The organism is Janthinobacterium sp. 17J80-10 (assembly GCF_004114795.1).
Taxonomy (GTDB): Bacteria; Pseudomonadota; Gammaproteobacteria; order Burkholderiales; family Burkholderiaceae_D; genus Paucimonas.
In genome coordinates, this window is the sequence record NZ_CP035311.1 from 230,686 (window position 1) to 458,851 (window position 228,166).

The window sequence follows — 228,166 nt, forward strand, 5'->3', positions numbered from 1 at the left end:
CACCGGCCACATGCAGCTTGGCGGCCAGGCCGGCTTTCTGATCGACCAGCGACCAGCGCGTGCCCGGCGTGACTTCCTGCTTGAGCGTGGGCAGATTCGCGCCGCCAACCCGCTTGATCACCGTGCGGGCGACTTCCTTTGAAATCGACAGGCGCTTGGCCAGCGCATCGACCGCCAGCTCCGGGTTTTTCTCGATCAGGGCCAATGCTTCGGCGCGCACCTGCACCAGTTTCTGGCCTACTTCCGGGTGCTCTTTCAGGAATTGCGGCCGCGCGCCATACAGCGAGGGGCAGACGCCGCCATTGGGGCCGTATTCGTCATCGTAGCTGACGATGCGGTTGCCCTGCGTTTCCAGGATTTGCGGATAGGGCGCCCAGCCGACGCCGGCGTCGATGGCGCCGCTCTTGAAGGCATTGGCTTGCAACGGCGGCGCCAGGTTGACGACATTCAGGCTTTTGGGCGAGATGCCATTCTTGCGGGCGATCAGGCCGAACGCCACTTGGGCGCAGGTTCCCGAGGCGACACCGATGGCCTTCGCTTGCGCGATGTCGCGGTAGCTCTTGACGGGCGAATTGGCGCTGACCACCAGCGCTTCGCCGGCAGAGGTATCCACTTCCCAGCCGATGAATGTCAGCGGAATTTTCTGTCCCAGCGCAAACACCGTTGCCAGGCCCGTCGAAAAGACGTCGATATCGCCGCTCTTGAGTCCAGCGAGCAGCGGCGCGCCTGTCGGGAACCAGTAGAACTCGGGATCCAGGCCAGCCTTCTTGAACAAGCCCTGTTCGATGGCGACATACAGCACGAAATAGTCTGCGGTCGGCGCGCCCCACTTGAACTTGAGCGGCTCGGCAGATTGCGCGAAGGCAGGCGCAGCCGCGACAGCGCCAAGCAGCGAGGCGGCGCACACGGCCGTTGCCAGCAATTTGCGCGCAAAGGACTTTTTCGGGGTGACTGGTTTCATTTTGACGTTCCTATCAATTAGGTGAGGATGGGGGAAGCAGCACGAGCGGTGCGTACCTCGTTCTGTACGGCCTGCAACAGGCGGCTTTGCAATGCAATGAATTCCGGACTCGACAGGAATTCCTGCGAGCGTGGCTTGGGCGTATGCACCGGCACTTCGAGCGTGACGCGGCCGGGCCTGCTGCTCATGACCAGCACGCGGTCTGCCACAAAGATCGCCTCGGTCACATCGTGGGTGATGAAAAACACGGTTGGGCGATGCTCCTGCCACAGCTGCAGCAAGAGTTCCTGCATCTGAATGCGCGTCTGGTAGTCGAGCGCGCCGAAAGGCTCGTCCATCAACAGGATGCGCGGCTGCGACACCAGCGCGCGGGCGATTTGCACGCGCTGCTGCATGCCGCCGGAAAGCTGGTACGGGTAATGGTTTTCGAATCCTGCCAGGCCCACTTCGGCCAGCAGTTCGCGCGCCCGGCGGGTATAGGTTTGCTTGTCGATGCCGCGCGATTTGAGGCCGAGCACCGTGTTGTCGAATACGCTCAGCCAGGGAAACAGCGCGCCATGCTGGAAAACGATGGCGCGATCCGGATTGGTGCCATGCACTTCCTGGCCATCCAGCAGGACGCGGCCCTGGGTGGGCTCCTCGAAGCCGGCGATCAGGTTCAGCGCCGAGGATTTGCCGCAACCTGTCGGGCCGAGCACGGCCACGATTTCCGAAGGTGCGATGCTCAGCCTGAGATCATCCAGCGCCAGCGTTCCCGGCTGGCCGGCCTTGCCTTCATAGCGCTTGCTGACCCCGTCGAATACGATGCGGCCGGCATGCACCGCGCTTGCGCGGGGATTTTCCTGGAAACTTAAAGGTAATGTCATAGGTAAAGCTCCTGCCTTGGTTAGGATTCAGTATGTCGACAAGGAAGGTAAAAATATGTCGTGAAGGCGACAAATAACCCATGATCATTTCAAATAATAATCAACAATAAACTCATAATGATTTTTAGTAATATAGATTTTGGCTTGTCACCCATAAAAAGGCACGGCTTCGCCCAATAAAAAAACGGCCGCAAGGGCCGTGTGATTGAGTAGGATCAGCTTCGCGGCGCCGCTAGCTGCGCAACCAGTCGCCTATCAGCGCGGCGCTCTGCTCCGCTGCCTCGCGCTGGGGGAAATGCCCGACTCCGGGCAAGACGATGCGGCGGTAGGGGCCGGTAAACCAGGCATGGCTGCCGGCGGAACTGTCGACGGTAATGCAGCCATCGGCTTCGCCGTGGATCAGCAAGGTGGGCACGGCAATCTTCGGCGTTTCCTGCTGGCGCGCGTCCAGGGCGGCGTAGCGCGGGTCGGCCTCGGCCAGGCCCCAGCGGTGGCGATAGCCATGCAGGGTCATGTCGAGCCAGTCCGGATTGTCAAAGCCGGCCGCGGCGGCATCGAATTCGGCATCACTGAATTGCCAGGCGGGCGACCAGCTTTGCCATAACTCCCGGCACAGGCTGCGCCGGTCGGCTTGCAACGCCGCGACGCCCTGCGGATGCGCGAAAAACCACTGGTACCAGAATTGCCGCGCCTGCTGGAACGACAATTTGCCGCCGCCATAGCCGATCGACAGGCTGACGTAGCGCGTGAGACGCGACGCCGCCTGCGCCGCCAGCACATAGCCCGCGCGCGCGCCCCAGTCGTGGCCGACCATGGCGAAGGTGGGCAAGCCGAGCTGGTCGGCCAGGTCCAGCACATCCTGCGCCAGCGCGGTGATTTGCGCACTGCGCGGGGTGTCGGCATGCAGGAAGCGGTTGGGCCCGAAACCGCGCAAATACGGCGCAATGGTGCGAAAGCCTGCGGCATTGAGGCGTGCCGCAGTCTGCGTCCACGTCGCGATGCCATCGGGCCAGCCGTGCAAGAGGATAACGGGTTCGCCATCGCGCGGACCGGTATCGGCATAGTGGATTTCCAGCAGCCCGGTACGGACCGATTGCAATGCGCTCGTCATCATTGCCCCTGCATTATTCGCCGTACGCCTTGGTGCTGACGCGATTTTCAGCGCCGACGACCTTGAGCAGGCTGTCGCCTTCCTGTTCCGAGCCGCGCACATTGAAGGTGACGCGCTGGTTGACGCGGCGATGCGGCCAATAGTCGGCAAGGGCGTAATGCTGGGTGGTGCGGTTATCCCAGACGGCGATGCCGTTGAGTTCCCACTTGTGCGAATAGATGAACTCGGGCTGCTTCAGCCATTGCGTCAGGAATCGCAGGATTTCCCGGCTTTCCAGGGGCGACACGCCATTGATATTGCGGGTGAAGGTTTCGTTGACGAACAACACTTCCTTGCCCGATTCGGGATGTGGGCGCACCACCGGATGCGCAATCGGCCCGAAGTGCTGGATGGCCTTGGCCAGCACGTCTTCTCCCAGGCCGGCCAGGTAGTTGCGCCAGTTGCTCACTTCCCAGGTATGGTTCGCGGTCAGGCCGCGCAGATATTCCTGCAGGCCCGGCGAGAGCGCCTGGAAAGCCTTGCTGAGGCTTGCCCAGGCCGTATTGCCGCCGACGGAAGGCCCTTCGGTGATCTGGATCACGGTGCCGGCCGGCGGCTCGGCAACCCAGCTCACGTCGGTGTGCCAGTGGTCGATCGACGGCGGGCGCGTCTCGTCGGTGACGATCAGCTCGATCTGGCTATGGCCATCCTTGCGCGGAAAGTAGGCGCCTTGCGCCACGGGGCCAAATACCGCCGCCAGGTCCAGGTGCTGTTGCGGCGTCAATTCCTGCGGCGGGAAAAACAGCACCTCGAAATCCAGCAGTGCCTGGTAAAGCTCTTCGCGCACAGCGGCCGAGAGGGGCTGCTGCAAATCCACGCCCTCGATATGCGCGGCAAAATTGGGCAGTTGCGGCACGGGACGGATGTGCTTGTAGCGCTCTTCGACGGGAATGATGGCAGCGACGGATTTCGCGGTGCGGTGTGCAATGGTCATGACGGTGATCCTCAAGATTGTTGACAGGGGTTGGCTCAACAAGCCCTGGCGCTGCAGCGTCGCGGTTTGTTTTAGGCCTCTGGTGTGTCACAGTATGGAGAATTCCCGACACAAAATTTGTCGCATATGCGACAAATAACGTATATTTAGATCGCATATGAATAATCGATAAACGAGTTATGACTTTAAGTAATATTCCCTGGTACTGGAACCGCATCCAGTTGTTCGATGGCGTGGCGGAGGCGCAGCGGACTTTTATCGGCAGCGCCGAGCGGCTGGAATTCCGGCGCGGACAGGTCATTTTTGGCGCCAGCGATCCGGCAAACTACGTCTATTTTCTTGAACAGGGCAGCGTCAAGATTTATCACCTGAGCCCCGATGGCGAAGTCACCATTTTCTGGTTTTGCGTGCCGGGGGAGTTATTCGGCGCAGGCGGCCTGGCCGGCGCGGAGCGGCAGTCGGTCCATGCCCTGGCGACCACGCGCACGGTGGTGTATGCCTTGAAGCGTGGCGATTTCGATGACATCTTGCGCGCTCACCCGCAACTGGCCATCAATGTTCTCAGGCTGGTCGGCGCGCGCCTGCGCCTGGCGTGCGACGCCGTGACGGACAACGCCACGCGGCGCACCGATGCGCGGCTGGCGCGGATCCTGTTGCGCCTGGCGCAGCAATGGGGCAGCCAGTCCGGCACGGCGGTGCATTTCGGCGCGCCGATCACGAACCAGGAACTGGCCAACATGGTGGGCGCCAGCAGGCAGACGGTCAACCGCATCCTGAAGGATTTTCAACACGCCGGCTGGCTGGACTTTGATCGCAGGAAGATCATCCTGCTGCAACCGGCCACCCTGTATGACCTGGTCAATGCCGACCAGACGCGCCGCAACGACTAAACGCTTTGGCGCACGGCGCGGCGGCTCACGCCGCCTTCGGCTTTTGCAACAGCGCCTTCAAATTCGCCAGCCGGTTCTGCGGCGTGATCACTTCATCTTCTGCGGGGAGCGCATCACCCTCGTCCAGCTTCATTTCCTTGATGAAGCGCGACACATCGCAATTGACCGTTTCGCGCGCGCGCTTGCGTTTCTTGCACCAGCTGATGTGCAGGCTGCGCTGCGCCCGCGTGATGCCCACGTACATCAGGCGCCGCTCTTCCTCGATGCGCGCGCCCAGCGTCTCGATGGGCGCATCCGGGTCGCCCTTGTGCGGCAGGATGCCCTCTTCCACGCCCACCAGGAAAACGTGCGGATATTCCAGGCCCTTGGACGCATGCAGGGTCGACATGCGCACCGCATCGGGCTCTTCGTCGCGGCCTTCGAGCATGGTCATCAGCGCCACCATTTGCGTCAGTTCCAGCAAGCTCTTTTCTTCGCCGGTGCCATCACGCCCGCCCTTGCCTTTTTCCTTCAGCCAGTTGGTGAAGTCCAGCACGTTTTGCCACTTGCTTTGCGCTGCGCGCTCATCGAAGGCATCGTACAGGTAGCCTTCGTAATTGATCTCCTTCATCATCTCGTCGAGCAGCTCGGCGGCGCTTTCGCCGCGCTTGGCAGCGCGCGCTTCGACCTGGTTGATGAAGTTGCAGAATTCGCGCAAGGGATGCAACTGGCGGTCGGCCAGCTTGGCTTCGATGCCGCCCTTGAACACCGCCTCGAACAGCGAGCATTGCCACTGGCCGGAGAAGGAACCCAGCGCTTCCAGGGTTGACTGGCCAACGCCGCGCTTGGGCGTGGTGACGGCGCGGATGAATGCGGGATCATCGTCGGCATTGGCCACCAGGCGCAGGTAGCTGATGATGTCCTTGATTTCGGCGCGGTCGAAAAAACTCTGGCCGCCGGAGATCGTATAGGGAATGCGTTCCTTGCGCAGCGCCTGTTCAATGATGCGCGCCTGGTGGTTGCCGCGGTACAGGATGGCGTAGTCGGAAAACTTGGCGCGCCGTTCGAAGCGGTGCGCCGAGAGCATGATCGCGACCTGCTCGGCTTCGTGGTCATCGTCCTGCATGGCCATGACCTTGATCGGGTCGCCCAGGCCATGCTCGGACCACAGCGATTTCTCGAACAGCTTGGGGTTGTTGCCAATGACCGCGTTGGCGGCCTGCAGGATGCGCGTGGTGGAACGGTAATTCTGTTCCAGCTTGATGACCTTCAGGTCGGGAAAATCGACCTGCAGGGTCTTCAGGTTTTCGATGGTGGCGCCGCGCCAGGCATAGATCGCCTGGTCGTCGTCGCCCACCGCGGTAAACAAGGGTTTCTTGCCGACGCCGGTCACAAGGAGCTTCACCAGTTCGTACTGGCAAGTGTTGGTATCCTGGTATTCGTCCACCAGCAGGTAACGCAGTTTGCGTTGCCAGCGGTCGCGCACGGCTTCATTGCTCTTGAACAGTTCCACCGGCAAGCGGATCAGGTCATCGAAGTCGACGGCCTGGTACGCCGCCAGCGTGGCGACATAGCTGCGGTAAATGCGCCCGGCCTGCGCTTCCTCTTCGGTGACGGCATTTTTGATGGCGTCGTCGGGGCTGACCAGGCCATTCTTCCACAGCGACATGGCGTTCTGGATGCGCCGCACTTCCTGCTTGTCGGTGGTAATCGCCAGGTCTTGCACCAGCGAAAAACAGTCGTCGCTATCCATGATGGAAAAGCGGTCCTTCAAGCCCAGTTCGCGGGATTCACGGCGCAGGATATTCACGCCCAGCGAGTGGAAGGTCGAGACAGTGAGCTGCTTGGCATGGCGCGGCTCTTTGAGCTGCTTGGCCAGGCGTTCCTGCATTTCGGTGGCAGCCTTGTTGGTGAAGGTCAGCGCAGCGATGTTGCGGGGGTCGTAGCCGCGGTCCTCGATCAGGTGCGTGATCTTTTGCGTGATCACGCGCGTCTTGCCCGAGCCGGCGCCCGCCAGCACCAGGCAAGGACCATCAAGGTATTTGACCGCTTCGCTTTGCGGGGCGTTCAGGCCGAAAGAAGGGGGATGGGACATGCGACAAACCGAGGAAAGAGCAGCGCCACATTGTAGCAGTGCACCGCCACCGATTTGCCGGCACGAAAAATTAAATGCCGCGCGGGCACGACAACCGCCCTAAATGCCCCTTTTGAGCGGAAGCGAGGCGGTCGCCGTGTTGTCAATACGCAAGGCCGCGGCACGTACCAGGCGCAGTTGCCCCGGTTCCTCGGCCCGCAGGTTCAGGTTGGCGCGAACCCAGCGCTTGTGCTGTTCCTTCCAGTGGCGCAAGAGGGTCGCGGGATAATGCGCGCCCCGGTTGCGGCTGGTGGTTTCGGCGCACTTGGCGCACAGGAAAATGGCATTGTCGATGGCCTTGCGCTGGTTGCCGTTCATGGCAGCATCATGGCGCGGGCCGCCTTCGGCACCGCAAATGGCCACTGCGCGGCCGCGGTAAGTCACCTTGCTTGCCTCGTCACCCACCAGGCGCAAGGTCAGGCAACGGCACTCGGGATTGCTGCAAATGTAGGCAGCGCGCTGCGCCAGCGCGGTTTTGACCGATTTGGAAAAGTCGATGGCTGTCATGGTGCGTCCCCGAAATGTGTTCTTGTCTTGCGGCAGGCACACGCCTGCAACGATTTACGCTTTCTTCTCCGTCATGCCTTGATTGTGTGCAGAACATCGTGGGGCGTTGCGAGGAGAATAAGGATCGTCGCCTGGTGCAGATGGTAGCGCCGCACTGCACTGGTGCACATCCCATAAATATGGGAGAAAACCTAAAAAAACTCCCTGATAGGGTCGCCTCATGGAAAATTCCACCGCAACCGCCAGCCAGGACACTGCGCCAGCGCAGGAATTACTGCTGGAGGTGGGCCATTCCCTGCTCAAGGGGGAAACCTGGGAAGGCGTCTTCAACCATCCCGGCCGCGCCTGGCATTCACTGTATATTGCCTATACGCACGACAAGCTGGGGACCCCGGACCAGGTCGAGGGGGTATTTTTTGCCGAAAACGAAGCCGAGGCGCTGGCCGAACAGGTGGCGCGCGACTATGCCGGCAACCAGCCCTGGCAGCGGCCGTTCTACAAGTTCAAGGTGGCGAACTGGCCGCTTGGCGCCCTGGCCATCCGTAATGCGCGCGACAGCTTCCATCGGGGCGTCGTGCGCCAGGTGGTGGGCCTGATCAAGCAAGCCCTGCAACGCCACGGCAAGCTGCCGCGCAGCGCGGCCGCCGTGACAGTCGGCGCAGGCAGTGCGGCAACGCTGCCCGCCTACATCGATGCCAGCGGCCGACGCATCGTGCTGTGGGAGGATTGCAGCGATGCCGCCACCGCCGAGGACTCCGTGGTCTTTGCCACCTGCGGCAAAACACGCCTTTGTGGCCTGATGAATGGTTGCGGCGAGATTCTTGTGCCGCCGGCCTTCCAGGATGTGGCGCCGCTGCGTCAGGGGCTGGCAGTGGCAGTCAAGCAGGGCAAGTACGGCTATATCGATGCGGACGGCAATGTGGCCGTGCCGTTCATGTATGAAGATGCCGCCGACTGTTGCCAGGATCTCTTGCTGGTCAAGAGCGATGGCCTGTGGGGGGCGCTCGACCGCGATGGCCAGGAAGTGATTGCGCCACGCTTCGCGGCGCTGGAGCACGACGTGGGCAACGAAGCCTTGCGCGCGGTCCTGGACGGCCGGCATGGCTACCTGTCGTTAAGCGGCGAACTCATGGCCGGCTATAGCGAGCAGCCGCTGCTGCTGGCCGAGCAAGCCTTCGCCGGCGAACGCGCCGTCTTCATTGCCCGGGAAACGCCGCCAGAGGCCGACACCGGCGCACCGCGCCAGATTCTTGTGGACGCATTGGGCCGGCCCTGCGGCGACCAGCACTTTGCCGCCATCACCTATGGTGCGCACGACGATGGCTTGTTGCCTGCCTGCGCCGGCGATGCCCAGGGCATGCGCCACGGTTATATCGGCCTGCACGGCGAAACCGTGATCGGCTTCCGCTTTGCCGCTGCCGAAAGCTTTTCCGAAGGACTGGCCGCTGCCGCCGACATGGCCGCCCCCGCCTGCTATGGTTACATCGACCGGCGCGGCAACTGGGCGATTGCGCCGCGCTTCGATTATGCCGGCACATTCCACCATGGACTGGCCGTGGCAAGTTCCGGCGCGCCAGCGCCAGGATGGCGCGAGCGCCTGCATGCATTGATACGGAACTGGCGCCCGGCGCCGGCCAAGGACGCGCCACTGCGCCGCTATGGGTATATCGACCGGCGTGGCCACTATGTCATTGCGCCGCGCTACCTCGAAGCGCGGGCCTTCAGCGAAGGCCTGGCGCCGGTGCGCACGGAACGCGGCTGGTGTTACATCGATACCTGCGGCGTGCCGGTGACACCCGATTACTACCAGGAAGCCGGTCCCTTCAAGCGCGGGGTGGCGCGCATCGGCCGCCGCTTCGATGGCCCCATGCGCTTTGGCCTGGTCGATAGCGGCGGGCGCGAAATCATTCCGCCACGCTTCGAGCGTCTATCCTACCCGCAGCGCGGCATGGTCACGGCGCGCGACGAATTCGGCCTGTGGGGCTGCTTTACCCTGTACGGCAACATCGTCGCGCCCTTCATTTACCGCCAGGCGCATGACCTGCAAGTGGCGCTGGCCGCACGCGGCCGCACCCAGGTTACCTAGGCTGGGCCAGGTCCATGGTCCAGTAATTGCGATAGGAAGAAGCATCGTTCTTTACGCAAGCCACGCCGACTTCGGTAAAGTTCTTGCTCATCAGGTTGGCGCAGTGGCCGGGGCTGTTGACCCATGCCGTCATCACCTGCGCCACGCTGGTCTGGCCGGCGGCAATATTTTCACCGGCAGCCAACCACGCATAGCCGGCGTTGGTGATGCGCTGGCTGAAGCTGCGGCCATCCAGGCTGGTATGCGAAAAATAATTTTTCGCGGCCATGTCGGCCGAATGGCCAGCGGCGGCATTGAACAGCTTGTCGTTCCACTTCACTGGCGGCGCAGCGGCATAGGTCAGCGAACCGCAGGCGCGCGCGCTGGCGCGGATTTCGTTAATGCGGGTCAAAAGCTCCTGCTGGAAATTGCCCAGGCCGCAGGTTTGCGCGGCCGGCAAGGCGGCGCCCGATGCCAGCGTGGTGGTGGTGGTCGTGGCAACGGTGGCAATCGTGGTTGTCGTGGCCGCGCGCGTGGTGGTCGTCGCAGCTGCTGTGGTCGTCGTACTTGGCCTGGTCGTCGTCGTCGCCGCAAGCGTCGTTGTCGTGCGCGCAGGATTACGACTGAACAGGCTGGCGAAATCGGACCAGTTGTAGCTGGCGGCATAAGATTGGCTGGCGCCAAGGGCGCACAGCGCACCCATTAGGGCGAGGGCATGGGTATGGCGTTTCAAGATCAGTCTCCCTGGTCAAACATGCATATGGTTAATTGCCCGTCCGACATTCATGTATCGGTTTAGCAAGCCCGCCGCGCTGCGGCTGGCTCTGACACTGACATTGCCAAAGGTCAACAAGTTCCAAGACGAAAATATTTATTGGCTATTCCCCATGCCAGCAAAGCCGCTCTACATCGGCGCGCCGATTGCATTACACTTGCCGAATTCGCCTTGCTGACTGCCGCACATGAAATTTCACCACCTCATCGAAATCAACGATCCGAAAAATCCCCTGGTGCCTTTTCTGAGCCGGGCGCAGCTCTGGTACGGGTTGGTCTTGCGCGCAGAATCACCGACCTTGTTCATGGCGCATCTCGACCAGTGCACCCTGCTGGATCGCACGGCGGAAGGCGTGTCACGCGAGTTGCGTTATGGCACGTTGGTCATTCGCGACCGGGTGCATTTTTCGCCGCAAGTAGAGGTCCTGTATGAAGTGCCGGCACAGGGAGACATTGCCGCCTCGCGCATGACCATGCGCATCGAGGAACCGACGCCGGAAGCGTTTTTCGTGCGTTTCGATTACGAGGAAGGCTCGCCCGATGCGCACGATGCGATGACGGATTTCTACAATGAATTCCGCCGCTCGGCCTATCACGAGGCCGACGTGGAAACCATCCGCACCATCCGCCGCCTGGCCGAAGAAGGCCGGCTGGATCGCCTGCCAAGCTGAAGCGGCAGTACCATGAAATGGCGGGCAGCCGTGCCACGCACGACTGCCCGCCAAAGTGCTGCCCGACGTAATACGGTTTAGCGGGTCGCGCGTTCCCAGCCATACCGCACTGCATTCTTGGCTTTTTCCCACGGCGTTGCCGCGCCATAGTGCGATTCCCAGTCCGCATGCACGTCTTCCTCGGCTTCATCCCAGGGATGTCCACGGAAGCGCTCGTCGGCCGCGACACTGGAGCCATACTGATACGCCGGCGCATAATCCTCGAATTTGCCACTGTTGCCATACGTCGTCTGGAAGTGCCGGCGGTATTCATCATCGTTGTCCAGCATCTCGGTGCCGGTGCGTCCCGTCGCACCGAGCTGTTCGACTTCAACGTCCGTGCGCCGCACAGTATCGCGAATATCCTGGGTCCTGTCGCGCGACTCCTTGCTGACAACCACTTCTTCGACGACGCGCGCAGTCTTGCCAACGACTGCCTCTTCCGACGTTTCCCGCATTTCGAAAGAGCCTTCCTGCAGCCCGCTCAATTCGGCTTCGCTGGCCTGGCGGTCCACTGGGCGCCGTTCCACATTTACCCGCTCCTCGTGCAGGTTCACCGACTCATTGACCGGGGTTTCGCTAACCCGCTGGAACACCCGCACGCCGCCACGCTCGACTACGCGCTTGCCGACCTGCAGTGCTTCCTGCACCACGGGAATGGTCGCACCCGCGGCGATGCCGCCCGTGGCAGCCTGGCGCCGCTGCAAGTCGTTCTCTCTCATGCTCGCCTGGGTGGCCGTCGTGCGGGCAGTATCGTCCAGACCGCTGCCTGTCGCTGCGCCGGTCGAGTAATAGCGGTGCTCTTCCTCGATTTCGCTATCGCTCAAGGCTGGCGCCGCTTCATCGTAGCGTGACCAGCCACGGCTCTTCCACTGCGCGGCGCGTTCATCGATATCGATTGCGCCGAAGCGGTTCATCACCTGGGTCGCCTGTGTCAGTTCCGTGTCATCGCTGGCATGCACCGTCAAGAGATAATGTCCGCGGCGCACGGCTTCCGAATAGACATCGGCATGCTCGCTGTAGTCGTCGTTACCGCCGAACAGATTGTGAAAGAAATTGCGGATGCCGGAGCCGAATGACTGGTCCTCGCTTGCGGTTGTCGTGCCCGTCGCACTCAGCGAGGTCTGGCGCGCATTGGGCGATTCTTCCTCAGGTGAAAGCTGAAGATCGGTACGATCGAAGCCGTTGGCAAGCAATTCATTGTAGGCGCCTTGCGCCTGGGTGTAGTTCTGGTACACACCCACCACAGTATTAGCCATGATGTTCTCCTGTAATAGAGGTTGCCGGGCAAAATCGCCAGGAATATTGTCGTCCCGCTTAGGGTCTTGTGACGGCGATGGAGTTCCCGGTGGCGGCCCGTCGCCTTCAGGGTTTTCATCGAACCGTTCGACCTGGACCTCATACGACTTGACGACGACAGATTGCGGCGCGCGCCTGTCCCGTTGATGCCTGGTAATGCGCACCTCTTCCTTCAGGCGCAAGCGTCGCTCGACCACCAGGACTTCTTCGAGCACGGGCACGATAAAGGTATCGCCCTCCTGGCGCGGCACGGGCGGGGCCGCGCTGTCGACCATCGTGCCCACCGGGACACGAACGACTTCCACCGTTTCCTCGCGCAAGGGTTCATCCACAACTTGCGTGTGTTCCACCGTATGGCGTTGCACGCGCACGCCTCGCCCGCTATCAATTGTGCGTTTGCTGACTTCGATGCGCTCCTGCACAACCGGCAGGCTAGTTGCCTCGACCGCGTTGCCGGCGACATCGTGTGCCCGTGTGGCGGCAGCCACCCCTGCAGGGCGTTCTGGAAATGCATTGTTGGGATTCATCGCAATTCGGGAAGCCTGGGACTTCGCTGCAAAAACAGGAAAGCATGGGATGCAATAAACAAGCCTGGCACCGGGCCGGCGCTCTGCTGTCTTATCGGGCTGATCGCCGGTTGCGGCCGCAGCGTGTTTTACGCGCAGCAGGGTAAAAATTACCGGCTCTCCAGCGTCTTGGCGGGACGCTCTTCTTCCTCGAACTAATTCCAGTGTTCAGGCTCTTACTCAATGGGAATCATTGTCTGTTTCTGAAGGAGCGAGCCATGAGCAACATCATTGCCGGTCGTTTCGATCAACAAGCTATGGTCGAAGAAGCGCGGGCGGAATTTCTGCGCGCCGGTTTTGCCGAAGAGCAGATCACCAGCTTCTATGTCAATCCCCCGGGCCAGCACGACCTCACGCCGATCGGCGGCGATGAAGTGGAATCGCATGGCGCTGAGCATAGCAGGCATGGCATCAGCCGCGGCGGGCTCGCCGGCGGCGCCGTCGGTGCTGCCCTTGGCGCCACCACCATACCCGTGCTGGGGCCGGTCGGTCCCATGGTTGGCGCCCTGGTGGGCGCCCATGTCGGCGACCTGGCAGGCTCGCTGTCGGAGATGGATGACGATGGCAACAGCGCCCCCTTTCGCCACGCTGGCATGATGCTGGCGGTACTGGCCCCCGACCCGGATGCAGAAGACCGCGCCATCCGCCTGCTGCATGCATTGCACGCCCAGGATATCGAACGCGCCCAAGGCACCATCGCCAATGGCGACTGGGCGGATTTCAATCCGCTGCAGCCTCCCGCACTGGTGGACTTGCATTAGACGCCGATACCAGCCGCCAGCGGCGCGACCGAGGCAAGGTTTCTAGATATCGACCGGATCGACTTCGAGCGACCATTTGACGCGTGGCCTGATCTCGCGCAGCAGCGGCAGCCAGTCATTCAGGAATGCCTGCAATGCCGGACGCGAACCGGACTCCACCAGCAGTTGCGCCCGCTCGACATTGGCGACCCGGGTCATCGACATCGGAATCGGGTCGTGGATGGTGATGCCCGGATATTCCAGAAGCTGGCTCGAGGCATGCAGGAATTCCAGCGCCAGCTGCAGTTCGCGCGCTTCCGCGCGCAACAGCGCCTGGAAGATAAATGGCGGCAAGTCGGCCTGGCCACGCTCTTCCAGCTGGCCCTGGGCAAAGCGCTCGTAGTCATGTGCCATCAACGCGCCATACAGGGGATGCTGCGGATAGCGTGTCTGGATCCACACTTCGCTGGGGCTGCCATCCGCCTTTTGCGCGCGCCGCCCGGCGCGCCCTGCCACCTGCATCAATTGCGCAAACAGGCGTTCTGCGGCGCGGTAATCCTGCGAAAACAGCGCCGTATCCGGATTGAGCACGCCCACCAGCGTCAGGTTCTGGAAATCGTGCCCCTTGGCCACCATCTGCGTGCCCACCAGGATATCCACCTCGCCCTGGTGCACCGCGCTGAACGCCGCTTGGGCGCTGCCTTTCAAGCGCGTCGAATCGGCATCGATGCGCAGGATGCGCGCTGTCGGGAACATCTGCTGCAAACCCTCTTCCACGCGTTGCGTGCCCCTCCCCAGAGGCTGCAGGTCGACATCGCCGCAGGTCGGGCAATTGCGCGGGATGCGCATCTCGCAGCTGCAATGGTGGCAGCGCAGGCGGTGGTCCAGCTTGTGCAAGACCATGTAGGCGCTGCAATGCGCGCAATTGCTGATCCAGCCGCACGCCTCGCAGGCGATCACCGGTGCATAGCCGCGCCGGTTCAGGAAGAGCAGCGATTGCTCGCCGCGCTCGAGCCGCAGCTTCAGCGCCTTGACCAGGGTGGCGGTCAGCCCGCCCGTCGGCTTGTCGCGCTCCATGTCGATCAGGCGCACCTTCGGCAGCACGGCGTCGGGCACGGCCCGCTCGCGCAACTCCAGCTTGCGGTAGCGCCCTGATTGCACATGTTGCCAGGATTCCAGCGAAGGCGTGGCCGACCCCAGTACCACGGGAATGCCGAGCTGGTGCGCCCGCCACACGGCCAGGTCGCGCGCCGAATAGCGCAAGCCTTCCTGCTGCTTGTAGGACGGGTCGTGCTCTTCGTCGACCACCAGCAGCTTGAGGTGCGGCAACGATGCCAGGATCGCCAGGCGCGTGCCCAGCACGATTTGCGCGCGACCATGGTGTGCCGACAGCCAGTGCGCCAGGCGCTCGCCCTCGGCCAGGCCGCTGTGCAGCATCGCAATCGCCAGGTGCGGAAAACGCGCCTGCACGTTGGCCAGCCATTGCGGCGTCAGGTTAATCTCCGGCACCAGGATCAGCACTTGCGAGGGCGCCTCTTCCGGCTGCGCCCGCGCCAGGATGCGTGCGGCCGCCTGCAGGTACACCTCGGTCTTGCCGCTGCCGGTGACGCCATACAGCAGGAAGGGCGCAAATCCTGCGGCGCCGGCAATCGCGTCCACCGCGGCTTGCTGCGGCGGGTTCAGGCATGGTGCGGCAGGCACTTCGGGCACCACGGCCGCTTCCTCAAGGGCCATGTCGCTCGCCGCAACCGCCACAACGGCAACCTCTGCATCGGCCGTTTTTGCGCGCGCCCGGGCTGCTCTGGATGCCTTTGCCGGTACCTGCGCCGTCACCGGCGTGTGCAATTTTTTCAGGGCCTTGTCCAGCGCCGTGGTCTTTATGGCGCGCAAGTTTTTCGGCAAGCCCGGCACCGCCACCTCGCCCAGCGGCCGATGGTAATAATCGGCAGCGAACTGGCACAAAGCCAGCCAGGCCCGTGACAACGGCGGAATCTGCACGTGCACTGCCAGCGCATCCTTGAGCTTTTCCGGCGACACCTCGCTGTGTTCGCTCACTGCGACGATGACCCCCACCACTTCGCGGCGACCGAACGGCACAATGGCCAGATGTCCCGGCTGGGGCAGCGCCCCCGCCCCTGTGACAAGTTGCCAACGATAATCGAAACAACTGTCAAGTGGTGTATCGAGTGCAATTTTGAGGATGCAGTGTTCCACGCAGTTAAAGTGATTCTTTAATAATGAAGCTAAGCGGCGGTTTCATAAGCGTTTTTTCAACTATCCACAGATACTGTGGATAACTTTGTGGACAAGCCATGCTTGACACCCGCAAGTACCAGTATTTATGCGGGTTTCAACAAACTGCTCATTCGGAGGGCAAAAATATTTTCCTTTAAAATCAACGACTTGCTTTCTGAGCTTTGATGCAGGAAATTATTTTCGGCAAATAATTTATGTTGCTCCGCAACATGGCAGGTTTGTGAATAAGTTGAAGGGGGTGGCCCTTTTTTGGCGAATGTGAAGAACAAAAAATATTCATATCGTCAAGTAATTCATTCTTGCCATGCCACATTGGCTACTTAAGGTAAAACATCAATTTTTCGCCTAAGTACTGATTCCAAAAGGCTTTTTCATTCTATTCACATTACCTGTGGATAACTTTGTGGACAAAATCCTCTTGACAGGCGGAAAGCCGCAGAATGACGGGGTTTTCTGCAATCTTTCCTGTTGCCAACCAAAATTTCCATCCCTTACAAATCAATGACTTACGAAAATTGCCTTGCGAAAAATCATTTAGTAAAATAAATTTTTTTACCTAAGGAAATTTACTCACATTCTGTGAATAAGTGCATGCAGCGCCCCAAAATAGTTCCTGCATGCACTATTAAGGACAGCCTTATCCAGGCTGGCGCAGCGCCCGGCTTTGTTCGTGCACGGCCTCGACCAGCACGGCCACCGACTCCGGCGGCGTGAATTGCGAAATGCCATGGCCGAGGTTGAAGACATGGCCATTCCCCGGCGCGCCGAAGGATTGCAAGAGCTTGCCAACTTCCGCCTGGATTTGCGCGGGGCTGGCGAACAGCACGTTGGGGTCGAGGTTGCCCTGCAAGGCCACCTGCGCACCCACGCGCGCACGCGCCTGCCCGAGGTTGACGGTCCAGTCCAGGCCGACGGCGTCGGCGCCGATGCCGGCAATCTGCTCCAGCCACAGTCCGCCGCCCTTGGTAAACACGATGCTGGGGATGCGCACGCCATTGTGCTCGCGCTTCAGGTTAGCCCATACCTCGCGCAGGTACGCCAGCGAAAACGCCTGGTAGGCGCCATCGGCCAGCACGCCGCCCCAGGTATCGAACACCATCACGGCTTGCGCGCCCGCCTCGATCTGCGCATTCAGGTAAGTCGCCACCGCCTGGGCATTGGTCTTGAGGATATGGTGCAGCAGGTCCGGGCGCTGGTACAGCATGGTCTTGATGGTACGGAAGTCATCCGAGCCGCCGCCCTCGACCATGTAGCACGCCAGCGTCCAGGGGCTGCCGGAAAAGCCGATCAGCGGCACGCGGCCGTTCAATTCCGTCCGGATCTGCGTGACGGCGTCAAACACGTATTGCAGGCTGCCCGCCTCCGGCAGGCGCAGCGCCTTCACCGCCGCTTCGTCGCGCAGCGGGCGCTCGAACTTCGGCCCCTCGCCCTCGGCGAAATACAGGCCCAGGCCCATGGCATCGGGCACCGTCAGGATATCGGAAAACAGGATCGCCGCATCCAGCGGGAAGCGCTCCAGCGGCTGCAGCGTGACTTCGGTGGCGTAGTCGGGATTCTTTGCCAGCCCGAGGAAGGAGCCGGCGCGCTTGCGCGTGGCATTGTATTCCGGCAGATAGCGGCCAGCCTGGCGCATCAGCCACAGCGGCGTGTACTCGGTCGGCTGGCGCAGCAAGGCGCGCAGGAAGGTGTCGTTCTTGAGGGGTGCGAAGGAACTGGACATGGGCATCATCTGGCGGAATTGAATAACCCGCTATTATCGCCCAAGAGACGAGGGTTGCAGCGGAAATGGCGGATATCAGCAGGAATGTTCCCGTGATTGAGCACAGCGGGAACGGCGAATGCCAGACTTTTTTGCCAATAGATAAATACTTCCCTGCCCCGCCGTGACCAGCCCATGTCGTTCGGTTCAGGCAGTGGCTTCGATGTCAATCACCACGGCTGCCTCGTAGCGCTGCCAGCGCAACAGAATGGCAAATGGCCGCGTCCGGGTGGACGACTTGATTTGCTGCGTGTTGCCAAGGATGGTAATCGGCACGGAAATTTCAAGCCGGTCACCAAAATGCTGCCGGGCATTGCCGGATATGGTATTGGCCACCTCGCCTACAGCATCCAGCAGATTGGCTTCACAAGTATCCGGTTCCTGCAGGCGGATCAGCAACTCCCGCACCAGAATGCGGGGCGCCGAAAAATAGATACATCCCCGAAACTGGCCGGACAGGGTGATCAAGCCGGTGTAATCGAAGCGCGGTAAATCGGTTTCTGCAAGATACGCTGCGCGGATCTCCGCCGGCTCGCTGGTCAAATGCAGAAAGTAGTGAGTCACTGCATCAATGAAGATTTTTAATTCGGTTTCACGAAGCGTCGCCATAGATTGTTTCCTGAAGCTTGGTCGATTCAAAACACGTGTCGTCATAGGGTCGGCTTGCGCTACTGGGAGACTTCCAGCAAAGCGTTGGCCAATTGTTCATCGGAAAACGGCTTATGCAAAAACCCCCGCGCCCCTTTCTTCAGGGCCGCGATCGCGGTGACCTTGTCGCTCAGGGCGGACACCACCAGAATGTTCAGGCCGGGATTGCGGGCGATAAGGATTTCAATGCAAGCGATGCCATCCATTTCCGGCATGGTCAGATCCATCGTCACCACATCCGGCATATTGCGCTGGCAAAGTTCAACCGCTTCGATGCCATTCTTTGCCAGTCCGACGATACTCAGTTGCCGCAAGCTCGGATGCAGCGCAATCCTTGCAATGCGTGAACGGATAATATTGGAATCATCCACGATAAGCAGTTTCACTTGTAAGCTCCCGGGATCCTAGATGGCGAAATGAATGCTGAATTGTGTAAACGCGTTTTCTCGGGACGAGAGGCGTATGCGGGCGCCTAGCTGCTCGACTTTGTGCTTGACGACATCCATGCCGACACCATGGCCGGCATCACGCGTGGCCTTGCCGGCAGTAGAAAATCCCGGCTCGAATATCTTCATCACGACCTGGCGGTCATCCAGCTCGTTTAACTGGGCTTCGGTGTAGCGCCTGGCCTGTAGTAAGGCCTCCCGGATCTTGTGCGGCACAAGCCCGCGCCCATCGTCGCGCAGCATCAATTCGTATTCCCCTGTTTCGCTTTGCTTGAGCGCGATCTGGATATTGCCGGCCGACGGCTTTGCCAGGCCGGCGCGTTCGGGCGCCGGCTCGATGCCATGGGCAATGGCATTGCGCAGCAACTGGACCGTTATATCCTGCAAGTCGTTGCGGGTCTGGTGCGGCAGCGCGCCCAGAAGCGCGAGATCGGTGTCCAGCCGCACTTCCTTGCCGTTATCAAGCGCAATCCGTTGGCTTAACTTGGCAAGATTTTGTGCAAATGTCTGGTCATCCACTGCCGGGGTGAAGGCATCATGATAGCCAGCCAGGCGTTCTACCAGGCTGCGGACCATGGCAACGCGCTGCAGGAATTCCTCCAGCGGAAATGGCAAGGCCAGGAGGTCATCGCCGGAGATATCGCCCTTTTCGCGCAGGCCCGCCAGCTGCGTCTCGAATTGCTGCGCCAGGTTTTCAAACATCTCCAGGTCTAACGCGGCCGCTTCCCCTTTCAGGGTATGAATCTTGCGGAAGATGGTACTGATCGTGCTGCGATAGTTGGCGGTATTGCCAGCGGAACGCAGGAAATCATTCACTTCGAGCAAGGTACGTTCGCTCGTTTCCAGAAACTGGTTCAGCGTTACGGGATTCACCTTGAGCAAATCAAGCATGATTTCCATTTCCGCCTTGGCTTCCCGTTTGGCCAGCTCCAGTGCGCGTTCGAGTTCGATCTGCTTAGTGACATCAATCACGGTCACCAGCAGATGCGATGTCTTGTCATTTTCCAGGACGCGATTGAACTGAAACTTGAGAAAGCGCCTGGCAGTCATCCCATTCGCGTCGGCCACCATGACTTCGAGCGCGGACATCGGGTTCAGGGCGGCGACCAACGCTTCCTTGACCCGATCGCCAAACAGCAGCTCGATGTAATCGCAGGCAGTCGTCACGCTTGCCTGTGACATCATTTCCTGCAGCACTGTACGAAAATCGCTATCCGGCACAATCGGGCGGCCCAGAATGTGCGGCAGCGATTGGGAGAATTGCGAGCCGATCCGGAATTGCGCATCGAGCAGGAACAACCCATCCTTGACGGTCCCCAGGATTTCAGCCGTTTCTTTTTGCGCGGCACCTACCTTGCGATCATTCGCTTGCAGGCGCCGAATGAACTTGAAGAGGATGAAGGCAAAATTAAGCAATGCCAGGACGATGCCGATCGTCTGCACGGTACGCAGCATGTCGGCTTTGGCATTGGCGGTCTGCTCCAGTTGCGTCGTCAGCTCATTCATCAGTGCCAGCAACTTCAGGTTATTGGCGCGGGCGTAACGATCTGCCGCCGCCAGCTGTTCCGGCGTAAATGCGCGCTCGGCGACAAGCGGGGCGAGTATTTTCTTGTAGGGCAGCCAGATTGCCTCGGCTTTCTGCAGGATGGCCTGTCCTTGCGGAATCGTGACGGCTGCGAGATAAATCGGCTTTTCATTTCCGCCAGTGACCATTGCGCCGCGTTGAAAGCCGATCAGCGTGCTATCAAACAAATTCACCGTTTTCTTTAGTTCCGCCAGCGCGCCGCTATCCGGCACGCCGCGCTGGACATCGCTCTCGGTGGTCAGCAGGGCTTTTGTCATCCGTTGCGACAGCATGCGCTGGCGTCCGGCCAGGTTGATGGCAAGGGCATCTTCAGAAATCTGGAATGAAATGTAAAAATTAAGCACCAATACAGCCAAGTCGAACACGAGAAAAAATGCGACGGCAAGAATGATTTCGCGGTATTTCCCGGTAGACGTGATTTTTGAATTTGCTTTCATATTGATCCCTGTCGGTGTCACCAATTTTTTATGCGGCGGCCCTTCGTACTGCCGCGATCCGGTTACCTCACTGCATTACAGCCTGCCCCTTTCCTGCTCGCTCTACCGACCGCACGGCGCTGGCCGGGAGAAGAACAGAGGCACCAGTTTGTTTACTGGCGGGCACAAAAAAAGCGTCCGAGACAAGCAAACATGATTTGCTTGTCTCGGACGCCTTTGCCCCTAAGATGCCGACTGCATTATCAGCATACTTTGAATTGATGCACCATCGTTGGCACAACACTTTCTTTAAAGCAAAGTTTATGCCACTCTCCGGCCATCTCAATTGGCGGTTCCGCATTCTTTCTGGTGAGTTCAAGTCCTGGCATGCACCACTTGCAAGAATGAAAACTACATTGGCGCACGTTATTAAAGCAGAGTTGCACCACTATGATTGGCGCCCTATCTCTGCAGCACTTCATGAACCGCATGACACGCATGGTCTTCGCTGTCTTTGCGCTGCGCCTACTGCTGATACGATCTTAGTATTTCAAATGCAACATTTTGACGCCCGAGTCCGGAATGCAGATTACATTGAGAGTAAATTTTGTTATAAGTAGTTGGATTATTAAAACGATAAATTACTTTCATGCGCAACCTTTACGACATTCTGGGACTGAGCAGCAACGCCACTGTCTTGCAAATCGAACAGGCATACCTTGTCCGGAAAAATGCATTCAAAGGCCAGGAAGGGCTCTTGTCAGAAGGAGCAAGCCTGGAAATGCGCGCGGTAGAAGAAGCTTATGCCTTGCTTTCATCGCCAGCCCGCCGTGAGCGCTATGATCAACAGTTAAAGAAGACGGCGAGCCAGCCGGTACGTTATGAGGTGGTGGAATCTCGCGGTTTCCCATGGATCGGCATTGCACTGCTGGCGTTAGTCTTGGTGGGCGGTTTATTTATCTATCAGCACCAGCAAAACAAGGCCCGCATCGAGCAGTTGCGGATCGAAGAATCCCGTGCAAAGGCCGAAGCGGAACAGGCCGAGCTGCTGGCGCTGGCAGAACAGCAGCGCCTGGAGAGCGAAAAATTGGCCCAGCAACGCGAAATGGAAGCGAATGCCCGCCGCGATTTGGAACGCAATCGTTATGAAAGCCAGCAAATTCATGGACAATTGGAGTCGTTTGAAGCACGGCGCCAACGGGAAATTAATCGCGAGGAAAGGGAAGCGCGCCAGGCGCGCGAACGTGAAGAATATGCGGCAAAGGCCGCCGTGCGGCAGCAGCATGCGGCCATGGAACGGGCATTGAGCCGTCCGATTGATGGCGGTTCGCGCCGCTCAGGCGTCACTGTCATTCAGAACGAGCCTGCGCGTCCTGCCTATCCGTCACAGCGTTAAGCATTTACTGAAACAGCGCCGGCTGTTGGCATCAACAATTCCCCTTCCCGATAAAGTGACTCTGCTTTGGATTGTGACCTCCTGGTAGTCGGCGGCGGCATCAATGGCACCGGCATTGCCCGCGATGCGGCCGGGCGTGGCCTTTCTGTCGTGCTGTGCGAGCAGGACGACCTTGCCGGCCACACCTCCTCCGCCTCTACCAAGCTGATCCATGGCGGCTTGCGCTACCTGGAGCAATTCGAATTCTCCCTGGTGCGCAAGGCCTTGCGCGAGCGCGAGCGCCTGCTGCGCGCGGCGCCGCATCTGATCCGGCCGTTGCGCTTCGTGCTGCCGCACGACCGTCACCAGCGGCCGGCATGGATGATCCAGGCCGGCCTGTTCCTGTATGACCATCTGGCGCGGCGCGAACTGTTGCCGGGCTCCCGTCGCATTGCCCTGCAGGCGCATCCGGCCGGTGCGCCCCTGAAAGCGGGGTTCGCCGATGGCTTCGTGTATTCCGACGGCTGGGTCGACGATGCACGGCTGGTGGTTGCCAACGCCATCGATGCCGCCGAGCGCGGCGCCACGATCCTGACGCGCACCCGGTGCGTCAGTGCAGTGCAACGCAGTGATGGCTGGCTCGCCACGCTCGCAGGCGCCGATGGTGCCACCATCACCGTGCGCGCACGTTGCCTGGTGAACGCCGCCGGCCCCTGGGCCGGACAATTTCACCAGAAAGCCTTGCCATCCCAACCCGGGCGCCCGATGCGCCTGGTCAAGGGCAGCCACATCATCGTCCGCAAGCTCTTCGAGCATCCGTTCGCCTATATTTTCCAGAATGCGGATGGCCGCATTGTCTTTGCCATTCCCTACGAATCTGACTTTACTCTGGTCGGCACGACCGACATCGACTTCCAGGGCGACCCCGGCAAGGCGGCGATCGACAGCGCTGAAATCGCCTATCTGTGCGAGCTGTGCAACCATTATTTCCGCAAGCCGGTGGCGCCGGCGGACATCGTCTGGACTTATTCGGGCGTGCGCCCCCTGCTTGATGACGGCACCGGCCCGGCCGCGGCGCTCACGCGCGACTACCAACTGGTCCTCGAGGATGGCGACGCGCCGCTGCTCTCGGTTTTCGGCGGCAAGATCACGACCTACCGCAAGCTGGCGGAAGAAGCGCTGGACCGCCTGGCGCCGCTGTTGCAGCCGCCACGCGGCGCCTGGACCGAGCATGCCCTTTTGCCAGGCGCAGACCTGGCGCCCGGCCAGTCTGCGGGCACCACCAGCTTTGACGATTTCATCCAACGCCAGCTGGCGCAATACCCATGGCTGCCGCCAGCGCTGGTGCTGCGCTATGCCCACGCCTATGGCTCGCGCATGGACCATCTCCTGCACGACTGTAGCAGCCTCTCCGACCTGGGCCTGGAAATTCTGCCCGGCCTTTATGAAATCGAAGCGCGACAATGGATGCAGCGAGAGTGGGCGCTTACAGCGGATGACATGCTCTGGCGCCGCTCCAAGCTCGGCCTGCATGTGCCGGCCGATGGCCCCGCCATCCTGGCAGCGTGGATCGCACGGCAACCGCAACCGGCCGACGCCCGGTTGGCGCCCTGAAAAACAAAAAGGCAGCCGAAGCTGCCTTTTCTTGACGCGAGTTGCGCTTAACGCTTTTGACGCAGTTTCGCGATTGCCGCCAGTTGTGCAATGGCCTGGGCCAGTTCGGCTTGCGCCTGGGCGTAATCAATCTTCGAATCCTTGTTGGCCATTGCTTCCTCGGCCAATTTCTTGGCTTCGGCTGCCTTGGCTTCGTCGAGGTCGGCACCGCGGATTGCGGTATCGGCCAGGACCGTCACCTTGTCCGGCTGTACCTCAAGGATGCCGCCGGCGACGAAGACGAGCTCTTCCTGCGCCTGACCGCCAACCTTGATGCGTACCGCACCCGGCTTGATGCGGGTGATCAGCGGGGTGTGCATCGGATAGATGCCCAGCTCGCCTGCTTCACCCGGCAACGCGACGAATTCGGCTTCGCCGGCGAAGATCAGCTCTTCGGCGGAAACCACGTCAACGTGAATAGTGTTTGCCATGTTGGAACCTTATATCGTTCGTCTTATCGGTGCGGCGAACCGTCTTCACGATTCGCCGCCAAGCGATCAGGCTGCCTTTTTGGATTCCTCAGCCATCTTGCGACCTTTTTCGATCGCTTCTTCGATGGTACCGACCATGTAGAAAGCCTGTTCCGGCAGGTGATCGAGTTCACCGGAAGCGATCATCTTGAAGCCCTTGATCGTGTCTTTCAGCGAAACGTACTTGCCCGGCGAACCGGTAAAGATTTCAGCAACGTGGAACGGCTGCGACAGGAAACGCTGCATCTTACGAGCACGTGCGACCAGCAGCTTGTCTTCCGGTGCCAGTTCGTCCATGCCCAGAATCGCGATAATGTCACGCAATTCCTTGTAGCGCTGCAGGGTACCTTGCACGGCGCGTGCCGTGTCGTAGTGTTCCTGACCAACCACGTCCGGGGACAGCTGGCGCGAGCTCGAGTCGAGCGGATCGATCGCCGGGTAGATACCCAGGGCGGCGATGTCACGCGACAGAACCACGGTCGAGTCCAAGTGGGCGAAGGTGGTCGCAGGCGACGGGTCGGTCAAGTCATCCGCAGGGACGTACACGGCCTGGATCGAGGTGATCGAACCGGTCTTGGTCGAAGTGATACGCTCTTGCAGGCGGCCCATTTCTTCGGCCAGCGTCGGCTGGTAGCCCACGGCGGAAGGCATACGGCCCAGCAGCGCGGACACTTCGGTACCGGCCAGGGTGTAACGGTAGATGTTATCCACGAAGAACAGCACGTCCTTGCCTTCGTCACGGAACGATTCAGCAATCGTCAGGCCGGTCAGCGCAACGCGCAGACGGTTACCCGGCGGTTCGTTCATCTGGCCGTACACCATCGCGACCTTCGACTTGGGGAAGTCTTCGACGTTGACGACGCCGGCTTCGATCATTTCGTGATAGAAGTCGTTGCCTTCACGGGTACGCTCACCAACACCGGCGAACACGGACAGACCCGAGTGCGCCTTGGCGATGTTGTTGATCAGTTCCATCATGTTCACGGTCTTGCCGACGCCGGCGCCGCCGAACAGGCCGACTTTACCGCCCTTGGCGAACGGGCACACCAGGTCAATCACCTTGATGCCGGTTTCCAGCAGGTCGGTCGATGGCGACAGTTCGTCGTAGGCCGGAGCCTTGCGATGGATCTGCGCGGTTTGCGCGTGGCTCACGGGACCGACTTCGTCGATCGGGTTGCCCAGCACGTCCATGATGCGGCCCAGGGTCGCCGGGCCAACCGGCACGGTGATCGGGTTGCCGGTGTTGCTGATTACCAAGCCACGGCGCAGACCGTCGGAGGAGCCCAGCGCAATGGTACGGACAATGCCGTCGCCCAGCTGCTGCTGCACTTCCAGGGTCAGCTCGGAGCCTTCCAGTTTCAAAGCATCGTAGACCTTGGGTACTGCATTGCGTGGAAATTCCACGTCAACCACGGCGCCGATACACTGAACGATTTTGCCTTCAGCCATTTTCGTTCCTTCAATATTAAATTTAAATTCGATTAATCCGTTAAGCGTAGCGACGCTTAGACCGCAGCTGCACCAGCGACGATTTCGGACAACTCGGTAGTAATCGCGGCCTGGCGGGTCTTGTTGTAGACCAGCTTCAGTTCCTTGATCACGCTACCGGCATTGTCGGAAGCCGACTTCATCGCCACCATGCGCGCCGATTGCTCGGACGCCATGTTTTCGGCGAGGGCCTGGTAAATCAGCGCTTCCACGTAGCGCACCAGCAGTTCATCGATGACGGTTTGCGCATCCGGCTCGTAGATGTAATCCCACGAGTGGGATCCCTTGTCGGCCTTCATTTGCTCCGACGACAGGGGCAGCAACTGCTCCAGCATCGGTTCCTGCTTCATCGTCGTGACGAACTTGGTGTAGCACACGTAGACGGCATCCAGCTTGCCTTCCTGGTATGCGTCCAGCAGCACCTTGACCGGTCCGATCAGCTTTTCCAGGTGCGGGGTATCGCCCAGCTGCGTTGCGTGCGACACCACCTTGGCGCCGATACGGTTCAGGAAGCCGAAGCCCTTGTTACCGATCGCAACCGCTTCGACCTTGACGCCTTCGCCTTCCGCTTCGCGGATCTTGTTGGTCGTCAGGCGCAGCACGTTGGTGTTCATGCCACCGCACAGGCCCTTGTCAGTGGTGACCACGATCAAGCCGATCTTCTTGGCGCCTTCCTGTTTTACCAGGAAGGGATGCGTGTACTCCGGATTAGCCAGCGACAAGTTGGCAGCGATATTACGAACCTTTTCACTGTAGGGACGGGCGGCCCGCATCCGGTCTTGCGCCTTGCGCATTTTGGATGCGGCGACCATTTCCATCGCCTTGGTGATCTTCTTCGTATTCTCTACGCTCTTGATCTTGCCGCGTATCTCTTTTCCTGCAGCCATGAGGTATTACTCCTTCTAGCTGTGGGTTCAGAAAGTTTTCTTGAAGTCGGCAATCGCGGCGGCCAATGCTGCTTCGCCGTCTTTATCGAGTTGCTTGCTGTCTTCAATCTTTTGCAAGAGTGCGCCGTGGCTGGTCTTCAGGAAGTTATGCAGGCCGGATTCAAACGCCAGCACCTGCTTGACTTCGATGCTGTCGAAGTAACCCTTGTTCGCTGCGAACAGCGAAGCGGCCATCAGCGAGATCGGCAGCGGCGAGAATTGCTTCTGCTTCAGCAGTTCAGTCACGCGGGCGCCACGATCGAGCTGCTTGCGGGTAGCGTCGTCCAGGTCGGAAGCGAACTGCGCGAACGCAGCCAGTTCACGGTACTGCGCCAGATCGGTACGGATACCGCCGGACAGGTTCTTGATGACCTTGGTTTGCGCTGCGCCACCGACGCGGGACACCGAAATACCGGCGTTAATCGCAGGACGGATACCGGCGTTGAACAGCGAGGTTTCCAGGAAGATCTGGCCGTCGGTAATCGAGATCACGTTGGTCGGCACGAAGGCGGAAACGTCGCCTGCTTGCGTTTCAATGATCGGCAGTGCGGTCAGCGAACCGGTCTGGCCCTTGACTTCACCGTTGGTGAACTTCTCGACGTAGTCGGGGTTCACGCGGGCTGCACGTTCCAGCAGGCGGCTGTGGAGATAGAACACGTCGCCAGGATAAGCTTCGCGGCCTGGCGGGCGGCGCAGCAGCAGGGAAACCTGACGGTAAGCCACGGCTTGCTTGGACAGATCGTCATACACGATCAGCGCATCTTGACCGCGGTCACGGAAATATTCGCCCATGGCGCAACCGGAGTAGGCCGAGACGTATTGCATGGCGGCGGATTCGGAAGCGGTAGCGGCGACCACGATGGTGTATTCCAGCGCGCCGTTTTCTTCCAGTGCGCGCACGATGTTTTTGACCGTCGAGGCTTTTTGGCCGATCGCGACATAGATACATGTCACGCCCTGGCCTTTTTGATTGATGATGGTGTCGATCGCGACAGCCGATTTACCGGTCTGACGATCGCCAATGATCAATTCGCGCTGGCCGCGGCCGACTGGCACCATGGCGTCGATCGACTTCAGGCCGGTTTGCAGCGGCTGCGAAACGGATTGACGGGCGATCACGCCTGGAGCGATTTTTTCGATCGGGGCGGTCAGCTTGGTGTTGATCGGGCCCTTGCCGTCGATCGGCTGACCGAGTGCGTTGACCACGCGGCCACACAGTTCCGGACCGATCGGCACTTCCAGGATGCGGCCGGTCGTCTTGACCGTGTCGCCTTCGGAAATGTGTTCGTAGGCACCCAGGATAACGGCGCCGACGGAGTCGCGCTCAAGGTTCAGCGCGAGGCCGAAAGTGTTGCCTGGGAATTCCAGCATTTCGCCTTGCATTGCATCGGACAAGCCGTGAATTCGGACGATGCCGTCGGTCACGGAAATAACCGTGCCCTGGTTGCGGATATCAGCGCTTTCGCCAAGACCCTGGATGCGGCTCTTGAGCAGTTCGCTGATTTCAGACGGATTGAGTTGCATTTTAACTCCTAATATTTTTCACTGTGCCTGGGACGGTGGCTGTTCGCCAATCACGCCACCAGGGCTGTGTGCATTTTCTGCAGCTTGGCGCGCACCGAGGTATCGAGCACTTCATCACCTACGGTCACGCGCACGCCACCAATCAGCGAATTGTCGACGGTCACGGCAGGGACGAGCTTGCGGCCGAATTTCTTTTCCAGCGTGGCCACCAGTTCCTTCACCTGCGCGTCGCTTAACTCGAACGCGCTCGTGATGTGCGCATCGGCAGCGCCTTCCGCGGCGTTTTTCAACGCCAGGAATTGCACGCCGACTTCCGGCAAGGCCACCAGACGGCCATTTTCTACCAGCGCGCCGATGAAGTTGCGGGCTTCCGCGCTGACCGGAGACTTGATCAGGGACACGAAGGTGTCGATGATCTGTGCGTCGGTCAGTTTCGGATTGCTGACGAATGCCAGAACTTCGGGATTGCCAGCGACTTGCGCCATTTCGGATACCAGCTCCGACCAGGCGGCGAGATTGCCGGACTTGGCCACACGGAACAGGGCTTCTGCATAAGGACGAGCGATCGTTGCGAGTTCTGCCATGATTACAGCTCAGCCTTCAGTTGGTTCAGCAGGTCGGCGTGGGCCGCTGCATTCACCTCGCGCTTCAAAATCTGTTCGGCGCCGGCAACCGCGAGGGTTGCGACCTGGCCGCGCAGCGTTTCGCGCGCTTGGGTTACCTGCTGTTCCGCGTCAGCCTTGGCAGCCGCGATAATGCGGGCAGCTTCGTCAGAGGCGGTTTTCTTGGCTTCTTCGATGATTGCTGCAGCGCGCTTTTCGGCGTCGCCGATGCGCTTCAAGCCTTCATCCTTGGCGCCTGCCAGTTCGGCTTGCACGCGCTTTTCGGCGGCAGCCATCTCGGCTTTGCCTTTTTCTGCGGCAGCCAGGCCGTTCGCGATCTTCTCTGCACGCTCGTCGAGCGCTTTCATCAGCGGCGGCCAAACGAATTTCATCGTGAAGCCGGCGAGGACGAAGAAGACCACGAACTGTGCAAACAAGGTTGCATTTAAGTTCACGGTGTTTTCCTTCTCAAAAGAACAAATGCCGAACGACTAGGGTTCGGCCGCTGAGAATCGGGTCTAGGCCGACTTAGCCTACAACCTTGGCAACGAACGGGTTTGCGAAGGCGAACAACATGGCGATACCAACACCGATCAGGAATGCAGCATCGATCAGACCAGCCAGCAGGAACATCTTGGTTTGCAGGGCGTTCATCAGTTCAGGCTGACGGGCCGATGCTTCGAGGTATTTACCGCCCATGATTGCGATACCAATACAAGCGCCGATAGCGCCGAAGCTGATGATCAAGCCGCAAGTCAGGGCAACAAAAGAGAGATCGGTCATGAGAGTTCCTTCAATGGTTAAGTTAAAAAATTAAAATGGTAAAACTAGAGAAAACAAAACTTCGGTACTGCGCGATCCTGGTTATTCCTGCAGGCCGGATCAATGGCCTTCATGTGCCTGACCGAGGTACACCAGGGTCAGCATCATGAAAATGAAAGCTTGCAGGAGAACGATCAGGATGTGGAAGATAGCCCACATCGAACCGGCAATCACGTGGCCGATAAAACCAAACGCGGTCGCGGTCGAGCCCAGCAGCGCAATCAAAAGGAAAATCAATTCGCCGGCATACATGTTGCCGAAAAGTCGCATGCCCAGGGACACGGTCTTGGCAGCGTATTCCACCAGGTTCAGCAGCAGGTTGAACGGCGCCATCCAGATGCCGAACGGCGCGGAAAACAATTCATGGATCCAGCCGCCCAGGCCCTTGATCTTGATGCCGTAGTAGAGCATCAGGGCCAGCACGCCGAGCGCCATGCCGAGCGAACCGTTCAGGTCGGCGGTCGGCACCACGCGGTGGTAAGGGATTGCATTGGTCAGGCCGAGGGCATGGAAAAGCTGGGCGAACAGATCGACCGGCAAAAAGTCCAGCGAGTTCATCAGGGCGACCCAGACGAACACGGTCAGGGCCAGCGGCGCGATGAAGGCGCGGTTGCCATGGACAATGGACTTGGACTGGTCTTCGACCATCTCGACGACGATCTCGACGAAAGCCTGGAAGCGGCCCGGCACGCCGGCGGTTGCCTTGCGTGCTGCGCTCCACATGAAGAAGCAGCCAAGCACGCCAACCAGGACCGACCAGAAAATCGTGTCGTAGTTGAGAATGGAGAAATCGACTATATCTTTCTGCGCATGGTGCGTATTGTTGAAGTGTCCAAGGTGATGGACGATATAGTCTGATGCGGAAGCTGGGGCCGTGGATGCCATGTCAGTGCCTAAATAATAAGATGATGTAACTTTTCAGTGTCACGATGAGGGCGGCGACCAGCGCCAGCCAATTCACATCGCGATACAGCATGGCCACCGCGACAAGCAACGCAATGGTCATTCCAATCTTGATAAATTCACCGATGAAAAATACGGCGGCGTTTCCACCTCCGGGCTTGCGCGAGTTGACAAACAGGCGCCAGGCAAATAATCCATTCGGTATAACGCAGCACAGGCCACCCAGCAGCGCGGATATCAGCGCAGTCTCCCCTGCAATTGCTCCAGCGATCAGCGCCGTGACGACCGTCGCGGCAAGTTGCATGAGTACGACGCGCAGCATACTGATCCATTTCGTGCTCGCCTGTCGCACTGGCGTTACACGAGCGTTTTTTTAATTCAAAGGGAGTGGTTCTGTGAAGCCTCGGGATTATAAGGGGATTCTCAAACACACGTCAAACATTTGCCTGTCAGAAAGGGCAATGTCTTTCGCGAAAATACCACCGTAGAACTACGGTATGCCACGCAGAGGCATTGCGTGTCAGCGTTGTTCGACTGTGCCAAGGCTAGGCATCGGCCTCATCACGCAGGCGTCCGATGAGGCCATCGAGCGCATCGAGGTCGGCAAAGTCGATGATCAGCTGACCGCGATTCTTCGCGCCAACCTTGATCGCCACGGTCGTCGCCAGCGCATCCGACAACTGCTCTTCGAGCCGTTCGATATCGCGGCTCTTGGTGCGGGCCTCTTTTTGCCGCCCGGCGCCCTGTTCGGTGGTGGCGCGCACCACCAGTTTTTCTGCTTCACGCACCGACAGGCGCTTGGCGATGACTTCATTGGCCAGGGTGATCTGGGTGGCGCCGTCGACCGCCAGCAAGGCGCGGGCATGGCCCATGTCGATATCGCCGGCCATCAGCATGGTTTGCACCGGCTTGGCAAGGTTCAGCAGGCGCAACAGGTTGGAGACAGCGCTGCGCGAACGGCCGACCGCGCCGGCGGCTTGCTCGTGGGTGAAGTTGAAATCGGTGATGAGGCGATGAATGCCCTGCGCTTCTTCCAGGGGATTCAGGTCTTCACGCTGCATGTTTTCGATCAGCGCCATGGCGGCGGCAGCCTGGTCGTCGACGTCCTTGACCAGCACCGGCACTTCATCGAGGCCGGCGATCTGCGCGGCGCGGAAGCGCCGTTCGCCGGCAATGATTTCATGCGTGACGCCACCGCTGGCGGCAACCGGGCGCACCAGGATCGGCTGCATCAAGCCTTGCGTCCTGATCGATGCTGCCAGCTCGTTCAACGCCCCTTCATCCATGCGCGTGCGCGGCTGGTACTTGCCAGCCTGAAGCTTTGTCACCGCCATCACGTTTGGCGCGCCGGCGGCGACCGGCACTTCCTCCATCATGTCGGAAGATCCGCCGAGTAACGCATCCAGGCCGCGGCCGAGTCCCTTGGTTTTTTTGGTAGCCATGATTTTCTTTATTTACATAACCTTGATTCGTTCGACCATTTCCGCGCCAAAGGCGATATACGCCTGTGCGCCCTTGGAAGCCGGATCGAATGTCACACCCGGCACGCCGTATGAAGGCGCTTCAGCAAGGCGCACGTTTCGCGGAATAAGGGTCTTGAATACCTTGTCGCCGAAATGCTGCTCCAGCTGCGCCGAGACTTGCTGCGACAGGGTCATGCGCGGGTCGAACATCACGCGCAGCAAACCGATGATCTTCAAATCCGGGTTGAGCTTGGCGTGCACCTTCTTGATGGTATTGACGAGGTCGGACAAGCCTTCCAGCGCGTAGTACTCGCACTGCATCGGGATCACCACGCCATGCGCCGCGCACAGGCCGTTCAGGGTCAGCATCGACAGCGCTGGCGGGCAATCGATCAGCACGAAATCGTATTCGGCGTCGACCGCGGCCAGGGCATCCTTGAGGCGCTTTTCGCGGTTGTCCAGTTCGACCATCTCGACTTCGGCGCCGGCCAGTTCGCGATTGGCGGGCAACACGTCGAAGCCACCGGCATCGGAGCGCAGCCGGGCACCCTTGACATCCGCCAGGCCCAGCAGCACTTCATAGACCGACGACGTCAGCGTTGCCTTGTTGATGCCGGCCCCCATGGTGGCATTGCCCTGCGGGTCGAGGTCCACCAGCAGCACGCGCTGGTTCAGCTGGCCCAATCCTGCCGCCAGGTTGACCGCCGTGGTGGTCTTGCCGACCCCGCCTTTTTGGTTCGCCACACAAAAGATTTTTGCCATATGCCCTTAATTGGTCCTCAATTTCACACTCAAGCTGGTCCGTAAAACCTTGCCAGCCGCGTTGCCATCACCCGTTGCGTGACCTTGCTGTTGCCCGGCGCACGGCCGTCATGCCGGGCTGTCCGTTGTACTGCCCTGCCCCGCTTCCAGTGGCATTGCGGCGCGCTCGATGAATACCAGGTGGCGTTGCGCATCCAGTCCCGGCACGCGCAGCGCGCGCACTTCGCGCACATCCCAGCCAGCCGGCAAGCGGCCGATTTCCTCCAGCGGGGCCACGCCCTTCATGGCGATGTAGCAGCCGCCGTCCGCCAGCAAATGCTGCGACCAGGTGATGAAATCCTTCAACTCGGCAAAGGCGCGCGACGTGATCACATCGAATTTTCTCGCGACCTGCAACTGCTCCACGCGCCCCGTATGCACCGTCACACTGGCCAGGCCGAGCTGGCTCTTGGCCTGCGTCAGGAACGCGGTCTTCTTGTGGACCGTGTCGATCATCGACACCTGCAGCGCAGGCGCGCGGGCGGCGCCCCAGATCCCCAGCACCATGCCCGGCAAGCCGCCGCCGGCACCGACATCAAGCACGTTGATGGCCTCGCTAAAAGCCGGCAAGGCCGCCAGGCAATCGAGCACATGCTGCGTCAGCATCTGCTGCGGGTCGCGCACGGCAGTGAGGTTATAGACGGCATTCCATTTGGCCAGCAAGGCCAGGTAATCGAGCAATTGCCCGATCTGCACATCGCTCAGAGTCAGTTGCAGGTCCTGTGCGCCCTGCTGCAGTTGTTTTGCGAAAGCTTCGCGATCAAATTGCATCATTGACAACAATCCTTATGCTTCGGCCGACGCATCGGTGACGACGCCGGCAAAGCCCTTGAAGCCACCTCGTTTCAAGTGCACCAGCAGCAGGGAAATGGCCGCAGGCGTGACGCCGGAGATGCGCGACGCCTGGCCGAGCGTTTCAGGACGATGCTTGTTCAGTTTTTGCCGCACTTCGATCGACAGGGCTTTTACTTCCAGGTAATCGAGTGTCTCGGGCAATTTGAAATTTTCGTAATGGTCATGGCGCTCGACTTCGCGTGCCTGGCGGTCGATGTAACCGGCATACTTGATCTGGATCTCGACCTGCTCCTTGATGGCGGCATCAAAATCATTGCCGCTGGACACTTGCACGTCGCCTGCCCGCATGCCCATCAGGGTGTCGTAGGTCACGGTCGGGCGGCGCAACAAGTCGGCCAATGAATACTCGCGCTCGATGGTCTTGCCCAACACGCGCTCGGCCTCGTTGCTTGGCAAAATGCGCGGGTTGACCCACGTGGATTTCAAGCGTTCGACTTCACGTGCAACTGCTTCGCGCTTGCGCTCGAAAGCTTCCCATTGCGCGTCGCTGACGCAACCCAGCTGGCGGGCGGCCTCGGTCAGGCGCATGTCGGCATTGTCTTCACGCAGGCTCAGACGATATTCAGCGCGGCTGGTAAACATGCGGTAAGGCTCTTGTACACCCTTGGTGATCAAGTCATCCACCAGGACACCCAGGTAAGCCTGGTCGCGCCGCGGCGTCCAGGCATCGCGCCCCTGGGTTTGCAGGGCGGCATTGATACCGGCCAGCATGCCTTGCGCGGCCGCTTCTTCATAGCCGGTGGTGCCATTGATCTGGCCGGCGAAGAACAAGCCCTGGATGATCTTGGTTTCCAGCGAGGCTTTCAAGCCGCGCGGATCGAAGTAATCGTATTCGATGGCATAGCCCGGGCGCAGGATATGGGCCTGTTCCAGGCCACGCATCGAGCGCACCAGGTCCAGTTGCACGTCGAACGGCAGGCTGGTGGAAATGCCGTTGGGGTAAAACTCGTTGGTAGTCAAACCCTCCGGCTCAAGAAAAATCTGGTGCGAGTCCTTATCGGCAAAACGATGGATCTTGTCTTCGATCGAGGGGCAATAGCGCGGCCCTACCCCCTCGATGACGCCGGTGTACATCGGGCTGCGGTCCAGGCTGCCGCGGATGATGTCATGGGTACGCTGGTTGGTATGGGTAATCCAGCAAGGCAATTGCTGCGGATGCATGGCCGCAGACCCCATGACGGAAAACACGGGCATCGGATCGAGATCGCCGGGCTGCTCCTGCATCACTGAAAAATCGATGGTGCGGCCATCGATGCGCGGCGGCGTGCCCGTTTTCAGGCGCCCTTGCGGCAGCTTCAGCTCTTTCAATCGTGCCGACAGCGAGATGGCAGGCGGGTCTCCCGCACGGCCGGCGGAATAGTTATTCAGGCCGACATGGATCTTCCCGTCCAGGAAAGTCCCGGCAGTCAGCACCACGGCACGCCCGCGAAAGCGGATGCCGACCTGGGTGACGGCACCGATGACACGGTCGCCCTCCACCATTAAGTCATCCACGGCTTGCTGAAAAAGCCAGAGATTCGGCTGGTTTTCCAGGCGGCGGCGGATCGCCTGCTTGTACAGAATGCGGTCGGCCTGGGCGCGGGTTGCGCGCACCGCGGGCCCCTTGGAGGAATTCAGGATACGAAACTGGATGCCACCCTCGTCGGTGGCAATCGCCATTGCCCCGCCCATGGCATCGACTTCACGCACCAGGTGGCCCTTGCCGATGCCGCCAATCGAAGGATTGCAGGACATTTGCCCCAAGGTTTCGATGTTATGGGTCAACAGCAGGGTCTTTTGACCCATGCGCGCAGCAGCCAGCGCGGCTTCCGTGCCAGCGTGACCACCACCAACAACGATTACATCGAATTCCGTAGGAAAAAGCATGGTGTATTCCAGTACCGCAATAAACTGCCGAAGCGGGATTATAAAGTTTTTTACAGAAGGTGTTTCGACTGGCAGGCGAATTATTTGGTTTCACGTGAAACATTTTTAGTGTCCACGGCCGCGCGGATGCCAATATGCGTGGGACACAGTGCAGCGTACCATGCAAATTTTTACCATGCTTGTGTCAACGCCCTACCCCGCCAAAGAAATGTTCCACGTGAAACAATGGTGGCGCCTGGCAAGGAAGAAACACCTTCCGCACAACGGGCACCCGTCGGGCAAGGCAAAACCCCGGGTGAAGTCCGCGGGAGAAATGAGTGGCAAGTGGCCTTACCGAAAGAAAGCATCATAGCCAGACTTCAGAATCAAGGCGCCTACCATCACGAGGAAAACCCGGCGCACCAGCTGACTGCCATGGCGCAAGGCCAAACGACTCCCGAGCAATGAACCGGTGACATTGAGTACCGCCATCGCCAATCCCAATTGCCACAAGACGTTGCCGCTATAGCCGAACCAGAGCAAGGCGGCCAGGTTGCAGGCAACATTCACCACCTTGGACACCGCAGAGGCCCGCAAGAAGTCAAAGCCAAAAAAGCGCACGAACAGAAAGATCAAAAAGCTTCCCGTGCCCGGGCCAAAAAACCCGTCATAAAATCCGATCGCCGCCCCCACCCCCACTGCCAGGATGCGTTCTTTCTTGCCGCGATGTACCGGCGCATGGTGCAAGCCCAATTGGCTGGCCCGCCAGGTATAGGCCAGCAGCGCCCCCAGGACAAATGGCAAAAGCTTGCGCACCAGCTCTCCCGGGAGCCAGGTCACGGCATAGGCGCCACAAAAGGCAAAGGCGAATGCGGCAAAGGTTGCCGGCAAGGCGGCATTCCACTCAAGCGTGACGCGCCGCGCATAATTCATTGCCGCTGCGCCCGTGCCCCAGATACTGGCCAGCTTGTTAGTCCCGAACAGCGTCGCAGGCGCTGCTTGCGGCAATGCGGAAAACAGCGAGGGCACCTGGATCAAGCCACCGCCGCCGCCCATCGCGTCGACCAGCCCGGCGAGGAATGCCGCCCCTAATAAAAAGACAAATTGTTCAGGCATAAAAAGTACCGCCAGCAAGACGATGAAAAATGGGGATCAAATGGATCGCCAGAACAATCAGAAAACCGAAATGATCACTGGTACCTAGACCCGCCCCGCAGTTTAGTCGGCATTGATGATTTCTGACAATGTTGGATCAACTGGAAGCCGTTGGAACATAGAAATATTACTGCCGCCGGCGTTACCAACCGGAACCAAACCGATCGCCGATCCGATGGCGCCCAACATAATCCGTGCGATTTGCCCAGCGACATCCCGCGTTGCCCGCCGTGCAAGGCCGACCCGCAGCATGAGCCAATGCGTTCGCACATGCAGCATCACATACTTTTGCCCCAATATATGGGCAAGTTCCGCATGAAAAAAAGCCAACGCCAGCGCGCCCTGCTCCAGATGCCAGAACGCTTTGGCCATCTCAATTTCAAAAGCATCTTTCAGTTTTTGATCCATAAGCCATGCTCCCTCACCAATCCAAGCCATCACCGATTCGCCGGCGCCTCGACCAGTAGCCAGGACATGCCGGCCCATCTCACCTTCTGCAACACTCAATGCACCCGCCGAAATCACTTCGGCAAGCAGGCAACCGCACGTATTCCTGCCCGGCCACTTAACAAGACCGAGCGGCGCCGATATCATGGCGTTATTTAAAACCCTATAGTAACTACAAGGTCAAGCCGTTTTTCGGTGAAGGAGAAGGCATGTACACGGATGTCATGATCATCAGCGCCCTGGCAAGGGAAAGTGGATGTCAGGTGGAAACGATTCGCTATTACGAGCGCGAAGGCTTGCTGCCGCCGCCCGAACGTTCCACAGGCAACTATCGCCTGTACCGCCAGCACCATGTGGACCGTCTGCGCTTCATCCTGCATTGCCGCACGCTGGACATGACGCTCGACGAGATACGCAGCCTCCTAGGCTTTCGGGATCACCCGGAGGAAAATTGCGGGGAAGTGAATGCCTTGCTGGAAAGGCATATCGATCATGTCGCCAGGCGCATCGGAGAATTGCAAGCCCTGGAGCGCCAGCTGCGCGAGTTACGCGGGCGCTGCCAGGAAGTGCAGGCAGTACGCGACTGCCGCATCCTGCAGGGCATGGGAGGCGGCAGCCACTGACACGCTTGACGGCAAATGCCAAGGGCAAGCGGCCAACGCGGAATGCGTCGCACAAAAGACTGCGGGCGGTAAGCTGTCTTGCAACAGCTTACCGCCCTCAGGAAGTCACGGCGGCAAACGCCGCCGAAAGCTTACTTAAGCGCGCTTGCGCGTGAAGTACGCCATGAACTCACCAACGATGCCGCGGCGGAAGGCCAGCACGCAGACGATGAAGATCACGCCAATCACGATGTTGACCGATTCGCCCAGTGAGCGGAACCATTCGATGGTCGTGACATTGGCCAGGAAGGTACCGATATCGCCGAGCTTGGATTCCAGGATCACGATCACGAAGGCGCCGACGATTGGGCCGGCAATGGTGCCCAGGCCGCCCACCAGGGTCATCAGTACGATCAGGCCAGACAGGCTCCAGTGCACGTCGGAGAGCGTGGCAAAGCCCAGCACGAGGGTCTTGGTCGAGCCAGCCAGGCCGGCCAGCGCTGCCGAGATGACGAAGGCCAGCAGCTTGTACTTGTCGACGTCGTAACCCAACGAAACAGCGCGTGGTTCGTTTTCCTTGACCGCCTTCAACACCTGGCCGAATGGCGAATGCACGGCGCGGATGATCAACGCGATGCCGGCAACGAAAATTGCCAGGACCACGAAATACAGGGTCAGGTCGCTGCCGAGATCGATGATGCCGAACAGCTTGCCACGCGGCACACCTTGCAAGCCATCTTCACCGCCGGTGAAGGGGAATTGCAGGCACAGGAAGTAGAGGAACTGGGCGATCGCCATGGTGATCATGGTGAAGTAAATGCCCTGGCGACGAATTGCCAGCACACCCATGATCCAGCCGATTGCCGCGCCTGCCAGGGTACCCAGCACGAGACCGACTTCGGTCGGCAAGCCCCACTGCTTCAGGGCATGGCCGGCAATGTAACCGGCACTGCCAAAGAACGCGGCATGGCCAAACGACAGCAGGCCCGCATAACCAAACACCAGGTTAAAGGCGCTGGCGAACAATGCGAAGCACAGCATCTTCATCAGGAACACTGGATAGAAGAAGAACGGCGCTGCCAATGCCGCTGCCAGGAACAAGCCGTAACCAATTTTTTTGTTCATAAATCCCACCGATTGCTGCTGCGGGCGCACTGCCGTGCCCGCTTGATCCTTGTTGATTGAAGTCGCGCTCATGTCACTTCACCTTGCCGAACAGGCCGGCCGGACGCACCAGCAGCACGAGGATCATGATGATGAACACCACGGTCGACGACAGTTCTGGATAGAACACACGGGTCAGGCCTTCGACCACGCCCAGCAGCAGGCCGGTAATGATCGAGCCGAGAATCGAGCCCATGCCGCCGATCACCACCACCGCAAACACGACGATGATCAGGTTGGAACCCATCAACGGCGAGATCTGGATCACCGGCGCCGACAGCACGCCGGCAAATGCCGCCAGCGCCACGCCGAAACCGAAGGTCAGGGTCACCATCAGCGGCACGTTGATGCCGAAGGCTTCCACCAGTTTCGGGTTTTCGGTACCAGCGCGCAGGTAGGCGCCCAGTTTGGTTTTTTCGATCACGAACCAGGTGGCCAGGCAAACCGTCACCGAGGCGAACACCACCCATGCGCGATAGTTCGGCAGGATCATGAAGCCCAGGTCGGTGGCGCCAGCCAGCGCTTCCGGCACCGAGTACGGCTGGCCGGAGACGCCGTAAATCGAGCGGAACACGCCTTCGACGATCAGCGTCACGCCAAAGGTCAGCAGCAGGCCGTAGATATGGTCGACCTTGTACAGCCAGCGCAGCAGCAGCTTTTCGATGATGATGCCGAAAATCGCGACGATGATCGGCGCGGCAATCAGCATGACCCAGTAATTGATATTGAAGTACGCCATGCCCATCCAGGCCAGGAAGGCCCCGAGCATGTACAGCGCACCGTGAGAAAAGTTAATGACGTTGAGCAGGCCGAAGATAACGGCGAGGCCCAGCGATAACATTGCATAAAAAGACCCGTTAACCAGACCCAGCAAGAGCTGGCTCAACATGGCTTGGAGGGGAATGCCGAATATTTCCATGGCAGATCACAAATAAAAATTTACCCTAGAAGGGCGATGAAACTTGAAAAGCGGTGCGCCGCGAAGGGCGCACCGCAGGCTTGAACCAACTTAGCTGCTGCTTACTTCCAGAGGGCGCACTTGGACTCGGCCTTGCTCATGTAGGCCTGGTCACCCGGGATGGTTTGCACCACCTTGTAGTAATCCCACGGATACTTCGACTCGGCAGGCGTCTTCACCTGCATCAGGTACATGTCATGCACCATGCGGCCGTCCGGGCGGATCACGCCGTTCTTGGCAAACATGTCGTTGATCTTGGTGGCCTTCATCTGCGCGATCACCTTCTCGCCATCGTCGCTGCCCACGGCCTTGACCGCGTTCAGGTAGTGCAGCGTTGCCGAGTAGTCGGCAGCGTGCAGCATGGTCGGCTCTTTCTTGGTCTTGGCAAAGAACTTCTTCGACCAGGCGCGGGTATCGTTGTTCAGGTCCCAGTACCAGCCATCGGTCAGGTACATGCCCTGCGTCAGGTTCAGGCCCAGCGAGTGGATGTCGGTGATGAACACCAGCAGACCGGCCAGCTTCATGGTCTTGGTGATGCCGAATTCGTTGGCTGCCTTGATGGTGTTGATGGTGTCGCCGCCGGCATTGGCCATGCCCAGGATCTGTGCCTTGGACGCTTGCGCCTGCAGCAGGAACGACGAGAAGTCGGATGCGTTCAGCGGATGCTTGACCTGGCCCTTGACCACGCCGCCCTGCGCCTTGACAACTTCAGCGGTGTCTTTTTCCAGCGATGCGCCGAAAGCATAATCGGCGGTCAGGAAGAACCAGTCCTTGCCGCCGTTCTTGACGATGGCGCCGCCGGTGCCGCGGGCCAGCGCCACGGTGTCATAGGCATAGTGCACGGTGAAGCCGGTGCAATCCTCGTTGGTCAGGCGGGAAGAACCTGCGCCGATCGAGATGAAGGGCTTTTTCTTTTCCGCGGCCAGCTTGGCCAGCGCCAGGTTCACGCCGGAGTTGGTGCCGCCCAGGATCATGTCGACGCCTTCGCGGTCGATCCATTCACGGCCCTTGGAGGCGGCGATATCGGCCTTGTTCAGGTGGTCGGCGGAGACGAATTCGATTTTCTTGCCGTTGATGGTGCCGCCAAAGTCGGCAATCGCCATGCGCACGGCTTCAGCGCCGTTAGGGCCATCGACGTCGGCGTACACGCCGGACATGTCGGTGATCAGGCCGATCTTGACGGTATCGCCGGAAATCTGGGCAGATGCGGGAGCAGCAAAAGCCATCAGGGCGGTTGCGGTAGCCAGCGCCATTGCATTCAGTTTCAACATCATTCTTTATTTCTCCTTTGGTTCTGCGGTGTTTATTTATATAAAGAACTTACGAACCTACACGCCCAGAAGTGTATTCAATACAGGCATCTTGGCTTCCAACTCGGATGAAGAGAAGGCCTCGACGATCTGGCCGTGCTCCATCACGTAAAACCGGTCCGCCAGCGGCGCGGCGAAGCGGAAATTCTGTTCCACCATCACGATCGTGTAACCCTTGGCCTTCAGGGTGGTGATCATGCGCGCCAGCGCCTGCACGATGACAGGGGCCAGACCTTCGGAAATTTCATCCAGCAGCAAGATCTTGGCGCCGGTGCGCAGGATGCGGCCGACCGCCAGCATCTGCTGTTCGCCACCCGACAGGCGGGTGCCCTGGCTGTTCTTGCGTTCCTTCAGGTTGGGGAACATGTCATAGATTTCTTCTACGGACATGCCCTTTTCCGTCTTCGACACCATCGGCGGCAGCAGCAGGTTTTCCTCGGTCGACAGCGACGAGAAAATGCCGCGCTCTTCCGGGCAGTAGCCCAGGCCCAGATGGGCGATCTTGTAGGTCGGCAGATGAATGGATTCAACGCCGCCAATCTTGATCGATCCCTTGCGGGCGCCGACCAGGCCCATGATGGCGCGCATGGTGGTGGTGCGTCCGGCGCCGTTGCGGCCCAGGATGGTGACCACTTCGCCGTAGTTCACCGACAGGTTCACGTCATGCAGGATATGCGATTCGCCATACCATGTATGCAGGTTGCTGATTTCTAGTGCTTTCTCAGCCATGATCAATGGGCTCCTTCGAGTTCTGCGGCGGAGGTACCCATGTACGCTTCCATCACTTGCGGGTTGCTCGATACTTCTGCGTAATTGCCTTCGGCCAGCATGGCGCCGCGCTGCAGCACCGAAATCCTGTCGCAAATGCCGGAGACCACGCTCATGTTGTGTTCCACCATCAGGATGGTACGACCAGCCGACACTTTCTTGATCAGTTCGGTGACCAGATGCACGTCTTCATGGCCCATGCCCTGAGTCGGTTCGTCCAGCAGCATCAGTTCCGGTTCCATGCCCAGCGTCGTGGCGATTTCCAGCGCGCGCTTGCGACCATAGGGCAAGTCGACAGTAATCGTGTCGGCATAGTCGGACAGACCCACTTCCGCCAGCAATTGCATGGCGCGGTCATTGAGCGTATCCAGGCTCTTTTCGCTCTTCCAGAAATGGAAGGACGTGCCCAGCTTGCGCTGCAGGCCGATACGCACGTTTTGCAATACGGTCAGATGCGGGAACACGGCAGAAATCTGGAACGAGCGGATGATGCCCTGGCGTGCGATCTGCGCCGACTTTTCAGCAGTAATGTCCTTGCCATTGAACAGGATCTGTCCGGAGGTCGGGATCAAAAACTTGGTGAGCAAGTTGAAGCAAGTCGTCTTGCCGGCACCATTGGGGCCGATCAGTGCATGAATATGACCTCGTTGCACTTTCAAATTCACGTCATTGACTGCCGTGAACCCCTTGAATTCTTTGGTGAGATTTTTAGTCTCGAGGATGACAGGAGTCATCATTTCTCCTTCTGTTACGTCTATTACTGGTTGACGCTTTTGCTTGTTATTGACACTTGAAATGCCGATTGCCACACATGTGACTTTGCAATTTTGCGAATGGTACTAGCTCTTATTCCAAGAAACAATACCAGATATGCGAGATATAAATTCTTTTATTGATAAATTAACTTTTTATTCGTTTGTTTGCTGCAGCGCAATGCGGGTAGAAGTGGACTTGATCCATTTCGCAACATGTTCGGCCAGCATGACCGTGGGGGAATTTGTATTACCAGAAGTAATGGTCGGCATGACGGAAGCGTCCACCACGCGCAAGCCAAAAATGCCCTTGACGCCGAGGCGACTGTCGAGCACCGCCATCGGATCTTCGGCACGTCCCATTTTGCACGTGCCAACCGGGTGAAAAATGGTTGTGCCGATTTCGCTTGCCGCCCGTACCAGCGCTTCTTCGGTGTGATAGTCAGGACCAGGCTTGATCTCCTTCGGAGAAAATTGCTGCAGTGCGGGAGCGGAAATTATTTTTCTCGTCAGGCGCAGGGAATCGGCGGCAACCCGCCTGTCGTCTTCCGTACTGAGGTAATTGGGCGTGATGCGTGGCGCCGCGGCGGGGTCGCCGGAGCGCAGGCGCACGTGGCCGCGCGAGCTCGGACGCAGGTTGCACACGCTGGCGGTAAATGCTGGAAAGTTGTGCAAAGATTCACCAAAGCGCTCCAGCGACAAGGGTTGCACGTGATACTCCAGGTTGGCGCTGGCCTGTGCCGGATCGGAACGGGCAAACGCGCCCAGTTGCGACGGCGCCATCGACATCGGTCCACTCTGGAACAGCAAGTATTCCAGGCCAATCTTCATCTTGCCGAACCAGTGGTTGGCCATGGTATTCAGTGTACGCGTGCCCTGGATCTGGAAAATCATGCGCAACTGCAGGTGGTCCTGCAGGTTTTCACCGACACCGGGCAAATCGGCCTGAACTGCAATGCCATGCTCCTTTAGCAAGGGCGCCGGTCCCACGCCGGAGAGCTGCAGTATCTGCGGCGAACCGATCGCGCCGGCGCACAGCAGCGTTTCGCGCGCCGACTGCGCAAACCAGCGTGCGCCCTCGCGGACAAACTCGACGCCCGTGCATACCTTGCCATCAGGCGTGTCGGCAAAGCGCAGCCGCTCGACATGACATCCTGTCATGACGGTGAGATTGCCGCGTTTGAGCGCCGGCTTCAGGAAAGCGCGCGCGGTACTCCAGCGCAGGCCGCGCTTCTGGTTGACTTCGAAATACCCGCAGCCCTCATTGTCGCCGCGGTTGAAATCGTCGGTGGCGGGAATGCCGGCCTGGCCGGCAGCGGCGCGGAAGGCTTCGAGGATTTCCCACGACAGGCGCTGCTTTTCCACGCGCCACTCGCCGCCGGCGCCATGGAAGGCATCGGCGCCGCGATGATGGTCTTCGCTCTTCATGAACACCGGCAGGACGTTTTCCCAGCGCCAGGCCGCGTCGCCGGTCAGTTGCGCCCACTCATCATAGTCGCGCGACTGCCCGCGCATGTAGATCATGCCGTTGATCGACGACGAGCCGCCCAGCACCTTGCCGCGCGGGTAAATCAGGCTGCGGCCATTCAGTCCCGCATCGGCTTCGGTGCGAAAGCACCAGTCGGTGCGCGCATTGTCGATGCAATACAGATAACCGACCGGGATATGCACCCACAGGTAATCGTCCTTCTTGCCCGCTTCGAGCAGCAAGACTTTGACCTGCGGATCTTCGGTCAGGCGGTTGGCCAGAACGCAACCGGCCGAGCCGGCGCCAATGATGATGTAATCGTATTGTCCCGCTGATTGCATGGTGTTGTTGTCTCCTCCAGGCTTGGCCGGCATGGCGCCGGCTTACTTCGCCACCGGCATGGTGAACTCGGCGCCCTTGGCAATCGAGTCCGGCCAGCGCTGCATGATCGACTTGTAGCGCGTGTAAAAACGCACGCCTTCCTCGCCATAGGCATGGGCATCGCCAAACAGCGAGCGCTTCCAGCCGCCGAAGGAATGCCAGGCCATCGGCACCGGGATCGGCACGTTGACGCCAACCATGCCGACTTCGATGCGGCGCGAGAATTCGCGCGCGGTCTGACCGTCCGAAGTAAAGAGCGATACGCCATTGCCGAATTCATGCGCATTGATCAGTTCGACCGCTGCCGCAAAGGTCGGCACGCGCACCACGCACAGCACCGGCCCGAAGATTTCTTCGCGGTAGATGCTCATGTCGGGCGTGACATTGTCAAAGAGACTGCCGCCCAGGAAGAAGCCGTTTTCATGGCCGGCCACGCGCAAGCCGCGGCCATCGACCAGGAGCTTGGCGCCGGCCTTCACGCCGGCATCGATATAGCCCTCGATCTTGGCCTTGTGGATCGCGGTGACCACCGGCCCCATTTCGGCGTCGGCTTCCATGCCATTCTTGACCTTGAGCGCCTTCACGCGCGGCACCAGGGCTTCCACCAAACGGTCGGCCACGTCACCCACCGCCACCGCCACCGAAATGGCCATGCAGCGCTCGCCGGCCGAACCGTAGGCCGCGCCGATCAGGGCATCGACAGCCTGGCCGAGGTCGGCGTCCGGCATCACCACCAGGTGGTTCTTGGCGCCGCCCAGCGCCTGCACGCGCATGGGATACGGCCCCTTGCGTTTTGCACCCTCGGTATAGATGTACTCGGCAATGGGCGTGGAGCCGACAAAGGACACCGCTTTCACGTCGGGATGCTGCAGCAGGGCGTCGACTGCCACCTTGTCGCCCTGGACGACATTGAAGACGCCATCGGGCAACCCCGCCTGCTTGAACAAGTCCGCCAGCATCAGCGACGGGGTCGGATCGCGCTCGGAAGGCTTCAGGATGAAGGTGTTACCGGTGGCCAGCGCCATTGGCGCCATCCACATCGGCACCATCACTGGAAAATTGAATGGCGTGATGCCGGCAGTCACCCCCAGCGGCTGGCGCATTTGCCAGTTATCGATGCCGCCGCCGATATTGTCGGAAAACTGCGACTTGAGCAGTTGCGGCGCGCCGCAGGCAAACTCCACGATTTCAATGCCGCGCACCACTTCACCCTTGGCATCCGAAAACACCTTGCCATGTTCGCGGGTAATTGCGGCGGCCAGCGCATCATGGTGCCGCTCCATCAATTCCTTGAACTTGAAGAGGATGCGGGCACGCTTCAAGGGTGCGGTTTCCGCCCAGGCCGGCGCAGCCGCAGACGCCGCTGCCACTGCGGCATGGACTTCCTCGACGCTGGCCAAGGCAACCTCGCCGGTCACTTCGCCCGTCGCGGGGTTGAAAACATCTTGCCGGCGGCCGCTTTCGGACGCTGTCACGCGGCCGGCGATGAAATGAGAAATCGTGGAAGAAGCGGTATTTGCCATAAATATTCCTTGGGTAAGTGATCTGATTTCCGCAGAATATCGGCATATTTGTAGTGAATCCAATCATATTTTATCAATACGTCATAAATATATTTTATAATTATCGTATTCCCGAATCGATAAATAATCTGCATGGATCCTTCCCAGTTGCGTGCCTTTATCACCGTGGCGCGTACCGGCAACCTGACCCGCGCCGCGGCCGCGCTGCATTTGACCCAGCCGGCGGTCAGCCTGCAAATCAAGGCCCTGCAAGCCACGCTCCAGGTACAGCTGTTTTCGCGCACGCCGACCGGCATGGTCTTGACCACCGAAGGGGCCAAGCTGCTGCCGCTGGCCGAACGCATCCTGGCCAACATGGCGGAGCTGGAGCAAGCCGCCAACGCCCTGCACACCACGCTGAGCGGCACCCTGGCCATCGGCACCATCCTCGATCCGGAATTTACCCGCCTGGGGGTCCTGCTCAAGCACCTGGTCGAATCCTGGCCCCAGCTGACCCCGCGCCTGCAGCACGGCATCTCGGGCACGGTCCTGAACATGGTGAAAAGCGGCGAGCTGGATGTCGGCTATTTCATCGGCGATCCCGGCAAGGAATGCCATTCCCTGATCCTGACGTCATTTACCTATAACGTCGTGGCGCCTTCGGGCTGGAAAAGCCGCGTTAGCGGCAAGGACTGGCCGGCGTTGGCGCAATTGCCCTGGATCTGGACCCCGCCGGAATCCGCCCACAACCGCTTGCTGAGCAATATCTTTTCTTCCTATCAAGTAAAGCCCATCACGGTGGCGCAGGTCGACCAGGAGCAATCCATGCTCGACCTGGTGAAATCCGGCCTCGGTCTATCCCTGGTGCGCGAATCCATCGCCTTGCGCGAATCCCACGCCCACGGCCTGGTCATTGCCGATGCGGTCAGCGTTGCCACCGAGTTGCGCTTCATTACGTTGGCCAAGCGTCAGCAGGAAGTCGCCATCGCTGCCGTTTTTTCCTTGCTCGCCAGCGTATGGAACCGCTAATCGGCCGTTTTTGGCTGGAATTTGCCTGAAATAAGGCTTTATCCACAATGATTGTGGATAAAGCTGGGGATAAGCTTTGCGCGCTTTGTGCACAAGCGACGATCTCGCAAAAGACCGTTTTTTTATCCAGAATTTATCCTGTCTCGATACAAGCGTTATCAGGGTGCTTATCCATGCCGTAAACCTCTGAATCGATTCAAGGTTTACGACTTATCCACAAAAAAAGCGACGTTTACTATTACTACTATTTATATATATAAATAATTATTCAAAACCAACCCCCCAGTTTCATTTCCCTTCGGGATGAAAATCGCTTTCCTGAAAAACGATTTTTGCAATCAAGCGAAACGCTTTTGAAATAGACAATCAGACAACGCCAGTACAAAACCCCTTTTCCTGAAAAACCAGTCGCTAACCATCCTGGATATATGCAAAACAGCAACTTCTTGTTTTGCAAGACGAATTTGCCTGTGGATAATCCAGTGCATAGATGGCAGATCGTTTGTGTACAAATGCCTGAAGTGATGCATAGCGTTTTTTTATCCAGAAACTGTCCGCTTTAAAAACAAGCTTTATCCGATAGTTTTTACAGCGGCTAAAGCCATGATTTTTCAACGCCTTTACGAGTTATCCACAGAAAAAGGCCCCGTTTACTATTATTACTATTTATATATATAAATACTTATTAAAAAACCGTAATTCCTTACCAGCCGCTTCCCCCACGACAAAAACACGAAAAAGATGGTCTTTAAAACAAGAAATTAAGTTGTCATTGAATAAAAATGGGCAATTTATCAATAAGACCAATAAAAAAAATCCACTGCCAGTTCCCTGGCAATGGATTTCCTAAAACCAAAATATTGTTTTTTTATAACTGCAAGATGCCTTTTCCAATGGCATTCTCGGTGGCTTCGATCAACCGTGTCCGCAACCAACGGTGGGCTTGATTGCGCGCATCGCGTTCATGCCAAAGCAAGTCGACGTGCACCGGGGGCATATCGAAAGGCAATTCCTTGACGATCAAGGCATCCTGTCTGCCCGTGGAAGCAACCAAATGCCGTGGCAAGACCGTGAGCAAATCCGAACTCGCGACCACGGATCCGCCCGTATAGAATTGATTTACCGTCAATAAAATGTGACGTTTGCGTCCCAGCTGTGCCAGCGCATCGTTCACCATGCCATAGGCCCGCCCGGAAAAGCTGACCAGCAAGTGGTCGGCAGCGCAATAGGCATCCAGGGTCAGTTCCTGATGTTCAAGCGGATGGCCCTTGCGCATGACACAAACATATTGACCCGTGTACAAGCGCTCATGCCGGATTGGCGAACTGGGTTCGGTCGCCAGCTGGCTCGCCACGCCCGGGAAAAAACCGATGGTCAGGTCGATATCGCCGTGCAGCAGGATGGCGCGCGGGTCGCGCGTGGTCAGGGGCATCATGCGCACGCTGATGCCTGGGGCTTCACGCTGGATGTCCTGCACCAGCATGGGCAGCCAGAGCGCAGCCGGCGCGTCGGCCATGGCCATGCGGAACGTGGTCTTGGTCTTGGCCAGATCAAAACTTTCCGGGGTGACCGCCGATTCCAGGTCCGCGAGCGCATTGCGCACGATCGGCCACAATTCCTCCGCTCGCGGCGTTGGGCGCACGCCATGCGCCGTACGAATCAGCAATTCATCGCCAATGGCATCGCGCAAGCGTTTCAGGGCATTGGAAACAGCAGGTTGCGTCATCGCAAGCCGGCTGGCCGCGCGCGTCAGGTTCTGTTCCGACATCACGGCATCGAAGACGCGCAACAGGTTTAAATCGAGAGTCAGGAAGCTCATGGTAAAAGAGGCACTACGGCACTACACCGCCCATGCATAGTTATGAATATAGGTGATAAGAGTTATCGTCATTGATAATTGGAGGTATAACAGAGTTAACCCTATACTGCAACGCGCCAGAATAGTGTTTGAAAGAATTAATTTATGTCGATTTTTGCACTTGTTCAACTGGGCCAAAAGACAGATTCCGTCATGGCCGGTTCAATCGATACATTGTCGTTGTTGATGCTGTGCTTTGGTTTGCTGGGTATTGTCGTCACCCTGGTGATGGCATTGAAGTCCAGGCAAACACGACAATCCACGCAAAAATCGCCTGCCGGGCGCGCGCAATTCCACCTGCGCACCGAGTAGCCCTTAATCCCGTCCCAAGCCATCGAGCAGCATTTGCGTATCCACGATGCGCGCGCTGCCTCGCTGCCTCGCGATGTCCCGCTCGAACCAGCGTTGGACGACATAAGGTCCGAAGCCGGTTGATTCGCGTATCGCGAATTGAAAAACAGCATCCCATTCCCGATCCTGCGGCATCACCCAGACCACCTGCTGCCCGGCATCGTCCATGATGCCGGCATGGCGCAAATGGCTGCGGATGCGCGTGGCGCGCTGTTCCGGCGTGCCGCCGAACTGACCCGTTGCATCAGGTAATGGCAATACAGCGGGAACCCGCCTTTCGATCAAAAGGACAGCGCCGGTCCTGAACTTCGCCCAGGGGCCGAGCAAGCTTTGTTCGACCAGGCGGCGCTCGTCATCGGACAGGGGATCGTCCAGGTAATAGCAAGACAGTATTCGTGCCATAGACACATAATACGCCTGGCAGGGGCAAAAGATTACTTGCGCCGCTTTTTCCAGTTGTAATTTGGCTTAGGGTCGGCTGCACCGGCATGCCCGACGTGATGCGGGTTTTCCGAGCACATGGTGATGAAGCGAACGGCTTCGCCGGCACGATGGCGGATACGCAGCTGTTCCATGAAGTGCAAGGCCGCGCCCATCTGGCTGGTGTCGAAGGATTGTGCCCGGGCAAGCGGCACATCCTCTTTATATTCCGTCCAATACACCATGTACATGGTTCAATCCTGATTACGTCTGGAAACTACCGCCCGCCAGGGCAAAGCCTTGCAAGAATTCCCGCGCAGCCAGGCGCTTGCCGCCGGGTTTTTGCAATTGCGTGACGCGCACGGCACCGCTGCCGCAGGCAATCACCACGCCATCCGCATCGGCCTTCAAGACTTGGCCCGGCGCGGCATTGCCATTTTCGGCAAGCGCATCCGCATGCCAGAGTTTGACGGCAACGTCATTGAACAAAGCGGACGCGCCGGGAAACGGATTGAATGCCCGGATCTTGCGCGCTACCTCAATGGCGGATTGGGACAAGTCCAGCAAGGCTTCTTCCTTGGTGATTTTGGCGGCGTAAGTCACACCCGCCTCCGGTTGTGGTGTTGCCGGCAAAGTGCCTTTATCCAGCTGGGCCAGCGCATCCACGATCATGTCGGCGCCGAGTGCCGCGAGCTTGTCATGCAGGGTGCCGGTGGTGTCGTCAATTGCGATGGGTACGCTTTGCATGGCCAGCATCGGCCCGGTATCCAGGCCTTCTTCCATTTGCATGATGGTCACGCCTGTTTCGGCATCGCCCGCTTCGATGGCGCGATGGATGGGCGCGGCACCGCGCCAGCGCGGCAACAGCGACGCATGGATATTGATGCAGCCGAGTTTCGGGATATCCAGCACCGAGCGCGGCAGGATCAAGCCGTAGGCCGCTACCACCATCACATCGGCATCGACGGAATGCAGCAAGTCATGGGCTTCGCGCGCCACATCCGGATGCTTGCCATCGAGCCTGAGGGATACCGGCTGTGCTACCGGCAGATGGTGGGCCAGCGCGAACTGCTTGACGGGAGACGCTTGCAACTGCATGCCGCGTCCGGCGGGGCGGTCGGGCTGGGTCAGGACGAGGACGATGTCATGGCCGGCGGCGTGCATGGCTTGCAGGGCGACAGCGGCAAATTCGGGGGTACCGGCGTAGATGATTTTCATAGACGAGATTGTATTACGGGCTGCTGGGGATGCGTTTGTTGCCAAGGAGATAAAACGCCCATACACTGATGGTAATGCAGGGAAGTGAGCCTGTAGGTAATGGGTGCTAATAGGGATCCGTATAAGTCAATGCTGATTAGCAAGACCAAGAGATGCGGGGCTTATAGGCGATTTTTTGGAGTGCATACCGGACGTTTGCCGTGCAGACCGGCAGATCTGTCCGTATAAGTACCAGTTAGGGAGATTAAAGTGCGCGCGGCGCCAAATTATAAGAAAAAAGTGATTTCTCTTTTTGTACGTGCCATCACTCAAGAAGAGAACGAGCTCCGTAAATGGTCAAGGAACACAAAGCTCTGCAATTTCGTGGGAGTGCTGTTGATTTTTGCCGCAATCCTTGAGTCGATTGAGCCGCATTGGCCTATTTGGGGAATTACGCTTATTGGAATTGTCGGTGGGTTCTCGCTTGGTTTAGGGATATTGTTTTCGACATCGGTGTTGCAATGGCCAATCATTAGGCCGTTTCTAAAAGAAGACCAAATATTGAACGCAAATGATGAAGCACATCCCTAACTCGTCGCTGAACTCGGACACGCGACATAAAGTTGCCGCTTCGCGGCCACTGTCGCGTGCCTGTTAGCGCGGCGTAGGCAACAAATAAAGTGCACTGAATGTCGCACCTAGAAAATCTGATTGCCGAGTACTACGATTGGTCAGGCTACTTAGTAAAGAGAAATCTGAAAGTTGGCAAGCTTTCTCATGGTGGATGGGAGATGGAGCTTGATGTCATTGCTTTTCATCCAACCACAAAGCATCTCGTTCATGTTGAGCCGTCGATTGATGCTCACTCTTGGGATACGCGTGAGAGTCGGTTTGCCAAAAAGTTTAAGTCAGGTGAAAAATACATGTTTACAAACGTGTTCCCTTGGCTTGATCCATCGACCCCTGTTGAGAGAATCGCTGTCCTCGTCTCCCACCCTCAAGGACGGGATGAGCTATGCGGTGCAAAGATCTTATCGATAGACGAATTCATGGCCATGGTGAGAGAAAAGGTCGGTAGCTGCGGAAAGATGGCCAAAAACGCGATTCCTGAGCAATACCCATTATTGCGAACGATTCAACTAACGACGCAGGGTTACTACAAATACATAGAATAGCGAGCGTATGCTGTTTTATGAGAGGGTAGTGCTACCTAACTCGTTATACGACATAGTCCACGTCTACCGCCGGTCAACGCAGCGTTAAATATTAAAAAGAGGCATCAATGAACTTCGGAATTCTGATATTTCCAAAAGTTGAAGAACTGGACTTCATCGGCCCCTGGGAGATGCTTTCATTGTGGCGCAAATATGCGAACGGGCCAGAAAACTGTTTCGTGATCGCCCAGTCAGAAAGCCCTGTCATATGTTCCAAGGGACTGTCAGTTAATCCCCATAAATCGTTTAGTAACTCCCCACAACTTGATTACCTTCTGGTACCGGGCGGCGAAGGCACGCGTGACGAAGTCGATAACCCTGCGCTTGTTGAATTTATCAAGGAGCAGGCAAGGCATTGCAAATCTGTGCTTTCAGTTTGCACCGGCTCTTTTCTGTTGCATAAGGCCGGTTTACTTTCAGGGAAAAAGGCGACAACGCACTGGGGCTCGCTCGGGCGGCTGCGCGAACTCGGTGATGTGGAAGTGGTAGAGAAGCGCTATGTGCAGGATCAGGCAATATGGACATCGGCTGGCGTGTCAGCTGGGACCGACATGATGCTGGCCTTTATCGCCGCCGAAGCTGGCGAAGAAACTGCCGGCAAGGTGCAATGCGCAGCGGAATACTATCCGGATGCAAATCATTACAGCAGCTTCGCAAAGCATCCCAATGCACCGGCGTATCTCAGGGATGAGATTTAAGCCTACTGAACAAATGCACGCCTACCTATCCTCCAGCCCCTACATCGATTCCGACCATCCCGATGTCGCCAAAATGGCGGCCGACCTGGTACGTGATTGCGCATCAGAAGAAGAACGCGTCAAGGCATGCTTCGCGTTCGTGCGCGACTCAATCAAACACAGCTGGGATTACAAGCTCAATCCCGTCACTTGCAAAGCGTCCGATGTTTTAAAACACGGCACAGGCTATTGTTACGCCAAGAGCCACTTGCTTGCGGCATTGCTGAGGGCAATCGGCATACCCGCCGGTCTCTGCTACCAGCGCCTGTCGGTCGGCGATGAGGGTGGCCCGTATTGTCTGCACGGCTTGAATGCCGTGTACCTGCAGCGTTACGGCTGGTACCGGCTCGACGCAAGAGGAAACAAGGCCACCGTGAATGCCCAGTTCACCCCGCCCCTGGAACAGTTGGCCTTTACAATCAAGGATAAGAACGAACGGGATTTGCCGGAGATCTGGGCCGAGCCATTGCCGCTGGTTGTCGCGGCGCTGACATCGCATGCGTCGGTCGAAGCCGTTGCCGCAAATCTCCCGGACATCGAGTTGGTCTAATAAAAAAGCTCAGCTTGCATTGAGAAAATCGAGGATGACGTCGATCTGGTCGCCCGTCATCAGCGGCGGGGCATGGCCGATCCCGGCAAACACATGCGACCTGGCGTTGGGATTGCGTTCCACCATTTCTTCCAGCGTCTCCTGGGTCAAAATGGCCGACTCGCCGCCGCGTAGTATCAAGATGGGGATATCGATTTTCTCCCACAAATCCCAGATCGAATAATCCCCCCCGCGGCGGAAATATTCCCGTACGCGCGGGTCATATGCAAGCCTCAGGTCACCCTCCTCGGTCAGTTGGGAACCGATGCGCGCGAGGTGGCGCCACTGTTCATTCGTTAAGTTACCGAATTTCGGATACAGCTTGCGCAACTGCTCCTCGACTTCGGCAATCGTTTTATAGCGCTCGTCCTTGCCGATGTATTCGCCGATCGCGGTAATCGCCGCGGAGGCAATGAACGGCCCGACATCGTTGAGCACGAGGCGCTTCAACGGCGTATTTTTATGCGTGGCGAGGTGAATGCCGATCAGCCCGCCCATCGACGTGCCGACCCAGTTGATCTCGCTCTCCAATCCGATATGGGAAAGCAGCGTGGCGTTATCGGCGACGTACTGGTCGAACCAGTAGAGTGACGGGTCAATCCAGTCGCTCTTGCCGCGGCCAATCGAATCCGGGCAGATGATGCGGTAGTGGTCTTCGGCGGCTTTGGCAAACCAGTCGAAATACCGGCCATTCAGGGTGAGGCCATGGGCACAAACGATCGTGTTCTTGTTTAACGGGTCACCCCATTCGGCATACGCCACCTTGTGGAAACCGTCGCTATGCTTACTCAGAAATTGTCTTTGCCGCATATTGCTTCCCTTCCTGTCCCGTTAGCCCAATGGTCATTGGCGGATCTGATGCAATTGCCGTACGCAAATTTATTCTATGGCATACAGTGAATGGAACTTGAGCACGAAATGAGAAGGTGTTGCGGAAGGAGTACGAAATTTACATAGGTTTGCAATGTCGAGGCGGGGCGGGGAATAAATGCATAATTGACAACAAGATTCTTCCGTGGCAGCATACTTCACCACTCTCTGCGCATTGCACCAATATCCCCAACGTTAGCCGCAACCATGCAGTGCCGCTCTTGGGGACATTCTTGACTCTACTTTTGGGGAATCAAATGCACGCCTCTGCGTCTTGGCTACTCCGGTTGCTATCCGTTATGTTCATAGCCTTGCTGAGCGGATCCGCATTCGCTGCGCCTCTATCCAGCTATAACGGCGACCCAAATCAAGTTACTGTGTCCGGAGTTTCCTCTGGCGGAGCAATGGCTGTCCAGACGCACGTTGCGTATTCCGGCACGTTCAAGGGCGCCGCAATTTTTGCCGGCAATGCTTATTACTGCGCAGAAGGGAGTTTGGCTTTTGCGCTGACCCGCTGCATGGTAGCCCTGAGCGCAGCGCAAGTTCCTGTCGCAAGCCTGGTCAGCACCACCCGTTATTGGGCGATGCAAGGCTGGATCGACAATACAGCCAATTTGATTAACGCCAAAGTGTATTTGTTTAGTGGCGTGCTGGATCAGACGGTACGGCAACCGGCGATGGATGCACTGCGCGATTATTATTTGAATTTCGTTACACCTGCCAATGTCGTCTATAACAACCAGGTGATGGCAGGTCACAGTTGGGTCTCATTGCTGGGTCCTAATCTATGCGAGGTACAACAAAGCCCTTACATCAACAATTGCAATCTGGATGTGCAACAGACTTTTCTGTCGCTGTTCTACGGTACCTTGCAGCCGAAACAGACAGGCCAGCTCTCCGGCCAATTCCTGGCAATCGATCAGGCCGAGTTTCTGGAGGATCGCAACCCTGTAGTGCATGGGCTCGATAACAATGCCTGGGTTTATGTGCCGGCCGCATGCAGCCGCGGGGAGCTATGCAAAGTGCATGTGGCCTACCATGGCTGCAACATGTCTTTTCAAAAAATTGGCGATCAGTTTGTGCGTAGGTCCGGCTTGAACGAATGGGCCGACACCAACAACCTCATTGTCTTGTATCCGCAAATATTTCCATCGCTGACAGAGCCGGTCAATGGACAAGGTTGCTGGGATTGGTGGGGCTATGACGACGCTGATTATGCGAAGAAGAGCGGGCGTCAGTTGCTGATGACGAAAAGAATGGTTGATCGCATCACGAGCGGCTATGCACCCGTCGCTGCGCCACAAAATGTCGCCATCGCCGCTACTTCGCCATACGCCATCAAATTATCCTGGAACGCTGTCAGTGGCGCACGTGGCTACAATGTTTACCGTAATAACGTACTGGCAAACAGCAGCCCGCTCGTTAGCCCCAATTATCGCGATAGTGGCTTAGCTGCAAATGCTACGTATGTTTATACGGTACGCGCAATTGCCTCCAATGGTAATCAGGGTCCGGCTTCAGAACCGGTCGTTGCCACTACACGCTGATTGCGACCTGTCGCCCACTTGAATGCATCATCAACACGCCCATGGCCACGATCTCTGCGCTGTTGAAAGACGTCCGATCTTGCACTCTCTGTGCCGAGCACTTGCCGCTTGGCCCGCGCCCTGTGCTGCAGTTTGACGCTGCTGCCCGCATTCTCATCGCCGGGCAGGCGCCCGGTCGCAAGGTCCACGAAACGGGCGTGCCCTTCAATGACGCAAGTGGCGATCGCCTACGTGACTGGCTGGGCTTGGCCCACGCGCAGTTCTATGACTCGAAACAGGTCGCCATATTGCCGATGGGTTTTTGCTATCCGGGCACCGGCAAGTCCGGGGACTTGCCACCGCGTCCGGAATGCGCACCGGCATGGCGTGCCAGCTTGCTTGCGCAACTCAAGCAACTCAGACTGACCCTCGTCCTCGGCCAATACGCGCTCGCCTACCATTTGCCAGCCGAGCGCGGTTCGCTGACTGACATCGTCAGCAGGTTCCAAAACAACGGAGCGAACGTCATTCCACTGCCACATCCGAGCCCGCGCAACAATCTCTGGCTGGCGCGCAATCCATGGTTCGAGAAAGAACGTGTTCCCGCATTGCGGCAACACGTGAGAGACGCGCTGCAGGGTGACGGCTAAAGGAATCATGAAAAAAATAATCTGCGGTTTGGTCGTCGTGCTCGCAGTCTGTTTTGGCAATGCTCACGCAGCATGCGCGCGCAAGGCTTTGTCCGTCTATGGCCTTGAGCGCACCGGCATTGTCTGCGCACCGCCATCGGGCGCTATGCCGGCGCCGGCAGTGCTGGCCTTTCATGGACGCGGCGGCAGTGCAGAGGAAATGGCTGCAGGCACACGTTTGCACGTCGCCTGGCCCGAGGCATTGGTCGTGTACCTCGATGGATTGCCCGGCAACCCGGCCCCGTACGACCCCGAGGGATTGAAGCGGGGCTGGCAGATCAATATCGGCGACATGAATGATCGCGATGTCGGCTTGACCGATGCCGCACTGGATGCCTTGGGACGGCATTACAACATCGACCGCCAAAGAGTATTCGCCGTCGGCCATTCCAATGGTGCACGCTTTGTCGGCATTTTATGGGCGCTGCGCAGCGATCGTTTTGCCGCAGTAGCTTTTTCTGCCGGGCAGGCGGACAAGCTGATCAAGGGCGTGGCGCCGCGTCCGGCATTCATGGGGATGGGACTTCACGATGACATGATCCCCTTTGACTGGCAGCGACAATCCATCAAGTATGCCGCGGCACGGTTTGGCATTGCTCCGAGCGAGGTCGAACGTCCCGGCATCAATTCGGCAAAAAGTCAGGACGGGATCGAACTGATGACCTTCATTCATCGCGGCGGCCACATCTGGCCCGCGGAACAAACGCGCTTAATCGTCGAATTTTTTAGGGGGAAAATGCTAAAACAAAATTGACCGCACGCCCGGCAAAAATACAGGCAAACCGTTCAACACTGACGTTCTCCACAAAAACATCAACAAGGACTCGGATAAAAAATGATCACGCTCTACAAGTTTGGCCCAGCCTTTGGACTCCTCGATATGAGTCCGTTCGTTTCGAAGACTGAAATGCTGCTCAAGATCGCAGCCCTGCCCTATGACACAAACTTGCGCGGATTCGCCAAGGCGCCAAAGGGCAAATTGCCCTACATCGAGGACGACGGCACCGTCATTGCGGATTCGACGTTTATTCGCTGGCATATTGAAAAAAAGTATGGCATCGATTTTGACGCCGGCTTGACTGAGCAAGAGCGTGGCATCGCCTGGTGCGCCGAGAAGCTGCTGGAAGATAACCTGTACTGGATCCTGCTCGAGTGGCGCTGGCTCAACGCTGTCAACTTTGGCCGTACCGCCGACCTGCTGTTCAAAAAAATTCCGTGGCCGGCACGGCCAGCCATTGAAGCTGTCGTGCAACATAAAATGCGCAAGGCCTTGCATGCCCAGGGAACGGGCCGCCACAACCCCGATGAGAAGCTGGTGCTGGCAAAGAAATCCCTCGAGTCACTCTCGGCACTGCTTGGCAATAAGCCGTATCTGATGGGTGCCAAGCCGTGCGGCGCCGACGCCACCTTGTTCGCGTTTATGGCCGGCGTATTCTGTCCGCAATTCGACACGCCCTTGTCCAGGGACGCGGCACACTATGCCAACCTGGCGCACTATGTCGAGCGGATGCGCAGGGAGTATCTGGATGGCGGACTGCAAGCCGCCGCCTGATACATTTTTAACCGATGATTTGCCTGGCTGCCGGAGCCTGCAGCAACAGTGCCAGCAAGGGCGCCAGGAGCAGGTTGAGCAGCCCGGTCAACACCATGGCCAGGCCTGCAACGGCCCCTTCCTGGTTGCCGAATTCCCTGGCGCGGCTGACGCCGGCGCCGTGCGCGCTCACGCCAAAGAGTGTTCCTCTGGCCAGTGCGGTGCGCATGGGAATCCAGCGCAGGAGCACGCTGCCGGCGGCGGCCCCGAATACGCCGGTCGCCATGACGAACACCGAGGCCAGCTCCGGAACGCCGCCGATGTTGCCTGCCAGCGGCATGGCAATCGGCGAAAACACCGAGTGCGGCAGCAGCGAGTAGCTGATGTCCGCGTCCAGCGAAAACAGGCCCGCCAGCAGCCATGAACTGACAATCGACACCACGCTGCCGACGACCATGCCCAGCAACAAGGGGAGCCAGTGGCGGGCCAGCATGGCGCGCTGCTGCCATACCGGAATGGCAAACGCCACCATGCAGGGGCCCAGCATCAGGGTGAGAAAATGGGCATTGCTGGTGTATTCGGCATAGCTGGTGCGCAGGGGAACGGCAAGCACCAGCAATAAGGCGGGCACCAGCATCAGCGGCGAGAGCAGGTAGCGCCCGGTGCGCCTGTACAGGTAGCGACTGCAGGCATAGGCCCCAACCGTCAGGAGCAGCCAGAACAGGGGCCAGGGCTCAAGACTCATGCTGCATGCTCCTGCGGCACAGAATTTCCACCGTGAGCCCGGTGCTCAGCGCAACCAGCAGGGTGCTGATGGCGATCATCAGCCCGAGTTGCCAGCCCTTGTCTTGAAGCAGTGCGCGGTGGTCAAGCACGCTCATCAGCGGCGGGATGCAGAACAGGAGCATTTCGGCCAGCAGCAGGCCGGAACCCAGCTGCAATGAGGCCGGCGTCAGCCGCTTGCTGGCGAAGAGCAGCAGCAGCAATCCCATGCCAATGACCCCGCCCGGAATCGGCCAGCCCAACCAGGCGGCGATGCTGCTGCCCAGCCAGCAGAACGCCAGCAACACGGCCAATTCGATGGCAAGACGCGGCAAGCGGTGGATACGGTTCATGGGCCAGGACTCCTGAAAGAAATTTGATTGTAGGCCCGACCCTACTACTGCCAAAGAGAATTGATAGAATAGATGGCATTCCAAAATCGAATACTGGAGATAGCGCCGCATGGAGCTCAAACAGTTGCGCAGTTTCGTCGAGGTGGTCCGTCATGGCAGCTTTACCCAGGCCGCCGATCGCCTGCATTCGACGCAGTCCACCATCAGCAAGCAGGTAGCCCAGCTCGAGCAGCGCCTGGGCGAGCAGTTGTTCGAGCGCAATGGGCCGCATATTCGCCTGACCGATGCGGGCAAACTGGTGTTGGCGCGTGCCGAAGAAATGCTGCGCCTGCAGCGCGAGCTGCGCGCGGAGCTCGACGATCTGAGCCAGCTCAACCGTGGCGAACTGCGCCTGGGGCTGCCGCTTCTCGGCGGCGAGGCGCTGTTGACCTCGCTGATTACGCGCTACCGCCAGCGCTACCCGCACATCATCGTGCATCTTTCGGAAGGCGGCAGCAAGATGCTGGAAAAGGCGCTTCTGGATGGCGAACTGGACCTGGCCAGCTCACTGACCCCGAGCGATCCGGCCCTCGACTACCAGCCGTTTGTCAACGAGCCGCTGGACATCCTGCTGGGCACGAGCCATCCGCTCAGCCAGCGCAAGGGACTGGCGCTGGAAGAACTGGCGGACTCGCCCTTCCTGCTCTACCAGGAGAGTTTCGCCTTGAACGACCGCATCCTGCTGGCGTGCCGCCAGGCTGGCTTTGTGCCCCGCGAAGTTGGGCGCAGCGGCCAGCCCGATCTGCTGAGCGCCCTGGTCGCCAGCGGCCAGGGCGTGGTGCTGATGCCGCGCCTGGTGGCCCGCAAGATGGAGCGTCCCGGATTGGTGAGAATGCCTTTGCTGTCGCCGGACTTGCGCTGGGACCTGGCATTCGTCTGGCGCCGCGGCGCGTACCTGTCGCGCGCCGCCAAGGCCTGGCTTGAACTGGCCGGCGAACGCCAGCCGGATTGACTGCGGATCAGCGCGCGCCGGCGGCCTTGGCCTGCCCGCGCTGCATTTCCTTTTCTTCCTTGACCAGCTTGGTCTTGATGCGGTTGCGCTTGAGTGGCGAAAGGTATTCGACGAAAACCTTGCCTTTCAGGTGGTCGATTTCATGCTGGAGGCAGACCGCCAGCAATTCATCGGCGGCGATTTCAAAAGGCTTGCCTTCGAGATCCAGGGCTTGCACGCGCACCTGCGCAGGGCGCTCGACGCCATCGTAAATGCCGGGCACCGACAGGCAACCCTCGTCGTAGACGCGCTTTTCTTCGCTGGACCAGACCACTTTTGGATTGATGAACACTTGCAACGCGTTTTGCGTTTCCGATACGTCGATGACGACGATCTGTTCGTGCACGTCGATCTGGGTCGCGGCGAGGCCAACGCCCGGGGCGTCATACATGGTTTCCGCCATATCGGCGACCAGCTGCTTTAACCGGGCATCGAAAACCGTGACGGGCTTGGCAACCTTGTGCAGGCGCGGATCGGGATAACGCAGAATATTTAATAAGGACATACGACTTTTGCGCAACAATGCTGCAAGTTAAGAGTGCAGTTTCTCTTGCTAGTTCAAGGATTTATGTGCAGAATTTGATTCAAATTGACAACTGTTGCCACAAATCATGTGCTGAATAATTCGGGTACATTGGCAACATGCTGTGGCTGCGCGTTGCCCATTACCGAAAAATCTGGCCACATTCATCGGATAAACCATGAAAAATTTTAGCACAGCAGTCGTTTCCCTCGCTTTTGCAGCGTCCGCTGCCTTGGTTGCGCCCGCAGCCCTTGCCGCGCCAAAATGCGATTTCAAGGCTGATGCGCCGGATTCGCACAAGGTGGTGCGCGGCGACACGCTGTGGGATATCTCTGGAAAATTCCTGCAAAACCCCTGGTGCTGGCCGCAAGTCTGGGGCTTGAACCGCGACCAGATCAAGAATCCGCACTGGATCTATCCCGGCCAGATCGTTTATTTCGACCGCGCCAGCGGCCGCCTGAGCCTGGGCAAGCCGGTCGGCGGCACTGCCGGCACCGTGCGCCTGTCGCCGCAAGTGCGCCTCGAAGGGATCGGCCTGGATGCGGTGCCGGCAATTCCCTCCGGTGTGATCGAGCCCTTCCTGTCGCAGCCGCTGATCGTTACGCCTGAACAGTTGCAAGGCACGCCGCGCATTGTCGCCAGCCAGGAAGGCCGGGTCAACCTCGCCAAGGGTGACCGTGCCTATGTCGGCGGTGACTTGAAAAATGCCACCGATTTCCAGGTCTTCCGCCCTGGCAAGCCGCTCACCGATCCGGAAACCAAACAGGTGATCGGTTATGAAGCCGTTTATCTCGGCAACCTGAAGCTGGTGCGCACGGCCAAGGCCGCCAATGAAGCGCATTCCTTTACGGTGATCACTGCCAAGGAAGAGATGAGCGTGGGCGACCGTTTGCTGCCGGTGCCGCCGACCCCGTTGCTGAACTACGTGCCGCACGCGCCTGAATCGGCAATGGCCGCGCGCGTCGTCTCGGTCTACGGCGGCGTGACCCATGCCGGCCAAAACCAGATCGTATCGATCAACCGTGGCACCAAGGATGGTGTCGACCTTGGTACCGTGCTGGAACTGTATCGCTATGGCGGCTTCGTCAAGGACCGTACCGATACCAAGGACATGATCAAGCTGCCGGATGAAAAATACGGCGCGCTGTTTGTGTTTCGCGTATTCGACAACATCTCTTACGCGCTGATCATGAACGTTGCCGACACCGTGCAAGTCGGCGACGTCGCCAAGACACCCGAGTAACTCTGAACGTGACCGGTTCAATCGGTCCGTTGGCAGCCGGCCCCGACCAGCTTGCGCATTGGCTGCGGCTGGAGCGGGTGCGCGGGGTTGGGCCGGAAACCGCGCGCAAGCTCTTGCGCCGCTTCGGCTTGCCGGCGAATATTTTTGCCGCTGATGTTCCAGCCTTGCGCGAACTGGTCTCCGACCGCATAGCGCAAGCCCTGCTGGCGCCGCCGGATGCGGCCGCACTGGCGCAAGTCGAGAAGACTCTGCAATGGGCCGGCGAGCCCGGCAACCGCATTCTCACCCTGGCCGATGCCGACTATCCGGCCGATCTCCTCCATATCGCCGATCCGCCCCTGCTGCTGTATGTAAAAGGCCGCATCGAACTGTTGTCGCGGCAGTCGCTGGCCGTCGTGGGCAGCCGCAATGCGACCGCGCAAGGCCTCGTCAATGCTGAAAAATTTTCCGAAACCCTGAGTGCGGCCGGCTGGACCATCGTCTCGGGCCTGGCGCTGGGGATCGATACCGCGGCCCACCAGGGCGCGCTGCGCTACGCCGAGCTGGCGTGCGGTTCGACCATCGCCGTCATCGGCACTGGCGCCGATATCGTCTACCCGGCGCGCAACCGCACACTGGCGCACCTGATTGCGCAAGCCGGCTGCATCGTCAGCGAATACCCGCTCGGCACCGCCGCGCTGTCCGGCAATTTCCCGCGCCGCAACCGCATCATTAGCGGTTTGTCACGCGGCGTCCTGGTCATCGAAGCTGCTGCCGAATCGGGTTCGCTGATCACGGCGCGCATGGCGGCCGAGCAGGGGCGCGATGTCTTCGCCATTCCCGGATCGATCCACTCACCGCTGTCCAAGGGGTGTCACCAGTTGATCAAGCAGGGCGCCAAGCTGGTCGAGGCCGCCCAGGATATCCTGGAAGAATACGGCCAGCAGCTGGAGCAGACTCCCGCCGCCGCTGCGCGCGCTGGCGGCTTACCGCAGCAAGACACCTTGCTGGCGCTGATCGGCTTTGACCCGGTCGATATTGACACGCTGGCACTGCGCGCCGGCCAGGACAGCGCCAGTCTGCATGCACAATTGCTCACGCTGGAGTTGCAAGGCAGGCTGGAACGCTTGCCTGGCGAAATCTACCGCCGCTTGCACTAGAGAACTTTTTCCCCAGAGTACAGTCTTTTGTAAGCGTGGCGACGCGTCTGTTTGCCCGCTTTGCCTTTCCTTCCTTTCATCGAGCGACTGTCATCGCATAAATGACAAGCTTTTAGTTTCACCGCATAAAATTATCTATGCGGTATTATTGCCACATGTCAGTGTCAACAACACGCAACTAATGACCATGGCATGGTGCGTCCAGCGCTTGTCACACCGCAATCTTAAGGCTACATTTGAATTATGTTTGACGTCCTTGTTTACCTCTACGAAACATACTACCGTCCCGACGCCTGCCCGGACCCGGAGGCTTTGGTCAAGAAACTGTCGGCTATCGGCTTTGAAGATGAGGAAATCAACAAGGCACTGGGCTGGTTGACCGACCTCGACAAGACTGCCACCGATTTTTCGCATCGCTATCCCGAGCAGACGGCTTTTTCATTTGGCATGCGTTTCTATGCGCAGCAAGAGCTCGAAATACTCGGCACGGCGGCGGTGGGTTTCATCCAGTTTCTCGAATCGGCCAAGCTGCTTGACCCGATCCAGCGTGAAATCGTCATCGAGCGCGCGCTGGCCGCCAGCGACCGCCGGCTCTCGCTCGACAAGCTCAAGGTCATCGTGCTCATGGTGTTGTGGAGCCAGGGCAAGGAGCCGGATGGCTTGATGTTCGATGAATTGTTCTGGGATAACGAAAACACCGAAGCCCGCTTGTTGCATTGATTTAGCGCCTTCCTGCGCTGCAGGAAGGCGCCCCTCTCGCCGCTCCCTCCTGCGCGACAACCGTCTTTCCATTTATACAATTTTGCCGTGTCCGGTCACGCTAGTCGCGCTCCCGGCTTGCAGATTGTGGCGGAACGCGCTTATCATTGGCCGCTAATTGCCAAATTGTCAGAGGCTTGACGACAAGCCCTGGCTGCAACGCGCGTCTGTTTCTATCCATAAAAGCAGCACTGCTCCAGCCTGGTCTGCTTGTCCACTGCGGCGGACGAAGCGTCGCGCCGCCCACCACACGAGAATGGATTTATGACTAAGACCCTCATCATTGCCGAGAAGCCTTCCGTCGCCAACGATATTGCGAAGACGCTCGGTGGCTTTACCAAGCACGATGAGTATTTCGAATCCGACGAATACGTCCTGTCGTCGGCGGTCGGCCACCTGGTCGAAATCGGCGTGCCGGAAGAATACGACGTCAAGCGCGGCAAGTGGACATTTACGCATTTGCCGATGATCCCGCCGCACTTCGCCCTGAACCCGATTGCCAAGACCGAGTCCCGCCTGAAAGTCTTGAACCGCCTGATCAAGCGCAAGGATGTCACTGCCCTGATCAATGCGTGCGACGCCGGGCGCGAGGGTGAATTGATCTTCCGCCTGATTGCGCAATATGCCAAGGCCAAGCAGCCGATCAAGCGCCTGTGGCTGCAGTCGATGACGCCGGGCGCGATCCGCGACGGCTTCAAGCAATTGCGCAAAGATGAAGACATGCTGCCATTGGCCGACGCCGCGCGCTGCCGCAGCGAAGCCGACTGGCTGATCGGCATCAATGGCACGCGCGCCATGACCGCCTTCAATTCCAAGGAAGGCGGCTTTTACCTGACCACGGTGGGCCGTGTGCAAACGCCTACCCTGTCGATCGTGGTCGAGCGTGAAGAAAAGATCAAGAAGTTCGTGCCGCGCGACTATTGGGAAGTGCGCGCCGATTTCGTCTGCGCCGCCGGCATCTATGAAGGCCGCTGGCTCGATCTGCAGCACAAGAAAGACGACACCGACCCGGAGAAGAAGCCCGAACGCCTGTGGAGCCGCGCCGCTGCCGATTCCATCGTCGCGGCCTGCCGCGGCAAGACTGGCACGGTCACGGAAGAATCCAAGCCCACCACGCAAATGGCGCCGGCGTTGTTCGATTTGACCAGCCTGCAGCGCGAAGCCAATGCCCGCTTTGGCTTTTCTGCCAAGAACACGCTGGGTCTCGCGCAGGCGCTGTATGAAAAGCACAAGGTGCTGACCTACCCGCGTACCGATTCGCGCCACCTGCCGGAAGACTACATTGCGACGGTGAAGGAAACCCTGGAAACGGTTGCGGAAAACAATAACTACCACCAGTTCGCCAAGCAAATCCTGAACAAGGATTGGGTCAAGCCGAACAAGCGCATTTTCGACAACACGAAAATCAGCGACCACTTCGCCATCATCCCGACCACCCAGGCGCCGAAGAACCTGTCGGAACCGGAACAGAAACTCTACGACCTGGTCACGCGCCGTTTCATGTCGGTGTTTTTCCCGGCAGCCGAGTTCCAGGTCACCACGCGCTTTACCGAAGTCTCCGGCCACAAGTTCAAGTCCGAGGGCAAGGTCATGACCAATCCCGGCTGGCTGGCCATCTATGGCAAGGAAGCCGCTGGTGACAAGGATGAAGACAAGACCAAGATCCTGGTGGCGGTCGCCAAGGGCGAAACCGTCAAGACCGACAAGGTCGAGCCCTATGGCCTCGTGACCAAGCCGCCGGCGCGCTATTCGGAAGCCACGCTGCTGTCCGCCATGGAAGGCGCCGGCAAGCTGATCGATGACGATGAGTTGCGCGAAGCTATGGCCGGCAAGGGCTTGGGTACGCCAGCCACGCGCGCGGCCATCATCGAAGGCCTGCTGAATGAAAAGTACTTGCTGCGCGAAGGGCGCGAACTGATCCCGACGGCCAAGGCATTCCAGCTGATGACGCTGTTGCGCGGCCTGGGCGTGCAGGAGCTGACCTCGCCGGAATTGACTGGCGGCTGGGAATACAAGCTGTCGCAAATGGAGCGTGGCCAGATCAGCCGCGAGGAATTCATGCGCGAAATCGCGCAAATGACGCAGATCATCGTCAAGCGCGCCAAGGAATACGACAACGACACCATCCCCGGCGAGTACGCGACCCTGAAGACGCCGTGCCCGAATTGCGGCGGCGTGGTCAAGGAAAACTACCGGCGCTTTGCCTGCACCAAGTGCGAATTCTCGATGTCGAAGACGCCGGGCAGCCGCCAGTTCGAAATCGCCGAGGTCGAGGAATTGCTGGCCAAGCGCGAAATCGGTCCGTTGCAGGGTTTCCGCTCGAAAATGGGCCGGCCGTTCGCCGCCATCCTGAAGATCGCGCGTGACGAAGAAATCAAGAATTTCAAGCTCGAATTCGACTTTGGCCAAAACCAGGACGATGACGAAAATGCCGAAGGCGTCGACTTTACCGGCCAGACCGCACTCGGACCCTGCCCGAAATGCGCCAGCGGCGTGTATGAAATGGGCCTGGCCTATGTCTGCGAAAAGACGGTCGCCAAGCCCAAGGCCTGTGATTTCCGCAGCGGCCGCATCATCTTGCAGCAGGAAATCCTGCCCGAGCAGATGGCCAAGCTGCTCAATGAAGGCAAGACCGACTTGCTGCCAGGCTTCATCTCGCAACGCACCCGCCGGCCTTTCAAGGCCTTCCTGGTGCGCGGCAAGGATGGCAAGGTCAGCTTCGAGTTCGAGGAACGCAAGGCCAAGGTGCCGGCCAAAGGCAAGGCTGCCAAGTCCGCCGATGAGGCTGCCGCTCCGGTAGAAAAAGTCGCCGCCAAGGTGCCATTGAAAAAGGCAGTGGCCAAAAAAGCCCCGGCCAAGAAGGCCCCCGCCAAAAAAGTTGCTGCCAAAAAGGCCGCTGCCTAAACCTTCCCCCCTCCTGGCGGCGCCCGCTGCCAATGTTTTCCCCGCACCAGACTGGCCATTCGGCCAGTCTGGTGTCGCTTTATTCGCCGGTATGCAAGAAACGCTGTCGCTCTCTTGCACAAAACTTAAAAAATTAATTCCTGTTTAAGTAACCGTCCATAGAATGCAATAAAACAATTAAGAGTAACTAGGGAAGTTTGCGCCAGATCAAATTTCCTAAGGAGATACAGAACTATGCGAAAGTTGGCATTATGGCTATAATGTGCGCCGTATTGACGCAGTGCACCATTGCAGGCTGATGCCGGCCCTTCGCTGCTCTGGGTTAATAACATTCTGTTGACACGTTTTGCGTGTCGGCCACCTCAAGGCTTCGCCAACCGGAAGCTATTGGTACTGAACCGGCACAACCGGTTTGGGCGCAGGACGTATTCAAATGTAAGAAAGTGTGGAATTGTCGGCAAAAAAATACGCTGCCACATTCCATGCGTTGACAGACCAGCAGGAATGCTGATCTTCTACACAATGCTTGCAATATATTGATTGATTCACCCCACCAAGAGGAAAGAAGATGATGAGACGTCACGTAGTATCCGCCCTGGCCATCATGTGCGCTGCCGCATCCGTGCAAGCCAAGGACATCAAGATCGCCCACATTTACTGCAAGACCGGTATCCTGGAAGCTTACGCCAAGCAAACTCAGGTCGGCCTGCAACTGGGCCTGGAATACGCTACCAAGGGCACCAACGAAGTCAGCGGCAACAAGCTCGTGCTGATCGACAAGGATGACCAGTGCAAGCCCGACGTCGGCAAGGCCCAGCTGACCGCCGCCTACCAGGATGACAAGGTCGACCTGGCTGTTGGCCCGACCCACTCGGGCGTGGCCCTGGCCATGCTGCCGATCGCTGAAGAATTCAAGAAGATCCTGCTGGTGGAGCCGGCCGTGGCCGACGCCATCACCGGTGAAAAGTGGAACAAGTACATTTTCCGTACCGGCCGCAATTCTTCACAAGACGCCATCTCCAACGCCATTGCCATCGACAAGGCTGGCACCACCGTGGTGACCTTTGCGCCGGACTCGTCCTTCGGCCGCGACGGCATCAAGGCGTTCAAGGGCGCCATCAAGAATGCCAAGCTGGTGCATGAAGAATACGCGCCGCCAACTTCCACCGACTTCACCGCCAGCGCCCAGCGCATCATTGAAAAGCTCAAGGATGCACCAGGCCGCAAGATCATGTGGCTGGTGTGGGCAGGTGGCGGCGACCCGTTCGGCAAGTTTGCCGACATGAACCTCAAAGAGCGTTATGGCATCGAAATCTCCACCGGCGGCAACATCCTGCCGGCGATGGCTGCGTTCAAGAAGTTGCCAGGCATGGAAGGCGCGCTGTACTACTACTACGGCATCCCGAAGAACCCGGTCAACAACTGGTTGAACACCGAGCACTACAAGCGCTTCAAGACCCCGCCTGATTTCTTCACCGCCGGCGGCATGGCAGCAGGTATCGCCGTGGTTGAAGCCTTGAAGAAGACCGGTGGCGACACCAACACCGACAAGCTGATCGCAGCCATGGAAGGCCTGAGCTTCGATACGCCGAAGGGCAAGATGACTTTCCGCAAGGAAGACCATCAGGCAATGCAATCGATGTACCACTTCAAGATCAAGAACGACCCGGCATTCGTCTGGGGCGTGCCTGAGCTGGTGCGCGAAATCAAGCCGGAAGAAATGGAAGTTCCTATCCGTAACAAGCGTTAATCAAACGCTGCAAGCGCCCGCAATCGCGGGCACATAACCGGGGCGGGCGGTATGCCTGCCCCGGTCATCACACAGATTTTTTAGCGGGGTTCTGCATGTCTGTAAAAAAAATAGACCCGGCCGGCAGGAAAGCCGGTACTGTGTCGCTGGAGACGCGCGACTTGACCATCCGTTTCGGCGGTCACGTTGCAGTGAATTCGGTGTCTTGTGCCTTCAAGACGGGCACCCTGACCGCCATCGTCGGTCCGAACGGCGCCGGTAAAACGACGTATTTCAACCTGATTTCCGGTCAGCTGAATGCTTCAGCTGGCCAAGTGCTGCTAAACGGCAAAGATATCTCGCATCTGCAGGCTTCGGCCCGCATGCATGCCGGCCTTGGCCGCGCTTTCCAGCTCACCAGCCTGTTTCCGCGCCTGACCGTGCTGGAAAACGTTCGCCTGGCCTTGCAATCGCGCCGCCAGCTGGGCCTGGATATGTGGAATATCTGGAGCGACCACAAGGACCTGATCTCCCGCGCCGAGGAAGTCCTCGAAGCCGTCGCTCTGGCTGGCAAGCGCAACATCTATGCCGCGGCCCTGCCGCACGGCGACCAGCGCAAGCTGGAAGTGGGCATGCTGATGGCCCTGGATCCGACGGTTTACATGTTCGATGAACCGACCGCCGGCATGAGCGTCGATGAGGTACCGGTGATTCTGGACCTGATCCGCAACCTGAAAGCCCAGAGCGACAAGACCATCCTGCTGGTTGAGCACAAGATGGACGTGGTCCGCGAACTGGCCGACCGCATTATCGTGCTGCACAACGGCACCCTGATGGCCGATGGCGAACCGGAAGCCGTGATCGCCTCGCCTGTCGTCCAACAAGCCTATCTCGGTCTCGCGCCGGTTGGAGAAGCCGCATGAATGCCCCCCTCTTGAAACTCGAAGGCGTCAATACGCACATCGGGCCGTACCACATCCTGCACGGCGTCGACCTGCAGGTGCCGCGCGGCCAACTGACCATGCTGCTGGGCCGTAACGGCGCCGGCAAGTCCACCGCCCTGCGCACCATCATGGGTCTGTGGCCAGCCTCCAAGGGCAGCATCACGTTTGATGGCCAGGACATTACCAAGAAGGCCACGCCGGACATTTCCCAGTTGGGCATTGCTTACGTGCCGGAAAACATGGGGATTTTCTCGGACCTGACCGTGCGTGAAAACATGACCCTCGCAGCGCGCCATGCGAAGACGGCCGAAGACATCGACCAGAAGCGCCTGGAATGGATTTTTTCGCTGTTTCCGGCGATGAAAAAATTCTGGGAACATCCTGCAGGCAAGCTGTCGGGCGGCCAGAAGCAGATGCTGGCGGTTTCCCGCGCCATCGTCGAGCCGCGCAAGCTCTTGCTGATCGACGAACCCAGCAAGGGCCTGGCGCCGGCAATTATCGCCAACATGATTTCGGCCTTCCGCGAACTGAAGCAAACCGATACCACGATCCTGCTGGTCGAACAGAACTTCAACTTTGCCAAGCAGCTGGGCGACACCGTGGCCGTCATGGACAACGGCAAAATCGTGCATCGCGGTCTGATGGCAGAACTGGCTGAAGACGAAGCGCTGCAGACGCAGCTGCTGGGTCTTTCCCTGAACGCTCACCAATGAGGAAATCATGAGCACAGCTGAACTCCCCATTGCAAAAAAAGCCGTCCAGACGGCTGCAATACCCAAAAAGCAGATCGACTGGATCCCGCTATTGCTAACCCCGGTGCTGGCATTGGCGGCTTTGCCGTTCATTAGCCCGTCGACCTGGCTCACCCTGACGATCGCCGGCCTGGCCATGGGCATGATCATTTTCGTGATCGCCTCTGGCCTGACCCTGATCTTCGGCTTGATGGACGTGCTGAACTTCGGTCATGGCCTGTTCATTGCGTTGGGCGGCTATGTCGCCTATTCGGTATTGGGCCTTCTCTCCGACTGGGTCACCGCCGATAGCCTGATGCTCAACCTGGGCGCGCTCATGGCAGCCATTGCGGCCGCCATGGTGGTGTCCGGGATTGTCGGCTGGATATTCGAACGTGTTCTGGTGCGCCGCGTGTATGGCCTGCACTTGATGCAGATCCTCATCACCATGGGCGGTATGGTGGTCGGCGAGGAACTGATCAAGGTGGTCTGGGGTGCGGAACAAAAAGCCATGATGGTGCCAACGACCCTGCTGGGCGCTGGCGAATTCCTCGGCATCCCGTTCGAGAAGTATCGCGTCTTCGCCGTGGTCATCGGCCTGATCGTGTTTGCCGTCATGATGGTGGTGCTGAACCGCACCAAGGTCGGCTTGCTGATCCGCGCCGGCGTGCAGGACAGCGAGATGGTGGAAAGCCTGGGTTATCGCATCAAGACCCTGTTCGTCGGCGTGTTCGTCACCGGTACTGCCCTGGCAGGCCTGGGCGGCGTGTTGTGGGGACTCTACCAGCAAGGCTTGACGCCGCAGATGGGTGCGGGCGTGAACGTGCTGATTTTCATCGTGATCATTATCGGCGGCCTGGGTTCCACCGGTGGTTCTTTTGTCGGCGCCATGCTGGTCGGCCTGCTGGCAAACTACACCGGTTATCTGATGCCGAAAGTGGCTCTTGTTTCCAACATCCTGTTGATGGTCGCAATTCTCGTATGGCGTCCGAACGGTATTTATAAGGTGACCAACCGATGATCTCGCGTCTTTTATCCTCCGATTTTCCGCGCAGCCGCGTGCTGACCGGATTGTTGATCCTGATTGTGCTGGGTCTGGCATTCGCGCCGTTCTTGTTCCCCGGAGCAAAGGCACTGAATGTCGCCGCCAAAATCCTGATCTTCATCGTGCTGGTGGCCAGCTTCGATTTGCTGCTTGGCTACACAGGTATTTTCTCCTTTGCCCATACCATGTTCTTCGGTATTGGCGCCTATGGCATTGCGATTGCAAGTACGCGTATGGGTGCCGGGTGGGACAGCCTGTTCATCGGCATGGGTGGCGCGCTCGCCCTGTCGCTGATTCTGTCGCTGGTCATTGGCTTGATGTCGCTGCGGGTACGGGCGCTGTTTTACGCCATGATCACCCTGGCCGTGGCCACCGCCTTCCTGACGCTGGCATCGCAAATGTCGGAAATCAGCGGTGGTGACGATGGCTTGAACTTCAAGCTGCCGGATGTGTTCTCCCCGGGAACCAGCTTCCTGGACAATCCGGTGCTGGGCGTTGCCATCAACGGCCGCCTGCTGACCTACTACGTCCTGTTCGTGATGGCAGTCGTGCTGTTCCTGGCAATGCTGCGTATCGTGAACTCGCCGTTCGGTCGCGTCCTGCAGGCCATCCGTGAAAATGACTTCCGTGCCGAAGCCATTGGCTACCGTATCGTGATCTTCCGCATCTGGTCGAACATCCTGGGGGCGTTGTTTGCGACGCTGGCTGGATGCATGCTGGCGATCTGGCTGCGCTACAACGGACCGGACACGTCCCTGTCCTTCGCCATCATGATCAACATCCTGTTGATTATCGTGATCGGCGGGATGGGCTCGATGTACGGTGCTGTTGCCGGTACGACGATCTTCCTGCTGGCAGAAAACTATCTGCAGGACTTGATGAAGGTGGTCAATACCGCAACGTCAGAGATCCCGTTCGTCTCGCACCTGTTCGATCCTGACCGCTGGATCCTCTGGCTGGGCGTGATGTTCATCCTGTCGGTGTACTTCCTGCCGATGGGGGTCGTTGGCAAGCTGCGCCTGCGTGCGCTGCGCATCGGCAAAAAGTAAGCATGCAGCCAAGTTCGCACTACCTGCGTTGCCAGGGCCGTGAAATCCACTATGTGGAGTGGGGTGACAGAAATGCGCCGCCACTCATCATGTGGCACGGCCTGGCGCGCACCTGCCGGGATTTCGACGATCTCGCGCAGGCCTTGTGCGGCACTTACCGGATCATCGCGCCCGATACCATCGGGCGCGGTTATTCCGAATGGAGTTCTGCGCCAGACCAGGAATACTGCCTGGCGTTCTACGCGCAAATTGCGCAATCCCTGTTTGACCAGCTCGGCATCGCGCAGGCGCGCTGGGTTGGCACCTCGATGGGCGGCGCCATCGGCACCCGTGCCGCAGCCACGACCCTCAAAGGCCGTATCAGTCACCTGGTATTGAATGACAATGGCCCCATGCTCGCGCCCGAGGCGCTCGAGCGCATCAAGGCTTATGCCGGCAACCCGCCGCAATTCGATACCGTATCCGAACTCGAAGCTTACCTGCGCAAGGTCTACCTGCCATATGGCTGGCAAAGCGATGCGCAGTGGCGCCGCATGACGGAAACGTCGACGCGCCGACTGCCGAACGGCAAGATCACCACGCATTACGATCCCGCCATGGTGCGCCAGTTCTTCGTGCACCCGACCGATTACCGCACCTGGGAATTCTACGACCAGCTCGACATGCCGACATTGGTCTTGCGCGGCGAGACGTCTGATCTCCTGCTGCAGGATGTGGTCGATGAAATGACCCGCCGCGGCCCGCGCGCGCAAGCAGCCATCATTCCCGATTGCGGCCATGCCCCGTGCCTGAACGTGCCGGCGCAAATCGAGATCGTGCGCGCCTTCCTCGCCAGCTAGGCGCCTTCGCCGTTCTTCACGTCTGCAAGCGTTTCTGCGCCAAATTGCGCCAGCAGCGCCAGCGCATTGGGCATTGCCGCACCTTCTGCCGTATTGTCGAAAATGCACCACACGGTTTTGCCGGCTTCCTGATATCGCCGCAGTTCGCTTTCCAGGCGCAGCAGGAATTCTTGCGCATAGGAGGAACGGTACATGTGCGGCGATCCATGCAGCCGCACATAGACGGTGTGCGCACCCTGCGCGACAAGGGGCACTTGCGCCACGGGAGGATCGGCGAGCACTTGTGCAACGCCAAATGACGCCAGGATGGCGCCTGCTTCCGGAGAAAACCAGCTGCGATGGCGCGCTTCGCACACCACTGCAGTGGCCGTTTGTTGCGTCAGTGACGTAAAAAAAGCTGCGGCGCTGCGCGGGTCAAACGGCAAGCCGGGGGGCAGCTGCACCAGCAGGCACCCCAGCTTGTCACCCAATTCCCCTGCTTCCTGGAGAAAGCGCGCTAACAACAGACCGGCATCCTGCAACCGCTGTTCATGCGTGATGGCGCGCGGCATTTTCACGGAAAACCGGAAAGCCTCGGGCACGCTGTCGCGCCAACGCCGGTAGGTATCGGGCCGATGCGGCCGGTAAAAGGCACTATTGATTTCAACCGCCGGCAAAACCGCGGCATAGCGCGACAGATGGCTGCCGCTTTCGGGAAAATGCAGGCGCTGGGCACTGGCGATGCTCCAGCCGGCACAGCCAATCAAAGGCGCATTGCGCCCCGCAGAAAACAATTGTGGTTCCATCTTTTATCAAAGCATCAGGCGCACTGAAGCGGGCCCCAATTGGAGTCGGCAAGCAGAGCGGGGTTCACGGGGCAACTTGCAGAAACGCGTTCGGGGAGATGCTTGCCATTTAGAAACTGGTGGGCCACCTGCCGGCGCGCTTTGAGTTACACTCATAACCTGTAATAACAAGAGACTTGCCGCCATGTGGATTGCCAAACGTGCCCCCGACCTGAAAACCGTCCTGATCGCCAGCGGCCTGGTGCTGACACTGGCCATGGGCGTGCGCCATGGCTATGGTTTCTGGCTGCAGCCGATTTCGCAAGCCAATGGCTGGACACGTGAGACTTACTCACTCGCCATGGCGCTGCAAAACCTGATGTGGGGCGCTTTCGGTCCTTTGGCCGGCATGGTGATCGACCGCATCGGCACTGCCCGCGTGGTCATCGTCGGTGCGCTGCTGTATGCGGCAAGCCTCTTGTGGATGGCCCTGGTGACCCAGCCGACCCTGTTCGTGCTGGGTGCCGGCCTGCTCGGCGGCGCAGCCCTTGCCTGTACCGCTTTCGGCGCCGTCAGCGGCATTGTCGGGCGTGTTGCGCCAGCAGAAAAGCGCTCATTGGCCTTCGGCATTTCCGGCGCCGCCGGTTCCTTCGGCCAGTTTGCGTTGATGCCGATCGAGCAGCAACTCATTTCCGCCGCTGGCTGGCAAAATGCCTTTTACCTGCTGGCGGCCCTGCTGCTGCTAGTCATGCTGCCGACGGCCTGGTTCTTGCGCGAACCCGTCTATGACGACACCGGCGGCCATCAGCAAAGCATTGGCGAGGCGATCCGCGAAGCCTTTGCCTACAAGCCTTTCCTGATGCTCTTGGCAGGCTACTTCGTCTGCGGCTTCCAGCTGGTGTTCATCGGCGTGCACCTGCCGGCATACCTGAAGGACAAGGGCATGATGGATCCGAACGTGGCAGTGATTGCGCTGGCGCTGATCGGCCTGTTCAATATCTTCGGTTCCTACTATGCCGGCAAGCTGGGCGGCAGGCTGCCCAAGCGCTACTTGCTGTCCTCCATCTACATCACCCGCTCGGTCGTCATTGCCCTGTTCCTGCTGGCCCCGCTGTCCTCGGTGTCGGTGTACGTGTTTGCCGCGGCAATGGGATTGTTGTGGCTGTCCACCGTGCCGCTGACCAATGGCGTGGTGGCTGGCATTTTCGGCGTGAAATACATGTCCATGCTGTCGGGCTTCGTGTTCTTTTCCCACCAGGTCGGCAGCTTCATCGGGGTCTGGCTGGGCGGTTACTTGTTCACCAGGGAAGGCAGCTACAATACTGTCTGGATGATCACGATCGCACTGGGCCTCTTTGCCGCCGTGATCAACTTGCCGATCAATGAAAAGCCGATTGCCCGCAAGCAGGTTGTTGCTGCCTGAAGCGGCCGGCGGCCCTGGCGTCAGACGGAGGCTCGGATGGAACAACCACTGAATCACCCGGCGAGCCGACTGCGCCGCATTGCCGGCGCCATGCTCCTGGCCGCCGTGCTGGCTGCCGTGTTCATGGCTTACCTGCAGCCCTCGTTCGTGGTGGATCTGGCCAACCGCATCACCCTGTGCACTTAGCCGCAGGTCTTTCCCCTCCTTGCGGAATGTATTGAATACCATGGAAATAACGCTCATCGAGCTGGAGCAGGCGATCAATTACTGGCGTGCGCGCAAACCCGCGACAGGGGAAGAATGCGCCCTCTCGCCCGAAGTCAATGCCCTGGCGACGGTGTATGCCTTGATGATTTTTCACCGCACCCACAGCTTTTCGCTGGCCACGCTGGATTTTGTCCCGCGCCAACTCATCGAAGCCTTCCTCGCCCGGCCTGCTGCAACCGCAGGCGTTAGCGCGTAAGCAAGCGCTTACGCTGCAAGGTGGCGCGCCTGCCGTTGCGGCAGCGAACCCTCGGTTTTTGCTGTTTTTGCCGCTTTCGGTTGCAGGTGTTTCTTGTGGGCCTGGCCGGCGTAATCGCTTTCCAGCAAGGCCTGTGCCGTCTCCGCCAGCAATCCCTGTTCCTGCAGCCATTGCCCTACCAGCGCGGCGAGCCGGTCCAGCGCGATACGGTGGGTGGCATCGGTTTTCGCATATAGCCAGTCCGACAAGGCCATGAAGCGCGCAAAAGGCGCCTGGTCCAGGATATGCGGCAGGGTGTTGGCGAAGCGCCCGGAATTGGCAACCATGTCCCAGTAGCGGGCAAAGCGCACCAGCCGCTGCATGGTGGCGAAATCGATGCAGTCGGTGGCCAGGATGGTATACGGCGGATGGGCTTCATACACCATGCCAAAGCCCGGCGTGTGCCGGATGATGGGTGTGCCGCGCAGGCGCTTCAGGATGCCGAACTGGATTTCATGCGGTTTCAGGGCATGCAGCTGGTCGAAGCCGCGCGCGAAACTGTCGATGTCTTCTCCAGGCAGGCCGGCAATCAGGTCGACGTGCATGTGCGCATGCGAGTGCTCGACCAGCCAGCGGATGTTGTCGGCGGCTTTCTCATTGTTTTGCTTGCGGCTGACAAGGGCTTGCACTTCGGGGTTGAAGCTCTGGATGCCGATTTCGAACTGCAGCGTCCCTGGCGGGAATTTGACGATGGCTTCCTTCAGCGCTTCGGGCAAATGGTCCGGCACCACTTCGAAGTGGGCATAGACGGGATCGGCCGGGTTGGCGGCCAACTTGTCGAGGAAGAATTGCATGATCTTCAGGCTCGACTTGATATTCAGGTTGAAGGTGCGGTCGACGAATTTGAACAGGCGCGCGCCGCGCGTGTGCAGTTTTTCCAGCTCTCCCAGAAAGATATCGAGGTCGAAGGGCCAGGCGGTCTTGTCCAGCGACGACAGGCAGAATTCGCACTTGAAGGGGCAGCCGCGCGAGGCTTCGACGTAGAGTGTGCGGTGGGCGATATCCTCGTCCGTATAGAGATCGTAAGGCAGCTTGAGCTCGGCCAGCGCCGGCTGCACGCCGGCCTGCACCTTCATCAGCGGCTGCGGGCCACGCAGGATTTGTCGGCATAGTTCGGCAAAGCTGATGTCGCCCCAGCCGGTGATGACGTAATCGGCCAGCCTGACGATTTCCTGATCATTGGTTTCGTACGATACTTCCGGCCCGCCCAGCACGATCTTTACGTCCGGGGCAACGCGCTTCAGCATCGAGACGACCTTGGCCGTCTCTTCCACATTCCAGATATAAATGCCCAGGCCGATGATGCGCGGCCCGGATGCCAGCAGCTTTTCGACGATTTCCGTGGTCTTGGTGCCGATGACGAATTCCTGCAGACGCGTTTGCTCCTGCAGCTCGCCCATGTTGGCGAGCAGATAACGCAGCCCCAGCGAGGCATGGGCAAAGCGGGCGTTCAGGGTGGACAGCAGAATGGTCATGGACAGGCGGCGGGAAAGGCGGCAAAAGCGCCATTCTACGCTGGTTGCGCGGTGCCGGCGGCGCTGCCGGCATGAACGCGCCGGCGCATTGCGCGATACACTAGGCCATTCGTTTCGGCAGAGGCACTCCATGGATATGAAGGCAAGCAACGACATCAATCCCCACCAGCATCGCATTGCCCTGGTCTTGCAGGGCGGCGGCGCGCTGGGAGCGTACCAGGCTGGCGTTTACCAGGCGTTGCATGAACACGGCCTGACGCCGGACTGGGTCGTAGGCACGTCCATCGGTGCCATCAACGCCGCCATCATTGCCGGTAACAAGCGCGGCAATTGCCTGACGCGTCTGAAGGAATTCTGGGACCGGGTGTCGCATGGTGATGCTTTCGACATGAGCAAGGTGTCCGATCCTGCCCGGCAATTCAATATCCGCATGTCCACGCTGGATACGGTCGTGCGCGGCGTGCCGGGCTTTTTTTCGCCGCGCGGCTTGCATCCCTTTCCGCTAGGCATGCCGGTCGACCCGGAAGAAGCCAGTTTCTACGACACTGCGCCGCTGGTAAACACGCTGCGCGAGCTGGTCGATTTCGATTATCTCAACAAGGCCGACGGCATGCGCCTGACGGTGGAGGCGGTCAAAGTCAGTTGCGGCAGGCGCGCCGTGTTCGACAACAGCCGCCAGGCCATCGGGCCGGAGCATATCCTGGCCAGCGGCGCCCTGCCGCCGGGATTTCCCGGCGTGCGCATCGATGGCGAACTGTACTGGGATGGCGGCCTGTTTTCCAACACGCCGCTGGAAACCGTGCTCGACGACGAGCCGCGCATCGATACCCTGTGCTTCATGGTGGACTTGTGGAGCGCCTCCGGCGACGAGCCGACCACGATCGACGAGGTGGCCACCCGGCAAAAGGATGTGATGTATGCCTCGCGCTCGAAAAATCACATCGAGCATTACCTGGAGTTGCACCACTTGCGCAGCTTGGTGCGCAAACTGCATGCCGAGTTGCCCGATGCCTGCCAAAAGCGCACGGCCTATGCGCTGGAGGCAGTGGGGCGCGATTCCACCATCCATATCGTGCGCCTGGCCTACTCGGGGCGAGACTGGCACATGGCGTCAAAGGATATCAATTTTTCCCGTGGTTCCATCGAGTGGCGCTGGGAACAGGGCTACAACGATGCCATGCGGGCCATCCACCACCGCGGCTGGACTTCCTTTGTCCCTGCCGAAACCGGTATCGTCGTGCATGAACTGGTGCCAGACCAGGCCAATGCCGTGGACATCAAATAAGCCTGCCGTCCGGTTGAATTTGCATTGAGCAAACCTTGCGATGCAACAATAAATTGCCAAATAAATATTTGAACATTTGGCAATTCACTTTTATAATCCGCTGGCTGCAATGCAACAATGCAGCACGGAATTATTTCCATAGAGAGCTTGCGGGCCCCGCAATGTGTGGATTGAGCAACGAAATAAAATTTTTGTTGCGACGCACAATAAATTCCTTGACAAAAACAAAGACGGGTCTAAAATAGCCATTGTTGCGGTGCACAACGTGCGCTGCCCACCGACTACTGTCGTTCCCCTCTATTTAGGAGAAGCAAAATGTTTTCGATCCAAGACCAATTTTCCGCCGCTACCAAAGCCAACGTTGAAGCCCAGCTCGCCCTGGTGACCGCCCTGACCAGCAAAGCCTTCGAAGGCGTTGAGAAGCTGATCGACCTGAACCTGACTGTTGCGAAGACTTCCCTGGAAGAGTCCAACGCAACGGCAAAGCAATTGCTGGCTGCCAAGGATCCGCAAGAATTCTTCTCGCTGGCTGCTGCACAAGCCCAGCCGAACGCTGAAAAAGCCGCTGCATATGCTCGCCATATCGCCAATATCGCTTCCTCGACACAGGCTGAAATCACCAAGACTGCTGAAGCCCAGATCGCTGAAACCAGCCGCAAGGTTGCTGCCCTGGTGGACGACGTTGCCAAGAACGCGCCGGCTGGTTCGGAAAACGTGATCGCCATCGTCAAGTCGATGATCGGCAACGCCAACGCTGGCTACGAGCAACTGGCCAAGACCACCAAGCAAGCCGTCGAAGCCATCGAAACCAACCTCAGCTCCGCTACTGTGCAATTCACGCAAGCTGCTGAAAAGGCTACCGGCCGCGCCAAGAAGTAAACAGCTTCCCCGCTGACAGAAACGGGCCGCATTGCGGCCCGTTTTTTTATGGTGGACAATGCCGCATCGGCATATGAAAAGGATATCGACGCATGCGGCTGACTGCTCTGTTGCTCACACTTGCCCTTTGCACCGGGTGCGCCACCAGCATCAAGCCGGTGCCTGAATCCAGTGGCGCCGGGTCGCCCTTGTTGCGTTTCCAGAACTCCGCGCTCACCCCGCGCAACGGCGGCCAGCTGATCGCCGGGGACATGCTGCAGCCGGGCGATATCCTGTTATCCGCTGCCAATGGCATTCCGTCGATCGGCATTCGATTGCTGACGCTGGCGCCGGTCAGCCATGCGTCCCTGTATGTGGGTGATCAGCAGATTGTCGAGGCGGTGGGTCAAGGCGTCCGCGTGCGCAGGCTCGATGAAGTGATTGGTGACGAAGCGGTGGTGGCAGTATTCCGGCATCCCGAGCTGCGTCCCGAACATGGCGAAGCGATCCGGCGCTTTGCCATGCAAAACGTCGGCAAGCCGTATGACCATGTCGGCATCGTGCTGCAAGCGCCATTTTCCCTGCAGCGGCGCTTGTGCGAATTGCCGCTGATACCGGAAGTGGTACGCAACGCCTGCCTGCATGGCATCGCCACGATTCAGCTCGGTACCGCCAGCAATGACCGTTTCTTTTGCTCCCAGCTGGTGCTGGAGTCCTACCGCCAGGCCGGCTTGCCTTTGACGCAAGCCGATCCGCGCTGGGTCAGTCCCGCCGACATCATGCACATGCGCGCAGGCGATGTGCCTGCCATGCGCACCCACCAATCGCTGGCCTATATCGGCCATTTGAAATTCCAGCCGGAGACGACGATCGCGCAGGGTGAGTAGACATCTTTACCCCTGGCCGGGCCGCACGGCCTGCGCTTCCTCCAGCAAGGCCTTGCCGGGACGGCACACGGATGATGCGCTTTCTTCGCGCCGGCACGCCGCTTCGTCGGCGTATTCGCTGGTGACGATAAAGCTGGCGTTGCCGCCGACCAGGTACCAGGCATTTTCCTTGTAGTGCGGGGCCGTTGCGATCCAGCCCATTTCAAATGCCGCCAGTGTGGCGACGGCGACGACCGCAGCGGCGCCCATCAGATAGCGTGCGCGGCGCTCCAGCATGATGATTGATACAGCCATTTCCATTTCTCCACAGCAATGAAAATATGATGGCTGAAATAGGCGGGCAATGCACGCGAATCCAGAAATTTTTTTCACGGTGTCGGCGCGCGTGTTGCAAATTTTGCGGCCGTTTGTCGAACCACTAACAGGCAATGTCGTTGCATGACCTTGACGGGGATTGCTGGATTGGCATGCCATTTGCCATCATTCGCTGTACACTGCTGCCTTTTCGGATCCTATGAATGCCGCTCCCGGAGAACTCCCACCATGTACAAAGACATTGCTTCCATATCCGTGACGCCAGATTCGTCAGCCAATGTACGCCGGGGACCGGCCTTCGTCGTCAGGGGCTCGCGTATCCACGGCCGGGGTGTATTTGCGGCCCGCGAAATCGCCGCCGGCACACGCCTCGTTGAATACAAGGGCGAGCGCATCACCGAAGAGCAGGCCATCGAACGCCATGGTCGCGATCCGGAAAACCCGCACCATACTTTTTTCTTTAGCCTGGAAGACGGCCGCATGATCGATGGCGATGCAGGCGGTAACAACGCGCGCTGGATCAATCATGCATGCGAGCCGAATTGCGAAGCACGCGAAGAAAATGGCCGGGTTTTTATCTATGCGCTGCACGATATCGCCGCGGGTGAGGAGTTGGGCTATGACTATGGGCTCGTGCTCGACGCCAGGCAGACGGCGGCAGTCAAGCGCGACTATGCTTGCCGTTGCGGTGCGCAGAGTTGCCGGAAAACGATGCTTGCTCCCCGCCGCAAGAAGCCGTTGCGAGCGTGAATGAATCCTGCGCAACCTCAAACGCTCGGACAGTCTGAAGGATATTTTTTTGAAACTTTTTCTAAATAAAATTTTGTCGTAGTGAAGTTACGAAGAACCATTTCTGCTCGTTATTTTAATGGCTTTTTCGTATTGTTTTCTTACCTAACAATCAGTCAATGTCCTATCCCGAAGAGTGAGTTCGCCTGCTAGCATCCCTAGAGTGGCCGGTTAGAAGGCGACTTGTTTCGAGATGACATTGCATACTCTTTTGGAGAACAACATGAACTTCATTATCTGGATAGTAATAGGCGGTATCATCGGCTGGCTGGCGAGTCTTGTCATGAAAACCGATGCTGAGCAGGGCATGATCTTGAACATCGTGGTCGGGATCATCGGTGCATTGCTGGGCGGCTGGTTGCTCGCTCCGCTATTTGGCACCGGGACCATTAACCAGAATGACTTCAGCCTGGGCTCCTTGCTGGTGTCCTTCCTCGGCGCCATCATCCTTCTGATGGTCGTCAACCTGGTGCGCCGCGGCCGCACACGCTAATCCGCAGCATTCCCCGCAACCGATGCGTTCGCACTGTGCGAACGCATCTTCGTTTTCATCGGCACTCAGCGTGCAATCCTCTCGATTTTTTCCTTCCTCTTTCCCCAATCCTTGCAAGATTACTTGCAGCCTCCCCCAGAATTAAGCGATCCGCAGCAGCCTGTTCGTTCATGACGCAGTACTTGTTCGCGAGTAATTGCTTGCGTTAAGGAAATTCCTCATTTCGCCGTAGGATTTTTCTGACAAAAATATCAGAATTCGTTGACTGTTGTCTTTATAATAATTAACATACGATCAACTTTCGCTAATGCTGCGATGCAAGAAAAAGCGGCAGGCGACTATTGCTATCGCATCAAACACGGCAGTCAAAGCCGGGACGATGCGCCCCTTTCCAATCCTGCAGATCAAAATGGAGACCTGTAATGCCATTGAAGCACCCTTCGGTAGTACGCACGCATATCGCCAGAATCAGCTTGACGCTTTTGCTTGGCGCAAGCGCCCTGACCGCACCGGCCGCCTGGGCTGCCGGCAGCTGGAATACGCAACCAGAAACCTTGTCCACGCATCCAACCTGGATTTATACGCCCACCACCGCGATGGTGGGCGGCAAGCGTGCTCTGCTGGTGGTATTGCATGGCTGTGACCAGAGCAATGACCAGCTCAAGCAGTGGGGCAATCTGCCTGCCGCTGCCGAAGCAAAGGGTGCCGTCGTGGTCGTGCCGGGTGTGGGCAGCAAGCCCTGGCCGTTGTTCCCATCCACCAAATGCTGGGATTACGATGGCGCGCGTGACGGTTCTGGCCATGTCGCCAATCTCGTCGCCTTGACCAAGACGCTCGTCGAGCGCCAGGCCCTGAACATCGATCCGCGTCATGTCTATATCAGCGGCATGTCGTCCGGCGCGTCGGTTGCCATGCTGACCGCGTGCAAGGCACCGGAAGTGATTGCCGGTGTCGGTATCGTGGCGGGTCCTTCTGTGGGCAGCGACCAGATGCAGGCCGTCAAGGTTGAGGGGGAAATCTCCTACACGGCCGATGCCGCACTGGCGAAATGCAAGGCCTTGGCCGGGACGGACAAGCTTCAGCACTTCAACACCCAGATCGCCAACATCACCTACGGCGAAAAGGACAAGAATGCCGAACTGCCGGGCTGCGCCTTTTCTGCGGGCGCTACTAACTGCCCCGGCACCTTTCAGCTTGTGAGCAAGAAGTGGAGCACCATCAATGCTGAAATGTTCAGAAAGCTCTACGTCGGCGGCGCTTTGGGCACGGCGGTCAAGGTGAACAATAACGCCACGGCGGAAGCGGAATTCCTGGGCGAGCACCGCGAGTCGAAGGTGGCCGAGCAGGACGCCCTGTCGCTTACCCGCATTTACAATGTCGGCCATGCCTGGCCGGCCGGCAGCGGCCAGGAAAATGACGTCAACAAGGGCGGCGTCTGGGTGGCGCAGAAAGGCATGAACTACGCCCAGTATGCGCTCAGCTGGCTGATCGACAACAATCGCCGTCCTAAGGTCGACGGCAACCAGTCGCCGGTCATCGAGTGGTGCAAGGCGGAAGCTGCCGGCACCAGCGGCTTTACCGTCAGTGCTGCAGCCAAGGACAGCGATGGCGTGATTGCCAGCTACAAGGTCGCGTATACCGGCCCGAAATCGTTTAACGAAATCACCGGTACTGGCACCAGCCTGAATAAGACGTATACCCCGGGCGCCAATGGCAAATATGAAGTGACGGTGAGCGCGACCGACAATGCCAATGCAAGCTCGACGATTTGCAAGGCAAGCGTCAGCATCGGCGAACCGGTCGCCGTACTGCCGCCACCCGGCAACATCGTGGCGGCGTCCACCACCAATAGCGTGACCCTGACCTGGAATGCCGTCACAGGCGCCAGCGGTTATCACGTCTATCGCAATGGTGTCAAAGTGACGTCCGCACCGCTTACCGCAGCCACCTATACCAATACCGGACTTGACCCTGCCACCACCTACCAGTACGCGGTATCCACGGTGAACGCCGCAGGTGAAGGCGAACGCTCGAATCCCCCGGTGTCGGTAACCACCCTGCAACAGGATGGCTGGAAATGCACCGCGCACTATTCGAGCAATTACACCCACGTATTGCAGGGCCGCGCAGTCAACTCGCTCGGTTTTGCCAAGGCCAAGGGTTCGAACCAGACCATCGGGCTGTACACCATCTTCAACTATGCCCTTCTGGCCCAGACCAAGCCGGGGTATTACGTGATCGGTGCCTGCCCGCAGTAAGTCGCTGATCGCAGCAGCGCCCCGCGTGCGACCAAGGGCAAGCCAGGAAGGCTTGCCCTTTTTTTATGCGCGCCTGGCGGTTCTCGCCTGCTTGAGGAAACACACTGTAGATCAGTCCGGAGAGCTTGAGCCAGAGGATGCCGGTGCCGGAAATGGCGGGCGCAGACGGGATCGCGGCATGTTGGTTCATGATATTTCCTTTTATATTGAAAAATGAACATGCCCGATACCGTCAGGCATAGCGTGTAGAAAATTACAATTGCCAAATATACCCACATCAGGACGAAAATTCCTCACTTGGTGCAAGCCTTCCTTAAGCCAGCATTGCTTTCATTCGAAAATGCCATAATTGCGGTTTTAACTTGCAAGCAGGCTACTCATGATTCTTGAAATTGCAGATATCCGCATCCAGGCCGGCCGCCAGGGTGAATTCGACACAGCCATCCAGCATGGCGTGACCGACATCATCGCCAAGGCCAAAGGTTTCAAGGGCTTCAAAATCAACAAGGGCATGGAGTCCCCAGAGCGTTATGTCCTGATGATTTTCTGGGAAACATTGGAAAACCATACTGTGGATTTTCGCGAGTCGCCGGCCTTTGCGGCCTGGCGCGCGCTGGTCGGTCCCTTTTTTGCCGCGCCGCCGGTGGTGGAGCATTTCACCCTGCTGGCCAAGTCAGACTGAAATCCACCTGTCGGGCGTTCACAACCCGACATAAATGCCGCAACCTTTGTAGGCCTCGGTAGTCAAAATAAGGGTTAATTTTGACAAGGGGAATACTATGCGTGTCGATATCTATCGCCGTCCGGAAACGGGCGGTCAATTTTCTTATTTGGCAGTGCCTGAAGGCAATATCATCCCGGACGAAGCCACCAGTATCGACTGGGAGGCCGCCGAGCGCAGCATGGATCTGGATGACAGCGTCGAACGCCTGCCGCAGTTTTCCATCGACGATCCGATCGAACAAATTTCCTCCAAGGGCTATGCCATTACCAGCGTGAAAACGCTGGGCGATGGAGAATTGCCTATGTGATCGGCGTCGGGCCGGCGCGTTTGCCGGCCCGTGCGCTCTTTTTCTGTTTCCGCACGGCTAGGTTTGTTCCTCGCATCACTTCCTTTAATTGCCATTCTCTTCAATTGTTGTCATTTGGTGGGCTTTTTTGGCGCATTTCCCCAAAAAATCCGGCATTTCGCCTTGTTCCAATTGAACTGCAGCAAGAGAACGTGGACTAACGACAGATCCCCTTTTTGGCAGGCAAATATTGCCTTCCTTCCTCTTGCTTTCAGGAGAATTTATTCATGTCCAGCAGCATTTCCAGCATCAAGCGACGACAGTTTTGGCGCAAGGTGCTGATCGCCTTTGCCAGCTTGGCCCTCGTCGGCGCCATTGCCGCCTACTTCGGCTTTCAGCATACCCATCATGTCACGCAAACCTACAGCAGCTTTGCCAGTGACCTTGATGCCGGAAAGGTGGGCACGGTAACCATCGCGCCCAATCGCGACAGCGGCAAGGCCGAGGTCAGGCTCAAGGATGGCAAGCGCTATACCGTGGAGCTGCCGACCATGGACGTTGAAGCGGCCAACCGTTTCACTGCCAAGGGCGCGAATGTGGAAATCGATCGTCGTGCGATCAACCTGGAAACCATGCTGCCGATGCTGGTGTTGCTGGCGGTGCTAGGCCTGTTCGGGCTGGTGGCCTCGCGTCCCGAGCCGCTGGCGCTGCCGTTTCTGAAGAAGAAGCGCGCAACCGAGGTGAGCTTTGCCGATGTTGCCGGCGCCGAGGAAGCCAAGCGCAATCTCATGGAAATTGCCAGCTACCTGAAGGATCCGGAGGTGTATGAAAAGATCGGCGCCAATTTCCCGCGCGGCGTGGTGCTGTATGGTGACCCGGGTACCGGCAAGACCCTGCTGGCGAAAGCGCTGGCTGGCGAATCGGGCGCCAATTTCATCGCCACCAATGGTTCCGAGTTTGGCTCCATGTTCGTCGGCGTTTCCACCCTGAAAATCAAGCGCCTGTTTGCCCGCGCCCGTGCCATGGCGCCCTGCGTGCTCTTCATCGACGAGATCGATGCCGTCGGCGGCCGCCGCATGAATGAAGGCTCGGCCGCGGCGCGCGAAATGAGCAGCACCCTGAACCAGTTGCTGGTACAGATGGATGGCTTTGAAAACAACAATGGCGTCATTGTCGTGGCCGCCACCAACCGCCTCGATTCGCTCGATCCGGCGCTGCTGCGCTCGGGCCGCTTCGACCGCCGCATCCAGGTCGGCAAGCCCAACCTGAGGGAACGTGAACAGATCCTGAAAATCCACGGCAGCAAGGTGCGCGTTGCCGACCAGTTGAATTACGGCGAAATCGCCCGCCAGACCATCGGCTTTTCCGGCGCAGACCTGGCCAACGTCATGAACCAGGCAGCCATGATCGCGGTGCAGAACGGCGAAGAACAAGTGGCCCTGGAAAACGTCTTGCGCGCACGCAATGTCATGCTGATGGGCGAGGAGCGACGCTCCACCTTGTCGCTGATCGACCAGGATGGCCGGCGCCGCCTGGCCATCCATGAATGCGGCCATGCCATCCTGGCGATGGCTGGCGGTACCGATCCCGTGACCGCCGTGTCGATCGTGCCGCGCGGGCAATCGCTCGGCCAGACCTTCATGACGCCGGCCAAGGACCAGTTGCTGATCGAGCGTACCGACCTGGTCAACCGCCTGCATGTCTTGCTGGGCGGGCGCGTGGCCGAGGAATTGTTCATGGATTCGATGACTACCGGCGCCGATGACGACCTGTCGCGTGCCTCCGAAATCGCCCGCAACCTGGTCTGCCGCCATGGCATGTCCGACTTTGGCCTCTTGACCATCGACGAGGATTCCAGCCCGCAGTTGCGCTACGAAGCCGAGCAGAAAGCCATGCAGATCATGGCGCATGCCAAGCAAAATACGGCCGCCCTCCTTACCACGCACCAGCATGTGATGGCGGCGATGGTCGAGCGCTTGCTGGAGCGCGAAGAGCTGGATATCGACGACGTGCGCGAATTCAAGGTAATGATGGACGGCGACCCGGTGGCGCTGGTGGTCGCGGCGTAAGCCAGCAGCGATTTGCCAGGGCGCTTGCGCCAATGAAAAACGCCCGCATCTGCGGGCGTTTTTTTATCTGCGAAGCAGCAATCAATTCACTTGCTGGATCCCAGCCAGCATCCAGCCACCCTGGCCATTGAGCGGCTTGGACAGGTTCCAGATTTCGGCAAACGGCGCAGCCGGGGCATTGTCGGATTCCTTGATCATGCCGTCGAACTTGACGCTCGCCAGATAGTCATTGCCCACGGTTTCAATGCCCAGCAAGTCGGCATTGAGCGAGACGACATCGGTATGGTTGGCGGACGCGCCGCGTTCCTGCAATTGCATGCGCAGTTCGCCGAACATTTCCGGTGTCGCAAATTCGCGGATATCGTTGACGTTGGCGCTATCCCAGGCCGCTTGCAGGCGGATGAAGTTCGTCTTGGCATGGCGCAGGAAGCTGGTGGTGTCGAAGTCAGCCGGCACGCCAAAGGCGGCAGTGCTGTTATCGGCAGTGTCAGCGGCGCCCGAGGCCAGCGGCGCGCCAGCAAAGGCGGCCGGTTGCGACGGTTCCAGGCGCGAGCCGATGTTGGGCGTATTGAAGCCCGGTCCGGCAGCGCCGGCGCCGGCATTCGCATAGGCCGGACGCAGCGGCTCAGGACCACCCGACTTGCGCTTGATCATGCGGTAGATGAAGAATGCCGCTGCAGCGAGCAAGCCAATCATCAGCATCGTGCTGATGGCGCTGGCCAGGGCGCCGCCCAAGCCCAGGTGCGACAGCAGGGCGCCCAGGCCCAGACCCAGCAGCGCGCCGCCGAGGATGCCTTTCCACGGGCTGGCCGGCTTGGCCGCTGCAGCCGCGCCGGCTGCGGCAGGCGCCGCCGGCTTGGCGACATTGGTCGCCTGGTTTTGCGATGGCGGCAAGGATTGGCGGTTGACGCTTTGCGACTGCTTGCCAAATGAGCCGCCGCCGCCCATGCGCTTGGCCTCGGCGCTGGACAGGCCGATGGTCAGCGTCAGAGCGCCAACCAGCATTGCCGTTAATAATGTTTTCATGCAGATCTCCAGAATAAAAGCTTGCGATTTGGAAAGCGGCCACCATGGCCGTCATTCGGTCAGGGATTAAAGACAAGACAGATAATCCTATGACACTTAGGTCGATATGATAGTGCCCGCTGCCTCATATAAAAAGAGAAATTATCGGAATATTTACTTCCTAAAAACGGAAGGGTTGGACGATTCTGGCTGTGGCGCGCCGCGATCGGGAGCGCAAATCGCCCGGTCCCGTTGGCGCATGCAACCAATATGGCGTTCGCGGGTCTATTGGTCTCTTGTGGCGGCTGCACTGCAAGTCCTCATGGGCTTTCCATTGACTCCCAACGTTATTTCTCATGGTTCCTCCGGTCTTTCCTCCGAATCATGTTTCGGATGACGTGCGTAACCTGGAAGCCAATCCGGCGATCCTCGCCGAAGCGGACGATGCCGTCGAAGACGAGTGCGCGCTGGAGGAACAGGGCATCGAGGTGGCCAAGTCCGCCAGGCGGGTCCACGAGCGCACAGCCAGGTTGCAGAGAATTAACGTACGCCTGATTGCGGAAATTGCCGAGCGTCGTCGCGCCGAGCAGGCACTGCAGCAGTCGCAGCAACTTTTGCGCGAACTTGGCCACCATACCGGCGAAATCATCGAGGAAGAGCGCAAGCGCATTGCACGCGAATTGCATGACCAGCTTGGCCAGAACCTCATGGCCTTGCGCATCGATGTCCTCATGATGCAGCGCGCCGCCGGTGCCGATCAGCCGGAAATCGACGCTACGGTCGAATCCGCCCTGAACAATATCGACAGCATGATCAAGAATGTGCGCGTGATCATCAATAACTTGCGCCCGGCCGTGCTTGACCTGGGACTTGTTGCCACATTCGAATGGGAGATACAGGAATTTGAGCGCCGCACCGGCATCGTTTGCATGCTCTGCACGGATCGCAGCGAATTCACGGTGGACGATGCCCATGCCCTGGCCTTGCTGCGCATTCTGCAGGAATCGCTTACCAATGTCGCGCGCCATGCCAATGCGGACAGGGTTGATGTCAGCCTGCATGGTAACCGCCATGGCCTGCATTTGCGCGTGGCGGACAACGGCGTCGGCAATTTTCCTGCCTGTCGTCGCAAGGCCAAAGCCTTTGGCCTGATCGGCATCCAGGAGCGGGTATCGGCGTTAGGCGGCAGCTTGTCGATTGTCACGGAAAAAGGCAAGGGCCTGGCACTGACGGTGTCGTTGCCCCTGTCGCCGCACAGCGCCAGCAAAGCCTGACGGCAGTCGGCACGACTGGGTGCAGGGTCAGGCCTGTAGCCTTGGTTGCTGTCCCGCTTTTGACGGCAGCCCGTTTTGCAGAGGAATCGACAGTATCAGGACAGTGCCCTGGCCGATCGTGCTTTCCACCGTCATCTCGCCGCCAATGGCGCTGATGCGTTCGCGGATGCCGATCAGGCCGAAGGATTTCGATTTGCGACGGTCGCCAGGGTACATGCCGACGCCATCATCGGAAATGCGCATCTGGAGTTGCTCGCCTTTGCGGTTGAGGGAGATATTGACGCTGATGGCATTGGCATGGCGGGCCACATTGGTAAGCGATTCCTGAAGAATCCGGAACAATGTGGTGGTCTGCTCCTCGGTCAGGCCCTGATCCAGTTCATCGGCCTTGGCGAACAGATCGCAGGCGATGCCGGTGCGGCGCTTGAATTCCTGGATTTGCCAGTGGAACGACGCGTACAGCCCGAGGTCCAGCACGGCCGGGCGCAAGTTATTGATGATCCCGCGTACGCTCTTGATGGTGTTGTCGATATTGGTCAGGACGGTTTCGACCTTGCGGTGCAGGCGCGGATGCGTAGTGGCGGTGCGCGCATGCAGCATCGAGACATCGATGCGCAAGGCCATCAGGTTCTGGCCCATTTCATCGTGGATCTCGCGCGCAATGCGCTTTCTTTCCTCTTCCTTGATGGTTTCCTGGTGCACGGCGAGTTGGCGCAGCATTTCTTCGTTTTGCGTATGCTCGGTTATGTCGAGCATCGAGCCGATCAGGATGGTTGGCGGCGCGTCGCCGCTGGGCACCGGGTCGCCTTGCAGGCGCACATGACGGATGCTGCCGTCGGGCCGCACGACGCGCAGGGTTGCACTGTATTCGCGCCGTTCCGCCACCGCCGCGTTGACCACCGCTGAAATCATGCGCCTGTCATCTGGGTGGATCAGCGCAAAGCCGGCAGGGATCGTGGGTTTGACCGCGCCCGGCTCCAGCCCGCAGATGCGGAAAAATTCGTCGGACCATTGGGCTTCCTGGGTCGCCAGGTTGATTTCCCAACTGCCTACATGGGCTACCCGCTGTGCGATCGTGAGCACGTTCTGCGTCTGCCGCAGCGCGTCTTCGGCGCGCCGGCGCTCCTCGATCTGCGACTTGAGCTGGGCGTTGGCCACCACCAGCTCACGTGTGCGCATTGCCACTCGCGCTTCCAGGGCGTCGTGCGCAGCCTGCAGGGCTTTTTCGGTGCGCTTGAGATCTGTCAGGTCGAGATTGACGGTGATGGCGCCGAGGATCTGTTGTTCGCTATCCCGCAGGGGCATGGACGAGGATCGCAGGATTCGCCGCTGACCATCCGGGCGCAGTATTTCATACTCGCGATTGAGCGTAGTCTCCCCATGGCGCAGCGCACGCACCACGCCGTATTCCCTGTGCTCGACCTTGGTACCGGTATTGGTGTGCCATGCCTGGAATGAGTCCGGCACTTCCAGTTGTTCGCCCGGCGAGGTGCCCCAGATATCGTGGGCGGCCGGATTGACAAGATTGAGCGTGTTGTCGCGCCCGACCACCATCACGCCGACCGGCAAGAGTCCGAGGATCTGCCGCAGCAGCGCTTCGTTCCTTTCGAGTTCCATGCGCGAGGCGTCTTGCTGGACATGACGGTAGATCAGCAGGTAAAGCCCGCTCAGGAGCAGTGCGAGAAATACCAGCAACAGTGCCGCGCTTGTCTGCGCGCGCCGCATGGTGTCGCGTTCGACCTTGGCATAGCCTTTCTGCAGCTGGCTTTCATGGATGGCGATACGACTCAGGATGTCCTGCATGCGCTCGTTATGGGCATTGCCGGCATCGATGTGCGGCAACACCCGTTGCGTACCCAAGTCCAGCCGCGCCTGGCGCATGTTTTCGATGCGCTCAGGGATCACTTGCCGCAGTTGCCGGACATGCGCCTGCAAGGGGATATCATCCCGTGCAAGTTCATCCAGGTTTGCCAGGGAGGCGTGCAACGCTTCGAGCGCCGCATCATGTTGCAGCAGAGAGGAGTTGTCGGCCCTGAGCATGTAACCGCGATGCGCGGCGACTGCCATGGCCATGGTTGAACTGATCTTTTCGCTGGCAATCAGCACAGCCTTGCTGTGCGCATCCTTTGCACCGGTTTTTACCGAGATCATCATGCTGTCCCAGGTAATAATTGCCAGCAACGCCAGAAAGAGCACGGCGGCCAGAAACCCGGTCAACACGAGTTGATTAATCGTCCATTTTTTCATTGCGGAGAAATCAAGGACTGCCGAAGTTGATTTTATGTTATCTGAAAAGGCATTCTAGGGCCTTTTTAGCTGGCAGGCTTGGAAATTTAAAAAACCCGTTGCTCCTGTGCAAGCCAAGGAACAACGGGTTCGCAGCCGGGAAAGGGAAAATTTAACGGCTGCCGCTGCTTGAAGGTGTCGCAGGCGTGGTAGTGCGGTCCGAACTGGAAGTGCCGCTCGACGACGGCATGCTGCTGGTACCGCTGGTGCTGCCGGAACCGGGCGCGCCGCTGGACGACGGCATGTTGCTGGAACTGCCGCTGCTGCTGTCGGCACCGGACGAACCGCTGGAGGACGGTGTGCTGCTGGAAGCGCCGCTGCTGCTATCGGAGCCGGAAGAACCGCTGGACGATGGCATGCTGCCGCTGCTGGATGGCGTGCTTTCCGGTGGCGTACCCGTGCTGCTGCCATAACCACTGCTGCCAGGCTGGCTTGAGGAGCCGCTGCTATCCATGCTGCTGCCTGCTGTAGCGCCGCTGGCAGACTTGTGTTTTGAAGTCTTGGCTTTGTGTTTTTTCTTGGTGGCAGGCTTTGTCTGCTTGTCTGTATCCATGGAAGACGCACCGGTGGCGCTGCTGTCGGCGCTGCTGCCTGCGGATTTGTCGCCCCTTTCCTTTTGCATGCGTAACTCTTCAGCGCGTTGTTCGACAGCTGCCGCTTTCGCCGGGTCGGTTGTGCTGGAAATGCTGCTCTCCGAACTGCTCTGCGCATAACTGGCACTCGCAATCCCGAGCATTGCAAGCAAAGTGACCAATTTCAGTTTCTTCATAGTTATCTCCGTGGAATATCAAACAGAATAAAACAGAACGACACTCTGGCCAAAAGACGGGAATGTCACTGAGGAGGAACAAATCAGACTGAATGCCGGCGTGTCGGTTTCGTCAACAACGTCGAAAGAGCGCAAGTTCAACCTTGATTTCTAATTCATATCAAATACATTCCTGTTGCTGACAACTTTCAATGAATAATTTGTCTAACTCGCCTTTTCAAAAAAATGGCGTGGGGTCTTGCTCGAGAAAAACCGTAATGAAATGAAGGGATTGGGAATCAGGATGCTGGCATGCAAGCAGTGCGCGCCACCAATTTCTGCAAGTTTGTAAAAATGCGCCATACTAGCCATTGCACCAGAGCACAGACCAAGCAATAAACGGGGGTTTTCATGTCTTTTATCCGGATCATCAGCATTGTCAGCCTGATGTGCTGCGCACAGGGATTTTCCAGCCCCGCCGTCGCCGCTGATGGTGTTTCTTGCCCACCACTGCTGCAGCACACTTTCCCGCGTTTGCAGGACGATCAGCCACAGTCGCTTTGCCAGTACAGCGGCAAAGTTTTGGTTGTCGTGAATACCGCGAGCTATTGTGGTTTTACGGGCCAATACAAGGGCCTTGAGGAATTGTATTCAAGCCACAAGGCGCAAGGTTTGGTGGTGCTGGGTTTCCCTTCCAATGACTTCAAGCAGGAAACGGGGAGCAACCAGCAAATCGGCGCCTTTTGCGAAAATACCTTCGGCGTGAAATTTCCCATGTTTGCCAAGAGCGCCGTCACGGGGCCGCAGGCGTCGGCCTTTTACCGGCAGCTGGCTGTCGCCGCCGGCAAGGCGCCGGGATGGAATTTTTATAAATATCTGGTCGGGCGCGACGGCAAGGTGGCTGGCGCATATTCGAGCATGACGGGGCCTGCGGACAAGGACTTGCTGCGCGAGATCGACAGGCTGCTGGCGCAGCCGTCCCCTGCCGGGCAATGATCGCCTGCCTATCAAAAAGAAGACTGCTAATCCATGAGTGCCCTTTTCACCCCTATTGAACTTGGAACGCTGAAACTGCCCAACCGTATCGTGGTTGCGCCGATGTGCCAGTATTCCTCGCAGGATGGCAACGCCAATTCCTGGCACTTGATGCATCTGGGCCAGCTGGCTTTTTCAGGCGCCGGCATGCTGATCACCGAGGCCACGGCAGTCGAAGCCGATGGCCGCATTTCGGCGCAGGACCTCGGCCTGTGGTCGGATGCGAATGAGGCGGCGCTTGCCGCCACGCTGGTGGAAGTTCGGCGGCATTCGGCTATGCCGATTGCGGTGCAGCTGGCGCATGCCGGACGCAAGGCATCCACCCTTGCGCCGTGGCTGGGCGGACAGCTGCGTCCTTCCGGCGACGGCGGCTGGCGTTCCTGGGCGCCCTCGCCTGTGCCTTTCACGCCCGGCAATGAAGCGCCGCTGGCACTGGACGCGGCGGGCCTTGCGCGCATCCGCAAGGCCTTCGCGGCTGCCGCGGCGCGCGCTGCGCGCGCCGGGTTTGATGCAGTCGAACTGCATGCGGCGCATGGGTACCTGCTGCATCAGTTCCTCTCGCCGCTTTCCAATCAGCGCGAAGATGCTTATGGCGGCTCGCTGGAAAACCGCATGCGGTTTCCATTGGAAGTGTTCGAGGCGGTGCGCACGGCATTTCCCGCCGCGCGCCCTGTCGGGGCGCGCGTGTCGGCGACCGACTGGGTCGCCGGCGGCTGGGACCTGGAGCAGACCACGGTGTTTGCCGCAGCCCTGAAAGCGCGCGGCTGCGATTTTCTGGATGTCTCCTCGGGTGGCCTGTCACTGCAGCAGGCTATCCCGCTCAGCGCCGGTTACCAGGTGCCCTTTGCCAACCATTTGAAAAAGGAAGTCGGCATGCCGACGATCGCCGTCGGCCTCATTACCGAAGCGCAGCACGCGGAGGCAATCGTTGCATCAGGCCAGGCCGACATGGTGGCGCTGGCGCGCGGCATTCTTTACGACCCGCGTTGGCCCTGGCATGCGGCAGCCGAACTGGGTGCCCAGGTGGCCGCGCCGCCGCAGTACTGGCGTTGCCAGCCGCGGGAGGTCAAGGCACTGTTCAGCCCCGCTGCGTGATCAGCGCCGTCGTAAGCCGCGCTGGCGCGCCAGCGCAGGCTGCCGGCAAAGGGGATCGCAACGTTAAATTAAGGTAACTGGCACTTAACCATTCTTGCTGTAGGGAAATTTACTTTATACTATGCACTGGGAAATAAATGATTTCCTATGTCGATAAAGATTCCCATGTTTTCCTTTTTTCGCGCCCGTCATCGGCGCAGCCAGCGGCCTTCAACCTGGATTGCCTTGCCCGCGATAGCGGCAGCCCTAACGCTTGCATGGCCGCTCCCCGGGGCGGCACAAGACAGCACGCTCGACAAAGTCCTTGCCGATAAGGCAATGCGGGTATGCATCTGGCCCGATTATTACGGCATTACCTATCGCAATCCGAAAACGCAGCAACTGTCCGGCATCGACATCGACCTGGCGCGTGAATTTGCGAAGGACCTCGGCGTGCAGACGCAGTTTATCGACAGCTCGTTTGCCCAATTGATCGATGATGTCAGCCAGTCGCGCTGCGACGTGGCGATGTTCGCCATCGGCATTACCGAAGCGCGCGCCAGGCAGCTGCAATTTACCAAGCCACACCTGCGCAGCGATATCTACGCGATCACGACGCACTTTAACCGGCGCATACGTGACTGGGCCGATATCGACAAGCCCGGCGTGGTGGTCGCCGTGGCAAAGGGCACGTACCACGAGCCGGTCATGCGCGAAAAGCTTAAGTCGGCAACCCTCGTGGCGCTGGATACGCCGTTTGCGCGCGAACAGGAAGTCGAGTCGGGCAGGGCCGACGTATTCATGACTGATTTCCCGTACAGCCAACGCATGCTGGCCACGTCCGACTGGGCGCGGCTGGTATCGCCACCAAGCGCCTATCACCTGACGTCGTATGCCTATGCCGTGCGGCCGGGTGACGACCGCTGGCATGCGCGCGTCGAGGCGTTCATGCGTGACATAAAGCGTGACGGACGTCTGCTGGCGGCTGCCAGGCAGCACCGGCTGACGCCGATCGTGGTGGTCGACTGATGTCGTCGTTCGAGCGCATCTTATGCTGAACCGAATACGCGCCTGGTTTGCCGGATGGGGCCTGGTCGGCCTGTCGCTGCTGCTCGTGGCGGGCATACTCGGCGGCACCGCGCTGTACCTGTCACGCTTGCGTGCCGAGTCGATCGCCCTGAACCTGACGATCAGCGAATTGTACGCACTTACCTTCGAAGAACACCTGAGCCAGACCTTCAATGCAATCGACCTGACGCTGACAAATGTGTTCGATGCAAATCAGCTCCCCGCCGATTCGTCCGATCTGTCCAGGCAGATTTCCGCTGTGCTGCGGCATGCCCCCTATTTACGTTCGCTATCCCTGGTGGATGCCACGGGGCGCATCGTCGCCAGTTCGAACGCGCGTAACCTTGGCCTGGCCGTCAACTTCGGCGACTATCTGCGCCGGCAGGCGCGACGCAGAAAATGCTGCGCATCGGGCGTCCGTGGATCGGGCGCGATTTCGGCGATGGACATCCAATGGACGTCGCCAACGCGCAGGCTTTTGACGGCCTCAGCTTCATTCCGGTGATGAAGACGATCGGGCGGCAAACGCAGGTCACGCTCCTGGCTGCCGTCAATCCCGATTATTTCCTCAACAGCTACAGCCGCAAGCTTTCGGCAAATCAGGGCCTGGTGGAAGTAATGCGCTATGACGGCACCATGCTGATGGCGACCCAGGACGCAATCGTGCCGGGGATGCGGCATATCGAGTCGCAGGTGCCCGACAACCTGTCCGAGACGGAGTCCGGCAGCTACGACCAGGCCACCGGCGAGTACGGTGTACCGATGCTGACGGCGTTTCGTGCGTCACGCCTGTTTCCGCTGCTGGTGGTGGTGCACCTCGACCGTGACCGCGTGTTGCTGAAATGGGAGCGGGAAACCCGCCTGATCCTGTTGATCGTGTTGCCGGCGCTGCTGGCGTTGATCATTCTGGCCGTCATCTTGCAGGTACGGCGCCGGCAAGCCAGCCTGCAGCGCGCCCAGGCGCGGCGGGCTTTGCAGGAAAGCGAGGAGCGCTGGAGCTTTGCGCTGGAGGGGTCCGGTGACGGGGTATGGGATTGGAACCTGGTGGATGACAGGGTCTTCTTTTCGCCGCGCTGGAAGCAAATGTTTGGCTATGCCGAACACGAGATCGGCGACGCGCACAGCGAATGGGTCGGGCTGGTGCATCCGGAAGACCTGCCGCGCGTGCAAGCCGAGCAACAAGCCTGTATGGCGGGGCGATCCCAGCATTACACCAGCGAATACCGGATGCGCTGCAGAGATGGAAGCTGGAAATGGATCCTGACACGCGGCATGGTGGCCTCACGCGACGCCAACGGCATGCCGCTGCGCATGGTCGGCACCCACACCGACCAGACCGAGCGCAAGCTGGCCGAGGAAAGAATGCAGCTGGCAGCCTCTGTATATGAAGCCGCCGCAGAAGCGATTGTGGTCACCGATGCAGGCAACCGCATCATCTCCATCAATCCGGCGTTCACCGAAATGACCGGCTACTCCGCGCAAGAAGCCATCGGCCAGACACCAAAAATGCTGAGTTCCGGCCGCAATGATCCTGCGTTGTACCAGGAAATGTGGCGCTCGCTGCGTGAGACCGGGCAATGGAAGGGCGAAATCTGGAACCGCCGCAAGAATGGCGAAATTTATGCCGAATGGCTTTCGATCAATACCCTGCTCGATGCACAGGGCCAGGTGTTTCGCCATGTCGCGATGTTTTCCGATATCACAGGGCGGAAAAATGCCGAAGAACTGATCTGGAAACAGGCCAGTTACGATGTATTGACGGGCTTGCCCAATCGCCGCCTGCTGTTCGACCGGCTGACGCAGGAAATGAAGCGGAGCAAGCGCGCCGGCCACAGGCTGGCCTTGTTTTTCATCGATCTAGATCACTTCAAGGAAGTCAACGATACCCTCGGTCATGATTGCGGCGACCAGCTGCTGATCGAGGCGGCGCACCGCATCAGCAGCTGCGTGCGCGCATCCGACACCGTTGCACGCTTGGGCGGCGATGAATTCGCCGTGGTGCTGCCGAATCTGGACGACCCGTCGCGCGCGGAACAGATCGCCGCCGCAATCATCAAGACACTGGCAACGCCATTCTCATTGAATGGGCATGACGCCTATGTCACAGCCAGTATCGGCATCAGCCTGTGTCCGGACGATGGACAGGATATCGAGTCGCTGATGAAATATGCGGACCAGGCGATGTACGTTTCAAAAAATAATGGCCGCAGCTGCTTCAATTTTTTTACCGCAGCCATGCAGCGCCATGCCCAGCAACGCCAGCAAATGATCCGCGACTTGCATGGGGCGCTGGCCGCCGGCCAGTTCGAAGTGTATTTTCAGCCGATTGCCGAACTGGCCGACGGCACCGTTACCAAGGCTGAGGCGCTGCTGCGCTGGCGCCATCCGCAACTGGGCATGATCAATCCGGCGCAATTCATTCCGCTGGCGGAAGAAACCGGCCTGATCTGCGAGATCGGCGACTGGGTATTCTACGAAGCGGCGAGCATGGCCAAGCGCTGGCAAACCAAGCGGGAGGCCGCCGGCAGCCGAGCCAAGCCAATCCAGATCAGCGTCAACAAGTCGCCGCGCCAGTTCTATACTGGTGCCACCCAGGAAAGCTGGCTCAAGCATTTGCAGCAACTGGGGCTGCCGGCCAACTGTATCGTGATCGAGATCACCGAGGGCTTGTTGATGGAAGACCGTAGCAGTGTCGTCAGCAAGCTCCTGCAATTGCGCAACAGCGGCATCCGCGTGGCGCTCGACGATTTCGGTACGGGGTATTCCTCTATGTCCTATTTGCGCAAATTCGATATTGATTTTCTCAAGATCGATCAATCTTTCATCGGCGACATTGCGGAAAATCCCAATGACCAGGTGATTGCCGAAGCAATGATTGCCATGGCTCACAAGCTTGGCATGCAAGTCATTGCCGAAGGTGTCGAAACCGAGCAGCAGCGCCGCCTGCTGGTGGCCGCTGGGTGCGACTATGGCCAGGGCTACCTGTTTTCAAAGCCGTTGCCCGCAGAGGAATTTCTGGCCAGTTTCCAACCAGCAGAACAGCTGGCTTGATATTGGCGAAACTATAGGTCGCTATCCTGAGGCAAGGGCGCAGGATGTGCCCTCTCTTGCATGCTTCTTGCAGGCGGCCTGGCGATGGAGGTATCCAAATTGCGCAAGGAGAAGACCATGGCCCTTTTCCCGTTTTTTGTGAGCGGCAGCACATGGCTCGTCAGGCGCTGTCGCGAATTGCTGTGCTTGCTATGCATGGCAGCGCCGGCTGCTGGCCAGACCGGCGCTGCCGGCAATCCGGCGGTCGAGGTCCTGGCGCGCGGGCTGGAGCATCCATGGGCGCTGGCATTCATCGACCAGGGGCGCATGCTGGTGACGGAACGCCCCGGACGCTTGCGGCTGGTGCAGCCGGGCAGTACGCTGGGCGCGCCGATCGAGGGCGTGCCGGAGGTCGACGCCGGCGGCCAGGGGGGCTTGCACGATGTGCTCGCGGACAGTAATTTTGCCGCCAACCGAACAATTTACCTGTGTTACGCCGAAGCAGGGCCGGGCGGCAATTCGACCGCGCTGGCTTCGGCACGGCTGTCCACGGATAGCCGTCGTCTCGAACAAGTGAAGGTATTGTTCAGCCAGCGACCCAAGGTCCACAGCAGTGCACATTTCGGTTGCCGTATCGTCGAATCCCCCGATGGCACCTTGTTTCTGACGCTGGGCGACCGTTTCAGCCGCAGGGAAGATGCCCAGACGCTGGACAATCATCACGGCAAGATCGTGCGCGTCCGGAAGGATGGCAGCATCCCGCCGGATAACCCGTTTGCCGGCGCTGGCAAGCGCGCCGGCGCCCTGCCCGAGATCTGGAGCTATGGCCACCGCAATAGCCAGGGGGCGACCCTCGGTGCCGATGGCAAGCTGTGGATGACTGAGCACGGTCCACAGGGCGGCGATGAAATCAACCGCGCCGAGTCGGGCAAAAATTATGGCTGGCCAGTGATTACCTTCGGCGAGAATTATGGCGGCGGAAAAATCGGCGCCGGCCTTACTGCAAAGGCTGGCATGGAGCCGCCGCTGCATTACTGGACGCCGTCAATCGCCCCTTCGGGCATGGCCTTCTTGCGCAGTGCGCGCTATGGCAAGCAATGGCAGGGCAGCTTGCTGGTCGGTTCCCTCAAGTTCAGGTACCTGGCACGTCTGGAACTGCGCGATGACAAGGTAGTGCGCGAACAGAAATTGTTGTCCGAGCTCGAACAGCGTATTCGCGATGTGCGCGAGGGTCCGGATGGCTTGTTATACGTCTTGACGGATGAAAGCCGCGGACAATTGCTGCGTTTGCAGCCGCAGCATTGACCGGATCTGTAAATACGTCAGCAATCCTTGCTGTGCGGTATCGAAACAGGCGTAAAAAAATTGCTTTGCAGCATTTTGCGTTCAAATCGCTACAAATTTCATAAAATTAATTTGCCAACGAACGTCACTGTTAAGCCATTGGCAATTGGCGTTACGTCATTGAATCTCCTACAAAACCGGGCAGCCGCTAAAGCAAATGCCGGTTTTCCAAATACCCCCCAAAGCCCCATGCCTTATGCCCTCGCAGTGTTTTAGCAGCGTGTGATGATGGCCGGAAAGATTTTTTTCCCGCATCTTGGGCTGATGCCGAGGGTAGGAATTTCCTTAATCCCCATTGGCTTTGCTTACCCAGTGTTTCAGCGAGCGCCTGATTTCCGTTAAGTCAGGAAATTTTCATAATCCAATACATCGATTGCTGCGATGCAAAGAACAGCAAGGAGCTCTGCCTCGCTTTTAACTCTAACAACTGGGAAATCATCATGCTGAACACGCCAATCTCCGACATCAGGTCCACTTCCACCAGCGTGCGCAATGTCAGCACTGCGGCGCAACGTCAAGGCAAGCTGTGGTCCAATCTGAACGAGGTATGCGACCTGTTGCGCATTCCCTCAGCGCTTGGCGGCTTCCACGATGAATTCCAGTTCCAGCACATGCAATTCAAGTCTGGCCAGCGCGTACATACCATCGGCCAGCCGTTCGACATGCTGTATATCGTTTATTCCGGCTTCCTCAAATCGGTCATTATCGATGAATCCGGCAACGAGCAGGTGCTTGGCTTCCCGATGAAGGGCGACCTGTTTGGCATCGACGGCATCCATGGCAAGCATTACTCGACCGAGGCCGTGGCCTTGTCGAACTGCGAAATCATCCTGGTGCCCTTCAAGGCATTCCTGACCATTGGGCGCGCCAACGCCGAACTCGAAGCCGCCATCTATGGCGTCATGAGCCGCGAACTGGTGCGCGAGCAGAGCCTGATCGGCACGCTCGGTTCGCTCTCCGCCGAAGCCCGCGTGGCGCGCTTCCTGGTGTCGCTGTCGGAGCGGTTCGCCGACATGGGTTATTCGGGCAAGCAGTTCAACCTGCGCATGACGCGCCAGGAGATCGGCAATTACCTTGGCCTGACCCTGGAAACCGTCAGCCGCACCTTCTCGGCTTTTAATGCCATCGGCCTGATTTCCGTCGACCAGCGCGCCATTGTGCTGCATGATGTCCAGGCGCTGCGCACGCTGCGTCGCCTGCCACCTTCGCATGCCCGGGCCAAGGCCGAAGCCGCCAAGGCGCTGAAAGCGGCCAATGCCGCCGCCAGCAACACGGCTGCCAGCAGCGCAACTGCCAGCAGCGCCGAGCAAGCCATCTGATCGGGGCTGCAGTTACCGGGGGGCCGCTAGCCGGCTCCGGTCAGCCACAGCAGTGCACTAATGGTAAAAAATGACATGACTGTCGTGACTACCAGGGCAGCAGCGCAGATGCCTTCCTTGCCATATTTCTGGGCAAGGATCGGATAGATGCTCAGCATGGGCATGCCGGCATTGAGGATGGCTGCCGTTCTGAGTACCTGGTTGTCAAAGGGCAGCAGCAGGAAAATCGAGAATACGGCCAGCGGATGCAAAATCAGTTTGCCGGCAACGATCATGCCGATGTCGCCTGTCATGCCTTTCAGGCTGAGGCCGGCCAGCGTGCCGCCAATGCAGAACAGCGCAACCGGCGCCGATGCGCTGGAAAGCATGTCGATGGCTCGGGCAAACGCCACCGGCAGGGCCAGTCCGCTGGCGGAAAACGCCACGCCGCCGATGATGGCAATGATCATCGGGTTTTTCAGCAGGCGCTTGAGAATGCCGCCCATGACCGTGGTCCAGTGGCCTTGACCGTTTTCGCCGATCTCGGCCAGCGTAAACAAAAGCGGCAGCATGATCATGGTTTCGACCGCGGCATACAGCGCCAGCATGGCGCCGGCTTCCTTGCCGATCAGTTGCTGCGCCACCGGAAACCCCATGAAGGCGCTGTTCGACAGCGACATCCCCATGGCGACGATGGCGCCTGAGCGCAAGCTGCGTTTTTGAACCACGCAGGTAAGCGCCAGGGCGATTGCGGCGGCTGCAAGCGAACCAAGCGTGTAGACCAGCATGAGTTCAATATTCACCATCTCGGCCAGCGCGCGTTGCGACATCGCTTTGAACAACAGCGCGGGCAAGGCGAAATTGATGACAAAATATCCCAATCCGCGCATGTCGCTGCGGGCCAGCATCTCTTTATGCACGGCGGCAAAGCCAAGGGCAATCAGCAGAAATATCGGGGCGGTAATACCGAGAATGGTCAGCAAGACAAATCCCATGAATGGGGGGAAGGCATCATTCGGACTTGGCTTGGTGGCGAGCGCGTGGCATGAATGGGGATGGTTCGGAGCGAATCAGATTATAAAAGAGTTTTGAATCCGTAACTTTGCGCGCTGCCCGCAATGGCCGGGATTTTTCTGGCACACTGTACTTGCCGTCGCTATGCCATCACGCAAGGGGATCCTCATGCCAAAAGCTTTCAAGATCATTGCCCTCGTCCTTGCCGCATTGCTGGCCCTGGCGGCGATCGCCGCCGCGATCTTTGCCGCCACCTTCAATCCGAACGATTACAAGCCGCAACTGATCCGCCTGGTGGCGGAGAAAAAACAGCGCGCGCTGGCAATCCCGGGCGAGATCAAGCTGAGTTTTTTTCCGAAACTCGGCGTGCAGCTGGGCCAGGTCAGCCTGTCCGAGCACCAAGGCAGCGCCGAATTTGCCTCCTTCAAACAAGCCCGCGTCTCACTGGCGCTGATCCCCCTGTTGCGCCGCCAGCTGGTGGTCGATCAGATCAGCCTCGATGGCTTGCAGGCCCGCCTGCGGCGCAATGCCGATGGCAGCACCAATTTCGACGACTTGCTGGCGCAGGAGCCGGAAAAGCCGGAACCGCCAGCAAAAGAGCAGCCGACGGCAGAAGCCTTCCGTTTCGATATTTCCGGCGTCGAGATCACTAATGCCCTTGTAAGCTTTGACGACTTGCAGGCAAAGCGCAATGTGGCGCTGGCCGAACTCGATCTTAAAACCGGCAAGATCGCCAATGCCACACCCAGCCAGATGACGCTCTCGGCCAATGTGAAAAGCAATGCGCCGGCCGTCGACGCGCGGGTGGCCATCAAGAGCGGCTTTACCATCGACCTGGGGCAAAAGCATTACATCCTGCGGGGGGCAAACGCCGAGATCAAGGGCAAGCTGCTGGAATTCACCGATGCCTTGTTGCGCTTTTCCGGAGATGCCGACCTGCAGCCGGGGGCAAAGCGCTTTGCACTGGATGGCGTAAAGCTCGCCGCCAGTGGCAAGCGTGCGGCGCAAGCGCTGGAAATGCGCCTGGAAATGCCGAAGCTTGCGCTCACAGACAAAGCGGCGAGTGGCGGCAAGCTGAGCGGCGAGGCGAAGCTGGCCGAAGGCCCGCGCAACATCCGCGCCACCTTCAGCGCACCGTCGTTCGAGGGTTCGCCGCAGGCGTTCCGGCTGCCCGCAGTGGTGCTGGATGTGGCCATCAAGGAAGGCAAGCTGGATGCCACCGCCAAGCTGGCCGGCAGCGTCAGCGGCGACATCGACAAGCTGCTGTTCCAGTCGCCGCAACTGAAGCTGGCGCTGGCCGGCAAGCAGGGCGACACGGCCATCGACGGTAACCTCACCACGCCATTCAACGCCAACCTGAAGACCAAGCGCATCGACTTGCCATCGATTGTCGCCGCCTTCGTCCTGCCGAACCCGGGCGGCGGCAGCCTCAAGCTGAATGCTGCCGGCAATGCCAGCGTCGACCTGGCCAAGTCCAGCCTCTCCACGGCTCTGAAGGGCAAGCTCGATGAAAGCAGTTTTGACGCGAAATTCGGCATGGCGCCGTTTTCTCCGGCGGCATATACCTTCGATGTCGATATCGACCGCATCAATGCCGATCGTTACCTGGGCAAGGGGGCCGCGCCTGCTGCAGCGGCAAAACCGGCTGGCAAGCCAGTTGGGCCGGCCGCTGGGGCGGCGGCGGCCCAGGGCATCGACCTGTCACCCCTGCGCGAGTTACGCGCGCGCGGCACGCTCAAAGTCGGCGCCCTGACCCTCCACAATATCAAGGCCGCGAAGCTGCGCGCCACCCTGCATGCCGGCGACGGCAAAATCGAGATCAGTCCCCTGGCGGCCAACCTGTACGGCGGCAGCGCCAGCGGCTCGGTATCGGCCACTGCCAGCAAGGCGCCGCGCTTTGCCTTGAAGCAGAGCCTGACCGGCATCGATGTCGGCCCCTTGCTCAAGGATGCGATCGACAAGCAGCCCATCGATGGGCGCGGCAATGTCACGCTGGATGTCACCAGCGCCGGCGGCGGCTTTGACCAGATCAAGAAGAGCGTCAACGGCAGCGCGCGGCTGGAATTGCGCGAAGGCGCCGTGCATGGCATCAACGTGGCGCAATCGATCCGCAAGGCCAAGGCGAAAATCGGCGAATTGCGCGGCCAGCAGGCGAACGAAACCGGCACCGGTTCGGTGGCGGAAAAAACTGACTTCAGCGAATTGACCGGCAGCTTCCGCATCACCAATGGCGTGGCCCGCAACGATGACCTGAACCTGAAGTCGCCGCTGATCCGCTTGGGCGGCGCCGGTGACATCGACCTCGGGGCGGAGCGGCTGGATTACCTCGCCAAGGTCACGGTGGTGTCCACCCTGCAGGGCCAGGGCGGGCCGGAATTGCAGGCCCTGAAAGGCTTGACCATCCCGGTACGGCTGTCCGGGCCGTTTACCGCCATCGGCTGGCGCATCGATTTTGCCGGGCTGGCCAAGGAAGCGGCGAAGGAAAAGATCGAGGAGAAAAAGACCGAGATCAAGGAAAAGGCGCGTGAGAAACTGCAGGACAAACTGAAAGGCCTGTTCGGAAAATAGCGGCTTCAGGCGAGCGCACGCAGGGCCGCCTGGTAGCCCCACCAGGATGCTTCCTCGAAAACTGAAAAGCCCGACAGGTCGGCATGGGCAAAGAGGATGGGGCCATCCACGCTGCGCAGCGCCTGCAGGCCGGCGTTGCCACGGAAACCCGGGCGCGGGCTGGCCATGGCATGAGCGCGCAGGGTAATGTCGGCGCGCTCGACCAGGCTCGCAAAGCGCGGGCCGTATGCCGCCCGGAGGTCGCTTGCCGCCAGGGCCAGCAAGTCTGGCGGGTGGGCGTCCTGCAGCCAGCGCCGCGCCGCTTGCGGCGCCATGGCGGACATGTCGACATAGGCAGTCAGCACGGTCTTGGGCGGGGGCGCCACGCGCACGTCCTGGTGGGTCGAGACGACATAGCCCAGCCCCTTGCCGCCATAGACGACATTGTCCCAGGACAGTGGCGCGTGCGGCAGTTCCTCGGGGAAGCTCTTCATCAGGAAATTGGCAACCATCCACGGCGCATATGCCGGCAGGTGGCGTGCGGCATCGAGGCCATAGCCGGCAATGTCGCGCACCACGCGCGCGGCAACGAAGAGCGGCATGGCACAGATGGCCTTGCGGGCGCGCACGAGGTAGGTTTGCGGCTTGCCATCTTTTACTACGAAGCAGAGCGCTTCTACCCCCGTCGCCATTTTCTCAAGCGACACTGCCGTGCCGGGCCGGCGCCTGCTGCCGGCTGCCTTGTCCAGGGCGGCGGCCAGCGGATCGAGCCCGCCGGGCCAGGTGAGCCAGGCGCCGTCGGCGGCGTTTTCTGCCTGGCCGCCGCGGCTGCAGAAGTAGTGCAGGCCGGCCCAGGCCGAGACCTGGTCTGCGCCGGCGCCGTAATCGTCGCGGCAGCAGTAATCGGCATACCAGTGCAGGGTTGGCGCGCGAAAGCCATTTTGCCCCATCCATGCGCGAAAACTGATGCCGTCGAGCGCGAGCCACTGCGGATCGGTCGAGGAAAGTGCGCTGGGCAGGGTGAACAGGCGGCGGCCGTCGGCGCCGCGCAGCGCCTGGATGCGCGCCATCTCGGCATGAAAGCGCTCGTGCTCGGCCAGCTCCCACGCCGGCACGCCTTCCTTCGGCAGTACGCCCTCCTGCCAGCGGCCCTGATACAGGATGCGCTCCTGCGGCTCGTGCAGGAGGAAACGCTCGTCGTAATAGGGTTTTGCCGCTGTGGGGTTGCGCAGCAGGATGCCGGTGTCGTGCAAGAGTTCGCGCACGTGGAAGGCGTTGGTCGCCGGCAGCGGCAGGTAATGGGCGCCGGTCGGGCAGGCATAGCCGGCCAGCTTCATGCCGGCGGCGTTGCCGTAGGTTTCGGGTCCGTCGATGACGAGGAAGTTGTGCTGCCCTTCCTTGTGCAGTTTCCAGGCCGCGGTCAGGCCGGCGATGCCGGAGCCGAGGATGACGATATCGGTGTCGATCTGCGCCGATGGCGGCGGCAGCGCCTCCTGCCCTCGCAAGTCGCGCAGGAAGTGGCCTTCGGCTCGCCCCGCGGCATGGATGTGCGGCGTGATTTCCTGCCAGCGCCAGTAACCGGCGGCAGACGCCGCCGCCAGGACGCCGGCGCCGCCCGCACCCAGCAGGAAACTGCGGCGGTCCATCAGCGCATCACCCGCCGCCAGTCGCGCTCGAATTCGTGCACCAGCGACTGCGTGTTCAAGCGGTTGGGCGCCATGTCCAGGCGCTGCATGTCCGGCGGGAAGGCGAACATGGCGCGGGTCGTCTCGGCGTTCAGGTAGCGCAGCGGCAGGCGGTAGCTGGTCGGCGGTGTGTAGGGCAATTGCGGCGAGGCCAGCACGAAGCCCCATTCGCCGAACGAGGGCACGTACAGGTGGTAAGGCCAGGTGGCCAGGCCCGATTCGCGCAGGGTGGCGTCAATGGTCCAGTAGGCGTGCGGGGCGAAGAAGGGCGAGGTCGATTGCACGGCGATCAAGCCGTTGGCGGCGACGTGACGCTTGAGTTGCGTGTAGAACGGCACCGAATAGAGTTTGCCCAACGCGAAACTGGAGGGGTCGGGGAAGTCCACGATGGCGGCATCGAAGATTTGCGCACTGCCCTGCAGCCAGATGGCGGCGTCGGCGTTCACCACCGTCACGCGCGGATCCTTCAGTGCGCCGCGGTTCAGTTCCACCAGATCCGGCCGGGTGGCGAAGGCGCGCGTCATTTCCGGGTCCAGGTCGACCAGCGTCACGTGCGCGATATGCGGGTAGCGCAGCACTTCGCGCAGCGCCAGGCCATCGCCGCCGCCAAGCACCAGCACCGAGCGCGCCCATGGCAACGCTTCGAGCGCCGGATGGACCAGCGCTTCGTGGTAACGGTATTCGTCGCGCGAGGAAAATTGCAGGTTGCCGTTGATGTAGAGCCGCAAGTCATCCTTCCAGCGCGTCAGCAGCAGGCGCTGGTAGGGCGTGGCGGTGGAAAACACGACCTGGTCGCCGGACATGGCCTGTTCGCCCCAGCGCACCAGGCGGTCGGACGCGATGAAGCCGGCAACCAGCACGCTCATGACGGCGGCGGCGCGCACCACGCGACCCGGAGCGCGCGTGAGCTCGGCGCGAAAATGGTAGATCGTCCACAGGCCCACGGCGACATTCAACATGCCGAACAAAAAGGCGGTACGCACCAGGCCCAGCTGCGGCGCCAGCACCAGCGGAAACAGCACCGAGACGGCAAGCGCGCCAAGGTAGTCGAAGGTGAGGACCTTGCTGACCAGCTCGGAAAAGGCCGTCTGGCGCGCATTCAGGGCGCGCATCACCAGCGGCACTTCCATGCCGACCATGCTGCCCACCATAAATACCAGCACGTACAGCATGGTGCGGAATGGCGCGCCGCTCCAGGCAAAAGTGAGGAACAGGATTGCTGCCGACAGGCCGCCGATCAGGCCGACCGCCAGTTCGATATCGATGAAGCGCGCCAGCACGTCTTCATCTTGCACGTACTTCGACAGGTGGGCGCCGACGCCCATGGCAAACAGGTAGCAGCCGATGATGGTGGAAAACTGGAATACCGAGTCGCCCAGGAGGTAGCTCGACAGGGCGCCGGCGACCAGTTCATAGGCCAGGCCGCAGGATGCAACCACGAAGACGGAAAAAATCAGGATATGACGGGTCATCGGAGGTGGTGTTTGCCGGGGTTGCTGCCTTTGCCGAATGTGCATTTCTTGCGACAGCCGGGCCGCCGGGGTTATGGCTGGGAAGGCATTTTCGATTAGTATAGTGGCAATTCACATCGGGATTGCCATTCATGAACTCCTTGCCAGCTTTCGCCAATTACCTGATCTATCTCGCGCTTTCCGGCATCTTGCTGACAGTATTTTTTGTCATTTACACGCGGGTAACCCCGTTCAACGAAGTGCTGTTGATTCGGCAAGGTAACATTGCCGCGGCATTTACGCTAGGTGGCGCGATCGTCGGCTTTTCCCTGACAGTGGTGTCGGCCATCATGCATACCGCCGGCTATCCGCAATTCCTGGCCTGGGCGGCCGCTGCCCTGGTGCTGCAGCTGCTGGCATACCTGGTGCTGGACCGCTGCATCAAGATGTCCAAGGAGCATATCGAGTCGGGCAATGTCGCCTATGGCGGCTTGCTGGGCGCGATTGCCATTTCGGTGGGCGCCATCAACGCCGCCTGCATTTCCTGATTTTTTAGCGTAGTCATCCCCTAAGCCATTTACGTCATTTAACCCGAGAGAGGCCAATCATGGGTATTTTCGATTTCGTCAAGAAGCAGTTTATCGACGTCCTGCAGTGGAACGAGGATACCGAGGGCGTACTGTCGTGGCGCTACCCGATGGCCGACTTTGAAATCCAGAATGGCGCCACGCTCACCGTGCGCGAATCGCAGTTGGCGATGTTCGTCGATGAGGGGCGCGTGGCCGATGTGTTCGGTCCCGGCAACTACACGCTGACCACCAAGACCCTGCCGATCCTGACCAACCTGAAAAACTGGGACAAGCTGTTCGCCTCGCCCTTCAAGTCGGATGTGTACTTTTTTTCCACGCGCATCCAGACCGGGCGCAAGTGGGGCACGCCGCAGGCCATCACGATCCGTGACAAGGATTTCGATGCCATCCGCATTCGCGCCTTCGGCATGTTTTCCTACCGTGTGAGCGATCCGAAGAAGTTTTTTACCGAACTGTCCGGCACGCGCGAAATCTATACCCGCGATGACGTCGAGTCGCAATTGCAGGGCATCATGCTCGCCTCCATGGCCACCTCGCTGGGCGCTTCCAACGTCGCGTTCCTCGACATGGCGGCCAACCAGACCCTGATGGCGCAGCAAGTCAAGGGTGATCTGGCCATCGCGTTCGAGCGCTATGGCCTGGGGCTCGATGAATTCAACGTCGGCACGCTGAGCTTGCCGGAGCAGCTGCAGCAGGCGCTGGACGCGCGCATCGGCGCCGGCATGAAAGGCGGGCTTTCCGCCGACAAGATGACGGGATATACCCGCTTCCAGACCGCCGAGGCGATTCCGCTGGCCGCGCAAAACGAGGGAGGCCTGGCCGGCATCGGCGCCGGGCTGTCCACCGGCATGGCCATGGGCCAGGCGATGGCGCAAGGGCTGGGCATGAGCAACGTACCCGGCGCTGGCGCCGCGCCCGGGACGCCGCAAGCGCCGGCGGCAGCGGCTCCTGCGGCGCCAGCGGAGGATTCGCCTGCCGTCCGCCTGGAGCAACTCAAGGGCTTGCTCGACAAGGGCCTGATTTCGCAGGCCGATTATGACGATGCCAAGGCCAAGGTCCTGCAAAAACTGATCGGCTAGAAGGCGCCTTACATGCAGAAAGTTTCCTGTCCGAGTTGCGGCGCGCCGGTCGAGTTCAAGTCGCATGCCTCGGTCATGGCGGTATGCGACTACTGCAAGAGCGCACTGCTGAAGGATGCCGACAGCGTGCGCGACATGGGCAAGATGTCGGCGGTGCTGGAGGATTATTCGCCGCTGCAGGTCGGTACCTCCGGCAGCTTTGGCGGCCAGGAGTTTTCCGTGCTCGGCCGCATCCAGCTGCGCTATGCCGCCGGCTTGTGGAACGAATGGTATGTGATGTATGGCGATGGCCGCGCCGGCTGGCTGTCGGAGTCCGGCGGCCAGTACACGCTCACCGGGGAAAAGGAAGCCACGGGTGCGTTGCCGGCTTTCGAGCAAATTCGCATTGGCGCTCCCTACAACGTGCTTGGCAAGGTCTGCACCGCCGCCGACGTGCGCACGGCGCAGTGCACCGGCGGCGAGGGCGAGCTGCCGTTTTCGGTGGGCGCCGGCTGGCAGGCGAAGGTGGCCGACCTGCGTAGCGGCCGCAGCTTCGTCACGCTCGATTATTCCGAGGGGTCTGCGCCGAAGGTCTATGCGGGCCAGGCGGTGACGCTGGAACAGCTGAAGTGCCAGCTGCTGCGCGACGACGATACGGTTCGTGACAGCGCCGGCAAGTACACCAAGAGTGTTCAGCCGCTGGCCTGCCCTTCCTGCGGCGGCAGCCTCAGCTGGGTGCCGGGGGTGACCAAACAGATCGTTTGTCCGAGCTGCCGTTCGCCGGTCGACACCACGACCGATGTCGCCGCCGTGCTGGCGGCGGGCGAGCGCATGGAACAGTTCGACACCACCCTGAAGCTTGGCGCCAAGGGCAATATCGGCGGCGCCGCCTACCAGGTGATCGGCGCCATGCTGCGCCGCGACGATGAGGGCGAGGAATGGACCGAATACCAGCTGTACAGCCCGCGTGGCGGCTTCCTCTGGCTGATCGAAACTGCCGAGGGCTGGCAGCGTTCCAGGCTGCAGGACGACTGGCCGGTATGGAACCCCAGTGAAACCGTCAAGGTGGGCGACCTTGCCTACAAAAAGCTTTACGAATATGCGGCGACGGTCGTGGCTGCGGTCGGCGCCTTCAACTGGCAGGTGCGGGCCGGCGACACCGCACAGGTAGTCGAATACGAGGCTGGCAAGAACCGCCTGGCCGCCGAGCGCACCGGGGAAGAACTGAGCTGGTCGTGGTCGACCCCGGTGGGCGCAGACCAGCTGCGGGCCTGGTTTGGCCTGGCAATTCCGGATGCAGTGCTGGCGCCCAAGACCGATATCATGAAACTTGCCGAGTACTTCCTCTACGGGGTCGCCGGCGTCAATTTCATTCCCCTGATGTTCGACTTCGACGAAACCTGGCATTACTCCGCGTTTGCCGCCGCCGCGATCTGGCTGCCGGCCAAAATCATCAGCATGATGCAGGACTGACGACCATACCAATCATATGAACAATTCCCGCTTCATCGTCTATGCGCTTCTGGTGGCTTTTTTCAGCGTGGTTGCCAGCTGGGGTGAAATGCTGTCGTCGAACCGGGGTGGCGGCAATTCCCGCTCAGGCAGCAGCTGGAGTTCCAATTCGGGCGGCGGCTCCTGGGGCAGCGGGGGCCACAAGTGATACCGGCGGAATTGCAGCATTCCGGCACGCACCTGGTCGCCGACCTGCACGGCATTGCGCGCGCACTGCTGTGCGACAGCGATGCTATCGAGGCGCTGCTGCGCCAGGCAGCGTTGGCCGCCGGCGCCACCATCGTCTACAGCCACTTCCATGCCTTCGGGCCGGGCCAGGGCGTAACAGGCGTGGTGTTGTTGGCGGAATCGCACATTTCCATCCACACCTGGCCGGAAACCGGCTTCGCCGCGCTGGATATTTTCATGTGCGGCGGGGCCGAACCGCGACGCGCGCTGGGGCTGATCGAGGCAGGGCTGACGCCTGCCGCTAGTACCGTACAGGAGTTGCCGCGCGGCTATTCCGTGGTGGGGCCATAGATACAGTCGAAGAAAAATTGCGCGAGCCTGCGCCGATCACCCGTCGCTTTGCGGCACAATGCTACTTGTAGGTTACCTGATTCGATATGGCGAATCTGACAAGTGCAGCTGCTAAATAATGAATAAAAAAATCAATCACAGCAGAGACGATCTGGAGCGCGTACGTTTGCACGCCGATTTGGCCGAAGTTCTAAACGGACTGCGTGAAGACCTGTGCTCGGTACCGGAGATAGACGGATGCGAAATCAACCTGTTGAATGAAAAAGGGGATGCGCTCGTTACCGCCCATCTCTCTTTGCCGGAAGATTTTTTTGGTATCCAGAATACTTATCTCGGGTTCCACTATCAGCTCGACCAAGCCGATGCCAATGCAACGGTTTTCCAAACGAACCTCCCCATCACCATTACCCAGAACGATCTGGGCGCATTGGGTGAAACGACCCGGATGCGGTTTGAACGGTGGAAGATCCATAGCCTTGCTGTACTGCCATTGGTCGTACCTTTGAAGGATGGCAAGGCAAAGACCGTTGGCACCATCGCCGTGTTCAGTCAAAGCAGCCGTTTCGGCGAAGCGGCGATGGCGCGGCTGGAGACCCTGAGCGATCTTTATGCGCCGCAGATTCACGTGCACTGGAATTGTCATCAAGCCATTGAACGCGGTAAATTGGCCGATGTAATGTATGCAGAGACGCAGCAATTTATACAATACATCACGCAGATGAACAGTCTGACGGCGGTCGATGCCGTGTTTTCATCGATTGGCAGTGAATTCATCGAGCGCTTTCACTTTGACATGGTCAATATTCTCCTCGCCGAGCAGGGGGAACTGGCCATGGTGCACACATCATTCAGTCAACCATTTGCGCATGTGCGCGACAGGTGGGAATGCTTTCGCGAGGCGACAAAATATTCGTTGAGCATGCGCGATGGGCAAAGCGCGATGATCTTCCTGAGTCATCAGCGCTTTCTTGTTCAGGATGTGCTGAAGATATTGCATTTGCCAATGTCGGAGAAAGATAAAAACGCCCTTGCAATTCTCGAGACGCCACGCACCTTCATGATCGTGCCGATCCGTCTCAATGAGGAAGTCATTGGCGTAATGTGGCTGGTTTCCTTGGGCGCGCCGCTGCATCTGCCGGAAACCGATCTCACCCTGATTGAGCTTCTGGCCTCTTTTATCAGTACCGCAATACGCAATGCGCAGGTTCACAAGATTGTCGAGGAACAAAGCGGTAAAATCGCTTTGCTCAACACGGAACTGAATAACAAGATCGTGCTGCTGGACCAGATCGCGCGCAAAGACCGCCTTACCGGCTTGAATAATTTCGGTAGCTTCGACGAAGAACTCAAGCGGCGCACCAGCGAAAGTGCCCGTTCGGGCGAAAACAGTGCGCTGTCGGTGATTCTTTTGGATATCGACTTCTTCAAGCAGTTCAACGACACCTACGGCCACCCTGCCGGCAATCAGGTCTTGCAGACAGTCGGCGCCAGGATCGCGCAAGCGGTGCGTGAAATGGACTTCGTCGCCCGGTATGGCGGTGAAGAATTTGTTGTCCTTCTCCCGCAGTGCGATCTGCACGGTGCTGAAATGATCGCGGAAAGAATACGCCAGCTAATTGACGAAGACGTGATGGTGATTGACGCAACCCAACACCGCATTTCGATCAGCGGCGGTTGCGCGCAATTTCTGGTGACGGAATCTGCCGACAGTTTTATCTATCGTGCCGACCAGGCGTTGTATCGCGCCAAGCATAACGGCCGCAACCGGATCGAAAGTGCGCGCCCTTCTGGCGGGCTTTCCGGCACTGGCACGCTTGCGAAGGGTTGAGCCTTGGGAGCCGCGCACTTACGCAGGCTGGCAAACAACGAGATGTTCGCCGTCGAGTGCGTCTGAGGCAGCAATTGCTGCCGGCGTTGAAAACTCCTGCGTCAAGGCCATTTCCAGCAATTGAAAACCACGTTGCGCGAGAAAATCCGCCATCGCCGCAGGCGCAATGGCCCAGGTAAACGGCTCATCACGCCACGCCAGCCAGCGCTCGACCAGCCAGCTGCGCGGACGGAAGCCAGAGCTGCCGTCGGCCCACTGCGCCATGAAGCTGAAAACGATGCGCACCCGCCCTGACGCAAGCCGACCAAGTGTTGCAAACAACCGGTCGATGTCCGCCTGCGCCAGATACATCAGCACGCCTTCGATGATAAGGAAGGTTGCCCTGCCATCGTCAAGCAAGCTCACCGGCAATGGCGCCGTGCTCAGGTCAATCGGCAGCAGGCGAAAATTCGCCGCAGGCGCGCGCTCGCCCTTGGCGATGCCCGCTTGTTTCACTGCTTGCGTGGCGGGATGGTCGATCTCGATCACGTCGATATGGGGAAACTCGTTCGCCATCCGCACGCCGAGTGTGTCCAGCCCGGCGCCGAGGATAACCACGCGCGCATAGCCTTCACCGATCGCGCGGCGGCAGCAAGCCTCGATCCAGCGCTTGCGGTGCCAGTAGTGGGCCATGATGCCCGGCAAGGTCAGCTGTTCCAGCGCACGCCATAGCCAGCGCGTCGCCGGCTGCGCAGCGCTGCGCGCAAGCCACCGGTCGGTGCGGCTGCCAGACAGGAATTGCCTGCATAGCGCGGCAGCCCCCGGCGCCACCATTGCGGCGCTGCGCGCGTCGCTTGCGAGCAGGATCGTGCTGGCAGCGATGACCTTGGCGGTGTTGCTTGCCTGTGCGGGGTTCATGCGGCGCCACCATCGCCTGCAGCGAATGCGTCGCGGTAATGGCGATACCAGGCGCTGAGGAATAGCTCATCCGGGTCATAGCGCCGTTTCAGTTGCAGCCATGTCCGAAACTGCGGATAACACGCCTCTACCTGGGCGGCCGAGGCGTAGCGATGGTAGGTCAGAAAGAAGCTGCCGCCCAGCCGCGTGGCGGCGTCGATCAGCGCGCGGAAGGTGTCGGCGGTGTTGCGCATGCCAGGCGCATCATGCGGCGTTCTCACATTGAAAATGACGCAGGCATAGTCGTCTTTTGCCCACGGCAGGAACGCGGTGGTGTCGCGCAGGATGGCGCGAATGGTGCCATAGATGACTTCCGTGCCAAGGGCGCGAAACACGTCGCGCGCCTGTTGCATGAAATTCAGCAACTGGTCACGCGGCACGTAATGTTCACCGATGACCAGTGTCTCCTTCATGCGGTCTCCCGCATCGGCCCCGCGTGAACTTTCCAGAAAATCCGCATAGTTCGGAATGTAGGTGCTGAGCTGCATCGTATCCGACCAATAGCGGTTGCCATCGGTCTTGAGGTAATGCTGCGCATACAGCCGGAAAGCGGCTTGCTTGTCCTCGTGCGCAAGCTTGAGCAGTGTGAGCCAGCTGTCGGGAGGCAGATCGGCCGTCGCATCGGGTGCCGCCTCACTGTCAGTGGAAGGCTTGTAACAGGCAAATACGCCGCGCCGCAAAAAGCCGTCGTCCTGCGGATCGATGGCGAACTGGAAATCGCCATACAGGCAACCCTCCTCTGCGCGCCGGTACACCGCATGCATGGCGTCATCGAGATCGACGATGTCGACGATACGCTGAACCTGCCGGCGCGGCGACAGCCGCAAGGTTGCCGCATAAATGACGCCGAACAGCCCATAGCCGCCGATTGCCAGCGAAAACAGTTCGGCATGTTGGTAACGGCTGCACAGCAGCACCTCGCCGCGAGCAGTCACCAGCGTCAGGTCTTCGATATCCTCGCCAAGCGGCTGCATCAGCAAGCCGCGGCCATGGGCGTTGGCCGAGATCGATCCGCCAAGCGTGACTGCATCGACGCCGGTCTGCTTTTGCCGGATCCCCCACTGTGTGCCATCGGCGCGCGTCATGGCCTGGCTGGCTGCGATGATCTCGGGCCACTGCGCCCCCGCTTCCATCTGCAGCAAGCCCCGCACGGCATCGGCATTGAGCATGCGATCGAGCCCGGTCATGTCGATATGCAAGGAACCGGCTGAAAATTGCTGTCCTCCCATCGCATGCCGGCCACCGGCCACGGAGATGTGCGCGCCTTCCGCCGGCGCGCGCCGGATGACGGCCTGGAGTTCGGCCAGGGATGCCGGACGCACAACGTGCGCGACGGCAGTCGCATTGAGCTGGGAATGGACATCATTGAGGATGGTGGTCATGGTCTCGCTGTCAGTGAAGGGACGCATCGAACTGCCTGCATGACGGCAGGATGGCTGACATGCCGCTTTTCTTCAATCGAATTCCAGCGGGTAGCCAGCCGAGACGCCCGGAGTATCACATTGCGATACTTTGCCGCTGCAAGCAGCAAGCGAAGCCGACCTGGAGGGTTGGACGGCTATAGCGGTACTTTATTTTTTGGCCGTCTTCGCCGACGGCGGTTTTTTAGGCGAGGCCGCCTTTTCTTTTTCGCCCTGATCCAGGCATAGCAAGGTATCTGCGTAAGCCATGAAGCGGTTGAGATAATCCGGCGAGATCTCGCGCATCAATGCCAGCGAGCGCAGCACCAGCATGTGCGAATTGATCGGTCCGGCATTCGCCGGGGCTTGTTCAAGCGCCTGCGCCACCTGTTTATCCACGCTCAGTTTTGACCAGGTATTTCTGTAGTTGCGGATCGCCTTCAATTCGGCATGCGACCCGGTGTATCCCTGCGGGCGCGCATCGGCGTTGCCTGGCGCTTGTTGCTCAAGCTGGCGCACCAGCGCGCCCAGCGATGCGCATTGTTCGCGCGTCTTGAGGGCCGCAATCAGGCGCTGCACGCCGCGGAAATCGCTGGCGCCGGCGAGCCGTTCAAGCTCGCCGGCGGCATGCGGATACTGTTGCACACTGCGGGCCAGGGCTTGACTGGCGTCTTTTTGCGCAAGCTCGAAGCGCTCCTGCAACACCGACAGAGCCTGCGTCAGCCGGGCGTCGAGCATGCGCCTGATGCTCCCCTGATGCGCTGCAGCGCGTCTGGCCAGCACGCCGATATGGTGAAAGCGCACCGGGTCGAACCGGTCGGCGCCCGCCGTGCGCAGGGACGCGATCAGCGCATCGAAATCAGGGGACTGCGCCTCTTGCCCATCTGCGATTGCGCTGCAATCCGGCGCAGTCATGAGGCGGTATTCCCGGCATTGGCATTTTTCGGTACGGGCGCCATTTCCACCCGCCTGTTTTGCGCGCGCGCGTCGTCATCCGTGTTGGGCTTGACCGGCTGCTCGGAACCAAAGGCTGCGGCAAAGACCATCGAAGACGGCATGCCTTCGTTGATCAGGGTGCGGGTGACCGTCAATGCGCGCTGGGCCGACAATTCCCAGTTGTCCGTGAACGGGCCGCCCCGGATGGACCGGTCATCGGTGAACCCGCTCACCATGAGCAATTCATTCCGCGCCGCCAGATACGCCCGCAGCGGTGTCACCAGGCTTTTTAACAGCTGCTGACCGTCCGGCTGCAGCTGGTCCGAATTGAGCGCGAAGAGCACCTGGCCGCTGATGCCGATGCGTCCGTTGTTCAGGGTGATGCGCCCGCTGGCCAGCGGCACTGCCAGGGCTTTTTCCAGGCTCATGCGGCGCTGCTCTTCGATCTGGCGTTTCTTCACTTCGTCCTGCAGGTGCGACGTCAATTCCATCTGCACCGCCACCACCGCTACCAGGATCAGCACAAAGGCGCCCAGCAAGCTGGACATCAGGTCGCCAAAAACGGGCCAGACCGGCGCGGTCTGCTCGACGCTTGCCTCGTTATCCTCCATTACCGGACCTCATCGGCAAAGTCGGCTTGCCGTGCCGGCAGCTGGCGCAGTGCCTCCACCATTTCTTTTTGCGACATCATGGAGAGGTCAATGATTTCACGCGCCTGCGCGACGTAATAAGCAAGTTGCTCATCGCTTCGCGCCATGGACTTGTCCATCGCGCCTTCAATCTGCTGCAGGTTGGCGACCAGCTTTTCATTGGCTTCATTGAATGCATGTACGGCAAGGCCGAAGGCTTCGGAAAGGCTGGCCACGTCGACGGCGCTGCTGGTGACGTGCGCGGCGATGTCGGACAGCTTGGCCGCTTCCGATGCGACATTGTCGGAAAAGGCGCTGGCGGTCGCGTTGAGCGCCGTCGCCGAAGAAGCCACCAGCGAATCGATGACAGTGCGCTGCTCTTGCGAGGCGTGATTGATCGCCTCGAGCAGGGCATTAAGCGTTGCCATGATCCGGCTGCGCTCGTCCAGCAATTCATTGTCGCGCGCAACACTGTTGGAGATTTCCTGGCGCAATTGCCCGATGACTTCGGCCGCGGCGCGCGGCGCTTCCGAGGCGGTCTGGATGAGCCGCGTGATCGGTTCTTCCAGCGCGGTGCCCAGCGTGGTCAGGTGGCTCGCCAGCGCCGCTTGCAATTGCCCCAGCCGCTCGACCGCCGCATCGCCGCGTGCTGCTTCGGCATCCCTGAGCGCGCCGAGTTCGGTGCGCAACAGGCTGGCCAGCTGATCCATGCGTTCGCGATGCTGGTCGATCCACTGCGCTTCGGTCGCGATGCGGGCGCGCATCAATTCCTCTGCGCTCGCGATCAGGCGCGTGGTTTCGGCGAGCGTCTGGCCGGCGCTGGCCTGGGCATGTCCGGTGATGTCCTGGACGGTTTTGGCCAGGGTGTCGCAGATGTTCTGTTGCTGGGCAAGCGTTTGCGCGCCCGTTTGCTGCAATTCGCGGGCAAGCGACGCTGCCATGGTTTCCAGCGACTGGGTCCATCCCTGCTGTTGCTGTTTGTCGCGTTCTGCCTGCCCGCTCTGCAGGCTGGCGTACGTCTGGCCAACCGTGGCCACGAGGGCGCCAGAGCGCTGCTCGAATGTTTCGGTAAAGGTATCCAGCGCGCGGCCCACGCTGGCGACGACGCCGGCGCTCGCCTGTTCGTGGCTGCTGAGCGCTGCTGTCCAGGTGTCGGTGACGGTGGTGGCGGTATCGCTGAAGCGCGCGGCAAGCCCGTCGAGCTGCCTGTCGACTTTCTCGGCCATGCGCTCGTGCATCAGGCTGGCTTCACGCGCGACGCCGCTCATTGCCGCCTCGACCACCGGCTTGATGCTTTCCCCGGCCGCATGCGCGCTCTGGCTCAGGCTCTCGCGCAGGGATTTATCGACGGCGTGCGCCAGCTCGGTATAGACGCCTTTGACATTGGCGTGAAAGTCTTCCTGGTTGCTGAGCAGGCGCTGGCTCAGTTCCTGGCCCAGCTGCTGGTTCATGTCCGCCATCTGCGCCATCATCGCCTGCAATTTGTCGACCACCTGCGGCAAGGCCTGGGATTGCAACTGCAGCGCCTTGAAGGTTTCCTGGCGCTGATGGGTGAGCGAAAAGCGGCGCAATACCGTGCCGATCCGGGTGTCCAGCAATTGTGCCGCCTGCATTCTTTCGCGTCGGCTCAGTGCCGACATCAAGCCCAGCATGGCCGAGCCGGCGACGCCTGCCACCGAAGTGCCAAATGCCAGCCCCAGGCCCGAGACTGGCACCGCGAGCGCGGAGCGCATCGCCTGGAGGTCGGTGGTTTTTTCCAGTGCAAAGACGGCGCCCTTGAGCGTGACGACCATGCCCAGAAACGTGCCGAGCATCCCCAGCATGACCAAGAGGCCGACCAGGTAGGGCGTAAGCGCGGGTCCCGGCAAGCCGACGCGTTCGCCCTCGACGCGCAAGCGCACGGCGTTTTGCAGCGAGGGATGCACGCTGCCCAGCCAGTCGCCGAGCTCGGCAAGACTGTCAGGAATCGCCGCCAGCGCGGTTGCCAATGTGGCTGTCGCCTGACGAAACTGCCGCAGTTCGAGCGCGCCAAACACATAGACTGCGCCAATGACGGCCGTCATCAGCAACGCCAGGAAACTGGAACCGATAAATCCGGCACCCACCCAAACGATGCCAAGCGCTCCCAGGATGAAAGCGACTGTAAATAAATGCGTATTTATTTTTTTAATCATTGCGTATCTTGTTTAAATGCTTCAATGAGCCCCATGGCTGGTTGCAAGCGCAGCTCCACTTCCGCCAGCAGCAGCATTTGCATGTCATTGCAAAAGCGCGCCAGCCAGCCTCCCGCCTGCGCCCACGCGGCCGGGTTGTCAATCTGCTGGACATCAGCAAGCTTTTGCTGATGTTCCTTGAACAATTGCTCAAAACGTTTTCTCAGCAGCCCGGGCACCTTCGCGAGCAAGTGCGCCTCACGCTCCTGGAGGATCTTTTCCAGCGTCGCATCCAGCTCGGCAAGTTTCTTGAGCCGTGGCGATGCCTTTGCTACCGCAGACCGGACATTGAACCGCAATGGTTGAATGCGCAATTCCATGTCGCGCTGATGCGCTTCATAAAAGCGGCGATAGGGCGTGTAAGCGGCCGCGAAATTCATCGGCAATTCAAGTTGCGGCTCCGGCAACTTGTTGTGCGTTCTCCCCGGGACGGGCGAGCAGCTTTTCATGATCGAATCCACAAGATTAGCCTGGATGCGGTCGAACTCGGTGGCAGCAGCATGCGCGGCTAGGTGTTCTTCATGCCGTACTGTGGACTGCGTTTTTGGCGAACTTGCAACACTGCCGTTGTGCACACCAGACAGGGTGATGGCGTCGGCAAAGTGAATCCACTGTCCCAGTTTCTCTGCAAATGCAGTGCCCGCATCGGCAGCATCGACCATGTCCAGGCTGGCGAGACAACGAATGAGATTTGAACTGTGGAATTTTGTACGCGGCAGCGTTCGCGTCATATGCAGGGCCAATTAAATTCGGAAAGCTACTTCCGGCAACCATTTCATGGCATACCTGAACCCGCGATTATATCGCGGCGGCATGGCGAACTCAAACGAGCCAGAAATGCAAGACATGCCCGCAGTGGCGTGGCGACGACAGTTTTTGCTATGGCCCGGCGCAACCGGGCAGCGCCTTTAGCCAGGAAATGGCGAAACGCCGATCAGCGCGCGATGCAGCCAGAAGGCAAAGACGAGCCAGGCCGCGGTCCCTGCCACCACCGCTGCAAGCGTTCCGCCCATGGTCCCGGAAGGATAGCGAGTGCCCGCCAGGCGGTCCCGGCTGCGCGCAGCAAGGTAAGACAAGTTTGCCCAGACGAGAAAACTGCCGAAAAGGAGCAGGTCCGCCCCTGACCCGTTCGCCAGCAAGTGGGCGAAGGCCCAAACCGTCACGCCAAGCACCATCGGGTGATGGAACCTCGCCTTGATGCTGTTGCGGGGAACGTAGGTTGCTGCCAACAAGATAAAAGAGATGAGTGTGAGCAGGGAGGCAATATGGCGCATGGCCACCGGTGGATGCCACAGGACGGGAGCGACGCCTCGGGCCATGCCAAATCCCCAGATGATCAGCGCGAAGCCGATCAGCGACAGCACGGTGTACCCCAGCTTCCACAATTTATCGCCATACCGTGCACGCTGCGCGGTGCGCCAGTCATCGGCGAAGATGCGCACCGAATGCGTGCCGAGAAAAATCGCCAGGCCAAGAATCAAGCTTGTCATTGCCTTCTCCCAGTCGTTCAATCGCACCGCTAACGCGCGAGGGTCAATATGTACCCATGTAATTGCGCTTGCCAATGTCGAGCCCATTGTGGCGCAAGATGGCGTAGGCCGTGGTGACATGGAAGAAAAACTGCGGCAAGCCATAGTTGGCCAGATAGGCCTGGCCGCTCAGCTTCTTTTCCTTCGGCGTACCGGGACGCAAGACGATTTCCCTGGTTTCGCCGCCCTCGAATTGTGCCGGAGTCACGCTCTCCAGAAAGGCCAGGGTCTGGGCCAATAGTGCGTCGAGATCGGCAAAGCTCTTTTCTTTGCCTTCATGGACGGGAACGTCAACGCCCGCCAGGCGTGCGGAAATGCCGCGTGCAAAATCCGCAGCGATTTGCACCTGTTTTGCCAGCGGAAACATGTCTGGATAGAGGCGCGCCTGCAACAAGGCGTCCGGCTCGATCGATTTGGCGGCAACCTCTGCAGCCGCCTGCGCGAGGATGGTTTTCAGGGCTGTCAGCATTTGCTTGAAGACGGGAACGGAATGGATGTACATCGGGCTGGTCATGATTGATCCTTGGCGGGTATGGGGGAAACTGGCATGCAATGAGCTGCTTTGCCATATTGCCAATGAATATAGCAGAGTTAGAGGTCAATTCGTCCGATGATATTCCGTATCTTGCGGATTGCTCTCGGCGCGCCGCGCGAGCGCATGGCTTACCCAAGCGATGGCAAGGGCTGTGAAGACCAGCACCGCCGCGACGGCGAAGGTCATCTGCATGCCGTTTGCAACCGCCTCGGGACGCGCTGCCAACGTGTCGGTCGCGGCTGACCCGAAAGCGAATACAGTGCCCATCACGGATGCGCCAGTGATGAGGCCGAGATTGCGCGACAGGTTCAGCAACCCGGAGATGACGCCGCGCTGGTCTGGCCGGATATCCGCCATGACGGCAGTGTTATTGGCCGCCTGGAACAGCGCATAGCCGGCGGTGATCGCAACGAGCGGGACGAGGTAACCCGGGACGCCGAAATGCATCGGTACCATGGGCAGGATGGTGGCACCTGCGGCCATGCCGGTCAGCCCGGCGACCGTCATGCGGTGCGCGCCAAAGCGGTCCACGATGCGGCCGGCCGGCACGCCCGTCAAGGCGGCCACACCCGGGCCCACCGAGAGGACAAGTCCGACACGGGCTGGGTCAAGGCCGAGCGCGCCGGCGAGATAGAAGGGCCCGACCACCAGCGTTGCCATCACCACGGTGGTAACCAGGGCGCTCATGGCGAAGCCTGCGCCCAGCGCCGGATTGCGGAACATCGCCAGCTGGATCAACGGCGCCCTGGCTTTTGTCTGGGCACGCACGAACAGGGCAGCGCCGACTGCCGCCGCCAACAGCAGCGCCATATTGTTCAGACCGAAATTGCCGCGCCCTGTCGTCATGGCGAGCGCATAGGCTGCGAGCGTCACGGCAAGCAGCAGCGTGCCCACGTGGTCGAAACCGGAACGCGCCGTTTGCGCTGCGCGGCGATCGACCGGCAGGAAGCGATACGCGAGCAGCAGCGTCAGAATGCCCAGCAGTGCGTTAATGAAGAAAATGGCAGGCCAGCCGAAGCTGGCAATCAGGACGCCGCCGAGCGAAGGGCCGAGTGCGGTGCCAATCGCGGACATGGTGCCGAGCAGCCCCATGGCGCTGCCGGTCTTGTCCTTCGGGACTGTTTCGCCGACAAATGCCATGGTGAGGGCCATCATGATGGCCGCGCCCAGGCCTTGCACCGCCCGGGAGGCGATCAGCAGGCACAGCGTGGGCGCGACGGCGCACAGGACCGAGGCGATCGTGAACAGAAAGATGCCTGCCAATAACAGCCGCCGCCGGCCGATGAGGTCACCCAAGCGTCCAGCGCTGACGATCAGGATGGTGATGGCAAGGAGATAGGCAAGGACCACCCACTGGACTTGCTGGAAGGAAGCATCGAAAGCCTGCGCCAGCGTCGGCAAGCCGACATTGGCGATGCTGGTCCCCAGCGCGGCGAGCAGCATGGAGAGTGAAAGGCTGGCAAGCGCCCAGCGTACTGACAGCGCAGGGACAACACTGCCGGCAGCTGCCTCGGCGTGTTTTGCTGGAATTAGTGTCATGATGAACTCCGTTTTTAAGCAAATCAATTGCATCTACCTGCACCATACGTGTTTGCATGGCATGGCGGAAGACGCACCATTTGCACTTTATTCATGCATATGACGCCATGCCATGGACCGACTGCGCTAGAATCCCTGCATGTCGACACCGGATTTCAACTTGCTGCTCACCCTGGATGTGTTGCTCGCCGAAGGCAACGTGGCGCGCGCCGCCCAGCGTCTGCGGCTGAGCCCGTCTGCGATGAGCCGGTCGCTGGCGCGCCTGCGCGAGACCACCGGCGACCCGCTCCTGGTCAGGGCCGGGCGCGGCCTCGTGCCGACCCCGCGCGCACTCGAACTGCGCGAGCGGGTCCGCCAGCTCGTCCAGGAGGCGCAAGCGGTTCTGCGCCCTGCTGCGCAGCTCGACCTCAGGCAGCTTGTCAGGACATTTACGCTGCGTACCCGCGAAGGCTTTGTCGAGAATTTCGGCGCAGAACTCATCGCGCGTGCCAGTGCTGAGGCACCTGGTGTGCGGCTCTGCTTCCTGCAGAAGCAGGACAAGGAAAGCAAGTCCCTTCGCGACGGGACGGTCGATCTGGAGACCGGCGTGGTCGGCGAGGTGACTAGCCCGGAAGTGCGCACGCGGATATTGTTTCATGACCGTTTCATCGGCGTTGCGCGCGCAGGGCATGCGCTTTGTCGCGGCAAGATCACGCCGGCCCGTTATGCGGCCAGCAGGCACATCTGCATCTCGCGGCGCGGCGTCGCGGAAGGGCCGATCGATGCCGCCCTGAAGCCGCTCGGGCTGGAACGGCAGATTGCCACCATCGTCGGCGGCTTTACGGCTGCGCTGGCGCTGGCCCGCGCCTCCGACCTGATCGCGACCGTTCCCGAACGGCACACTGGAAATCTGCGCACCGGGATGCATAGTTTCTCCCTGCCCTTCCTCGCGCCTGAAGTCACCATTTCCATGCTCTGGCACCCGCGCATGGATGCCGATCCGGCGCATCGCTGGTTGCGCAGCCTTGTGCTGGACATTTGTACCGCGACGCGCTGACGGTTATTTTGCCCCCATGAATTCCAATAGTTTCCATGAATCAGACCCTGAATAGAAAAACAGACAGCGACCGGAGCACGTTGCCGATCCTCGCCGGCGGCATTATTGCCCTGGCGGTTGCCATGGGCATCGGGCGATTTGCCTTTACACCGATGCTACCCCTGATGCTTCGGGATGGCATCATCGACATTGCAACCGGTACAGAATGGGCAGCGGCCAATTACATTGGCTATCTGATCGGGGCGTTAAGTGCATCCAGGTTCGGAAAAAATACGCGACGCGGCATCATGCTGGGCCTGGCAGGGATCGGCATCACAACCCTGGGCATCGTGTTTGCCGGTGCCAGCGTTACCTGGCTGGGCACGATCCTGCGGGGCGCTTCAGGCATTTTCAGTGCCTGGGTACTGGTATGCACTTCCGGGTGGTGCCTGAATGCGCTCGCCGCGAAGCAGGCGTCGGGTCAGGGTAGCTGGCTCTATACCGGCGTTGGGCTGGGCATCACTGTGACAGGGGTGCTGACGTGGCTGGGCGGACAGCAATCTGCCGCAACGCTCTGGATTGAACTGGGCGCACTGGCGTGTGCCGGCGCCATGCTGGCCATGGTCTGCATGAAAGATCGTGCGCCTGTCGCCAGCGCACCAGCGCAGCACACGATTGCAACGAGTGTGTCCGAAGGCCGGCAAGGAAGTGCCGCGCTGGTAATCTGCTATGGCACGTTCGGCTTTGGCTACATCATCCCTGCCACGTTTTTGCCGACAATGGCAAGGCAATTGACCTCCGATCCGCAGATATTCGGCCTGACCTGGCCGATCTTCGGATTTGCGGCAGCCGTGTCTGTTGCGCTGGTGTCGCGCTGGATGTCCGGCTGGAAGCGGATCCACGTATGGGCACTGGCGCAAGGGTGCATGGCGCTTGGCACGCTGCTGCCGCTGTTCGTCAATGCCTTGTGGGCCATCGCTGTCTCCGCCGTGCTGGTCGGGGGCACCTTTATGGTTGCCACCATGGCCGGGCTACAGCTGGCGCGCGAAAGAATGCCTGCTGACCCGACCAGGCTCCTCGGACGCATGACCGCCGGATTTGCGGCGGGTCAGATCATCGGCCCGTTAGTCGTGCGTGCCATCGGTCCGGGCGAAATCGCTGGATGGGATGCATTTGGCTGGGCGAATGCGATCGCCACCGTATTGCTTGCCGTGACAGCGGTGTGGTTGTGGCGCATGGAGCGTTCCCAGCCTTTATCCGCGGCGCGTCGATGAGCCTGCCGACGCTGCCGACCGCGCAAACCCCTGCGCTGCGGCGGCGTGGCTTTTGACATCCATATTGATTCCTAACAAAAACGCAATGAAGAAGGAGAGCAAGGCGGAATTCCAGGGGCTGCGCGGAATCTACAGATGGTTCTGAAAAATAGAAAAATAAACGGCGCCAGTCGACATGCATATGCTCCAGATGAACGTTGCCGTTTTCCTGATAAGCATGCTTTCAGGCTGCGCCGTGGTCGGTACTCCCGCCTTGCCGGAACAAGCTGGCATGGGGCCGACCCCGCAGCTTCCGCAACCGGAAAAGCGCCTTTTTCCAACCGTCAATATCGCGCCGGCCAAAGGCTGGCCACGCGGCGCCAAGCCCATTGCGCCGCAGGGTTTCACTGTTTCTGCCTACGCCAGCGGCCTGGATCACCCGCGCTGGCTGTATGTGCTGCCAAACGGTGACGTGCTGGTTGCCGAAACTGATGCGCCGGCCAAGCCTGACGACATGAAAGGCGTCAAAGGTCTCGCAATGAAGGCAGTCATGAAGAAGGCGGGCGCAGGAGTACGTCCGAGCGCGAACCGCATCACGCTTTTGCGCGGCGTGGATGCGGATGGCGTGGCGGCGGTGAAAAGCGTTTTCATGTCCAGCCTGAATTCGCCATTCGGCATGGCCCTGGTCGGCAATAACCTCTACGTCGCCGATACCGATGCCATCCGGCGCTACGCCTACAAGGAAGGGCAGACCGAGATCAATGAAGCAGGCGTCAAGGCTGTCGACCTGCCGGCCGGTTCGATCAATCATCACTGGACCAAGAACATCCTCGCCAGCCCGGACGGCAAATTTCTGTACGCCACCGTGGGGTCGAACAGCAATGTTGGCGAGAACGGCATGGACAAGGAGGAGAGCCGCGCAGGCATTCTGCAGGTGGATCTCGATGCCGGCAAATCCCGGACGTACGCCTCGGGCCTGCGCAATCCCAACGGCATGGGCTGGCAGCCGCACAGCGGCCAGCTCTGGACCGTAGTGAACGAGCGCGACGAACTGGGCAATGACCTCGTGCCCGATTACCTGACTTCCGTGAAGGAAGGCGGTTTCTACGGCTGGCCTTACAGCTATTACGGCCAGCATGTCGACGAGCGCGTCGAGGAAAAGCGGCCGGACCTGGTCGCCGGGGCCATCATCCCCGACTATGCGCTGGGCTCCCACACAGCCCCGCTAGGCCTGGCTTTCTACGACGGCAAGCAATTTCCCGCCGAGTACGCGGGAGGCGCCTTCATCGGTCTGCATGGCTCCTGGAATCGCACACCGCGTAGCGGCTATAAGGTCATATTCGTGCCGTTTTTCGACGGCAAGCCGAGCGGTTTGCCCAAGGATTTCCTTACCGGCTTCCTGAGCGATGAGGGTGACGCGTACGGCAGACCGGTCGGGGTCGCTGTCGACAAGACTGGCTCGTTGCTGGTCGCGGATGATGTCGGCAATGTCGTATGGCGGGTTGCACCGAACCTCGCCAGCCAATCGAAGTAGGCGAGCTGCCATTTGGCAAGACGATTGCGAGCGCAAGTGCGATCTTCTCGCGGTTTGAAGGACCGCTTTTCATCTAACGCCAGCCGGATCATTCGTCCTTGGTGGTCGCCGGCTTTTTCCGCGGTTGCCGGGGGCGCGAGGCGGCTTTTTTGCTCGGCTTTGCCGCGACTTCATTTGGTGCCGTCTCCGGTTGTGCGACAGCGTCTGGCACATCCGTCTGCACGTCGGGGATGGCCGCAACCGCCGTATCGGGCGCATTTTTTGCCGGCTTGCGTCCTCCACGCGCGCGCTGGCGCGGTTCGGCCGCCTTGGCTACAGCCGGCTCTGGCACGATTTCAGCTTCCTGTGCGCTTACATTTGGCACGGCAGTCGCGCCGTCATTTTCTGCGCCTCCCGCCGCACTTGCTGCGGTTGCTGCGACATTGCTGCTGCGGTAAGCGTAGGCGCCTGATTTTTCGTCACGTCCAAATTGCAGCAGGCCGCGCGATTGTGCCTCCTCCAGCAAGTTGCCGAAGGTGCGAAAGCCGTAATGCGACTCGTTGAAGTCGGGCTTGCGGCGCTTGATCGCTTGCTTGAGCATCGATGCCCAGATCTTGCCGCTGTCGCCGCGCACGGACATCAGGGCGTCGAATGTTTCGACTGCCATGTCGATGGCCTGCGTCCTGCGCAACTCCAGGTCATCCTTGCGGCTGCTCTCTTCGGCAGGCGGGCGTTTTGTTGCAACTGGCGCGTCGCGGGTATCGCGCCTTGCGCTGGTGCGGCGGCTTTCGCGCACAAGGTCGTCGTAAAAAATAAATTCGTCACAATTGGCGACCAGCAGGTCGGATGTCGATTGCTTGACGCCGACGCCAATCACTTGCTTGGCATTCTCGCGCAGCTTGGATACCAGCGGCGAAAAATCGGAATCGCCGCTGATGATGACGAAAGTATTGACATGCGATTTGGTGTAGCACAAGTCGAGCGCATCAACGACCATTCTGATATCGGCGGAGTTTTTGCCGGATTGGCGCACATGCGGGATTTCGATCAATTCAAAATTAGCCTCATGCATCGTGGCCTTGAAGCCTTTGTAGCGGTCCCAGTCGCAATACGCCTTTTTGACGACGATGCTTCCCTTGAGCAGCAAGCGCTCGAGAATTGGCTTGATATCGAATTTCTCATACTTCGCATCGCGCACGCCCAGCGCAATGTTTTCGAAATCGCAGAACAGCGCCATGCTGAGGTTGTCGTCGGAAGATGCCATGGGTAATTCACCTCGGAAGTGCAGTGGAAAGTGCGGAACTGCATTATATCCTTAGCAGTAATAGCGTCGTCCGTGCGTTTCCAGCCAGAAGGCGCTGTGCGTGCATGCCGCAGGACGATTTGCCGCAAGATGCCCGCTGCACTTCACTCAGTCGCAGCTGAGCGGCAATGCGGCGCAATGCCTGCACGGCCGGGATGTAACGGCGCCACAGGCAGGATTTGCGCAATGCCAAAGCCGAGTTCCACGACGATAAAGCCCAACAGGATGGGATGGGCGCCATGCGCCAGTGCATAGATCTGCCAGGTCGCGAAGAGGAAGCGGCCGGCAGCATCATAGCGGCCGTAGCGCACCTGTGTGTCGCGCAGGCGCAGGATCGCCCAGACCGTGACAATGGAGCCGAGCAGATTGGTCATCAACATGTGTTCCGGCGCAAATGGCGGCAGGCCGCCCGGCAAGCCCAGGAGCTGGATCAGTGAATTGAGTCCGCTATGGATCGCGGCAAAAGTCCAGGGTGTCGCGAAGCCGATGGTCACGACGAGGTCATACCATGCACTCGCGCGCACGATTTGCAAATAACGTTCTGTTTTAAGCATTTGTTTCTCCTTAATGATCGATGCAATCAGCTTAAAGCCTGGAGTACACTCCAGGGTCAAGCACTATTTGCAGAAAGCCTCAATATGAAGATCGGCGAACTTGCGCAGGCGGCTGGAGTGAGTTGCGATACCCTGCGTTTCTATGAAAAGCGCGGCCTGATCCGGGCCGTTCGGGGCAGTAACGGCTATCGACGCTATGCGCCGGAAACCGTGCAACTCATCGGCTACATCCGCACCGCGCAAAAACTCGGCTTCAGTCTTGCCGAAATCGGCGAAAGCCTGCCGGCGTTGTGGCATGCGGAAAGTCCCGACGCCGCGGTGGCGCAGCTATTGACGGAGAAAGTGCAGGCAATCGATGAACGTATTGCTTCATTGAAGCGATTGAAGAAGGAATTGCTGGAACGGGTGGCGCAGGTTTGCCCCTTGACGTCATCCTGACGTCGCAGGGGGAATGGCGATCCGGCTGTTTAAGGATAAAAGGCGGCTAACTATTTCTCGATTTTTCCATGCACGCACCCATGCTACTGCTCGATGCCGTCCCAGTGCGGCACATTTGAATACCAACGACTATAGCAGAGAGGGCGGTAATCCACCCGGGCATGGCATCACTGGTTTACGATTTGCCTTCCCAGCCGCCGCCAAGCGCCTTGTAAAGCGCGATGGTTGCAGTGAAGCGCGCCAGGTCGGCCTGCACGCGGCTGTCTTCGGCCTGAAGTTGCGTGCGCTGGCTGTCGAGCAGCGTCAGCAAGTCTTGTGCACCGGCCTGATATTTGACATTGGCGATGCGCAAGGCTTCCTGGGCTTCGCGCGCGGCTTGCGTCAGCAACAATTGCCGCGACTGCGTGGTCGCCACCGAGCCTAAACTATCCTGCACTTCCTTCAGGCTGACCAGCACGCTTTGCAGATATTGCGCGACCAGTTCTTCCTGCTGTGCCTGCGACAGCGCCACTTGCCCGCGCAGGCGCCCGCCGTCAAACAGCGACTGGGTCAGCGACGCCACCAGCGAGCCGAGCGTGCTGGCGCCGGAGGTCAGGATGCCGCCGGCGATCGCGGTGGCCGACAGGCGGATGTTCGGATACAGCGCGGCGCGGGCCGTGGCGATATCGGCATTGGCCGCCACCAGTTGCGCTTCGGCGCGCTTGATGTCGGGGCGGCGCTCCAGCAGGGAGGCCGGCTGGTAAGCGCCTACGGCGGGCACTTGCATGGCAGCCAGCGTGGCGCCCTGCACCGCGAAGCCTTGCGGCGCCTGGCCGAGCAACACCGCCAGCGCGGTTTGCGTGGTGCGCAAGTCCTGCTCCAGTTGCGGAATCTGCGCTTCGATATTGAGTACGGCGGTGCGCTGCTGCGATACTTCCAGCCCGGTCGTGGCGCCCTTGTTGTAGCGTACTTCCACCAGCGACAGGACATTGCGCGCCGCGTCCAGGTTTTTGCGGGCAATGGCCAGGCGGTCTTTCAGCGCCAGTGCCTGGAAATAGTTCGAGGCCACATCCGCCTGCAAAACCAGCGCGACTGCATCGCGGTCATACACGCTGGAATCGACCCGCGCATTGGCAGCCTCGCTCGCGGCCGCCTTGCCGCCCCACAGATCGAGCTCGTAGGAAACCGTTACGCCAAGTTGCGATTGCTCGCCGGTGCCAGTCTGGTTGCTGTGGCTGCGCGTCGCACTTGTCGACAGGTCGGCAGACGGCAGTCGTCCGGCGGCGGTGATGCCGGCAGAGCCGCGCGCCTGGCGGATGCGGCTGACCGCAGCGGCCAGATCGTGGTTGGCCGCCAGCGCTTGCTCCATCAGCTGATTGAGCTCGGCATTGCCGAATTGCCGCCACCACTCTGCAGTCACCGCCTGTATGCCGGCCGGGCTTGCCCTGGTTGCGCCATCCCACTGGGCCGGGATGGCTGCGTCCGGCCGCTGGTACGGGGTGCCCACCGCGCAGCCGGCAAGCACGGAAGCCAGCACGAGGCCAATGACAGAGGATTTCAACAGAAGTTTCACGATGGATTCCTTATTCCGAAGCGAGGGCGACGACGGGGTCGAGGTTGGCGGCCTTGCGCGCCGGCAGGTAACCAAACAGCAAGCCCGTGGCGAATGCCGAGAAAAATGCCAGGATCGCCGGCATCGCGGTGAATGCCACCTTCATGCCGAGCGCTTCGGCCAGCCAGCCGGAGGCAAAGCCCAGCGCCACGCCGATCAGGCCTCCGATGCCGCAGACGACCAGCGCCTCGGTATTGAATTGCAGGAGGATGTTGGCGGCGCGCGCGCCGGTGGCCATGCGCACGCCGATTTCACGGGTGCGCTCGGTGACGGTCACCAGCATGATGTTCATGACGCCGATGCCGCCGACCAGCAGCGAAATCGCAGCGACGGAGGCCAGCAGCACGGTCAGGGCATTCTGCGTTTCCGTGGCGGCTTCCATCAGGGAAGACGTACTGCGGACCTGGAAGTCTTCCTTGGCATGGCGCTGCAGCAAGAGGCTTTCGATGGCCGCCTGGGTGGCATCGACCTGGTCGCCGCTTTCCACCTTGATGCGGATGGTGTTCAGGTACTGCTTGCCGAAGAGGCGCATGTAACCGGTCGACAGCGGCACCAGCGCAGTATTGTCCATGTCGGAGCCGAAGGCGCTGGCGCCTTTGCCGGCCAGCACGCCCACCACTTCAAACGGCACGCTTTTCACCAGCACATAGCGCCCGACCGGATCCTCGCCATCCGGGAACAGGCTTTTCGCCACCGTCTGGCCAATCACGATGACCGGCGCATAGCCTTTCACATCGGCGTGCGTAATGAAGCTGCCGGATGCCATGGTCCAGTTCTGGGTGGCGGCATAGTCCGGCCAGACGCCATTGACGGTGGTCTGGAAGTCGAGGCTGCCATAGCGCACTGTCGCACGCGTGCTGCGCTCCGGCGAAACCGCGCCCACGTTCGGCAACTCTTTCAGGGCGTCTGCATCGGCCGTCACGAGCGTGGCGATGTCGCCGCTGGGACGGGTGCCCGGTGCGCCGGGCGACACCAGCAACAGGTTGCTGCCCATCGATTCGATGCGCTGGATGACATCCTGCTTGCTGCCATTGCCGATGGCCAGCATGGCGACCACGGCGGCGACGCCGATCACCACGCCAAGCAAGGTCAGTGCGCTGCGAAACAGGTTGCCGCGCAGCGAGCGCAGCGCCATCTTGACGGCTTCGCCGAGGTCCGGCAGCCAGGAAGCATTGGCGCCGGCCTGACGCCGGACGCGCTGGTGATCGGGGGCTGCGGCGACAACACCGGTATCGCTGACGATGCGGCCGTCGGCAATATTGATGACACGCTGGGCGTTTTCTGCGACCTTCGGATCGTGGGTAATCAGGATGATGGTGTGGCCATCCGCATGCAACTGCTTCAGGAGCCGCAAGACTTCCTCGCCGCTCTTGCTATCCAGCGCGCCGGTCGGCTCGTCGGCCAGGATGACTTCGGCGCCATTCATCAGCGCGCGGGCGATCGAGACGCGCTGCTGCTGGCCGCCGGACAACTCGGTCGGCCGGTGCTGGACCCGGTCGCCGAGCCCGAGCTTGTCCAGCAGCGCATGCGCACGCTCGATGCGCTCGCGCTTGCCGCTGCCGGCATAGATCGCAGGCAGCTCGACGTTTTCCGCGGCAGTCACCGAGGGCAGCAGGTTGTAGCGCTGGAAAACAAAGCCGAACGTGTCGCGGCGCAGGGATGCCAGCTCATCCTTGGTCAGGGTGGTGACATCGCGCCCCTCGACGTGATAGCTGCCGCTGCTCGGCCGGTCCAGGCAGCCGATGATATTCATCAGGCTGGATTTGCCGGAACCCGACTGCCCCATGATGGCGACGAATTCGCCGGGATGGATTGTCAGCGACACGCCATCCAGCGCGCGCACGACGGCGTCGCCGGTGGCGTAGGTGCGGGTAATATTTTGCAAATCAAGTAGCGGCGTGCTCATGGTGTCCCCGTCGATTCGTCTTAGAGTCGCGGGCCCATGCCCATGCCGCGAGCGCCCTGGCGGGCGCCGGCATTGCCGGCGTTGCGGCCGGCGCCGGCCTGGGCCGGGCTGCCCTGCGCCACCACCACCTTGTCGCCGGCATTCAGGCCGGCGAGGACTGCGGCAGTCGTGCGGTTGGTGACGCCGACCTTGACGGTGCGCTCGGCGACGCCAGCGGCCGTGGCTACGCGGGCGCGGTACAGCGACGGGTCCTTTCCGCGCGCCTGCTGCAAGGCGGCCAGCGGCACCAGCAGCGCATCGCGGGCTTCGTCCAGAACAAAGAACACCTGCACGGTCATGTCGGTCATCAATGCCTGCTGGCGGTTGTCGACATCGACCAGCACGTTGTACAGCACCACATCGTTGACGGTTTCCGGCGTAGGCATGACCTGGCGTACCGTACCCTTCCAGCGCCGCTCGGCATTGCCCAGGGTGGTGAAGTACGCAGGCGCGCCGGCCTTGACCCGGGTGATGTCGGCTTCGGCGACCTGCGCCCAGACGGTCATGGTGTCCAGGTTGGCCACGCGCACGATCACCGGCGCGGCCTGGTTGGCGTTGACCGTCTGGCCTTGCAGCGTGGTTTGCGACACCACCGTGCCGGCCATCGGTGCATAGATCTTGGTGTAGCCGAGATTGGCGGCATCGCCGTCCAGCGTGGATTGCGATGCCTTGATCTGGGCCTGGGTTGCAGCCACCTTGGCCTTGGCGACTTGCAGCGCCGACTGGTTGGCCTCGACGGTTTCCTGGCTGATGGCGCGCTCCTGGAGCAAGTCCCGGTTGCGGTTGTATTGCTGCTGCGCCAGGCTGGCTTCGGCTTGCTGCTGGACCAGCTGCGCGCGCAGGTTTTCGAGATTGGCGCGGCCGGTGCGGATCTTGGTCTCGTACACGGTCGCATCGACTTCGGCAATCAGGTCACCCTTGCTGACGCGGTCACCGATGGCAACTGCCACCTTTTTCAATTGCCCGGATACCTGGGTGCCGACATCGACGTAATCCTTTGGCTTGAGCTTGCCAAGGGATGTGACCGTCTTTTCAATATCGCCTTGCGTGACGGTGACGGTATTGAGGGGCGCCGCATTCTTTCTGGCGAAATAGCTGTTGGCAGCGACGCCACAGCCAACCAGGGCGGTTGCGACGAGGGCGGCGATAAGGAGCTTGCGCGAGCGCAGCAGGGCCGCGACAGGAGAGAAAGTTGTTTTTCCGGACATGTTGAATTCCCTTCAAAAATCGGCTCGCAGCGGTGTGCCGCTTCGCCGGCTTTTTGCGATCTATCCATCATGCATGGCAAATGTGAAGAAAATTTGAAGATTGGCGCGCGCCCGGTTCGGCCCGCATGAGCCCCTCTATAATGGGGGCTTGATCCTTTGCAATTAACGCAAATGTCCATCCGACTCGGCATTACCTCGAAGCTGTTTTTTGCCATCCTGCTGACCTGCGTGGTGATTGCGCTGGCCATGGCGGCGGCGATACGTACCAGCTTCAACCACGGCTTTCTGGGCTACCTCAACGAGCAGGAAGAGCAGCGCATGGAAACCCTGCGCCCGACCCTGGCCAATGCCTATGAACAGCATGGCAGCTGGGATTTCCTGCGCGATAATCCGCGCCGCTGGTTTTCCCTGATCCGCCCGCCGGGCATGGCGCCGTCCGACGAGACGACGGGGCAGCACCGCAGGCCGCCGCCGGAGTCCGACCTGACCGGCTTGAACCTGCGGGTGAGTCTGCTCGACGCCGGCAAACAGCTCGTGATCGGCAACCCGCGCGTGAGCCAGAATGCCAAACTCAAGGCAATTGATGTCGGCGGCACCACCGTGGGCTGGGTGGCGCTGGTGCCGTTCCAGCAAGTGAGCACGGGCGCGGCGTTGCGGTTTCAGGAACAGCAACTGAAATCCAGTTCGGTCATTGGCGGGATCGCCATTTTGCTGGCCGCGCTGGTGGCCTGGCTGCTGGCTCGCATGTTCCTGGCGCCGCTGCGGCATATTGCCGCCTCCACTCATCGCCTGACGACCGGCGACTATGCCACCAGGGTGGCCCTGACCAGCCGCGACGAGCTCGGCCAGCTCGCCGAAGACTTCAATCATCTGGCTGTTACGCTGGGTAAGAACGAAAAGCTGCGGCGTGCCTTCATGGCCGATGTTTCGCATGAATTGCGCACGCCTCTCGCGGTGCTGAAGGGGGAACTCGAAGCGCTGCAGGATGGCGTGCGGCCGTTGACGCCCGCGGCAATCCAGTCATTGCAGTCGGAAGTGGCCACGCTGGGCAAGCTGATCGATGACCTGTACGAGTTGTCGCTGTCCGATGCCGGTGCATTGAGCTACCGGAAGGTGCATGCCGACATCCTGGAAGTGCTGCGCATGACGGCCGATGCCTTCCAGGAGCGGTTTGCCCAGCGCGCCATTGCGCTGGAAATCGCGATACCCATACACCAGGCGGCGTTTTGCCATGCCGATCCGAATCGCCTGCGCCAGTTGTTCACCAATCTGCTGGAAAACGCCGCCCGCTATACGGATGCCGGCGGCAAGCTGGTGATCACCGCAGCGCTGGATCAGCGCACGGTCACGCTGGTATTCCAGGACACCAAGCCCGGCATTGCCGACGACATGCTGCCGCACTTGTTCGAGCGTTTCTTTCGCGGCGAACAATCGCGCAGCCGCGTCACCGGCGGCGCGGGGCTGGGCCTGGCGATCAGCCGCAACATTGTCGAAGCCCATCAGGGTACGATAGCGGCAAGCGCGTCGGCATTGGGCGGCTTGTGCATCACCGTCGTGCTGCCGCTGGCCAATGGCGTTGCTTCATGAGGATGTTTCATCATGCCTAAGACCGCGTCGGCCACTGCCGCATGCATCATGATTGTCGAAGATGAGCCCAAGCTCGCGGCGCTGCTGGCGGATTATTTGCATGCCAGCGGTTACCGCACGGTCACCATCGGCAATGGCCTGGAGGTCATTGGCGCAGTCAGGCAGTCGGCGCCGGACCTGGTGCTGCTGGACGTGATGTTGCCTGGCAAAGATGGCATCGAGATTTGCCGGGAGTTGCGCAGCTTCAGCCACGTGCCGGTCATCATGGTGACTGCCCGGGTCGAAGAAATCGATCGCTTGCTGGGACTGGAAATCGGCGCCGACGATTATGTCTGCAAGCCCTTCAGCCCGCGCGAAGTCGTGGCGCGCGTCCAGGCCATGCTGCGCCGTGCCGGCTATGGCAGCGACAAGACAGCAGCGCCGTCCGGCCTCGTCATGGATGAGGCAACCCATGAAGCCACGCTCAATGGCCAGATACTGGATTTGACACCGGTGGAATTCCGCTTGCTCAAGACCCTTTGCGACAATGAGGGCCGGGTATTCTCCCGCGACCAGTTGATGAGCAAGGTGTATTCAGACTATCGGGTCGTCACCGACCGCACGGTCGATACCCATATCAAGAACCTGCGCCGCAAACTCGACCAGGTCTCGCCCGACCATGAACTGATCCACTCCATCTACGGGCTGGGATACCGCTTCGAGCGCTAGGTCCCCTGCTGCAGTCAGGCGGTGCGGCGCGGAATCGAATACGTCCCCACCACGTGCGCCACGGGTTCGACGGCGCCTTCCGAATAGAGCGAGACTTCGCCCACCGCCAGGGACTTGCCGACCTTGATGAGCTTGCAGACGCCGACAATGCTTTTGTCCGCCGCCGGCTTGCGCAGGAAATTGATGGTCAGGCTGGTGGTCACGGCCAGCGGCACGATGCCGATTTCTCCGAGAATGGCGACGTATAGCGCAACGTCGGCGACTTCCATGAGCACCGGGCCGGACACCGTGCCGCCGGGGCGCAATTCACTCACGCCGACTTCGTGAAGGATGGTGGCGCCACCGTTGCCGACCTCGCGTACAACGCACTTGGTTTGCGGGAACTCGGTAACGATGAATGCAGCGATTTCTTCCTTCGTGGCCATGATGGATTTCGTGAAATGGATTCGGGGATTTTTAAATTTCGAATGTATCATTAAACTGGCAAGCATCGCAGCAGGGCACTGCAACAATTCATTGAATGGAGAAGCCACCATGCAGAAACAAGTGTTCCCGCATTATCTTGAAGACCTCGCGCCGGGACAGCGCTTTGAATACGGGCCCATCAGCGTCGATGCGGACAAGATCAAGGCATTCGCGGCCGAATTCGATCCGCAGCCCTTCCATCTCGATGACGAACTGGCGCGCGATACCCTGTTTCGCGGCCTCGCCGCCAGTGGCTGGCATACGGCGGCGTTGACCATGCGGCTTTTCGTCGACAGCCCGTTCAAGCCTGCGGGCGGTTTGATCGGTGCTGGCGTTGAAGAGTTGCGCTGGCCGCGGCCGGTACGCCCGGGCGACGCGTTGCGTATTGAAAGCGAAATCCTGGAAGTGCGGCCTTCCAAAACACGCCCCGAGCAAGGCCTCGTCAAGGTGCGCACGACCACGTTCAACCAGCATGACGAACCGGTGCAGGTGTTTATTGCCAATATGGTCGTCGCGCGCAAACCCGGGTAAAAGAAAAGCCCGAGGGGCGAGCTGCCCATATGCGGTGCAATCATAAGCATAGGCAATAATAATCCTTGTACAAGAGGCAACTGCTGGCTAATCTGTAAAGCATCGCCAAGTCTTTTATAATGTCGGGTTGGCCGTCACGGGATTTGGTTTCCAATGAAACTGTCTTTTAACAAAATTGCAAAGAACTTTTCCGACTTGCAGGTCGTCGAGCAATTCAGCTCCGAAATGCAAACCGGTGAACTGGTCGCGTTAGTCGGCCCTTCCGGCTGCGGCAAATCGACTTTGCTGCATATCGCGGCCGGCCTGGAAAAGCCGAGCGGCGGCAGCATCCTGGCTGATGGGCAGCCGGTGGCCGGGCCGCATCCGGAACGCATGCTGATGTTCCAGGAAAACGCCCTGTATCCCTGGCTGACCCTGGTGGGGAACGTGGCGCTGGCGCTGGAGTTCCAGAAAGTCGGCAAGGCGCAGGCGCGCCAACAGGCAGTAGATTGGCTGGCCAAGGTCAAGTTGCAGGGCTTTGAAGATTATTACCCGCACCAGGTTTCCGGCGGCATGCGCCAGCGCGCGGCGCTGGCACGCGCCTTCGTTTCGCAACCCAAGGTGCTGCTCCTGGACGAGCCTTTCGGCGCGCTGGATGCGCTGACGCGCATGACGCTGCAGGATGCCTTGCGCGACCTGATCCATGAAGTGCGCCCGACCGTGCTGCTGGTGACCCACGATGTTGACGAAGCACTGTTTCTGGCTGACCGCATCGTCGTGTTCAGCCCGCGCCCGGCGACAGTGTTGAAAGAGTTTCATCTCGACCGGCACACCAAGACGCACGATTTATCGGAATTTGCGGCCATGCGCCGCGAGATTCTCTGCCTGCTCGGGATTCACGCCGAGCATGAGGAAGTTAAACCATTGGAAGGAGTTGAAGCATGAAATTGTTCCCGAAATTGTCCCATCTGATGCTCGCAGCGGTGGCTGCGCTGTCGCTGGCCGGCCAGGCCGTGGCTGCCGAAAAATTCAAGGTCGGTTACCTGCGCGTCATGGACGATGCCCAGGCGATTGCCGCGTTTGAAGGCGGCTTGTACAAGAAGCATGGCCTGGATGTGGAACTGGTCGAATTCAAGTCCGGCACCGACCTGATCAAGGCCATCGTCGGCGGCCAGCTCGATACCGGTGTGCTGGGCTTTACCAATGCGGTGGCCTGGGCATCCAAGGGCGCCGACCTGAAAGTGGTGGGCGGCGCCCAGCACGGCTACCATGCGATCCTGGTGCGCGATGAAACCGGCATCAAGACGGTCGCTGACCTGAAGGGCAAGACATTGGCTTCGCAAGCCGAGGGCAGCACTGCCGACACGGTCTTGAAGGGCGTCGTGCTGAAGAACGCCGGCCTGAAAGCCGACGACCTCAACATCATGGGCGTCTCGCCGCAGGTGGCGGTGCAGTCGCTGGTCGGCAAGCGCGTCGATGCGGCCTTCCTGTTCGAGCCGCAAGCCAGCATCGCCCAGCTGATTGCGCCGGTCAAGCAAATCTATGAAGTCGGCGAAGTCTGGCCTTTCCCCTGCATGGTGGTGATCACTTCGGGCGAGACCCTGAAAAAACGCCACGCCGATGTCTGGAAATCGCTCGATGCGCAAAAGGAAGCTATCGACCTGCTGAGCAAGAAGCCGGCAGAGGCGTCCAAGCTGATTTCCAGCTATTTCATTTCCGAGCCGACCCTCAAAACCCTCAACAAGGGCGACCTGCCGCGCGACGAAGTGATCACGGCTGCCATCAAGAGCCAGACCTTTTCGCCGGTCGTGACGCCCAAGGAAGAGGCGCGCATGCAGGAAATCGCCGACATCCTGCAGGACCAGGGTTCCTTGAAGACCAAGGATGGCAAGCCGTTTGACGTCAAGAGCATCCTCGACCTGTCCTGGCAAAAGGCGCGCAAGTTTTAAGCGGTAAATTGCTATACTGCGGCTTTCGCAGATTAACGATGGCCGGCGTTCTGCCGGCCATCTTGTTTTGAAATAGACATGAGCACCCAGACCCGTCTTTCCGGTTTCCATAAAAAAATCGCCTTCGCCGTGGCGGTCGTCCTCATTTTGCTGGGATGGCAAATCGCCGCCTGGATCTTGCCGGACTTCCTGATGCCGGACGTGCCGACAGTGATCGCGCGCTTGTGGCAAGAGATCCAGTCGGAATCCTTCCGCGCTGCCCTGTGGGGCAGCCTGGTGCGCCTGGGCAGCGGCTACGGCGCCGCCCTGCTGTTCGGCATCGGCTTTGGCCTGGTCGGCGCGGTGCTGTTCTTTTTCCGCGAAGTGCTCAAGTCCGCCATCATCATCCTGCAATCGATTCCCTCGATCGCCTGGGTGCCGCTGTTCCTGATCCTGATGGGCTTCGGCAATATGCCGATCATCGTGGTGGTGGCGATTGCCGCCTTCTTCCCCGCGGCCCTGTCGGTGATGAACGCGACCGAAAGCGTGCAAAAGGTGCATGTGGCGGCCGCGCGCGTGATGGGCGCCTCGCGCCTGGACATGCTGCGCCGCGTCTACCTGCCGGCGGTGATGCCGGAACTGATCACCGGGGCCCAGCTCGCCTTCGGCAATGCCTGGCGCGCGCTGATCTCGGCCGAGATGCTGATCGGCTTTGGCAAAGGCCTGGGGCGTTCGCTGTCGTATGCCGGCGAGACCGCCGACATGGTGGGCGTGATGATGAATATCCTGGCGATTGCGATTCTCGCGCCGCTGATCGACCAGCTGGTGCTGGAAAACCTCAAGCACCGCGTACTGCGGTACCAGTACGTCTGAGCATGTGATCATGACGCCGCTGCCGCCTTCGGTCCATCGCTGCCTGCCCCGGATGCTCCGGGGGGGCGTGACGGTGGCGGCGCTGTTGGCGGGCATGCTGCCGGCGTTCGGCGCCAATGCCGCCGACGCTGCTGACGCTGCTGACGCGGCGTCCACGCTGGAAAAAATTCGCCAGCGCGGCGAGTTGAAAACCGGCATGCAGTATGTGGCGCCCGAGTTCGTGCCCGGCACCGCCAATAAATTCCGCACACCCGAAAATATCGAGCAAGCGCTGGCGCAAGACCTGGCCAGGCGCCTTGGCGTCAAGGCGGTCGCCGTCACAACCGGGTCTGCCAGGGATGGCGCACTGCTGAAGTCGCGCAAGGCGGATCTCTTGCTGGCGCTGGCGTCGGGCAAAGACGCCGGACCTGGCGACACCGTGATCGTCGCCACAGGTTATGTCGCCGCACCGATGGCGATCATGCGCTCCGATACCACGATCAAGACCTGGGAACAGTTGAAGGGACGTAGCGTATGCGTGCCCCAGGGCAGCCGTCATGCGGGCCTGGCGGCGCGTTACGGCGCCACCGAAAAGCCCTACCGGGCCGCCGCCGATGCCCTGCTGGGCTTGCGCATTGGCGCCTGCGACGCGACCATCCACGATGCCGCACTGCTGGAAGAATTGCTCAGGCTGCCCGAGTGGAAAAAGTTTTCCGCGCGGCTGGCGCCCGCGCCCGGCGCCGGTACGCCGCTCGCGTTCGTGCTGCCTGCCGGTGATGCCAAAGCGCGTGCCTGGTTCGAGCAAGTGGCGCAGGAGTGGCAGGCCAGCGGCGCCCTGCAGCAGCAGTTGCGGCTGATGGCGCGCAATATCGCCTTCGAAGTCTATCTCGACCAGGACGTGCCGGACTGCCACTGAGTGCGGCGCATTCCTGTTCTTGTTCTATTCGAGGTATTGCGCATTCCAGCGCACATACATTTCATACGCCGCAGCCTTCATCGCATACTTGTCGGCGTAATCCTTCGGGTCCATTGGATCGTACACATAGAAATTGGCCCGGTTGTTGACCGCGCTTGCCATGTGGCGGATCTTGTCCGGCAGGGTATAGGGCGGCTGCCATTCGAAATCGTCCTGCGCTTCGTAATGCAGGAAGACCGGCAGGATCGGGATGCCGGTGCGTATCGACACTTCAAACGCCCCTGACTTGAATTCGGAATGCAGGCGCCGCCCCTTGCAGCCGCCTTCCGGATACAGCGCGATGTTTTGGCCGGCATTGACCGCATCGGCCATGGTCTGGATCGATTGCTGGCGCGAGGCCGGGTCGTCCCGGTCGACATACAAGGTGCCGGCGGCGCGGCTGATGCGTCCGACAATGAACCAGTCCTGCACCTGCAGCTTGGCCAGCGACACCACGTCAAACAGCGCAGGGATGCCGATATCCTCGAAGGCGCTCGGATGGTTGGCGATCAGGATGTAGCGCTGCGGCAGGGGCTTGCGGTTTTTCTGGTGCAGGTGCAGGTCGACGCCGAGCGCGCGCACGAAGGCGCGGCACCACGCATGGAACAGGCGCGCCACCGGATGCCGGCCCGGCCAGGGCAGCCAGGTCAGCAGGTAGAGCAGCGCGGTGAATACAATGAAATCCAGCCAGCCTGCGATTCTTCGCAGGAGGCGCAGCAATGGCAGCATGAGGTGGCCCCTGTTTTTTGCCAGTCTACTGCCACATGTGCATCAGGGCAATCCCGTAACGCGACCTTCCTGGGGATAGGTGATGGTGTAATTGACGCCGAACTTCAAGGCCTGGTTCGGATTGATCGTCGTTTCCCAGGCAACCACGCCACGGCGGCTTTCCCAGGACGTGTTCGACGGCTGCGGTTGGTAAATGGCCTCTACCTGGATTTCCTCGGCAGTGGAAACCGGCGACGATTCCAGCACCAGCAGCTCCACCGGCGTCTTGTGGAAGCTCGTGACAGTGTAGACATCGGCGATCTTGCGCTGGTTTTGGCGCGTGAGGAGACCGGTGCTGCCGGATTGCTCGCCAGTGCGGTCGACTGCCACGCGGATCAGGTCATCGCGGCCGAACGGGAAGATGAATTTGTCCGAGGCTTGTGCATCCCAACGGGTTGCGCCCACATAGCTGCCATCGCGAAACAGCTGGATGCCGCCCGGCAGCCATACGCCCGCCGGCCTGGCTGCCTCGGCGGTGACCACGGCAGATTTGTCCATGCGCGGCACCACGCGCACGCGCTGCTTGACCGGGAGCGTCTGTTTCGCCAGCGCCACCGATACTTCCCGGCCATCGGCTGCCAGGTTGACGCGGGCGGGGACGGCAAACTCGGTGGCGAAGGCGCCTTGGGTTTCAAGCACGGGCGGCTGGTAATTGTCGGCGGCTTCTTCCTTCGCCAGTGCGCGCAGGCTCGCCGCGGCACTCGGCGCTGGTGCGGCGGCAGGTGCGGCATATCCGCTTAGCTGCTGCGGCATCGGCTTGCGATATCCCAGCAGCCACGGTTGCGGCTCCGGCGCCTGCGGCGACAGGCGCGGTTGGCCGGTCGACAGCGTCAGCTTGACGTTGGACCAGTCCTCACCGGTTTTTTGCGACACCGTCGCCAGGCGTTCGAGTTCCACGGTCGATGCAGCAGAATCCAGCAGCGCGCGGTAGCCTGGCTTCCAGCCGGCGCCGTTCACCTGGTAGCGCAGTTTCAGGGCGCCGGCCTGGCGCACCACCAGGTTGACCGTGATGGTGCGGGTATCCCTTGCACCGCTTTGTACCTTGGCCAGGTCGCGTTGCAGCGCCTCGATCTGCTTGTTGACTTCACGTTTTTGCACCTCGACTTTCTGGATGCGCTCGAAGGCGTCGCTGCCGCCGCGGCGGATCGTATCCAGCAGCGTTGCCATCGACCTGGCGTCGATGTAGGGCATTTGCCTGCCGCCCGCGGTGGCGTCGGCGCCGTGCATGTTCTCAAGAAATTTTTGCACCAGCGCGGCCGATTTGGCATCGACATCGAGTTCCGCCAGTTTGTCCTGCAAGGCCTGGATTTTCGCCTCGAGTTCCGCTTCGCGCGCGCCCGCGCTTTCTGTGCGGCCGATCTCCCGCGTCACGATCTGGCCGATCTGGATGCCGGCGTCGGCTTGCGCGCGCAAGGTTTGCATGTCGAAGTTCGCCGGCAAGTCGGCGATTTCCAGCCGGGTCATGCCGGGTGCGACCTGCGCTGTGCGCTCCACCGTGGCGCTGCCCGGATACAGCACCACGGCAGTGATGGGCGTGCGGCTGTCGGCAGCGGCATGGCTTAGGGAGACAAAGCACAGTGCGAGGGCGAGGCTGATGCGGGTCGGGTTGGGCATGTGGGCAATCCTGAATGAGGGCGATGGGTTGCGGGATGGTCTGCTGCGGCGCTGGCGGCTTTCTATTTCACTTGCGTCTTGAAATAATCCGGGTTCGGCGCCGGGTACGCCAGTTTCATTGCCTTCATGGTCTCGCCGACCACCGAGGCGATCGCCAGGTTGCGGTGGGTCTTGCTGTCGGCAGGGATCACGTACCATGGCGCTTCGTCGGTATCGGTTTCGCCGATCGCCTTTTCATAGAGGTGCTGGTAATCGTTCCAGTACTTGCGCTCCTCCAGGTCGTTGAGGTCGACTTTCCAGTGCTTTTCGGGGTCGGCCAGGCGTTCTTCCAGGCGTTTTTTCTGTTCATCGCGCGAGATGTGCAGAAAAAATTTCAGCAGCACGGTGCCGGTTTCGGCCAGCATGCGTTCGAATTCCTGGATCTGCCGGTAGCGGCGCTTGCATTCCTTCGCATCGATCTGGTCATGCACCGCCGGCCACAGCACGTCTTCGTAATGGCTGCGGTTGAAAATGACCAGTTCGCGCTGCGCCGGCACTTCGCGGTGGACGCGCCAGAGATAGTCGTGCGCCAGTTCCGCCGCGGTGGGCGACTTGAAGGAAACGGTGCGCACGCCCAGCGGATCGAGGCGATGGAACACGCCGCGTACTGTCCCGTCCTTGCCGCTGGTGTCCATGCCTTGCAATACCACCAGCAACTTGCGGCGGTTTTCAGCATAGAAGATATCCTGCCAGGTGCTGATTTCCTCGGCCAGTTCGGCAGTGCGGGCCTGGTCCGCAGCCTTGTCGCCGCTGGAAAGCGGCTTGTCTCCTGCGGCTTCTTCTTTCAGCTTGAGCGGGAGGCTGGCGCGGAAAAGTGCTTTTGCATTCATGCTGAGGTCCTTTTAATGGTGACAACTGCCTGGCCGCTACAGCATAGCGCCGCTTTCAGATGCCGTCGAGCGGCAAGGAAGTCTTGCTGAGCACGCGCCGCAGCACGAAGCTTGAATGCACGCCGGAGACGCCCTCGATGCGGGTGATCTTGTTGAGCAGGAGCTCATGGTAGGCATCCATGTCGCGCACCACCACCTTCAACTGGTAGTCGGCATCCTGGCCGGTGATCAGCAGGCATTCCAGCACTTCCGGCAGGCTGCCGACGATGCTTTCGAAATTGGCGAAGCGCTCCGGCGTGTGGCGGTCCATCGAGATATGCACGAGCGCCATCAGCGACAGGCCCAGCTTCTTGGCATCGAGCAGGGTGCGATAGCCCGTGATCAGGCCGCTTTCTTCCAGGGTGCGCAGGCGGCGCAGGCAGGACGAGGGTGACAGGCCGATGCGGTCGGCCAGGTCCTGGTTGCTGATGCGGCCATCCTGTTGCAGGACTTCCAGAAGATGGCGGTCGTAGCGGTCCAGTTGCATGAGATTGGGCGAAATTCGTTTTGATCGGCTAAGTATGCCGTATAATCATTGAATATTGCAATATTATTGCAATATAAGTCAATTCAGGCCAATCTTTGCAAGCACATTGCGCGGCAGCTGCGTTAATCTTTCACTGTCCGTTACCTACGGTTTCGTTCGATGAATATCACTTCGATCGGGCATGCGCGCCCGGCTCACAAGGCCGGGCGCGGTCATGGCCTTACCCGGGCAAGACGGCAACAATAATGATGACTACTGAATCTGAAAGAAAACATGAAAGCCTTTGACCATCGCAAGTACCGCGCAGCCCCCGTCGTCAACCTTCCCGCCCGCCAGTGGCCGAGCCGCACGATTACGCGTGCGCCGCGCTGGGCCAGCGTCGACCTGCGTGACGGCAATCAGGCTCTGCTGGAACCGATGAATGTCGGCCAGAAGCGCCGGCTGTGGGCCTTGCTGGTCAAGCTCGGTTTCAAGGAAATCGAGGTGGGCTTTCCTTCGGCGTCGCAGCCGGATTACGATTTCGTGCGCTGGCTGATCGAGGCGAAACAGATTCCCGACGATGTCACGGTGCAGGTGCTGGTGCAGGCGCGCGAGGATTTGATCGTGCGTACCTTTGAAGCCTTGCAAGGCGCCAAGCGGGCGATTGTCCACGTGTACAACTCGACATCGACGGTGCAGCGCGAGCGCGTCTTTGGCCTCGATCGTGCCGGCATCGCCGACATCGCCCGCAAGGGCGCGGCCATGGTCAAACGCGAGGCCGACAAGCATCCCGAATGCGACTGGACTTTCGAGTATTCGGCGGAAAGCTTTTCCAATACCGAGATGGATTTCGTCGTCGAGGTATGCGAGGCCGTGATGGATGTGTGGCAGCCGACCGCGGCAAAACCCTGCATCATCAATCTGCCCGCCACCGTCGAAAGCACCACGCCGAATGTGTATGCCGACCAGATCGAGTATTTCGCCACACACGTCAGCCGGCGCGACGCCCTGATCCTTTCGGTGCATACGCATAACGACCGGGGCTGCGGCGTGGCGGCGGCCGAGCTGGCTGTTTTGGCCGGCGCCGATCGCGTCGAGGGCACCTTGCTGGGCAATGGCGAGCGCACCGGCAATATGGATATCACCACCATGGCGATGAACCTGTATAGCCAGGGCATCGACCCCGAGCTCGACTTGTCCAACCCCGACGAGATCATTGCCGTCACCACCGAATGCACCGGCATCCCCCTGCATCCGCGTCATCCCTGGTTTGGCGAACTGGTCTACACGGCGTTTTCCGGCAGCCACCAGGATGCCATTCGCAAGTGCCTGCACCAGCAACAGGAAGAGGAGGCATGGCAGGTGGCTTACCTGCCGATCGATCCAAAAGACCTCGGCCGCGATTACCAGGCGGTGATTCGCGTCAATAGCCAGTCCGGCAAGGGCGGCGTCGCCTTCGTGCTGGAACGCGACTTTGGCCTGGTGTTGCCGCGCTGGATGCAGGTGGACCTGGCGCAGGTGGTGCAAAAGGCCAGCGAAGCCGTCAGCGGCGAGATCGATGGCGCCACCATCCATGCCCTGTTCCGCAAGAATTTCGTCGTTGAAAGCGGCGCGCTGGTCCTGCAGGGTTACCAGATCCGCCATGAAGGTGGCCATGACGCCATCGAGGCGGCCATTGACGAAAATGGTGCAACGCGCCAGTTGCGCGGCGAAGGTGAAGGCGCCCTGTCGGCCTTCGTCGATGCCCTGATGCGTCACAGCGGCCGGCAAATCAACGTGGTCGATTACAGCGAACATGCCATCGGCGCCGGCACCGATGCCGAAGCGGCGGCCTATGTGCAGCTCAATATCGATGGCCAGCGCTATTCCGGTGCCGCTTTCGACCACGATACCGTGAGTGCCTCGCTGAAAGCCGTATTGGCAGCATTGAACCGGGCGCGTTCAAGTAGCGGCGAGGCGCTGGCAGCCTGAAGCCTGCGGCACAATAAAGAAAAGGCTCCCGACTTGGCAGGGAGCCTTTTTTAATGGGGCCCGTTTTTGACGGGTGCTGCTCAGGCGTGTATGTCGAGAAAATTCCGGAGCACTGCATTGAACTGCGCCGGTTTTTCCATCGGCAGTGCATGGCGCGCATCGGCCACCACTTCCAGGCGCGCGCCGGGAATTTTGGCGACATACGCTTCTTTCATCGATAGCGGCGTGTAATCCCGGTCGGCAGCAATCGCCAAGACCGGGCAGGTGATCGTGCCGATGCGTTCTGCCACGCTCCAGCCGATCAGCGCGCGAAATGCCTGCAGGTAGGCTTGCGGGTCGTTGCGCGCAGTGCGTTCGATGAAGCGCTCGCGCACTGCGCGGCTTTCCGGTTTCGGGAACAGGTGCGGACCGATAAGGTTGGCCAGCTTGGCCATGCCTTTGCGCCTGACCACGTACTGGCGCATCCACACCGCGAATTTTTCCTTCAAGGTGCGCACCGTCGCATCCGGGCCGCTGTTGACGATGGTAAGCGTCTTGACCATCGCGGGATGGTCGAGCGCAAGCTGGAAAGCGACCGCGCCTCCCAGCGATATGCCGACCACGTGCGCGGCATCGATTCCAAGCGCATGCAGCAGGCCGGCGGCGTCGGCGGCGAACTGCGCAATGCTGTAGGATGCCGCCGGCTTGTCAGACTGGCCGTGGCCGCGCAGGTCGAAGCTGATGACCTGGTAGCCCTGCGCGAACGGCTCGCGCTGCGCTTCCCAATCCTCCTTGCAGGAACCCAGTCCATGGATCAGCAGCAGCGCCGGTCCCGCGCCGTGGATATCGTATTCGACGCCGATGCCGTTGACTTCAATGCGTGCCATAACAAGTTCCCCTCTTTCTGATGCAATGTCCTGTTGCCACTATAGCGGTTTTGCATCAGCCCGCCACTAGCCGGGCGGGGAGGCGCGCGCACTTGACAGGCGCTGTTTCAGCTGACGTGCAGCCAGCGCATAACCGCCCTCGCTGCCATCGACAAAGTGCTGGTGCTGGCCATTGTAGGATTGGACGATGCAGGTCAGCAGCGCCTGGCTCGACTTGTGCATGCCGTAGGCCAGGCGGCCGGCGCGGGACTCGGATTCCAGCCATTGCGCCAGTCGGGCTGCCTGGGCATCGCTGCCGTCGATCACCATGCGCAGCATGCCGTCGAACTTGCGGAAGTCGGAATTTTGCACCAGGTCCTCGCGGTAGCGGCTCCAGCGCACGCTTTCTGTGTCGCGCCCGAGCGCGAACAGCAGGCGGCCCGCAAGGTTGAGCCCGACCATGCGGGCGAGATGGCCAAGCCGTTGCAGCGGCGGCTGGCCCTGCGTATGCACCCGCCATTCCTGCGAAAGCCAGCGCGGGCGCAGCGCCAGGCGCATGCGGTCGACCCGCAACGGATGGTATTGCGCCACATCGCCGTAAATGGCGTCGATCTGGCGCAGCACGTTGCCATAAGTATCGAGGTTGGATTGCGTATCGGCAGCAGTCGCTGCCACCAGCAAAGCCAGCTTGTGGCCATTGAAACTGGGGACCCCTTGCCAGCGGCATTCGAACCCTGCGAAACTGCCTGCGGCCGGGCCATCTACTTCCATGACCCGCAACACCCCCTCGGCATTGGCGCTCTTGACGCGCCTCTCGGCTTCTTCCCAGCCGCGGCCATACAGCACCGGCTGCGTCACCTGCGCGGATATGCGCAGCTTGCCCAGTTTCACCCACTGGTCCTGCGCCACCAGGTCACCTACGCGTACCAGCCCGACGCGCAGGTGCAGGTTGAATGCCTGCCGCGCAAGCTTTTGCGCCGCGCGCAGTGCCGGCAGCACGGCGTCCCGCAGCCGCCCCGGCACGGCGAAGGTGGCGCCGTCGCCGCCAAAGACATAAGGCAGCTCAAGCGAACGGTCGACATTGACCACCGCCGCAATGCAGGCAACGCCGACCGTGTTGACATCCTTGTAAGCGCCTGCCTCGATCGCTTTCGTCGAGCCGGCGACATCGGCGATCACGATCCACCAGTCGGGCGGCAAATCCGCCTGGAGGCGGCCCTGCGCAGCTTCGGCAAAGGAAGTCAGGGCCGGCAGCGCCCGGTAAAAATCGGCGTTGTCTGCGGCATTTCCGGCGGCGGTATGGGCGGCGGTGCTGGGCATGGCGTGAATGCGGGCTCGGTCGGTGGAAACATTGAATTTACCGCAAGCCCCGTTCGCCGTGCCGGTTTATTTCATGTTTAACCGACAATTGGTTACTAGCGCATTGCCGGGACTCCCAGCACGCGCCCGATAGCACATCGTTTTGCTCGGCATCGTACGGTGCGCCCCTGCTTTGCTTTACACTGTCGCTCTGAACGAGACCGGATTTCCCGCTGATGTCGAGCGCACTGACCATTTTCTTGATTGCAGCATTGCTGTGCATCGCCATGCTGCTGATGTTGCGCTATTTTATGCGCAGCGGGATCGCCGGTATCCGGGAATGGGGTTATGCCAACCTTCTGGCCTGCATCGCCTTCATCCTGTACGCATTTGGCCGTGAATTGCCGCCGCTGATCGCTTACGAAGCCGCCAACGTCCTGTACGCGGCGGCCAGTGCGTTCATGCTGGCCGGTTTCCAGCGGTTTTTTGCCCGTCCGTCGCGCAAGATGGTGCTGAGTGGGACGGTACTGGCCGTCGGCCTGGGCATCGCATTTTTCCACTATGTGCGCGACTCCTTTGACGGGCGCTCGATTGTCGTGTCGCTGTTCCAGGCGGCCATTGCGCTGGGCATTGGCATGACCGTGCTGCGGGCTATCAAGGTCAAGCGGCGCTCCCGTTATCCCTACCATTTCACCATGGCGATGGCGCTGGTAGTCGCGCTCGGTCATTTGCTGCGCGTCGCGGTCCATATGGGCCAGTCCGGCGACATGACGTCGCTGCTGCAACCTTCGCCCTGGAACCTGTTTTTCGTCAGCGCCGGCACCATGGCGCTGCCGGCGCTGACGCTGGGCGGCGTGATGATGGTGCACGATGTCATGCTGGCCAAGGCCGAACACGCCGCCAACCGAGATTTCCTGACAGGTGCGTGGTCGCGCAGGGCTTTCTTTGCCCTGGCGGAGGTGGATTTGAAGCGTGCCCGGCGCAGCCATCGCGATGTCTCGCTGTTGCTCTTCGATGTAGACCATTTCAAGGCGATCAATGACAGTCTCGGGCACGCGGCGGGTGACCGCGTGCTGGTGGATGCCGTGGCGCGCGCCGAGGGCGTGATTCGCAACGGCGATTACCTCGGGCGTATCGGCGGCGAGGAATTCGCAGTGCTGCTGCCGGAAACCGGCATCGATGCTGCTCTGGCCGTTGCCGAGCGCCTGCGCGCCGGCCTGCAGGTGCGCGCCGATGAAGGGATCGAGTTCACGGTCAGCATTGGCGTGGCGGTGTTGCGCCACGAAGAGTCGGTTGCTGACATGATGCGGCGTGCAGACGCCGCGCTTTACCGTGCCAAGATCGGCGGACGCAACCGGGTTGAGCGCGAGCTTGCCTGAAGCGTGTGCGCCCTGCAAAGACGCCTCAGTTGTGCAATGCCACTACGCCGGAGATGCGCTGGGCTGCAGCCTGAAGCGGCTCAAGAAACGCCTTGACCATCTGCTTGGCGGAATTGCGCTGGGCATTGCCGCTGATATTGACCGCGGCAATGATGCGGCCCTGGCGGTTGCGGATCGGCGCCGACAGCGATATGAGGCCGCCCTCCAGTTCCTGATCCACCACCGCCCAGCCCTGCTGGCGCACCAGGGCGATCGCCCGGCGCAAATCCTCCGGGTCAGTCAGGGTCCGCGGCGTGTGCGCGCGCAAGTCTGATTCTGCCAGCACCGCGTCCAGCTGTGCATCTTCCAGTCCCGATAGCAGCACCCGTCCCATCGACGTGCAATACGCAGGCAGGCGGCTGCCGATCGACAGGTTGATCGCCATGATCTTGTGGGTCGGCACCCGTACCACATAGACGATTTCGGTGCGGTCGAGCACCGCTGCAGAACTGCTTTCGTGCACCTGCTCGACCAGGTCTTCCATCACCGGGCCTGCGCCATTCCACAGCGGCATCGACGTCAGATAGGCAAAGCCGAGGTCGAGAATCTTCGGCGTCAGACGGAACAACCGCCCTTCGGACTCGACATAACCAAGCGTTTGCAAGGTCAATAGGATGCGCCGCGCGCCGGCGCGCGACAGGCCGGTGGCGGCCGCCACATCGGACAGGGTTTGCGCCGGCCGGCTGGCGTTAAACGAGCGGATGACGGCCAGGCCGCGGGCAAACGACGTGACATAGGAGTCACCAGGGCGTTCCGGCTGGTCGTCGGCAAATGCGGGATTCGCGGAAAAAACGTCGCTCATGGCCAAATGTACAAAGATAGGTGCGAATTATACCAATCCGCACAGTGTTGCATGGTGACATTGTTAATGTTCATTTGCTCACAAAAGGAAAAAAGACGGCACTTTGCTGCAAGTTGATGCAAGAACGATGCCATTTTGCGGATGTCGAAAGAATTATGACAGTCTCTTGACAGTCGATTTTTTCGCGCCTAGAATCCCGGCACGTGTTCGCTATTAGAACATTAGTTCGCAATACGAACAAATTATACAGTCCTATTCCTGGCCTGGTGTACCTCGGGTACCTCAACAAGGCAAATAAATGATTAATAAAATCGTTTCTTCCCTGTCAGCTGCGGTCGCTGACATCCACGACGGCGCCACCATCATGATCGGCGGTTTCGGCACGGCCGGCATGCCCTCCGAACTGATCGATGCCCTGATCGACCACGGTGCGCGCGAGCTCACCATCATCAATAACAATGCCGGCAACGGTGAAACCGGCCTGGCGGCGCTGCTGAAGGCCAAGCGCGTGCGCAAGATCGTGTGCTCGTTTCCGCGCCAGGCCGATTCGCACCATTTCGATGCGCTTTATCGCGCCGGTGAAATCGAACTGGAATTGGTTCCACAAGGCAACTTGGCCGAGCGCATTCGCGCCGCCGGCGCCGGCATCGGCGGCTTCTTCACGCCGACCGGGTACGGCACCCTGCTGGCCGAAGGCAAGGAAACCCGCGAAATCAACGGCCGCCAGTATGTCTTCGAGACGCCGCTGCATGCCGACTTTGCGCTGGTCAAGGCACTGGTGGGCGACCGCTGGGGCAACCTGGTGTTTCGCAAGACCGCCCGCAACTTCGGGCCGATCATGGCCATGGCCGCCAAGACTGCCATCATCCAGGTCGAGCGCGTCGTCGAGCTGGGTGAACTGGATCCGGAAGCCATCGTCACGCCGGGCATTTTCGTGCAGCGCGTCGTCGCAATCGGCGCCGCCACAAACAAGGAGGCCGCGTAATGGGTGACCAAATGAAACGACTGACCCGCGATGAAATGGCGCAAAAAGTCGCCCGCGACATCCCCGAAGGTTCCTATGTCAACCTGGGCATTGGCGTGCCGACCCTGGTCGCCAACCACATCGGCAGCGACAAGGAAATCATCCTGCACAGCGAAAACGGCGTGCTCGGCATGGGGCCGGCGCCAGCGGCCGGCAGCGAAGACGCCGACCTGATCAACGCCGGCAAGCAATTCGTCACGCTCCTGCCGGGCGGCGCCTATTTTCATCATGCCGATTCGTTCGCCATGATGCGCGGCGGCCACCTCGACTATTGCGTGCTGGGCGCCTTCCAGGTGTCGCAGCACGGCGACCTGGCCAACTGGCATACCGGCGCGCCCGACGCGATTCCGGCCGTCGGCGGCGCCATGGACCTGGCGCTCGGCGCCAAGAAGGTCTTCGTGATGATGGACCATCTGACCAAGCAGGGCGAAAGCAAGATTGTCGCCGCCTGCAGCTATCCGCTCACAGGACAAGCCTGTGTCGACCGCATCTATACCGATTTGGCGATGATCGACATTACCGACGAGGGCCTGGTGGTGCGCGAGATTTATTCCGACATGGCATTCGACGCGCTGGTGGAACTGAGTGGCGTGCCCATGAAGAACGGCATCCAGCAATAACCGATCCAGGAGACACCCGATGAAAGACGTATTTATCTGCGACGCCATTCGCACCCCGATCGGCCGTTATGCCGGCAGCCTGTCTTCGGTGCGTGCCGACGACCTCGGCGCCGTGCCGATCCGTGCCTTGATGGCGCGCAATTCCAATGTCGACTGGCGCGCTGTCGATGAAGTGATCTACGGCTGCGCCAACCAGGCAGGCGAAGACAACCGCAACGTCGCCCGCATGTCGGGTCTGCTCGCCGGCTTGCCGCAGGAAGTCGCCGGCAGCACCATCAACCGCCTGTGCGGCTCGGGCATGGATGCCATCGGCAGCGCCGTGCGCGCCATCAAGGCGGGAGAAGCCTCGCTGATCATTGCCGGCGGCGTCGAGAGCATGAGCCGCGCGCCCTTCGTGCAGGGCAAGGCCACTGCCGCCTTTGCGCGCAGCGCCGAGATCCATGACACCACGATCGGCTGGCGCTTCGTCAATCCCCTGATGAAAAAACTGCATGGCGTCGATTCGATGCCGGAAACCGCGGAAAACGTCGCCGACGACTATGGCGTCAACCGCGCCGACCAGGATGCCTTTGCCCTGCGCAGCCAGCAAAAAGCGGCCCGCGCCCAGCGCGACGGCACTCTGGCCGAAGAAATTGTCGGCGTCGAAGTGGCCGGCAAAAAAGGCGAGGTCACGCTGGTCGACAAGGACGAGCATCCGCGCGAAACCACCATCGAAGCGCTGGGAAAGCTGAAACCAATCGTCCGCCCTGATGGCACTGTTACCGCCGGAAACGCATCCGGCGTCAACGACGGCGCTTGCGCCGTGCTTCTCGCCGATGCGGAAACCGTCAAGCGCTTCAACCTGACACCGCGTGCACGCGTGCTCGGCATGGCCACCGCCGGCGTGGCGCCACGCGTCATGGGCATCGGCCCGGCGCCGGCCAGCAAGAAATTGCTGGAACGCCTGGGCATGACCATCGACCAGTTCGATGTCATCGAACTCAACGAAGCCTTCGCATCCCAGGGCCTGGCGGTTCTGCGCGAGCTCGGCGTGGCTGATGACGACGCCCGCGTCAATCCGAACGGCGGCGCGATCGCCCTGGGCCATCCGCTAGGCATGAGCGGGGCGCGCCTGGTGACGACCGCCATGTATGAATTGCAGCGCAAGCAGGGCCGTTTCGCCCTGTGCACCATGTGCATCGGCGTCGGACAGGGAATTGCCCTGGCAATCGAGCGCGTGTGAGCGCGCCGGCAAGAAAAGAAGTTGTATCGGCAGTAGCAGGCAGTACCGGAGTTGCATGGCGGTCATCGCAGTAAGCGGCTTTGCAATACATCGTTCAAGAAGCAAGACCAGAACCTGAAATAATTGGAGAGATCATGAATAACAAGTTCAACAAGCTGTGCCGCCGCCCGCTGGCTGCCGCAATTGCAACCCTCGCACTGGGCGCCGCCAGCGGCACCGCCCTGGCGCAGGCCAAGACCGGCATTTCCGATGACGTCGTCAAGATCGGCCTGCTGCTCGACCTGTCCGGTGTCTACGCCGACATCGCCGGCCAGGGCACCGCCACTGCCGTGCAGATGGCGATCGACGACTTCGGCGGCAAGGTCAATGGCAAGAAGATCGAACTGATCTTTGCCGACCATAACAACAAGGCCGATATCGCCGCTGCCAAGGCGCGCGAATGGTTCGACACCGCCAAGGTCGACGCCGTGCTGGACGTCGCCGGTTCCGCCACCGCCCTGTCGGCGCTGGAAGTTGCCCGCTCCAAGCACAAGATCATGTTCTTCAACGGCCCAGGCGTGCAGCGCATCACCACCGACCTGTGCGCACCGACCGCCGTTCACTACGCCTACGACACCTATTCGCTGGCCAACGTGACCGCCAAGGCCATGGCCAAGCGCGGCGGCGACAGCTGGTACTTCATCGCCGTGGACTGGGCCTTCGGCGCGTCCCTGCAAAAGGCGGCAGAAGATGTGGTCAAGGAATCCGGTGGCAAAGTGCTGGGTGGCGTCAAGCATCCGAGCAGCCCCCCGGATTTCTCGTCCTACATCTTGCAGGCGCAATCGAGCGGCGCCAAGGTGATTGGCCTGGCCAACTCGGGCGCCGATACTGTCAACTCGATCAAGGCAGCGCAGGAATTCGGCCTGATGAAGTCGGACAAGCAGAAACTGGCCGCACTGCTCCTGTTCATTAACGACATTCACGCCATCGGCTTGCAGAGCGCACAAGGCTTGATTTTGTCGGAAGCATTCTACTGGGACCTGAACCCGGAAACCCGCGCCTGGTCGCAACGCTATTTCGCCAAAGCCAAGCGCATGCCGAACATGATCCAGGCTGGCGCCTACTCGTCGACCATGCAATACCTGAATGCGATCAAGGCAACCGGCACCGACGATACCGATACCGTCATGAAGAAACTGAAGTCCACGCCGATCAACGACTTCTTCGCCAAGAATGGCAAGATCCGCGAAGACGGACGCATGGTCCATGACATGTACTTGTTCGAAGTCAAGAAGCCGTCCGAGTCCAAGACGCCTTGGGATTACTACAAGGTGCTGGGCACGGTGCCGGGCGACCAGGCATTCATGCCGCTGTCCAAGTCGACCTGCCCGCTGGTCAAGAAGTAATCATTGACCAGACCGCTACGCACCGTGCGCCGGGGATCTTCCGGCGCCGGGCACTGCGTAGTGACTTTTGAGCCAAGGAACGCGTCATGAGCAATCCACGCTGGAAGCAACGCCCGCCCGGGTCCAACTGGGGGGATTTCGGTGTTGACGACCAGCTGGGCCGCTTGAACCTGATTACGCCGGAAAAGCTCAAGCAGGGTTTGGCGGAAGTGCAGGATGGCCGTGCCTTTTGCCTCAGCCTGCCGCTGGATTATCCCGGCGGCAGCGCCCTCAATCCCAACCGCCATCCGCCGATCCTGCGCCCGACCCTGCGGCGCGGCAAGGTGAATGTGAATTGTCAGTTGGGTGAACTGGAGCCCGGCCGCCCCGACGTGCTGTCGGATGACCTGGCAATCCTGCATTTGCAGTATTCGACGCAATGGGATGGCTTGCCGCACGTCGGCTCGCTGTTCGACGTTTACGGCGACGGTATTGCCCGCCCCGTCTATTACAACGGCTATGCCGCCGGCACCGACCTGCTTGGCCCAGACGATGTGGCTGACGCTGGTCTGTCGCCCAATATCAAACTTGAAAGCACTTCCTGCGCGCGCGCACTGGGCATCGAGCACATGGCCCAGACCTGCGTGCAGGGGCGTGCCGCCCTGATCGATCTGCGCGCCCATTATGGCGATGCGCATACCCTGGTCGGCTACGACGAAATGATGCGCGTGCTGGACCGGGATGGCGTCGAGATCGAGGCCGGCGACATTGTCTGCATCCACACGGGTTTTGCCGACGTGGTGCTGGGCATGAACCGGCAACCTGATCCAGCAGTGCTCAAGCAAAGCTGTGCCGTTCTGGATGGGCGCGACGAGCGCCTGCTGCAGTGGATCACCGACAGCAACCTGGCGGCAATTGCGACCGACAACTACGCCGTCGAAGCCTATCCGGCGCGCGATGACGATCACTGCTGCGCCTCCCTGCCGCTGCATGAACATTGCCTGTTCAAGCTGGGCGTGCATCTGGGTGAGTTGTGGCACCTGACACCGCTGGCGGCCTGGTTGCGCGCGCGCGGCCGTTACCGTTTCCTGCTGACCGCGCCGCCGCTGAAGCTGCCCGGCGCTTTCGCGTCGCCGGTCACGCCGGTGGCGACCGTTTGATGCCGTCCACCGGCGACCAAGGAAGATGACATGCAAAAACAACGTGTTTTGATTACCGGCGGTGCCGCCGGCATTGGCGCGGCCGCCGCCGAGCGCTGCCGCCAGGATGGCTACGAAGTCGTCATCATCGACCGCGTCGGCGATGGCATCATCGCCGATCTGGCCGATACGGTGGCGACCGGCCGGGCCTTGGCGACAGCGCTGGAAGGCGGTCCGATCACGCGCCTGCTCAACAATGTCGGCATGGTATGCCCGGCGGATGCGGAAAACCAGACACTTGAGGAACTCGAACGGGCCTGGGCATTGAATGTGCGCTCCTCCATGCAATGTATGCAGGCACTCTTGCCTGGCATGAAAGACGCCGGTTTTGGACGCATCATCAACATGTCTTCCCGCGCGGCGCTGGGAAAGCAATTGCGCACCGCCTACGCCGCCACCAAGGCTGGCCTGATCGGCATGACGCGTGTCTGGGCGCTGGAGCTGGGGGCGTATGGCATTACGGCCAACGCGATTGGCCCGGGACCGATTGCCACAGAACTGTTCGAGCGTGCCAACCCGCCAGGCAGTCCGCGTACCCAGGCCATCATCGACTCTGTGCCGGTCAAGCGCATCGGTACGCCCGACGACGTGGCCCAGGCAGTCTCGTTTTTCCTTGACGAGCGCAGCGGTTTCATTACCGGCCAGGTGCTGTATGTCTGCGGCGGCATGACCGTCGGCGTGGCGGGCGTCTGAGATGAGTGCGCACTTCGCAAGCGGCAATGAAAAGACGGTCGCCATTGTTGGCGCCGGCAGCATTGGCGTCGCCTTCGCGCTGGTGTTTGCCCGCGCCGGCTGGCAAGTGCGCCTGCAGGATCCGGATGCGGCAAGGCTTGCTGCCGTGCCGGCGGAAGTCGCCGAGCGCGCAGCAGCCCTGAAAACTTTTGAACTGGTGGAGGAGTCGCCGCAAGTGTTGTGCGACCGCGTTGGCACCGTCACCGATCTTGCTGACGCCGTGGCCGGCGTGCCGCTGGTGCTGGAATGCGCGCCGGAGCGCCTTGATCTCAAGCGGGCACTGTTTGCCCAGCTCGACAATCTTGCTCGCCCGAACGCCATTCTGGCCAGCGTGTCGTCGGCACTGCCGGTGTCGTCCTTCGCCAGCGACCTGCCAGGACGTGCGCGCTGCCTGATCGCCCATCCCGGCAATCCACCTTACCTGATTCCGGTGGTCGAGATCGTTCCTGCCGACTTCACCGACGCCCAGGTGGCGCAGCGCGCCGAAGACCTGTTCGCCAGTCTCGGCATGGCACCGGTACGGGTTGCCCGCGAAGTCGAGGGCTTCATCTTCAACCGGCTCCAGGGCGCCGTGCTGCGCGAGGCGTATTGCCTGGTGCGCGACGGCGTCGCCTCCGTGGCCGATATCGATCGCGTCATGCGAGAAGGCCTGGCGCCGCGCTGGTCCGTCATCGGCCCGTTCGAGACGGTCGACCTGAACACGCGCGGCGGCATCGCCTCGCATGCAGAGAAGATGGGGCCGGCTTATGCCAGAATGGGCAAGGAGCGCGGCCAGGATGATCCCTGGACGCCCGAGCTGGTCGCGGAAGTCGAACGCCAGCGGCGCGCCTTGCTGCCGCTGGACCAGTGGAAGGCACGTGTTTCCTGGCGCGACATCGAATTGATGGCGCTGAAGCGCGATCGCAACAAACGCGCAGCCAAGAATTAACTGCTTCTTCGCTTCACAAAGCGGCAACAGATTCCAGGCACGACATTTTTGACAGACTGATTATTGAAAGGTGAACCATGCTTTATATCGTACACATGCAGGTCAACATTCCCGATACCTTGCCGGCCGAGCGCGCCGCCCAGCTGAAGGCCGATGAAAAGGCCCTGGCGCAGGAACTGCAAAAGAGCGGCAAGTGGCGTCACCTGTGGCGCGTGGCTGGCCAGTACGCCAACTACAGCGTGTTCGATGTCGCATCCAACGACGAGCTGCACGATTTGCTGATGAGCTTGCCGCTGTATCCGTTCATGAAAATCGAAGTCACCCCGCTGGCACAGCATCCCTCGGCCATCGCCAAGAACTGAAGCAGGTCCGCGCCATGCCCTACATGATCGAAACCTGGGACAAGCCGAATCGCCAGGACTTGCGCAAACAGACGCGCGACGAGCACCTCGCCTACCTGGAAGCGCACGCCGGCCTGTTGCTGGCCTGCGGCGCCAAGCTGAACGACGATGGCAGCGATGCCGGCGGCGGCATCTACATCGTCGATGTGGACACCCGTGCCGAAGCCGAAGCCTTCATCGCCGCCGATCCGTTTTCGCGGGCAGACCTGTTCCGCGAAGTGCGGGTCACGCGCTGGCGCAAGGCTTACCTTGCCGGCCAGTGCTGCCTGTAACGCAACGCCCTATTTTCAATTCAGAGGTAACCATGCCCCAAGCCAAGCTCGCCGACGTCAGCATCCATTACCAGCTCGACGGCGATGAAAAAAGTCCCGTGCTGGTGATGTCCAACTCGCTCGGCACCACCCTCGACATGTGGGCGCCGCAAGTCGAAGCGCTCTCGGCACGTTTCCGCCTGCTGCGCTACGACACCCGTGGCCACGGTCAGTCGCAAGTCACGCCCGGCCCGTACTCGATTCCCCAGCTGGGCGGCGACGTGCTCGGCCTGCTCAACCATCTCGGCATCGAGAAAGCCCATTACTGCGGCTTGTCGATGGGCGGCATTACCGGCATGTGGCTGGCTATTTCGCATCCGCAGCGCATCGATCGCCTGGTGCTTGCCAATACCGCCGCCTATATCGGCCCGCCGGAAAACTGGACCACGCGCGTCGCCAAGGTGCAGCAGGACGGCATCGCATCGATTGCTTCGGCCGTGGTGTCGCGCTGGCTGACGCCCGACTATGCGGAACAGCATCCCGAGCAGGTGGCCTACCTGGAAGACATGCTCAAGGCCACTCCCGCAGAAGGCTATGCCGCCAACTGCATCGCCGTGCGCGACGCCGATTACCGCGAGGCGGTCAGGAAGATTACCGCGCCGACCCTGGTGATTGCAGGCGCCGGCGACTTGCCGACGCCGCCGTCCGATGGCCGCTACCTGGCTGAATCGATTCCCGGCGCGAAGTATGTCGAATTGGCGGGCGCGCACCTGTCGAACCAGCAGGAGCCGCAGCGCTTTTCCAGCAGCGTGCTGGAATTCCTGCAAGCCTGAACCGTATTACCCCTGCCTTCCTCCCGCAACGGGCTGGAAGTTTTTATGCCCTGGCATCGTCAAGATGCCAGGGCATTTTTTATGATGGCGGCAATCTGCTGCTGTACGCTTCACTGCCATACATCTTCATCCTGGTGCTGAAATCTGGAATTACCTGTGGCACTGTCCGTCTCTGTCACAAACGTCATTTTTGTGAAATTCGCAAAAGGTACAAATTAACAACGTCGAGATAGAATCAATGGTTTTATTGCAAGGTAAATTAAGGTAATTTTGGAAATTATTAATTTATTGCCGCAGTAACTCGAGGTCGCTCAATTGGAAATACTGGCACTTCAGATTGGCAACGGGCTGGCTCGACGATGAGCCTTGCATAACATACGCGAGTCATTTACTGTCTACAACGGTCTAATTAAATTGGAACAATTACTTCAGGTTACTCGGATAATTTGCGTATCGGGAGATCGTTTCTCAGGGCCTGTCTCAATGCTTGTTGATGTTTTGTATCCTAAAAAAATTTCGCACTGAGGCGCCTCTTTCTTATGTTTCATGTCCGTGGCATGTTTGATGAATCGCCGATCGCGTGCGAGATCTTTTCTCCCGAGGGAAAAGTTATTTATGTGAATGCGGCTTTTCAAAAATTGTGGGGTGTGTCACAGGACGTCGTCGATAACTATATTCTTTCTGAATATAATATTTTGGCCGATGCGCAAGTCGCCGCTTTAGGCGTGCTGCCGTTTTTACAGCGAGCTATTGCTGGCGAATCGGTTCAAATTCCCCCGGTCATATACTTTCCTGAAAATGTCAATATTCCTGGCCGACGTCGATTGGTCAGCGCCTATGCTTATCCCGTTAAAAACCATGACGGGCAGGTAGAGGAAGTCATCATTTTGCAGGAAGATATAACCGATCAAAAACAAGCCGAAGAAGATCTTCGCCAAGCGGCCATTCGCTATGAGACATTGACTCAGGCAGTCCCCGTCGGAATATTCGAGACTGACGCGAACGGCGACTGTCTTTATGTTAATCAGCAATGGTGTGATATGGCAGGCATGACCCGGGAGCAGGCTGTCGGGACTGGCTGGAAATCGGCGTTGCATCCCGAGGATGCCGAAGGAGTGGTTGCCCTGTGGTATGAAACTGCACGAAAAGGTGAAATTTTTAAGGCTGAATTTCGACTACAACGTCAGGATGGTGTAGTTACCTGGGTATATGGGCAAGCAGTTGCAAAGAAAAACGAGCGAGGTGAAATTACGCGCTATGTAGGTACCACAACTGATATTTCCGATCGCAAGAAATATGAGGGAATACTAAGACACAAAGCCACTACTGATGACCTTACTGGCTTGCCAAACCGCGCGACCGCACTCGACCACTTGACACTTGCAATTAACCAGGCACACCGCGATCGACATAGTGCGGTACTGATGTTTGTGGATCTCGACAATTTCAAGCATATCAACGATAGCTTAGGTCATCATGTTGGCGATCGATTGCTCAGGCAGAGCGCGGGTCGTTTGCAGGCGTGTGTGAGGGAAGGCCACACAGTGGCACGATTTGGCGGCGATGAATTTCTGATTGTTATTCCCGCCATCGATAAAACAGAATATGCAGAATTGGTTGCCCAGCGAATCATCAAGGCGTTTGGGCAGCCTTTTCACCTGGATGGCCATGAGATTTTTATTTCCGCAAGCTTGGGCCTTGCCGTTTATCCCGATGATGGCTGTGACGCAGAAAGTCTTTTACGACACGCGGATGCTGCGATGTATCGGGCCAAGGATGCAGGACGCAATACGTACCGCTTCTTTCTGCAAGAGATGAACCGCAAGGCTCAGACACGCATTGAGCTTGAAACTCAGCTCAGGCATGCATTGGAGCGCAATGAGCTGTCTGTTCATTACCAACCCGTCGTCGATTCATATACAGGGGATCTTATCTCTGTTGAAGCGCTCCTGCGCTGGCAAAATTTAAAATTTGGCGAAATACCCCCGGAACGGTTTATTCCTTTGGCCGAGGAGACTGGACTGATTGTTCCAATTGGAAACTGGGTGCTGAATACAGCGTGTCAGGATATCCAAAATTGGATGGAACAAACAGGGAAGAAAATAAAATTGGCTGTCAATTTATCACCGCGTCAATTTGTTGGTGAGGATTTCATCAATTCGGTGAGAGGGGCAATCGACAAATCGAAACTTCCGGCTGCCTGCCTGGATCTCGAATTAACCGAGCGTATGTTTATTTCCGGAGAGTCCAGTAAAGACTTGCAAACTTTACGAGATCTCGGTATCCAGTTTTCGATTGACGATTTTGGCACCGGCTACTCCTCCCTCAGTTATCTTGCAAAGTTGCCCGTCAGTTATATCAAAGTCGATCGAAGTTTTCTTCAGAATGTTGCGGACCAGCCAGGCAGCGGCATTCTTGCAAGGGGTATTATTGCGTTAAGCCATAGCCTGGGGTTTCAGGTAATCGCTGAAGGTGTAGAGACTGATGAACAACTGCAGTTTCTTCAAGAGCATGGCTGTAACTATGTTCAAGGATTTTATATTAGTGCGGCACTACCGATAGACCAGTTAAGCAGCTGGGCAACGATGCATTAAGTTGCATTTTTCGGCAGCCTGGCCCAATATTTTTTAAGGCAATGCCAATGGCGTTGGTTGCTGTTGCCTGTTGTTAGCCCCGGCCTGCGGCTGATCCCGTGCTGGCCCCGAAGGGGGCGAGCCGCTGCCGAACAGGCGGTTCCACAGGTTGCTGATCGGGTCGCGTTCTTCCATGCCAACTGTGCGCACCGCACCCTGCTCGGCAAATTCCTGATATGCGAGATCGCCATTGACCTGCACCAGGCCGCCCGGCAGGGGACGCTGGCCGTCCGGCTTGCCGCGCACCGCCACGCGCATGTAATCGATCCAGATCGGCAGCGCCAGGGTGCTGCCGAACTCGCGGCCGCCGAGCGACTTCGGCGTGTCGTACCCCATCCAGGCCACGGCCACGACATCGCCGGCATAACCGGCGAACCAGCCATCCATGGAGTCGTCGGTGGTGCCGGTCTTGCCGGCCAGGTCGGCGCGGCCCAGTTTTTGTCCGGCGGCTGCGGCCGTGCCGGAATGGGCGACGTCGCGCAACATGCTGTCCATGAGCCAGGCGTTGCGCACATCGAGCACCCGCTCGCTGTCGCTGCCGGCCGGCGGCTTTTGCGCCAGCACATTACCGCGCGCATCGGTCACCTTGGCGATCAGGTAAGGCTCGCGCTGATAGCCGCCATTGGCAAACACGGCGTAGGCGGACGCCATCTGCAGCGGCGTGACCGAGCCGGTGCCCAGTGCAAGGGTCAGGTTGTCAGGATGCTTGTCCGGCGCAAAGCCGAAACGCCCCAGATACGACTGCGCATATTGCGGCGAGATTTGCTGCAGGATGCGGATCGATACCAGGTTTTTGGAGCGCTTCAAGCCATAGCGCATCGTCACCGGCCCGTCGTAGCTGCCATTGTCGTTTTGCGGATTCCACGACTTGCCGCCATTGTCGGCGTCGGCGCTTGCCAGCGGCGCATCGTTGATCATGGTACCCGGCGACAACCCCTTTTCCAGTGCTGCAGAATAGACAAAGGGCTTGATGGTCGAGCCCGGCTGGCGCCACGCCTGGCTGACATGGTCGAACTGGCTGAGGCCGAAATCAAAGCCGCCGACCAGCGCCCGGTAGGAGCCGTCGTGGGCGTTCAGGGCGACGAATGCCGCCGCCACTTCCGGTAATTGCGCAATCGCCCATTTTTGTTTTGCGTCGCGCACCACGCGGACCACCGCGCCGGCACGGATGGCGTTTTGCGCCTTGGCTGCCAGTTTTGCCGCGGCAAAGCGCAAGCCGTCGCCGGCAATTGCGATCTCTTCGCCCGACAGCAGTTGCGCGCGCACGCCCTTGCTCGATGCCGCCAGTACCACGGCCGACTCCAGTTCGACGCTATTTGGATATTTCAACAGCGTTTCAGCGATGGCTTCGTCGCGCTCCTCTTCGTCGGCGGGCAGCTTGATGAAGGCTTCCGGGCCGCGGTAGCCGTGGCGGCGATCGTAATCCAGCACGCCGCGCCGCAGGGCGGCGTACGCCGCATCCTGGTCGGCTTTCAGCAGGGTCGTGGTGACATTGAAGCCGCGCGTATACGTCTCCTCCTTGAATTGCGCGTACATGAACTTGCGCACCTGTTCGGCGGCGTATTCGGCATGCGTGCCATAGCGCTGGGCGCTGCCGCGGATGACCAGTTTTTCCTCGACGGCATGGCTGTGCTCGGCTGCGCTGATGAAGTTGAGCTCGCGCATGCGCTTCAGGATATATAACTGGCGCTGCCGCGCGCGCTTGGGATTGACCACCGGGTTCATGGTCGATGGCGCCTTCGGCAAGCCGGCCAGCATGGCGGCCTCGGCGGCGCTGATGTCGCGGATCGGCTTGCCGAAATAGGTATTGGCGGCGGCGGCAAAACCGTAGGCGCGCTCGCCCAGGTAAATCTGGTTCATGTACAGCTCGAGGATCTGGTCCTTGGACAATTCGCGTTCGATCTTGTAGGACAGCAGGACTTCATTGATCTTGCGCGCATAGGACTTTTCGCGCGTCAGGAAAAAATTGCGCGCCACTTGCATGGTGATGGTCGATGCGCCCTGGCCATTGCCGCCGCTGACCACATTGGACAGCGCAGCGCGCAGCACGCCCTTGTAATCGACGCCGTCATGGCGGTAGAAATTTTCATCCTCGATGGCCAGCAGCGCCCGCGTCATCAGCGGCGGCATTTGCTTGATCGGCACAAATTCGCGCCGTTCCTCGCCGAATTCGCCGATCAGCACATTGTCCGCGGTATACACCCGCAGCGGAATCTTGGGGCGGTAATCGGTGAGCGCATCCAGCTTCGGTAGGGACGGCACCACCAGTACCAGCGCATACGCTGCCAGCAAGCCGGCCAGCACGGTCACCACCAGCAGCGAGGCGAGCATGAAGCCGCCCAGGCGCCAGCGCCATGTGCGTGCGCCGGACGGGGACTTTTTCGATCCTCTCGGCGATTGCGGTGAGGACGAAGGCTTGGAAGATTTGGATGATTTCATAGGGGTTCAACTCTAGCAGGCAAGGTGACCTGCAGGAATGTTGATTACTTTTTGTAACGAAGAGATCCGTGCCATTGTGGCTTGTTTGCACGAAATGCACGATAACGATGACGTTAGGCAACAAGATCATATAAAAGTTGCTTAATATTCATACAATATTTCCATTGTGGCGTAGAAGGATACGGTACTGCGATGGCGTGTTCTATGATTAAATGCCGACTTTGCGCTGATGCGTATCCCCACGCCTGACGGGCCGTTGCCTGTATCTTTTGTCTTTCATGCCACCTTCCTCCCCATTGCCGGATAACGCGCCTGCCGGCGCTGCTGATTCCCCGCCCGTCATTCACTGGACTGAAGCCGGTGAAGCGCGCTCTGCGCGCTGGCGCGCCGAAGGCAGCACAGCGCCGCCCAAGCGCGTCGTGGTCGGCGACGATACCCTGGGCGCCGATGCAGCCTACCGGCTGGCTTGCGAAGGCACGGCCATCCTGTGGCGGGGCGACTTCCAGAATGCGCGGCAATTGCTGCAGGCGCTGGCGCGCCGCGCTGATGGCAAGGGGCGCCGCAAGTCCGGCAAGCCAGGCAAGGATGCCGCCACAGTTAGCGGACCTGCCGACGCGTTCCACTTGCATCGCCAGGCGCAAGCCCAGCGTGCCCGCGTACTCGGTTCCCTGCTGCTGCCTTTCGAAGCCGATTATGGCATTCCCCTGCGGCGCGCACCGGATGTCCGGCAAGCCTGCCACGAGGCCTATGGCGAGAATGCCGTTGCTTTCGTGGCATCGCTGCGTGAATTGCAGGGCATCATCGGCGCGCACGAATGGCGCAAAAAAGGCGTCGAGATCCCGGCACTGGGCGCGCGCATCCATCCGCATTACGGCGTGTTTTCGCCAGTGCGCGGCGAATACCTGGACCTCGTGGCGCAAGCACTGCAAACCACCAGTCCCCCGCCGCTGGCGTTCGATATCGGCACCGGAACCGGCGTGCTGGCGGCATTGCTGGCGCAGCGCGGCATCGAGCGTGTCGTGGCCACCGATTGCGCGCCACGTGCGCTTGCCTGCGCGCGTGCCAATCTCGCCCTGCTGAACTTGTCCGACCGCGTGCAGGTCGCCGAAGCCGACCTCTTTCCCGAGGGGCGCGCGCCGCTGGTGGTATGTAACCCGCCTTGGGTGCCAGCCCGTCCCAGCTCCGCCATTGAACAAGCCGTATACGACCCGGACAGCCGCATGCTGCGCGGCTTTCTGGATGGCGTGGCGGCGCACCTGACGCCTGGCGGCGAAGCCTGGCTGATCCTGTCCGATCTCGCCGAGCACCTGGGCCTGCGCTCGCGCGAACAATTGCTGGCGATGATCGAGGCCGCCGGGCTGTCGGTGTCTGGCCGGCTGGACGCGCGGCCGCACCACGCCAAGGCAAGCGACCCGAACGATCCTCTGCACGCGGCGCGCGCCGCTGAAGTTACGTCCCTGTGGCGCCTGCAAGCCACACCAGCGGCGCCGTGAGCGCCGCCTTCACTGATCAATTCAGGTTCGCGGCCCTGCGCTGCCAAAGGTGCGTTGCCACCAGCCGCGCAAGCCGGCAGGCGCATGGCGCCGTTCAGTTGCTGTCGGTGGGGCGGATTGCGCCGGCCTGGCGGCCGGGGATGGCGTTTGCTGCGGTTCCAGTGTCGGTTCCGGGCGTGTCTGGCGGTCGTATTCCAGAAACAGGACCTTACTTTCCAGAATCTTGATCAGGTTGTCCTTGTCGGACAGGCGGGCCCGCAATTCCGTGGTGACCTGATCTTTTACCCGCCGCAGTTCCGCTTCCAGCACGATGATGCGCTCCAGGGAACGGATCCGTTCTTCGAGCAAGACAATCCTGGTTTTGTCGGTACTATTCTTGCGCACCGGTTCCTTGGGCGCTGCCTGCGGACTGTGCAAGCGGCCATAGGTCCGCAACAGCTCTGCCGTATCGATGCGCACGTCGCCATCTTGCAGGATAGTCGGGGACAGATGGCCATTTTCAATATCGCGTGCCAGGGTGGTGCGCGCCTTGCGCACCAGTTTTGCCGCGTCAGAAATACTCACGAGCGCCATGTTTTGCATTTTGAATTGCTAAAGTATTAATTGACCAGGCAAAGTCGAAAAAATTCTTTCACGGGCAGGGAAATGTCAGTGGGAAGAGCGTTTGGACAAGTAACACGCCAAGGCAGCAACACGAGGCTTGTGATTTCCACAAAATATGTGGTGCTAGCAACACTTATTTTGTATCAGGCCGATAAACCGCCTTATTCCACGCATCACAAGCGCAGTGATAGTGATAATCTGCAACTTTTCCCGGTGAAATTTACAAAGATTAACAATCGCAGGGAGCGCGCCGGGGTGCGTGGCAAGTTTTACCTTTTGAGGCGGCATGGATAATTACACCATCTTTACCAAAACAGCCAAGGGCTTGGGGGAAACGCTCGGCAAGACCAAGAACCTGTCACGTGAGCAGCGCAAGATTCTCAAGGAAATCGACGGCAAGGCCAGCCTGGGCGATGTGATCGCGCAGATCGGCACCGACGAGCCGAAACTGCAAGCCGCAATCGCCAAGCTGCTGGCAGACGATTACATTCGCGAATTCGGCTCTTCTGCGCCGCCAGAAGCCCGCGCGGCTGGCGACACCGTGTTCGGCCTGACCATGCCCGCCAAAATCGAGGCCGCCAATAGCCAGTTGACCATCGGCGATTTTTTCCGTGCCATGGAGCAGCCGCAATCGCAGGGCGCCAGCCTCGACTTCCGTAACTTGCCGCAGGTTGATGATGCCGCCGCAAGGCTCTCCCTGGAGAATGCGGTGGCGCAAGTCGAGCAAACGCGCCGTGCCATCGAGGAAGAAGCACAGCGCATTACCCGGCAGGTACAGCAGCAGGCCGCAGATGCGGCGCGCCTGCAGGCCGAGCAGCAATCGCGTCGCGCTGCAGAGGAAGCGGCCCGTCGCGCAGCGGAAGAACAGGCGCGCAAGGAAGTCGAGGCAAAGGCAGCGCGCGAAGCGGAACTGGCCCGGCAACAGGCTGTCGAGCAGGCACGATTGAAAGCTGAGGAGCAGGCGCGTCGGGAAGTCCGGGAAGCCGGAGAGGCCCAGGCGCGTGCCAAAAAAGCGGCAGACGACCAGGCTCGCCGCGAGGCTGAGGCGCTTGCGATGCGCGAAGCGCAGGCCAAGGCCGAAGCCGAACGCCAGGCCCGCGAGCGCGCCGAAGCAGAGGCGCGCATGGCAGCTGAAGAACGCGCGAGGAAAGAAGAACAAGAGCGGCAGGCCCAGGAGCAGGCGCGCATCGAGGCGGAGCAGGCCCAGCAGGAGGCGCGTCGCGCCGCGGAAGAAGCGGCCCGGCGCGAAGCCGAAGAGCGTGCGCGCCAGGACGCCGCGGAGCGCGAACGTCAGGCAGCCGAAGATACGGCGCGCCGTGCGGTGGAAGAGCAGGCGCGCAAAGAAGCTCAAGAAGCTGCGCGGATAGCGGCCGAGGCGCGGGCTCTCGAGGAGGCGCAAGCCGCGCAGGAGCGTGCCCGCAAAGAAGCTGAAGAGCAGATGCAGCGCGAAGCCGAGGATCTCGTCCGCCGCCAGGCCGAAGAAGCTGCACGCCGCCTGGCCGACGAACAGGCGAAGAAGGAAGCGCAGGAGCAGGCGCGCATGAAGGCGCGCGAGGCAGCCCGCCGTGTCGCCGAAGAGCTTGCCAGGCGCGAGGCCGAAGCACAGGCAAAGGCCGAGGCGGAACGCCAGGCACGCGAGCATGCCGAAGAAGAGGTACGCCTGGCAGCCGAAGAACGTACGCGCCGCGAAGCGGAAGATCAGGCCCGCAAGCTCGCTGAGGAAGAAGCGCGGCGCGCAGCCGAAGAGCAGATGCGTTTGCAGGCGCAAGAACAGGCGCGGCTGGCGGCGGAAGAGCAGGCAAGGCGTGACGCCGAGGCGCTGGCGAAAAAGGCCGAACAGGAGCGTGCGCGCCAAGAAGCCGAGGAAGCAGCGCGCCTCAAGGCAGAAGAAAAGGCGCGGCAAAAGGCAGAAGAAAAAGCCCGCAAGGACGCAGAAGCGCAGGCAAAGCAGGAAGCCCGCGAGCAGGCGCGGCGAGAAGCGGAAGAAAAAGCCAGGCAAGAAGCAGCCCAGAAAGCGCAACTGGCGGCTGAAGCCAAGGCAATAAAGGAAGCAGAACAACAAGCCCGGCACGCAGCCAAGGAACAAGCGCGGCAGGCGGGGGCGGAAGCCGCACGCCTGAAAGCCGAGGAGGCGGCACGCGTCAAGGCGGAGAAGGCTGCCGAAAAGCAGGCGCAACGCGAGGCCCGGGATGCAGAAAAGGCTGCCGCTTCGTCGGGCAATGGTGCCAGCCTGGTCATGTTGCCGGCAAATATCGGCAAGCTGGCGCGACTTGGTGCCCTCGCGCTGGTGGTCGTGGCCGCGGTGGGCGTGGGGCTGTTGCACGTGGTGCCATTCAATGGCCGGCTGGCGCAGCTTGAGCAAGCCGCCACCGCCCAGTTCGGGCAACCCGTCAAAGTCGGCAGTCTCAAGCTGGCTTTGCTGCCAACGCCGCAGTGGCGGTTGCAACAGGTGGCTATCGGCAATGAAGGGCAGATCACCGTGCGCGAGGTCGATGTTCGCGTCGCACTGGGCAGCGTGTTTTCCGATGCCATGCAATTCAAGTCAGTTACGCTGGTATCTCCCGTCGTCAATGACGAAGGCATGGGCTGGCTGCTGTTCGGACAAGCGCAAAACCCGGCGTGGCAATCGGCATCGATAAATGCAACCGATCTGCAGTTACGCTCCCGGCATGTCCGGCTGCCGACGTTTACGGCCTCTGCCGAACTGGGCGAGGATGGCAGTTGGCGCAAGCTCGTGCTGGATGCAGCCGGCAGCTCGACGCGCCTGGATTTGCAGCGCGCCGACGCCACGGTGCGCTTTGAGCTGACAGCAAGCGGCCTGGTCCTGCCGTTTGGCGGCACGCAGGCCTTCGATACATTCAATGCCAGCGGCAAGGTGATGCCGGATGCGCTCGAGGTCAGCAAGTTTACGGCTGTCCTGTACGACGGCACCGTCAGCGGCAACGGCATGCTGGGCTGGCGCGATGGCTGGAGCCTCAAGGGCGAGGCGCAGGCCAGGCAAATCGCCTTGTCAAGGCTGATGCCGGCATTGCTGCAAAGCGGCGCCATGGATGGCAGTTTCAGGTATACGATGCAGGCAGACGCGGCTGGCAAGCTGTTCGCTTCGCCGCAAGCCAGGGGCAGCTTCAGTATCGGCAATGGCATGCTGGTTGGCGTGGATTTGGCCAGCCAGGTGATGGGCCAGGCCGGCAGCGGCAGGTCAGCGTTCAATGAAATGAGCGGCGAATTTGCGCTGGTCGGTGGCAAGGTTCAGGTGTCGCGCATGCGCATGTCGGCAGGTTTGCTGTCGGCGACGGGCGATGCCACCGCCGATGCCAATGACAAGCTGGATGGACGTTTTGCGGTTGACTTGCGCACCGCATCGAGGCAGGCCCACGCCAACCTGAATCTGTCCGGCACCCTGGCATCACCGCGCTTCAGCCGCTAAGCGGCGGCGCGCGCCAGGGCAGGTGCCTCAGGGCGCCATGCCGAACAGCTTGCGCACGTGACCGAAAAAATTAATCTCCGGCGTTGAGGTCCCCGCCATTCCACCCACATATTCACGCAGCAGCTCGCGGTGGGCGGGATTCAGGCCGATGAACTGTACGCCGAAAGAATCGCCCAGCACATGGCGGATGCGCCCGCGCGCAGTGAAATGGCGGGCGACCGGAGCCGGCAGGTAAATGATGACCGAGGCCGGCAAGTCGACATGGCAGCCGGCGAAATGGTGCTTGACGCTGATGCGGATACCGCCCTCGCTGATATCGACCGCATTGGTGACTTCAATAAAGTCATTGCCGTTGATGTCGACGCGCACCGGCGCCCGACGGTCCGGCGCGACGCGGACGTACTCGCGCCGGTTTGCCCCCTGCATATTGGTCTTGTCAGGCATGGGTTGTCTCCCCCTTTTGATGCCAGTGTACGAACAGAAATTTCCTTTGTCTATTTGCAGTGACGCAAACTGCTGCCTGCGACACAGTCTTTAACAAACTGTGGTGCCACCGCCCTTATGCCGGAAGGTCCGCCAGCAGAAAAAGCGCGGACATCGTTGAACAAAGCAGTTTTGATAATGTCCTATGGGCTATAAGTCATGAACTCGCAAAGAACGATGGAACCTACACGGGAAGAATTGCTGGCCCACCTGGCCAAGGATGTATTCAACAAGCGGCAACGCCTGCTGCAAGCTGGCCAAGCCAGTGTGCACATGCCCGGCAGCGAGGCCGCGCAGGCGCTGGAAGCCGAATACCGTAGCGCCGAACTCGAATACGCCCAGGCCAGGGCCGCGTTCGCGCGCGCCATGAAGCTCGACAAACCTGCCGTCGGTTAGCCAAGGAGACGATCGTGCCTGCATGCCCAGCCTGTATTGCCCTGGAAGGCGCACCCGTCGCCACGGCGCCGCATGCCAACCTGCTGCTGTACTCCGAGGCGGGCATCAACTTCTGGGAAAAGGCGACCGGCGTGGCTGAGTACTACGTTTGCCATGCCTGCGGTCTGGCGTGGGAACGCGACCTCGCGCGCAGCGAGCCCGACGCTGTCTGGAAGCATGCCTCCCGGCCGCTCGAAGGCGCAAAAGTCCTCAGCGGCTAGACAGTCGTACCACCGGCATATCGCTGGGTAACTTCGCCTTGAAATTCTTGTGTACCTTGAAATGGTAGATACTGCCCTCGATGGTAATGGGGGCATAAGTCGCCTTGGCTGGCAGGCAATCCGGACAAAACGGCAGGTTGATGGCGTATGTCATTTTCCGGTAATTGCGCAACCGCTTTCTGTATTGCGGCAGGAATAGCAGCGCCACGCCGGCGGTCAGCACCGAAAACATCACAAACGCCATGTAGGCGGCGTCGTCGAGCCGGTCGCCAAGATGCGAATCGTAATGAAAGACGAATTCTTCCATGTGGTCCGTGTCCTTGCCACACAAGACGCAGCATTCCGGAAAGTCCTGGTCGACGGCCAGTTCGGCGGCGGTGTATTGAAAGTTCTCCGGCGGCGCGGTGCGGGTATTCTTGCGGCATGCCGGGCAGGTGCCATCTTCCAGGGGATGGATGGGGGCATAGCAAAACGGACATTCGGTCAGATTCATGCGCATCCCTGTCATTGTCATCGCAGGTCAAGCTTGCTGCGTTTCTTATGCTAGTGTTTTGCGCACAAGGACACAATTAATTTTTTGACTGTTGTAAAAAACAAGCCCAGCATGGAAGCGGGGCTTGTTGATTTGTCAGCGAATCAGGCGCTGGCTTATTTGGTGACCTGGATATTGTCGAGCAGGACGCGGCCAGTCGGCTTCTGGTTGAACTTGAAGACGATACCCTTGATCTGGCTAAGCGCAAGCGTCGGCTTGCCCGCCACAAAATCAGCCAGCGGGATGCGCACCGTGCGCAGCATGGAATGGCTGAAATCGCTGCCGAGATTGTCTTCGCCGGCGACCTGGTAGGCACGGTCTGGATACGGCAGACGCGCATAGTTCGACACCGCCAGCGTATTGCTGGTGTAGGTGGTGCCGAGATAATTGACCAGCAAGTGCACGGTGAAATCCTGATCCACACCCTTCGGATTCTTGTCCTGGGTGAATTCGTACATCTGGCCGGCATCGAACGAAAGTACCGGGTTACTGCTTACCAGCGAGCCGACTGTGGTGGTGGTGGCAAAATTCAGGCGGTATTCGGCCGTACTATTTTGCCAGGCGAGCCGCAGCGCATTGGTGGCCAGGTAGCTGTGCGGATAATCCTGGTACGCCATCGGGATGCCGAAGAACCAGACTTCGTTCGGGAACAGGTACATTTCCTGCATCTCGAACAGGTTGCTGCCGGCATTGGTCACGCCGCTGCGTGAACCGGTCGAGGCTGATGTATCTTCCTGGTAGTGATTCAACAACACCCTGCCCTTGCTCTGGTAGCGCGGCACGATCGTCACGCCCGCAGGCAGGCTGGCGTCCGGCGTCCGGTTGGTCAGCACATTGGTGGTGTCGACCGTGCGCAGCACGTTTTCCAGGTAGGCGGTCAGGTACACCTTCAACGCCTGCTGGCTTTGGTCGGGACGAATCAGGCCGGCCAGTGGACGCACATGGAAATAGCCGTCGGCGCAGGCTTCGGATGTATAGCCAGCCACGCAAGGTGCCGCCCACACGCTATTGAAATGCTTGTGGTTGGCGCCATTGACCATGTAGGCGGCCTTGATATGGGTCGGCGTCGCCAGCGTTGCGCGCTGCGCACGCTCATACTGGTTCTGCCCGTAGAAAAACCCGACGTCTTCATCACGGCTGCCCTGCAGCGTTGCGTAAGCAGCATCATCCAGCACGATCGGGGTCGACTGCGACGGATCATCCGGGTTCGCCGCATTCGCAAAGTAGGGCTTTTGCGTCTTCGGATCGATTTCCATCAGGATGTACTTGTCGGTCGGCGCGATCGAGAACAGCGCTGCGATGTTGAACTTGTAGTAATCCGGGGAAGTCGTGAGACTCGAGGAATGCGTGGTATTCAGCACCTTGGCCACCGCAATCGCTTCACCGCCGCGCGAATGTCCGACCAGGGCGATCTTGGTCATGTCGACCTTGTTGTAATACTGGTTGCCGAAGGTCGTGCTCCACTTGCGCCACAGTTGCATGTGGCGCAGCAGGACAATGGCACGCGCATCCATTTCGCCGACCGCGCCGTTCAGGAAATCCTCGTCGATCGCGACAGCGATATAGCCCTGGCTGGCCAGGTGTTGCTGCAGGTAGGCGTAGCCCTGGAAGCTGGCTTCTTCGGGCGCGTGGTTGCCGTGCAGGATAAAGACGATCGGGAATTTTCCGGTGGCGGAAGGGCGAAAGACGGTTGCGCGCAGCGGCGCCTTGTCCATCGTGATGCCCAGCACGTCGGTGACATGGGATGCCGGCGAATCGAAGTAGCTGCGGATGTCGGTGGTGGTGTTGGCGCCGCCAGTCCAGCTGCCGTAGGATTCCTGGATGACGCTATAGGTGCCGGGGTCGCCGTAGCCGGCATGGGCCATCGGCGAAGCGCCCAGCAGCGCCAGCAGCAGGCTTGCGGTGCGCGCGGCGTTCGTGATGAGATTTTTGAACAAAGCCATTTTATTTTTCCCCTTATTCGGCAGGCGCCTTGAAAATCAGCGCGCTCTGGCGTGTAGCTTTTGCGTCGGCGGCGTAGCGGAACGGCTTGCCATGCATTTGCTTCAAGACCAGCGGGTCATATACCTTGAAGTAAATGCCATCGCGGGTCGCGCCGTATTCGCGGATCGGCATATCGCCGATGAAAAGCTGCACCGGTTGCGCATAGTTGGTCGGTATCACGCCTTTTACTTTGACGAGGTACACCTTATCGAAGGCGCGCTCGGCGCCAGCGGCATCCCTTGCTGCCATCGCAGCCGGCAGCTGCTTTTTTTCAACCGAATAGGAATCGAGGCGGACATTCGCCGCAAATAACCCTGGAGCTGCCAGGCATCCCAGCACAAGCATCGGCATTGTCAATTTCATGTTTTTCTCCGACAGTTTTTAAAAAGCGCACGAGGCAACGCTGTTTATGCGGCGCTGCAGCATGCTGGTGTCAAAAAAAAGCCTGCATAGGGAGCAGGCCAGTCCATATCGGATAGATACGGCAGAGACGGGCAAATTATGATGCGTTGCAACTTGCAAAACAATTAACTTTATGTGATATCAGTTATACAACATTTGAATAACAAAAAAGCCCGCAGATTCCTGTCTGCGGGCTCATTCGAAAAGCGTGCGGATATCAGCGGCGTGACGACAGCACAATGCCACCGACGATCAACATGAAGGCCGCGCCATGATAGAGCTGTGGCAGCTCGCCCAGAAAGGCCGATGACATCAGCGCGGTAAACAGTGGAATCAGGTTGGAAAAGAACGAGGCAATGTTCGGCCCGACGCGCGCTACGCCGGCGCCCCACAAACCCAGGGCGATGATGGCCGGGGCGGTTGATACATACAGCAGGGCCAGCGCCAGCGGCCAGCCCCAGTCGAATTGCGGCTGTCCCAGCGTCCATTCGCCCGTCGCAAAGACGGCGGACCAGGCGACGCCGAAAATGACCTGCGCCAGTAAATAGCCGCTCCAGTTCTTGCGGATTGCCGCCGGCTCGGTGGGGCGGGCCAGGAGCCAGCTGTAGACGGACCAGATGATGGTGGCGACGATCATGATGACGTCGCCTGGCACCAGCCGCAGCGTCAGCAGGGCGTGCCAGTCGCCGCGGCACAGGACCACCACCACGCCGGTAACTGACAACAAGGCACCGAGGATCTGCATGGGTAAAAAGCGCACGCCGAAAAACACGCGGCCGATTGCCATCATAAAGATCGGCATGCTTGCGCCTACCAGCGTGACGTTGATGGGCGAAGAAGTGCGCAGTGCCAGATAAAGCAGAGCGTTATAGGAGCCGACACCCAACAGGCCGAGCACGACAAAGCGCTTCCAGTGCGGCCACAGGCCGCTGTCGCGACGCAGTACGTTGCGTCCCAAAGGCAGCAGTATCAGCAATGCGACCGACCAGCGGATCAGGTTGACGGTAAATGGCGATGCCAAATGGCTCATCATGCGTCCGGCGATGGCATTGCCAGCCCACAGGAATGGCGGAGTGGCCAGCATCAGGGCGGTGGTGAGGTTCAGCGGATGGCTCATGAGGCGGGGAAAATCAGCTGGCAGGGGCAAACGAGGCGGCCCGATTCTCGCAGGGCGCGCAGGCGGCAAAGACTAAGAGGATACCCGATTTCCGCGACAGGCGAATGACACGCCTGCCGCGGCTGTGATGCGCAAATGGTCAGACCGGCATGCCTTCCGGCGCTAGCGGCGTGGCTGCGGCCACGTTGCGGTATTGTTGCAGCCAGAGTGCGAATGCCTGGACAGGCATAGGCCGGGCAAAATAATATCCCTGGAATTCATCGCATCCCGCTGCCCGCAGCACCGTCACATCGATTTCATGTTCTACGCCTTCGGCGACTACCTCCAGGCCGAGCGTGTGGCCCAGGCCGATGATTGCCTTGGTCACTGCCAGATGATGTGGTTCAACATGAATATTCTGGATGAAGGAGCGGTCGACTTTCAGCTTGTCGATGGGGAATCGGTACAGGTAATTCAGGCTTGAATAGCCGGTGCCAAAATCATCGACAGACAGCGTGAACCCCAGCGCCTTGATTTTTTCCAGCACCGCGATGGTCTTGGTAACGTCGTCCATCAGGATGGACTCGGTCAGCTCCAGTTCAAAATCGCGTGCCTGCACAGGGAACTCCGCCAGGGCATTGCTGAGTACGCCGGCCAGGTCGCCGTTCTTGATCTGCATCCCGGACAGGTTGATGGAGACAGGAATGTTGCCCAAGCCGTTTTCCCGCCAGGCCAGGTGCTGGCGAAACGCTTCCCGGATGATCCAGTCGCCGATCGGGATGATCAGCCCAGACTCTTCCGCAATCGAAATAAAGCTGTCCGGTGCGACCATGCCATCGGCGGGATGCTGCCAGCGCACCAGGGCCTCTACCCCGGCCAGCGCGCCGGTGCGGGCGCAGACGCGTGGCTGGTAATACAGCAGCAGCTCGTTGCGTTCGGTCGCATGGCGCAAGTCATTCTCCAGGCGCAATCGACGTACGACCCGCTCGTTGAGCTGCGGGGTGAAGAATTGCACATTGTTCCTGCCCTGTTCCTTGGCCTGGTACATTGCCGCATCCGAATGACGCATAAGGCTGCCGATGTCCTTGCCATCATCCGGAAACACCGCGACGCCGACGCTGCAGGAAATGAACAGCTCAGCGCCATCGATGTCATGCTGGCGCAGGATCAGCGGCAGCATGCGCCGCTCGACCACCGTGCCGATCTCGTCCACGCTGGCGATGCCGTTAAGGATGACAACGAATTCGTCGCCGCCCAAACGGGAAACGGTATCGCCTTCACGCACCGCCTGCGACAGCCGTTCCGCCACCGAGCACAATAGCCGATCGCCGACATGATGGCCCAGGGAGTCATTGATATTTTTGAAGCGGTCCAGGTCGATAAACAGCACAGCCACCATCTTGTCTGTGCGGCTGGCTTGCTGGATCGATAATTGCAACCGCTCCGCGCACAGGATGCGGTTGGGCAAGCCGGTCAATGCATCATGATGTGCCAGGTAATGGATGCGCTGCTCGTTTTCCTTGCGCTCGGTGATATCGAAGGAAATCGCGATGAAGTGTGTGATGTTGCCATGATTGTTTCTGACCGCATTTAATACCAGCCATGCCGGATAGGCAGTGCCTTCCTTGCGATTGATCCAGATTTCCCCTTGCCAGAAGCCTTTGCCGGCGGCGGTCTGATGAATCGTGTTCACAAATTCGCTGCCGTGCCTGTCGGCGAGCAGGGGCATGGGGGATGTGCCGATCAGTTCCTCCAGGCTGAAACCCGTATTGCGGCAAAATGCCCGGTTGACGATGGCGATCTTGCTATCCGCATCAATGATTACAATACTCTCGGATGACGCTTCAAACACCTTGGCCCAAAGCTCCAGGCGCTTTTCCATTTGCTTCATGTTGTTGGTCGGGGTGAAGGTCGTCAGCACCGCATCCTGGCCTTGGTAATCCAGGCGCCGCGCCGACACCAGCGCCCAGGATGGCTTATCGCCGCCGCGCCAGCGCACCTCAAATTCACTCACCGAGCCAAGGTCGCTCAGTCCTTGGAAAAAGCGCGCGCGCGAGGATTGGTCCATGCCGGCGTGCCAGGGATTTTCAACCTGGTCGGATAGCCAGGCGCGGGCGGCGTCATTGGCATGCAGCACTTCGTGGTTCGGAATTGCCGTGACCATCAGCGGAATGGGAATTGCCTCTACCAATTCCCGTTGCGCTTGCGCCGCGCGGGTTTGCGCTACCAGCTCTTGCTGGACCACGCGGTGATGGTCCAGTTGCTCGAGCATGTTATTGAAACTGGCGACGAGCCGGCCGATTTCATCGTCGCTGTCCCAGTTGGCCCGCAATGAATAGTCGCCGGAATGCCGCACACGGTCTGTCAGGCGTTCGAGCCGCACGATCGGCAAGGCAATTTGCCTGGCGACGAAAAAAACGATACTCAGGATCACCAGCAGCAGTACGCCAGCCACGCCCAGATGAGTCCACATGCGTGAGAACGCATGGTCGATCCGTGCATGCAGCAGCCGCTCGATTTCGGCGGCGGCGTCGAGCCAAGCGGCGTCCAGCGCCTGCAAGGCCGCATGCCGTATCTGTGGATAGTTGCCGACCGTTGCCGGCTGCGCGTTGATGCCAGCCAGTTCCTGACTGGCATTGCGGAACTCCCGTGTCGCCGCGAGCAAGGTGTCCTGCGAGCGCGTCAGATTCGCTTTCAGCAATGGTGTGCTGGCTGAAAAAGCCTCGGCATAGTCACTGCGTATGCTTCGTACGATCGCATCCAGCCTGCCGGCCAGGATCAGAAAACGCGGCTGGTTGATTTGCCGGTCCCGCGTGGAGGCGCCTGCCATCTGGCTGGTCAGGGTGGCTGTCTGGTGCAGCACCTCCAGCAGTTCCGGGAAACGCAGCACGATCAGCGACATCGTGTAGTAGCTGTCCAGATCCGGGTCGAGAATCAGGTTCGACTGGTTGCCCACACGTGTCAGCAATTCGCGGCCGGTGGCAAATGCCGCGGCTGACTGGGGCGAAATCCCGGCTTGGCCTGCCAGGCCTGCGGCTGCAGCCCGCTTCAGGTTGTCGGCCAGTTCTACGCTCAGGGTTGCACTGTCCATCGCGGCACCATGGCGTTTTTCGGCTTGCGTAATTGCATCGGCAAGGCGGTCGTAACTTCGCCGTGGCCGGGTGTCGTCTGCAAGGCTTGATGCCGGATCGACGATGGTCATCAGCGTATCGCGTATCGCAGCGATATAGTAGTTGCCGACAATTTCCTTGCGGGCAAAGTCAATGGCGATGAATTTTTCATTGATCAGGATGGCTGAGACGAAAATGACCGCCGTCAGGTCCAGGAAGTAGATCAATGCGAGTTTGCGTCCGACTGTAAGACTTCGTATCAGCCGGAAAAATTTATTTTTCATGGGAATGGATGCAGGCCGTGGTATAGGCTTGCAGCAAGTGGCGTGCCAGAAATTGCTTATCAGTAACTTATTTATTTTTACGCACGCACACAAAACAGGCAATTATTGCCCCAAGAGGAGGCATGGTCGGGGAGCGGGGAACAATTGTCGACACAGCATCGGCCCTAAAAGAGGGAGAACTGTTTTTAAAGCTACAATCAGTTTTAAATAAACTTCTTGCCCAAGCCCTGACGTGAAAATCCAGTTCGCTTCCGATCTGCACTATGAATTTCTGGAAAAGCAGTTTCCCGACTATCGCATCATCTCCCCTGCCGACGCTGATGTCCTGGTAATTGCCGGCGACATTCACCGGGCCACGATGGCGATCCAGACTTTCGCCGACTGGCCGGTGCCGGTCGTGTATATCCATGGCAATCATGAGGCCTACTATCAGCAATATGACGACTTGCTGGAAGAATTGCGCGAACAGGCGCACGGCAGCAATGTGCATTTCCTGGAAAACGATGAATTGGTGCTGAATGGCGTGCGCTTCCTGGGGTGCTGCCTGTGGACCGACTACGAGCTGGCGCCATTCGATCCGGCCGAAGCCATGCTGGCAGCGGAAAAATTCTTGCCGGACCATAAAGTGATACACACCGGGCAGCGCGACCACGATGACAAGGAGTGCGAAAGTGGCGAGATCAGTTTTCCCGCCAAGGCAGCGCAACAACTGCATGCCGCCTCGCGCGCCTGGCTGGCGACAAAGCTCGCGGAAGAATTCGATGGCGCCACCGTCGTCGTCAGCCATCACGGCCCGCATCCGGATTCGGTGCACGAGCGCTTTGCCGGCTCGATCATCAATGCCGCCTTTGTCAGCGACCTGACGCCGCTGATGGGTCGCGCCGAGCTGTGGATCCATGGCCATGTGCACAACAGCTTCGACTATACGGTCGCCGGCACGCGCATCGTCACCAACCCGCGCGGCTACGCCACGAACCGCCTGGCGGCGGCTTCCCCCGAGCAGCTGACCTGGGAAAATCCGGAGTTCGACCCGCAGCGCGTGGTCGAGGTCGGCTAGCGCGCTTTATTCTGGGGTCGCGCCAGAATCAAAGACCATGAGGGGTTTGCGATTTGCAGTACACCCGCGCCACATTCAAAAAATTATGCAGGATGGGCGATTGGTCGTCATTCCGGTACAGGCAGCTCAGGTCCACGGTCGGCGCCGGCACCTTCTTGATCGGCCGGTAAACCACATTGGGAATCTGCAGGGCGGTGGCTGACTCCGGCACCAGGCAGATGCCGAAGCCGCCGCCTACCAGGGCAACGCCAGTGACGGCGTCAGCCACTTCCTGCGTTTCCTGCATATGGAAGCCTTCGGCGTGACAAAGTTCCATCACGTAGTCGATGAAATTCGGCCGCGAGGCGCTGGGGAATAACACCACAGGATTGCTTGCCAGTTCAGAGAATGCGATTTCCTTCTGCCGCGCCAGCGCATGGGTTTGATTCACGGCGACATAAAGCCGCTCGTTCATCAGCACTTCCGCCGTGATGTCCGGCGTGTCCCAGACCAGCCGGTTAAAGCCCACCGCCAGTGTGCGGTTTCGCAGCGCGTCGATCTGCTCCTTCTTGCCCATCGTATGGAGCACGATTTTCACATCCGGATAGATGGTGCGGTAACTCAGCAGCAGTCCCGGGATCAGGCTCAGGATGCTGGAGCCGAAGATGCCGACATCGATACGGCCGAGTTGGCCGGCCTCGGCGCGCTGGGTCCGCTCGGTGGTCTGTTCGATCAGCGCAAAAATATTGCGCACACCGTCAAGAAACAACTGCCCGGCATCGGTCAACTCCATGCCCTTGGCGGTGCGCAAGAACAGCGTCGCGCCGATGGTTTCTTCCAGCAGCTGGATCTGACGCGTCAGCGGCGGCTGCGAGATATGCAGGCGCGCTGCAGCGCGGCCCATGTTCGACTCTTCGGCGACCGCCATGAAGTACTTAAGCTGACGAAAATCCATGAACTGGCAAGTCTCTGGTGACGCTCTCATACCATTTTTGTATGAGATGGGAGCAAATTTGGTATTGGAAAGTATTGTCTGTAGCCGCTAATTTATCACATACGCGCTGCCGCCGATTTTGGAACCGGCGCAAAAACGCCATCAATACAAGACGATACGAGAGACCACACCATGCAATTTTTAATTTTCCTGTACGACGCCACAGATGCCGGTGCGCAAGAGCGCCGCGCCAGGATCCGCCCCGACCACCTCAAGCGCGCAGAGCATTTCCAGCATGCAAACCACCTGCTGATTGGCGGCGCATTGCTGAATGACGCCGGCGACGTGATCGGCTCGGCTGCCGCAATCCAGTTCGACACCCGCGCCGAGCTCGACGAATGGTTCAACACCGATCCTTACAAGCTCGGCAATGTCTGGGCGCGCATGGAAGTGCACAACTTCCGCGTCGCGCCTCACTACAACATCCAGCCAATCATCAAGGAGACCCACTAATGGCAATCAAGGAAAATCTCAAGCTGCGCGTCGTGCACGACAAGCTGGAAGCCGGCGCCAGCATTACCCTGCGCCCTGAAATGCGTGTCGTGTACTGCCGCACCGGTACCGTCCGCATTATCGAAGGCGGCCGGCGTCGCATTCTTAGCGAAGACAATGCCCAGCTGGTGCAGGCCGAAACCATCATCGAAGCCGCCGTCGGCCCGGCAACAGTCTGGCGTTGGGAACTGGTGCCGGTGGACTCTGACGACGCCGCCACGCTGTCACACGGCGCCGGCGTCGACAGTCAGAACAAGGGCGCGTACGCGCTGCCGCTGCCGGATGACGAGCGGCAGTTTGCTATCCGCTGCGACCAGGTCTCCTTCCCGCCAGGCGGCGAAGCGTTGACCCACATCCATGCGGCACCGGGCGTGCGATGCCTGCATACCGGCGAAATCTTCATCGATTCGCTCGGCAAACAGTGGACGGCAACGCCCGGCGTGACCTGGCTGGAACGCGGGCCGGAACATGTCTACGCCAAAACCTGGGATCAGGGTCCCGCCAATTTCATACGCGTGATGGTGATTCCGAGCGCGTATTCCGGCAAATCGACAATCTCTTACGTCAAGCCGGAAGACGCACAAAAGCCGAAGTCGCAGCAGTATTACCGCTACCTGGAAGAGGAAATCCAGCTGCCAGGCTAGAGCGAGCAAGGGACATAAAAAATTCAATTAAAAGGCCATGCTCGCACATGGCCTGGAGACAAACATGGTAGAGAACGTGGCACGGCTTATGCCCAACCCGGGGATAACGCCTTTCATTGAGGTGAATAGCCTGGAGAAATGTTACGACACCCGTAACGGCCCCATCAATGCGGTCGAAAAGGTTTCGTTCAACGTCAGCAAAGGCGAGTTCATTTCCATCGTCGGCCCTTCCGGCTGCGGCAAAAGCACGCTGATGAAAATGATCGGCAAGCTTTTGAAGCCCACCAGTGGCTCGATCGAGTTCCATGGCTTGCCCGCCGGCGCTTCCAGCCCGGACCTCGGCATGGTATTCCAGGATGCAGTGCTGCTGCCATGGCGCACCGTTTTCCAGAATGTCTGCCTGCCGATCGAGGTGATGGGCCTGGAACGGCGCAAGCATGAGCAGCGCGCCCGCGATCTGATCGAGCTGGTCGGGCTCAAGGGATTCGAGAACAAGTACCCGACCGAGCTGTCCGGCGGCATGCAGCAGCGCACATCGATTGCCCGGGCGCTGGTCAGCGACCCATCGCTGCTGCTGATGGACGAGCCCTTCGGTGCGCTCGATGCCCTGACGCGTGAAACCATGACCCAGGAGCTCCAGCGGATCTGGATGGAGAGCAAAAAGACCGTGCTCTTCATTACCCACTCGATTCCCGAATCCGTGCTGCTGTCGGATCGTGTCGTCGTGATGTCGGCCCGGCCGTCCCGGGTGCAGGAAATCATCGACATCGACTTGCCGCGTCCGCGCCAGCTGACCGACACCACCTCGATGGCTTTCGGCAAGTATGTCGCGCACATCCGCAGCCTGTTATCTGCCACTACGGAGTTATGAACGTCATGAACCAGGTCATATCAAACACCGCTACTCCTGTGCGCCGCTTGCCACGCTACGATCTTGGCAGCGTTCTCTCGATCGTGGTCGCCGTCATTCTGCTGGGCGGATGGGAGCTCAGCGTCCAGGCCGGATTGATCCCGGGTTACCTGCTGCCAGCGCCTTCCAAAGTCATCATGCAGTTATACGCAGATTTGACGCAGGAAAGCGTGCGCGTCGATATCTACTACACGCTGGCCGAGATCCTGCTGGGGTTTGCGCTTGCGACCGTGCTGGGGCTGATTTGCGGCGCCGCCATTGCACTGATTCCGATAGCCGACAAAATCCTGTCGCCCTACATCACCTGCTTGCAGACCATTCCCAAGCCCGCGATTGCGCCGCTGCTGATCATCTGGTTCGGATTCGGCATCAGTTCCAAGGTCGTCATCGTGGCGCTGATCGCCTTTTACCCGATCGTGGTAAATGCGGTGGTGGGTTTTCGCGGCTCGGACCCGCGCCAGATCCTGCTGATGCGCGTGATGAAAGCCTCGCGCTGGCAAATCTTCCGCATGGTGCAGCTGCCGAACGCGCTTCCTTTCCTGATGGCCGGCCTGCAGATCGCCATGGTGTTTTCGGTGATCGGCGCGATCGTCGGCGAATTCCTCGGCGCATCCCGTGGCCTGGGCGCCTTGATCATCCAGCGGCAGTCGGCGATGGATGTGGCGGGCGTGTTTTCTGTGCTGGTAGTGCTCTCGACTGTCGGCATCGTTTTGAGCGTGATCATTAAAGCCCTTTCCAAAAAGCTGGTTTTCTGGGGCCCAGCGGAAGAAATTCGCGGCGTTTAAAACTTACTCAAACTAATAACGGAGATGCAATGAAAAACAACCTGATTCGCCATATCAAAAATTCGACCCTCACCTCGGTGGCGATCGCTCTCGCCTTCACAGGCGGCGCCGCGCAGGCCCAGACTAAGCTCACGGTGCAGGGGGGTGCTCCGGTGCCGACCTATTCCCTGCTCCCGTTGTATGTCGGACAGCAGCTTGGTTATTTCAAGGCCGAGGGCATCGACCTGGAAATTCGCAATACTGCCAATGCCTCGACCGCCGTGCAACTGATGGCCGCCAATAATGCCGACATTGCCCTCGCGACGGTCGAGCCGTTGCTGCTCGGCCAGGATAGCGGTGTAAAGGCCAAGGTATTCCTGCAAAACCACAAGACGCTGATGTACAGCATCGGTGTACCGAAGGGATCAAACATCACGACGCCGGCCAGCCTCAAGGGCGCGAAGATTGGCGTCAGCAACCTCGGCAGTGCCTCGCTCACCGTGGCCAAGTCGATATTGTTAAGTGCAGGCATTACGCCCACCGCTGATACCTTCGTGCCGGTTGGCGTGGGCGACCAGGCTCTCACAGCGCTGCGCAACGGCAACGTGCAGGCATTGGCAATGTGGGACGTGATGTACGCAGCGATGGAGCGCAACGGCCAGCAATTCACCTACTTCACCCATCCGACCCTTGGTACGTTCGGCAATCTGGCCTCGATGGCATCGGACACCACCATTGCCACCAAGCAGAAGGCTCTGTGCGGCTATGGGCGGGCGCTGGCAAAAGCCTCGCTGTTCGCCGCTGAAAATCCGGAAGCTGCGGTGGAACTGTATTGGGATTTTAATCCCGCCGCACGTGTTCCAGCCAGCAAACCTGAAGAGATTAAAAAAGCAGTCGTCGAATTGAAGTACATCGCCGATATCTTCAACGTCGGCTTCGGCCCCGGCGAAAAATATGGCGTGATCGATGAAAATAAATTCAAGCAATATGCCGAGCTGCTCTACAAGGACAAAGGCACACCGGAAAAAACCCCGGCGATCTCCGCTGTCGCCACCATGGCGCTGAATAACTGCATCAATGAATTCGACCGTGCAGCGGTACGCAAGGCGGCCAAAGAGTGGAAAAACTGAGCGCCAGGGGAACCAGATGAAAAAAATTAAATGCGCCCTGATCGGTTCCGGCAACATCGGCACCGATCTGATCTACAAGCTGCAACGCAGCCCCTTGCTGGAACCGGTGTGGATGGTCGGCATCGATGCCGATTCGGAGGGGCTCAAGCGTGCCCGCGAGATGGGCCTGAAGACCACCGCCGCAGGGCTCGACGGCCTGCTGCCGCATGTGCATGCAGACGGCATCCAGATTGCTTTCGACGCCACTTCAGCCTACGTGCATGCCGATAATTCGCGCAAGCTCAATGCGCTGGGCGTGCTGATGATCGACCTGACGCCGGCGGCCATCGGCCCGCTGTGCGTTCCGCCGATCAACCTGCGCGAACATGCCGGCAAAGGGGAAATGAACGTCAACATGATTTCCTGCGCCGGGCAGGCGACGATCCCGATGGTGTATGCGGTCTCCAGCATTCAACCGGTGAGCTACGGTGAAATCATCGCCAGCCTGTCGTCGAAATCGGTCGGCCCCGGCACGCGCAAGAACCTCGACGAGTTCACTTACACCACGTCGGATGCGATTGAAAGAATCGGCGGCGCCAGGCTCGGCAAGGCAATGGCGATCATTAATCCGGCGGAACCGCCGATGGTCATGCGTAACACGATCTATTGCGAGACCGATACGCTGCCCGATCAGGAAGCCATCACAAAGTCCGTGAAAGCCATGATCCTCGAGGTGCAGAAATATGTGCCGGGTTACCGGCTGGTGAATGGTCCGGTGTTCGACGGCCACCAGGTCTCGATTTACATGGAAGTGACGGGGCTGGGCGATTTCCTGCCGACCTATGCGGGCAACCTCGACATCATGACGGCTGCCGCCACGCGCACCGCTGAAATGTTTGCCGAAGAAATCAACGCCGGGCGTTTCAAAGCCCAACCGAAAACTATGGAGCCAGCATGATGTCACTCAAGGGAAGAAAGGTCATGTTGCATGACATGTGCCTGCGCGACGGCATGCATGCCAAACGTCATCAGATGACGCTGGATGAAATGGTGCGCGTGGCAACCGCGCTGGATGATGCCGGCGTGCCGCTGATCCAGGTCACGCATGGCGACGGCCTGGGTGGGGCGTCGCTCAACTACGGCCGCCCGCGCCATAGCAACGAGGAATACCTGAACGCGGTCATCCCCAAGCTCAAGCGCGCCAAGGTGTCCGTCCTGCTGGTGCCGGGTCTGGGCACCATGGACCAGTTGCGTTCGGCGCGGGAATGCGGCGTGCACAGCGTCCATGTGGCGACCCATTGCACCGAAGCCGACGTCGCCGAGCAGCACATCGCCTACGCCCGCGGAATGGGCATGGACACCACCGGGTTCCTGATGATGTCGCACCTGAATTCGCCGGAAGGGCTGCTCAAGCAGGGCTTGCTGATGGAATCCTATGGCGCCAACTGCATTTACGTGACCGACTCGGCCGGCTACATGCTGCCGGACGACGTACGCGCCCGCATTGCGCTGCTGCGCAATGCGCTGGACCCAAAGACGCAACTGGGCTTCCATGGCCACCATAACCTCGGCATGGGCATCGCCAATTCCATCGCGGCTATCGAAGCCGGCGCCAACCGTATCGATGGCTCGGTCGGCGGCCTTGGCGCCGGCGCCGGCAATACGCCACTGGAAGTGTTCGCCGCCGTGTGCGAACGCATGGGCATTCATACCGGCGTTGACCTGTTCAAGATGATGGATGTGGCAGAAGACGTGATCCTGCCGCTGATGGACCAGCTGGTGCGGGTTGACCGCGAGTCGCTGACCATCGGTTATGCCGGGGTGTATTCGACCTTCCTGTTGTTCGCGCGCCGCGCTGCAGCCAAATACGGCGTGTCAGCGCGTGAAATCCTGATCGAACTTGGCAAGAAAAAGCTGATCGGCGGCCAGGAAGACATGATCGAAGACACCGCGATGACCATGGCCAAGGAACGCGGCCTGCTGCCGAGCTGAGCGATTTTTTGGGAAATGGCCATGAAAAATTATAAAGAGCTGGCAGTCGTCGTCGGCGCGACCGGATCGTTCGGCACGGAGATCGTCGCCGCGCTGACTGCCGCAGGACTTGGCGTGGTTGCCGTGGCGAGGACAGAAACTTCGCTGGCCTCGTTGCAGGAACGCTTTCCCGATCTGATTCCGTGCGCGGCCGACATTGCTAACGACAGTTCGATCGAGAAGATCCGTACCGTGCTGGACCGGCCGGTACGGATGGTTGTGCATGGCCCCGGCGTGGCGGTCGCCGGCGGCATCCTGGCGGCACCGACCTCGGCGGTGGTCGATTCGGTCAACATCAAGGTAGGCGGCATGTTGCGCCTGGCGCGCGCCGTGGATGCACGGCTGGCGCCGCATTCACGGCTGGTCGCCATTGGCGGCCACTATGGCCTGGAGCCGACCGCCTATGCGGCGGCGGCTGGCATTGCCAATGCCGCCCTGATCAACCTGATGCGCCAGTTAAGCCTGGCCTACGGCGAACGCGGCGTGACGGCCCATCTGATCGCGCCCGGCCCGGCCGATACCGAACGCCTGCATCGCGTCGCCGCTGACCGCGCCGCCAGCCGTGGCATCAGCGTCGAGCAGGTATTGACCGAGATGAAGGCAGAATCCTCCATCAAGGCATTCACCACGCCGAAGCAGGTCGCCTGGGCAGTCGCCACACTGCTGGCGGAAGAAGCAGACTCAATGACCGGTTCCACCCTCATGCTCGATTCCGGACGCCGGCGCGGCCTGCCTTGAATCGCGAAAAAAACGGAGACATTTCATGCCAGTCATTAATTTTCATATTGTCGAAGACAAGTACACACAAGGCCAGCTGGAATGCCTGCTGCTGGAGTCGAGCAAGCTCTACGCGGAAGTTCTGAATGCGCCGATGGAGCGGGTGCGTGCTTTCGTCACGCTGCACAAGAAATCGCTGTTCGCCGTCGCAGGAAAAATGGTTTCCTCCGGCCAGGCCGATGCGCCCTATTTCAGCTTCATCGTACTGGAAGGTCGTCCGCTTGAAGAACGTCATCGGCTGCTGACCGGCTTCACCGAGTTGGTCGTCGATATCCTGGGCGCCAGGCGTGAACTGGTGCGTGGCGGCTGCACACCGATTCATCCGGAAAACTGGTGCATTGGCGGCGCACCTGCCAGCGTGGTGCGCAAAACTGAAATACGTGCTCGCGACCAGAGCGTGTCCTGAGCCGGCATTTCCTTTTCCTAAATAACGATTTTAAAGATCATGGATACCAAAAAAATAGAACAGTACGGAGACGAGCTGTACATGGCCTTCTTGCGCCAGACGACAGTTCCGCCGCTGCTGGAACGTGAGCCCGATATCACGATAGAAGATGCTTACAAAATCCAGAAGCGCATGGTGGATCGCCGGGTCGCGGCGGGCGAGAAAATCGTCGGCAAGAAAATCGGCGTCACCAGCAAAGCGGTGCAGGATTTTCTTGGTGTATTCCAGCCCGACTTCGGTCAGCTCACCTCGGGCATGATTTATCAGGAAGGTGACACCATCGATCTTGGTAACCTCATTCAGCCCAAAGCGGAGGCCGAACTGGCATTCGTGTTGAAGGAAGACTTGAAAGGGCCGGGCATCACCGCGATGGACGTGATCCGCGCGACCGATTATGTGGTGCCTTGCTTCGAGATCGTCGATTCGCGCATCAAGGACTGGAACATCAAGATTCAGGACACCGTTGCGGACAATGCGTCTTGTGGCGTCTACGTCCTGGGTAAGACGAGGGGTGATCCACGGGTACTGGATATCACCATGGCTGGCATGGTGCTGGAAAAAAATGGCGAACTGTTTTCCACCGGTGTCGGTGCTGCCGTGCAGGGCTCCCCGGCCAATGCGGTTGCCTGGCTGGCCAATACGCTGGGCGCGTTGGGGATTCCATTCAAGGCGGGTGAAGTGATCCTCTCCGGTTCACAGTCTGCGCTGGTACCTGTCGTCGACGGCGACGAACTCGTATGCACCGTCGGCGGCCTCGGCAGCTGCCATGTCAAATTTGCAGGAAGGAGCGCAGCATGAGTACCCCTACATTATCTCGCGAAGAAGTTGTTCGTTTGACCGAGCGCGTTGAAGGCGCGCAAATTCGCGCTTATGAAATTCCCAAGCTGACCGAGGAATATCCGGGCATGAACATCGCCGATGGCTATGCGGTGCAAAAGGAATTGCGTCAGCGTTCGATTGCGCGTGGAAATCGCCTGATCGGCTGGAAGGTCGGCCTGACTTCCAAAGCCAAGATGGTCCAGATGGGCATCCATGAACCGAGCATCGGCTTTCTGATGAATGACATGGCCTGTCCGGAGAATTCAGCGATCGACATCTCGAAACTGGTGCATCCGCGCGTCGAATGCGAAGTTGCATTTGTGACGAAAAAGGACTTGCAGGGTCCGAACTGCACTAAAGAACAGGTGCTCGATGCGACCGACTTCGTGCTGCCGGCGATCGAAGTCATCGACTCGCGCTTCAAGGCCTTCAAGTTCGACCTGCCCAGCGTAATTGCCGATAACGGCTCCAGCGCCCGGGTTGTCAGCGGTGGCCGGGCGCGTTATCCCCAGGATGTCGATTTGCGTACGCTGGGCGCAGTGATGGAAAAGAACGGCGAGATTGTTTCACTCGGGGCTTCTGCCGCGGTGCTCGGTCATCCTGCAGAAGCCATCGCTTGCCTTGTCAATATCCTCAGTACCCAGGGCGAGACCCTGCCGGCAGGTAGTTTTGTGATGAGCGGCGGCATTACCGAAGCGATTCACGTGAAAGCCGGCGACAGCATCATCGCGCGATTCCAGGAGCTGGGCAGTGTGTCGGTGCGTTTTGTCTAAAGGCGGATATCCATGAAAGTCCTGATCGTCTTTGCGCATAACGAAGAAAAGTCTTTCAACACCGCCATGAAAAACCTGGCGGTGGAGCGCCTGCGCAGCAATGGTCATGAAGTCATCGTCTCCGATTTGTATGCGATGAAGTTCAAGGCGGTCGCGGATGGCGACGATTTCCTTGAACGCGCCAACCCCGAGTACCTGGTGTACGCCATGGAACAGCGCCTCGCCTATAAAAACGGCACGCTGGCGCCGGACATCATGGCTGAACTGGAAAAGGTGAAATGGGCTGACCTGATCATCTTTAACTTTCCGATTTACTGGTATTCAATGCCGGCGATCATGAAAGGCTGGGTCGATCGCGTGCTGGTGTCCGGCTACTGCTATGGTGGGATGCGGTTCTATGACCGGGGCGGGCTGGCGGGGAAGAAAGCGCTGGTGGCGACCAGCCTGGGCGGGCAGCCACATATGTTCCAAAAGGGCAGTATTCACGGCGAGCTTGAGCTGATGCTGAAGCCCATTTTGCAGGGCACGCTCGCCTATACGGGTTTGGCTGTGCTGCCGCCGTTTGTGGCGTTTCATGTACCGTATGTTTCGGCTGAGGCGCGCGCCCGATATCTGGATGACTATACAGCGCGCTTGGATGCGCTGGCGTTAGCTGAGGCGCTGCGGTTTCCCAGCATGGATGACTTCGATGAGAAATTGCATCCCAGGGCGGCGATGTCTGCTGCGACCGGTTAAAACAGAATTTGCGTTTCCTTTGACGGTTGAAAGCCCGGCGGTCCACCTGAAACCGGGCAGTGTGGCGGTATCGTTCGTTACAGGAAGCGGTCGAGGATCTTGCGGCTGTGGCGGTCCAGCGCCGGCAAGTCGCGCACCAGGAAGTGGATGCCGTGGCTGTCGGAAATCAGCAGCGCATTGCCGCCGATGCGGCGGATATCTTCTTCGCCGCGCAGCACGAAGCTGGTTGGCCCGCGGTCAGTGGCCACGGTCCAGGTGCAGGGCGTGGCAAAACTGCTGACGGATTCGATCCGGGCGATCTCGGGCATGAATTCGCGCCCGCCCAGTTCTTCCTCGATCAGCGCCCGGGCCGCTTGCGGCAGGTCGGCCAGGCGCTCGATCCATGCCACTTCGGCGCCGTCGGCATTGACCAGGGCGATGCCATTGTCCGGCGCCTGGATGGGAAAGGCGCGCACCGGCGTCACGCCTTCGTGGGTGACGCCGCCGCTGGTCAGCACCAGGCGGCCGAAAGGATTGCGGACGAGTTCGAAACTGGTATTGGTCATTGCTTCATTCTCCCTGCAGCGCCATCTCGGCGGCATTCCTGGCTTGCGCCTGGTACAGGCGGTAATACGCTCCCTCTTGCGCCATCAATGCATCGTGCGCGCCCTCTTCGACCACCTGGCCGCGGTCCAGCACCACCAGGCGGTCGGCGCGCTGCAGCGTCGACAGGCGGTGTGCAATGGCGATCGTGGTGCGGCCCTGCACCAGGTTGTCGAGCGCCTTCTGGATTTCTTTCTCGGTTTCGGAATCGACCGAGGACGTCGCCTCGTCCAGGATCAGGATGCGCGGGTTGATCAGCAGCGCGCGGGCAATCGAGATGCGCTGGCGCTCGCCGCCGGACAGGCCCTGGCCGCGTTCGCCCACCATCGAGTCGTAGCCCTGCGGCAGGCGCAGGATGAATTCGTGCGCATGCGCCGCGCGCGCCGCCGCCATGATCTCGGCGCGGGTGGCGTCAGGCTTGCCATAGGCGATGTTCTCCGCAATCGTGCCGAAAAACAGGAAAGGCTCCTGCAGCACCAGGCCGATGTTGCGCCGGTAATCGGCCAGCGCGTAGGAGCGGATATCGACGCCGTCAACCTTGATGGCGCCTTCGGCTACATCGTAGAAGCGGCAGATCAGGTTGACCAGGGTGCTCTTGCCCGAGCCGCTGTGGCCGACTAGGCCGACCATTTCGCCCGGTTTGATATTTAGGCTGATGCCGCGGTTGACGGCGCGGTTGCCATAGCGGAAACCCACATCGACGATCTCGATGCCGCCCTTGACCTCCTTTAGCGGCACCGGGTTGGCCGGCTCCGGCACGCTCGAGACGTGGTCAAGGATATCGAAGATCCGCTTGGCGGCCGAAGCCGACTTTTGCGTCACCGAGACGATCCGGCTCATCGAGTCCAGCCGCCCATAAAAGCGGCTGATGTAGGCGATGAAGGCCGTCAGCACGCCCACGGTGATTTCGCCCTTCGACACCTGCCAGATGCCAAAGCCCCATACCACCAGCAAGCCCAGTTCGGTCAGGAGCGACACCGTCGGTGAAAACAGCGACCAGGTCTTGTTCAGGCGGTCATTCACCGCCAGGTTTTGCTTGTTGGCTTCGCGGAAGCGGTCGGCTTCGCGCTTTTCCTGGGCAAAGGCCTTGACCACGCGGATGCCGGGAATGGTATCGGCTAGCACATTGGTCACCTCGCCCCAGACCCGGTCGATTTTCTCGAAGCCGGTGCGCAGCTTGTCGCGCACCACGTGGATCATCCAGGCGATGATCGGCAGCGGCAAGAGCGTCACCAGCGCCAGCCAGGGGTTGATCGAGAACAGGATGGTCGCCGTCATCACGATCATCAGGACGTCTGTCGCAAAGTCGAGCAGGTGCAGCGACAGAAACACGCAGATACGGTCGCTTTCGGAACCGATGCGCGACATCAGGTCGCCGGTACGCTTGCCCCCGAAGTATTCGAGCGACAGCCGCAGCAGGTGTTCATAAGTGGTAGTGCGCAGGTCGGCGCCGATGCGCTCGGACACCAGCGCCAGGATATAGGTCTTGGCCCAGGACAGGCCCCAGGCCAGGATCGCCGCGCCGAACAGCCCGGACAGATAGAGCGCCACCAGCGACGGATCGATTTTCTGGCCATTCTGATATGGAATCAGGATGTCGTCCATCAGCGGAATTGTCAGGTAGGGCGGCACCATCGACGCGGCGGTGCCCAGCATCGTGAGGATGAAGCCGGCCAGCAGCTGGCCCTTGTAGGGACGGGCGAAGCGCCACAGGCGCAACAGCGTCCAGGTCGAAGGCGGCGTGTGGATGACCCGGGTGCAGACCGTGCAGACATCCTGGTCCGGTTCCAGCGGCGCCTTGCAGCTTGGGCAAAAGTCGCCTTCCGGTTCGGCTGCCGGCGCACCGGAGACGTGGCTGGCCTGCAGCAGGTCGAACTGGTCGATCAGCCGGATCGCCTGCAGGTTTTGCCCGAGCGTGAAGCGCCAGCTGGCCAGGAGGCCGTCGCCGTCGACCAGTTCCAGGTGGCCCACGCCGGCATGGTCATGATGCTGCAATGCCAAGCCAGCCTGGAACGGCCAGCTGCTCCAGCCGGTTTCGCCGGGCGCCTGGGTCAAGAGGCGGCGCTCGGTTAAGGCCAGCAAGCCTTTTTTGAAGTGCAGCCGCCGATCGAGGTCAACCTGAACCCAGGCCAGCACGTTCTCTCCGGGAGCAAGCTGAGTTGCTACCGAGGTGCGCCATTCGAGCGGAAGGTCGTTACGGGAAAGATCGGATACGGGAGATGGGCTTGTCATTCTGGAATTGCTTTGAGTGTCTACCGGCGTTGGCCAGGGCGATCATGGAAAAACGGCAAGGGCCGGCACACGTCCGGACAGCACTATAAACGGATGAGACGCGAACCGGTTGAACCGAACGGCAAATATTTATCTCGGCACCCAGGCATGTTTTTTTGCCAATATGCGTGCCAGGGTTTTATCCCGGTTTCGTTACCAATCAACAAATCAGCAAAATTTTTTACTTGTAGCTTAAGCGAAACTTAAAGAAATGGCTAATAATGCGAAGGCTGCGCTGCCTGCCAACAAGTACCAAGACATGAGCAAAAAAGACATCCAATTCCTGCGCGTGACGCATCTGCGTGGCCCGAACATCTGGACCTACCGTCCTGTCATCGAAGCCTGGGTCGACATCGGCCTGCTTGAAGACGCTCCTTCCAATACCATTTCCGGCCTGTACGAGCGCCTGACTGCCTGGCTGCCCGGCCTGGTCGAGCACCGCTGCGGCGTCGGCACCCGGGGCGGTTTCCTGGAGCGGCTGCGCGACGGCACCTGGGCCGGCCACATCCTCGAACACGTGACGCTGGAGCTGCAAACCATGGCCGGCATGAAGACCGGCTTTGGCAAGGCGCGCGAGACCGGCGTACGCGGCGTCTACAAGGTCGTCTTCCGCACCCGCCAGGAAAAAGTCGGCCGCGCCGCGCTCGCCGCCGCGCGCGAACTGCTGCTGGCCGCGATCAATGATACGCCCTACGACGTCGCCGCGACGATAGCGACATTGCGCGACATGGTCGACGACCTGTGCCTGGGCCCTTCTACCGCCCACATCGTCGATGCCGCCATCGACCGCAACATTCCCTTCATTCGCCTGACCGACGGCAACCTGGTCCAGCTCGGCTACGGCGATGTCCAGCGCCGCATCTGGACAGCCGAGACCGACCGCACCAGCGCGATTGCCGAAGGCATCGCCAGCGACAAGGACATGACCAAGTCGCTGTTGCAATCCTGCGGCGTGCCGGTACCGCAGGGCGTCATCGTCGACAATGCCGAATCAGCCTGGGAAGAAGCCCAGGATATCGGCTTGCCTGTCGTGTTGAAGCCGCAGGACGGCAACCACGGCCGCGGCGTTTCGCTCGACCTGAAGACCCGCGAGGAAGTGCTGGGCGCGTTCGAGCTGGCTGCGAAGGAAGGCGACGGCAACGTGATCGTCGAACAATTCATCGCCGGTAACGAGCACCGCCTGCTGGTGGTCGGCAACCGCCTGGTGGCGGTCGCCCGCGGCGAGACCGCCTGGGTGACCGGCGACGGCGCCGCCACCGTCACGCAACTGGTGGATAGCCAGTTGAACTCCGACCCGCGCCGCGGCGACAGCGAGGAATTCCCCTTAAGCCTGATAAAGCCGGCCGAGTGGGGCGAAATCCTGCTGGAACTGCAGCGCCAGCGCTTGACGCCGGACTCGGTGCCGGCTGCCGGGCAAAAGGTGCTGATCCAGCGTAACGGCAACGTTGCCTTTGACGTCACCGACGATGTCCACCCGGAAGTCGCCGCCCGTGCCACGCTGGCAGCGCGCGTCGTGGGGCTGGACATTGCCGGCATCGACCTGGTTGCCGAAGACATCGGCCGCCCGCTGGAAGCCCAGCGCGGCGCCATCATTGAAGTTAACGCCAGCCCGGGACTCCTGGCCCATATCAAGCCGGCCAGCGGCAAGCCGCGCGAAGTGGGTGCTGCCATCGTCGAGCACCTGTTTGGCGCCGGCAGCAATGGCCGCATGCCCATCGTCGGCATTGCCGGCAGCCAGGATACGACGCTGATCGCGCGCCTGACAGCGTGGCTGCTGTATGTCGGCGGCCGCCATGTCGGTCTCGCCTGCGGACAAGAGGTGCATGTCAATGGCCGCAAGATGCCCAAGGGCGTCGGCACCGCCTTTGACGCTGCCCAGCGCCTGCTGATCAATCGCGCCATGGAAGCCGCCGTATTTGAAAACAGCGCCCGCATGATCCTGGCCGAAGGCCTGCCTTATGACAAGTGCACCGTTGGCGTAGTGACCGATGTAACCGTCACGCCCGATCTGGCCGAATTCTATATCGCCGAGCCGCAGCAGGCCTATACGGTCATGCGCACGCAGGTCGACGTGGTACTGCCGCAGGGCGCCGCCGTGCTCAATGCCGCCGATCCGCTGGTTGCCGGGATGGCGGGCCTTTGCGATGGCAGCGTCCTGTTCTATGCGCTCGACGAAGATACTGCGGCGCTGGCCGCGCATCGCGCCGAGGGCGGCCGCGCCGCATTCCTGCGTCACGACGCCGTGGTGCTGGCCGAAGGGCAAGGCGAACTGGCGCAATTGCCGCTGCCGCCGTTTGCGGCCGGCGTCGCACCGGCTGCGGTGGTTGCTGCAGTCACCGCAGCCTGGGCCGCGGGCGTGGAGCCGCAGCTGCTCAGTGCCGGCCTGCGCACTTTTGCTACCCAGTCAGGCAAAGCCGCTTATTGAGGCATTTGCCGCACATCGAGACACCAACAGGACCTGGCTCAACATGCAAGTTTCACGCATCCGCGCGCTGCGCGGCCCCAATCTCTGGACCCACCATACCGCCATCGAGGCGGTCGTTGCCTGCAGCGAGAGCAAGATCGCCATCGGCAGCATCCCCGGTTTCGAGGAAAGGCTGCGGGCCCGTTTCCCGCAATTGCCGCCGCTGCAGCCGAACGGCCATAACGGCATCGTCTCCATTGCCCAGGTGCTGGAGCTGGCCACCTTGGGCCTGCAGGCCCAGGCTGGCTGCCCCGTGACATTCAGCCGCACCACGCCGACGCTCGAAGCGGGCGTCTTCCAGGTGGTGGTGGAGTACAGCGAGGAAGCAGTGGGCCGCCTGGCGATGGAGCTGGCCCAGGAATTGTGCCGCGCCGCTGACGAGGATCGCCCGTTCGACCTCGAAGCTGCATTGGCGCAACTACGTGAGCTGGACGAAGATGTGCGCCTGGGGCCGAGCACCGGCTCCATTGTCGACGCGGCCATCGCACGCAATATTCCGTACCGCCGCATGACCGAGGGCAGCATGGTGATGTTCGGCTGGGGCAGCCGTCAGCGCCGCATCCAGGCGGCCGAAACCGATGCCACCAGCGCGATTGCGGAATCCATCGCGCAGGACAAGGAACTGACCAAGACGCTTCTGGCCGCCGCCGGCGTGCCGGTGCCGCACGGCCGCATCGTCACCAGCGCCGACGACGCCTGGGCCGCCGCCTGCGAGATCGGCCTGCCGGTCGTGATCAAGCCGCGCGACGGCAACCAGGGCAAGGGCGTCACCGTCAACATCAACAGCCGCGAAGAGACCGAAGCAGCCTACGCGGCTGCGGAAGCATTCCGCGACGACATCATCGTCGAGCGCTACCTGCCGGGCAACGATTTCCGCCTGCTGGTGGTTGGCGACAAGCTGATCGCCGCAGCGCGGCGCGACCCGCCGCTGGTCATCGGCGACGGCACCCATACCGTGCGCGAACTGGTCGATATCGTCAACAGCGACCCCAAGCGCGGCAGCGGCCATGCCACCTCGCTGACCAAGATCCGTTTCGACGACATCGCGCTGGCGCGCCTGGCGCTGGAGGGCATGGATGCCAACAGCGTGCCGGCGCGCGGCCAGCGCGTGCTGTTGCGCAATAACGCCAACCTTTCTACCGGCGGCACCGCTACCGATGTCACCGACGATGTCCATCCCGACGTGGCCGCTTGCGCGGTTGCAGCGGCACAGATGGTCGGGCTCGATATCTGCGGCGTCGACCTGGTGTGCGACAGCGTCTTGAAGCCCGTCGAGGAACAGCGCGGCGGCATCGTCGAAGTCAATGCCGCGCCGGGCCTGCGCATGCACCTGTCGCCATCCTATGGCAAGGGCCGTGCGGTGGGCGAGGCAATCGTCAATGAAATGTTCGCCGAAGGCGACAACGGCCGCATTCCCGTGGTGGCCGTGACCGGCACCAACGGCAAGACCACCACCGTGCGCCTGATCGCCCACATCTTTACCCAGGCCGGCCTGCGCACGGGCATGACCAATACCGATGGCGTCTATATCGAAGGGCGCCAGATCGACAGCGGCGATTGCAGCGGGCCCAGAAGCGCGCGCAACGTGTTGCTGCATCCGGATGTCGATGCCGCGGTGTTCGAGACCGCGCGCGGCGGCGTGCTGCGCGAAGGCCTGGCCTTCGACCGCTGCCAGGTGGCGGTGGTGACCAATATCGGCAGCGGCGACCACCTGGGCCTGAACTACATCACGACCGTCGAGGACCTGGCGGTGTTGAAGCGTGTAATCGTGCAAAATGTCGCCGATGACGGCATGGCAGTATTGAACGCCGCCGACCCGATCGTGGCCGCCATGGCAGGCAAGTGCCGCAGCGCAGTCACCTTCTTCGCCGCCGATCCCCACCACCCGCTGCTGGCACGGCATCGCGCCCACGGCAGCCGCGTCGTCTATGTCGACAATGGCGCGCTGGTCGCGGTCGAAGGCGCATCCGAGCAGCGCATTGCACTGGCCGAAGTACCGATCACGGCCAATGGCGCAATCGGCTTCCAGGTCGAGAACGTCATGGCGGCGCTGGCAGGCGCCTGGGGCGCCGGCGTCAGCTGGGAAGCGATCCGCAAGGGTCTCGCCACGTTCGCCAATGACAGCGACAACGCGCCGGGACGCTTCAACATGTTCGATTACCGCGGCGCCTCCGTGATCGCCGACTACGGCCACAATCCGGACGCCATCACGGCGCTGGTGCAGGCGGTCGAGTCGATGCCGGCCAAGCGCCGTTCGGTGGTCATCAGCGGCGCCGGCGACCGCCGCGACGAGGATATCAGCGACCAGACCCGCATCCTGGGCAAGGCTTTCGACGACGTCCTGCTGTACCAGGACCAGTGCCAGCGCGGCCGCGCCGACGGCGAAGTGATTGCGCTGCTGCGCCAGGGCCTGCAAGGCGCCACGCGCACCAGCCACGTCGAGGAAATCAACGGCGAATTCATCGCCATCGACCGCGCACTGGCGCGCCTGCAGCCTGGCGACCTGTGCCTGATCCTGGTGGACCAGGTCGAGGAAGCGCTGGCGCACATTGCCAAACGGGTCGCCGAGGCGTCATAAGTCACCGCCTGCAGTAAGCACTCACCCTTCGGGTGCGCCGGGCCATGTGGTCCGGTGCACGCCGTCTCCCGGCGCTGCGCCACTCCCTGCTTGTGTGAATATTTACGTGGTTTTTTGTAAAGATTTCGGCATACTTGCGCCTGCAAGTTACAGAAATCGTACAACAATCATTTACGCAAAAAGGGAATCAAATGCCTATCACCCCGCGTCTCACCCTGACCCTATTGATGTCCGCCTGCGCCGTCGGCGCGCATGCGCAGTCGCGCGGGCCTGCTGCGCAATACTGGATCGACCTGTCGACTACCAGCAGCGCGCTGCCCGGCATGTCCGGCGGCGGCCTGCTCGGCAGCATCATGGGCGCCTCCATGGGCGGCAGCGGCAAGACGCTGGATGCCGAACTGCAGGTGCGTGCCCATCCGGCCGGCGTGGAAGCGAACCATGCCATTCCTGCGGCGATGGACATGGGCGCTGCGCTGCCGCTGTTGCCGGTGCGTGCGGCCGAAGCAGGCCGCGGATCGGATCGGCACGAGGCCGGTGAACAGGATAAGCCCAAGGGACGCATCCTGTTGTACTGGGGGTGCGGCGACACGATCGGCGCCGGCCAGCCCAAGGTGCTGGACCTGGCAAAGCAGAACTATGGCGAGTTTGCCCAGTTCTTTTCCAGCCGCGGCGGCTATAGCAAGGGCGTGCAGCACAAGCCGGGCAATTCGGTCTGGCCCAACGAGCGCGACAGCAAGCGCGTGCCCGACAATGCCTCGCTGCTGGGCGACCATGCCGTCAGCGGCGACGGCGTGCCGGCCAGCCTGAAATTCCAGGTCGGCGCCGCGCATGATTTCCTGCCGCCGGTGCGCCTGTCCAGCAAGGGCCAGCCCAGGGATGGCGTGCGGCTCGAATGGCAGTCGCTGCAGCATGCCCAGGCTTACTTCCTGCACGCCCAGGGCGCGGTCAAGGGTACGAATGGCGCCGACGACATGATTTTCTGGAGTTCCAGTGAAAAAGCCGACAATGGCTGGTCGCTGATGAGCTACCAGTCGCCGGCGCAAATCGCCAAGCTCTTGCAGCAAAAAGTGGTGCTGTCGCCCGCCACGGTCAATTGCACCGTGCCCAAGGGGATCTTCGACAAGGCCGAGGGCGCCATGCTCAACATGATCGCCTACGGCCCGGAACTGAATCTGGCCTATCCGCCGCGCCCCACCAAGGCGCCCGCCGGCTGGCAGCCTGAGTGGACTGCGCGCGTGCGCATCAAGTCCACCGGCATGACCATGCTGGGTATGGAGGGCGCCGGCGCGGCAGAATCCGGTGGCGAGCAAGACAATGCCGCCGAGACGCCAAATCCGTTCAAGCTATTAAAGGGAATCTTCTCCAGGTGACAGGCATAGATGCAGGCGCGCCACAGAAATGTTAAAAATGTTAAATTCTGCGACACGCCTGCCCCGCAGGCAAAACGATGCTGATAAGATGAATTGAAGAGGTTTGATAAAAAAATAATGAACGAGACACCAGGCGCAGTTTGCCTGCCTACCACACCGAGAACCCATGGTGAATGTCGATACCCGCAAACTGCTGCGTTCCCTTGCCAAGCTGATCGAAAAGCCGGAAATCAAGGCGATGCAAGTCTCCCTGGTGCAAACCCTGCAACAGCTGGTGGACGCGCAATCCATCTCTCTGTTCGATATCCGCACCTTGAAACAGGTGGATACCGACCGGGCGGATGATTTCCTGATTCCGGTCGGTATCGACGACGCGTTCGATGACGATGACGCCCCGCTGATCCTGTTGCGCGAAGAAGCGCAGTTCATGGAATGCTACCGCACCCAGGAAGTGGTGGTCGCGCCTGGCAGCGCCGGCGGTTCGCTGCGCTTCATCCATCCGATCCTCGGCATGAAAGGCGTTTCAGGCTTTCTGGTGATCGAGGCCGCCGAGCACGTCGAGCGCGACCAGGAGATGGCGGCGATCTTCCTCGGCTTCATCCGCAACTACATCCTGCTGCTCAACGATAACCAGCGCGACCATCTGACCGGACTCCTGAACCGCAAGTCCTTCGACGACAAGGTCATGAAAATGATCCTGTCGCTGGGCAGCATCAACAAGCGCCATGCCGACAAGGTGTGCTACTGCCTCGCCGTGCTGGACATTGACCATTTCAAGCGGGTCAACGACACTTACGGCCACTTGATGGGCGACGAAGTGCTGCTGCATTTTTCCCAGTGCATGAACGAGACGTTCCGCGACTACGACTTGCTGTTCCGAGTCGGCGGCGAGGAATTCGTGGTTGTCTTGCGCAACGTTGATGCGGCGCGCGCGCAGGCAGTGATGGAGCGTTTCCGTAAAGTGGTGGAAACCCACTACTTCCCCCAGGTCGGGCAAATCACGGCCAGCATTGGCGTGACCTTCATCGGCGCGCATGATTTGCCCGGCATGGTCATGGACCGAGCCGACCAGGCCCTGTATTACGTCAAGGAGCATGGCCGTAACCAGGTCGCTTTTTACGAGCACCTGGTCGAGCAAGGCAAGCTGCTGCAAAAACAGGTCGAGAGTGACGTCGAACTGTTTTGACGAAGAATAAATAGATAACCATGGCTTTTTTCTCCACCGAACAAAAATGTGCGCTGCTTGAACGCATCACCCGCGCCGGCAGTTTGCCAAGCTTGCTGGATCTGCTGGGCGACGAGATCGATAAACTGGGCCTGGTCGATGGTTATATCGTCAACCTGTGCGAACCTGCCGGCGAGAATCTCCATAGCCGCAAGATTCGCCTGCCGTTCGAATTCCGTTATCTCGACAAGACCTATTACGGCTACAAGACGTCGCTCAAGGGCGACGTCCGCAATACCAACGTCAGGGCATTCCATGGCCGCTGCGTCGCCCGCCTGAATGCCGGCGAGGGGCCGGACAATGAACGGCAAATGCTGGCGCGCTGGAAGGTGGACGAGGTCGCGGCGCTGCCGCTGCTGCCGGACAATGATCCGGACGCAGTGCCGGTTGGCACCTTGCTGCTCATGAAGCAGGGTCCGAGGATGGAAGATCGCGTCTTCGAGATCCTGGGCGAGCTCGCCGGCCTGTTCCTGGCGCCGATCCGTTCGGCACTGGGCGCCGCCTTCCTGCAGGATTTTCACGAGCGTTTCCAGCGTGCCGCCGGCGAACATGCGCGCGCCCTGGATTTCGTCATCGAAATTAACAACCTGACCGCGCTCGAAAGCGTCTTCGACAAGTTTGCCGGCGACGTCTTCCGCCAGGTGCCCTTCGAGTACATCGGCTTCTTCCTGCTGGAAGACAATGTCCTCAAAAACAAGATGGTGGCTTCCGTCAGCGAGCGCTTCAAGCCCGTCGGCGACGCCTGGGCAGCTTGGGTGCGCGACCGCGACTATGTCTTGCACAGCCTTGCCGGCGGCGTGCCGCACGCGTTCCTGAAAAATGCACCGCTGATGTTCCACGATGTCCAGGAGCTGCTGCATATTCCCATGTCCGAAACGGATACGCAGACCCTGAAGATCATGGAAACCCCGCGCACCCTGCTGGTGCTGCCGATCCGCTACCAGGGCAAGCCGATCGGCAGCCTGGCTTTCTTCAGCGTGACCGAGCCGATTGTGGTGGGCGAATCGGACCTGCAATTGCTGGAAAAGCTTTCTGCCTTCCTCGGCACGGCCATCATCAACTGCAAGAATTTCGCCCTCAACCAGGCGCAGAACGCCGAACTCGAACGCCTGGCCACGCACGACGTGCTGACCGGCTTGCCCAACCGCGCCCTGCTGCGCGACCGCTTGCAGCAAGGTATCGCGCGCTGGACCCGGCAAGGCCAGAAAGCCACCGTCGCCTTCGTCGACCTCGACCATTTCAAGGATATCAACGACACCCTCGGCCACAGCGCCGGTGACCGCGCCCTGGTCTCCATCACCAACCGCCTGCGCGACTGTTTGCGCCAGAGCGATACGGTGGCGCGCTTCGGCGGCGACGAATTCGTCCTGATCCTGGAAGACCCGGACAACAATGGCGGCCACGAGATGGTGCTGCAGCGCGTCTTGGCGGCGCTGTGCGAGCCGATCCGCGACATGGTGCAGGACATCACCCTTTCCTGCAGCATCGGTTATTCCTGCTATCCGGACGATGGCGAGGATGTGGATACGCTGCTGAATGCGGCCGATGTCGCCATGTACCAGGCCAAGCAACTGGGCCGCTCCAACATCCAGTACTACAGCCCCGACATGCGGGTGGCAGCAGGCAAGCGCCTGACCCTGGAAGGCAAGCTGCGCCACGCCGCCGAAAACAATGAACTGCTCCTGCATTACCAGCCCAAGGCCGACCTGAAAACCGGCCGCATCGTTGGTGTCGAAGCCCTGGTGCGCTGGCAAAGCCCGGAGCTGGGCCTGGTTTCGCCCGGCGTCTTCATCCCGATCGCCGAGGAATCCGGCCTGATCGTGCCGATCGGCGACTGGATCCTGCGCACCGCCTGCAACCAGGCGCTGGCCTGGCAACGCGCGGGCCTGAATATTCCCGTGGCCGTCAACCTCTCCGCCAAGCAGTTCCAGGCGCCGGGCATCGCCGCACGCGTGCGCGATACGCTCGAAGCCACGGGCCTCGATCCGCACTACCTGGAGCTGGAGCTGACCGAGAGCATGTCGATGGGGAATCCGGAAAAGAGCATTGAAATCATGCAGAGCTTCAAGGCGCTCGGCATTACCCTGACCATCGACGATTTCGGCACCGGTTATTCCAACTTAAGCTACCTGCAGCGCTTCCCGCTGGACAAGCTCAAGCTCGACCAATCCTTCGTGCGCGACATGGCGTTCAGCCCGGAGGCGCTGGCGATTTCCCAGGCGGTGCTGGCGGTGGCGCACAGCCTGCGTCTGAAGGTCGTCGCCGAAGGCGTGGAAACCCAGGAACAATTGCAAATACTCGCAAAAAGCAATTGCGAAGAGATGCAAGGCTATTACTTCAGCCGGCCGCTTCCGGCGGAAGAATGCACCCGCTTCCTGAGCGAAAAGCGCCGGCTGATCCTGCACGATACCGAACCCGCCACGGCAAGCGCCGCGCACTGACTTCCCAATGCGGTCGCTGCGGCGGCCGCTTCTCTTTTGTATCGCTGTCACGGCATTTCTTGTTTTCCTTGCAACCCGCCAGGAAAGCCGAGGCATGTCATGCAGCCTTCATACACATCGGTTACAATAAATCCAAGCTATTAGTAAATCAAGAAGCGATTAACTAAGACTATCAGACTCATGCAGATTATTCATTTCACAGCACGGGGGATAGTCGATAAGATTTGTCTCATGCAGTTTTGATCAACCAACAGTGGAGTAAATAAATGTCCCAGATTAATACCCAAGTCAAACCCTTTACCGCCACCGCTTTCCATAATGGCAAATTCGTTCCGGTCTCGGATGCCGACCTGAAAGGCAAGTGGTCCGTGGTGTTCTTTTACCCGGCCGACTTCACTTTCGTCTGCCCGACCGAACTGGGTGACCTGGCTGACAACTATGCCGAATTCAAGAAGCTGGGCGTGGAAATCTACTCGGTCTCGACCGACACCCACTTCACCCACAAGGCATGGCACGACACTTCCGACACCATCGGCAAGATCCAGTACCCGATGATCGGCGACCCGACCGGCGTCATCTGCCGCAACTTCGACGTCATGATCGAAGCTGACGGCCTGGCTGACCGCGGCACCTTCGTGGTCGACCCGGAAGGCAAGATCCAGCTGGTCGAAGTGACCGCTGGCGGCATTGGCCGCGACGCTTCCGAGCTGCTGCGCAAGATCAAGGCAGCCCAGTACGTTGCAGCCCACCCGGGTGAAGTCTGCCCGGCCAAGTGGAAAGAAGGCGACAAGACCCTGGCACCGTCGCTGGACCTGGTCGGCAAGATCTAAGACAGGCAACGGCGCGCAGCAGAAGCCCTGCGCGCGCGCCGATCTTGCACCCCTTGCCGGTCGCGCTTCTGCGGCCGGCAGGTCCACTCCCCGATCAGCCTGAAAACACCGGGAGCCACAAGCTCATCCGGCGGTGGATTTGCACACTCAAAAAAACGCAACGACACACTAAAGAAAGCGAGGACATCATGTTGGAAACCAATCTCAAGACCCAATTGAAAGCCTATCTCGAAAAGGTCACCCTCCCCATCGAGATCACCGCCAATATCGACGGCACCGAGGCCTCGCGTGAAATGCAGGGCCTGCTCACCGATATCGCCACCCTCTCCGACAAGATCACGCTGAAGGAAACCAGCGACGCCGCCGTGCGCGCGCCATCCTTCGCCATCAACCGCGCCGGCAGCGACATGGGCATCCGCTTTGCCGGCATCCCCATGGGCCATGAATTCACGTCGCTGGTGCTGGCGCTGCTGCAGGCCGGCGGCCACCCGCCCAAGCTCGACGCCGATGTCATCGAGCAGATCCGCGCTCTCGAAGGCGAGTTCGTCTTCGAGACCTATATCTCGCTGTCGTGCCAGAACTGCCCGGATGTGGTGCAGGCGCTGAACCTGATGGCTGTGCTGAACCCCAACATCCGCCACGTCATGGTCGATGGCGCGCTGTACCAGGATGAAGTCGAGAAGCGCCAGATCATGGCCGTGCCGACCGTCGTCCTGAATGGCGAGGTATTCGGCCAAGGCCGCATGGGCACCGAGGAAATCCTCGCCAGGATCGATACCGGCGCCTCTGCGCGTGCCGCTGAAAAGCTGGCGCAGAAAGACGTGTTCGACGTGCTGGTGGTGGGCGGTGGCCCCGCCGGCGCCGCTGCGGCAATCTATGCAGCGCGCAAGGGCATCAACACGGGTGTTGTTGCCGAGCGCTTTGGCGGCCAGGTGCTCGACACCATGGCCATCGAAAACTTCATCTCGGTGAAGGAAACCGAAGGACCCAAGCTGGCCGTGGCGCTCGAGCAGCACGTCAAGGAATACGCCGTCGACATCATGAACGTGCAGCGCGCCGAAAAGCTCGTCGCCGGCGACATCATCGAAGTACAGCTGGCCAGCGGCGCCACCCTCAAGGCCAGGTCCGTCATCCTGGCCACCGGCGCGCGCTGGCGGCAGATGAACGTGCCCGGCGAAGAGCAGTACCGCAACAAGGGCGTGGCCTATTGCCCGCACTGCGACGGTCCGCTCTTCAAGGGCAAGCGTGTCTCGGTGGTCGGCGGCGGCAACTCCGGCGTGGAAGCGGCCATCGATCTGGCCGGTATCGTCGCGCACGTCACCCTGCTGGAATTCGGCAGCGAATTGCGCGCTGACGCGGTCTTGCAGCGCAAGCTCTATAGCCTGCCGAACGTGACCGTCATCACCGATGCCCAGACCACCGAAGTCACCGGCGACGGCAACAAGGTCAATGGCCTGAAGTACATCGACCGCAAGAGCGGCGCCGCGCACGCCATCGATCTGGAAGGCATCTTCGTGCAGATCGGCCTGCTGCCCAACACCGAGTGGTTGAAAGGCACGGTGGCCCTGTCGAACCGCGGTGAAATCGAAGTCGATGCGCGCGGCCAGACGTCGGTGCCGGGGGTGTTTGCCGCCGGGGACGCCACCACGGTGCCTTTCAAGCAGATCATCATCGCCATGGGCGAGGGCGCCAAGGCATCGTTGTCGGCCTTCGATCACCTGATCCGCACGTCAGCGCCGGCAGAAGAAAAGAAGGCGGCGTAAGCTGCCTGCAGCAATGCTGCATAAAAAGCGCCGGCCACAAGCCGGCGTTTTTTATGGCGGATTCAATCCCATCCGCCCGACCGTCCACTTTTCATCGACTCGAGATCACGCGCAAACATTTCCGCCAGTTCGTCGCGCGCCTGGCGCGCCATCGACACATACTGATCCTGGTCCTTGTAATAGGGATAGACGGCATGCACCGAAGCGATATTGTGCGCGCGGAATTTCATCGCTGCCTGGCGCGCCTGGTAGGCGCCGTACCCCAGCGTTTGCAAGACCTGGCGGCCCAGGCGCAGCGAACCTTCGAAGGTTTCGCGCTCCAGCATGGTCACGCCGCGGTCCATCAAGTCATAATAGTGCGTGACGTTGCGGGCGCGCGCCAGGATCGGCAGGTCGGGAAATTCCTGCTTCACCGCATCCACCAGCGCCAGGCTATCCTCGACGTCGTCGATTGCCACCACCAGCGCGCGTGCCCTGCCAGCGCCGGCCGCGTGCAGCAAGTCGGTGCGGGTGGCATCGCCATAAAACACCTCGAAGCCGAACTTGCGCAACAAATCGATCTGGTCCGGGTCATGGTCCAGCACCGTCAGGGGCACCTGGTTGGCATGCAGGAGGCGGCCGACAATCTGGCCGAAGCGGCCGAAGCCGGCGATGATCACATGGCCTTCCCGTTCCTCGATGGCATCGTCAGGCCGGGTTTGCCCAGCCTGGAAGCGCGGCGCAATCATCCAGTCGTAGAGCAGGAGCAGCAGCGGCGTCATCAGCATCGACAGCGCCACTACCAGCAACAGCATCGACGACACCTCGGACGAGAATACGCGCGCGGTGGCGGCTGCGCCAAAGACGACGAAGGCGAATTCGCCGCCCTGCGACAACAATAGGGCAAACAGCAATTGCTGGCTGCGCGGCAGGCGGAAGCGCTTGCCCAGGGCATACAGCACGCCGATCTTGATGGTTAAAAAGGCGATGACTGCCGCCGGAATCAGCAACGGATGCGCCAGCAGCACGCCGAAATCGACCGACATGCCGACCGCGATAAAAAACAGCCCGAGCAGCAAACCCTTGAAGGGCTCGAGGTCGGATTCCAGCGCATGGCGGTACTCTGAATTGGCCAGCAGCACGCCGGCGAGGAACGTGCCCAGCGCCATCGATACGCCCACCGATTGCATCAGCAGGCCGATGCCGATCACCAGCATCAGGGCAAACGCCGTAAAGATTTCGCGCATGCCGGTCTTGGCAATGGCGCGCAGCAGGGGGCGCACCAGGTAGCGGCCGCCGACAATCAGGGCCACGACGACGCCGATGATTTTCACCGCGTCCACCCAGTCCTGGGCGCGCTCGCCCGTCGCGGAAACGCCCAGCATCGGCACGATGGCGATCATCGGAATGGCGGCGATATCCTGGAACAGCAGGAGCGAAAAGCTGGCAGATCCCGCAGGGGTCGCCATCAGGTTGCGTTCATCCAGCGTCGCCAGCGCAATCGCCGTCGACGACAGCGACAAGCCCAGCGCGGCGATCAGCGCCGTCTTCCAGCCGATGCCAGACAACACGCCTGCCGCGCACAGGGCCAGCGCTACCAGGGCGACTTGCGCACTGCCCCAGCCAAAGATGGGCTTGCGCATCGACCACAGGCGTTTCGGTTCCAGTTCCAGCCCGATCAGGAACAACAGCAGCACCACGCCGAATTCGGAAAAGTGCAGGATATCCTCCACTTCCCGGATCAGTCCGAAGCCAAATGGCCCAATGGCAATCCCTGCTGCCAGATAACCGAGCACGGCGCCCAGCCCCAGGCGTTTGGCGACGGGCACCGTGATGACCGCCGCCGCCAGATAAACCAGGGCATTGAGTAAAAGATTGTTTTCCATCCCGTTGCCCTCGTTTCCCGACGCAAACCCAGTTGTTCCGTGTGGCTGATTTCTGAATCCGAATGCTTATCCCGGGGACGATTCGCCCGACCAGTCCTGCCCGACCCCGGGAAATTGCACGACCGCCTTGCCGCACCAGTTGGGGTAATCCGCCAGTTGCGCCACATAGCCCTCGACGTAGCGCGTCACTGCCGCATCGTCGACCCGGTGCGCGCCATGGAGAATATAAGGTGGCAGCCAGCGCATGCCGCACAGGGCGGCGGTTTGCTGGAACGGTGGCAGGAATGCCGAAAATTCCCGGCCATGGTAGCCGCCGGCCTGATAAGACTCGTTCGAGCCGCCGGCAGTGGCCACCAGCCAGAAGTCCTTGCCATGCAGGGCCGTGCCGCCATGGCCGTGCGCCCAGCCACTTTCCAGCACTACGTCGAGCCATTCCTTCAGCAGCGACGGCATGCTGTACCACATGATCGGATGCTGAAAGACGATCAGGTCTGCCGCCCTCAGCCGCGCCTGCTCCTGGCGCATATCGATATCGAAATCCGGGTAGGTTTCATACAGGTCATGCACCTCCACGTGCGCCAGCGTGCGCGCCGCCTCGGCCATCAGCCGGTTGACGCGAGAGCGGTGCGGTGTCGGATGCGCGTAGACAACAAGAATCCTCGGAGGCGTGTGCATGGAAGGCGGGCGGCTCGGGTTGTGCAAGCGTCTATTCTGCCATCAGCATGCGCCGCTGGCGTTCCTCTTCCTCTTTTTCTGCCAGTTGAATCGCCTGTATCACCGCACCGACATCGGCGGGACGCTTGTCTTCCTTGATGCGGCCGGTCAAGGGCGTGTCGGGTTTCAGCAGGCCCGCCTGGTACAGGCCCCAGATTTCCTTGCCATATTGGGAGTGGGCCAGCTGCGGCGCAAAGCGGCCAAAGTAAGTGGCCAGGTTGTCGACATCGCGCTCCAGCATGGCTCCGGCATTGTTGTTGCCCGCCGCATCCACCGCCTGGGGCAAGTCGATGATGACCGGACCTAGAGCATCGACCAGGATATTGTATTCGGACAGGTCGCCGTGCACGACGCCGGCGCACAGCATCAGCACGACCTGGCGCAGCAGCTGCGCATGGTAGTCGAGCGCGGTCGCCTCGGTCAGTTCGACATCGTTCAGGCGCGGCGCGGCATTGCCCCCGGCATCCGTCACCAGTTCCATCAGCAGCACGCCTTCAAAGCAGATGAAAGGCCTGGGCACGCGCACGCCGGCTGCCGCCAGCCGGTACAGCGCATCGACCTCGGCATTTTGCCAGGCTTCCTCGGCCATCTGGCGGCCATAGCGGCTGCCCTTTTCCATGGCGCGCGCCTGGCGGCTGTTCTTGACGCGCCGGCCTTCCTGGTACGACACCGCCTGGTGAAAGCTGCGCTGGTTGGCTTCCTTGTACACCTTGGCGCAACGCACTTCGTCGCCGCAGCGCACCACATAGACGGTGGCTTCCTTGCCGCTCATGAGCTGGCGCAGCACCGCGTCCACCATGCCTTCATCGATCAGGGGCTGCAGGCGTTTCGGAGGTTTCATGGCGGCAGGTACTCGATTCTGTGCGGGGTAAGCGCTCAGTGTACCAAGATCTGTTGCGCGGAGGCGATTGATCGCGCAACTGCCCCCCGCCCGCCAGCAAACCTGACAGCCTTAGCGTGGCTGCCACAGGGTCCAGCGCTGCGCGATGTTGCCGGCACAACTCCATAGTTGCAGGCTCTGGCCGGACACGCCATTGCCTGCCGGGATATCGAGGCACTTGCCCAGCGTAGTTTCAAGCTGGCCCCGCAGCCCAAACTGTTGGGCGGTATTGTCCGCAATACAACCCCAGACCTGCACCTTGGTGCCATTGGCAGTGCCATTGCCATTGATATCCAGGCAGCTGTTGGTATTGAGTGCGGTACGGAAGCCGCCATTACCCGGTATCCATTGCTGCGCGGGCGTGCCGTTGCAAGTCCAGAGCTGTACGGCGTTGCCATTGGCGGAAGAGCCGCCCGATACATCGACGCACAAATTGTTGACGGTCTTGATCGTGCCGGTAGGCGGATCGAAAGTGAATTTCTGTGCATCGCTGGTATTGCAGTCATGCAGCTGCAATGCCTGACCCGACACGAGATTGCCACCAGGTACATCGACACACTTGCCGCTGTTGCCGCCAACGATGTTCATGTTTTTAAACCACCACTTCTGGCCAGCCCCGCCGTTGCAGGTCCATTCCTCGATCGGCGAACCATCGGCTATTGCGCCGCCATTGCCAACGACCATGCATTTGGCGGCCAGCGGGTTGCGAATATCACGCCAATTGGAAAGGTACCATTGCTGCGCTTTGGTGCTGTTGCAGGTCCATAGCTGGACTTCGCTGCCGTCTGCTGTGGCGCCGCCGTTAATATCCACGCACAAGTCTTTATAGCCGACGATCGTTCCCGGCAGCGGCTTGGACGGTGTCGTGGTTGGGGTGCCGTCAACCAGTGTCTTGTAGCGCCTCCAGTCCCAGCCCGAACCCGGGTCGGTATGCGTCTGGTTCGCATAGTTGATATGACCCTTGACGTTGTAATTGGCATCAGGCAGCTTGGCATTCCAGCCAAGGGACCCGTCATACACCTTGCTTGGCAGGGAACGCGCCGCCAGGATGTCGCGTGTCAGGGCTGCCGACGCGTTGTACATGGCCGTGGTATACCAAGCGGTTGGATTGGCGATATAGCCTTCATGTTCGATGCCAACGGTGTAGCCGTTGGAGGAACCGATATGCCATGCGCGGTCGCCTTCGCGCACCATCTGCGTGATCTGGCCGTCGGACGAACGCAAAACGTAATGCGCGCTGACGCTGGCGCTGCAATTCTTGAACCAGGAAATGGCGCCGGCATACGAGCCTTGCGTGGTATGGATGGCGACATGGGTGAATGGCGTGGAGCGGCCCGCCGTGTAATTACAGGTCGGTGCCGGATTCCAGATCGCCGGCGGATAATCGGGCGAGGCCAGGGCCGGCTGGATGCCCGTGGCGCACAACGCCGTTGCGGCCAGCAAGGCCTTTGCTAAAAATCGATTCATAGGGTTCCCCTTGTTACGCGGCCTGCAAGGCCGCGCCATGCTTGAATGAGATATCGGTTTTGTCAGGTGGATTAACGGCTTGGCGACATGGCATCCGCATCGGGCGCGGTCAACCTCATGTTGTTCGGGCCGTATTCGAGTAGCACGCGCGATGCCGCCAGGGTGCGCAATTTTTCGTGGCCATAGACTTTTTCCAGATCGACCTCGCGTTGCTTGATCTTGTAGCGGCCGTTGCCACGTCCTTCCTTGATGGCGTTGAAAACTTCATAGGTTTGCATTTCCGCGATTGCACGCTCTGGAATGCCGCTCAGCTTCGCCGCGGCGTCTTCCCACTGTTCAAGCGGCGTAGCGCGATTCTTGCGGTTGCCGTACTGCGCCAGGAGAGCGGCGGCGCCACGGATATTGCTGCGCGTGTCCGTCACCAGCGTGACCGGCATTTCACGAATCAATCCGGCGGCCTGGTTCAACGAGTAGCCGAAATGCGGGTCGTTACGCAAACCCATGATGCCGTAGGCGGGCGGCATCTCGCCTTCGTGCCAATCGGCTTCCTGAAAATCTTCGCCGTTTTTCTTCGCGTGGCCCTTTGGCACAATCGGGCGCCAGCGTGTTTCGGCATAGGCGATCGATTGCAGCAGTTCGACCGGGACGTCAAATTCTGCGGCAGCTTCTTCAAACCATTTTTGGTAAATTTTCGGAAAACCGGTCATCTCGGTGGCGTTGCCAGCGGCATAAACGGCATAGGCGGTGCCCAGGCTTGCTGTCAGCAACAGTGCCGACACTAGTGACTTGATGCGGGTATGCATGCGTATCTCCTAAGGGTTGAATCAAATTGGTTAAGATTTTTGTGCGGCTGACGCGGCCAGCCAGGCTTTGCCAATTTGCCTGCGGTTAATGTTTGCAAAAGCAGGGCGCTTACTATTGCCGAAACGACAGGATTGCGCATCACCATCCATGGTGAGAGGATGGTGAAAATGACATTTTTTTGGGTCTCGAATGACACCTGGACGCAACGCGAAAGGTGTTTTTCAGAGGAATGTTGCGGAGAGGAATTTTTTTATGGTGCCAGGGATCATAACCTTGCTGCGTACCGCGTTTTTGCTCATGGGCTTGATGGCGATGGGGCCTGTTCATGCGCAGCGCGAAGCGACAGGACTCACCGCAACAGCAAAAACATTTCAGCACTACTTTGACGAAGCTGCCATCGAATTCAATGTGCCGGTCGAACTATTGCAAGGGATCGCCTATGTCGAAACGCGCTGGCAACCGATCGTTCCGAAAGGGTATGCGGGCAAAATGCCAGAGTATGGGGTGGCGGTGGAATCGCACCATGGCAAGCCGGTAGGCTACGGCATCATGGGCTTGCATGACGACCCGTATCATGGCCACTCGCTCATTGAAGCGGCGCGACTGATCGGCCAGCATCCGGCCACGCTGCAGTCGGCGTCACGTGCGAACATTCGCGGCGCCGCGGCACTGCTCTCGCGATATGGCGCACCCAGGACCACGGCGTCTCCACTTGAAGCATGGGAAGCGCCCCTGGCCAGGTACAGCGGCATTCCCCAGCGCGATGTGGCGCAACTTTATACGTATGAAATTTTCGCGGCGATCAAGCAAGGCAGGCGCAGCAGTCAATATGCAATCACGCCGCGACCTGTCGACCTTGAAAAAATTTATGGCACGGACGGCTTGAAAAGGCTTTCAACGCATTAAGGCAGGCTGCGCCATTCTTCCTCTTAACCCATCATGCCGAGCTCGCGCAAACGCTCGATGGCTTGCAGCCGGCTGTTGACACCTAGCTTGGCATAGATGCTCTTCATGTGGGAATGGATGGTATTGGCGGAAATGAACAAGGCCTGGGCAATTTCCTGGTTCGAACTGCCCCTGGCGATATACAGGACGACTTCCTTTTCCTTTTTGCTGAACAGCGATGGCAGCAGGTGGGCACGGCCGGCATCTTTATCGACGGCTTCCGGTGCGATATGGCCCAGCAGGGAATGGACGCAGGCAGTGTAATCGCTGCCGCGCGCCAGTTTGACCAGCAAGCAGCGCAAGGCGGCGCCGTCATTGATAAACAGCCGCACCAGCCGGGTATGCTCGGCCAATGCCACGGATTGCTGCAATGCTGCCAGCGCTTCACATGGCTTGCCCAGCGCCTGCAGCGCCGTTGCCTTGAGAATGCCGATTTCGATGACAACTGCCTGGCGCTTGCCCTGTTCGGCGGCAGGCAGCAGGGCATCAAGCAGGGTCAGTGCCCTTAATGGTTGCCGAGATGCAATGAAGTAACGCGCGAGAACCAGGTATTCGGCTTCGCGGCCGATGGCCAGCGGCAAATCGAGCGACAGCTGGGCTGCATCGGCCCATTGCCGGGCGACGTCGAGTCGATTCTGGTTCAGGCAGAGATAGCCGAGCGCCGCCGAAAGCGGCGGCAAATCGACCACGAAGCGGCCTGCATATCGGGCCAGCAATGCTTCGCAATCGACATCGGGTTGCGGTCCGGCGGCGCCAGCCGCCAGCCGGGTTTGCGCCAGCAGGATGCGGCCCCAGGTATTGACGTACTGCATGCCTACCGCCGTCATTTCCACGCCGCGCAGCAGATACCGCTCCGCCGCAGCCAGGTCGTTCATCTGGTAAGCCAGCTCGCCCATGCCGATGTACAGCATGCCGCAGGCCGGGTAGTCATGCAGCCCGACCGCCAGCGCTTCGCGCATGGCATTGTGATACACCTGGCCTGCGGCGACCAGGTTGCCGCGCAACAGATGCAGGCGTGCCAGTCCCAGCACGGCGGTGATCGGCACCAGCGCGTTGTACTTCACCTGGGCGATGCTGGCATGCTGCGCCAGAAGCGGTTGTGCCTGGTCCAGTTCGCCAATGACGAAGCAGGTCACGCCCAGATAGACTGCCGCCGCCCGATGCAGGGTACGTTCCGGATGTAGCGAGGATAGCGCGCTATGCAATTGCGCCATTGCGCCGTCGATACTGCCATCATAGGCGAGCCGACAGCCGCGCATCAGCGCCAGCTGACCCCACATGGCGCGTTCATTGCTGCCGCACGGCGCATGCTCGAATCCGGCGATGCAAGCGGCGACCTTGCGGATATGATGATCCATTGCCACCAGATCATCCATATAGAAGCTGCCCCAGGCGCACATCATCGACAGCGCCGGACGTTGTGCCAGGAGCGCAGTGGGAAGGCATTGCGCCCAGCGCAGGACGGTACTGATCTCGCCATGGGAAAAAAGCTGGTTGCCATGCTTTTCCATCAGGTCGGCGGCAAACACAAAATCTTCCGCCTTGATGGCGTAATTGATGGCGTCGGTTGGCAAGCCGTTTTCGTCGCACCACTGGCTGGCGCGCCGGCACAGCATCCTGGCCAGTTCCGGATCAGTGCCGCGCAGGCGCGACTGCAGCAGCGACGTAAAGAGATGATGGTAGCGGTACCACAGGCGCTGGTGATCCAGGCCGACGATGAACATGTTGGCGCGTTCCATCTCGTCGAGCATCAGGCGGCTGTCGGCACGCCCGGTGACGGCATCGCACAAGGGTGCATTGAAGCGTTCGAGCAGGGATGTCTGCAGCAAGAAGCCTTGCATTTCGTCGGAACGGCTGCGCAGCACCTCATCTAGCAGGAAGTCGGTGATATGCCGGTTGTCGCCGGCAAAGTTATCGATGAATCCGGCCTTGTCCGACACCGCATGCAGCGATACTGCCGCCAGCTGCAAGCCGACGATCCAGCCTTCGGTGCGCTGTGCCAGTGTGTCGACCTGTTGTTGCGGCAAGTCCAGCTGCATCAGGTCATTGCAGAAAATTCCGACTTCTTCTGGCGTGAAACGCAGATCGCTTGCGCGGTATTCCATTACCTGACGCAGTCCGCGCAGACGCGCCAGCGGGAAGGGCGGATCGCAGCGGCCGGCGACGATGAGTTGCAACTGCGGCGGATGGTTCTCCACCAGGAAGGCGAGCGCTTCATGGACCGCGACGTCACTAACCAGGTGCAGGTCGTCGAGCATGAGGCACAGGCGTCCCTGCAGATTGCACAGCTGGTTGACCAGCGAGCGCATCATTTCGCCGATCGAGGGCAAGGGAGCGTTGCCCAGCATGCCGGTGATGGTGGCGCCAAAGTCGGGATGCCGGGCCTGAATCGCCGTAATGAAGTGCATCAGGAATCGCAGCGGATCGTTGTCGCCACCATCGAGCGACAGCCAGGCGACCGGCGCAGGCATCTCTGTTGCCCACGCCGTGAGCAAGGTGGTCTTGCCATAACCGGCAGGCGCACACACCAGAATCAAGCGTGGCGCATCTTGCGGCCGCATCAGGCGTGCACGCGGCACGATCCGCATCGGCGTAGCAGGAATCACCAGTTTGGTGCTGAGAATATAATCGGTCGACACGGCCTAACTGCTCAATAAGATTGAACCAAGCTCGAGGGCTAACCCACTTCCAGCCTTAGCGAGTCCGGAAGCACGGCGCCTTGTTCTTGCAATGAAGAACAAATGACATTGCGGGAAAACGTCTCCTGTATTTTGCTATTATTATTTTTGTAATAGTAACAATGCTTTTGGGAATTGACTACTATCGTTCGATAAATATTCATTTGGGGAAATTTTCCATGTCCTGGACCGGCAGGCTTTTTTGCGCATCTCTGCCATGTTATTTTTGCATTTAGTATCAAAATTCGATACTTTCCATGTCAATTGCCAATGCTTTGCATGGCATGGTTTCACTTGTTAATCCATTGCGGCATGATGCCTCGACTTCGACCAAGGAGAACCATCATGCATACTCTGCGTCACTACCTGCGGCTTTTCAGCACGACCTTCATCACCCTGCTTTTGGCGGGCATCGCGCTCGCTTACGGCCCGGTAGCCCAACTGACGAACTACCACGACTTTGCCGACCAGCACACCCTGTTCGGCATCGCTCATGGTGCCGACGTCCTATCGAATCTCGGCTTTGCCCTGGTTGCCTTGTGGGGCTGGCGGCGTCTGGCGCCGGCGCGCAAGCATCCCGGCATCGCCGCAGGCTGGGCGGGCTACGCACTGTTCCTGGCCGGCCTCCTGCTGACCGCGTTCGGCTCGACCTGGTACCACCTCGACCCCGACAATGCGCGCCTGGTCTGGGACCGCCTGCCCATCACGCTCGCCTGTGGCGGCTTGCTCGCCGGGGTGTGGGGCGATGCGCGCCAGCGCAGCAGCGCTGCACTGGCTGCCGGGCTGGCGCTTGCCGGCATGGCCAGCGTGGCCTGGTGGTATTTCACCGAGCTGGCCGGCAGCGGCGACCTGCGTGCTTACCTGCTGCTGCAAATCCTGCCGATCCTGCTGATTCCCCTGTTGCAGTGGATACACGGTACGCCGCCAGCCGAACGTTGGGCGTTTGCAGGCGCACTGTTACTATATGTTTTTGCCAAGTTTGCCGAGATGAACGACCACCAGATTGCGGCGGTGCTGGGCGCGCTTACCGGCCATACCCTGAAGCACTTGCTGGCCACGGCGGCAGCGGCACTGGTGGTGGCGAGCCTGGTGCAGCGGGTGCGCGCGCCGCTGGAACACAATAAACCGGTTGCGTCGACTTCCGGACAATTTCAATAAAAAGAATCAGGGAGTAGTCATGCTGAAAACCCTCTTGCGCATCGCCCTCAAGGCATTGTTTCGCGTCCGCGTCACCGGTGACAGGAGCACGTTCCTGAATCCGCGCACCCTGATCGTCGCCAACCACGAATCCTTCCTCGACGGCTTGCTGCTCGGCCTGTTCATGCCGGTGGAAGCGACCTTTGTCGTGCATACGCAGATCGCCAGCCGCCCGCTGTTCCGCTTCCTGCTGCGCTTCGTGCCGCACCTCGCGGTCGATTCCGCCAGCCCGCTGGCCATGAAAGTCATCGTCAAGCTGGTTGAAACCGGGCGGCCGGTCGTGATCTTCCCGGAAGGCCGCATTACCAATACCGGCTCGCTCATGAAAGTCTATGACGGCGCTGCCTTCGTCGCCGCCAAGACCGGCGCCACTATTGTCCCGGTGCGCATCGATGGCGCCGCGCGCAGCTACTTCGGGCGCCTGGCCGGCGTGTATCCGCGCAAGGCTTTCCCGCAAGTCAGCATTGCCATCCAGCCGCGCCGCACCATTCCCATGCCCGATCTGCCCTCGGCCAAGCTGCGCCGCCGCCGCGCCGGCGAACTGCTGCGCCAGATCCTGCTCGACATGCTGGTGGCCACACGTCCCCAGAAAACGCTGTTCGATGCCTTCCTCGATGCGAAAAAAACCTTCGGCGCGAACTACAAGCTGGTCGAGGATATCCGCCTGGTGGAAGAATCCTACGGCTCGCTGCTGAAGATGGCGCTCGGCATCAGCCGCATCATGTCGCGCCTGACCGCCCCCGGAGAAGTGGTCGGCGTGCTGACGCCGAATGCCGCGCCCACGCTCGGCCTGGTGCTGGCGCTGTCGGCGGGCACGCGCGTGCCCGCCATGCTCAACTATACTGCCGGCGCCGATGGACTCAAGGCTGCCTGCACCGCCGCCGGGATCAAGACCATCATCACCTCGCGCGCCTTCCTGGAAAAAGCCCGCCTGACCCAGCTGGTGACGCAACTGCCGGGCATCACGGTGCATTACCTGGAAGACCTGAAGGCGCAGTTCGGCTTCGGCGACAAGCTGTGGGTCGTGTGGCACCTGTTGTTCCCGCGCAGCGCGGCGCTGCCGCAGCAGCCTGACGATCCGGCCATCGTATTGTTTACCTCCGGCTCCGAAGGCAAGCCCAAGGGCGTGGTGCATTCGCACAATTCGATGCTCTCCAACGTCGCCCAGGTGCGCGCGGTGGCGGACTTCACCCCGCTCGACAAGTTCATGATGGCGCTGCCGCTGTTCCATTCCTTTGGCCTGACCTGCGGCGTGCTGCTGCCGCTGGTGTCCGGCTGCAAGGTCTTTTTGTACCCCAGCCCCCTGCATTACCGCATCATCCCGGAAATCGTCTACGACCGCGATTGCACGGTGCTGTTCGGCACTTCCACTTTCCTGGCCAATTACGGCAAGTTCGCCCATCCCTACGACTTCGGCCGCCTGCGCTACGTCGTGGCCGGCGCCGAGAAGCTGTCCGACGATGTGCGCAAGCTGTGGATCGAGAAGTTTGGCATCCGCATCCTTGAAGGCTATGGCGTCACCGAATGCGCCCCGGTGGTGGCGGTCAACGTGCCGATGGCGTGCCGCATCGGCAGCGTCGGCCAGTTCCTGCCCGGCATGGAATATGAGTTCGAGCCTGTGCCTGGCATCGACAATGGCGGCGCACTGCACGTCAAGGGGCCGAACGTGATGAAGGGTTACTTCCTGTTCGACAAACCCGGCGTCATCCAGCCGCCGCAATCCATCGGCGCCGGCTGGTATTCGACTGGCGACATCGTCGCGCGCGACGAGGATGGCTTCGTGCATATCCGCGGGCGCTTAAAGCGCTTCGCCAAGATCGCCGGCGAAATGGTGTCGCTGGAAGTCGTCGAGAAAATCGCCAATGCGGCCGCGCCCGGCCATGCCCACGCCGCCTCGACCCGGCCGGACGCCGCCAAGGGCGAGGCGCTGGTGCTGCTGACCACGCTCGCAGGACTTCGCCGCGACCAGCTTGTGGCAGCTGCCAAGGCCCTCGGCGCACCCGAACTGGCCGTGCCGCGGGTGATCCACCACATCGATGCGATTCCTTTGCTGGGTTCCGGCAAGACCGATTACGTCACCCTGAAGCGCATGGCTGAGGAAACCGCCAGCACGGCCGCGAGCGCCGCCGATGCCGATGCGGAAGCTGACGCCGCCTGAACCAGAACCTCCTGACCAGACTTCCACGGACCCCCTATGAGTTCGCAATTTTCACTTCTCAAGACTCGCCGCTTCGGGCCGTTTTTCGGCACGCAATTTCTCGGCGCGTTCAACGACAATCTTTTCAAGAATGCGCTGGTGGTGCTGCTGACTTTCCAGGCGGCGCAGTGGACCACCTTGAAACCCGAGTTGCTGGCCAACCTGGCAGCCGGGATTTTTATCCTGCCATTCTTCCTGTTCTCCGCCACCGCCGGGCAGCTCGCCGACAAGTTCGACAAGGCCATGCTGGCGCGCCAGGTGAAGTTGCTGGAAATCGGCATCACGGTGTTGGTCGGCATCGGTTTCTGGCTGCACAGCCTGACAGTGTTGCTGGCCTGCCTGTTCCTGCTCGGCGTGCATTCCACGCTGTTCGGCCCGGTGAAATACGCGATCCTGCCGCAGCATCTCCATGAAGATGAACTGGTCGGCGGCAATGCCTTGATCGAAGCCGGTACCTTTGTCGCCATCCTGGTCGGTACCCTCATGGGCGGCCTCCTGGCCGGCATGGAAGGCGGCGCCGTATGGATCACGGCAGGCTGCCTGCTGGTGGCAGTCGCCGGCTATGTCGTCTGCCGCGGCGTGCCGCCCGCGCCGGCGCCCGAGCCGCAGCTGCGCATGAACCCCAATCCCTTTACCGAGACCTGGCGCAATATCGGCTTTGCGCGGGAAAACCGCACGGTCTTTCTTTCCATACTCGGCATTTCCTGGTTCTGGCTGTACGGTGCCTTGTTGCTGGCGCAGTTCCCGGCGTACGCCAAGAATGTCCTGGGCGGCAACGAGACCAGCGTGACGCTGCTGCTCGCGACCTTCACTTTAGGGATCGGCATCGGCTCGCTGCTGTGCGAGCGCCTGTCGGCCAAGCAGGTGGAAATTGGCCTGGTGCCCTTCGGCTCGATTGGCTTGACCATCTTCGGCCTCGACCTGGCATTCGCCTCGCCGGCCAGCGTGCCCGCCGCGCCGCTGGCGCTTATGCCGCTGCTGCAGGCGCCGGGTACATTGCATGTGCTGTTCGACCTGTTTGCCCTTGGCCTTTTCGGCGGCTTCTTCATCGTGCCGCTGTATGCGCTGGTGCAGCTGCGCTCAAGCCCGGGCCACCGCGCGCGCATCATCGCCGCCAACAACATCATGAATGCCTTGTTCATGGTGGTCGGCGCCGGCGCGGCCGCAGGTCTTCTGTCGACTGGCCTCAGCATTCCCGCGCTGTTCGGCGTGGCGGCGCTGTGCAACGCGGCGGTGGCGTTCTACATCTATGGCCTGGTGCCGGAATTCCTGCTGCGCTTCATCGTCTGGCTCCTGGTGCATACCGTGTATCGCCTGGAGAAAAAAGACGTGGAACGGATCCCAGACGAGGGCGCGGCGCTGCTCATTTGCAACCACGTCAGCTTTGTCGATGCCCTGGTCATCACGGCGGCCTGTCATCGTCCGATCCGCTTCGTCACGGACTACCGGCTGTTTCGCGTGCCGATTCTGTCCTTCGTGTTGCGCTCCGGCAGGGCGATCCCGATTGCCCCGGCCAAGGAAGATCCCGTCTTGATGGAGCAAGCTTTTGATGCGGTAGCCGCAGCGCTGGCCGAAGGGGAACTGGTATGCATTTTCCCGGAAGGCGGGATTACCTTCGATGGCGAGCTCTTGCCATTCCGTCCCGGGATCACGCGCATTCTCGAGCGCAATCCAGTGCCGGTAGTGCCGCTGGCGCTGCGTGGATTGTGGGGAAGTATTTTCTCGCGGCAGGGTGGCAAGGCACTCAGCCAGCCTTGGAAGGCACGGCCATTCCGCAAGATTGCCATCGCCGCTGGCGATCCGGTAGCGCCGCAAGCAGCGGAACCGCAGGCGCTGCGCGATGAAGTCCTGCAGTTGCGCGGCGCCTGGCGATAGTGGCGATGCCGGTTAGTTGTCCTGGCGGATTTCGTAGGTGACTTCTTCGCTTTCCACCAGGTCCAGCACGTCGTTGAGGAAAGTGTCGTCGTCGGTGCTGGTCCAGGTATCTTCCGGATCGGCGGCAAACAGCGGTTCAAACGTCAGGTCCAGGAATTGATTGTTGGGAAGTTTGATGACATCCACGCCGGTGGAAGTCTTGACCAGCTCCCAGTCGTCGGGGATGGACATTTCAAGCTTCATGGTGACGGCAAGTTTTTTCATTTCAGGGCTTTCTATGGAGAGCTTGATGGGAAGGCTGGCGATGTTATCAGACTTCGGGCTCAGACCCACAAACGCTACAACCAAAAGGATTCGTCTTCAATAAGACGCTGGGCAAACTCTTTGGTTGAAAAACCCGTGATCGGCTTGGCTGAGCGCTGCGCTCAGGCCGGCTTGATGTTCTGGTTCATCTGGAAGAAGTTGGTCGGGTCATATTTTTTCTTGATCTCCACGAGTCGGTCATACGCCGCGCCGTAGGCGAACGCGATGCGGTCGGCTTCGTCCTGGGTGAGGAAGTTGATGTACGCGCCGCTGCTGGCGAACGGCTTTGACTTGCCGAAGAACTCGCGTGCCCAGGCGATGACGCGCTCGTCCTCGGCAGGCGACTCCCAGCGTCCGTGCACGTTCATGACGTAATTGGCTTCCCGGCTTGAGTAAGCCATTGCTCCGGGCGCTATGCGTGTCGTCTGGCCACCGATCGTGCCGATGAAGATCTCGCATTGCGGCGATGGCAGCTTGGCGGCGTAGTCGAGGATGACGGCGATCGCATCATCACTGAGCTGCGAGAAGTTATGCGACTTCCAGTAGTTTCGCGCACCTGGCGTCAGGAGCGGATCGAAGGTCTGCTGCCAGGCGCAGTACGGCTGCACGCCGACGTGCTCGCCGTGCGCCGTGCCGAACCCGCGCAGCGGCGCGATCAGCTTCATGCCTTCAGCGGGATCCCCCACATAGCACAGTGCGAGCGCGATAATTTCTTTGCCGTGAACGTCCTCGGGCAGGAAAGGCAGCGGGGGCGCCTTGCGGGTGACCATCCAGACGTTAAGCTCGTCCGGCATCGTCTCGGTGAAACGGGCGAACTGCGTGAGCACGGACCTGGCCTGGTCGAACGGGAAGACGATGAGCCCGCTCAGCACGTCCGGCCCGACGGGATGGAGCTGGAACTGGAAGTTGGTGACAATGCCGAAATTCCCGCCGCCACCACGCAGCCCCCAGAACAGGTCGGCGTTTTCCGTTTCGCTGGCGTGCACCTGCCTGCCATCCGCGGTAACGACATTGGCGGAGAGCAGGTTGTCGACGGTCATGCCGTACTTCCGGCTCAGCCAGCCGAAGCCGCCTCCGAGCGTCAGGCCGGCTACGCCCGTGGTCGAGTTGATGCCCAGCGGCGTGGCGAGGCCGTGCGCCTGTGCGGCCTTGTCGAAATCGGCGAGGGTGCAACCGGGCTCGACGCTCGCCCGGCGGGTGCTCGGATCCACCTGGACATTCTTCATCAATGAGAGGTCGATCATGAGGCCGCCGTCGCAGACGGCATTGCCGGCGATATTGTGCCCGCCCCCGCGGATCGAGACCAGGAGCTTGTGCTTGCGCGCGAACGCGACGGCCAGGACGATATCGTCTGGAGAGGTGCAGCGGGCGATCAGCGCGGGCCTGCGGTCGATCATGGCGTTCCAGATCTGGCGCGCCTTGTCGTAGGCCGCGTTGCCAGGAAGAAGTGCCTCGCCCCGAAATTGCGCTGTGAATGCGTCGATGTCTGCTTTTTGTAGCTGAGCCATGCTTGCCTCCTTTGTCTGCGTCTAACAGGCAATTGAACGGACACGGCGTCCAATGAACGCAGTAAATAGCAGGGTGATAAGCAAAGAGATTCGATTCTCTGCAAGCTGGCCCAGTTCCAAGGTTGGCAGCTGCTTGTTTGACTTGATCGACTACAGGCGTTGCATCCTGGGGCTTTTGCACAACCGCATTTAAAAACGCGCCTATTCGGTACGCCGCCAGTCTTGCAGTTGCCAAAGCCGCAAAGCAATATGGACTTCCAGTGCGCGCCCGGAATGCGTCCAGTCCGCCAGGATTGCATTCATCATGTCCAGGCGCTGGCGGAAGGTATTGATGTGAATGCCGAGAATGGCTGCAGCGGCTTTTGCATTATGCCCCTGGTCCAGGTAGCAAATCAGGGTCCTGGCCAGTTCAACTTTCCTTGCGTCTGCCTCGGTAAACAGCTTGCCCAGCGCCGAAGAAAGGAAGGCATTGACATCACTTCGGCTTTTATCCTTGAAGAGGATGGAATAAAGCGATAGCGCACTTTCATCAAAGATGGCGCCCGCGCTGCCCAGCAAGGGCAGCAGATCCAGGCATCTGCACAGACCCTCATTACTGGCTGGCAGATCCGACAGGTGCTCAACCGGTTCGGACATGACGCCATGGATTTTTTCCCGGGTATGTTCAGTGAAGAATTTTGTAACGGCTTCTTTCGTTTGGCGGCTGTTTCCTGCGGAACCAATCATCACCAGCACGCCATCGATTTCATCGATCAGCGTATTTGCCAAGGGCGATAGCTTGCGCATCCGGTTGATGAAGTAACCCAGGTCGCTGCCGGTGGGCTTAATCCGCATCAGGTACATGGGCTTGGCGGGATTGATGCCATGGCGATCCAGCTGGTGTGCGAGTTTTTCCGGATCGTGCTGCGGCTGGCTCAACAGGCTGCGCAAGACGATGGGGATCTCGCTTCGGGCAGCCGCCTCGTTGCGCTCCAGGGACAGCAGTACGACGCCGGTCACCACGGAACTGCGCTCGAAGATCCGCACGGCCACGTCATTGAGTTCCTGCCTGGTGTAAATCACCAGGCCGCCCAGCATGCCGCGTCCGCCGACCACTGCCGATACGCGGCATATGCCCGCCTCGGTGGCAAACGCAGTGACCGACTTGCCGAGCGTGCGGCTTTCCACCAGGGCGGCATGGATTTTATCTTGCGCTGAATAATTGTCGTGCGAGGCATTGCGGTCATGATGGTCGGGCGCGCCGTGCGCAGTTGCCAACGCGGTATAGGCCGGTTGCTCGCCTTCATCCAGGCAGACGACATCGCCATCCAGCATGGTGGCCACCATGTCGCACAGTTCCTTGACGCCCCCGCCGCGTGCAACCAGCGTGGTCAAGCGCTCGTGGGCCTCGGCGGCGATCTGCGTGTCTGCCGTTTGCTGCGCAAGCTGCTTGTTGGCTTCGCTCGCCTGGCGCAGTGCATCCTGCGATTGTTCAAACAGGCGGGCATTTTCGATGGCAACCGACGCATGGGCGGCCAGGGTCGAAAGAATCGACATTTCCCACGCATTGTAAGCGCGGATGTAACGGTCGCCGACAAACAGGACGCCGATCACCTGGGAGCCGGATAGCAGCGGGACGCCCAGGATGGACTTGATGTCTTCATCGGTGACGGCAGAGTCGATCAGGTTGGTATGCGCAAAACGGCTATCGGCTTCGTAATCCGAAGAACAATAGGCGGAACGGTTGCGCGCGACAAAGCCGCAAATGCCCACGTCGCGCGGCACGCGAATCTGCTTGAATTTTTCGGAAAAGGCGCCGTCAGTCGCGCGCACATAAAAATCGCCGCGTTCACGATCATAAATGGATAAATAGCCGATATCGCATCCGATCAGGTTGCGCGCCCGGTTCACGATGGCTTGCAGTACCTGGTCGATATCGCGAATGGCCGTCAGGCTTTGCGCGGTTTCGATGAGTGCCATCAATCCACGCTCCCGAGTCTGCAGCAATTCCAGGCGGTCCTTGAGCGCGATGGCCTTTTGCGCGTAATCGATCAGGGACGCCTTGGCAGGATAATCGGCAAGCGCTTCGATACGGGCGAGAATCCGGATCAGATCCTCTTTCGCATCGGTCTTGAACAGCGAAGCAATGATGTCATGCTCGAGCGCCGTGCTGACAGCAGCAGCGGATTCGGTGAATCGGGTATCGGCCATCGCGAATTCTCGTTTGATTAAAGGCTGTTGTTGCCAAATTAACGTGGCAAATGTCCGGTGGATGTTTTACACATCCTATACGGCTGGGATAGTCGTTTTTAGCCAAAAAAACGCCGGCGCCGGAGGATGAAAATTACTTTTTCAGTGCCAAAGCCAATGGCGCGAACGCTAAATGGTTGAATACAAACAAAAATATGGTGCAATGCAAAATAAGATTGCTCATCGGTTAGCTTGCAAGAATTGACGCGAATTACATAATTTAGCTCAACATATGTAATTTAATCACATATCAATCTGCATTGGGTCTGCCTACACTGCTTCATTCGAATCGCAATGTGCTTGCGATCAGCATGTCACTACTGGAGACCAAAATGCGTATTGATTCCCGCCTGCCCAACTTCCGCGCCCTGGATCCTGCGGCCCGCCTCGATGAAATTGTGAATAAAGTCGGCTTGACCCCGGAAGAGCGTGCGCTAATTTCCGAGCCGAATGCTTTGCCCTTGGAAACAGCCAATGGCATGGTCGAAAACGTCATCGGCAAGTTCGAGTTGCCTTATTCGGTGGCCGGGTACGTTCAGATCAATGGCCGGGATGTTTTGGTGCCGATGGTCGTTGAAGAGCCATCCGTGGTGGCGGCGGCGTCGTTCATGTCAAAGCTGATCCGCGACGCCGGCGGCTTCCAGACCTCCAGCAGTGGGCCGATCATGCGCGCCCAGGTGCAAATCATGGGAATAACGGACCCCTATGGCGCGCGCCATGCGCTGCTGAACCACAGGCAGGAAATCATTGAAATGGCAAACCAGCGCGACAAGGTGCTGATCGGCCTGGGCGGCGGTTGCCGCGACATCGAAGTGCATATTTTCCCTGACACGCCGCGGGGCCCGATGGTGGTGATGCACCTGATCGTCGATGTGCGTGATGCGATGGGCGCCAACACCGTCAATACGATGGCGGAAACGGTCGCGCCGCGTGTGGAGGAAATCACGGGCGGCAAGGTGCGCCTGCGCATTCTGTCCAATCTGGCTGACCTGCGGCTGGCGCGCGCCCGGGTACAGATTCCCGCGGCGCTTCTCAAAACCGACAAGTACAGCGGCGAAGATGTCATCAACGGCATCGTCGATGCTTACACGTTTGCGGCCGTCGACCCCTATCGTGCCGCCACGCATAACAAGGGCATCATGAATGGCATCGATCCCATCATCGTCGCAACAGGCAACGACTGGCGTGCTGTCGAGGCCGGCGCCCATGCCTATGCCTGCCGTGGCGGCCGCTATACCTCCCTGACCACCTGGGAAATTTCCAAAGAGGGCGACCTGGTGGGCACGATCGAGATGCCGATGCCGGTCGGCCTCGTCGGGGGCGCCACCAAGACGCATCCGCTGGCCCGGCTGTCGCTCAAGATCATGCAATTGAAATCGGCGCAGGAATTGGCCGAAATTGCCGTCGCGGTCGGCCTGGCGCAAAACATGGGTGCCCTGCGCGCACTGGCGACCGAAGGGATCCAGCGTGGCCACATGGCGCTGCATGCCCGCAATATCGCGATTGCCGCCGGCGCCAAAGGCGATTTGATCGACAAGATCGCGCAAAAAATGGCCGCCGCAAAAGATGTGCGCACCGACTATGCGATCGAATTACTGAAAGAATTCCAGTAAGCGCATTCACGCTTCATGCGAACGACATACGCAAAGGGACAGGCATGGCAATGACGCATATCGGGAACGCCGCACAGGGCTTGCCAAAGCGGGTCAAGATCGTCGAGGTGGGTGCGCGTGACGGCTTGCAGAATGAAAAAATGCAGGTTGCCACCGCGGTGAAACTTGCCTTGATCGATCGCTTGACCAATTCTGGCATCCAGTCAATCGAGGTCGGGTCATTTGTCTCGCCCAAATGGGTGCCGCAGATGGCTGATACCGCCGAGGTGGTGCGCGCCTTGCCAGTCAAGTCCGGCGTGGCATATTCAGTCCTGGTGCCGAACATGCGCGGCCTGGAGCAGGCGCTGGAAACCGGTTGCCGGGAAGTCGCGGTATTTGCCGCGGCATCGGAAGCCTTCTCACAAAAAAACATCAATTGCTCGATCGCCGAAAGCCTGGCGCGATTTGCGCCTGTGATCGAGGCTGCGCAAAAAGCCGGCGTCAACGTGCGGGGGTATGTTTCCTGCGTGCTGAACTGCCCTTTTACCGGCGATGTGCCAGCCGAAAAAGTTTCTGAAGTCGCAGCTGCGTTATATGCAATGGGGTGTTACGAAATCAGCCTGGGCGACACCACCGGTGCGGGCGGACCGCTGGCGACACGCAGGATGATCGATGCCTGCGCCCGCCAGGTGCCGGTGACTGCGCTGGCAGGACATTTTCACGATACCTACGGCATGGCGCTCGCCAATATCTGCGCCAGCCTGGAAAGCGGCGTCGCCGTTTTCGACAGCTCCGTAGCCGGCCTGGGCGGCTGTCCATATTCGCCGGGCGCCACCGGCAATGTCGCCACCGAAGATGTCGTCTACCTGATGCAGCAGCTGCAGATTGAAACCGGTCTGGACCTGCCTTTGCTGGTCGCGGCAGGCAATGACATCAGCACGTATCTTGGGCGTTCAAGCAATTCGCGTATCGCCAAGGCGCTGTCAGCAAAATCATCACCAACGATCACTGGCGCAGCATCATCGCACGCCGGGTAGCAGCATTCATACCAAATCAAAAACGGCCATTCAAGGCTCATTACACAGGAGATACAACATGAACAAACAGATTTTCACCACGATAGCAGCCGCGACTGTGGCCTTGTCGTCGCTATCCGGCGCCGCCCTCGCCCAATCCAGGGAACCCTTCCGCATCGGATTCATTACCGACATGTCCGGTGCCTATCAGGACACCGATGGTCCCGGCGGCCTGGAAGCCATCCGCATGGCAATCGAGGATGCGGGCGGCACCGTTCTCGGGCGGAAGATTGAATTGTTGTACGCCGACCATCTGAACAAGGCCGATATTGCTGCCGCCAAAACGCGCGAATGGATTGACCAGCAAGACTTGAAGATGCTGGTCGGCGGCGTCAACTCCGCCGCCGGCCTGGCAATGAACAAGGTCATTGCCGACAAAAAGCGTGTGTATTTCAATGTCGGCGCCGGCAGTGCCCGCTTCACCAACGAAGAATGCACGCCTTATACCGTGCACTATGAATACGATACGGTGGCTCTAGCCAAAGGAACCGGCTCGGCAGTGGTCGCGCAGGGCGGAAAATCCTGGTATTTCCTGGTTGCCGATTATGCCTTCGGCCATTCATTGGCCAATGACACCTCTGAAGTGGTGAAGGCGCATGGTGGTACCGTCGTTGGCTCGGTGAAGCATCCGCCGACGGCAAACGACATGTCTGCCTTCTTGCTGCAGGCGCAGGCTTCCAAGGCGCAGGTGCTGGGTCTGGCCAATGCCGGCGCCGACACGATCAATTCGATCAAGGCTGCGCACGATTTCGGCTTGACCAAGAATATGAAGATTGCCGGATTGCTGATGGTAATTAATGACATCCACGGGTTGGGACTGCCGGTTGCGCAAGGCCTGCTGATGACGGATAGCTGGTACTGGGACAAGGACGAGGCATCCCGCAAATTTGCCAACCGCTTTTTCCTGAAAATGAAGAAAATGCCGAGTTCGCATCAAGCCGCCGATTATTCTGCGACAGCA

At 60.1% G+C, this 228,166-nt stretch carries 207 protein-coding genes (2 of these 207 running past the window's edge); 113 read left to right on the forward strand and 94 right to left on the reverse strand.

The window, feature by feature from the left end; all coding sequences use genetic code 11:
* The 4 genes from EKL02_RS00940 to EKL02_RS00955 form a co-directional block, all read right to left on the reverse strand.
* Positions 1–961: the 5' portion of an ABC transporter substrate-binding protein gene (locus tag EKL02_RS00940; protein WP_128900278.1), read on the reverse strand. The gene continues 107 nt to the left of window position 1, outside the view; the window shows 961 of its 1,068 coding nt (coding positions 1–961); its start codon is at positions 959–961; the stop codon falls past the left edge of the window.
* 17 nt (positions 962–978) lie between these two features.
* Complete coding sequence (locus EKL02_RS00945) at positions 979–1,827, reverse strand: ABC transporter ATP-binding protein (RefSeq protein ID WP_128900279.1); 849 nt, start codon at positions 1,825–1,827, stop codon at positions 979–981.
* A 232-nt stretch (positions 1,828–2,059) separates the two neighbouring features.
* Positions 2,060–2,938 carry an alpha/beta hydrolase gene (locus tag EKL02_RS00950; RefSeq protein WP_241687759.1) on the reverse strand — a complete coding sequence of 293 codons (879 nt, stop codon included), beginning with the start codon at positions 2,936–2,938 and terminating at the stop codon, positions 2,060–2,062.
* A 13-nt stretch (positions 2,939–2,951) separates the two neighbouring features.
* Positions 2,952–3,911 (reverse strand): TauD/TfdA family dioxygenase, encoded by a 960-nt coding sequence (locus EKL02_RS00955; RefSeq protein ID WP_128900281.1) that lies wholly within the window; start codon positions 3,909–3,911, stop codon positions 2,952–2,954.
* A 179-nt stretch (positions 3,912–4,090) separates the two neighbouring features.
* On the opposite strand from EKL02_RS00955, the gene EKL02_RS00960 reads away from it, so the two are divergent.
* The gene (locus EKL02_RS00960) at positions 4,091–4,801 is read left to right on the forward strand and encodes a Crp/Fnr family transcriptional regulator (RefSeq protein ID WP_128900282.1); all 711 of its coding nucleotides are present in this window, start codon (positions 4,091–4,093) and stop codon (positions 4,799–4,801) included.
* Between the two features lie 25 nt (positions 4,802–4,826).
* On the opposite strand, the gene EKL02_RS00965 is transcribed toward EKL02_RS00960, so the two are convergent.
* Together EKL02_RS00965 and EKL02_RS00970 are read right to left on the reverse strand one after the other, a co-directional pair.
* The gene (locus EKL02_RS00965) at positions 4,827–6,875 is read right to left on the reverse strand and encodes a UvrD-helicase domain-containing protein (protein WP_128900283.1); all 2,049 of its coding nucleotides are present in this window, start codon (positions 6,873–6,875) and stop codon (positions 4,827–4,829) included.
* 99 nt (positions 6,876–6,974) lie between these two features.
* Positions 6,975–7,421: a hypothetical protein gene (locus tag EKL02_RS00970; protein ID WP_128900284.1), complete on the reverse strand. Its 447-nt coding sequence runs from the start codon at positions 7,419–7,421 to the stop codon at positions 6,975–6,977.
* Positions 7,422–7,641: 220 nt separating this feature from the next.
* On the opposite strand from EKL02_RS00970, the gene EKL02_RS00975 reads away from it, so the two are divergent.
* Complete coding sequence (locus EKL02_RS00975) at positions 7,642–9,507, forward strand: WG repeat-containing protein (protein ID WP_128900285.1); 1,866 nt, start codon at positions 7,642–7,644, stop codon at positions 9,505–9,507.
* Here the strand turns inward: EKL02_RS00975 and EKL02_RS00980 are convergent.
* Positions 9,500–10,219, reverse strand: coding sequence for a CAP domain-containing protein (locus EKL02_RS00980; RefSeq protein ID WP_241687760.1), 720 nt, complete (start codon positions 10,217–10,219; stop codon positions 9,500–9,502). The two genes, EKL02_RS00975 and EKL02_RS00980, sit on opposite strands and share 8 nt — an antisense overlap.
* A 229-nt stretch (positions 10,220–10,448) precedes the next feature.
* Between EKL02_RS00980 and EKL02_RS00985 the strand changes: the two genes are divergently transcribed.
* Positions 10,449–10,931 carry an SRPBCC family protein gene (locus EKL02_RS00985; RefSeq protein ID WP_128900286.1) on the forward strand — a complete coding sequence of 161 codons (483 nt, stop codon included), beginning with the start codon at positions 10,449–10,451 and terminating at the stop codon, positions 10,929–10,931.
* A 77-nt stretch (positions 10,932–11,008) separates the two neighbouring features.
* Here EKL02_RS00985 and EKL02_RS00990 read toward each other — a convergent pair whose 3' ends face one another.
* A complete protein-coding gene (locus tag EKL02_RS00990) occupies positions 11,009–12,796 on the reverse strand; it encodes a YsnF/AvaK domain-containing protein (protein WP_128900287.1) in 1,788 nt (595 codons plus the stop codon).
* Between the two features lie 257 nt (positions 12,797–13,053).
* Here EKL02_RS00990 and EKL02_RS00995 point away from each other — a divergent pair, with 257 nt between their 5' ends.
* On the forward strand, positions 13,054–13,596 hold the full coding sequence (locus EKL02_RS00995) for a hypothetical protein (protein WP_128900288.1): 543 nt from the start codon (positions 13,054–13,056) through the stop codon (positions 13,594–13,596).
* 42 nt (positions 13,597–13,638) lie between these two features.
* Here EKL02_RS00995 and EKL02_RS01000 read toward each other — a convergent pair whose 3' ends face one another.
* The 5 genes from EKL02_RS01000 to EKL02_RS01020 all read right to left on the reverse strand — a co-directional run bounded on the left by EKL02_RS01000 (position 13,639) and on the right by EKL02_RS01020 (position 20,706).
* Complete coding sequence (locus tag EKL02_RS01000) at positions 13,639–15,789, reverse strand: primosomal protein N' (protein WP_128900289.1); 2,151 nt, start codon at positions 15,787–15,789, stop codon at positions 13,639–13,641.
* Positions 15,790–16,468: 679 nt separating this feature from the next.
* Entirely contained in the window at positions 16,469–17,551 is a 1,083-nt protein-coding gene (hemE, locus tag EKL02_RS01005; protein WP_128900290.1) for a uroporphyrinogen decarboxylase, read from the reverse strand.
* 186 nt (positions 17,552–17,737) lie between these two features.
* The gene (locus EKL02_RS01010) at positions 17,738–18,199 is read right to left on the reverse strand and encodes a chemotaxis protein CheX (RefSeq protein WP_164931912.1); all 462 of its coding nucleotides are present in this window, start codon (positions 18,197–18,199) and stop codon (positions 17,738–17,740) included.
* 59 nt (positions 18,200–18,258) lie between these two features.
* Positions 18,259–18,624, reverse strand: coding sequence for a response regulator (locus tag EKL02_RS01015; protein ID WP_128900292.1), 366 nt, complete (start codon positions 18,622–18,624; stop codon positions 18,259–18,261).
* Positions 18,625–18,642: 18 nt separating this feature from the next.
* Positions 18,643–20,706 carry a type IV pili methyl-accepting chemotaxis transducer N-terminal domain-containing protein gene (locus EKL02_RS01020; protein ID WP_128900293.1) on the reverse strand — a complete coding sequence of 688 codons (2,064 nt, stop codon included), beginning with the start codon at positions 20,704–20,706 and terminating at the stop codon, positions 18,643–18,645.
* Positions 20,707–20,720: 14 nt separating this feature from the next.
* Here EKL02_RS01020 and EKL02_RS01025 point away from each other — a divergent pair, with 14 nt between their 5' ends.
* From EKL02_RS01025 to glpD, 3 genes are all read left to right on the forward strand, one after another.
* Entirely contained in the window at positions 20,721–21,305 is a 585-nt protein-coding gene (locus EKL02_RS01025; RefSeq protein ID WP_128900294.1) for a hypothetical protein, read from the forward strand.
* A gap of 29 nt (positions 21,306–21,334) precedes the next feature.
* Entirely contained in the window at positions 21,335–22,081 is a 747-nt protein-coding gene (locus EKL02_RS01030) for a hypothetical protein (protein WP_128900295.1), read from the forward strand.
* Between the two features lie 66 nt (positions 22,082–22,147).
* A complete protein-coding gene (glpD, locus tag EKL02_RS01035) occupies positions 22,148–23,674 on the forward strand; it encodes a glycerol-3-phosphate dehydrogenase (protein ID WP_128900296.1) in 1,527 nt (508 codons plus the stop codon).
* A 47-nt stretch (positions 23,675–23,721) separates the two neighbouring features.
* Here the strand turns inward: glpD and EKL02_RS01040 are convergent, their stop codons facing one another.
* The 15 genes from EKL02_RS01040 to EKL02_RS18085 all read right to left on the reverse strand — a co-directional run bounded on the left by EKL02_RS01040 (position 23,722) and on the right by EKL02_RS18085 (position 36,975).
* Positions 23,722–24,144: a F0F1 ATP synthase subunit epsilon gene (locus EKL02_RS01040; protein WP_128900297.1), complete on the reverse strand. Its 423-nt coding sequence runs from the start codon at positions 24,142–24,144 to the stop codon at positions 23,722–23,724.
* Between the two features lie 66 nt (positions 24,145–24,210).
* Positions 24,211–25,632 (reverse strand): F0F1 ATP synthase subunit beta, encoded by a 1,422-nt coding sequence (atpD, locus tag EKL02_RS01045; protein ID WP_128900298.1) that lies wholly within the window; start codon positions 25,630–25,632, stop codon positions 24,211–24,213.
* A 56-nt stretch (positions 25,633–25,688) separates the two neighbouring features.
* On the reverse strand, positions 25,689–26,558 hold the full coding sequence (atpG, locus tag EKL02_RS01050; RefSeq protein WP_128900299.1) for a F0F1 ATP synthase subunit gamma: 870 nt from the start codon (positions 26,556–26,558) through the stop codon (positions 25,689–25,691).
* Positions 26,559–26,585: 27 nt separating this feature from the next.
* Entirely contained in the window at positions 26,586–28,121 is a 1,536-nt protein-coding gene (gene atpA, locus EKL02_RS01055; RefSeq protein ID WP_128900300.1) for a F0F1 ATP synthase subunit alpha, read from the reverse strand.
* A 50-nt stretch (positions 28,122–28,171) separates the two neighbouring features.
* Positions 28,172–28,705 carry a F0F1 ATP synthase subunit delta gene (locus tag EKL02_RS01060; RefSeq protein ID WP_128900301.1) on the reverse strand — a complete coding sequence of 178 codons (534 nt, stop codon included), beginning with the start codon at positions 28,703–28,705 and terminating at the stop codon, positions 28,172–28,174.
* A gap of 2 nt (positions 28,706–28,707) precedes the next feature.
* Entirely contained in the window at positions 28,708–29,178 is a 471-nt protein-coding gene (locus EKL02_RS01065; protein WP_128900302.1) for a F0F1 ATP synthase subunit B, read from the reverse strand.
* Between the two features lie 73 nt (positions 29,179–29,251).
* Entirely contained in the window at positions 29,252–29,506 is a 255-nt protein-coding gene (gene atpE / locus EKL02_RS01070) for a F0F1 ATP synthase subunit C (protein WP_128900303.1), read from the reverse strand.
* A 99-nt stretch (positions 29,507–29,605) separates the two neighbouring features.
* The gene (atpB, locus tag EKL02_RS01075; protein ID WP_128900304.1) at positions 29,606–30,430 is read right to left on the reverse strand and encodes a F0F1 ATP synthase subunit A; all 825 of its coding nucleotides are present in this window, start codon (positions 30,428–30,430) and stop codon (positions 29,606–29,608) included.
* A 1-nt stretch (position 30,431) separates the two neighbouring features.
* A complete protein-coding gene (locus tag EKL02_RS01080; protein ID WP_128900305.1) occupies positions 30,432–30,770 on the reverse strand; it encodes an ATP synthase subunit I in 339 nt (112 codons plus the stop codon).
* Between the two features lie 223 nt (positions 30,771–30,993).
* Positions 30,994–31,890 (reverse strand): ParB/RepB/Spo0J family partition protein, encoded by an 897-nt coding sequence (locus tag EKL02_RS01085; protein ID WP_128900306.1) that lies wholly within the window; start codon positions 31,888–31,890, stop codon positions 30,994–30,996.
* Positions 31,891–31,902: 12 nt separating this feature from the next.
* Positions 31,903–32,673 carry an AAA family ATPase gene (locus EKL02_RS01090; RefSeq protein WP_128900307.1) on the reverse strand — a complete coding sequence of 257 codons (771 nt, stop codon included), beginning with the start codon at positions 32,671–32,673 and terminating at the stop codon, positions 31,903–31,905.
* Positions 32,674–32,781: 108 nt separating this feature from the next.
* On the reverse strand, positions 32,782–33,486 hold the full coding sequence (gene rsmG / locus EKL02_RS01095; RefSeq protein WP_128900308.1) for a 16S rRNA (guanine(527)-N(7))-methyltransferase RsmG: 705 nt from the start codon (positions 33,484–33,486) through the stop codon (positions 32,782–32,784).
* 12 nt (positions 33,487–33,498) lie between these two features.
* The gene (gene mnmG, locus EKL02_RS01100; RefSeq protein WP_128900309.1) at positions 33,499–35,433 is read right to left on the reverse strand and encodes a tRNA uridine-5-carboxymethylaminomethyl(34) synthesis enzyme MnmG; all 1,935 of its coding nucleotides are present in this window, start codon (positions 35,431–35,433) and stop codon (positions 33,499–33,501) included.
* 330 nt (positions 35,434–35,763) lie between these two features.
* Positions 35,764–36,528 carry a TSUP family transporter gene (locus EKL02_RS01105; protein WP_128900310.1) on the reverse strand — a complete coding sequence of 255 codons (765 nt, stop codon included), beginning with the start codon at positions 36,526–36,528 and terminating at the stop codon, positions 35,764–35,766.
* A gap of 102 nt (positions 36,529–36,630) precedes the next feature.
* Entirely contained in the window at positions 36,631–36,975 is a 345-nt protein-coding gene (locus EKL02_RS18085) for a DUF3703 domain-containing protein (RefSeq protein WP_164931913.1), read from the reverse strand.
* Between the two features lie 248 nt (positions 36,976–37,223).
* Between EKL02_RS18085 and cadR the strand changes: the two genes are divergently transcribed.
* Complete coding sequence (gene cadR / locus EKL02_RS01115) at positions 37,224–37,637, forward strand: Cd(II)/Pb(II)-responsive transcriptional regulator (RefSeq protein WP_277750570.1); 414 nt, start codon at positions 37,224–37,226, stop codon at positions 37,635–37,637.
* Positions 37,638–37,772: 135 nt separating this feature from the next.
* On the opposite strand, the gene EKL02_RS01120 is transcribed toward cadR, so the two are convergent.
* The 7 genes from EKL02_RS01120 to EKL02_RS01150 form a co-directional block, all read right to left on the reverse strand.
* On the reverse strand, positions 37,773–38,741 hold the full coding sequence (locus EKL02_RS01120) for a branched-chain amino acid ABC transporter permease (protein WP_128903327.1): 969 nt from the start codon (positions 38,739–38,741) through the stop codon (positions 37,773–37,775).
* A 73-nt stretch (positions 38,742–38,814) separates the two neighbouring features.
* A complete protein-coding gene (locus EKL02_RS01125; protein ID WP_128900312.1) occupies positions 38,815–39,699 on the reverse strand; it encodes a branched-chain amino acid ABC transporter permease in 885 nt (294 codons plus the stop codon).
* 101 nt (positions 39,700–39,800) lie between these two features.
* Positions 39,801–41,006 carry an ABC transporter substrate-binding protein gene (locus tag EKL02_RS01130; protein WP_128903328.1) on the reverse strand — a complete coding sequence of 402 codons (1,206 nt, stop codon included), beginning with the start codon at positions 41,004–41,006 and terminating at the stop codon, positions 39,801–39,803.
* A 60-nt stretch (positions 41,007–41,066) separates the two neighbouring features.
* Entirely contained in the window at positions 41,067–41,777 is a 711-nt protein-coding gene (locus EKL02_RS01135; RefSeq protein ID WP_128900313.1) for an ABC transporter ATP-binding protein, read from the reverse strand.
* Between the two features lie 2 nt (positions 41,778–41,779).
* On the reverse strand, positions 41,780–42,550 hold the full coding sequence (locus EKL02_RS01140) for an ABC transporter ATP-binding protein (RefSeq protein ID WP_128900314.1): 771 nt from the start codon (positions 42,548–42,550) through the stop codon (positions 41,780–41,782).
* Positions 42,551–42,724: 174 nt separating this feature from the next.
* Positions 42,725–44,377, reverse strand: coding sequence for a GMC family oxidoreductase N-terminal domain-containing protein (locus EKL02_RS01145; protein WP_128900315.1), 1,653 nt, complete (start codon positions 44,375–44,377; stop codon positions 42,725–42,727).
* A gap of 42 nt (positions 44,378–44,419) precedes the next feature.
* The gene (locus EKL02_RS01150; protein ID WP_128900316.1) at positions 44,420–45,940 is read right to left on the reverse strand and encodes a CoA-acylating methylmalonate-semialdehyde dehydrogenase; all 1,521 of its coding nucleotides are present in this window, start codon (positions 45,938–45,940) and stop codon (positions 44,420–44,422) included.
* Positions 45,941–46,072: 132 nt separating this feature from the next.
* Between EKL02_RS01150 and EKL02_RS01155 the strand changes: the two genes are divergently transcribed.
* Positions 46,073–46,948, forward strand: a complete 876-nt coding sequence (locus tag EKL02_RS01155; protein ID WP_128900317.1) for a LysR family transcriptional regulator — start codon at positions 46,073–46,075, stop codon at positions 46,946–46,948.
* An 868-nt stretch (positions 46,949–47,816) separates the two neighbouring features.
* Here the strand turns inward: EKL02_RS01155 and EKL02_RS01160 are convergent.
* A complete protein-coding gene (locus tag EKL02_RS01160; protein ID WP_128900318.1) occupies positions 47,817–48,767 on the reverse strand; it encodes a LysR family transcriptional regulator in 951 nt (316 codons plus the stop codon).
* Between the two features lie 192 nt (positions 48,768–48,959).
* On the opposite strand from EKL02_RS01160, the gene EKL02_RS18090 reads away from it, so the two are divergent.
* Positions 48,960–49,118: a hypothetical protein gene (locus EKL02_RS18090; RefSeq protein ID WP_164931914.1), complete on the forward strand. Its 159-nt coding sequence runs from the start codon at positions 48,960–48,962 to the stop codon at positions 49,116–49,118.
* A gap of 3 nt (positions 49,119–49,121) precedes the next feature.
* Here the strand turns inward: EKL02_RS18090 and EKL02_RS01165 are convergent, their stop codons facing one another.
* Genes EKL02_RS01165 through fmt form a run of 3 tightly spaced genes read right to left on the reverse strand, consistent with a single transcriptional unit; the run spans position 49,122 to position 50,795 of the window.
* Complete coding sequence (locus EKL02_RS01165; RefSeq protein ID WP_128900319.1) at positions 49,122–49,559, reverse strand: hypothetical protein; 438 nt, start codon at positions 49,557–49,559, stop codon at positions 49,122–49,124.
* A 32-nt stretch (positions 49,560–49,591) separates the two neighbouring features.
* Positions 49,592–49,828, reverse strand: a complete 237-nt coding sequence (locus tag EKL02_RS01170; RefSeq protein WP_128900320.1) for a hypothetical protein — start codon at positions 49,826–49,828, stop codon at positions 49,592–49,594.
* Positions 49,829–49,841: 13 nt separating this feature from the next.
* Positions 49,842–50,795: a methionyl-tRNA formyltransferase gene (fmt, locus tag EKL02_RS01175; RefSeq protein ID WP_128900321.1), complete on the reverse strand. Its 954-nt coding sequence runs from the start codon at positions 50,793–50,795 to the stop codon at positions 49,842–49,844.
* A gap of 249 nt (positions 50,796–51,044) precedes the next feature.
* Between fmt and EKL02_RS01180 the strand changes: the two genes are divergently transcribed.
* The 4 genes from EKL02_RS01180 to EKL02_RS01195 all read left to right on the forward strand — a co-directional run bounded on the left by EKL02_RS01180 (position 51,045) and on the right by EKL02_RS01195 (position 53,275).
* Positions 51,045–51,365: a hypothetical protein gene (locus EKL02_RS01180; protein ID WP_128900322.1), complete on the forward strand. Its 321-nt coding sequence runs from the start codon at positions 51,045–51,047 to the stop codon at positions 51,363–51,365.
* A 98-nt stretch (positions 51,366–51,463) separates the two neighbouring features.
* Positions 51,464–51,949 (forward strand): hypothetical protein, encoded by a 486-nt coding sequence (locus EKL02_RS01185; RefSeq protein WP_128900323.1) that lies wholly within the window; start codon positions 51,464–51,466, stop codon positions 51,947–51,949.
* Positions 51,950–52,056: 107 nt separating this feature from the next.
* On the forward strand, positions 52,057–52,686 hold the full coding sequence (locus EKL02_RS01190) for a DJ-1/PfpI family protein (RefSeq protein WP_128900324.1): 630 nt from the start codon (positions 52,057–52,059) through the stop codon (positions 52,684–52,686).
* Between the two features lie 13 nt (positions 52,687–52,699).
* Positions 52,700–53,275: a transglutaminase family protein gene (locus tag EKL02_RS01195; RefSeq protein ID WP_128900325.1), complete on the forward strand. Its 576-nt coding sequence runs from the start codon at positions 52,700–52,702 to the stop codon at positions 53,273–53,275.
* A gap of 9 nt (positions 53,276–53,284) precedes the next feature.
* Here the strand turns inward: EKL02_RS01195 and EKL02_RS01200 are convergent, their stop codons facing one another.
* The gene (locus EKL02_RS01200) at positions 53,285–54,124 is read right to left on the reverse strand and encodes an alpha/beta hydrolase (RefSeq protein ID WP_128900326.1); all 840 of its coding nucleotides are present in this window, start codon (positions 54,122–54,124) and stop codon (positions 53,285–53,287) included.
* A 464-nt stretch (positions 54,125–54,588) separates the two neighbouring features.
* Between EKL02_RS01200 and EKL02_RS01205 the strand changes: the two genes are divergently transcribed.
* From EKL02_RS01205 to EKL02_RS01220, 4 genes are all read left to right on the forward strand, one after another.
* The gene (locus EKL02_RS01205) at positions 54,589–55,731 is read left to right on the forward strand and encodes a hypothetical protein (RefSeq protein ID WP_164931915.1); all 1,143 of its coding nucleotides are present in this window, start codon (positions 54,589–54,591) and stop codon (positions 55,729–55,731) included.
* A 41-nt stretch (positions 55,732–55,772) separates the two neighbouring features.
* On the forward strand, positions 55,773–56,360 hold the full coding sequence (locus EKL02_RS01210; RefSeq protein WP_128900328.1) for a uracil-DNA glycosylase family protein: 588 nt from the start codon (positions 55,773–55,775) through the stop codon (positions 56,358–56,360).
* A 7-nt stretch (positions 56,361–56,367) separates the two neighbouring features.
* Positions 56,368–57,153 (forward strand): hypothetical protein, encoded by a 786-nt coding sequence (locus tag EKL02_RS01215; RefSeq protein WP_128900329.1) that lies wholly within the window; start codon positions 56,368–56,370, stop codon positions 57,151–57,153.
* Between the two features lie 126 nt (positions 57,154–57,279).
* On the forward strand, positions 57,280–57,951 hold the full coding sequence (locus EKL02_RS01220) for a glutathione S-transferase family protein (RefSeq protein ID WP_347232094.1): 672 nt from the start codon (positions 57,280–57,282) through the stop codon (positions 57,949–57,951).
* A gap of 7 nt (positions 57,952–57,958) precedes the next feature.
* Here the strand turns inward: EKL02_RS01220 and EKL02_RS01225 are convergent, their stop codons facing one another.
* Together EKL02_RS01225 and EKL02_RS01230 are read right to left on the reverse strand one after the other, a co-directional pair.
* Complete coding sequence (locus EKL02_RS01225) at positions 57,959–58,675, reverse strand: LrgB family protein (RefSeq protein ID WP_128900331.1); 717 nt, start codon at positions 58,673–58,675, stop codon at positions 57,959–57,961.
* Positions 58,665–59,045: a CidA/LrgA family protein gene (locus EKL02_RS01230; protein ID WP_128900332.1), complete on the reverse strand. Its 381-nt coding sequence runs from the start codon at positions 59,043–59,045 to the stop codon at positions 58,665–58,667. Before EKL02_RS01230 ends, EKL02_RS01225 begins: the two co-directional genes overlap by 11 nt.
* A 109-nt stretch (positions 59,046–59,154) precedes the next feature.
* On the opposite strand from EKL02_RS01230, the gene EKL02_RS01235 reads away from it, so the two are divergent.
* Positions 59,155–60,036 carry a LysR family transcriptional regulator gene (locus tag EKL02_RS01235; RefSeq protein ID WP_128900333.1) on the forward strand — a complete coding sequence of 294 codons (882 nt, stop codon included), beginning with the start codon at positions 59,155–59,157 and terminating at the stop codon, positions 60,034–60,036.
* Positions 60,037–60,043: 7 nt separating this feature from the next.
* On the opposite strand, the gene def is transcribed toward EKL02_RS01235, so the two are convergent.
* The gene (def, locus tag EKL02_RS01240) at positions 60,044–60,580 is read right to left on the reverse strand and encodes a peptide deformylase (RefSeq protein ID WP_128900334.1); all 537 of its coding nucleotides are present in this window, start codon (positions 60,578–60,580) and stop codon (positions 60,044–60,046) included.
* 196 nt (positions 60,581–60,776) lie between these two features.
* On the opposite strand from def, the gene EKL02_RS01245 reads away from it, so the two are divergent.
* From EKL02_RS01245 to EKL02_RS01290, 10 genes are all read left to right on the forward strand, one after another.
* Entirely contained in the window at positions 60,777–61,841 is a 1,065-nt protein-coding gene (locus tag EKL02_RS01245) for a LysM peptidoglycan-binding domain-containing protein (protein WP_128900335.1), read from the forward strand.
* Positions 61,842–61,849: 8 nt separating this feature from the next.
* Positions 61,850–62,980, forward strand: a complete 1,131-nt coding sequence (gene dprA / locus EKL02_RS01250; RefSeq protein ID WP_206732431.1) for a DNA-processing protein DprA — start codon at positions 61,850–61,852, stop codon at positions 62,978–62,980.
* 243 nt (positions 62,981–63,223) lie between these two features.
* On the forward strand, positions 63,224–63,700 hold the full coding sequence (locus tag EKL02_RS01255; RefSeq protein WP_128900337.1) for a DUF494 domain-containing protein: 477 nt from the start codon (positions 63,224–63,226) through the stop codon (positions 63,698–63,700).
* 303 nt (positions 63,701–64,003) lie between these two features.
* Positions 64,004–66,643: a DNA topoisomerase III gene (locus EKL02_RS01260; RefSeq protein WP_128900338.1), complete on the forward strand. Its 2,640-nt coding sequence runs from the start codon at positions 64,004–64,006 to the stop codon at positions 66,641–66,643.
* 568 nt (positions 66,644–67,211) lie between these two features.
* Positions 67,212–68,393: a substrate-binding domain-containing protein gene (locus EKL02_RS01265; protein WP_128900339.1), complete on the forward strand. Its 1,182-nt coding sequence runs from the start codon at positions 67,212–67,214 to the stop codon at positions 68,391–68,393.
* A gap of 95 nt (positions 68,394–68,488) precedes the next feature.
* A complete protein-coding gene (locus EKL02_RS01270) occupies positions 68,489–69,295 on the forward strand; it encodes an ABC transporter ATP-binding protein (RefSeq protein ID WP_128900340.1) in 807 nt (268 codons plus the stop codon).
* Entirely contained in the window at positions 69,292–70,029 is a 738-nt protein-coding gene (locus EKL02_RS01275) for an ABC transporter ATP-binding protein (RefSeq protein WP_128900341.1), read from the forward strand. Before EKL02_RS01270 ends, EKL02_RS01275 begins: the two co-directional genes overlap by 4 nt.
* 7 nt (positions 70,030–70,036) lie before the next feature.
* On the forward strand, positions 70,037–71,068 hold the full coding sequence (locus EKL02_RS01280) for a branched-chain amino acid ABC transporter permease (RefSeq protein ID WP_206732432.1): 1,032 nt from the start codon (positions 70,037–70,039) through the stop codon (positions 71,066–71,068).
* Positions 71,065–72,141 carry a branched-chain amino acid ABC transporter permease gene (locus tag EKL02_RS01285; RefSeq protein ID WP_128900342.1) on the forward strand — a complete coding sequence of 359 codons (1,077 nt, stop codon included), beginning with the start codon at positions 71,065–71,067 and terminating at the stop codon, positions 72,139–72,141. Before EKL02_RS01280 ends, EKL02_RS01285 begins: the two co-directional genes overlap by 4 nt.
* A 2-nt stretch (positions 72,142–72,143) precedes the next feature.
* Positions 72,144–72,980, forward strand: a complete 837-nt coding sequence (locus EKL02_RS01290) for an alpha/beta hydrolase (RefSeq protein WP_128900343.1) — start codon at positions 72,144–72,146, stop codon at positions 72,978–72,980.
* Here EKL02_RS01290 and EKL02_RS01295 read toward each other — a convergent pair.
* Positions 72,977–73,765 carry a DUF72 domain-containing protein gene (locus EKL02_RS01295; protein WP_128900344.1) on the reverse strand — a complete coding sequence of 263 codons (789 nt, stop codon included), beginning with the start codon at positions 73,763–73,765 and terminating at the stop codon, positions 72,977–72,979. The genes EKL02_RS01290 and EKL02_RS01295 overlap by 4 nt on opposite strands.
* Positions 73,766–73,949: 184 nt before the next feature.
* On the opposite strand from EKL02_RS01295, the gene EKL02_RS01300 reads away from it, so the two are divergent.
* From EKL02_RS01300 to EKL02_RS01305, 3 genes are read left to right on the forward strand one after another with little or no spacing between them, the layout of a single operon-like run.
* Positions 73,950–75,167, forward strand: coding sequence for an MFS transporter (locus tag EKL02_RS01300; protein ID WP_128900345.1), 1,218 nt, complete (start codon positions 73,950–73,952; stop codon positions 75,165–75,167).
* A 36-nt stretch (positions 75,168–75,203) separates the two neighbouring features.
* Positions 75,204–75,353 carry a hypothetical protein gene (locus EKL02_RS18095; RefSeq protein ID WP_164931889.1) on the forward strand — a complete coding sequence of 50 codons (150 nt, stop codon included), beginning with the start codon at positions 75,204–75,206 and terminating at the stop codon, positions 75,351–75,353.
* A gap of 40 nt (positions 75,354–75,393) precedes the next feature.
* Complete coding sequence (locus tag EKL02_RS01305) at positions 75,394–75,630, forward strand: DUF3717 domain-containing protein (RefSeq protein ID WP_128900346.1); 237 nt, start codon at positions 75,394–75,396, stop codon at positions 75,628–75,630.
* Between the two features lie 8 nt (positions 75,631–75,638).
* Here the strand turns inward: EKL02_RS01305 and EKL02_RS01310 are convergent, their stop codons facing one another.
* Positions 75,639–77,144 carry a DUF4080 domain-containing protein gene (locus EKL02_RS01310; RefSeq protein ID WP_128900347.1) on the reverse strand — a complete coding sequence of 502 codons (1,506 nt, stop codon included), beginning with the start codon at positions 77,142–77,144 and terminating at the stop codon, positions 75,639–75,641.
* 136 nt (positions 77,145–77,280) lie between these two features.
* On the opposite strand from EKL02_RS01310, the gene EKL02_RS01315 reads away from it, so the two are divergent.
* The 3 genes from EKL02_RS01315 (at position 77,281) to EKL02_RS01325 (ending at position 80,174) form a co-directional block, all read left to right on the forward strand.
* On the forward strand, positions 77,281–78,429 hold the full coding sequence (locus tag EKL02_RS01315) for a patatin-like phospholipase family protein (RefSeq protein WP_128903330.1): 1,149 nt from the start codon (positions 77,281–77,283) through the stop codon (positions 78,427–78,429).
* A 315-nt stretch (positions 78,430–78,744) separates the two neighbouring features.
* A complete protein-coding gene (locus EKL02_RS01320; RefSeq protein WP_128900348.1) occupies positions 78,745–79,308 on the forward strand; it encodes a phasin family protein in 564 nt (187 codons plus the stop codon).
* Between the two features lie 92 nt (positions 79,309–79,400).
* The gene (locus tag EKL02_RS01325) at positions 79,401–80,174 is read left to right on the forward strand and encodes a YiiX/YebB-like N1pC/P60 family cysteine hydrolase (protein WP_128900349.1); all 774 of its coding nucleotides are present in this window, start codon (positions 79,401–79,403) and stop codon (positions 80,172–80,174) included.
* Between the two features lie 6 nt (positions 80,175–80,180).
* Here the strand turns inward: EKL02_RS01325 and EKL02_RS01330 are convergent, their stop codons facing one another.
* Entirely contained in the window at positions 80,181–80,468 is a 288-nt protein-coding gene (locus EKL02_RS01330; RefSeq protein ID WP_128900350.1) for a hypothetical protein, read from the reverse strand.
* Positions 80,469–80,717: 249 nt separating this feature from the next.
* On the opposite strand from EKL02_RS01330, the gene EKL02_RS01335 reads away from it, so the two are divergent.
* The 6 genes from EKL02_RS01335 (at position 80,718) to EKL02_RS01360 (ending at position 87,108) form a co-directional block, all read left to right on the forward strand.
* On the forward strand, positions 80,718–81,239 hold the full coding sequence (locus EKL02_RS01335; protein WP_128900351.1) for an SET domain-containing protein-lysine N-methyltransferase: 522 nt from the start codon (positions 80,718–80,720) through the stop codon (positions 81,237–81,239).
* Positions 81,240–81,501: 262 nt separating this feature from the next.
* Positions 81,502–81,771, forward strand: coding sequence for a GlsB/YeaQ/YmgE family stress response membrane protein (locus EKL02_RS01340; protein WP_128900352.1), 270 nt, complete (start codon positions 81,502–81,504; stop codon positions 81,769–81,771).
* Between the two features lie 422 nt (positions 81,772–82,193).
* Positions 82,194–84,029 (forward strand): PHB depolymerase family esterase, encoded by a 1,836-nt coding sequence (locus EKL02_RS01345; RefSeq protein ID WP_128900353.1) that lies wholly within the window; start codon positions 82,194–82,196, stop codon positions 84,027–84,029.
* A 379-nt stretch (positions 84,030–84,408) separates the two neighbouring features.
* A complete protein-coding gene (locus EKL02_RS01350) occupies positions 84,409–84,711 on the forward strand; it encodes an antibiotic biosynthesis monooxygenase (protein WP_128900354.1) in 303 nt (100 codons plus the stop codon).
* Positions 84,712–84,808: 97 nt separating this feature from the next.
* Positions 84,809–85,060, forward strand: coding sequence for a DUF6139 family protein (locus EKL02_RS01355; protein ID WP_128900355.1), 252 nt, complete (start codon positions 84,809–84,811; stop codon positions 85,058–85,060).
* Positions 85,061–85,326: 266 nt separating this feature from the next.
* On the forward strand, positions 85,327–87,108 hold the full coding sequence (locus EKL02_RS01360) for an FtsH/Yme1/Tma family ATP-dependent metallopeptidase (protein ID WP_128900356.1): 1,782 nt from the start codon (positions 85,327–85,329) through the stop codon (positions 87,106–87,108).
* A gap of 81 nt (positions 87,109–87,189) precedes the next feature.
* On the opposite strand, the gene EKL02_RS01365 is transcribed toward EKL02_RS01360, so the two are convergent.
* The gene (locus EKL02_RS01365) at positions 87,190–88,134 is read right to left on the reverse strand and encodes a Tim44-like domain-containing protein (RefSeq protein WP_128900357.1); all 945 of its coding nucleotides are present in this window, start codon (positions 88,132–88,134) and stop codon (positions 87,190–87,192) included.
* Between the two features lie 335 nt (positions 88,135–88,469).
* Here EKL02_RS01365 and EKL02_RS01370 point away from each other — a divergent pair, with 335 nt between their 5' ends.
* Positions 88,470–89,387, forward strand: coding sequence for a sensor histidine kinase (locus EKL02_RS01370; RefSeq protein ID WP_128900358.1), 918 nt, complete (start codon positions 88,470–88,472; stop codon positions 89,385–89,387).
* Between the two features lie 27 nt (positions 89,388–89,414).
* Here EKL02_RS01370 and EKL02_RS01375 read toward each other — a convergent pair whose 3' ends face one another.
* Positions 89,415–91,607, reverse strand: coding sequence for a PAS domain S-box protein (locus EKL02_RS01375; RefSeq protein WP_164931916.1), 2,193 nt, complete (start codon positions 91,605–91,607; stop codon positions 89,415–89,417).
* A 218-nt stretch (positions 91,608–91,825) separates the two neighbouring features.
* Here EKL02_RS01375 and EKL02_RS01380 point away from each other — a divergent pair, with 218 nt between their 5' ends.
* Together EKL02_RS01380 and EKL02_RS01385 are read left to right on the forward strand one after the other, a co-directional pair.
* Positions 91,826–92,086, forward strand: a complete 261-nt coding sequence (locus tag EKL02_RS01380) for a hypothetical protein (RefSeq protein WP_128900360.1) — start codon at positions 91,826–91,828, stop codon at positions 92,084–92,086.
* A gap of 39 nt (positions 92,087–92,125) precedes the next feature.
* Complete coding sequence (locus EKL02_RS01385) at positions 92,126–92,386, forward strand: hypothetical protein (RefSeq protein WP_128900361.1); 261 nt, start codon at positions 92,126–92,128, stop codon at positions 92,384–92,386.
* A 260-nt stretch (positions 92,387–92,646) separates the two neighbouring features.
* Here EKL02_RS01385 and EKL02_RS18430 read toward each other — a convergent pair whose 3' ends face one another.
* Positions 92,647–93,048, reverse strand: a complete 402-nt coding sequence (locus EKL02_RS18430) for a hypothetical protein (protein ID WP_241687907.1) — start codon at positions 93,046–93,048, stop codon at positions 92,647–92,649.
* On the opposite strand from EKL02_RS18430, the gene EKL02_RS01390 reads away from it, so the two are divergent.
* The 7 genes from EKL02_RS01390 (at position 92,956) to EKL02_RS01420 (ending at position 101,291) form a co-directional block, all read left to right on the forward strand.
* On the forward strand, positions 92,956–93,417 hold the full coding sequence (locus EKL02_RS01390) for a glutathione peroxidase (RefSeq protein WP_241687892.1): 462 nt from the start codon (positions 92,956–92,958) through the stop codon (positions 93,415–93,417). The two genes, EKL02_RS18430 and EKL02_RS01390, sit on opposite strands and share 93 nt — an antisense overlap.
* Before the next feature lie 33 nt (positions 93,418–93,450).
* Positions 93,451–94,551 (forward strand): NADH:flavin oxidoreductase/NADH oxidase, encoded by a 1,101-nt coding sequence (locus EKL02_RS01395; protein WP_128900363.1) that lies wholly within the window; start codon positions 93,451–93,453, stop codon positions 94,549–94,551.
* A gap of 165 nt (positions 94,552–94,716) precedes the next feature.
* Entirely contained in the window at positions 94,717–95,559 is an 843-nt protein-coding gene (locus EKL02_RS01400) for an ABC transporter substrate-binding protein (protein WP_128903331.1), read from the forward strand.
* 22 nt (positions 95,560–95,581) lie between these two features.
* Entirely contained in the window at positions 95,582–96,103 is a 522-nt protein-coding gene (locus tag EKL02_RS01405) for a hypothetical protein (protein WP_128900364.1), read from the forward strand.
* Complete coding sequence (locus EKL02_RS01410; protein WP_164931917.1) at positions 96,052–98,649, forward strand: EAL domain-containing protein; 2,598 nt, start codon at positions 96,052–96,054, stop codon at positions 98,647–98,649. The genes EKL02_RS01405 and EKL02_RS01410 overlap by 52 nt, the downstream gene beginning before the upstream one ends.
* Before the next feature lie 195 nt (positions 98,650–98,844).
* Entirely contained in the window at positions 98,845–99,933 is a 1,089-nt protein-coding gene (locus EKL02_RS01415; RefSeq protein WP_128903332.1) for a PQQ-dependent sugar dehydrogenase, read from the forward strand.
* Between the two features lie 479 nt (positions 99,934–100,412).
* Positions 100,413–101,291 (forward strand): helix-turn-helix domain-containing protein, encoded by an 879-nt coding sequence (locus EKL02_RS01420; protein WP_128900366.1) that lies wholly within the window; start codon positions 100,413–100,415, stop codon positions 101,289–101,291.
* 26 nt (positions 101,292–101,317) lie between these two features.
* Here EKL02_RS01420 and EKL02_RS01425 read toward each other — a convergent pair whose 3' ends face one another.
* The gene (locus EKL02_RS01425) at positions 101,318–102,265 is read right to left on the reverse strand and encodes an AEC family transporter (protein WP_206732433.1); all 948 of its coding nucleotides are present in this window, start codon (positions 102,263–102,265) and stop codon (positions 101,318–101,320) included.
* Between the two features lie 187 nt (positions 102,266–102,452).
* Here EKL02_RS01425 and EKL02_RS01430 point away from each other — a divergent pair, with 187 nt between their 5' ends.
* Complete coding sequence (locus EKL02_RS01430) at positions 102,453–104,852, forward strand: AsmA family protein (protein WP_164931918.1); 2,400 nt, start codon at positions 102,453–102,455, stop codon at positions 104,850–104,852.
* A gap of 5 nt (positions 104,853–104,857) precedes the next feature.
* Here the strand turns inward: EKL02_RS01430 and EKL02_RS01435 are convergent, their stop codons facing one another.
* Together EKL02_RS01435 and EKL02_RS01440 are read right to left on the reverse strand one after the other, a co-directional pair.
* The gene (locus EKL02_RS01435; protein ID WP_128900368.1) at positions 104,858–106,477 is read right to left on the reverse strand and encodes an NAD(P)/FAD-dependent oxidoreductase; all 1,620 of its coding nucleotides are present in this window, start codon (positions 106,475–106,477) and stop codon (positions 104,858–104,860) included.
* Positions 106,477–108,033: a polyamine aminopropyltransferase gene (locus EKL02_RS01440; protein WP_128900369.1), complete on the reverse strand. Its 1,557-nt coding sequence runs from the start codon at positions 108,031–108,033 to the stop codon at positions 106,477–106,479. Before EKL02_RS01440 ends, EKL02_RS01435 begins: the two co-directional genes overlap by 1 nt.
* An 86-nt stretch (positions 108,034–108,119) precedes the next feature.
* Here EKL02_RS01440 and EKL02_RS01445 point away from each other — a divergent pair, with 86 nt between their 5' ends.
* From EKL02_RS01445 to EKL02_RS01465, 6 genes are all read left to right on the forward strand, one after another.
* Positions 108,120–108,515 carry a DUF350 domain-containing protein gene (locus EKL02_RS01445; RefSeq protein ID WP_128900370.1) on the forward strand — a complete coding sequence of 132 codons (396 nt, stop codon included), beginning with the start codon at positions 108,120–108,122 and terminating at the stop codon, positions 108,513–108,515.
* A 59-nt stretch (positions 108,516–108,574) separates the two neighbouring features.
* On the forward strand, positions 108,575–109,636 hold the full coding sequence (locus EKL02_RS01450; RefSeq protein WP_128900371.1) for an SPFH domain-containing protein: 1,062 nt from the start codon (positions 108,575–108,577) through the stop codon (positions 109,634–109,636).
* Positions 109,637–109,648: 12 nt separating this feature from the next.
* Positions 109,649–111,088 carry a DUF4178 domain-containing protein gene (locus tag EKL02_RS01455; RefSeq protein WP_128900372.1) on the forward strand — a complete coding sequence of 480 codons (1,440 nt, stop codon included), beginning with the start codon at positions 109,649–109,651 and terminating at the stop codon, positions 111,086–111,088.
* 16 nt (positions 111,089–111,104) lie between these two features.
* Positions 111,105–111,275 carry a hypothetical protein gene (locus EKL02_RS18100; RefSeq protein WP_164931919.1) on the forward strand — a complete coding sequence of 57 codons (171 nt, stop codon included), beginning with the start codon at positions 111,105–111,107 and terminating at the stop codon, positions 111,273–111,275.
* Positions 111,272–111,646: an adenosylmethionine decarboxylase gene (gene speD / locus EKL02_RS01460; RefSeq protein WP_128900373.1), complete on the forward strand. Its 375-nt coding sequence runs from the start codon at positions 111,272–111,274 to the stop codon at positions 111,644–111,646. The genes EKL02_RS18100 and speD overlap by 4 nt, the downstream gene beginning before the upstream one ends.
* A gap of 118 nt (positions 111,647–111,764) precedes the next feature.
* The gene (locus EKL02_RS01465) at positions 111,765–113,474 is read left to right on the forward strand and encodes a diguanylate cyclase (RefSeq protein ID WP_128900374.1); all 1,710 of its coding nucleotides are present in this window, start codon (positions 111,765–111,767) and stop codon (positions 113,472–113,474) included.
* Positions 113,475–113,492: 18 nt separating this feature from the next.
* Here the strand turns inward: EKL02_RS01465 and EKL02_RS01470 are convergent, their stop codons facing one another.
* The 9 genes from EKL02_RS01470 to EKL02_RS01510 all read right to left on the reverse strand — a co-directional run bounded on the left by EKL02_RS01470 (position 113,493) and on the right by EKL02_RS01510 (position 123,191).
* Positions 113,493–114,371 carry an SAM-dependent methyltransferase gene (locus tag EKL02_RS01470; protein ID WP_128900375.1) on the reverse strand — a complete coding sequence of 293 codons (879 nt, stop codon included), beginning with the start codon at positions 114,369–114,371 and terminating at the stop codon, positions 113,493–113,495.
* Positions 114,368–115,819, reverse strand: a complete 1,452-nt coding sequence (locus EKL02_RS01475; protein WP_128900376.1) for an FAD-binding oxidoreductase — start codon at positions 115,817–115,819, stop codon at positions 114,368–114,370. The genes EKL02_RS01470 and EKL02_RS01475 overlap by 4 nt, the downstream gene beginning before the upstream one ends.
* Positions 115,820–115,981: 162 nt before the next feature.
* The gene (locus tag EKL02_RS01480) at positions 115,982–116,725 is read right to left on the reverse strand and encodes a DUF2894 domain-containing protein (protein WP_128900377.1); all 744 of its coding nucleotides are present in this window, start codon (positions 116,723–116,725) and stop codon (positions 115,982–115,984) included.
* Positions 116,722–117,357 (reverse strand): OmpA family protein, encoded by a 636-nt coding sequence (locus EKL02_RS01485; protein WP_128900378.1) that lies wholly within the window; start codon positions 117,355–117,357, stop codon positions 116,722–116,724. Before EKL02_RS01485 ends, EKL02_RS01480 begins: the two co-directional genes overlap by 4 nt.
* A complete protein-coding gene (locus EKL02_RS01490; RefSeq protein ID WP_164931920.1) occupies positions 117,357–119,549 on the reverse strand; it encodes a DUF802 domain-containing protein in 2,193 nt (730 codons plus the stop codon). The genes EKL02_RS01485 and EKL02_RS01490 overlap by 1 nt, the downstream gene beginning before the upstream one ends.
* Positions 119,546–120,319 carry a DUF3348 domain-containing protein gene (locus tag EKL02_RS01495; RefSeq protein ID WP_128900379.1) on the reverse strand — a complete coding sequence of 258 codons (774 nt, stop codon included), beginning with the start codon at positions 120,317–120,319 and terminating at the stop codon, positions 119,546–119,548. Before EKL02_RS01495 ends, EKL02_RS01490 begins: the two co-directional genes overlap by 4 nt.
* Positions 120,320–120,496: 177 nt before the next feature.
* Positions 120,497–121,078, reverse strand: a complete 582-nt coding sequence (locus tag EKL02_RS01500; protein WP_128900380.1) for an NnrU family protein — start codon at positions 121,076–121,078, stop codon at positions 120,497–120,499.
* 43 nt (positions 121,079–121,121) lie between these two features.
* Entirely contained in the window at positions 121,122–121,631 is a 510-nt protein-coding gene (locus tag EKL02_RS01505; protein ID WP_128900381.1) for a DUF1993 domain-containing protein, read from the reverse strand.
* Positions 121,632–121,715: 84 nt separating this feature from the next.
* Positions 121,716–123,191 carry an MFS transporter gene (locus EKL02_RS01510; RefSeq protein ID WP_241687762.1) on the reverse strand — a complete coding sequence of 492 codons (1,476 nt, stop codon included), beginning with the start codon at positions 123,189–123,191 and terminating at the stop codon, positions 121,716–121,718.
* 139 nt (positions 123,192–123,330) lie between these two features.
* Here EKL02_RS01510 and EKL02_RS01515 point away from each other — a divergent pair, with 139 nt between their 5' ends.
* The 3 genes from EKL02_RS01515 to EKL02_RS01525 all read left to right on the forward strand — a co-directional run bounded on the left by EKL02_RS01515 (position 123,331) and on the right by EKL02_RS01525 (position 126,993).
* A complete protein-coding gene (locus EKL02_RS01515; RefSeq protein WP_128900382.1) occupies positions 123,331–124,227 on the forward strand; it encodes a LysR family transcriptional regulator in 897 nt (298 codons plus the stop codon).
* A gap of 35 nt (positions 124,228–124,262) precedes the next feature.
* Positions 124,263–125,480: a YbfB/YjiJ family MFS transporter gene (locus EKL02_RS01520; RefSeq protein WP_128900383.1), complete on the forward strand. Its 1,218-nt coding sequence runs from the start codon at positions 124,263–124,265 to the stop codon at positions 125,478–125,480.
* Positions 125,481–125,697: 217 nt separating this feature from the next.
* Positions 125,698–126,993: a sorbosone dehydrogenase family protein gene (locus tag EKL02_RS01525; protein WP_128900384.1), complete on the forward strand. Its 1,296-nt coding sequence runs from the start codon at positions 125,698–125,700 to the stop codon at positions 126,991–126,993.
* 88 nt (positions 126,994–127,081) lie between these two features.
* Here the strand turns inward: EKL02_RS01525 and EKL02_RS01530 are convergent, their stop codons facing one another.
* Both EKL02_RS01530 and EKL02_RS01535 read right to left on the reverse strand, forming a co-directional pair.
* A complete protein-coding gene (locus EKL02_RS01530; protein ID WP_128900385.1) occupies positions 127,082–128,236 on the reverse strand; it encodes an NYN domain-containing protein in 1,155 nt (384 codons plus the stop codon).
* A gap of 143 nt (positions 128,237–128,379) precedes the next feature.
* Complete coding sequence (locus EKL02_RS01535) at positions 128,380–128,829, reverse strand: hypothetical protein (protein WP_128900386.1); 450 nt, start codon at positions 128,827–128,829, stop codon at positions 128,380–128,382.
* Positions 128,830–128,913: 84 nt separating this feature from the next.
* Here EKL02_RS01535 and EKL02_RS01540 point away from each other — a divergent pair, with 84 nt between their 5' ends.
* A complete protein-coding gene (locus tag EKL02_RS01540) occupies positions 128,914–129,267 on the forward strand; it encodes a MerR family transcriptional regulator (RefSeq protein ID WP_128900387.1) in 354 nt (117 codons plus the stop codon).
* A 175-nt stretch (positions 129,268–129,442) separates the two neighbouring features.
* On the opposite strand, the gene EKL02_RS01545 is transcribed toward EKL02_RS01540, so the two are convergent.
* Genes EKL02_RS01545 through EKL02_RS01555 form a run of 3 tightly spaced genes read right to left on the reverse strand, consistent with a single transcriptional unit; the run spans position 129,443 to position 134,011 of the window.
* The gene (locus EKL02_RS01545) at positions 129,443–130,819 is read right to left on the reverse strand and encodes an efflux transporter outer membrane subunit (protein WP_164931921.1); all 1,377 of its coding nucleotides are present in this window, start codon (positions 130,817–130,819) and stop codon (positions 129,443–129,445) included.
* A gap of 10 nt (positions 130,820–130,829) precedes the next feature.
* The gene (locus tag EKL02_RS01550) at positions 130,830–132,764 is read right to left on the reverse strand and encodes a MacB family efflux pump subunit (RefSeq protein ID WP_128900389.1); all 1,935 of its coding nucleotides are present in this window, start codon (positions 132,762–132,764) and stop codon (positions 130,830–130,832) included.
* Positions 132,765–132,784: 20 nt separating this feature from the next.
* Positions 132,785–134,011 (reverse strand): efflux RND transporter periplasmic adaptor subunit, encoded by a 1,227-nt coding sequence (locus tag EKL02_RS01555; RefSeq protein WP_128900390.1) that lies wholly within the window; start codon positions 134,009–134,011, stop codon positions 132,785–132,787.
* A gap of 171 nt (positions 134,012–134,182) precedes the next feature.
* Here EKL02_RS01555 and baeS point away from each other — a divergent pair, with 171 nt between their 5' ends.
* Together baeS and EKL02_RS01565 are read left to right on the forward strand one after the other, a co-directional pair.
* Positions 134,183–135,598: a sensor histidine kinase efflux regulator BaeS gene (baeS, locus tag EKL02_RS01560; protein WP_206732434.1), complete on the forward strand. Its 1,416-nt coding sequence runs from the start codon at positions 134,183–134,185 to the stop codon at positions 135,596–135,598.
* Positions 135,599–135,610: 12 nt separating this feature from the next.
* Entirely contained in the window at positions 135,611–136,306 is a 696-nt protein-coding gene (locus EKL02_RS01565) for a response regulator (protein ID WP_128900391.1), read from the forward strand.
* Between the two features lie 14 nt (positions 136,307–136,320).
* Here the strand turns inward: EKL02_RS01565 and EKL02_RS01570 are convergent, their stop codons facing one another.
* Positions 136,321–136,734 (reverse strand): PaaI family thioesterase, encoded by a 414-nt coding sequence (locus tag EKL02_RS01570; RefSeq protein WP_347232100.1) that lies wholly within the window; start codon positions 136,732–136,734, stop codon positions 136,321–136,323.
* A 118-nt stretch (positions 136,735–136,852) separates the two neighbouring features.
* On the opposite strand from EKL02_RS01570, the gene EKL02_RS01575 reads away from it, so the two are divergent.
* From EKL02_RS01575 to EKL02_RS01595, 5 genes are all read left to right on the forward strand, one after another.
* Positions 136,853–137,302: a MaoC family dehydratase gene (locus EKL02_RS01575; RefSeq protein WP_128903337.1), complete on the forward strand. Its 450-nt coding sequence runs from the start codon at positions 136,853–136,855 to the stop codon at positions 137,300–137,302.
* A gap of 153 nt (positions 137,303–137,455) precedes the next feature.
* Positions 137,456–138,226 (forward strand): ABC transporter ATP-binding protein, encoded by a 771-nt coding sequence (locus EKL02_RS01580; protein WP_128900393.1) that lies wholly within the window; start codon positions 137,456–137,458, stop codon positions 138,224–138,226.
* Entirely contained in the window at positions 138,223–139,230 is a 1,008-nt protein-coding gene (locus tag EKL02_RS01585; protein ID WP_128900394.1) for an ABC transporter substrate-binding protein, read from the forward strand. Before EKL02_RS01580 ends, EKL02_RS01585 begins: the two co-directional genes overlap by 4 nt.
* Positions 139,231–139,308: 78 nt before the next feature.
* The gene (locus tag EKL02_RS01590) at positions 139,309–140,082 is read left to right on the forward strand and encodes an ABC transporter permease subunit (RefSeq protein ID WP_128900395.1); all 774 of its coding nucleotides are present in this window, start codon (positions 139,309–139,311) and stop codon (positions 140,080–140,082) included.
* Between the two features lie 10 nt (positions 140,083–140,092).
* Entirely contained in the window at positions 140,093–140,977 is an 885-nt protein-coding gene (locus EKL02_RS01595) for a transporter substrate-binding domain-containing protein (RefSeq protein WP_241687763.1), read from the forward strand.
* Between the two features lie 24 nt (positions 140,978–141,001).
* Here EKL02_RS01595 and EKL02_RS01600 read toward each other — a convergent pair whose 3' ends face one another.
* From EKL02_RS01600 to EKL02_RS01615, 4 genes are all read right to left on the reverse strand, one after another.
* Complete coding sequence (locus EKL02_RS01600; protein WP_128900396.1) at positions 141,002–141,745, reverse strand: lysophospholipid acyltransferase family protein; 744 nt, start codon at positions 141,743–141,745, stop codon at positions 141,002–141,004.
* A 42-nt stretch (positions 141,746–141,787) separates the two neighbouring features.
* On the reverse strand, positions 141,788–143,398 hold the full coding sequence (locus EKL02_RS01605; protein WP_128900397.1) for a mucoidy inhibitor MuiA family protein: 1,611 nt from the start codon (positions 143,396–143,398) through the stop codon (positions 141,788–141,790).
* 62 nt (positions 143,399–143,460) lie between these two features.
* Positions 143,461–144,267 (reverse strand): PPK2 family polyphosphate kinase, encoded by an 807-nt coding sequence (locus EKL02_RS01610; protein ID WP_128900398.1) that lies wholly within the window; start codon positions 144,265–144,267, stop codon positions 143,461–143,463.
* 55 nt (positions 144,268–144,322) lie between these two features.
* On the reverse strand, positions 144,323–144,793 hold the full coding sequence (locus EKL02_RS01615) for an Lrp/AsnC family transcriptional regulator (RefSeq protein ID WP_206732435.1): 471 nt from the start codon (positions 144,791–144,793) through the stop codon (positions 144,323–144,325).
* A gap of 273 nt (positions 144,794–145,066) precedes the next feature.
* Here EKL02_RS01615 and leuA point away from each other — a divergent pair, with 273 nt between their 5' ends.
* Positions 145,067–146,743 (forward strand): 2-isopropylmalate synthase, encoded by a 1,677-nt coding sequence (gene leuA, locus EKL02_RS01620; protein ID WP_128900400.1) that lies wholly within the window; start codon positions 145,067–145,069, stop codon positions 146,741–146,743.
* Between the two features lie 80 nt (positions 146,744–146,823).
* On the opposite strand, the gene EKL02_RS01625 is transcribed toward leuA, so the two are convergent.
* Positions 146,824–147,609 (reverse strand): alpha/beta hydrolase, encoded by a 786-nt coding sequence (locus EKL02_RS01625; protein ID WP_128900401.1) that lies wholly within the window; start codon positions 147,607–147,609, stop codon positions 146,824–146,826.
* Between the two features lie 66 nt (positions 147,610–147,675).
* Positions 147,676–148,908, reverse strand: a complete 1,233-nt coding sequence (locus tag EKL02_RS01630) for a DUF3095 domain-containing protein (protein ID WP_128900402.1) — start codon at positions 148,906–148,908, stop codon at positions 147,676–147,678.
* A gap of 215 nt (positions 148,909–149,123) precedes the next feature.
* On the opposite strand from EKL02_RS01630, the gene EKL02_RS01635 reads away from it, so the two are divergent.
* On the forward strand, positions 149,124–150,266 hold the full coding sequence (locus tag EKL02_RS01635) for a GGDEF domain-containing protein (RefSeq protein ID WP_128900403.1): 1,143 nt from the start codon (positions 149,124–149,126) through the stop codon (positions 150,264–150,266).
* 25 nt (positions 150,267–150,291) lie between these two features.
* On the opposite strand, the gene EKL02_RS01640 is transcribed toward EKL02_RS01635, so the two are convergent.
* Entirely contained in the window at positions 150,292–151,107 is an 816-nt protein-coding gene (locus tag EKL02_RS01640; protein ID WP_128900404.1) for an IclR family transcriptional regulator, read from the reverse strand.
* Between the two features lie 298 nt (positions 151,108–151,405).
* Here EKL02_RS01640 and EKL02_RS01645 point away from each other — a divergent pair, with 298 nt between their 5' ends.
* From EKL02_RS01645 to EKL02_RS01695, 11 genes are all read left to right on the forward strand, one after another.
* Positions 151,406–152,092, forward strand: coding sequence for a 3-oxoacid CoA-transferase subunit A (locus EKL02_RS01645; RefSeq protein ID WP_128900405.1), 687 nt, complete (start codon positions 151,406–151,408; stop codon positions 152,090–152,092).
* Between the two features lie 11 nt (positions 152,093–152,103).
* Entirely contained in the window at positions 152,104–152,751 is a 648-nt protein-coding gene (locus EKL02_RS01650) for a 3-oxoacid CoA-transferase subunit B (protein WP_128900406.1), read from the forward strand.
* A 19-nt stretch (positions 152,752–152,770) separates the two neighbouring features.
* Entirely contained in the window at positions 152,771–153,973 is a 1,203-nt protein-coding gene (gene pcaF / locus EKL02_RS01655) for a 3-oxoadipyl-CoA thiolase (protein ID WP_128900407.1), read from the forward strand.
* Positions 153,974–154,107: 134 nt separating this feature from the next.
* Positions 154,108–155,358, forward strand: a complete 1,251-nt coding sequence (locus EKL02_RS01660) for an ABC transporter substrate-binding protein (protein ID WP_128900408.1) — start codon at positions 154,108–154,110, stop codon at positions 155,356–155,358.
* Positions 155,359–155,444: 86 nt separating this feature from the next.
* On the forward strand, positions 155,445–156,497 hold the full coding sequence (locus tag EKL02_RS01665) for a cyclase family protein (RefSeq protein ID WP_128900409.1): 1,053 nt from the start codon (positions 155,445–155,447) through the stop codon (positions 156,495–156,497).
* 30 nt (positions 156,498–156,527) lie between these two features.
* The gene (locus EKL02_RS01670) at positions 156,528–157,229 is read left to right on the forward strand and encodes an SDR family oxidoreductase (RefSeq protein WP_128900410.1); all 702 of its coding nucleotides are present in this window, start codon (positions 156,528–156,530) and stop codon (positions 157,227–157,229) included.
* Position 157,230: 1 nt separating this feature from the next.
* Entirely contained in the window at positions 157,231–158,196 is a 966-nt protein-coding gene (locus EKL02_RS01675) for a 3-hydroxyacyl-CoA dehydrogenase (RefSeq protein WP_128900411.1), read from the forward strand.
* Between the two features lie 77 nt (positions 158,197–158,273).
* Positions 158,274–158,558: a muconolactone Delta-isomerase gene (gene catC, locus EKL02_RS01680; RefSeq protein ID WP_128900412.1), complete on the forward strand. Its 285-nt coding sequence runs from the start codon at positions 158,274–158,276 to the stop codon at positions 158,556–158,558.
* A 14-nt stretch (positions 158,559–158,572) separates the two neighbouring features.
* Entirely contained in the window at positions 158,573–158,869 is a 297-nt protein-coding gene (locus tag EKL02_RS01685; RefSeq protein ID WP_128900413.1) for a YciI family protein, read from the forward strand.
* A 32-nt stretch (positions 158,870–158,901) separates the two neighbouring features.
* A complete protein-coding gene (gene pcaD, locus EKL02_RS01690) occupies positions 158,902–159,681 on the forward strand; it encodes a 3-oxoadipate enol-lactonase (RefSeq protein WP_128900414.1) in 780 nt (259 codons plus the stop codon).
* A gap of 539 nt (positions 159,682–160,220) precedes the next feature.
* On the forward strand, positions 160,221–162,275 hold the full coding sequence (locus EKL02_RS01695; RefSeq protein ID WP_128900415.1) for a bifunctional diguanylate cyclase/phosphodiesterase: 2,055 nt from the start codon (positions 160,221–160,223) through the stop codon (positions 162,273–162,275).
* Between the two features lie 33 nt (positions 162,276–162,308).
* Here EKL02_RS01695 and EKL02_RS01700 read toward each other — a convergent pair whose 3' ends face one another.
* Positions 162,309–164,645 carry a penicillin-binding protein 1A gene (locus tag EKL02_RS01700; protein ID WP_128903339.1) on the reverse strand — a complete coding sequence of 779 codons (2,337 nt, stop codon included), beginning with the start codon at positions 164,643–164,645 and terminating at the stop codon, positions 162,309–162,311.
* A 386-nt stretch (positions 164,646–165,031) separates the two neighbouring features.
* Between EKL02_RS01700 and EKL02_RS01705 the strand changes: the two genes are divergently transcribed.
* Positions 165,032–166,246: a class I SAM-dependent methyltransferase gene (locus EKL02_RS01705; RefSeq protein WP_128900416.1), complete on the forward strand. Its 1,215-nt coding sequence runs from the start codon at positions 165,032–165,034 to the stop codon at positions 166,244–166,246.
* A gap of 21 nt (positions 166,247–166,267) precedes the next feature.
* Here EKL02_RS01705 and EKL02_RS01710 read toward each other — a convergent pair whose 3' ends face one another.
* Complete coding sequence (locus EKL02_RS01710; protein WP_164931922.1) at positions 166,268–166,819, reverse strand: hypothetical protein; 552 nt, start codon at positions 166,817–166,819, stop codon at positions 166,268–166,270.
* A gap of 316 nt (positions 166,820–167,135) precedes the next feature.
* Between EKL02_RS01710 and EKL02_RS01715 the strand changes: the two genes are divergently transcribed.
* Positions 167,136–170,276 (forward strand): hypothetical protein, encoded by a 3,141-nt coding sequence (locus EKL02_RS01715; protein WP_128900418.1) that lies wholly within the window; start codon positions 167,136–167,138, stop codon positions 170,274–170,276.
* A 27-nt stretch (positions 170,277–170,303) separates the two neighbouring features.
* Here EKL02_RS01715 and EKL02_RS01720 read toward each other — a convergent pair whose 3' ends face one another.
* Positions 170,304–170,720: a PilZ domain-containing protein gene (locus tag EKL02_RS01720; RefSeq protein WP_128900419.1), complete on the reverse strand. Its 417-nt coding sequence runs from the start codon at positions 170,718–170,720 to the stop codon at positions 170,304–170,306.
* A gap of 198 nt (positions 170,721–170,918) precedes the next feature.
* On the opposite strand from EKL02_RS01720, the gene EKL02_RS01725 reads away from it, so the two are divergent.
* Together EKL02_RS01725 and EKL02_RS01730 are read left to right on the forward strand one after the other, a co-directional pair.
* A complete protein-coding gene (locus EKL02_RS01725) occupies positions 170,919–171,155 on the forward strand; it encodes a hypothetical protein (protein ID WP_164931923.1) in 237 nt (78 codons plus the stop codon).
* A 14-nt stretch (positions 171,156–171,169) separates the two neighbouring features.
* Complete coding sequence (locus EKL02_RS01730; RefSeq protein WP_128900421.1) at positions 171,170–171,415, forward strand: hypothetical protein; 246 nt, start codon at positions 171,170–171,172, stop codon at positions 171,413–171,415.
* On the opposite strand, the gene EKL02_RS01735 is transcribed toward EKL02_RS01730, so the two are convergent.
* The 5 genes from EKL02_RS01735 to EKL02_RS01755 all read right to left on the reverse strand — a co-directional run bounded on the left by EKL02_RS01735 (position 171,405) and on the right by EKL02_RS01755 (position 178,822).
* On the reverse strand, positions 171,405–171,908 hold the full coding sequence (locus EKL02_RS01735; protein ID WP_128900422.1) for a hypothetical protein: 504 nt from the start codon (positions 171,906–171,908) through the stop codon (positions 171,405–171,407). The two genes, EKL02_RS01730 and EKL02_RS01735, sit on opposite strands and share 11 nt — an antisense overlap.
* 155 nt (positions 171,909–172,063) lie before the next feature.
* Positions 172,064–173,890, reverse strand: a complete 1,827-nt coding sequence (locus EKL02_RS01740; RefSeq protein WP_128900423.1) for a hypothetical protein — start codon at positions 173,888–173,890, stop codon at positions 172,064–172,066.
* A gap of 13 nt (positions 173,891–173,903) precedes the next feature.
* Complete coding sequence (locus EKL02_RS01745; protein WP_128900424.1) at positions 173,904–174,293, reverse strand: hypothetical protein; 390 nt, start codon at positions 174,291–174,293, stop codon at positions 173,904–173,906.
* A 256-nt stretch (positions 174,294–174,549) separates the two neighbouring features.
* A complete protein-coding gene (locus EKL02_RS01750; RefSeq protein WP_128900425.1) occupies positions 174,550–175,449 on the reverse strand; it encodes a DMT family transporter in 900 nt (299 codons plus the stop codon).
* Between the two features lie 139 nt (positions 175,450–175,588).
* Positions 175,589–178,822: an EAL domain-containing protein gene (locus EKL02_RS01755; RefSeq protein ID WP_128900426.1), complete on the reverse strand. Its 3,234-nt coding sequence runs from the start codon at positions 178,820–178,822 to the stop codon at positions 175,589–175,591.
* A 232-nt stretch (positions 178,823–179,054) separates the two neighbouring features.
* Between EKL02_RS01755 and EKL02_RS01760 the strand changes: the two genes are divergently transcribed.
* Positions 179,055–179,879 carry a metallophosphoesterase gene (locus EKL02_RS01760; RefSeq protein ID WP_128900427.1) on the forward strand — a complete coding sequence of 275 codons (825 nt, stop codon included), beginning with the start codon at positions 179,055–179,057 and terminating at the stop codon, positions 179,877–179,879.
* Between the two features lie 28 nt (positions 179,880–179,907).
* On the opposite strand, the gene EKL02_RS01765 is transcribed toward EKL02_RS01760, so the two are convergent.
* The gene (locus tag EKL02_RS01765) at positions 179,908–180,843 is read right to left on the reverse strand and encodes a LysR family transcriptional regulator (RefSeq protein ID WP_241687764.1); all 936 of its coding nucleotides are present in this window, start codon (positions 180,841–180,843) and stop codon (positions 179,908–179,910) included.
* 141 nt (positions 180,844–180,984) lie between these two features.
* Between EKL02_RS01765 and EKL02_RS01770 the strand changes: the two genes are divergently transcribed.
* From EKL02_RS01770 to EKL02_RS01825, 12 genes are all read left to right on the forward strand, one after another.
* Complete coding sequence (locus EKL02_RS01770; RefSeq protein ID WP_128900428.1) at positions 180,985–181,305, forward strand: YciI family protein; 321 nt, start codon at positions 180,985–180,987, stop codon at positions 181,303–181,305.
* Positions 181,305–181,988 carry a hypothetical protein gene (locus tag EKL02_RS01775; RefSeq protein WP_128900429.1) on the forward strand — a complete coding sequence of 228 codons (684 nt, stop codon included), beginning with the start codon at positions 181,305–181,307 and terminating at the stop codon, positions 181,986–181,988. Before EKL02_RS01770 ends, EKL02_RS01775 begins: the two co-directional genes overlap by 1 nt.
* 64 nt (positions 181,989–182,052) lie before the next feature.
* Complete coding sequence (locus EKL02_RS01780) at positions 182,053–182,859, forward strand: ABC transporter ATP-binding protein (RefSeq protein ID WP_241687765.1); 807 nt, start codon at positions 182,053–182,055, stop codon at positions 182,857–182,859.
* Between the two features lie 5 nt (positions 182,860–182,864).
* Positions 182,865–183,683: an ABC transporter permease gene (locus EKL02_RS01785; protein ID WP_164931924.1), complete on the forward strand. Its 819-nt coding sequence runs from the start codon at positions 182,865–182,867 to the stop codon at positions 183,681–183,683.
* Between the two features lie 29 nt (positions 183,684–183,712).
* On the forward strand, positions 183,713–184,792 hold the full coding sequence (locus EKL02_RS01790) for an ABC transporter substrate-binding protein (RefSeq protein ID WP_128900431.1): 1,080 nt from the start codon (positions 183,713–183,715) through the stop codon (positions 184,790–184,792).
* A 16-nt stretch (positions 184,793–184,808) separates the two neighbouring features.
* Positions 184,809–185,729, forward strand: a complete 921-nt coding sequence (locus tag EKL02_RS01795) for an acetaldehyde dehydrogenase (acetylating) (protein WP_128900432.1) — start codon at positions 184,809–184,811, stop codon at positions 185,727–185,729.
* Positions 185,726–186,763 carry a 4-hydroxy-2-oxovalerate aldolase gene (dmpG, locus tag EKL02_RS01800; RefSeq protein WP_128900433.1) on the forward strand — a complete coding sequence of 346 codons (1,038 nt, stop codon included), beginning with the start codon at positions 185,726–185,728 and terminating at the stop codon, positions 186,761–186,763. The genes EKL02_RS01795 and dmpG overlap by 4 nt, the downstream gene beginning before the upstream one ends.
* A 21-nt stretch (positions 186,764–186,784) precedes the next feature.
* A complete protein-coding gene (locus EKL02_RS01805) occupies positions 186,785–187,540 on the forward strand; it encodes an SDR family oxidoreductase (RefSeq protein ID WP_128900434.1) in 756 nt (251 codons plus the stop codon).
* A 25-nt stretch (positions 187,541–187,565) separates the two neighbouring features.
* Entirely contained in the window at positions 187,566–187,985 is a 420-nt protein-coding gene (locus EKL02_RS01810) for a tautomerase family protein (protein ID WP_128900435.1), read from the forward strand.
* 39 nt (positions 187,986–188,024) lie between these two features.
* Positions 188,025–188,822: a 2-oxopent-4-enoate hydratase gene (gene dmpE, locus EKL02_RS01815; protein ID WP_128900436.1), complete on the forward strand. Its 798-nt coding sequence runs from the start codon at positions 188,025–188,027 to the stop codon at positions 188,820–188,822.
* Positions 188,819–189,616, forward strand: a complete 798-nt coding sequence (dmpH, locus tag EKL02_RS01820) for a 2-oxo-3-hexenedioate decarboxylase (protein WP_206732438.1) — start codon at positions 188,819–188,821, stop codon at positions 189,614–189,616. Before dmpE ends, dmpH begins: the two co-directional genes overlap by 4 nt.
* A gap of 12 nt (positions 189,617–189,628) precedes the next feature.
* Positions 189,629–190,351, forward strand: a complete 723-nt coding sequence (locus EKL02_RS01825; protein WP_128900438.1) for an NAD(P)H-dependent oxidoreductase — start codon at positions 189,629–189,631, stop codon at positions 190,349–190,351.
* A gap of 77 nt (positions 190,352–190,428) precedes the next feature.
* Here the strand turns inward: EKL02_RS01825 and EKL02_RS01830 are convergent, their stop codons facing one another.
* Together EKL02_RS01830 and EKL02_RS01835 are read right to left on the reverse strand one after the other, a co-directional pair.
* Positions 190,429–190,896 (reverse strand): DUF1854 domain-containing protein, encoded by a 468-nt coding sequence (locus EKL02_RS01830; protein WP_128900439.1) that lies wholly within the window; start codon positions 190,894–190,896, stop codon positions 190,429–190,431.
* A gap of 4 nt (positions 190,897–190,900) precedes the next feature.
* Complete coding sequence (locus EKL02_RS01835; RefSeq protein WP_128900440.1) at positions 190,901–193,165, reverse strand: ABC transporter ATP-binding protein; 2,265 nt, start codon at positions 193,163–193,165, stop codon at positions 190,901–190,903.
* A 298-nt stretch (positions 193,166–193,463) separates the two neighbouring features.
* On the opposite strand from EKL02_RS01835, the gene cphA (EKL02_RS01840) reads away from it, so the two are divergent.
* From cphA (EKL02_RS01840) to ahpF, 7 genes are all read left to right on the forward strand, one after another.
* Complete coding sequence (gene cphA / locus EKL02_RS01840) at positions 193,464–195,629, forward strand: cyanophycin synthetase (RefSeq protein WP_128900441.1); 2,166 nt, start codon at positions 193,464–193,466, stop codon at positions 195,627–195,629.
* A gap of 43 nt (positions 195,630–195,672) precedes the next feature.
* Complete coding sequence (gene cphA / locus EKL02_RS01845) at positions 195,673–198,246, forward strand: cyanophycin synthetase (RefSeq protein WP_128900442.1); 2,574 nt, start codon at positions 195,673–195,675, stop codon at positions 198,244–198,246.
* Between the two features lie 191 nt (positions 198,247–198,437).
* Positions 198,438–199,616 (forward strand): hypothetical protein, encoded by a 1,179-nt coding sequence (locus EKL02_RS01850; RefSeq protein ID WP_128900443.1) that lies wholly within the window; start codon positions 198,438–198,440, stop codon positions 199,614–199,616.
* A gap of 166 nt (positions 199,617–199,782) precedes the next feature.
* Positions 199,783–200,802, forward strand: a complete 1,020-nt coding sequence (locus EKL02_RS01855; protein ID WP_128900444.1) for a GGDEF domain-containing protein — start codon at positions 199,783–199,785, stop codon at positions 200,800–200,802.
* A 20-nt stretch (positions 200,803–200,822) separates the two neighbouring features.
* Positions 200,823–203,282 carry an EAL domain-containing protein gene (locus EKL02_RS01860; RefSeq protein WP_128900445.1) on the forward strand — a complete coding sequence of 820 codons (2,460 nt, stop codon included), beginning with the start codon at positions 200,823–200,825 and terminating at the stop codon, positions 203,280–203,282.
* 266 nt (positions 203,283–203,548) lie between these two features.
* Positions 203,549–204,112 carry an alkyl hydroperoxide reductase subunit C gene (gene ahpC, locus EKL02_RS01865; protein WP_128900446.1) on the forward strand — a complete coding sequence of 188 codons (564 nt, stop codon included), beginning with the start codon at positions 203,549–203,551 and terminating at the stop codon, positions 204,110–204,112.
* Positions 204,113–204,300: 188 nt separating this feature from the next.
* A complete protein-coding gene (gene ahpF / locus EKL02_RS01870; protein WP_128900447.1) occupies positions 204,301–205,875 on the forward strand; it encodes an alkyl hydroperoxide reductase subunit F in 1,575 nt (524 codons plus the stop codon).
* 62 nt (positions 205,876–205,937) lie between these two features.
* Here ahpF and kefC read toward each other — a convergent pair whose 3' ends face one another.
* The 5 genes from kefC to EKL02_RS01895 form a co-directional block, all read right to left on the reverse strand.
* Positions 205,938–207,740, reverse strand: coding sequence for a glutathione-regulated potassium-efflux system protein KefC (gene kefC, locus EKL02_RS01875; protein WP_128900448.1), 1,803 nt, complete (start codon positions 207,738–207,740; stop codon positions 205,938–205,940).
* A gap of 66 nt (positions 207,741–207,806) precedes the next feature.
* On the reverse strand, positions 207,807–208,415 hold the full coding sequence (locus EKL02_RS01880) for an NAD(P)H-dependent oxidoreductase (protein ID WP_128900449.1): 609 nt from the start codon (positions 208,413–208,415) through the stop codon (positions 207,807–207,809).
* 31 nt (positions 208,416–208,446) lie between these two features.
* Entirely contained in the window at positions 208,447–209,295 is an 849-nt protein-coding gene (locus EKL02_RS01885) for a PA4780 family RIO1-like protein kinase (protein WP_128900450.1), read from the reverse strand.
* A 111-nt stretch (positions 209,296–209,406) separates the two neighbouring features.
* Positions 209,407–210,801, reverse strand: coding sequence for a ricin-type beta-trefoil lectin domain protein (locus tag EKL02_RS01890; protein WP_206732439.1), 1,395 nt, complete (start codon positions 210,799–210,801; stop codon positions 209,407–209,409).
* Positions 210,802–210,872: 71 nt separating this feature from the next.
* The gene (locus EKL02_RS01895) at positions 210,873–211,604 is read right to left on the reverse strand and encodes a hypothetical protein (protein WP_128900452.1); all 732 of its coding nucleotides are present in this window, start codon (positions 211,602–211,604) and stop codon (positions 210,873–210,875) included.
* A gap of 190 nt (positions 211,605–211,794) precedes the next feature.
* Between EKL02_RS01895 and EKL02_RS01900 the strand changes: the two genes are divergently transcribed.
* On the forward strand, positions 211,795–212,511 hold the full coding sequence (locus EKL02_RS01900; RefSeq protein ID WP_128900453.1) for a hypothetical protein: 717 nt from the start codon (positions 211,795–211,797) through the stop codon (positions 212,509–212,511).
* A gap of 23 nt (positions 212,512–212,534) precedes the next feature.
* Here the strand turns inward: EKL02_RS01900 and EKL02_RS01905 are convergent, their stop codons facing one another.
* Positions 212,535–215,189 (reverse strand): LuxR C-terminal-related transcriptional regulator, encoded by a 2,655-nt coding sequence (locus EKL02_RS01905; protein WP_128900454.1) that lies wholly within the window; start codon positions 215,187–215,189, stop codon positions 212,535–212,537.
* Between the two features lie 384 nt (positions 215,190–215,573).
* On the opposite strand from EKL02_RS01905, the gene EKL02_RS01910 reads away from it, so the two are divergent.
* The 3 genes from EKL02_RS01910 to EKL02_RS01920 are packed head-to-tail and all read left to right on the forward strand — an operon-like array spanning position 215,574 to position 220,497.
* A complete protein-coding gene (locus EKL02_RS01910; protein ID WP_128900455.1) occupies positions 215,574–216,386 on the forward strand; it encodes a hypothetical protein in 813 nt (270 codons plus the stop codon).
* A gap of 19 nt (positions 216,387–216,405) precedes the next feature.
* Positions 216,406–218,583 (forward strand): bifunctional acyl-ACP--phospholipid O-acyltransferase/long-chain-fatty-acid--ACP ligase, encoded by a 2,178-nt coding sequence (gene aas / locus EKL02_RS01915; RefSeq protein ID WP_128900456.1) that lies wholly within the window; start codon positions 216,406–216,408, stop codon positions 218,581–218,583.
* Positions 218,584–218,619: 36 nt separating this feature from the next.
* Positions 218,620–220,497, forward strand: coding sequence for an MFS transporter (locus EKL02_RS01920; RefSeq protein ID WP_128900457.1), 1,878 nt, complete (start codon positions 218,620–218,622; stop codon positions 220,495–220,497).
* A 12-nt stretch (positions 220,498–220,509) separates the two neighbouring features.
* On the opposite strand, the gene EKL02_RS01925 is transcribed toward EKL02_RS01920, so the two are convergent.
* From EKL02_RS01925 to EKL02_RS01935, 3 genes are all read right to left on the reverse strand, one after another.
* On the reverse strand, positions 220,510–220,761 hold the full coding sequence (locus EKL02_RS01925; protein ID WP_128900458.1) for a hypothetical protein: 252 nt from the start codon (positions 220,759–220,761) through the stop codon (positions 220,510–220,512).
* A gap of 161 nt (positions 220,762–220,922) precedes the next feature.
* The gene (locus EKL02_RS01930; protein WP_128900459.1) at positions 220,923–222,308 is read right to left on the reverse strand and encodes an FAD-binding oxidoreductase; all 1,386 of its coding nucleotides are present in this window, start codon (positions 222,306–222,308) and stop codon (positions 220,923–220,925) included.
* A 201-nt stretch (positions 222,309–222,509) separates the two neighbouring features.
* A complete protein-coding gene (locus EKL02_RS01935) occupies positions 222,510–224,498 on the reverse strand; it encodes a GAF domain-containing protein (protein WP_128900460.1) in 1,989 nt (662 codons plus the stop codon).
* Positions 224,499–224,869: 371 nt separating this feature from the next.
* Here EKL02_RS01935 and EKL02_RS01940 point away from each other — a divergent pair, with 371 nt between their 5' ends.
* The 3 genes in view from EKL02_RS01940 to EKL02_RS01950 are tightly spaced (at most 58 nt apart) and all read left to right on the forward strand, a layout consistent with a single transcriptional unit that may run on beyond the window.
* The gene (locus EKL02_RS01940) at positions 224,870–226,150 is read left to right on the forward strand and encodes a hydroxymethylglutaryl-CoA reductase, degradative (RefSeq protein ID WP_128900461.1); all 1,281 of its coding nucleotides are present in this window, start codon (positions 224,870–224,872) and stop codon (positions 226,148–226,150) included.
* A 44-nt stretch (positions 226,151–226,194) separates the two neighbouring features.
* Positions 226,195–227,166 carry a hydroxymethylglutaryl-CoA lyase gene (locus EKL02_RS01945; RefSeq protein ID WP_277750571.1) on the forward strand — a complete coding sequence of 324 codons (972 nt, stop codon included), beginning with the start codon at positions 226,195–226,197 and terminating at the stop codon, positions 227,164–227,166.
* A 58-nt stretch (positions 227,167–227,224) separates the two neighbouring features.
* On the forward strand, positions 227,225–228,166 hold the 5' portion of the coding sequence (locus tag EKL02_RS01950; protein ID WP_128900462.1) for an ABC transporter substrate-binding protein. It continues 267 nt past the right edge of the window; the window shows 942 of its 1,209 coding nt (coding positions 1–942); the start codon lies at positions 227,225–227,227; the stop codon falls past the right edge of the window.

Excerpts from the sequence above, each read along its gene's own strand:
- EKL02_RS01940 (WP_128900461.1), top strand. The coding sequence starts at position 224,870 with ATGCGTATTGATTCCCGCCTGCCCAACTTCCGCGCCCTGGATCCTGCG.
- EKL02_RS01125 (WP_128900312.1), bottom strand. The coding sequence starts at position 39,699 with ATGGAAATATTCGGCATTCCCCTCCAAGCCATGTTGAGCCAGCTCTTG.
- EKL02_RS01410 (WP_164931917.1), top strand. The coding sequence starts at position 96,052 with ATGGACGTCGCCAACGCGCAGGCTTTTGACGGCCTCAGCTTCATTCCG.
- EKL02_RS01590 (WP_128900395.1), top strand. The coding sequence starts at position 139,309 with ATGAGCACCCAGACCCGTCTTTCCGGTTTCCATAAAAAAATCGCCTTC.
- atpA (WP_128900300.1), bottom strand. The coding sequence starts at position 28,121 with ATGCAACTCAATCCGTCTGAAATCAGCGAACTGCTCAAGAGCCGCATC.
- pcaD (WP_128900414.1), top strand. The coding sequence starts at position 158,902 with ATGCCCCAAGCCAAGCTCGCCGACGTCAGCATCCATTACCAGCTCGAC.
- EKL02_RS01860 (WP_128900445.1), top strand. The coding sequence starts at position 200,823 with ATGGCTTTTTTCTCCACCGAACAAAAATGTGCGCTGCTTGAACGCATC.
- EKL02_RS01615 (WP_206732435.1), bottom strand. The coding sequence starts at position 144,793 with ATGCAACTGGACCGCTACGACCGCCATCTTCTGGAAGTCCTGCAACAG.
- EKL02_RS01225 (WP_128900331.1), bottom strand. The coding sequence starts at position 58,675 with ATGAGTCTTGAGCCCTGGCCCCTGTTCTGGCTGCTCCTGACGGTTGGG.
- EKL02_RS01895 (WP_128900452.1), bottom strand. The coding sequence starts at position 211,604 with ATGCATACCCGCATCAAGTCACTAGTGTCGGCACTGTTGCTGACAGCA.
- EKL02_RS01645 (WP_128900405.1), top strand. The coding sequence starts at position 151,406 with ATGATTAATAAAATCGTTTCTTCCCTGTCAGCTGCGGTCGCTGACATC.
- cadR (WP_277750570.1), top strand. The coding sequence starts at position 37,224 with ATGTACACGGATGTCATGATCATCAGCGCCCTGGCAAGGGAAAGTGGA.
- cphA (WP_128900441.1), top strand. The coding sequence starts at position 193,464 with ATGAGCAAAAAAGACATCCAATTCCTGCGCGTGACGCATCTGCGTGGC.
- EKL02_RS01925 (WP_128900458.1), bottom strand. The coding sequence starts at position 220,761 with ATGAAAAAACTTGCCGTCACCATGAAGCTTGAAATGTCCATCCCCGAC.
- EKL02_RS01120 (WP_128903327.1), bottom strand. The coding sequence starts at position 38,741 with ATGAACAAAAAAATTGGTTACGGCTTGTTCCTGGCAGCGGCATTGGCA.
- EKL02_RS01810 (WP_128900435.1), top strand. The coding sequence starts at position 187,566 with ATGCCAGTCATTAATTTTCATATTGTCGAAGACAAGTACACACAAGGC.
- EKL02_RS01540 (WP_128900387.1), top strand. The coding sequence starts at position 128,914 with ATGAAGATCGGCGAACTTGCGCAGGCGGCTGGAGTGAGTTGCGATACC.
- EKL02_RS00975 (WP_128900285.1), top strand. The coding sequence starts at position 7,642 with ATGGAAAATTCCACCGCAACCGCCAGCCAGGACACTGCGCCAGCGCAG.
- EKL02_RS01155 (WP_128900317.1), top strand. The coding sequence starts at position 46,073 with ATGGATCCTTCCCAGTTGCGTGCCTTTATCACCGTGGCGCGTACCGGC.
- EKL02_RS01670 (WP_128900410.1), top strand. The coding sequence starts at position 156,528 with ATGCAAAAACAACGTGTTTTGATTACCGGCGGTGCCGCCGGCATTGGC.
- EKL02_RS01885 (WP_128900450.1), bottom strand. The coding sequence starts at position 209,295 with ATGAAACCTCCGAAACGCCTGCAGCCCCTGATCGATGAAGGCATGGTG.
- EKL02_RS01600 (WP_128900396.1), bottom strand. The coding sequence starts at position 141,745 with ATGCTGCCATTGCTGCGCCTCCTGCGAAGAATCGCAGGCTGGCTGGAT.
- EKL02_RS01700 (WP_128903339.1), bottom strand. The coding sequence starts at position 164,645 with ATGCTCGCCTCGCTGCTGGTGGTGACCGTGCTGGCCGGCTTGCTGGCA.
- EKL02_RS01740 (WP_128900423.1), bottom strand. The coding sequence starts at position 173,890 with ATGGCTTTGTTCAAAAATCTCATCACGAACGCCGCGCGCACCGCAAGC.
- EKL02_RS01350 (WP_128900354.1), top strand. The coding sequence starts at position 84,409 with ATGATTCTTGAAATTGCAGATATCCGCATCCAGGCCGGCCGCCAGGGT.
- EKL02_RS01660 (WP_128900408.1), top strand. The coding sequence starts at position 154,108 with ATGAATAACAAGTTCAACAAGCTGTGCCGCCGCCCGCTGGCTGCCGCA.
- EKL02_RS01890 (WP_206732439.1), bottom strand. The coding sequence starts at position 210,801 with ATGAATCGATTTTTAGCAAAGGCCTTGCTGGCCGCAACGGCGTTGTGC.
- EKL02_RS18090 (WP_164931914.1), top strand. The coding sequence starts at position 48,960 with ATGGCCGGTTCAATCGATACATTGTCGTTGTTGATGCTGTGCTTTGGT.
- EKL02_RS01765 (WP_241687764.1), bottom strand. The coding sequence starts at position 180,843 with ATGAGAGCGTCACCAGAGACTTGCCAGTTCATGGATTTTCGTCAGCTT.
- EKL02_RS01085 (WP_128900306.1), bottom strand. The coding sequence starts at position 31,890 with ATGGCTACCAAAAAAACCAAGGGACTCGGCCGCGGCCTGGATGCGTTA.
- EKL02_RS01490 (WP_164931920.1), bottom strand. The coding sequence starts at position 119,549 with ATGATTAAAAAAATAAATACGCATTTATTTACAGTCGCTTTCATCCTG.
- EKL02_RS01080 (WP_128900305.1), bottom strand. The coding sequence starts at position 30,770 with ATGCTGCGCGTCGTACTCATGCAACTTGCCGCGACGGTCGTCACGGCG.
- EKL02_RS01790 (WP_128900431.1), top strand. The coding sequence starts at position 183,713 with ATGAAAAACAACCTGATTCGCCATATCAAAAATTCGACCCTCACCTCG.
- EKL02_RS01185 (WP_128900323.1), top strand. The coding sequence starts at position 51,464 with ATGTCGCACCTAGAAAATCTGATTGCCGAGTACTACGATTGGTCAGGC.
- EKL02_RS01535 (WP_128900386.1), bottom strand. The coding sequence starts at position 128,829 with ATGCTTAAAACAGAACGTTATTTGCAAATCGTGCGCGCGAGTGCATGG.
- EKL02_RS18100 (WP_164931919.1), top strand. The coding sequence starts at position 111,105 with ATGAACAATTCCCGCTTCATCGTCTATGCGCTTCTGGTGGCTTTTTTC.
- EKL02_RS01430 (WP_164931918.1), top strand. The coding sequence starts at position 102,453 with ATGCCAAAAGCTTTCAAGATCATTGCCCTCGTCCTTGCCGCATTGCTG.
- EKL02_RS01930 (WP_128900459.1), bottom strand. The coding sequence starts at position 222,308 with ATGGCTCAGCTACAAAAAGCAGACATCGACGCATTCACAGCGCAATTT.
- EKL02_RS01910 (WP_128900455.1), top strand. The coding sequence starts at position 215,574 with ATGCATACTCTGCGTCACTACCTGCGGCTTTTCAGCACGACCTTCATC.
- EKL02_RS01520 (WP_128900383.1), top strand. The coding sequence starts at position 124,263 with ATGAATCAGACCCTGAATAGAAAAACAGACAGCGACCGGAGCACGTTG.
- EKL02_RS01425 (WP_206732433.1), bottom strand. The coding sequence starts at position 102,265 with ATGGGATTTGTCTTGCTGACCATTCTCGGTATTACCGCCCCGATATTT.
- EKL02_RS01855 (WP_128900444.1), top strand. The coding sequence starts at position 199,783 with ATGGTGAATGTCGATACCCGCAAACTGCTGCGTTCCCTTGCCAAGCTG.
- EKL02_RS01230 (WP_128900332.1), bottom strand. The coding sequence starts at position 59,045 with ATGAACCGTATCCACCGCTTGCCGCGTCTTGCCATCGAATTGGCCGTG.
- EKL02_RS01335 (WP_128900351.1), top strand. The coding sequence starts at position 80,718 with ATGTACAAAGACATTGCTTCCATATCCGTGACGCCAGATTCGTCAGCC.
- EKL02_RS01500 (WP_128900380.1), bottom strand. The coding sequence starts at position 121,078 with ATGACAAGCTTGATTCTTGGCCTGGCGATTTTTCTCGGCACGCATTCG.
- EKL02_RS01495 (WP_128900379.1), bottom strand. The coding sequence starts at position 120,319 with ATGACGCGAACGCTGCCGCGTACAAAATTCCACAGTTCAAATCTCATT.
- EKL02_RS01195 (WP_128900325.1), top strand. The coding sequence starts at position 52,700 with ATGCACGCCTACCTATCCTCCAGCCCCTACATCGATTCCGACCATCCC.
- EKL02_RS01880 (WP_128900449.1), bottom strand. The coding sequence starts at position 208,415 with ATGCACACGCCTCCGAGGATTCTTGTTGTCTACGCGCATCCGACACCG.
- EKL02_RS01720 (WP_128900419.1), bottom strand. The coding sequence starts at position 170,720 with ATGCCTGACAAGACCAATATGCAGGGGGCAAACCGGCGCGAGTACGTC.
- EKL02_RS01340 (WP_128900352.1), top strand. The coding sequence starts at position 81,502 with ATGAACTTCATTATCTGGATAGTAATAGGCGGTATCATCGGCTGGCTG.
- EKL02_RS01550 (WP_128900389.1), bottom strand. The coding sequence starts at position 132,764 with ATGAGCACGCCGCTACTTGATTTGCAAAATATTACCCGCACCTACGCC.
- EKL02_RS00955 (WP_128900281.1), bottom strand. The coding sequence starts at position 3,911 with ATGACCATTGCACACCGCACCGCGAAATCCGTCGCTGCCATCATTCCC.
- EKL02_RS01325 (WP_128900349.1), top strand. The coding sequence starts at position 79,401 with ATGCGGCTGACTGCTCTGTTGCTCACACTTGCCCTTTGCACCGGGTGC.
- EKL02_RS01205 (WP_164931915.1), top strand. The coding sequence starts at position 54,589 with ATGGCTGTCCAGACGCACGTTGCGTATTCCGGCACGTTCAAGGGCGCC.
- def (WP_128900334.1), bottom strand. The coding sequence starts at position 60,580 with ATGTCCTTATTAAATATTCTGCGTTATCCCGATCCGCGCCTGCACAAG.
- EKL02_RS01710 (WP_164931922.1), bottom strand. The coding sequence starts at position 166,819 with ATGGCGCTCGTGAGTATTTCTGACGCGGCAAAACTGGTGCGCAAGGCG.
- EKL02_RS01795 (WP_128900432.1), top strand. The coding sequence starts at position 184,809 with ATGAAAAAAATTAAATGCGCCCTGATCGGTTCCGGCAACATCGGCACC.
- EKL02_RS01565 (WP_128900391.1), top strand. The coding sequence starts at position 135,611 with ATGCCTAAGACCGCGTCGGCCACTGCCGCATGCATCATGATTGTCGAA.
- baeS (WP_206732434.1), top strand. The coding sequence starts at position 134,183 with ATGTCCATCCGACTCGGCATTACCTCGAAGCTGTTTTTTGCCATCCTG.
- EKL02_RS01530 (WP_128900385.1), bottom strand. The coding sequence starts at position 128,236 with ATGGCATCTTCCGACGACAACCTCAGCATGGCGCTGTTCTGCGATTTC.
- EKL02_RS01580 (WP_128900393.1), top strand. The coding sequence starts at position 137,456 with ATGAAACTGTCTTTTAACAAAATTGCAAAGAACTTTTCCGACTTGCAG.
- EKL02_RS01315 (WP_128903330.1), top strand. The coding sequence starts at position 77,281 with ATGAAGGCAAGCAACGACATCAATCCCCACCAGCATCGCATTGCCCTG.
- EKL02_RS01105 (WP_128900310.1), bottom strand. The coding sequence starts at position 36,528 with ATGCCTGAACAATTTGTCTTTTTATTAGGGGCGGCATTCCTCGCCGGG.
- EKL02_RS00995 (WP_128900288.1), top strand. The coding sequence starts at position 13,054 with ATGAGCAACATCATTGCCGGTCGTTTCGATCAACAAGCTATGGTCGAA.
- EKL02_RS01140 (WP_128900314.1), bottom strand. The coding sequence starts at position 42,550 with ATGACTCCTGTCATCCTCGAGACTAAAAATCTCACCAAAGAATTCAAG.
- EKL02_RS01775 (WP_128900429.1), top strand. The coding sequence starts at position 181,305 with ATGGCAATCAAGGAAAATCTCAAGCTGCGCGTCGTGCACGACAAGCTG.
- EKL02_RS01750 (WP_128900425.1), bottom strand. The coding sequence starts at position 175,449 with ATGAGCCATCCGCTGAACCTCACCACCGCCCTGATGCTGGCCACTCCG.
- EKL02_RS01835 (WP_128900440.1), bottom strand. The coding sequence starts at position 193,165 with ATGACAAGCCCATCTCCCGTATCCGATCTTTCCCGTAACGACCTTCCG.
- pcaF (WP_128900407.1), top strand. The coding sequence starts at position 152,771 with ATGAAAGACGTATTTATCTGCGACGCCATTCGCACCCCGATCGGCCGT.
- EKL02_RS01850 (WP_128900443.1), top strand. The coding sequence starts at position 198,438 with ATGCCTATCACCCCGCGTCTCACCCTGACCCTATTGATGTCCGCCTGC.
- EKL02_RS01145 (WP_128900315.1), bottom strand. The coding sequence starts at position 44,377 with ATGCAATCAGCGGGACAATACGATTACATCATCATTGGCGCCGGCTCG.
- EKL02_RS01595 (WP_241687763.1), top strand. The coding sequence starts at position 140,093 with ATGACGCCGCTGCCGCCTTCGGTCCATCGCTGCCTGCCCCGGATGCTC.
- EKL02_RS01220 (WP_347232094.1), top strand. The coding sequence starts at position 57,280 with ATGAGTCCGTTCGTTTCGAAGACTGAAATGCTGCTCAAGATCGCAGCC.
- EKL02_RS01665 (WP_128900409.1), top strand. The coding sequence starts at position 155,445 with ATGAGCAATCCACGCTGGAAGCAACGCCCGCCCGGGTCCAACTGGGGG.
- EKL02_RS01345 (WP_128900353.1), top strand. The coding sequence starts at position 82,194 with ATGCCATTGAAGCACCCTTCGGTAGTACGCACGCATATCGCCAGAATC.
- rsmG (WP_128900308.1), bottom strand. The coding sequence starts at position 33,486 with ATGATGCAATTTGATCGCGAAGCTTTCGCAAAACAACTGCAGCAGGGC.
- atpB (WP_128900304.1), bottom strand. The coding sequence starts at position 30,430 with ATGGCATCCACGGCCCCAGCTTCCGCATCAGACTATATCGTCCATCAC.
- EKL02_RS01255 (WP_128900337.1), top strand. The coding sequence starts at position 63,224 with ATGTTTGACGTCCTTGTTTACCTCTACGAAACATACTACCGTCCCGAC.
- EKL02_RS01305 (WP_128900346.1), top strand. The coding sequence starts at position 75,394 with ATGGAAATAACGCTCATCGAGCTGGAGCAGGCGATCAATTACTGGCGT.
- EKL02_RS01515 (WP_128900382.1), top strand. The coding sequence starts at position 123,331 with ATGTCGACACCGGATTTCAACTTGCTGCTCACCCTGGATGTGTTGCTC.
- EKL02_RS01370 (WP_128900358.1), top strand. The coding sequence starts at position 88,470 with ATGGTTCCTCCGGTCTTTCCTCCGAATCATGTTTCGGATGACGTGCGT.
- EKL02_RS01235 (WP_128900333.1), top strand. The coding sequence starts at position 59,155 with ATGGAGCTCAAACAGTTGCGCAGTTTCGTCGAGGTGGTCCGTCATGGC.
- EKL02_RS01825 (WP_128900438.1), top strand. The coding sequence starts at position 189,629 with ATGAAAGTCCTGATCGTCTTTGCGCATAACGAAGAAAAGTCTTTCAAC.
- catC (WP_128900412.1), top strand. The coding sequence starts at position 158,274 with ATGCTTTATATCGTACACATGCAGGTCAACATTCCCGATACCTTGCCG.
- EKL02_RS01445 (WP_128900370.1), top strand. The coding sequence starts at position 108,120 with ATGAACTCCTTGCCAGCTTTCGCCAATTACCTGATCTATCTCGCGCTT.
- EKL02_RS01475 (WP_128900376.1), bottom strand. The coding sequence starts at position 115,819 with ATGCGTCCCTTCACTGACAGCGAGACCATGACCACCATCCTCAATGAT.
- EKL02_RS01280 (WP_206732432.1), top strand. The coding sequence starts at position 70,037 with ATGAGCACAGCTGAACTCCCCATTGCAAAAAAAGCCGTCCAGACGGCT.
- EKL02_RS01450 (WP_128900371.1), top strand. The coding sequence starts at position 108,575 with ATGGGTATTTTCGATTTCGTCAAGAAGCAGTTTATCGACGTCCTGCAG.
- EKL02_RS01265 (WP_128900339.1), top strand. The coding sequence starts at position 67,212 with ATGATGAGACGTCACGTAGTATCCGCCCTGGCCATCATGTGCGCTGCC.
- EKL02_RS01385 (WP_128900361.1), top strand. The coding sequence starts at position 92,126 with ATGCTGCTGCCTGCTGTAGCGCCGCTGGCAGACTTGTGTTTTGAAGTC.
- EKL02_RS01415 (WP_128903332.1), top strand. The coding sequence starts at position 98,845 with ATGGCAGCGCCGGCTGCTGGCCAGACCGGCGCTGCCGGCAATCCGGCG.
- EKL02_RS01420 (WP_128900366.1), top strand. The coding sequence starts at position 100,413 with ATGCTGAACACGCCAATCTCCGACATCAGGTCCACTTCCACCAGCGTG.
- EKL02_RS01165 (WP_128900319.1), bottom strand. The coding sequence starts at position 49,559 with ATGGCACGAATACTGTCTTGCTATTACCTGGACGATCCCCTGTCCGAT.
- EKL02_RS01215 (WP_128900329.1), top strand. The coding sequence starts at position 56,368 with ATGAAAAAAATAATCTGCGGTTTGGTCGTCGTGCTCGCAGTCTGTTTT.
- EKL02_RS01060 (WP_128900301.1), bottom strand. The coding sequence starts at position 28,705 with ATGGCAGAACTCGCAACGATCGCTCGTCCTTATGCAGAAGCCCTGTTC.
- EKL02_RS01675 (WP_128900411.1), top strand. The coding sequence starts at position 157,231 with ATGAGTGCGCACTTCGCAAGCGGCAATGAAAAGACGGTCGCCATTGTT.
- EKL02_RS01630 (WP_128900402.1), bottom strand. The coding sequence starts at position 148,908 with ATGCCCAGCACCGCCGCCCATACCGCCGCCGGAAATGCCGCAGACAAC.
- EKL02_RS01405 (WP_128900364.1), top strand. The coding sequence starts at position 95,582 with ATGCTGAACCGAATACGCGCCTGGTTTGCCGGATGGGGCCTGGTCGGC.
- EKL02_RS00990 (WP_128900287.1), bottom strand. The coding sequence starts at position 12,796 with ATGAATCCCAACAATGCATTTCCAGAACGCCCTGCAGGGGTGGCTGCC.
- leuA (WP_128900400.1), top strand. The coding sequence starts at position 145,067 with ATGAAAGCCTTTGACCATCGCAAGTACCGCGCAGCCCCCGTCGTCAAC.
- EKL02_RS01715 (WP_128900418.1), top strand. The coding sequence starts at position 167,136 with ATGGATAATTACACCATCTTTACCAAAACAGCCAAGGGCTTGGGGGAA.
- EKL02_RS01010 (WP_164931912.1), bottom strand. The coding sequence starts at position 18,199 with ATGGCGACGCTTCGTGAAACCGAATTAAAAATCTTCATTGATGCAGTG.
- EKL02_RS01755 (WP_128900426.1), bottom strand. The coding sequence starts at position 178,822 with ATGAAAAATAAATTTTTCCGGCTGATACGAAGTCTTACAGTCGGACGC.
- EKL02_RS01605 (WP_128900397.1), bottom strand. The coding sequence starts at position 143,398 with ATGCCCAACCCGACCCGCATCAGCCTCGCCCTCGCACTGTGCTTTGTC.
- EKL02_RS01635 (WP_128900403.1), top strand. The coding sequence starts at position 149,124 with ATGTCGAGCGCACTGACCATTTTCTTGATTGCAGCATTGCTGTGCATC.
- EKL02_RS01640 (WP_128900404.1), bottom strand. The coding sequence starts at position 151,107 with ATGAGCGACGTTTTTTCCGCGAATCCCGCATTTGCCGACGACCAGCCG.
- EKL02_RS01465 (WP_128900374.1), top strand. The coding sequence starts at position 111,765 with ATGAATAAAAAAATCAATCACAGCAGAGACGATCTGGAGCGCGTACGT.
- aas (WP_128900456.1), top strand. The coding sequence starts at position 216,406 with ATGCTGAAAACCCTCTTGCGCATCGCCCTCAAGGCATTGTTTCGCGTC.
- EKL02_RS01330 (WP_128900350.1), bottom strand. The coding sequence starts at position 80,468 with ATGGCTGTATCAATCATCATGCTGGAGCGCCGCGCACGCTATCTGATG.
- fmt (WP_128900321.1), bottom strand. The coding sequence starts at position 50,795 with ATGAAAATCATCTACGCCGGTACCCCCGAATTTGCCGCTGTCGCCCTG.
- EKL02_RS01695 (WP_128900415.1), top strand. The coding sequence starts at position 160,221 with ATGTTTCATGTCCGTGGCATGTTTGATGAATCGCCGATCGCGTGCGAG.
- EKL02_RS01285 (WP_128900342.1), top strand. The coding sequence starts at position 71,065 with ATGATCTCGCGTCTTTTATCCTCCGATTTTCCGCGCAGCCGCGTGCTG.
- EKL02_RS01900 (WP_128900453.1), top strand. The coding sequence starts at position 211,795 with ATGACACCTGGACGCAACGCGAAAGGTGTTTTTCAGAGGAATGTTGCG.
- mnmG (WP_128900309.1), bottom strand. The coding sequence starts at position 35,433 with ATGCTTTTTCCTACGGAATTCGATGTAATCGTTGTTGGTGGTGGTCAC.
- kefC (WP_128900448.1), bottom strand. The coding sequence starts at position 207,740 with ATGGAAAACAATCTTTTACTCAATGCCCTGGTTTATCTGGCGGCGGCG.
- EKL02_RS01505 (WP_128900381.1), bottom strand. The coding sequence starts at position 121,631 with ATGACCAGCCCGATGTACATCCATTCCGTTCCCGTCTTCAAGCAAATG.
- EKL02_RS01040 (WP_128900297.1), bottom strand. The coding sequence starts at position 24,144 with ATGGCAAACACTATTCACGTTGACGTGGTTTCCGCCGAAGAGCTGATC.
- EKL02_RS01480 (WP_128900377.1), bottom strand. The coding sequence starts at position 116,725 with ATGACTGCGCCGGATTGCAGCGCAATCGCAGATGGGCAAGAGGCGCAG.
- EKL02_RS01485 (WP_128900378.1), bottom strand. The coding sequence starts at position 117,357 with ATGGAGGATAACGAGGCAAGCGTCGAGCAGACCGCGCCGGTCTGGCCC.
- ahpF (WP_128900447.1), top strand. The coding sequence starts at position 204,301 with ATGTTGGAAACCAATCTCAAGACCCAATTGAAAGCCTATCTCGAAAAG.
- EKL02_RS01090 (WP_128900307.1), bottom strand. The coding sequence starts at position 32,673 with ATGGCAAAAATCTTTTGTGTGGCGAACCAAAAAGGCGGGGTCGGCAAG.
- EKL02_RS01585 (WP_128900394.1), top strand. The coding sequence starts at position 138,223 with ATGAAATTGTTCCCGAAATTGTCCCATCTGATGCTCGCAGCGGTGGCT.
- EKL02_RS01920 (WP_128900457.1), top strand. The coding sequence starts at position 218,620 with ATGAGTTCGCAATTTTCACTTCTCAAGACTCGCCGCTTCGGGCCGTTT.
- EKL02_RS01780 (WP_241687765.1), top strand. The coding sequence starts at position 182,053 with ATGGTAGAGAACGTGGCACGGCTTATGCCCAACCCGGGGATAACGCCT.
- EKL02_RS01830 (WP_128900439.1), bottom strand. The coding sequence starts at position 190,896 with ATGACCAATACCAGTTTCGAACTCGTCCGCAATCCTTTCGGCCGCCTG.
- EKL02_RS01745 (WP_128900424.1), bottom strand. The coding sequence starts at position 174,293 with ATGAAATTGACAATGCCGATGCTTGTGCTGGGATGCCTGGCAGCTCCA.
- EKL02_RS00945 (WP_128900279.1), bottom strand. The coding sequence starts at position 1,827 with ATGACATTACCTTTAAGTTTCCAGGAAAATCCCCGCGCAAGCGCGGTG.
- EKL02_RS01650 (WP_128900406.1), top strand. The coding sequence starts at position 152,104 with ATGAAACGACTGACCCGCGATGAAATGGCGCAAAAAGTCGCCCGCGAC.
- EKL02_RS00965 (WP_128900283.1), bottom strand. The coding sequence starts at position 6,875 with ATGTCCCATCCCCCTTCTTTCGGCCTGAACGCCCCGCAAAGCGAAGCG.
- EKL02_RS01785 (WP_164931924.1), top strand. The coding sequence starts at position 182,865 with ATGAACCAGGTCATATCAAACACCGCTACTCCTGTGCGCCGCTTGCCA.
- EKL02_RS01260 (WP_128900338.1), top strand. The coding sequence starts at position 64,004 with ATGACTAAGACCCTCATCATTGCCGAGAAGCCTTCCGTCGCCAACGAT.
- EKL02_RS01355 (WP_128900355.1), top strand. The coding sequence starts at position 84,809 with ATGCGTGTCGATATCTATCGCCGTCCGGAAACGGGCGGTCAATTTTCT.
- EKL02_RS01525 (WP_128900384.1), top strand. The coding sequence starts at position 125,698 with ATGCTTTCAGGCTGCGCCGTGGTCGGTACTCCCGCCTTGCCGGAACAA.
- EKL02_RS01300 (WP_128900345.1), top strand. The coding sequence starts at position 73,950 with ATGTGGATTGCCAAACGTGCCCCCGACCTGAAAACCGTCCTGATCGCC.
- EKL02_RS18085 (WP_164931913.1), bottom strand. The coding sequence starts at position 36,975 with ATGGATCAAAAACTGAAAGATGCTTTTGAAATTGAGATGGCCAAAGCG.
- EKL02_RS01935 (WP_128900460.1), bottom strand. The coding sequence starts at position 224,498 with ATGGCCGATACCCGATTCACCGAATCCGCTGCTGCTGTCAGCACGGCG.
- EKL02_RS18095 (WP_164931889.1), top strand. The coding sequence starts at position 75,204 with ATGGAACAACCACTGAATCACCCGGCGAGCCGACTGCGCCGCATTGCC.
- EKL02_RS01455 (WP_128900372.1), top strand. The coding sequence starts at position 109,649 with ATGCAGAAAGTTTCCTGTCCGAGTTGCGGCGCGCCGGTCGAGTTCAAG.
- EKL02_RS01725 (WP_164931923.1), top strand. The coding sequence starts at position 170,919 with ATGAACTCGCAAAGAACGATGGAACCTACACGGGAAGAATTGCTGGCC.
- EKL02_RS01160 (WP_128900318.1), bottom strand. The coding sequence starts at position 48,767 with ATGAGCTTCCTGACTCTCGATTTAAACCTGTTGCGCGTCTTCGATGCC.
- EKL02_RS01020 (WP_128900293.1), bottom strand. The coding sequence starts at position 20,706 with ATGAAAGCAAATTCAAAAATCACGTCTACCGGGAAATACCGCGAAATC.
- atpD (WP_128900298.1), bottom strand. The coding sequence starts at position 25,632 with ATGGCTGAAGGCAAAATCGTTCAGTGTATCGGCGCCGTGGTTGACGTG.
- dmpE (WP_128900436.1), top strand. The coding sequence starts at position 188,025 with ATGGATACCAAAAAAATAGAACAGTACGGAGACGAGCTGTACATGGCC.
- EKL02_RS01270 (WP_128900340.1), top strand. The coding sequence starts at position 68,489 with ATGTCTGTAAAAAAAATAGACCCGGCCGGCAGGAAAGCCGGTACTGTG.
- EKL02_RS00985 (WP_128900286.1), top strand. The coding sequence starts at position 10,449 with ATGAAATTTCACCACCTCATCGAAATCAACGATCCGAAAAATCCCCTG.
- EKL02_RS01610 (WP_128900398.1), bottom strand. The coding sequence starts at position 144,267 with ATGAATGCAAAAGCACTTTTCCGCGCCAGCCTCCCGCTCAAGCTGAAA.
- EKL02_RS01735 (WP_128900422.1), bottom strand. The coding sequence starts at position 171,908 with ATGAATCTGACCGAATGTCCGTTTTGCTATGCCCCCATCCATCCCCTG.
- EKL02_RS01400 (WP_128903331.1), top strand. The coding sequence starts at position 94,717 with ATGTTTTCCTTTTTTCGCGCCCGTCATCGGCGCAGCCAGCGGCCTTCA.
- EKL02_RS01435 (WP_128900368.1), bottom strand. The coding sequence starts at position 106,477 with ATGGACCGCCGCAGTTTCCTGCTGGGTGCGGGCGGCGCCGGCGTCCTG.
- EKL02_RS01210 (WP_128900328.1), top strand. The coding sequence starts at position 55,773 with ATGGCCACGATCTCTGCGCTGTTGAAAGACGTCCGATCTTGCACTCTC.
- EKL02_RS01470 (WP_128900375.1), bottom strand. The coding sequence starts at position 114,371 with ATGAACCCCGCACAGGCAAGCAACACCGCCAAGGTCATCGCTGCCAGC.
- EKL02_RS01705 (WP_128900416.1), top strand. The coding sequence starts at position 165,032 with ATGCCACCTTCCTCCCCATTGCCGGATAACGCGCCTGCCGGCGCTGCT.
- EKL02_RS01320 (WP_128900348.1), top strand. The coding sequence starts at position 78,745 with ATGTTTTCGATCCAAGACCAATTTTCCGCCGCTACCAAAGCCAACGTT.
- EKL02_RS01190 (WP_128900324.1), top strand. The coding sequence starts at position 52,057 with ATGAACTTCGGAATTCTGATATTTCCAAAAGTTGAAGAACTGGACTTC.
- EKL02_RS01365 (WP_128900357.1), bottom strand. The coding sequence starts at position 88,134 with ATGAAAACATTATTAACGGCAATGCTGGTTGGCGCTCTGACGCTGACC.
- EKL02_RS01360 (WP_128900356.1), top strand. The coding sequence starts at position 85,327 with ATGTCCAGCAGCATTTCCAGCATCAAGCGACGACAGTTTTGGCGCAAG.
- EKL02_RS01290 (WP_128900343.1), top strand. The coding sequence starts at position 72,144 with ATGCAGCCAAGTTCGCACTACCTGCGTTGCCAGGGCCGTGAAATCCAC.
- EKL02_RS01685 (WP_128900413.1), top strand. The coding sequence starts at position 158,573 with ATGCCCTACATGATCGAAACCTGGGACAAGCCGAATCGCCAGGACTTG.
- EKL02_RS01295 (WP_128900344.1), bottom strand. The coding sequence starts at position 73,765 with ATGGAACCACAATTGTTTTCTGCGGGGCGCAATGCGCCTTTGATTGGC.
- EKL02_RS01245 (WP_128900335.1), top strand. The coding sequence starts at position 60,777 with ATGAAAAATTTTAGCACAGCAGTCGTTTCCCTCGCTTTTGCAGCGTCC.
- EKL02_RS01150 (WP_128900316.1), bottom strand. The coding sequence starts at position 45,940 with ATGGCAAATACCGCTTCTTCCACGATTTCTCATTTCATCGCCGGCCGC.
- EKL02_RS01555 (WP_128900390.1), bottom strand. The coding sequence starts at position 134,011 with ATGTCCGGAAAAACAACTTTCTCTCCTGTCGCGGCCCTGCTGCGCTCG.
- dmpH (WP_206732438.1), top strand. The coding sequence starts at position 188,819 with ATGAGTACCCCTACATTATCTCGCGAAGAAGTTGTTCGTTTGACCGAG.
- EKL02_RS00950 (WP_241687759.1), bottom strand. The coding sequence starts at position 2,938 with ATGACGAGCGCATTGCAATCGGTCCGTACCGGGCTGCTGGAAATCCAC.
- ahpC (WP_128900446.1), top strand. The coding sequence starts at position 203,549 with ATGTCCCAGATTAATACCCAAGTCAAACCCTTTACCGCCACCGCTTTC.
- atpE (WP_128900303.1), bottom strand. The coding sequence starts at position 29,506 with ATGACCGATCTCTCTTTTGTTGCCCTGACTTGCGGCTTGATCATCAGC.
- EKL02_RS01770 (WP_128900428.1), top strand. The coding sequence starts at position 180,985 with ATGCAATTTTTAATTTTCCTGTACGACGCCACAGATGCCGGTGCGCAA.
- dmpG (WP_128900433.1), top strand. The coding sequence starts at position 185,726 with ATGATGTCACTCAAGGGAAGAAAGGTCATGTTGCATGACATGTGCCTG.
- EKL02_RS01805 (WP_128900434.1), top strand. The coding sequence starts at position 186,785 with ATGAAAAATTATAAAGAGCTGGCAGTCGTCGTCGGCGCGACCGGATCG.
- EKL02_RS01510 (WP_241687762.1), bottom strand. The coding sequence starts at position 123,191 with ATGACACTAATTCCAGCAAAACACGCCGAGGCAGCTGCCGGCAGTGTT.
- hemE (WP_128900290.1), bottom strand. The coding sequence starts at position 17,551 with ATGTCCAGTTCCTTCGCACCCCTCAAGAACGACACCTTCCTGCGCGCC.
- atpG (WP_128900299.1), bottom strand. The coding sequence starts at position 26,558 with ATGGCTGCAGGAAAAGAGATACGCGGCAAGATCAAGAGCGTAGAGAAT.
- EKL02_RS01945 (WP_277750571.1), top strand. The coding sequence starts at position 226,195 with ATGGCAATGACGCATATCGGGAACGCCGCACAGGGCTTGCCAAAGCGG.
- EKL02_RS01275 (WP_128900341.1), top strand. The coding sequence starts at position 69,292 with ATGAATGCCCCCCTCTTGAAACTCGAAGGCGTCAATACGCACATCGGG.
- EKL02_RS01310 (WP_128900347.1), bottom strand. The coding sequence starts at position 77,144 with ATGACCATTCTGCTGTCCACCCTGAACGCCCGCTTTGCCCATGCCTCG.
- EKL02_RS00960 (WP_128900282.1), top strand. The coding sequence starts at position 4,091 with ATGACTTTAAGTAATATTCCCTGGTACTGGAACCGCATCCAGTTGTTC.
- EKL02_RS01135 (WP_128900313.1), bottom strand. The coding sequence starts at position 41,777 with ATGGCTGAGAAAGCACTAGAAATCAGCAACCTGCATACATGGTATGGC.
- EKL02_RS01440 (WP_128900369.1), bottom strand. The coding sequence starts at position 108,033 with ATGCACATTCGGCAAAGGCAGCAACCCCGGCAAACACCACCTCCGATG.
- EKL02_RS01030 (WP_128900295.1), top strand. The coding sequence starts at position 21,335 with ATGCGCAACCTTTACGACATTCTGGGACTGAGCAGCAACGCCACTGTC.
- EKL02_RS01625 (WP_128900401.1), bottom strand. The coding sequence starts at position 147,609 with ATGGCACGCATTGAAGTCAACGGCATCGGCGTCGAATACGATATCCAC.
- EKL02_RS01200 (WP_128900326.1), bottom strand. The coding sequence starts at position 54,124 with ATGCGGCAAAGACAATTTCTGAGTAAGCATAGCGACGGTTTCCACAAG.
- cphA (WP_128900442.1), top strand. The coding sequence starts at position 195,673 with ATGCAAGTTTCACGCATCCGCGCGCTGCGCGGCCCCAATCTCTGGACC.
- EKL02_RS01395 (WP_128900363.1), top strand. The coding sequence starts at position 93,451 with ATGAGTGCCCTTTTCACCCCTATTGAACTTGGAACGCTGAAACTGCCC.
- EKL02_RS01170 (WP_128900320.1), bottom strand. The coding sequence starts at position 49,828 with ATGTACATGGTGTATTGGACGGAATATAAAGAGGATGTGCCGCTTGCC.
- EKL02_RS00970 (WP_128900284.1), bottom strand. The coding sequence starts at position 7,421 with ATGACAGCCATCGACTTTTCCAAATCGGTCAAAACCGCGCTGGCGCAG.